This is a genomic window from Acidiphilium cryptum JF-5, assembly GCF_000016725.1.
In the GTDB taxonomy this organism is placed as follows: Bacteria; Pseudomonadota; Alphaproteobacteria; order Acetobacterales; family Acetobacteraceae; genus Acidiphilium; species Acidiphilium multivorum.
Genome location: NC_009484.1, coordinates 2,759,792 through 2,981,868, shown reverse-complemented (window position 1 = coordinate 2,981,868; position 222,077 = coordinate 2,759,792). Strand labels below are relative to the sequence as shown.

The 222,077-nt window shown below is 69.7% G+C and carries 223 protein-coding genes, 2 tRNA genes and 1 pseudogene (1 of these 226 cut by a window edge); 90 read left to right on the top strand and 136 right to left on the bottom strand.

All coding sequences use genetic code 11. From position 1 onward, the window contains the following. The 6 genes from tcuB to ACRY_RS16100 form a co-directional block, all read right to left on the bottom strand. On the bottom strand, positions 1–1,094 hold the 5' portion of the coding sequence (gene tcuB / locus ACRY_RS16120) for a tricarballylate utilization 4Fe-4S protein TcuB (protein ID WP_012040261.1). It extends 25 nt beyond the left edge of the window; only the first 1,094 of its 1,119 coding nucleotides appear in the window; the start codon lies at positions 1,092–1,094; its stop codon lies beyond the left edge, outside the window. Continuing rightward, on the bottom strand, positions 1,081–2,487 hold the full coding sequence (gene tcuA / locus ACRY_RS16115; protein ID WP_012040260.1) for an FAD-dependent tricarballylate dehydrogenase TcuA: 1,407 nt from the start codon (positions 2,485–2,487) through the stop codon (positions 1,081–1,083). The genes tcuB and tcuA overlap by 14 nt, the downstream gene beginning before the upstream one ends. Positions 2,488–2,638: 151 nt before the next feature. Further along, positions 2,639–3,250, bottom strand: a complete 612-nt coding sequence (locus tag ACRY_RS20290; RefSeq protein WP_012040259.1) for a PEP-CTERM sorting domain-containing protein — start codon at positions 3,248–3,250, stop codon at positions 2,639–2,641. A gap of 308 nt (positions 3,251–3,558) precedes the next feature. Continuing rightward, a tRNA-Glu gene (locus tag ACRY_RS16110) sits at positions 3,559–3,634 on the bottom strand. Positions 3,635–3,671: 37 nt separating this feature from the next. Next, entirely contained in the window at positions 3,672–3,944 is a 273-nt protein-coding gene (locus ACRY_RS16105) for a DUF2256 domain-containing protein (protein WP_081432895.1), read from the bottom strand. Next, entirely contained in the window at positions 3,865–4,233 is a 369-nt protein-coding gene (locus ACRY_RS16100; RefSeq protein ID WP_012040258.1) for a hypothetical protein, read from the bottom strand. Before ACRY_RS16100 ends, ACRY_RS16105 begins: the two co-directional genes overlap by 80 nt. Positions 4,234–4,283: 50 nt before the next feature. Between ACRY_RS16100 and ACRY_RS16095 the strand changes: the two genes are divergently transcribed. Both ACRY_RS16095 and rpoH read left to right on the top strand, forming a co-directional pair. Further along, positions 4,284–5,282 (top strand): RluA family pseudouridine synthase, encoded by a 999-nt coding sequence (locus ACRY_RS16095; protein ID WP_012040257.1) that lies wholly within the window; start codon positions 4,284–4,286, stop codon positions 5,280–5,282. Between the two features lie 263 nt (positions 5,283–5,545). Further along, entirely contained in the window at positions 5,546–6,457 is a 912-nt protein-coding gene (gene rpoH, locus ACRY_RS16090) for an RNA polymerase sigma factor RpoH (protein ID WP_172637335.1), read from the top strand. A gap of 63 nt (positions 6,458–6,520) precedes the next feature. Here rpoH and ACRY_RS16085 read toward each other — a convergent pair whose 3' ends face one another. Next, entirely contained in the window at positions 6,521–7,357 is an 837-nt protein-coding gene (locus ACRY_RS16085) for an MBL fold metallo-hydrolase (RefSeq protein ID WP_012040256.1), read from the bottom strand. Positions 7,358–7,556: 199 nt separating this feature from the next. Here ACRY_RS16085 and ACRY_RS16080 point away from each other — a divergent pair, with 199 nt between their 5' ends. After that, the gene (locus tag ACRY_RS16080; RefSeq protein WP_012040255.1) at positions 7,557–8,102 is read left to right on the top strand and encodes an ester cyclase; all 546 of its coding nucleotides are present in this window, start codon (positions 7,557–7,559) and stop codon (positions 8,100–8,102) included. A gap of 19 nt (positions 8,103–8,121) precedes the next feature. On the opposite strand, the gene ACRY_RS16075 is transcribed toward ACRY_RS16080, so the two are convergent. From ACRY_RS16075 to ACRY_RS15990, 18 genes are all read right to left on the bottom strand, one after another. After that, positions 8,122–8,409: an acyl carrier protein gene (locus ACRY_RS16075; RefSeq protein ID WP_013640968.1), complete on the bottom strand. Its 288-nt coding sequence runs from the start codon at positions 8,407–8,409 to the stop codon at positions 8,122–8,124. A gap of 247 nt (positions 8,410–8,656) precedes the next feature. Next, positions 8,657–9,055: a hypothetical protein gene (locus ACRY_RS16070; protein WP_007424130.1), complete on the bottom strand. Its 399-nt coding sequence runs from the start codon at positions 9,053–9,055 to the stop codon at positions 8,657–8,659. A 16-nt stretch (positions 9,056–9,071) separates the two neighbouring features. After that, positions 9,072–9,644, bottom strand: coding sequence for a chemoreceptor glutamine deamidase CheD (locus ACRY_RS16065; protein ID WP_007424129.1), 573 nt, complete (start codon positions 9,642–9,644; stop codon positions 9,072–9,074). Beyond that, complete coding sequence (locus tag ACRY_RS16060) at positions 9,641–10,036, bottom strand: response regulator (RefSeq protein ID WP_007424128.1); 396 nt, start codon at positions 10,034–10,036, stop codon at positions 9,641–9,643. Before ACRY_RS16060 ends, ACRY_RS16065 begins: the two co-directional genes overlap by 4 nt. Further along, positions 10,036–11,088, bottom strand: coding sequence for a protein-glutamate methylesterase/protein-glutamine glutaminase (locus ACRY_RS16055; RefSeq protein ID WP_012040254.1), 1,053 nt, complete (start codon positions 11,086–11,088; stop codon positions 10,036–10,038). Before ACRY_RS16055 ends, ACRY_RS16060 begins: the two co-directional genes overlap by 1 nt. Continuing rightward, positions 11,085–11,981: a CheR family methyltransferase gene (locus tag ACRY_RS16050; protein WP_007423752.1), complete on the bottom strand. Its 897-nt coding sequence runs from the start codon at positions 11,979–11,981 to the stop codon at positions 11,085–11,087. The genes ACRY_RS16055 and ACRY_RS16050 overlap by 4 nt, the downstream gene beginning before the upstream one ends. After that, positions 11,978–12,442: a chemotaxis protein CheW gene (locus tag ACRY_RS16045; protein WP_012040253.1), complete on the bottom strand. Its 465-nt coding sequence runs from the start codon at positions 12,440–12,442 to the stop codon at positions 11,978–11,980. The genes ACRY_RS16050 and ACRY_RS16045 overlap by 4 nt, the downstream gene beginning before the upstream one ends. Positions 12,443–12,445: 3 nt before the next feature. Further along, the gene (locus ACRY_RS16040) at positions 12,446–14,635 is read right to left on the bottom strand and encodes a chemotaxis protein CheA (RefSeq protein WP_035187914.1); all 2,190 of its coding nucleotides are present in this window, start codon (positions 14,633–14,635) and stop codon (positions 12,446–12,448) included. Positions 14,636–14,649: 14 nt separating this feature from the next. Further along, positions 14,650–15,015 carry a response regulator gene (locus tag ACRY_RS16035; RefSeq protein ID WP_007423757.1) on the bottom strand — a complete coding sequence of 122 codons (366 nt, stop codon included), beginning with the start codon at positions 15,013–15,015 and terminating at the stop codon, positions 14,650–14,652. Continuing rightward, positions 15,012–15,314 carry an STAS domain-containing protein gene (locus ACRY_RS16030; RefSeq protein WP_012040251.1) on the bottom strand — a complete coding sequence of 101 codons (303 nt, stop codon included), beginning with the start codon at positions 15,312–15,314 and terminating at the stop codon, positions 15,012–15,014. The genes ACRY_RS16035 and ACRY_RS16030 overlap by 4 nt, the downstream gene beginning before the upstream one ends. Before the next feature lie 5 nt (positions 15,315–15,319). Next, positions 15,320–16,849 carry a methyl-accepting chemotaxis protein gene (locus tag ACRY_RS16025; protein WP_012040250.1) on the bottom strand — a complete coding sequence of 510 codons (1,530 nt, stop codon included), beginning with the start codon at positions 16,847–16,849 and terminating at the stop codon, positions 15,320–15,322. 344 nt (positions 16,850–17,193) lie between these two features. Then, positions 17,194–18,006, bottom strand: coding sequence for a pyrroline-5-carboxylate reductase (gene proC, locus ACRY_RS16020; protein WP_012040249.1), 813 nt, complete (start codon positions 18,004–18,006; stop codon positions 17,194–17,196). Next, positions 18,003–18,506: a YbjN domain-containing protein gene (locus ACRY_RS16015; RefSeq protein WP_007423650.1), complete on the bottom strand. Its 504-nt coding sequence runs from the start codon at positions 18,504–18,506 to the stop codon at positions 18,003–18,005. The genes proC and ACRY_RS16015 overlap by 4 nt, the downstream gene beginning before the upstream one ends. A gap of 201 nt (positions 18,507–18,707) precedes the next feature. Next, positions 18,708–19,010, bottom strand: a complete 303-nt coding sequence (gene rpmB / locus ACRY_RS16010; protein ID WP_007423649.1) for a 50S ribosomal protein L28 — start codon at positions 19,008–19,010, stop codon at positions 18,708–18,710. Between the two features lie 146 nt (positions 19,011–19,156). Beyond that, entirely contained in the window at positions 19,157–19,864 is a 708-nt protein-coding gene (locus tag ACRY_RS16005; RefSeq protein WP_012040248.1) for an SDR family oxidoreductase, read from the bottom strand. Between the two features lie 25 nt (positions 19,865–19,889). Beyond that, positions 19,890–21,062 (bottom strand): 23S rRNA (adenine(2503)-C(2))-methyltransferase RlmN, encoded by a 1,173-nt coding sequence (gene rlmN, locus ACRY_RS16000; RefSeq protein WP_012040247.1) that lies wholly within the window; start codon positions 21,060–21,062, stop codon positions 19,890–19,892. A 16-nt stretch (positions 21,063–21,078) separates the two neighbouring features. Next, on the bottom strand, positions 21,079–21,597 hold the full coding sequence (locus ACRY_RS15995) for an invasion associated locus B family protein (protein ID WP_007423646.1): 519 nt from the start codon (positions 21,595–21,597) through the stop codon (positions 21,079–21,081). A gap of 92 nt (positions 21,598–21,689) precedes the next feature. Next, on the bottom strand, positions 21,690–21,941 hold the full coding sequence (locus tag ACRY_RS15990) for a hypothetical protein (RefSeq protein WP_155856392.1): 252 nt from the start codon (positions 21,939–21,941) through the stop codon (positions 21,690–21,692). Positions 21,942–22,112: 171 nt separating this feature from the next. On the opposite strand from ACRY_RS15990, the gene ACRY_RS15985 reads away from it, so the two are divergent. Then, entirely contained in the window at positions 22,113–22,331 is a 219-nt protein-coding gene (locus tag ACRY_RS15985) for an EexN family lipoprotein (protein WP_012040245.1), read from the top strand. Here the strand turns inward: ACRY_RS15985 and ACRY_RS20605 are convergent. The 3 genes and pseudogenes from ACRY_RS20605 to ACRY_RS15970 all read right to left on the bottom strand — a co-directional run. After that, positions 22,323–23,204: pseudogene (locus ACRY_RS20605) on the bottom strand (NAD(P)-dependent oxidoreductase); the annotation flags it as partial. The gene ACRY_RS15985 and the pseudogene ACRY_RS20605 sit on opposite strands and share 9 nt — an antisense overlap. An 18-nt stretch (positions 23,205–23,222) precedes the next feature. Beyond that, a complete protein-coding gene (locus tag ACRY_RS15975) occupies positions 23,223–24,401 on the bottom strand; it encodes a CaiB/BaiF CoA transferase family protein (protein ID WP_012040243.1) in 1,179 nt (392 codons plus the stop codon). Positions 24,402–24,411: 10 nt separating this feature from the next. After that, positions 24,412–25,332, bottom strand: a complete 921-nt coding sequence (locus tag ACRY_RS15970) for a hydroxymethylglutaryl-CoA lyase (RefSeq protein ID WP_035188942.1) — start codon at positions 25,330–25,332, stop codon at positions 24,412–24,414. A gap of 89 nt (positions 25,333–25,421) precedes the next feature. Between ACRY_RS15970 and hisG the strand changes: the two genes are divergently transcribed. The 6 genes from hisG to ACRY_RS15940 are packed head-to-tail and all read left to right on the top strand — an operon-like array spanning position 25,422 to position 29,335. Then, a complete protein-coding gene (hisG, locus tag ACRY_RS15965; protein ID WP_007423640.1) occupies positions 25,422–26,117 on the top strand; it encodes an ATP phosphoribosyltransferase in 696 nt (231 codons plus the stop codon). Then, complete coding sequence (gene hisD, locus ACRY_RS15960) at positions 26,114–27,424, top strand: histidinol dehydrogenase (protein ID WP_012040240.1); 1,311 nt, start codon at positions 26,114–26,116, stop codon at positions 27,422–27,424. Before hisG ends, hisD begins: the two co-directional genes overlap by 4 nt. 52 nt (positions 27,425–27,476) lie before the next feature. Further along, positions 27,477–27,695, top strand: a complete 219-nt coding sequence (gene infA / locus ACRY_RS15955) for a translation initiation factor IF-1 (protein ID WP_007423639.1) — start codon at positions 27,477–27,479, stop codon at positions 27,693–27,695. Positions 27,696–27,708: 13 nt separating this feature from the next. Next, complete coding sequence (locus tag ACRY_RS15950) at positions 27,709–28,275, top strand: Maf family protein (RefSeq protein WP_007423638.1); 567 nt, start codon at positions 27,709–27,711, stop codon at positions 28,273–28,275. Then, positions 28,272–29,144 carry a ribonuclease E/G gene (locus ACRY_RS15945; RefSeq protein WP_012040239.1) on the top strand — a complete coding sequence of 291 codons (873 nt, stop codon included), beginning with the start codon at positions 28,272–28,274 and terminating at the stop codon, positions 29,142–29,144. The genes ACRY_RS15950 and ACRY_RS15945 overlap by 4 nt, the downstream gene beginning before the upstream one ends. After that, on the top strand, positions 29,141–29,335 hold the full coding sequence (locus ACRY_RS15940; RefSeq protein ID WP_035188934.1) for a DNA gyrase inhibitor YacG: 195 nt from the start codon (positions 29,141–29,143) through the stop codon (positions 29,333–29,335). The genes ACRY_RS15945 and ACRY_RS15940 overlap by 4 nt, the downstream gene beginning before the upstream one ends. On the opposite strand, the gene ACRY_RS15935 is transcribed toward ACRY_RS15940, so the two are convergent. Beyond that, positions 29,290–29,874 carry a TIGR00730 family Rossman fold protein gene (locus tag ACRY_RS15935; RefSeq protein ID WP_007423636.1) on the bottom strand — a complete coding sequence of 195 codons (585 nt, stop codon included), beginning with the start codon at positions 29,872–29,874 and terminating at the stop codon, positions 29,290–29,292. The two genes, ACRY_RS15940 and ACRY_RS15935, sit on opposite strands and share 46 nt — an antisense overlap. Before the next feature lie 93 nt (positions 29,875–29,967). Here ACRY_RS15935 and ACRY_RS15930 point away from each other — a divergent pair, with 93 nt between their 5' ends. Genes ACRY_RS15930 through ACRY_RS15920 form a run of 3 tightly spaced genes read left to right on the top strand, consistent with a single transcriptional unit; the run spans position 29,968 to position 32,678 of the window. Then, positions 29,968–31,053 (top strand): LysM peptidoglycan-binding domain-containing protein, encoded by a 1,086-nt coding sequence (locus ACRY_RS15930; protein WP_012040238.1) that lies wholly within the window; start codon positions 29,968–29,970, stop codon positions 31,051–31,053. A 60-nt stretch (positions 31,054–31,113) separates the two neighbouring features. Further along, positions 31,114–31,803: a phosphatidylserine decarboxylase gene (locus ACRY_RS15925; protein WP_012040237.1), complete on the top strand. Its 690-nt coding sequence runs from the start codon at positions 31,114–31,116 to the stop codon at positions 31,801–31,803. Further along, the gene (locus ACRY_RS15920) at positions 31,800–32,678 is read left to right on the top strand and encodes a CDP-alcohol phosphatidyltransferase family protein (protein WP_012040236.1); all 879 of its coding nucleotides are present in this window, start codon (positions 31,800–31,802) and stop codon (positions 32,676–32,678) included. Before ACRY_RS15925 ends, ACRY_RS15920 begins: the two co-directional genes overlap by 4 nt. A 10-nt stretch (positions 32,679–32,688) precedes the next feature. Here ACRY_RS15920 and ACRY_RS15915 read toward each other — a convergent pair whose 3' ends face one another. After that, the gene (locus ACRY_RS15915; RefSeq protein ID WP_012040235.1) at positions 32,689–33,648 is read right to left on the bottom strand and encodes a succinylglutamate desuccinylase/aspartoacylase domain-containing protein; all 960 of its coding nucleotides are present in this window, start codon (positions 33,646–33,648) and stop codon (positions 32,689–32,691) included. Positions 33,649–33,766: 118 nt separating this feature from the next. Between ACRY_RS15915 and ACRY_RS15910 the strand changes: the two genes are divergently transcribed. The 6 genes from ACRY_RS15910 (at position 33,767) to ACRY_RS15885 (ending at position 41,495) form a co-directional block, all read left to right on the top strand. After that, positions 33,767–34,786, top strand: coding sequence for a mitochondrial fission ELM1 family protein (locus ACRY_RS15910; protein ID WP_012040234.1), 1,020 nt, complete (start codon positions 33,767–33,769; stop codon positions 34,784–34,786). 5 nt (positions 34,787–34,791) lie between these two features. Next, positions 34,792–36,693 (top strand): hypothetical protein, encoded by a 1,902-nt coding sequence (locus tag ACRY_RS15905; RefSeq protein WP_012040233.1) that lies wholly within the window; start codon positions 34,792–34,794, stop codon positions 36,691–36,693. Positions 36,694–36,756: 63 nt separating this feature from the next. Continuing rightward, positions 36,757–39,444, top strand: coding sequence for an AsmA family protein (locus ACRY_RS15900; protein WP_012040232.1), 2,688 nt, complete (start codon positions 36,757–36,759; stop codon positions 39,442–39,444). A 10-nt stretch (positions 39,445–39,454) separates the two neighbouring features. Continuing rightward, positions 39,455–40,156 (top strand): ATP12 family chaperone protein, encoded by a 702-nt coding sequence (locus ACRY_RS15895; protein ID WP_012040231.1) that lies wholly within the window; start codon positions 39,455–39,457, stop codon positions 40,154–40,156. Next, positions 40,153–40,428, top strand: a complete 276-nt coding sequence (locus ACRY_RS15890) for an acylphosphatase (RefSeq protein ID WP_012040230.1) — start codon at positions 40,153–40,155, stop codon at positions 40,426–40,428. Before ACRY_RS15895 ends, ACRY_RS15890 begins: the two co-directional genes overlap by 4 nt. An 8-nt stretch (positions 40,429–40,436) precedes the next feature. Next, complete coding sequence (locus ACRY_RS15885; RefSeq protein ID WP_012040229.1) at positions 40,437–41,495, top strand: AI-2E family transporter; 1,059 nt, start codon at positions 40,437–40,439, stop codon at positions 41,493–41,495. 15 nt (positions 41,496–41,510) lie between these two features. Here the strand turns inward: ACRY_RS15885 and ACRY_RS15880 are convergent, their stop codons facing one another. From ACRY_RS15880 to ACRY_RS15870, 3 genes are all read right to left on the bottom strand, one after another. Beyond that, positions 41,511–41,966 (bottom strand): hypothetical protein, encoded by a 456-nt coding sequence (locus tag ACRY_RS15880; protein ID WP_012040228.1) that lies wholly within the window; start codon positions 41,964–41,966, stop codon positions 41,511–41,513. 144 nt (positions 41,967–42,110) lie between these two features. Then, positions 42,111–42,560 (bottom strand): manganese-binding transcriptional regulator MntR, encoded by a 450-nt coding sequence (mntR, locus tag ACRY_RS15875; RefSeq protein ID WP_007423558.1) that lies wholly within the window; start codon positions 42,558–42,560, stop codon positions 42,111–42,113. 60 nt (positions 42,561–42,620) lie between these two features. Further along, positions 42,621–43,811 (bottom strand): MFS transporter, encoded by a 1,191-nt coding sequence (locus ACRY_RS15870; protein ID WP_012040227.1) that lies wholly within the window; start codon positions 43,809–43,811, stop codon positions 42,621–42,623. 91 nt (positions 43,812–43,902) lie between these two features. On the opposite strand from ACRY_RS15870, the gene gltX reads away from it, so the two are divergent. Continuing rightward, positions 43,903–45,237: a glutamate--tRNA ligase gene (gene gltX / locus ACRY_RS15865; RefSeq protein ID WP_012040226.1), complete on the top strand. Its 1,335-nt coding sequence runs from the start codon at positions 43,903–43,905 to the stop codon at positions 45,235–45,237. A 67-nt stretch (positions 45,238–45,304) separates the two neighbouring features. Here gltX and ACRY_RS15860 read toward each other — a convergent pair whose 3' ends face one another. Continuing rightward, positions 45,305–45,889 (bottom strand): hypothetical protein, encoded by a 585-nt coding sequence (locus ACRY_RS15860; RefSeq protein ID WP_043509375.1) that lies wholly within the window; start codon positions 45,887–45,889, stop codon positions 45,305–45,307. Positions 45,890–46,338: 449 nt separating this feature from the next. Here ACRY_RS15860 and ACRY_RS19825 point away from each other — a divergent pair, with 449 nt between their 5' ends. Continuing rightward, positions 46,339–47,019, top strand: coding sequence for a putative adhesin (locus tag ACRY_RS19825; protein ID WP_155856391.1), 681 nt, complete (start codon positions 46,339–46,341; stop codon positions 47,017–47,019). Between the two features lie 58 nt (positions 47,020–47,077). Here the strand turns inward: ACRY_RS19825 and ACRY_RS19820 are convergent, their stop codons facing one another. The 3 genes from ACRY_RS19820 to ACRY_RS15850 form a co-directional block, all read right to left on the bottom strand. Next, positions 47,078–47,236 carry a hypothetical protein gene (locus ACRY_RS19820; RefSeq protein ID WP_155856390.1) on the bottom strand — a complete coding sequence of 53 codons (159 nt, stop codon included), beginning with the start codon at positions 47,234–47,236 and terminating at the stop codon, positions 47,078–47,080. Between the two features lie 26 nt (positions 47,237–47,262). Beyond that, positions 47,263–47,916 (bottom strand): MarC family protein, encoded by a 654-nt coding sequence (locus tag ACRY_RS15855; protein ID WP_007421463.1) that lies wholly within the window; start codon positions 47,914–47,916, stop codon positions 47,263–47,265. Between the two features lie 108 nt (positions 47,917–48,024). After that, positions 48,025–49,695 carry a flavin monoamine oxidase family protein gene (locus tag ACRY_RS15850; protein ID WP_012040222.1) on the bottom strand — a complete coding sequence of 557 codons (1,671 nt, stop codon included), beginning with the start codon at positions 49,693–49,695 and terminating at the stop codon, positions 48,025–48,027. A 163-nt stretch (positions 49,696–49,858) separates the two neighbouring features. On the opposite strand from ACRY_RS15850, the gene pyc reads away from it, so the two are divergent. Continuing rightward, positions 49,859–53,302, top strand: coding sequence for a pyruvate carboxylase (gene pyc, locus ACRY_RS15845; protein WP_043509244.1), 3,444 nt, complete (start codon positions 49,859–49,861; stop codon positions 53,300–53,302). Positions 53,303–53,307: 5 nt separating this feature from the next. On the opposite strand, the gene ACRY_RS15840 is transcribed toward pyc, so the two are convergent. From ACRY_RS15840 to ACRY_RS15810, 7 genes are all read right to left on the bottom strand, one after another. Continuing rightward, positions 53,308–54,507, bottom strand: a complete 1,200-nt coding sequence (locus ACRY_RS15840; RefSeq protein ID WP_012040220.1) for a glycosyltransferase — start codon at positions 54,505–54,507, stop codon at positions 53,308–53,310. 50 nt (positions 54,508–54,557) lie between these two features. Next, on the bottom strand, positions 54,558–54,905 hold the full coding sequence (gene grxD, locus ACRY_RS15835) for a Grx4 family monothiol glutaredoxin (RefSeq protein ID WP_007423627.1): 348 nt from the start codon (positions 54,903–54,905) through the stop codon (positions 54,558–54,560). Positions 54,906–54,938: 33 nt separating this feature from the next. Beyond that, complete coding sequence (locus tag ACRY_RS15830; protein WP_007423628.1) at positions 54,939–55,172, bottom strand: BolA family protein; 234 nt, start codon at positions 55,170–55,172, stop codon at positions 54,939–54,941. A gap of 18 nt (positions 55,173–55,190) precedes the next feature. Further along, entirely contained in the window at positions 55,191–57,374 is a 2,184-nt protein-coding gene (purL, locus tag ACRY_RS15825) for a phosphoribosylformylglycinamidine synthase subunit PurL (RefSeq protein WP_012040219.1), read from the bottom strand. Next, positions 57,371–58,066 (bottom strand): phosphoribosylformylglycinamidine synthase subunit PurQ, encoded by a 696-nt coding sequence (purQ, locus tag ACRY_RS15820; RefSeq protein WP_007423630.1) that lies wholly within the window; start codon positions 58,064–58,066, stop codon positions 57,371–57,373. Before purQ ends, purL begins: the two co-directional genes overlap by 4 nt. 67 nt (positions 58,067–58,133) lie before the next feature. Then, positions 58,134–59,012, bottom strand: a complete 879-nt coding sequence (locus tag ACRY_RS15815; protein ID WP_012040218.1) for a 4-(cytidine 5'-diphospho)-2-C-methyl-D-erythritol kinase — start codon at positions 59,010–59,012, stop codon at positions 58,134–58,136. Between the two features lie 10 nt (positions 59,013–59,022). Further along, positions 59,023–60,696 carry a tetratricopeptide repeat protein gene (locus ACRY_RS15810; protein ID WP_012040217.1) on the bottom strand — a complete coding sequence of 558 codons (1,674 nt, stop codon included), beginning with the start codon at positions 60,694–60,696 and terminating at the stop codon, positions 59,023–59,025. A 130-nt stretch (positions 60,697–60,826) separates the two neighbouring features. Here ACRY_RS15810 and apaG point away from each other — a divergent pair, with 130 nt between their 5' ends. Then, a complete protein-coding gene (gene apaG / locus ACRY_RS15805; protein WP_007423598.1) occupies positions 60,827–61,255 on the top strand; it encodes a Co2+/Mg2+ efflux protein ApaG in 429 nt (142 codons plus the stop codon). A gap of 100 nt (positions 61,256–61,355) precedes the next feature. Continuing rightward, positions 61,356–61,994 carry a GTP cyclohydrolase I FolE gene (gene folE / locus ACRY_RS15800; RefSeq protein WP_007423597.1) on the top strand — a complete coding sequence of 213 codons (639 nt, stop codon included), beginning with the start codon at positions 61,356–61,358 and terminating at the stop codon, positions 61,992–61,994. 69 nt (positions 61,995–62,063) lie between these two features. Here the strand turns inward: folE and ACRY_RS15795 are convergent, their stop codons facing one another. Together ACRY_RS15795 and ACRY_RS15790 are read right to left on the bottom strand one after the other, a co-directional pair. Beyond that, a complete protein-coding gene (locus ACRY_RS15795; RefSeq protein ID WP_012040215.1) occupies positions 62,064–63,047 on the bottom strand; it encodes an aldo/keto reductase in 984 nt (327 codons plus the stop codon). A gap of 84 nt (positions 63,048–63,131) precedes the next feature. Further along, a complete protein-coding gene (locus ACRY_RS15790) occupies positions 63,132–63,467 on the bottom strand; it encodes a hypothetical protein (RefSeq protein ID WP_012040214.1) in 336 nt (111 codons plus the stop codon). 239 nt (positions 63,468–63,706) lie between these two features. Here ACRY_RS15790 and ACRY_RS15785 point away from each other — a divergent pair, with 239 nt between their 5' ends. Next, positions 63,707–65,014: a lytic transglycosylase domain-containing protein gene (locus tag ACRY_RS15785; protein WP_155856389.1), complete on the top strand. Its 1,308-nt coding sequence runs from the start codon at positions 63,707–63,709 to the stop codon at positions 65,012–65,014. Positions 65,015–65,113: 99 nt separating this feature from the next. Here ACRY_RS15785 and folD read toward each other — a convergent pair whose 3' ends face one another. Together folD and ACRY_RS15775 are read right to left on the bottom strand one after the other, a co-directional pair. Further along, on the bottom strand, positions 65,114–65,953 hold the full coding sequence (gene folD / locus ACRY_RS15780) for a bifunctional methylenetetrahydrofolate dehydrogenase/methenyltetrahydrofolate cyclohydrolase FolD (protein WP_012040212.1): 840 nt from the start codon (positions 65,951–65,953) through the stop codon (positions 65,114–65,116). Positions 65,954–65,961: 8 nt separating this feature from the next. Then, positions 65,962–66,267, bottom strand: a complete 306-nt coding sequence (locus ACRY_RS15775) for a YggT family protein (RefSeq protein WP_007423795.1) — start codon at positions 66,265–66,267, stop codon at positions 65,962–65,964. 117 nt (positions 66,268–66,384) lie between these two features. On the opposite strand from ACRY_RS15775, the gene ACRY_RS15770 reads away from it, so the two are divergent. From ACRY_RS15770 to ACRY_RS15715, 12 genes are all read left to right on the top strand, one after another. After that, positions 66,385–66,460 (top strand) — tRNA-Ala (locus ACRY_RS15770). A 32-nt stretch (positions 66,461–66,492) separates the two neighbouring features. Beyond that, positions 66,493–67,740, top strand: a complete 1,248-nt coding sequence (locus tag ACRY_RS15765) for a transcription antitermination factor NusB (RefSeq protein ID WP_012040211.1) — start codon at positions 66,493–66,495, stop codon at positions 67,738–67,740. Between the two features lie 279 nt (positions 67,741–68,019). After that, positions 68,020–68,352 (top strand): helix-turn-helix domain-containing protein, encoded by a 333-nt coding sequence (locus tag ACRY_RS15760; protein WP_012040210.1) that lies wholly within the window; start codon positions 68,020–68,022, stop codon positions 68,350–68,352. A 7-nt stretch (positions 68,353–68,359) separates the two neighbouring features. Further along, complete coding sequence (locus ACRY_RS15755) at positions 68,360–69,103, top strand: TlyA family RNA methyltransferase (RefSeq protein ID WP_012040209.1); 744 nt, start codon at positions 68,360–68,362, stop codon at positions 69,101–69,103. A 104-nt stretch (positions 69,104–69,207) separates the two neighbouring features. Further along, the gene (locus ACRY_RS15750) at positions 69,208–70,398 is read left to right on the top strand and encodes a phosphoserine transaminase (protein WP_012040208.1); all 1,191 of its coding nucleotides are present in this window, start codon (positions 69,208–69,210) and stop codon (positions 70,396–70,398) included. Between the two features lie 3 nt (positions 70,399–70,401). Then, the gene (serA, locus tag ACRY_RS15745) at positions 70,402–71,988 is read left to right on the top strand and encodes a phosphoglycerate dehydrogenase (protein WP_012040207.1); all 1,587 of its coding nucleotides are present in this window, start codon (positions 70,402–70,404) and stop codon (positions 71,986–71,988) included. 213 nt (positions 71,989–72,201) lie between these two features. Next, positions 72,202–73,365, top strand: coding sequence for an efflux RND transporter periplasmic adaptor subunit (locus ACRY_RS15740; RefSeq protein ID WP_012040206.1), 1,164 nt, complete (start codon positions 72,202–72,204; stop codon positions 73,363–73,365). A 4-nt stretch (positions 73,366–73,369) separates the two neighbouring features. Next, positions 73,370–76,519 carry an efflux RND transporter permease subunit gene (locus ACRY_RS15735; protein ID WP_007422644.1) on the top strand — a complete coding sequence of 1,050 codons (3,150 nt, stop codon included), beginning with the start codon at positions 73,370–73,372 and terminating at the stop codon, positions 76,517–76,519. 98 nt (positions 76,520–76,617) lie between these two features. Continuing rightward, the gene (locus ACRY_RS15730) at positions 76,618–78,054 is read left to right on the top strand and encodes a pyridoxal phosphate-dependent decarboxylase family protein (RefSeq protein WP_012040205.1); all 1,437 of its coding nucleotides are present in this window, start codon (positions 76,618–76,620) and stop codon (positions 78,052–78,054) included. Between the two features lie 75 nt (positions 78,055–78,129). Next, on the top strand, positions 78,130–80,937 hold the full coding sequence (locus ACRY_RS15725) for a molybdopterin oxidoreductase family protein (RefSeq protein WP_012040204.1): 2,808 nt from the start codon (positions 78,130–78,132) through the stop codon (positions 80,935–80,937). Next, on the top strand, positions 80,934–81,677 hold the full coding sequence (locus ACRY_RS15720) for a 4Fe-4S dicluster domain-containing protein (protein ID WP_007423415.1): 744 nt from the start codon (positions 80,934–80,936) through the stop codon (positions 81,675–81,677). The genes ACRY_RS15725 and ACRY_RS15720 overlap by 4 nt, the downstream gene beginning before the upstream one ends. Next, positions 81,674–82,612, top strand: coding sequence for a dimethyl sulfoxide reductase anchor subunit family protein (locus ACRY_RS15715; protein ID WP_012040203.1), 939 nt, complete (start codon positions 81,674–81,676; stop codon positions 82,610–82,612). The genes ACRY_RS15720 and ACRY_RS15715 overlap by 4 nt, the downstream gene beginning before the upstream one ends. Here ACRY_RS15715 and ACRY_RS15710 read toward each other — a convergent pair. From ACRY_RS15710 to ACRY_RS15700, 3 genes are read right to left on the bottom strand one after another with little or no spacing between them, the layout of a single operon-like run. After that, the gene (locus ACRY_RS15710) at positions 82,594–83,370 is read right to left on the bottom strand and encodes a metal-sulfur cluster assembly factor (RefSeq protein WP_231295290.1); all 777 of its coding nucleotides are present in this window, start codon (positions 83,368–83,370) and stop codon (positions 82,594–82,596) included. The two genes, ACRY_RS15715 and ACRY_RS15710, sit on opposite strands and share 19 nt — an antisense overlap. After that, on the bottom strand, positions 83,370–84,386 hold the full coding sequence (locus ACRY_RS15705) for an amidohydrolase family protein (RefSeq protein WP_007422390.1): 1,017 nt from the start codon (positions 84,384–84,386) through the stop codon (positions 83,370–83,372). Before ACRY_RS15705 ends, ACRY_RS15710 begins: the two co-directional genes overlap by 1 nt. 60 nt (positions 84,387–84,446) lie before the next feature. After that, positions 84,447–85,490, bottom strand: coding sequence for an NAD(P)-dependent alcohol dehydrogenase (locus ACRY_RS15700; RefSeq protein ID WP_012040201.1), 1,044 nt, complete (start codon positions 85,488–85,490; stop codon positions 84,447–84,449). A gap of 260 nt (positions 85,491–85,750) precedes the next feature. On the opposite strand from ACRY_RS15700, the gene ACRY_RS15695 reads away from it, so the two are divergent. Continuing rightward, complete coding sequence (locus tag ACRY_RS15695; RefSeq protein ID WP_043509240.1) at positions 85,751–87,601, top strand: sigma-54-dependent Fis family transcriptional regulator; 1,851 nt, start codon at positions 85,751–85,753, stop codon at positions 87,599–87,601. On the opposite strand, the gene ACRY_RS15690 is transcribed toward ACRY_RS15695, so the two are convergent. Both ACRY_RS15690 and ACRY_RS15685 read right to left on the bottom strand, forming a co-directional pair. Next, on the bottom strand, positions 87,545–88,957 hold the full coding sequence (locus ACRY_RS15690; RefSeq protein ID WP_013640925.1) for a DEAD/DEAH box helicase: 1,413 nt from the start codon (positions 88,955–88,957) through the stop codon (positions 87,545–87,547). The genes ACRY_RS15695 and ACRY_RS15690 overlap by 57 nt on opposite strands. Positions 88,958–89,193: 236 nt before the next feature. Further along, the gene (locus ACRY_RS15685) at positions 89,194–89,421 is read right to left on the bottom strand and encodes a hypothetical protein (RefSeq protein ID WP_012040198.1); all 228 of its coding nucleotides are present in this window, start codon (positions 89,419–89,421) and stop codon (positions 89,194–89,196) included. Between the two features lie 193 nt (positions 89,422–89,614). Between ACRY_RS15685 and ACRY_RS18135 the strand changes: the two genes are divergently transcribed. Genes ACRY_RS18135 through ACRY_RS15670 form a run of 3 tightly spaced genes read left to right on the top strand, consistent with a single transcriptional unit; the run spans position 89,615 to position 92,929 of the window. After that, positions 89,615–91,657: a DUF6600 domain-containing protein gene (locus ACRY_RS18135; RefSeq protein WP_012040197.1), complete on the top strand. Its 2,043-nt coding sequence runs from the start codon at positions 89,615–89,617 to the stop codon at positions 91,655–91,657. A 41-nt stretch (positions 91,658–91,698) separates the two neighbouring features. Then, positions 91,699–92,289 (top strand): hypothetical protein, encoded by a 591-nt coding sequence (locus tag ACRY_RS15675; protein ID WP_007423419.1) that lies wholly within the window; start codon positions 91,699–91,701, stop codon positions 92,287–92,289. 10 nt (positions 92,290–92,299) lie between these two features. Next, entirely contained in the window at positions 92,300–92,929 is a 630-nt protein-coding gene (locus ACRY_RS15670; RefSeq protein ID WP_012040196.1) for a DNA-3-methyladenine glycosylase family protein, read from the top strand. Here the strand turns inward: ACRY_RS15670 and ACRY_RS15665 are convergent. Continuing rightward, positions 92,913–93,548 (bottom strand): class I SAM-dependent methyltransferase, encoded by a 636-nt coding sequence (locus ACRY_RS15665; protein WP_007422772.1) that lies wholly within the window; start codon positions 93,546–93,548, stop codon positions 92,913–92,915. The two genes, ACRY_RS15670 and ACRY_RS15665, sit on opposite strands and share 17 nt — an antisense overlap. A 110-nt stretch (positions 93,549–93,658) precedes the next feature. On the opposite strand from ACRY_RS15665, the gene rpmE reads away from it, so the two are divergent. The 10 genes from rpmE to rsmA all read left to right on the top strand — a co-directional run bounded on the left by rpmE (position 93,659) and on the right by rsmA (position 103,618). Beyond that, a complete protein-coding gene (gene rpmE, locus ACRY_RS15660) occupies positions 93,659–93,886 on the top strand; it encodes a 50S ribosomal protein L31 (protein ID WP_007422773.1) in 228 nt (75 codons plus the stop codon). 202 nt (positions 93,887–94,088) lie between these two features. Beyond that, entirely contained in the window at positions 94,089–94,550 is a 462-nt protein-coding gene (locus ACRY_RS15655; RefSeq protein ID WP_007422774.1) for an Hsp20 family protein, read from the top strand. Positions 94,551–94,656: 106 nt separating this feature from the next. Further along, complete coding sequence (locus ACRY_RS15650) at positions 94,657–95,286, top strand: flavin reductase family protein (protein WP_007422775.1); 630 nt, start codon at positions 94,657–94,659, stop codon at positions 95,284–95,286. Positions 95,287–95,290: 4 nt separating this feature from the next. Continuing rightward, positions 95,291–96,268, top strand: coding sequence for a 4-hydroxythreonine-4-phosphate dehydrogenase PdxA (pdxA, locus tag ACRY_RS15645; RefSeq protein WP_012040194.1), 978 nt, complete (start codon positions 95,291–95,293; stop codon positions 96,266–96,268). Next, positions 96,265–96,990, top strand: a complete 726-nt coding sequence (locus ACRY_RS15640) for a pyridoxine 5'-phosphate synthase (protein WP_012040193.1) — start codon at positions 96,265–96,267, stop codon at positions 96,988–96,990. Before pdxA ends, ACRY_RS15640 begins: the two co-directional genes overlap by 4 nt. Before the next feature lie 37 nt (positions 96,991–97,027). Next, positions 97,028–98,152 (top strand): LPS export ABC transporter permease LptF, encoded by a 1,125-nt coding sequence (lptF, locus tag ACRY_RS15635; RefSeq protein ID WP_007422778.1) that lies wholly within the window; start codon positions 97,028–97,030, stop codon positions 98,150–98,152. Further along, on the top strand, positions 98,149–99,279 hold the full coding sequence (lptG, locus tag ACRY_RS15630) for an LPS export ABC transporter permease LptG (RefSeq protein WP_012040191.1): 1,131 nt from the start codon (positions 98,149–98,151) through the stop codon (positions 99,277–99,279). The genes lptF and lptG overlap by 4 nt, the downstream gene beginning before the upstream one ends. Before the next feature lie 3 nt (positions 99,280–99,282). After that, complete coding sequence (locus tag ACRY_RS15625) at positions 99,283–101,523, top strand: LPS-assembly protein LptD (RefSeq protein ID WP_012040190.1); 2,241 nt, start codon at positions 99,283–99,285, stop codon at positions 101,521–101,523. After that, on the top strand, positions 101,520–102,803 hold the full coding sequence (locus ACRY_RS15620; RefSeq protein WP_012040189.1) for a peptidylprolyl isomerase: 1,284 nt from the start codon (positions 101,520–101,522) through the stop codon (positions 102,801–102,803). The genes ACRY_RS15625 and ACRY_RS15620 overlap by 4 nt, the downstream gene beginning before the upstream one ends. Further along, on the top strand, positions 102,800–103,618 hold the full coding sequence (gene rsmA / locus ACRY_RS15615) for a 16S rRNA (adenine(1518)-N(6)/adenine(1519)-N(6))-dimethyltransferase RsmA (RefSeq protein WP_012040188.1): 819 nt from the start codon (positions 102,800–102,802) through the stop codon (positions 103,616–103,618). The genes ACRY_RS15620 and rsmA overlap by 4 nt, the downstream gene beginning before the upstream one ends. Before the next feature lie 12 nt (positions 103,619–103,630). On the opposite strand, the gene ACRY_RS20285 is transcribed toward rsmA, so the two are convergent. Continuing rightward, on the bottom strand, positions 103,631–104,188 hold the full coding sequence (locus ACRY_RS20285) for a CHAP domain-containing protein (protein WP_231295289.1): 558 nt from the start codon (positions 104,186–104,188) through the stop codon (positions 103,631–103,633). Here ACRY_RS20285 and ACRY_RS20280 point away from each other — a divergent pair. Continuing rightward, positions 104,162–104,485 carry a hypothetical protein gene (locus ACRY_RS20280; RefSeq protein WP_231295288.1) on the top strand — a complete coding sequence of 108 codons (324 nt, stop codon included), beginning with the start codon at positions 104,162–104,164 and terminating at the stop codon, positions 104,483–104,485. The two genes, ACRY_RS20285 and ACRY_RS20280, sit on opposite strands and share 27 nt — an antisense overlap. A 366-nt stretch (positions 104,486–104,851) precedes the next feature. On the opposite strand, the gene ACRY_RS15605 is transcribed toward ACRY_RS20280, so the two are convergent. After that, on the bottom strand, positions 104,852–105,202 hold the full coding sequence (locus ACRY_RS15605) for a RidA family protein (RefSeq protein WP_007422784.1): 351 nt from the start codon (positions 105,200–105,202) through the stop codon (positions 104,852–104,854). Between the two features lie 186 nt (positions 105,203–105,388). On the opposite strand from ACRY_RS15605, the gene radC reads away from it, so the two are divergent. The 3 genes from radC to ACRY_RS15590 all read left to right on the top strand — a co-directional run bounded on the left by radC (position 105,389) and on the right by ACRY_RS15590 (position 109,384). Next, positions 105,389–106,189, top strand: coding sequence for a RadC family protein (gene radC, locus ACRY_RS15600; protein WP_043509237.1), 801 nt, complete (start codon positions 105,389–105,391; stop codon positions 106,187–106,189). Next, positions 106,186–107,718, top strand: a complete 1,533-nt coding sequence (locus tag ACRY_RS15595; protein WP_012040185.1) for a YifB family Mg chelatase-like AAA ATPase — start codon at positions 106,186–106,188, stop codon at positions 107,716–107,718. Before radC ends, ACRY_RS15595 begins: the two co-directional genes overlap by 4 nt. 283 nt (positions 107,719–108,001) lie before the next feature. After that, on the top strand, positions 108,002–109,384 hold the full coding sequence (locus tag ACRY_RS15590) for a Hint domain-containing protein (protein WP_012040184.1): 1,383 nt from the start codon (positions 108,002–108,004) through the stop codon (positions 109,382–109,384). Between the two features lie 75 nt (positions 109,385–109,459). Here ACRY_RS15590 and dhaM read toward each other — a convergent pair whose 3' ends face one another. The 4 genes from dhaM to ACRY_RS15570 form a co-directional block, all read right to left on the bottom strand. Next, a complete protein-coding gene (gene dhaM, locus ACRY_RS15585; RefSeq protein ID WP_012040183.1) occupies positions 109,460–111,706 on the bottom strand; it encodes a dihydroxyacetone kinase phosphoryl donor subunit DhaM in 2,247 nt (748 codons plus the stop codon). A gap of 21 nt (positions 111,707–111,727) precedes the next feature. Continuing rightward, a complete protein-coding gene (gene dhaL, locus ACRY_RS15580; RefSeq protein ID WP_012040182.1) occupies positions 111,728–112,345 on the bottom strand; it encodes a dihydroxyacetone kinase subunit DhaL in 618 nt (205 codons plus the stop codon). A 21-nt stretch (positions 112,346–112,366) separates the two neighbouring features. Beyond that, positions 112,367–113,368, bottom strand: a complete 1,002-nt coding sequence (dhaK, locus tag ACRY_RS15575; protein ID WP_012040181.1) for a dihydroxyacetone kinase subunit DhaK — start codon at positions 113,366–113,368, stop codon at positions 112,367–112,369. Positions 113,369–113,536: 168 nt separating this feature from the next. After that, complete coding sequence (locus tag ACRY_RS15570) at positions 113,537–114,697, bottom strand: TDT family transporter (protein WP_035188184.1); 1,161 nt, start codon at positions 114,695–114,697, stop codon at positions 113,537–113,539. Between the two features lie 260 nt (positions 114,698–114,957). Between ACRY_RS15570 and ACRY_RS15565 the strand changes: the two genes are divergently transcribed. Next, positions 114,958–115,593 (top strand): DUF5671 domain-containing protein, encoded by a 636-nt coding sequence (locus ACRY_RS15565; protein WP_007423914.1) that lies wholly within the window; start codon positions 114,958–114,960, stop codon positions 115,591–115,593. Next, entirely contained in the window at positions 115,590–116,030 is a 441-nt protein-coding gene (locus ACRY_RS15560) for a hypothetical protein (protein ID WP_007423913.1), read from the top strand. The genes ACRY_RS15565 and ACRY_RS15560 overlap by 4 nt, the downstream gene beginning before the upstream one ends. A 7-nt stretch (positions 116,031–116,037) precedes the next feature. Here the strand turns inward: ACRY_RS15560 and paaE are convergent, their stop codons facing one another. The 9 genes from paaE to ACRY_RS15515 form a co-directional block, all read right to left on the bottom strand. Further along, complete coding sequence (gene paaE, locus ACRY_RS15555) at positions 116,038–117,126, bottom strand: 1,2-phenylacetyl-CoA epoxidase subunit PaaE (protein ID WP_012040179.1); 1,089 nt, start codon at positions 117,124–117,126, stop codon at positions 116,038–116,040. After that, positions 117,117–117,608, bottom strand: a complete 492-nt coding sequence (gene paaD, locus ACRY_RS15550; protein WP_012040178.1) for a 1,2-phenylacetyl-CoA epoxidase subunit PaaD — start codon at positions 117,606–117,608, stop codon at positions 117,117–117,119. The genes paaE and paaD overlap by 10 nt, the downstream gene beginning before the upstream one ends. Further along, a complete protein-coding gene (paaC, locus tag ACRY_RS15545; protein ID WP_043509236.1) occupies positions 117,605–118,381 on the bottom strand; it encodes a 1,2-phenylacetyl-CoA epoxidase subunit PaaC in 777 nt (258 codons plus the stop codon). Before paaC ends, paaD begins: the two co-directional genes overlap by 4 nt. A 29-nt stretch (positions 118,382–118,410) precedes the next feature. Further along, positions 118,411–118,698 (bottom strand): 1,2-phenylacetyl-CoA epoxidase subunit PaaB, encoded by a 288-nt coding sequence (gene paaB / locus ACRY_RS15540; protein WP_007423426.1) that lies wholly within the window; start codon positions 118,696–118,698, stop codon positions 118,411–118,413. A gap of 10 nt (positions 118,699–118,708) precedes the next feature. Continuing rightward, on the bottom strand, positions 118,709–119,695 hold the full coding sequence (paaA, locus tag ACRY_RS15535; RefSeq protein WP_043509371.1) for a 1,2-phenylacetyl-CoA epoxidase subunit PaaA: 987 nt from the start codon (positions 119,693–119,695) through the stop codon (positions 118,709–118,711). A 102-nt stretch (positions 119,696–119,797) separates the two neighbouring features. After that, on the bottom strand, positions 119,798–120,577 hold the full coding sequence (locus ACRY_RS15530) for an ATP-binding cassette domain-containing protein (protein ID WP_013640904.1): 780 nt from the start codon (positions 120,575–120,577) through the stop codon (positions 119,798–119,800). Continuing rightward, a complete protein-coding gene (locus tag ACRY_RS15525; protein ID WP_007423423.1) occupies positions 120,577–121,659 on the bottom strand; it encodes an ABC transporter permease in 1,083 nt (360 codons plus the stop codon). Before ACRY_RS15525 ends, ACRY_RS15530 begins: the two co-directional genes overlap by 1 nt. Before the next feature lie 91 nt (positions 121,660–121,750). Continuing rightward, positions 121,751–122,791, bottom strand: coding sequence for a substrate-binding domain-containing protein (locus ACRY_RS15520; protein ID WP_007423421.1), 1,041 nt, complete (start codon positions 122,789–122,791; stop codon positions 121,751–121,753). Between the two features lie 470 nt (positions 122,792–123,261). Next, entirely contained in the window at positions 123,262–124,080 is an 819-nt protein-coding gene (locus tag ACRY_RS15515; protein ID WP_012040174.1) for an SDR family oxidoreductase, read from the bottom strand. Positions 124,081–124,301: 221 nt separating this feature from the next. Between ACRY_RS15515 and ACRY_RS15510 the strand changes: the two genes are divergently transcribed. The 12 genes from ACRY_RS15510 (at position 124,302) to ACRY_RS15455 (ending at position 136,190) form a co-directional block, all read left to right on the top strand. Next, positions 124,302–125,393 (top strand): sugar ABC transporter substrate-binding protein, encoded by a 1,092-nt coding sequence (locus tag ACRY_RS15510; protein WP_012040173.1) that lies wholly within the window; start codon positions 124,302–124,304, stop codon positions 125,391–125,393. Positions 125,394–125,517: 124 nt separating this feature from the next. Next, positions 125,518–126,492 carry an ABC transporter permease gene (locus tag ACRY_RS15505; RefSeq protein ID WP_012040172.1) on the top strand — a complete coding sequence of 325 codons (975 nt, stop codon included), beginning with the start codon at positions 125,518–125,520 and terminating at the stop codon, positions 126,490–126,492. Then, positions 126,489–127,262, top strand: coding sequence for an ATP-binding cassette domain-containing protein (locus ACRY_RS15500; protein WP_007423380.1), 774 nt, complete (start codon positions 126,489–126,491; stop codon positions 127,260–127,262). Before ACRY_RS15505 ends, ACRY_RS15500 begins: the two co-directional genes overlap by 4 nt. A 45-nt stretch (positions 127,263–127,307) precedes the next feature. Next, complete coding sequence (locus ACRY_RS15495; protein WP_012040171.1) at positions 127,308–128,081, top strand: SDR family NAD(P)-dependent oxidoreductase; 774 nt, start codon at positions 127,308–127,310, stop codon at positions 128,079–128,081. Positions 128,082–128,108: 27 nt separating this feature from the next. Further along, positions 128,109–128,999, top strand: coding sequence for a 2-dehydro-3-deoxygalactonokinase (locus ACRY_RS15490; protein ID WP_012040170.1), 891 nt, complete (start codon positions 128,109–128,111; stop codon positions 128,997–128,999). After that, positions 128,987–129,607, top strand: coding sequence for a 2-dehydro-3-deoxy-6-phosphogalactonate aldolase (locus tag ACRY_RS15485; protein ID WP_007423376.1), 621 nt, complete (start codon positions 128,987–128,989; stop codon positions 129,605–129,607). Before ACRY_RS15490 ends, ACRY_RS15485 begins: the two co-directional genes overlap by 13 nt. 102 nt (positions 129,608–129,709) lie before the next feature. Further along, positions 129,710–130,624, top strand: coding sequence for an SMP-30/gluconolactonase/LRE family protein (locus tag ACRY_RS15480; protein WP_012040169.1), 915 nt, complete (start codon positions 129,710–129,712; stop codon positions 130,622–130,624). 84 nt (positions 130,625–130,708) lie between these two features. Further along, entirely contained in the window at positions 130,709–131,833 is a 1,125-nt protein-coding gene (locus tag ACRY_RS15475) for a sugar ABC transporter substrate-binding protein (protein ID WP_012040168.1), read from the top strand. Beyond that, a complete protein-coding gene (locus ACRY_RS15470) occupies positions 131,830–133,311 on the top strand; it encodes a sugar ABC transporter ATP-binding protein (protein WP_012040167.1) in 1,482 nt (493 codons plus the stop codon). Before ACRY_RS15475 ends, ACRY_RS15470 begins: the two co-directional genes overlap by 4 nt. Further along, positions 133,301–134,299: an ABC transporter permease gene (locus ACRY_RS15465; RefSeq protein ID WP_012040166.1), complete on the top strand. Its 999-nt coding sequence runs from the start codon at positions 133,301–133,303 to the stop codon at positions 134,297–134,299. Before ACRY_RS15470 ends, ACRY_RS15465 begins: the two co-directional genes overlap by 11 nt. Then, on the top strand, positions 134,296–135,246 hold the full coding sequence (locus ACRY_RS15460) for an ABC transporter permease (protein WP_007424627.1): 951 nt from the start codon (positions 134,296–134,298) through the stop codon (positions 135,244–135,246). The genes ACRY_RS15465 and ACRY_RS15460 overlap by 4 nt, the downstream gene beginning before the upstream one ends. Then, positions 135,243–136,190: an SMP-30/gluconolactonase/LRE family protein gene (locus tag ACRY_RS15455; RefSeq protein WP_007424626.1), complete on the top strand. Its 948-nt coding sequence runs from the start codon at positions 135,243–135,245 to the stop codon at positions 136,188–136,190. The genes ACRY_RS15460 and ACRY_RS15455 overlap by 4 nt, the downstream gene beginning before the upstream one ends. 39 nt (positions 136,191–136,229) lie before the next feature. On the opposite strand, the gene ACRY_RS15450 is transcribed toward ACRY_RS15455, so the two are convergent. Next, the gene (locus tag ACRY_RS15450) at positions 136,230–138,158 is read right to left on the bottom strand and encodes a methyl-accepting chemotaxis protein (RefSeq protein ID WP_012040165.1); all 1,929 of its coding nucleotides are present in this window, start codon (positions 138,156–138,158) and stop codon (positions 136,230–136,232) included. A 380-nt stretch (positions 138,159–138,538) separates the two neighbouring features. Between ACRY_RS15450 and ACRY_RS15445 the strand changes: the two genes are divergently transcribed. The 7 genes from ACRY_RS15445 to ACRY_RS15415 all read left to right on the top strand — a co-directional run bounded on the left by ACRY_RS15445 (position 138,539) and on the right by ACRY_RS15415 (position 144,064). Next, positions 138,539–139,594 carry a sigma-54 interaction domain-containing protein gene (locus tag ACRY_RS15445; RefSeq protein WP_012040163.1) on the top strand — a complete coding sequence of 352 codons (1,056 nt, stop codon included), beginning with the start codon at positions 138,539–138,541 and terminating at the stop codon, positions 139,592–139,594. Next, the gene (locus tag ACRY_RS15440) at positions 139,584–140,933 is read left to right on the top strand and encodes a hypothetical protein (protein WP_012040162.1); all 1,350 of its coding nucleotides are present in this window, start codon (positions 139,584–139,586) and stop codon (positions 140,931–140,933) included. Before ACRY_RS15445 ends, ACRY_RS15440 begins: the two co-directional genes overlap by 11 nt. A gap of 250 nt (positions 140,934–141,183) precedes the next feature. After that, positions 141,184–141,771 carry a hypothetical protein gene (locus ACRY_RS15435; protein WP_012040161.1) on the top strand — a complete coding sequence of 196 codons (588 nt, stop codon included), beginning with the start codon at positions 141,184–141,186 and terminating at the stop codon, positions 141,769–141,771. Positions 141,772–141,864: 93 nt separating this feature from the next. After that, positions 141,865–142,260, top strand: coding sequence for a hypothetical protein (locus ACRY_RS15430; RefSeq protein ID WP_007422629.1), 396 nt, complete (start codon positions 141,865–141,867; stop codon positions 142,258–142,260). A 57-nt stretch (positions 142,261–142,317) separates the two neighbouring features. Beyond that, positions 142,318–143,073 carry a C39 family peptidase gene (locus ACRY_RS15425; protein ID WP_012040160.1) on the top strand — a complete coding sequence of 252 codons (756 nt, stop codon included), beginning with the start codon at positions 142,318–142,320 and terminating at the stop codon, positions 143,071–143,073. Between the two features lie 39 nt (positions 143,074–143,112). Continuing rightward, on the top strand, positions 143,113–143,766 hold the full coding sequence (locus ACRY_RS15420) for a hypothetical protein (RefSeq protein ID WP_012040159.1): 654 nt from the start codon (positions 143,113–143,115) through the stop codon (positions 143,764–143,766). Continuing rightward, positions 143,744–144,064 carry a hypothetical protein gene (locus tag ACRY_RS15415; protein ID WP_012040158.1) on the top strand — a complete coding sequence of 107 codons (321 nt, stop codon included), beginning with the start codon at positions 143,744–143,746 and terminating at the stop codon, positions 144,062–144,064. Before ACRY_RS15420 ends, ACRY_RS15415 begins: the two co-directional genes overlap by 23 nt. Positions 144,065–144,133: 69 nt before the next feature. Here the strand turns inward: ACRY_RS15415 and ACRY_RS15410 are convergent, their stop codons facing one another. The 6 genes from ACRY_RS15410 to ACRY_RS15390 all read right to left on the bottom strand — a co-directional run bounded on the left by ACRY_RS15410 (position 144,134) and on the right by ACRY_RS15390 (position 149,727). After that, on the bottom strand, positions 144,134–145,063 hold the full coding sequence (locus ACRY_RS15410) for an SDR family oxidoreductase (RefSeq protein ID WP_152982811.1): 930 nt from the start codon (positions 145,061–145,063) through the stop codon (positions 144,134–144,136). Between the two features lie 51 nt (positions 145,064–145,114). Beyond that, complete coding sequence (locus tag ACRY_RS19815; protein ID WP_155856387.1) at positions 145,115–145,285, bottom strand: hypothetical protein; 171 nt, start codon at positions 145,283–145,285, stop codon at positions 145,115–145,117. Then, positions 145,282–146,151, bottom strand: a complete 870-nt coding sequence (locus tag ACRY_RS15405) for a MaoC/PaaZ C-terminal domain-containing protein (RefSeq protein ID WP_012040156.1) — start codon at positions 146,149–146,151, stop codon at positions 145,282–145,284. Before ACRY_RS15405 ends, ACRY_RS19815 begins: the two co-directional genes overlap by 4 nt. 374 nt (positions 146,152–146,525) lie before the next feature. Next, positions 146,526–147,383, bottom strand: a complete 858-nt coding sequence (locus ACRY_RS15400) for an FAS1-like dehydratase domain-containing protein (RefSeq protein ID WP_012040155.1) — start codon at positions 147,381–147,383, stop codon at positions 146,526–146,528. Beyond that, complete coding sequence (locus ACRY_RS15395) at positions 147,380–148,528, bottom strand: CaiB/BaiF CoA transferase family protein (protein WP_012040154.1); 1,149 nt, start codon at positions 148,526–148,528, stop codon at positions 147,380–147,382. The genes ACRY_RS15400 and ACRY_RS15395 overlap by 4 nt, the downstream gene beginning before the upstream one ends. After that, a complete protein-coding gene (locus tag ACRY_RS15390) occupies positions 148,528–149,727 on the bottom strand; it encodes an acyl-CoA dehydrogenase family protein (protein WP_050751125.1) in 1,200 nt (399 codons plus the stop codon). The genes ACRY_RS15395 and ACRY_RS15390 overlap by 1 nt, the downstream gene beginning before the upstream one ends. A gap of 163 nt (positions 149,728–149,890) precedes the next feature. Here ACRY_RS15390 and ACRY_RS15385 point away from each other — a divergent pair, with 163 nt between their 5' ends. Continuing rightward, positions 149,891–150,514 (top strand): trimeric intracellular cation channel family protein, encoded by a 624-nt coding sequence (locus ACRY_RS15385; protein ID WP_007422638.1) that lies wholly within the window; start codon positions 149,891–149,893, stop codon positions 150,512–150,514. Positions 150,515–150,522: 8 nt separating this feature from the next. On the opposite strand, the gene ACRY_RS15380 is transcribed toward ACRY_RS15385, so the two are convergent. The 11 genes from ACRY_RS15380 to ACRY_RS15330 all read right to left on the bottom strand — a co-directional run bounded on the left by ACRY_RS15380 (position 150,523) and on the right by ACRY_RS15330 (position 162,768). Further along, entirely contained in the window at positions 150,523–151,515 is a 993-nt protein-coding gene (locus ACRY_RS15380; RefSeq protein WP_012040151.1) for a class II aldolase/adducin family protein, read from the bottom strand. Continuing rightward, positions 151,512–152,999, bottom strand: coding sequence for a glycerol-3-phosphate dehydrogenase (locus ACRY_RS15375; RefSeq protein WP_012040150.1), 1,488 nt, complete (start codon positions 152,997–152,999; stop codon positions 151,512–151,514). Before ACRY_RS15375 ends, ACRY_RS15380 begins: the two co-directional genes overlap by 4 nt. After that, on the bottom strand, positions 152,996–153,664 hold the full coding sequence (locus ACRY_RS15370) for a class II aldolase/adducin family protein (RefSeq protein ID WP_007422608.1): 669 nt from the start codon (positions 153,662–153,664) through the stop codon (positions 152,996–152,998). Before ACRY_RS15370 ends, ACRY_RS15375 begins: the two co-directional genes overlap by 4 nt. A 39-nt stretch (positions 153,665–153,703) precedes the next feature. Continuing rightward, positions 153,704–154,753, bottom strand: coding sequence for a 2-hydroxyacid dehydrogenase (locus ACRY_RS15365; protein ID WP_007422609.1), 1,050 nt, complete (start codon positions 154,751–154,753; stop codon positions 153,704–153,706). Continuing rightward, the gene (locus tag ACRY_RS15360) at positions 154,743–156,305 is read right to left on the bottom strand and encodes an FGGY-family carbohydrate kinase (protein ID WP_012040149.1); all 1,563 of its coding nucleotides are present in this window, start codon (positions 156,303–156,305) and stop codon (positions 154,743–154,745) included. The genes ACRY_RS15365 and ACRY_RS15360 overlap by 11 nt, the downstream gene beginning before the upstream one ends. Then, the gene (locus tag ACRY_RS15355) at positions 156,302–157,399 is read right to left on the bottom strand and encodes an ABC transporter ATP-binding protein (protein WP_007422611.1); all 1,098 of its coding nucleotides are present in this window, start codon (positions 157,397–157,399) and stop codon (positions 156,302–156,304) included. The genes ACRY_RS15360 and ACRY_RS15355 overlap by 4 nt, the downstream gene beginning before the upstream one ends. Further along, positions 157,396–158,484 (bottom strand): ABC transporter ATP-binding protein, encoded by a 1,089-nt coding sequence (locus ACRY_RS15350; protein ID WP_007422612.1) that lies wholly within the window; start codon positions 158,482–158,484, stop codon positions 157,396–157,398. Before ACRY_RS15350 ends, ACRY_RS15355 begins: the two co-directional genes overlap by 4 nt. Then, positions 158,481–159,338 (bottom strand): carbohydrate ABC transporter permease, encoded by an 858-nt coding sequence (locus ACRY_RS15345; RefSeq protein WP_012040148.1) that lies wholly within the window; start codon positions 159,336–159,338, stop codon positions 158,481–158,483. The genes ACRY_RS15350 and ACRY_RS15345 overlap by 4 nt, the downstream gene beginning before the upstream one ends. Next, positions 159,325–160,251 carry a carbohydrate ABC transporter permease gene (locus ACRY_RS15340; protein WP_007422614.1) on the bottom strand — a complete coding sequence of 309 codons (927 nt, stop codon included), beginning with the start codon at positions 160,249–160,251 and terminating at the stop codon, positions 159,325–159,327. The genes ACRY_RS15345 and ACRY_RS15340 overlap by 14 nt, the downstream gene beginning before the upstream one ends. Positions 160,252–160,324: 73 nt before the next feature. Beyond that, positions 160,325–161,761: an ABC transporter substrate-binding protein gene (locus ACRY_RS15335; protein WP_012040147.1), complete on the bottom strand. Its 1,437-nt coding sequence runs from the start codon at positions 161,759–161,761 to the stop codon at positions 160,325–160,327. After that, complete coding sequence (locus ACRY_RS15330; protein WP_012040146.1) at positions 161,758–162,768, bottom strand: sugar-binding transcriptional regulator; 1,011 nt, start codon at positions 162,766–162,768, stop codon at positions 161,758–161,760. Before ACRY_RS15330 ends, ACRY_RS15335 begins: the two co-directional genes overlap by 4 nt. Before the next feature lie 203 nt (positions 162,769–162,971). Here ACRY_RS15330 and ACRY_RS15325 point away from each other — a divergent pair, with 203 nt between their 5' ends. Both ACRY_RS15325 and ACRY_RS15320 read left to right on the top strand, forming a co-directional pair. Beyond that, a complete protein-coding gene (locus ACRY_RS15325; protein WP_012040145.1) occupies positions 162,972–164,243 on the top strand; it encodes an FGGY-family carbohydrate kinase in 1,272 nt (423 codons plus the stop codon). Next, the gene (locus ACRY_RS15320) at positions 164,240–165,082 is read left to right on the top strand and encodes a TIGR01459 family HAD-type hydrolase (RefSeq protein ID WP_012040144.1); all 843 of its coding nucleotides are present in this window, start codon (positions 164,240–164,242) and stop codon (positions 165,080–165,082) included. The genes ACRY_RS15325 and ACRY_RS15320 overlap by 4 nt, the downstream gene beginning before the upstream one ends. 7 nt (positions 165,083–165,089) lie before the next feature. Here the strand turns inward: ACRY_RS15320 and ACRY_RS15315 are convergent, their stop codons facing one another. The 12 genes from ACRY_RS15315 to ACRY_RS15260 all read right to left on the bottom strand — a co-directional run bounded on the left by ACRY_RS15315 (position 165,090) and on the right by ACRY_RS15260 (position 175,407). Then, positions 165,090–166,118, bottom strand: coding sequence for a hypothetical protein (locus tag ACRY_RS15315; RefSeq protein ID WP_012040143.1), 1,029 nt, complete (start codon positions 166,116–166,118; stop codon positions 165,090–165,092). After that, the gene (locus ACRY_RS15310) at positions 166,118–166,747 is read right to left on the bottom strand and encodes a DedA family protein (RefSeq protein WP_007422620.1); all 630 of its coding nucleotides are present in this window, start codon (positions 166,745–166,747) and stop codon (positions 166,118–166,120) included. Before ACRY_RS15310 ends, ACRY_RS15315 begins: the two co-directional genes overlap by 1 nt. Continuing rightward, positions 166,744–167,676 (bottom strand): cysteine synthase A, encoded by a 933-nt coding sequence (gene cysK, locus ACRY_RS15305; protein WP_012040142.1) that lies wholly within the window; start codon positions 167,674–167,676, stop codon positions 166,744–166,746. Before cysK ends, ACRY_RS15310 begins: the two co-directional genes overlap by 4 nt. Positions 167,677–167,782: 106 nt before the next feature. Further along, positions 167,783–168,802 carry a ketol-acid reductoisomerase gene (gene ilvC, locus ACRY_RS15300; protein WP_007422622.1) on the bottom strand — a complete coding sequence of 340 codons (1,020 nt, stop codon included), beginning with the start codon at positions 168,800–168,802 and terminating at the stop codon, positions 167,783–167,785. Positions 168,803–168,975: 173 nt separating this feature from the next. After that, positions 168,976–170,037 carry an RIP metalloprotease RseP gene (rseP, locus tag ACRY_RS15295; protein ID WP_012040141.1) on the bottom strand — a complete coding sequence of 354 codons (1,062 nt, stop codon included), beginning with the start codon at positions 170,035–170,037 and terminating at the stop codon, positions 168,976–168,978. 70 nt (positions 170,038–170,107) lie between these two features. Next, entirely contained in the window at positions 170,108–171,283 is a 1,176-nt protein-coding gene (gene dxr, locus ACRY_RS15290) for a 1-deoxy-D-xylulose-5-phosphate reductoisomerase (RefSeq protein WP_012040140.1), read from the bottom strand. Continuing rightward, the gene (locus ACRY_RS15285) at positions 171,274–171,969 is read right to left on the bottom strand and encodes a phosphatidate cytidylyltransferase (RefSeq protein WP_007421640.1); all 696 of its coding nucleotides are present in this window, start codon (positions 171,967–171,969) and stop codon (positions 171,274–171,276) included. Before ACRY_RS15285 ends, dxr begins: the two co-directional genes overlap by 10 nt. Then, positions 171,966–172,730, bottom strand: a complete 765-nt coding sequence (gene uppS / locus ACRY_RS15280; RefSeq protein WP_007421639.1) for a polyprenyl diphosphate synthase — start codon at positions 172,728–172,730, stop codon at positions 171,966–171,968. The genes ACRY_RS15285 and uppS overlap by 4 nt, the downstream gene beginning before the upstream one ends. Positions 172,731–172,738: 8 nt before the next feature. Continuing rightward, a complete protein-coding gene (gene frr, locus ACRY_RS15275) occupies positions 172,739–173,305 on the bottom strand; it encodes a ribosome recycling factor (RefSeq protein ID WP_007421638.1) in 567 nt (188 codons plus the stop codon). Positions 173,306–173,314: 9 nt separating this feature from the next. Then, a complete protein-coding gene (pyrH, locus tag ACRY_RS15270) occupies positions 173,315–174,055 on the bottom strand; it encodes a UMP kinase (RefSeq protein ID WP_007421637.1) in 741 nt (246 codons plus the stop codon). 9 nt (positions 174,056–174,064) lie between these two features. Further along, positions 174,065–174,970 carry a D-amino-acid transaminase gene (locus ACRY_RS15265; RefSeq protein ID WP_012040138.1) on the bottom strand — a complete coding sequence of 302 codons (906 nt, stop codon included), beginning with the start codon at positions 174,968–174,970 and terminating at the stop codon, positions 174,065–174,067. Beyond that, on the bottom strand, positions 174,967–175,407 hold the full coding sequence (locus ACRY_RS15260) for a hypothetical protein (protein ID WP_007421635.1): 441 nt from the start codon (positions 175,405–175,407) through the stop codon (positions 174,967–174,969). The genes ACRY_RS15265 and ACRY_RS15260 overlap by 4 nt, the downstream gene beginning before the upstream one ends. A gap of 145 nt (positions 175,408–175,552) precedes the next feature. On the opposite strand from ACRY_RS15260, the gene ykgO reads away from it, so the two are divergent. From ykgO to ACRY_RS15235, 5 genes are all read left to right on the top strand, one after another. Continuing rightward, a complete protein-coding gene (ykgO, locus tag ACRY_RS15255; protein ID WP_007421634.1) occupies positions 175,553–175,678 on the top strand; it encodes a type B 50S ribosomal protein L36 in 126 nt (41 codons plus the stop codon). Positions 175,679–175,845: 167 nt separating this feature from the next. Further along, a complete protein-coding gene (locus ACRY_RS15250) occupies positions 175,846–177,306 on the top strand; it encodes an FAD-linked oxidase C-terminal domain-containing protein (RefSeq protein ID WP_012040137.1) in 1,461 nt (486 codons plus the stop codon). Next, positions 177,303–178,481: an FAD-binding protein gene (locus ACRY_RS15245; protein WP_012040136.1), complete on the top strand. Its 1,179-nt coding sequence runs from the start codon at positions 177,303–177,305 to the stop codon at positions 178,479–178,481. Before ACRY_RS15250 ends, ACRY_RS15245 begins: the two co-directional genes overlap by 4 nt. A gap of 40 nt (positions 178,482–178,521) precedes the next feature. After that, a complete protein-coding gene (gene glcF / locus ACRY_RS15240; RefSeq protein ID WP_012040135.1) occupies positions 178,522–179,832 on the top strand; it encodes a glycolate oxidase subunit GlcF in 1,311 nt (436 codons plus the stop codon). Positions 179,833–179,881: 49 nt separating this feature from the next. Next, positions 179,882–181,660: a hypothetical protein gene (locus ACRY_RS15235; RefSeq protein WP_012040134.1), complete on the top strand. Its 1,779-nt coding sequence runs from the start codon at positions 179,882–179,884 to the stop codon at positions 181,658–181,660. Between the two features lie 63 nt (positions 181,661–181,723). Here ACRY_RS15235 and clpA read toward each other — a convergent pair whose 3' ends face one another. The 3 genes from clpA to ACRY_RS15220 form a co-directional block, all read right to left on the bottom strand. Then, positions 181,724–184,051, bottom strand: a complete 2,328-nt coding sequence (gene clpA, locus ACRY_RS15230; protein WP_007423195.1) for an ATP-dependent Clp protease ATP-binding subunit ClpA — start codon at positions 184,049–184,051, stop codon at positions 181,724–181,726. 217 nt (positions 184,052–184,268) lie between these two features. Continuing rightward, positions 184,269–184,625 carry an ATP-dependent Clp protease adapter ClpS gene (gene clpS / locus ACRY_RS15225; protein ID WP_012040133.1) on the bottom strand — a complete coding sequence of 119 codons (357 nt, stop codon included), beginning with the start codon at positions 184,623–184,625 and terminating at the stop codon, positions 184,269–184,271. Positions 184,626–184,699: 74 nt separating this feature from the next. Continuing rightward, positions 184,700–185,695: a lipid A deacylase LpxR family protein gene (locus tag ACRY_RS15220; protein ID WP_012040132.1), complete on the bottom strand. Its 996-nt coding sequence runs from the start codon at positions 185,693–185,695 to the stop codon at positions 184,700–184,702. A 209-nt stretch (positions 185,696–185,904) separates the two neighbouring features. Here ACRY_RS15220 and ACRY_RS15215 point away from each other — a divergent pair, with 209 nt between their 5' ends. Continuing rightward, complete coding sequence (locus ACRY_RS15215; protein WP_231295286.1) at positions 185,905–186,447, top strand: DUF2147 domain-containing protein; 543 nt, start codon at positions 185,905–185,907, stop codon at positions 186,445–186,447. Here the strand turns inward: ACRY_RS15215 and ACRY_RS15210 are convergent, their stop codons facing one another. Then, on the bottom strand, positions 186,448–187,953 hold the full coding sequence (locus ACRY_RS15210) for a Ppx/GppA family phosphatase (protein WP_013640877.1): 1,506 nt from the start codon (positions 187,951–187,953) through the stop codon (positions 186,448–186,450). A gap of 181 nt (positions 187,954–188,134) precedes the next feature. Between ACRY_RS15210 and ACRY_RS15205 the strand changes: the two genes are divergently transcribed. Further along, positions 188,135–189,331, top strand: coding sequence for an aspartate aminotransferase family protein (locus ACRY_RS15205; RefSeq protein WP_012040129.1), 1,197 nt, complete (start codon positions 188,135–188,137; stop codon positions 189,329–189,331). Beyond that, positions 189,328–190,269: an ornithine carbamoyltransferase gene (argF, locus tag ACRY_RS15200; RefSeq protein ID WP_007423189.1), complete on the top strand. Its 942-nt coding sequence runs from the start codon at positions 189,328–189,330 to the stop codon at positions 190,267–190,269. Before ACRY_RS15205 ends, argF begins: the two co-directional genes overlap by 4 nt. Before the next feature lie 6 nt (positions 190,270–190,275). Here argF and ACRY_RS15195 read toward each other — a convergent pair whose 3' ends face one another. The 4 genes from ACRY_RS15195 to purM form a co-directional block, all read right to left on the bottom strand. Continuing rightward, positions 190,276–191,178, bottom strand: coding sequence for an EamA family transporter (locus ACRY_RS15195; RefSeq protein WP_012040128.1), 903 nt, complete (start codon positions 191,176–191,178; stop codon positions 190,276–190,278). Positions 191,179–191,248: 70 nt separating this feature from the next. Beyond that, complete coding sequence (locus ACRY_RS19810) at positions 191,249–191,410, bottom strand: hypothetical protein (RefSeq protein WP_154653547.1); 162 nt, start codon at positions 191,408–191,410, stop codon at positions 191,249–191,251. A gap of 140 nt (positions 191,411–191,550) precedes the next feature. Continuing rightward, positions 191,551–192,171: a phosphoribosylglycinamide formyltransferase gene (purN, locus tag ACRY_RS15190; RefSeq protein WP_012040127.1), complete on the bottom strand. Its 621-nt coding sequence runs from the start codon at positions 192,169–192,171 to the stop codon at positions 191,551–191,553. After that, positions 192,168–193,238: a phosphoribosylformylglycinamidine cyclo-ligase gene (gene purM, locus ACRY_RS15185; protein ID WP_012040126.1), complete on the bottom strand. Its 1,071-nt coding sequence runs from the start codon at positions 193,236–193,238 to the stop codon at positions 192,168–192,170. Before purM ends, purN begins: the two co-directional genes overlap by 4 nt. A 154-nt stretch (positions 193,239–193,392) precedes the next feature. Between purM and ACRY_RS15180 the strand changes: the two genes are divergently transcribed. From ACRY_RS15180 to ACRY_RS15170, 3 genes are read left to right on the top strand one after another with little or no spacing between them, the layout of a single operon-like run. Then, a complete protein-coding gene (locus ACRY_RS15180) occupies positions 193,393–194,487 on the top strand; it encodes an AI-2E family transporter (RefSeq protein ID WP_012040125.1) in 1,095 nt (364 codons plus the stop codon). A gap of 22 nt (positions 194,488–194,509) precedes the next feature. Beyond that, entirely contained in the window at positions 194,510–195,223 is a 714-nt protein-coding gene (locus ACRY_RS15175) for a DnaA ATPase domain-containing protein (RefSeq protein WP_007422427.1), read from the top strand. A 30-nt stretch (positions 195,224–195,253) separates the two neighbouring features. Continuing rightward, positions 195,254–197,437: an RNA degradosome polyphosphate kinase gene (locus tag ACRY_RS15170; RefSeq protein WP_012040123.1), complete on the top strand. Its 2,184-nt coding sequence runs from the start codon at positions 195,254–195,256 to the stop codon at positions 197,435–197,437. On the opposite strand, the gene ACRY_RS15165 is transcribed toward ACRY_RS15170, so the two are convergent. The 29 genes from ACRY_RS15165 to terL all read right to left on the bottom strand — a co-directional run bounded on the left by ACRY_RS15165 (position 197,407) and on the right by terL (position 222,035). Beyond that, the gene (locus tag ACRY_RS15165; protein ID WP_012040122.1) at positions 197,407–197,712 is read right to left on the bottom strand and encodes a hypothetical protein; all 306 of its coding nucleotides are present in this window, start codon (positions 197,710–197,712) and stop codon (positions 197,407–197,409) included. The two genes, ACRY_RS15170 and ACRY_RS15165, sit on opposite strands and share 31 nt — an antisense overlap. Then, positions 197,709–198,104, bottom strand: coding sequence for a hypothetical protein (locus ACRY_RS15160; RefSeq protein ID WP_012040121.1), 396 nt, complete (start codon positions 198,102–198,104; stop codon positions 197,709–197,711). The genes ACRY_RS15165 and ACRY_RS15160 overlap by 4 nt, the downstream gene beginning before the upstream one ends. Further along, the gene (locus ACRY_RS15155) at positions 198,092–198,331 is read right to left on the bottom strand and encodes a hypothetical protein (RefSeq protein WP_007422431.1); all 240 of its coding nucleotides are present in this window, start codon (positions 198,329–198,331) and stop codon (positions 198,092–198,094) included. The genes ACRY_RS15160 and ACRY_RS15155 overlap by 13 nt, the downstream gene beginning before the upstream one ends. Positions 198,332–198,347: 16 nt before the next feature. Next, positions 198,348–198,701, bottom strand: coding sequence for a hypothetical protein (locus ACRY_RS15150; protein WP_007422432.1), 354 nt, complete (start codon positions 198,699–198,701; stop codon positions 198,348–198,350). 5 nt (positions 198,702–198,706) lie between these two features. Further along, a complete protein-coding gene (locus ACRY_RS15145) occupies positions 198,707–200,845 on the bottom strand; it encodes a hypothetical protein (protein WP_012040120.1) in 2,139 nt (712 codons plus the stop codon). Between the two features lie 2 nt (positions 200,846–200,847). Next, entirely contained in the window at positions 200,848–202,740 is a 1,893-nt protein-coding gene (locus tag ACRY_RS15140) for a collagen-like protein (protein ID WP_012040119.1), read from the bottom strand. A gap of 27 nt (positions 202,741–202,767) precedes the next feature. Next, positions 202,768–205,311, bottom strand: a complete 2,544-nt coding sequence (locus tag ACRY_RS15135) for a right-handed parallel beta-helix repeat-containing protein (RefSeq protein ID WP_012040118.1) — start codon at positions 205,309–205,311, stop codon at positions 202,768–202,770. A 9-nt stretch (positions 205,312–205,320) separates the two neighbouring features. Then, positions 205,321–205,812, bottom strand: coding sequence for a hypothetical protein (locus ACRY_RS15130; RefSeq protein WP_043509232.1), 492 nt, complete (start codon positions 205,810–205,812; stop codon positions 205,321–205,323). 14 nt (positions 205,813–205,826) lie between these two features. Then, the gene (locus ACRY_RS20440; RefSeq protein WP_012040117.1) at positions 205,827–207,080 is read right to left on the bottom strand and encodes a glycine-rich domain-containing protein; all 1,254 of its coding nucleotides are present in this window, start codon (positions 207,078–207,080) and stop codon (positions 205,827–205,829) included. 92 nt (positions 207,081–207,172) lie between these two features. Then, a complete protein-coding gene (locus ACRY_RS15120) occupies positions 207,173–207,847 on the bottom strand; it encodes a hypothetical protein (protein ID WP_007422920.1) in 675 nt (224 codons plus the stop codon). Positions 207,848–207,850: 3 nt separating this feature from the next. Beyond that, positions 207,851–208,975 carry a baseplate J/gp47 family protein gene (locus tag ACRY_RS15115; RefSeq protein WP_012040116.1) on the bottom strand — a complete coding sequence of 375 codons (1,125 nt, stop codon included), beginning with the start codon at positions 208,973–208,975 and terminating at the stop codon, positions 207,851–207,853. A gap of 18 nt (positions 208,976–208,993) precedes the next feature. Continuing rightward, positions 208,994–209,362, bottom strand: a complete 369-nt coding sequence (locus ACRY_RS15110) for a hypothetical protein (protein ID WP_012040115.1) — start codon at positions 209,360–209,362, stop codon at positions 208,994–208,996. Next, a complete protein-coding gene (locus ACRY_RS15105) occupies positions 209,362–209,910 on the bottom strand; it encodes a phage baseplate assembly protein V (protein WP_012040114.1) in 549 nt (182 codons plus the stop codon). Before ACRY_RS15105 ends, ACRY_RS15110 begins: the two co-directional genes overlap by 1 nt. Then, positions 209,907–210,887 carry a hypothetical protein gene (locus ACRY_RS15100; RefSeq protein WP_231295285.1) on the bottom strand — a complete coding sequence of 327 codons (981 nt, stop codon included), beginning with the start codon at positions 210,885–210,887 and terminating at the stop codon, positions 209,907–209,909. Before ACRY_RS15100 ends, ACRY_RS15105 begins: the two co-directional genes overlap by 4 nt. Further along, positions 210,880–211,074: a hypothetical protein gene (locus ACRY_RS15095; protein WP_007422926.1), complete on the bottom strand. Its 195-nt coding sequence runs from the start codon at positions 211,072–211,074 to the stop codon at positions 210,880–210,882. Before ACRY_RS15095 ends, ACRY_RS15100 begins: the two co-directional genes overlap by 8 nt. Next, a complete protein-coding gene (locus ACRY_RS15090) occupies positions 211,071–211,757 on the bottom strand; it encodes a hypothetical protein (RefSeq protein WP_012040112.1) in 687 nt (228 codons plus the stop codon). The genes ACRY_RS15095 and ACRY_RS15090 overlap by 4 nt, the downstream gene beginning before the upstream one ends. 16 nt (positions 211,758–211,773) lie before the next feature. Then, entirely contained in the window at positions 211,774–212,559 is a 786-nt protein-coding gene (locus ACRY_RS15085; RefSeq protein ID WP_231295284.1) for a hypothetical protein, read from the bottom strand. A gap of 151 nt (positions 212,560–212,710) precedes the next feature. Continuing rightward, on the bottom strand, positions 212,711–213,016 hold the full coding sequence (locus ACRY_RS15080) for a hypothetical protein (RefSeq protein ID WP_007421566.1): 306 nt from the start codon (positions 213,014–213,016) through the stop codon (positions 212,711–212,713). Further along, complete coding sequence (locus ACRY_RS15075) at positions 213,013–213,441, bottom strand: hypothetical protein (RefSeq protein WP_007421565.1); 429 nt, start codon at positions 213,439–213,441, stop codon at positions 213,013–213,015. Before ACRY_RS15075 ends, ACRY_RS15080 begins: the two co-directional genes overlap by 4 nt. 8 nt (positions 213,442–213,449) lie before the next feature. Further along, positions 213,450–215,006 carry a tail protein gene (locus ACRY_RS15070; protein WP_007421564.1) on the bottom strand — a complete coding sequence of 519 codons (1,557 nt, stop codon included), beginning with the start codon at positions 215,004–215,006 and terminating at the stop codon, positions 213,450–213,452. Positions 215,007–215,009: 3 nt separating this feature from the next. Continuing rightward, positions 215,010–215,147, bottom strand: a complete 138-nt coding sequence (locus ACRY_RS19965) for a hypothetical protein (protein WP_013640860.1) — start codon at positions 215,145–215,147, stop codon at positions 215,010–215,012. Positions 215,148–215,157: 10 nt separating this feature from the next. Further along, a complete protein-coding gene (locus tag ACRY_RS15065) occupies positions 215,158–216,003 on the bottom strand; it encodes a hypothetical protein (RefSeq protein WP_012040110.1) in 846 nt (281 codons plus the stop codon). Beyond that, positions 216,003–216,647 carry a hypothetical protein gene (locus ACRY_RS15060; protein WP_012040109.1) on the bottom strand — a complete coding sequence of 215 codons (645 nt, stop codon included), beginning with the start codon at positions 216,645–216,647 and terminating at the stop codon, positions 216,003–216,005. Before ACRY_RS15060 ends, ACRY_RS15065 begins: the two co-directional genes overlap by 1 nt. Before the next feature lie 7 nt (positions 216,648–216,654). Continuing rightward, complete coding sequence (locus ACRY_RS15055) at positions 216,655–217,062, bottom strand: hypothetical protein (RefSeq protein ID WP_012040108.1); 408 nt, start codon at positions 217,060–217,062, stop codon at positions 216,655–216,657. A gap of 1 nt (position 217,063) precedes the next feature. Continuing rightward, positions 217,064–217,372, bottom strand: a complete 309-nt coding sequence (locus ACRY_RS15050) for a hypothetical protein (RefSeq protein ID WP_007423130.1) — start codon at positions 217,370–217,372, stop codon at positions 217,064–217,066. Between the two features lie 13 nt (positions 217,373–217,385). Next, the gene (locus tag ACRY_RS15045; RefSeq protein WP_012040107.1) at positions 217,386–218,708 is read right to left on the bottom strand and encodes a DUF4043 family protein; all 1,323 of its coding nucleotides are present in this window, start codon (positions 218,706–218,708) and stop codon (positions 217,386–217,388) included. A 99-nt stretch (positions 218,709–218,807) separates the two neighbouring features. Beyond that, positions 218,808–219,233, bottom strand: a complete 426-nt coding sequence (locus ACRY_RS15040) for a hypothetical protein (RefSeq protein ID WP_007423132.1) — start codon at positions 219,231–219,233, stop codon at positions 218,808–218,810. Beyond that, complete coding sequence (locus ACRY_RS15035; protein ID WP_007423133.1) at positions 219,230–220,642, bottom strand: phage portal protein; 1,413 nt, start codon at positions 220,640–220,642, stop codon at positions 219,230–219,232. Before ACRY_RS15035 ends, ACRY_RS15040 begins: the two co-directional genes overlap by 4 nt. Before the next feature lie 4 nt (positions 220,643–220,646). Continuing rightward, a complete protein-coding gene (terL, locus tag ACRY_RS15030; RefSeq protein WP_231295283.1) occupies positions 220,647–222,035 on the bottom strand; it encodes a phage terminase large subunit in 1,389 nt (462 codons plus the stop codon). Between the last annotated feature and the right edge of the window lie 42 nt (positions 222,036–222,077).

Below are 222,077 nucleotides of genomic sequence, written 5' to 3'. Positions count from 1 at the left end.
GCCTCGAATTCGGCCGCGTGGCGCACGAGCGCAACCAGTCGCCAGATCCCGTGCACGAACTTTCCGTATGGCATTGTGACAAAAAAGCCAAGAACCACGCCGAGATGGATGCAGAGCAGGATCCCGGCAAACGATGTCGCGCGGAGGACGAGCAGAGCCAGACCCGTCAGGCCGAGCAGGAACAGGGTGACGATGAAGGCGACATCCATGCCGCGGCTCGCGGGATCGGCGAAGGCGGGCGGGCGCCGCCTCTTCTCCAGCAGCAATCCGGGCGCGCCGGCGACGAGGCCGATGCCGCCGAGCGCCCCGAGGATCACGGGAAGCGAGGTCGGCGGATAGGGGGCCTCGAGATCGAACCCGTAGCTGTAGAGGGTCGCCACGCAGGTCGAGGCGAAGCAGAGCAGGAAGCCGTAGAACACGAAATGGTGAAACAGCCGGCGGTGGTCGCGCGGGGCCTGCTGGGCATCCGGGCAACCGGCGCCGCCGCCATCGAGATAGCGGAGCCTCATCGCATCGTGCAGCGCGCCGGCCAGCGCGCGGGGGCCGATATGCGGCGCGGGGCCCGCGGCGCGCCAGAATTGGCGGATGCCGGCGGCGATCGTGAAGATCGCGTAGAGGGCCGCGAGGCCGAACACCGCGACCATCGCGCCATGCGACATCAGCCGGTAGAACGCGCCGGGCGCCGAGAGCGGGCCGCCGGCGCCCGAAAGTGCTGGCATGATGGCGGCGAGGAAGCCGATGACGCAGAGCAGGATGACGGCGGCGTTCACGATGCCGCCGCGATCGAACGCGCCGCCGGCCAGGCGCGGCCAGGCATGCGCCGCGTAGGATTCCCGGCGCGCCGCGGCCATCGTCCGCGGCACGTTGACGGCGAATTCGTGCGGCGGCGCGAACTGGCAATCGTCGAGGCAGGCGCCGCAGCCGTGGCAGAGGCTGGCGAGATGCGCGAGCGTGCCGGGGCTGAACTCCCGGTGCCGCTCCATCGCCGGGAACACGGCGCAGAGCCCTTCGCAGTAACGGCACGAATTGCAGATGGTCATGATCCGCGCGGCCTCGGCCAAAGCGGGGGTGCCGCGAGTGTCAGTTCCGTCCATGGCGCGCCGCCTCCCGACCGGCGATTCGTCCGAACACGCTGCCGATGGTCATGCCGATTCCCGCCGCGTAGCCCCGGCCCAGCACGTTGCCGGCCATGATCTCGCCCGCGGCGAACATGTTCACCGCCGGCCTGCCGTCATTCATGCGGATCCGCGCGTCGCGGCCGACCCTGACGCCGAGATAGGTGAAGGTGATGCCCGGACGCACCGGGTAGGCATAGAACGGTGGTTGCTCGATCCGCCGCGCCCAGTGCGATTTCGGCGGCGACAGCCCCTCGGTATGGCAGTCATCGAGCACGGTATGGTCGAAATGCCCCTCGCGCACCGCGTCGTTGAAGGCCGCGAGCGTGGCTTCGAAGCGCTGCGGATCGAGCTCGAGCCGGGTGGCGAGGGTATGCAGGTCGTCCGCCTGCACGGGCGGGTAAAGCGAGGGCATGAACAGGGGGAGCGAGCGGGAATCGAAGACGATATAGGCGATCTGCCCGGGCTGGGCGGCGACGAGGCGGCCCCAGATGGCGTATCGCCGGGGCCAGAAATCCTCGCCCTCGTCGTAGAAGCGCTCGGCGTTGGCGTTGAGCACCACGCCGAAGACGACGCAGTCGAGCCGGGTGATGATGCCGCCGTCGAAGCGCGGGGCCCGCGCGTCGATCGCGACGGCGTGGCATTGCGTCGGGTCGCCGACCGGCTCGGCGCCGGCATCGAGCAGCAGGCGCAGGATGTCCCCGCGATTGTAGGGCGTGCCGCGGATCAGGAAATTGTCGGCGGCGGCGCCCCAGGATTCCTTCAGCCAGTCGATATTGGCCTCGAACCCGCCGGCCGCTGCCACAAGGGTGCGGGCCTTCACCGGCACGACGGCGCCGCCATGCCGGACCAGGGCTTCGCGGAACACGCCGTCCTGAATGTCGAAGCCGATGACTTCCGCCTCGTAGATGACCCGCACGCCGAGGCTTTCGGCGGTGCGGTAGAGCGATTTCAGCATGGCGCGGCCGCCGCCGAGGAAGAAGGAATTGGTGCGGCCCAGGCTGAGCGTGCCGCCGAGCGAAGGCTGGAACCTGACGCCCTGGCGGGCGATCCAGGTCAGCATGTCCTTGGATTCGGCGATCATGAAGCGGGCGAGATCCTCATCGGTCTCGCCGCCGGTCACGCGGAGAAGGTCCTGCCAGAATTCCTCCTCGGTATAGGGGCCGGTGAGGAAATCCGTGGCGCTGTCGTGCGCGCAACGCATGTTCCGCGTGTGCCGCGTGTTCCCCCCGCGGTAGAATTCGGGGGCCGCTTCGAGCACCAGCACCGAGGCGCCTTCGCGCCGGGCACTGATCGCCGCGCACAGGGCGGCGTTGCCGCCGCCGATCACCAGCGTGTCGACCGTCGCGGGAAAGACCGTTTCAGACCTCATGCCCGTGCTGAGTAGAGGCCGGGCGGGGTCAAGTCAAGATTGTATACAATTGAATGCAATGTCGCCGGCGGGGTGCGGCCATGCGGCGGCGTTCGGCGGGAGCACCATCCGCATGGGCCGACAGGTCAGACGCTCATTGCGCGGATTCCCCTCAGGCGCGGCGGCGGTTGCGGCGTGATATCAGGCACAGACCGAGCAGACCCGTGCCGAGGAGAACAAGAGAGCCTGGCTCGGGGACCGCGGTTGGGTCCTTCACCAGGGTGAACCGGGCTTCGACCGTGTGGAGTTGGAGTCCTATAAAGGAATCCGTAAGCAGGCTGATATCAAGCTCGCCATCGTTGTTCGGTCCGAAGTTGAGCTTGAGAAGTGGATTCGTAAATTGGATTGAGTTGTTTTTGATATAGTCAAAATAATATCCAAAAAATAAATACTGTCTGTTGACTATCGCCGTCCCGCTACCGTTTGCACCAAACGAAGGAGGCGGTTGCGTAAAGTCGAATGCGACGGAAAAGCTCTGCGTCCCTGTCGCCTGCCGGGTTGGGTTCAGTGTAAACAGATTGTCGGTCACCGACTGTCCAACATCGAGTGGAGACAGCGTAAACGGCGATCCGAGGTCGATTGCTGAATTGCTGGTCGCGCTGAGGCCACTACTTGTTGTAACCGCATACGTCCCGCCAAAGGTGATGGGACTCGCATGGGCGGTGGCAGCCCATGCGCCACCGAAGACCATGGCACCAACAACAATTTTAAAAATCCGCTTCATGGCGATGCAACTTTCTGTTCAATGCAAGACATTCCAGTCAGCCTCAACAAAGCAATTTCGATGCCAAAAAATATGTCGATAAAAATCAGGGTTTTATAAATTCGCAATCGTAATTGTGTAAGAATTGCTGACAGACCTGGCGCCTCGGGCGGCCATATGCCCGCGGAGACAGGGGGCCTTGCGCGATCCGGGATGGAGGCAGCGGCGGCTGAAAGTGTCCGGTTTCGGCCATTGCCGCGAAGGGCAGGATATCGGCCGGATATTGGGTATCCGGCGATTGCGAACCCGAAGGAATTCGGTGATTTCAGTGGTATCCCGTACCGGATTCGAACCGGTGTTGCCGCCGTGAAAGGGCGGTGTCCTAGGCCTCTAGACGAACGGGACCGAGTGCGCCGCTAGATAGTCGACTTCGCGCCGGGCATCAAGCGCCACGACGCGGTTTTCCGGTCGCGCCCTGGCGCGCCCGCGCGGCCTCGCGCCGGCCGGTGCGGCAGGCGTCGGAACAGAATTTGACGGCGTCCCAATCCCGCGCCCATTTCCGCCGCCAGGCGAACGGCCGGCCGCAGGCGGCGCAGGTCTTCTGTGGCAGGTCGGCCTTGCGCACCGCGCCGGCCTCAGTGCCGCGGCGCCGCCGTGCCGGCGATCCGCCCCGTGCGCGGATCGACGAAGACCACCGCGCCGCCCTGCCCGTCATGCAGCCATATCGCCACCATGCCGCCCGCCGCCGCGACGCCGGCGATCGCGCTGCCCGCACCGCCCGGCAGTTCGGTCGCGAAAGGCGGCGCGGCGGTGCGCGGCGCGACCGCCGGCGGAGGCGCGGCCGCGTGCTCCGGCGCCACAATCCGCTTGACCACCACGCCGATGACCAGGGCGGTGCCCAGCACGACCAGTATGCCAAGCCCGATGACGAGCGCTTTCAGCCCCCGCAGATTCTGCGCGCCAGCCTCGCGTGCCGGCCTTGGCCGGATTGGTGTATCCTGCATCCGTGAACTCCGAACCCAACTCCGATTCCCATGCAACCCCGCCCGCCGGCATGGCGCCGCCCGACGCCCCATCCTACGGGAGCGGGCCGTTCCGCGCCACGGAGGCCGATGGCGGCGAGCGGCTGGACCGGTTTCTCGCCTCCCGCCTGAGCGAGATGTCGCGCTCGCGGCTGAAGGCGCTGATCGAGGCGGGGACCGTCACGTGCGATGGCGCCGTGATCAGGCTGCCATCGGCCGCGGTGCGGCCCGGCGCGATCTACACCGTGGCGCTGCCGCCCGCCATCCCGGCGGCGCCGCAGGGCCAGGCGCTCGACCTCACCGTATTGTATGAGGACTCCGACCTGATCGTGATCGACAAGCCGGCGGGCCTCGTCGTCCATCCCGCGCCGGGCAATCCGGACGGCACGCTGGTCAACGCGCTCATCGCCCATTGCGGCGACAGCCTGGCCGGAATCGGCGGCGAGCGGCGCCCCGGCATCGTCCACCGGCTCGACAAGGACACCTCCGGCGTGATGGTCGCCGCCAAGACCGAACTCGCCCTCAACGCGCTCTCCGCCGCCTTCGCCGCGCGCGATCTCGACCGCGAATATCTCGCCCTGTGCTGGGGGGCGCCGCAGCCCGCCGAAGGCGAGATCGAGGGCCCGATCGGCCGCGACCCGCGCGACCGCAAGCGGATGGCCGTCGTCGCCCGCGGCGGCAAGCCGGCGCTGACGTATTACCGCACGCTGCGCCGCTTCGGCCTGGGCGCGACGCTCCTCGCCTGCCGGCTGGCGACGGGCCGGACCCACCAGATCCGCGTGCATCTCGCCAGCCGCGGCCATCCGCTGGTGGGCGATCCCGTCTATCTGCGTCGCCGGCCGGCCGCGGCATCGCAGATGCAGCAACCTCAACGCGATTTTCTTCTGGACTTTCCGCGCCAGGCGCTACATGCTGCCACGCTTGGGTTCGCCCACCCGCGCAGCGGCGCGAAGCTGCGGTTCGAGGCCGCGCCTCCGGCCGATCTTGCAACATTGCTGTCACATCTGGGTGCTATTACTCCCCCGACATGACTGCAATACTGGACTGGTATGGTCCTTTTTGTTGACAATCCGCCGATCAGCGTGGTAGACAGGTCACAGTCAAGAGCGGAGTCAAGTGGATCCGCGATCTTTCCCGCCCGTTACCGCCTTTTCAGGGGTTCTCGCGGGACCGTGATACGGCAAGATCGCTGACCTGTGTATACTCCGCAGTGAAGGGACCGGCATCACAAGGGTCTGGATTTTCCACATCCGAATTCATGTCCGGCCCGTAGAGAAGACGAAAGGAGCTACCCATGGCCTCTGGAGTCAGTACGATGGCCCCGAGCGAAGGCAACCTCGCCCGGTATCTGCAGGAAATCCGCAAGTTCCCGATGCTCTCCCCGGAGGAAGAGGACCGGCTCGCCCGCGCCTGGCGGGACAATGAAGACCAGGCGGCCGCCCACAAGCTCGTCACCTCGCATCTGCGTCTCGTGGCCAAGATCGCCATGGGCTATCGCGGGTATGGCCTGCCGCTCGGCGAACTCATCTCCGAAGGCAATGTCGGCATGATGCAGGCGGTCAAGCGGTTCGACCCGGAACGCGGCTTCCGCCTCGCCACCTACGCGATGTGGTGGATCCGCGCCGCCATCCAGGAATACATCCTGCATTCCTGGTCGCTGGTGAAGATGGGCACGACCGCCGCGCAGAAGAAGCTGTTCTTCAACCTGCGCCGCCTCAAGGGGCAGATGCAGGCGATCGAGGATGGCGACATGCAGCCCGAACAGGTGGAAAAGATCGCCCGCGTGCTCGGCGTTCCCGAGCAGGACGTGGTGAGCATGAACCGCCGGCTGACCGCGCCCGACCACAGCCTCAACGCGCCGATCCGCATGGATGGCGAGGGCGAGTGGCAGGACTGGCTCGTCGACGATGCCGACAGCCAGGAAGAGGCGATCGGCGATCATGAGGAGATGACCGGCCGCCGCGCGCTTCTCGCCACCGCGCTGAAGACGCTGAACGACCGCGAGCGGCACATCCTCATCCAGCGCCGCCTGAAGGACGACCCGACGACGCTCGAGGACCTCTCGCAGCAATACAACATCTCGCGCGAGCGGGTCCGCCAGATCGAGGTGCGCGCCTTCGAGAAGCTGCAGAAGTCGATGAAGGCGCAGGTGGCGGAACAGCGCGCCGAGCAGCGCCAGGCGCTGGCCGATCGCGCCGTCGCCTGATCCATAAAGCGGTTTTCCAGCCCCTGCGCCCGCCCCGGGCGCAGGGTTTTTTCTGCCCGAAGCTCAGGCGGCGACCCGCCAGACCTCGCCGTGCTCCTCCGCCTGCGCCTCGGCGCGCAGCTTGAGCAGATGGGCGAGAACGTTGCGTTCGGCGGCGATCTTCAGCATCGGGTCCTGCTTCGCGTAGAGCCGGGCGGCGATGTCCGTCACCGTCGCCGGTCCGGCGCGCAGCGCCTCCAGAATCGCCGCCTCGCGCCGCAGCCGGTGCGCCAGCATCTCCCGCACCAGCTCGCGCGGCCGCTCCAGCGCCGGGCCATGCCCCGGCAGGTAGAGCACCTCGGTCCGGCCGAGCAGGCGTTCCAGGCTCGCGTAATAGGCCTTCATGTCGCCATCCGGCGGGTTCACGATCGACGACGACCACGACATCACGTGATCGGCGCTGAACAGGATCTCGCCCACCCCCGGCACCTGAAAGGCGAAGGCCAGGTGGTCGCTGGCATGGCCGGGCGTGTGCAGCGCCGTCAGCCCCGCGACGACATCCCCCTCGCCGATCGGCCGGTCCGGCCGGAACATCGCGGTCGCCGGGCGATGGAAGCCGTAGGTCGGCGCGCCGGTGGCCGATTGCAGCCCGGCCGTAGCACCCAGATGGTCGCGATGCGTGTGCGACAGCACGATGCGCCGTATCGGCACGCCCGCCGCCGCCTCGATCACGTCGCCGACATGGATCGGGTCGTCGGGGCCCGGATCGAGCACGGTCAGCCCGTCCTCGCCCTCGATCAGCCAGGTGTTGGTGCCATGATAGGTCATCACCCCGGGATTGCGGGCCACCACGCGGCGAATGCCGGGCAGCACCTGATGCGGAACGCCGCGGCGCGGCTCCGCCTCGGTCAGGAACGGCACGCGCTCACCGGGCCCGGCGCCCGTCCTCCGGTTTCAACTCTGCGGAAATTGTCCATGCGCCGAGCTTAGACCGGCGCCGCGGCCCTTGACCAGCGCCGCGCCGCCCCCTTGACGCGGCGCGCCACACCCGATGATCTCGCCGCGCACGCCCGCGCCGGCAAGGCGGCGGGATCGGATCATCACACGGGAGGAGACGCGCATGCCGCAACACGATCTGGAAGCCCTCTGGGAAGCGCATTGCCGCTACGAATTCGAGACCCGCGACGTCGATGCCACCATGGCCACGATGGTCGCCGACCCCTATGTCAACCACATCCCGACCATGACCGGCGGCGTCGGCCATGACCACCTCAAGCGCTTCTACAAATACCATTTCATCGGCGCCAACCCGCCGGATACCGAAATGGTGCCGGTCAGCCGCACCGTGGGCGCCAGCAGCATCGTCGACGAGATGATCTTCCGCTTCACCCACACCTCGGAAATCGACTGGATGCTGCCCGGCATCCCGCCGACCGGCCGGCGCGTCGAGATCCCGCTCGTCGCGATCGTCCGGTTCGAGGGCGACAAGCTGGTTCACGAACACATCTACTGGGACCAGGCCTCGGTGCTCGTGCAACTCGGCCTGCTCGACCCGGCGGGGCTGCCGGTCGCCGGCGCCGAGACCGCGCGAAAGGTGCTGGACAAGACGCTGCCGAGCAACACGCTGATGAAGGCCTGGGCCTCCAGCGAGGGCCGCCCGATCTGAGCGGCCCGCCCGGGGCGCCTCAGTGCAGCAGGCGGGAGCCGGAAAGCCGGCCCAGCTGTTCACGCCTGAGCCGGGCGACGATGTGGCACAGATCGCTGAAGCTCTCGATCGCCGCCATGCGGTCGAAGCCGATGACGATGCCGAACTCGTCCTCGGCCTCGACGATCAGGCTCAGCGTCGTGATCGAATCCCAGGCGCGCACCGTGCGTGTCGATGCGCGCGCGATCTCGGTCGGCGCGAGATCGGGGAAAAGGCGCGCGAAGATCATCCCGACACGCGCCGAAACATCGTCAGCCTGATCTGCCATTCGCACGTGCATCTCCCTCTCCGATCGCGCCGCAAGCCGGCCGGCGCGATGTGCCAGCCCCCGTCAGCCGCGGGAAGCGGCAGGCCGGCGCCGCGACGTTCACATTCGTTCGCGCCGCCGGCGAACCGCGCCGGCAGGACGTCGATGCCACGAACATGGAAAACTTGAATGTGATGGGCATCATAGCCACCGACCGAAGCGGACCGACGACGTGCCGCGAGCCTGGCCAGCTTGCGCCGGCGGCCCGTCAGAACAGTTCGATCTCCCCCGCGGCGGGCAGCGGCACGACATCCTTGGCGCCGCTGAGCCGCTCGGCCAGGGTGCCCAGCACGACGGCGCGCGCCGCCCGCGAAGGATCGACCAGCCAGGTCTCCGGCAGGCCCCGGCGCAGATGCTCCATGAAGGTGCGCAACCCCTGCAGCCTCTGGGTGAGGATGTCGAGCATCTGGGCTTCCTGCCGGCACAGGCTGCTCTCCGGCGAGGCGACGAGCGCCGGGCTGAGGACCTCCTGCATCCGTTCGGCATAGGCGCCGAGATCGACCAGTTCGGCCTCGATGATCGCGAACAGCTCGTTCATCGTCATGCCGGTCGGAATGTCATTCATCGTCTCGTCCGGGAGGGCGTGGCTGATGTCGGATGCGGCCATGGCGGGGGGATTCCGTTCAGAACAGTTCGACCGCCCCGCTCGGCGGCGGCGCTCTCAGGGTGCGCAGGTCGGGCTCGGCCCTCAGCAGGGCGGGCTGGTCGGCGGCCAGGAGCGTCTGCCGCGCCCTGCCGGAGACCGGCCAGAACTGGATCCGCCGCCCCCGCTCCCCGCGCAGGCTGCCGCCGACGATTTCGATTCCCTCGGCGGCGAGGAACCGCTCGGCGAAATCGGCGTTGAGCCGGCCGATATCGGTCAGCCCCTTCATCAGGCAGGCCCCGCCGAACAGCTTCGCCTTCAGCCGGTCGCGGCGGGCGCCGTGGCGAAGCAGGTCGTTGATCAGGAGTTCCATCGCATAGGCGCCATAGCGCATCGCGGCGCCGCCGCCGCCGGCCTGCGCATGGGCATCGCCGGGCAGGAGGAAATGATTCATCCCGCCCACGGACGCGCCCGGATCCCAGAGGCAGGCGGCGACGCACGATCCGAGAATCGTGCACAGGACGGCTTCCGGATCGTGTTCGACCCGATGCTCGCCCTGCACGATGTTGATGCGGCGAGCATAGTCCGGTGATGCGGCGGCAACCGGCGTCACGTCAGCGTCCCGAGCACGGCTTCGATCTTCTCCTTCAGGGACTCGGTGGTGAAGGGCTTGATCAGGTAATTGTTCACGCCGTGCTCGACGGCGGTCATCACCATCTGCTTGTCCGCGCGGCCGGTGAGCATGATGAAGGCGGTCTTGCTGATCGGCCCGTGCGCGCGCACCGCCCGCAGCAGGCTGAGCCCGTTGAATTTGGGCATGTTGTAGTCCGAGATCACGAGGTGGATCGGCGTCTTGCGCGTCAGCAGCAGCTTCAGCGCCTCCTCGCCATCCTCGGCCTCGACGATTTCGCCGATTCCGAGCGCTTCGAGCCCGACCCGCGCGAGGCTGCGTATTGTCTGCTGATCGTCGACGACAAGAACGGTCAACGAGCTGGCCAAAGGCATCAGACTGCCTCCCTGTAAGTAAGATTCGTGCTCTTGATGATCTGGTCGGCGATCGCCGGCAGCGGCAACTGCCGCTCCACCGCGCCGATCTCGAACGCCGCCTTCGGCATGCCGTAGACGATCGACGAGGCCTCGTCCTGCCCGATCGTCTCGGCACCGCTCTGGCGCATGGCGGCCAGCCCCTCGGCGCCATCCCGGCCCATTCCGGTGAGGATGACCCCCAGGGCCCGCCCCTTCATGACGCGGGCGAACGAGCCGAACAGAACGTCCACCGAGGGGCGGTGGCCGCTGACCCGCTCGCCCTGATGGAGCCGGCAATGCAGCCGGCCGGACCCCGCGACGCCGGCGATTTCGAGATGGGCGTCACCCGGCGCGACATAGACATGGCCCGGCTGCACCACCGCCCCGTTCTCGGCCTCCGCCACGACCGGCGCGCAGAGCCGGTTCAGCCGGTCGGCGAAGCTGCGGGTGAAGGAGGGCGGCATGTGCTGCACCACCAGCGTGGGCGGGCAACTCGCCGGAAAGCGGGACAGCACCTCGATCAGCGCCTCGACGCCGCCGGTCGACGCGCCGATCGCGACGAGCCTTCCGTCGGACCTGAACCCGCCGGCCGACGAGACCGCCGCCGGCCGCGCCGGCGCCGCCTCGCGCGGCCGCAGCCGCAGCCGCGTCTTGGCCGCCGCCTTCACCTTCTCGCCCAGCATGTCGAAATCGTGCCGGTCACCCAGGGACGGCTTCGGCACGCAGTCGAACGCGCCGGCCTCGAGCGCCTGCAGCGTCACCTGCGCGCCTTCCGAGGTCAGGCTGGACACCATGATCACCGGCGTCGGCCGCAGCCGCATGATCTTTTCCAGGAAGTCGAGCCCGTTCATGTTGGGCATCTCGACATCGAGGGTGATCACATCCGGATTGAGTTCCTTGATCGCGCTGCGCGCCTCGTAGGGATCGCCCGCCTCGCCGACCACCTCGATCTCCGGGTCGCGCCGGAGCGAGGCGGAAATCACGCCGCGCATCGTCGCCGAATCATCCACGATCAGAACGCGAACCGTCATCCTCTCATCTCCCGGGCACCGGCAAGCCGGTATGTGGTGATGCCATCGTTGCCGAGAGCGCGTTCGGCCGGGCCGCTCACGCGCTCGGAATGGCCGATATAGAGCGCCCCGCCCTCCTCGAGCAGCGGCACCATTCGGGCCCATACCTGTTTTTGCGTTTCGTCGTCGAAATAGATCACCACGTTGCGGCAGAAGATCGCGTTGAAGCGGCCGCGCATCGGCCAGGTGCCGATGAGGTTCAGGGGCCGGAACGCGACGAGCGACCGCGCGGCCTCGGCAATGCGGAACTTGGGCGAATTGTTGTTCGCCGGCTCGAACCAGCGCTCGCGCAATTCGGGCGGCACCGCGGCGATCTCGCTCGCCTCATAGAGGCCGGCCCGGCCGGTCGCCAGCATTGTGCGGTCGATATCGGTGGCCAGGATCCTGATGTCGAACCGCGGCGCCTCCGGCAGCAGGGCCAGCACGGTCAGCGCGATCGAATAGGGCTCCTGCCCGCTCGAACAGGCCGCCGACCACAGCCGCACGCGGCCACCGCTGCGCGCATGGGCCATCAGCGGCGGCAGGATCCGGCTGCGCAGATGCTCGAAATGATGGGGCTCGCGGAAGAACCGCGTCACGTTGGTGGTCAGCGCGCCCAGCATTTCCTGCCGCTCGGCGCCGCCCTGCTGGCTCTCCACCAGTTCGCAATATTCCGCAAAACTGCCGAGGCCGAGCGTGCGCAGGCGTTTCGCCAGCCGGGAATAGACGAGCGTTGCCTTCGATTCGGGCAGCGCGATGCCGGCCTCCTCGCGCATGATCCGGGCGATGGTGCGGAAATCCTCGCGCGTGAGCACGTATTCCGCCCCGTCGATGAGGCCGTCTCCCTCCCGTCGCGGTCGGGGGCGCAGATTCATGCGGCTTCCCGCTCCACCGCCGGCAGCACATGATCGAGCGAGATCAGGCTGATCATCCGCCCGTCCACCGGCATCAGCCCGCGCACGAAGCTCTTGACCACGTCCGAGGCGATGTCCGGCGTCGGCTGGATCGCGTTGTCGTTCATCGTCAGGATGTCGGACACGGCATCGACGAGCAGGCCGACCATCTGGCGATTGATCTGCACGACGATGATCACGTGCCGGGCCGACGGCTCCGAGCGCGGCAATCCGAGCCGGACCGCGAAATCGACGATCGGCAGCACCGCGCCGCGCAGGTTGATCACCCCGCAGATATAGCCCGGCGCCTGCGGCAGCACGGTCGCCGCGGTCCAGCCGCGGATCTCGCGCACGGCCATGATGTCGACACAGAACTCCTGGACGCCGACACGGAAGGCAATCAGTTCGCGGGCTCCCGACCCGCCGGTCATGACATCATTCATCGCTCAACTCGCTGGCATGAGGGTCGGCTCGACGCGACATGCGTCGGCCCGCAGATTGTCGCTCCTCGTCACGGAGACGATGGCATCGACGTCGAGAATCAGGGCGACGCGGCCATCGCCCATCACGGTCGCCGCCGCGATGCCGGGAACCGCCTGGTAGTTCGCCTCCAGGCTCTTGATGACGACCTGGCGCTGGCCCTGGATTCCATCGACCACGAGAACGGCGCGCACGCCCCCCTCGCCCTCGACCAGCAGCGCCACGCTCTTCTCCGGTTCGGCCGGCACCGGGCGATAGCCCAGCGCGGCGCCGACATCGACGAGCGGAATATAGCCACCCCGCATCCCGATCACCCGGACATCGACCCCGAGCATGTGCACCTGCTCGGCGCGGGGCTGCAGCGTCTCGACGATCGCGCTGAGCGGAACGATCAGCGTATGGCCATCCACACTGACCACCATGCCATCCAGCACCGCCAGCGTGAGCGGCAGGCTGAGCGTGAAGGTCGAGCCCTGGCCCGGCCGCGAGGCGATCGAAATGCGCCCGCCCAGCGCCTGCACCGAGCGCCGCACCACGTCCATGCCGACGCCGCGCCCGGAAATGTCGGAAATCTCGCTCGCCGTCGAAAATCCCGGCATGAAGATCAGGTTGTCGGTTTCCTCGTCGGTCAGCTGCGCGTCGGGCGAAATCAGCCCGTTCTCGATCGCCTTGGCCCGCACCCGCTCGCGGTTGATGCCCGCGCCGTCATCCTCGACCTCGATGACGATCCGGCCGGAGCGATGCAGCGCCGTGAGCTTCACCACGCCTTCGGCCGGCTTCCCGGCGGCAAGCCGCGCTTCGGTCGATTCCAGGCCGTGGTCGATCGCATTGCGGATCATGTGGGTGAGCGGGTCGATGATCCGCTCGATCACCGTCTTGTCGACCTCGGTGCCCTCGCCGTCGGTCAGCAGGCGCACCTGCTTGCCGGTCATCGCCGCGACTTCCCGCACGAGGCGCGGCATGCGCTGGAACACCGAGCGCACCGGCTGGGCGCGGATCGCCATCACGCTGTCCTGGATTTCGCGCGTGAGCTGCTCCAGCTCGTCGAGCGCCGTCACCACGGCCGAGGCGCGGGCCAGCCCGGCCTCGAACACCCGCTGCGAGAGCATCGCCTCGTTGATGACCAGCTCGCCGACCAGATCGATCAGCCGGTCCACCCGGTCGAGATCGACACGGATCGTGGCGCCGACGCCGTGCGACGCCTCGCTCCGCGCCGCCGGCGCCTCGGCCGCGGCCTGGGGCGGATGGTCACGTTCGGCCGAAGCCGCCGCCGGCGCCGCTGCTTCCGCCGCGGGTTCCGGCGCCGCGACGCTCGCCGCCGCATTGCGCAGCAACGCGAGGATTTCGTCATCCGACGGCTGGTCGGCCGGCCGGGCCGGCGGCTCCGGCACCGCCGCGCCCTCGGGCTGGCGCCGCTCGATCACCAGTTCGCAATCGTCCTCGACGAATTCGAAGACGGCGCGGACCGCCTCCTCGGAGCAATCCGCATCGAGCGCGATCGTCCAGGTGAGATAGGCGCCCTCGGGATCGAGCGCGGCAAGATCCGGCAGGCACTCGGGGTCGACCGTCACCCGCGTCGGGCCGAGGCGGCCGAGTTCGCGCAGCAGCAGCGCGGTCTCGTTGGCTTTCGCGTAGAGATCGGCGAACGGCTTGAAGCGGATCATCCAGCCTGGCGCCGCCGGCCTTTCCTCCGCGGCGTCGATCGCCACCGGCACCGCCGCGAACGCGATATCGCCGAAATCGTCGTCGGCTTCGTCGGCCGCGGCGCCGGATCCACCGGTCAGCTGGCGCAATTCGCCCTCGATCCCGGCGATGCGCGCCTGATCGGTGCTGCCGCCGTCGCGCGCCGCCCGCACCAGGTCGGCCAGCGCATCGGCGGCGCGCAGCAGGAGCCGCATCGCCTCCGGCGCGGGGTCGAGCCGCCCGGAGCGGATCAGATCCAGTGCCGTCTCGAACACATGGGCGAAATGCACCAGGTCTTCGAGGCCGAACGCACCCGCGCCGCCCTTGATCGAGTGAACGGCCCGGAAGACGGCGTTCACCGTCTCGGAATCGGTCTCGCCGGCTTCCATCCGCATGAGGCCGGATTCAAGCTCGGCAAGCTGCTCCTCGCATTCCTGGAAAAACGTTTCCCGGATTTCGGCCATCGGATCCATCGATCCACCTCCCGTCATGCGGCAACCCGGCGGATTGCGTCCACAAGCTTCACCGGGTCGAACGGCTTGACGATCCACCCCGTCGCGCCCGCCGCCTTGGCGCGGGCCTTCTTTTCCGGATCAACCTCGGTGGTCAGCACCAGCATCGGCGTCGACCGCCATGATGCGTCCCGCCGCACCGCCTCGATGAAACCGAAGCCGTCGAGCCGCGGCATGTTGATGTCGGTCACGATGACATCCGGCGTCTCGGCCTGCAGCACTTCGAGCCCATGCACGCCGTCCTCGGCCTGGACCACGCGAAAGCCCGCCTCGACCAGCGACATGCGCAGCATGTCCCGCATGGTGCGCGAATCATCCACGGTCAGAATCGTCTTGGTCACGCGGAAATGTCCTCCTGAAATTGAAACGCGGCGGGCCCGACACCGAAAAGGTCGAGCGATGCGACCATCTGGTCCGACATCGGCCCGATGCGGAACGCGTGCCCGTCCGCCTCCCAGGTGGCCCGCGCCGAGAGCAGGACCTGGAGGCACTGGCCGCCAAGCCGCTCGACCGCGCCGGCATCGATCCGAAGATCGCCGCCGCGACGGGCCAGCAACGCCTGCGCCAGCGGCGACGCCGCCTTGAGGTCGAGAATGGGATCGAGCATCAGCTGTTCCGTGGTGTCGGTCGTGGTTGACATGTCGTTCAAAAATCCTCCCAGCCGTCATCGCCGGCAGCGGCCGTCACGGCGGCGGACGGCGCCGGCGCACGCGGGGTGACCGGCCGCGCCGGCGCGGCGGCGCGCATCGTTGCCGACGTCTCAAGTCTGGAGCCGGTGCCCGCGACCCCGCGCCGGCGACCGGGGGCGGCACCCGGCGCCGCGACCGGGGCGCCGATCTGGAACCGGCCGATCATCGCGGCGAGTTCGTTGGTTTCCTGCAGCAGGTTGTGGCTCGCGGCGGTGGATTGCTGGACCATGGCGGCATTCTGCTGCGTGGTCTGGTCCATCTGGCCGACGGCGGCATTCACCTGCACCAGGCCGGTCGACTGCTCCTGCGCCGAGGCGGCGATTTCGCCGACGACGCCGTTGATCTCGCCGATCTGGGCAACGATCCGCTCCAGCGCCCGGCCGGTCTGCCCGACCAGGTCGACCCCCGCGACCACCTGCTGGTTCGATGTCGAGATCAGCGTCTTGATCTCCTTGGCCGCGTCGGCCGAACGCTGCGCCAGCGCGCGCACCTCGGAGGCGACCACGGCGAAGCCGCGCCCCGCCTCGCCGGCCCGCGCCGCCTCGACACCCGCGTTCAGCGCCAGCAGGTTGGTCTGGAAGGCGATCTCGTCGATCACGCCGATGATGTTGCCGATCTGCTTCGACGACGCCTCGATCTCGCCCATCGCCTGCACGGCCTGGGACACCACGGCGCCGCCGCGCTCGGCATCCTGCGTCGCGGTGCCGACCACATTCCTTGCGTGGATCGCCGCCTCCGCGGTCTTGCGCACCGTCGCGGTGATCTCGTCGAGGGCGGCGACCGTCTCCTCGAGGGTGGCGGCCTGCTGCTCGGTGCGGCGGGAGAGATCGTCGGCCCCGCTGGAAATCTGACCGGTGCCGGCGCCGATGGCCGCGGCATTGGTCGCGATCAGCCGCATCGCCTCCTGCAGGCGGTCCATCGCGGCGTTGAAGTCGGTCCGCAACGTCTCGAATTCCGGCGCGAACGGCTCCATCAGCCGCTCGGTGAGCACGCCGGCGGCGAGCCTTTCGAGCGCGCCGCCGAGGCTGCGGATCATGCGGTCGAGCCGCTCGCGGACCTCGGCCTCGCGCAGCCGCTCCGCGCGGCTCCGCTCGGCCTCGCGGTCGGCCATCGCCCGCACCTCGCCCTCGGCGCGCTGCCGGGCCAGCTCCGCCTCGCGGAAACGGTCGATCACCCGGGTCAGCCGGCCGACGCAATCGCGATACCCGGTGAAGCGCACGGGCGCGCCGTAATTGCCGGCGACCATCGACTCCATCCGCTCGATCGTGGCGGTGAACGGGTCGGTGATCACCCGCCAGGTGACGTAGCCGCCGACGATCGACCACAGCAGGGTCACGGCGCCGACCACCACGGGCAGCCCTTCCGGCCCGCCGTTGCCGGCCCAGATCACGGCCAGGAAGCCGGCGAGGATCAGAAAGGTCTCCGACCCGAAGGCGACGGCGAGCTTGGTCCGGATCGGCGCGACCTCGCGGAACCAGGTGATCATCGCCCGCCTCCGGACAGGCGCGGCTGCGGCGCGAGCGCTTCCGGCGTGGCGCCGGAGCCTCTTCGTCGATGCCGGCCGCACGGCAGGAACTGGCGGTCAAGATCGGTCATGCAATACGACTCCGCACTGGGCACGCCTCCGCGTTTCCGAAACGGCTTCCGGATGCCGGCGGCGAATGTCGCGGCGCGCGCAGTACCGACCCTGTTGGCCCCGCAAACGCGCTTCCTCGCACACCGGCGCGGCTGAAGCCCGCCCCGGCAGCGACCCTATGAGCGAAAGATTATGGGATCGTTAATCCGGCGAACCGTTGCGGCATTTTTTGCCGCCGGCACCGCGCGGCCCGTTCAGCCGGAGGCGAGTTCCCGCGACCGGGCGGTGGCGGCGGCGATCGCCCGGCGCATCGCGTCCGGCCAGGCCGCATCGTCCATCAGCACGGCGAGCGCGCGCTCGGTGGTGCCCTTCGGGCTGGTGACGGCGCGGCGGAGCGCATCCGCCGGCTGGTCGCTCGCCGCGAGCAGCGCGGCCGAGCCGATCACCGTCTGGCGGGCGAGGCGGCGGGCGAGATCCGCCGGAATGCCCTGTTCGAGGGCGGCCGCCTCCAGCAGTTCGACCAGCAGGAAGACGTAGGCCGGTCCGCCGCCGGAGACCGCCGTGACCGGATCGAGCAGCGCCTCGTCGTCCACCATCGCGACGTCGCCGACCGCGCCGAGCAGCGCCTCGGCCAGCGCGCGGCGCGCGGGCGCCACACCCGCGCCGGCCACCGCCACCGTGATGCCCTGGCGCACGGCGGCCGGCGTGTTCGGCATGGCGCGCACGATGGCGCCGCCCGGAAAGCGGCCGGCCAGCCAGTTGATCGTGATTCCCGCCATGATCGAGACGATGACGGCCTCGCCGGCGAACCGCGCCAGCCCGTCCACCGCCGCTTCCGCCATCTGCGGCTTGACCGCGAGGATCACCGCGCCCGGCGCGAAACCGGCCGGGACCGCCCCGATGGAGGGCACGACCTCGACCCCGTCACCCGCCAGCGCCTGCGCCTCGGCGCCCGGATCGATGACGACGACGCGGGAGACGCCGCGCTCGCGCCAGCCGGCGAGCATGGCCGAGCCCATCTTGCCGCCGCCCAGAAGCAGCAGCGGCGGCAGCACCGCGTCGGTCATGCCTCGCCCGCGCACTCCAGCATGGCCGCGGCCAGCGCCTCGTCCGGCGTCTTGCCGCCCCACAGCACGAACTGGAAGGCGGGGAAGAACCGCTCGCACTCCGACACCGCGATATCCACCATGTCCTCGACGCTTTCGGCCGAGGCGCCGCCGGCGCCGCGCAGCAGCACCGAATGGCGGAACACCGGCATGCCGTCGTCATGGTCCATGCCGAAATGGCCGATCCAGAGCTTCTCGTTCGCCCGGGCCAGCAGCTCGTACAGCGCGCCGCGCCGGCGTTCCGGCGCCTTGAGGTCGAAGGTGCAGGAGAAATGCATCACCGAGATCTCGTGCGACCACGAGAAATAAAGCCCGTAGTCGCACCAGCGCCCGGGCGCCTCGGCCGCCATTTCGCTGTCGCTCCGGCGGTCGAACGCCCAGTCGTTGGCGGCGACGACCTGCTCGACGATATCCAGCGGATTGCTGACGGTTTCGGGGGATTCAGTGGCCAGGGAGGTCATAGAGGATCTCCTCCTTGAGTGCGGGAGCCAAGCCGGAGGCGGCGAGCCGGTTGCCGACCGGCGGATGACCGCTCCGAATCGGAGTGTACCGTAAGTTCATGTGGCGCCGCAATCGAACTCTACAATCCCACGATAAACAAACGATAAAACCCGCCGTGAGGGGCGGGTTTCATGCAGTTCTCGCTATGAGTGCGGCGAGGATCAGGCCGATTTCGCCTCGCGCCGGGCCGCCGCCTTCGCCACGCGGCGCTTCAGGGTGCGCGCCTCGTCGGTCAGCTTGCGGTTCGGCGTGTCCAGCAGGAACGCGTCCAGCCCGCCCTTCTGCTCGATCGTCGCGAGGCCGCGCGGCGTCACGCGCAGCTTGACCGAATGGCCCAGTGCGTCGGACTGCAGCGCGCTGTCCTGCAGGTTCGGCAGGAACCGGCGGCGCGACTTGTTGTTCGCGTGGCTCACATTGTTGCCGGAGAGCACGCTTTTGCCGGTGATGTCGCAGCGACGGGTCATGACGAAAACCTCGATCCAGAAAGCCGGCGTGCCGGCCAGAAGCGGAGACGGAACACGAAAACACGTCCCGCGCCATGGACCCCACGGCGCGGCGTTGCGGCTATATCGCCAAATCCGGCGTCCGGGTCAAGCGCCGGCCGGGCCAGCTATTCGGTATAGATCATTTTCCGGGTCATGCCGCCATCGGCGACGAACTCGGCGCCGGTGCAGAACCCCGAGTCCGGCCCGAGCAGGAAGGCGGCGAGCGCCGCGATGTCCGCCACGGTGCCGACGCGCCCGGCAGGGTGCTGCGCGTGGTCGGACGGGGCGATCGGGTATTTCCCGGTATCGATCCAGCCGGGGCTGATGCAGTTCACCCGCACATCCGGCCCGAGCGAGACGGCAAGCGCATGGCTGAGCGCCACGATCCCGCCCTTCGCCGCGGCGTAGCTCTCGGTGTCCGGCTCGGACATGTGCGCCCGCGTCGAGGCGATGGTGACGATGGCGCCCCTCGCCGCCCGCAGCATCGCCTCCGCCCCGCGCACGAGGAGAAAGATGCTGGTCAGGTGGGTGTCGATCACCGCGCGCCATTCGGCGAGGCCGAGCGCGCCGATCGGCTTGCGGATCATGAACCCGGCATTGCAGACCAGCCCGTCGAGCCGGCCCTCATGCGCCGCGACGCCCTCGATCAGCCGGGCGACATCCGCCTCGTCGGCGACGTCGCAGCGCACGAGGCGCACCCCGTCGGGCGGTGTCAGGCCCTCGATATCGCGATCGGCCGCGACCACGCGCCAGCCAAGCACAGCGAGATGCGCGCCGATCGCGGCCCCGATGCCGCGCCCGCCGCCGGAGACCAGCGCCACCCGCCCCGTCATCGCAAGTGCCCCGTCGCGCCGCCCGTCACGCCGCGCCCGCGACCTTCGACTTGAGCTGCCCGCAGGCGGCGAGGATGTCCTGCCCGCGCGGGGTGCGCACGGGGGCGGCATAGCCGGCATCCATCACGATGTTGGCGAAGCGGCGGATGGCGTTGCCGCTGGAGGTTTCATAGGTCGAGCCCGGCCAGGGGTTGAACGGGATCAGGTTCACCTTGGCCGGGATGCCGTCGATCAGCTCGACCAGGCGGCGGGCATCGGCCTCGCTGTCGTTGATGCCCTTGAGCATCACGTATTCGAAGGTGATCCGCCGCGCGTTCGAGGCGCCGGGATAGCGCCGGCAGGCGGCGATCAGCTCGGCGATGTTGTATTTGCGGTTGAGCGGCACGATCACGTCGCGCACGTCGTCGGTCACGGCGTGCAGCGACACCGCGAGATTGACGCCGAGTTCCGCCCCCGCCCGGTCCATCATCGGCACGACTCCGGAGGTCGAGAGCGTGATCCGCCGGCGCGACAGGCCGATGCCCTCGCCGTCCATCACGATCTTCATCGCCTTGGCGACGTTCTCGTAATTGTAGAGCGGCTCGCCCATGCCCATCAGCACGATGGTGGAGAGCAGCCGCGGCGTCTCGCCCTTCGGGCTCGGCCATTCGCCATAGGCGTCGCGCATCGCCATGAACTGGCCGACGATCTCGGCGGCGGAGAGGTTGCGCGTCAGCCGCTGGGTGCCGGTGTGGCAGAACCGGCAGGACAGCGTGCAGCCGACCTGCGAGGACAGGCACACGGCACCTCGATCCTCGGTGACATCGGGGATGTAGACGGTCTCGACCGCCTCGTGGTCGCGGAAGCGGAACAGCATCTTGCGCGTCTCGTCGGCGCTGAGATGGTCCGCCGCCACTTCGGGCCGGCCGATGGCGAACCGTTCGGCGAGCTTCGCGCGCAGGGGCTTGGCGATATTCGCCATCGCGGCGAAATCGGTCACCCCCTGGTGGTAGATCCAGTGCCAGAGCTGCTTGGCGCGGAAGGGCTGCTCGCCGATCTCGGCCATCGCCGCGGCGAGTTCCTCGCGCGAGAGGCCGACGAGGTCGCGCCGCCCGTCCGCCAGCTCGTTCGAGGGCGGGGCGAACAGCGCGGCCTTGGCGAGGATGCGCGCCCGCGCCGCCTCGTCCAGCCCGTCCGTCGCCGGCGCGTCCGCGCGCATCGCCGCCGTCACCCGGTCAGGACTTCGCCTTGTGCCCGGCCGGCGGGCAGGCCTTGACGATCGCCTTGTAGGCATCTCCGAACCCGTCGAGGCTGAACGTGTCGCTCACCGCCTTCGCCCCCTTGCCCGTGCTCGCCACGGCCGAGGCGCCGCCGAGGAACGCCTTCACCGTCGCCGGGCCCTTGAGCGCGTAGGCCATGTTGTCCTTGGTGAAGAATTTCAGCGCGGCGCCGCCGACCTTGACCGTCACGTCCTGCTTCTTGGCGTAGGTGACGCCCTGGCTGAGCGAGATCTCGTCGCGGAACGTCGCGCGTTCGGCCACGGTGAGCATCGCCGGCGCGGTCTTCGACCCCTTTTCCGGCTTGGCCGTGGCGAAGGCGTAGCAGACCATGTCCGGGCCGGTGCCGTAGGTCGCCGCCGTCCAGGCCTTGAACGTGCCGAGCGGCTTCGGCTGGTCGGCGGCCCTGGCCGCGAGGGGCGCGACGAGCGGCAGGGCGATCGCGGCGCCGAAAAGGTATGCGGTGGATTTTTTCATGAGCACGAGCCTTACGCCGGCACCCGGCCGGCCGCAAGCGGCGAGACGCGGCCGGCGGGCCGCGAACGGCCCGGCCGGCCGAAGCACGCCGGTCAGTGATGGTCGTAGCGGATGCCGATATCGACCTGGCGCAGCGCCTCGTTCACCGCCCGGAGCGCTGCGATGCGATGCCCGCCCTTGTCGCGGTCGGCGATCTGCAACTGGTGGCGCGCGGCGAGCAGCGCCCGGCGCGCCTGCATCATGTGCCCCTGATATTCGGCCTGGGCGACACCGCCGGCAAGACCGCCGGCGATCAGCGCGCCGCCCAGGATCGCCGCGAATTGCTTGCGCGAAATGTTCATCACGTCGGAACTCCCCATGGTTGACGAGAGTGCTACAAGGGGCGACGAAGATGACCGGATCGCGGCGGTCCTGTGACATTCCGGTGAATTCTTGCCGGTGCGTTCTGGCCGGTGAACGCCGGCCAGTGAGCCCGGGCGCCGCGCCGGCCCCGACACCACGGAGGTTCCAGAGGGATGCGCCACCGCCGCACCGCCGCCACGACCCGCCTCGCGGCCCTGCTGCTCGCCTGCGGCGCCCTCGCCGGCTGCGCCGGCGGCGGCCAGACCGCCTATTACCGCAAGAACCCGCACGCGCTGATGCGCCAGGTGGTCCGCTGCGAGAACAATGGCGGCGCGCTGGCCAACACCCCGCATTGCCGCGAGGTGCTGCGCATCAACAACAGCCTATTCTGAGACGCCGCCGAAGCGCGCGATCAGCGACGAGGTGTCCCAGCGCCGCCCGCCCATCTGCTGCACATCGGCATAGAACTGGTCGACCAGCGCGGTGAGCGGCAGCCGCGCCCCGGTTTCCTTCGCCTGGGCGAGGCAGATGCCGAGGTCCTTGCGCATCCAGTCCACCGCGAAGCCGAAATCGAATTTTTTCTCCGTCATCGTCTTCCAGCGGTTTTCCATCTGCCAGCTCTGCGCAGCACCTTTCGAGATCGCGCCGATCACCTTCGCCGCGTCGAGCCCGGCGGCCTCGGCGAAATGCAGCCCCTCGGCGAGGCCCTGGACGACGCCGGCGATGCAGATCTGGTTGACCATCTTGGCGAGCTGCCCGGCCCCGTGCGGCCCGATATGGCTGATATTCGCGCCGTAGCAGCCGACCACCGGCTTCGCCCGCTCGAAATCCGCCGCCTCGCCACCCATCATCACCGTGAGCTTGCCGTTCTCCGCCCCGGCCTGGCCGCCGGACACCGGCCCGTCCATCACGCCGAAACGCCCGCCGGCGGCCTCCGCCAGATCGCGCGCCACCGTGGCCGAGGCCGTGGTGTGGTCGACGAACAGCGCGCCCTCCTTCATGCCGGCGAAGGCGCCGTCCGGCCCGATCGTCACCGAGCGGAGATCGTCGTCGTTGCCGACGCAGCAGAACACGAAATCGGCCCCCGCCGCCGCCTCGCGCGGGGTCGGCGCCGCCGTGCCCTTGTGCTGCCTGGTCCAGGCCTCGGCCTTGGCGTGGGTACGGTTGTAGACCGTCACCTCATGCCCGCCGGCGGCCAGATGCCCCGCCATCGGATAGCCCATCACCCCAAGCCCGATGAACGCCACCTTCGCCATTTTTCTGCTCCTTCCCTGAAATTCCGTTCAGCCGGCGGCGCCCGCCGCGATCAGCCGGTCGATCTCGGCGGCCGGATAGCCCAGCTCCGCCAGCACGTCCCGCGTGTCCGCGCCGGGCGCCGGCACGTCGCGCCGCGCCGTGCTGCGCGCCCCGTCCATGCTGATCGGCAGGCCCGGCAGGCCGATTTTCCGCCCGTCCGGCAGGCTGACCTCGACCAGCCCGCCCGACTCCCGCAGGTGCGGATCGGCGAACAGGTCCGCCGGCTTCGCGATCGGCGCGAAGGGCAGGCCCAGCCGTTCGCAGCGCGCGACCAGATCCGCCGCGCTGAACCGCGCGAAGGCGGCGGCGATCACCGGCAGGGTGCGCGGGCGCGCCGCCCGCCGCTCGGCCTGCGTCGCCAGCCCCGGATCGTCGGCCAGCGCGGCCAGCCCGAACTCGGCGCACAGCACCTTCCACTGCGTGTCGGTGACGACGCCGATGAAGATCTGCTGCCCGTCCTTCGTGTTGAAGATGTCATAGACCGGCCAGGCCACGTCGCGCGCGCTCATCGGCGCCGGCTCGACGCCGGTGATGGCCGCCTGCGCCATGTGCTGCGCCATCAGCATCGCGACGCTCTCGAACAGGCCGGACTGCACGTGCTGGCCGCGCCCGGTCCGCTCCCGCTCGGCGAGGGCGGCGAGCACCGCGATGGCGCCGTAGCTGCCGCCCATGATGTCGATCACCGAGGCGCCGGCCCGCAGCGGCTGGCCGATCGGCCCGGTCATGTAGGCGAGGCCGCCCATCATCTGCACCACCTCGTCGAGCGCGGTGCGGTGTTCGTACGGCCCGGGCAGGAAGCCCTTGAGCGAGCAGTAGATGAGCCGCGGGTTTTGCGCCGCGCAGGCCGCGTAGCCGAGGCCGAGCCGCTCCAGCGCGCCGGGGCGGAAATTCTCGGTCAGCACGTCGGCCCGCGCCACCAGGTCCCGCGCCACTTCGAGCCCCTCGGGCGATTTCAGGTCGAGCATGACGCTGCGCTTGTTGCGGCTCGCCATGGTGAAGAAGCCGATTCCCGAGCCGGTCAGCCGGCGGGTGTTGTCGCCGTCCGGCATCGGCTCGATCTTCACCACGTCGGCGCCGAGATCGCCGAGGATCAGCCCGGTCGTCGGCCCCATCACCATGTGCGCGAACTCGACGACGCGCAGCCCCGCCAGCGGTGTGCCGCTCATGCCGCGCCCCTCACGCCGCCTGGCGATAGGTGCGCGGAATGCCCGCCTTCGCGACCTGGCCGTGCATCGGCTCGGCCGGCAGCCCCTCGTGCAGCAGGCGCCGCGCGGCGATCAGCGCCGCAAGGTCGATGCCGGTGCCGAAGCCCATGCTCTCCAGCATGAACACGAGATCCTCGGTGACGATGTTGCCCGACGCCCCGGGCGCGAACGGGCAGCCGCCGAGCCCGGCGAGGGCGGCGTCGAAATCCCGTATCCCGACCTCGAGCCCGGCCAGCGCGTTGGCGAGGCCGAGGCCCATCGTGTCGTGCAGGTGCAGCCCGCGCAGCGCCGGGCCGATCTCGCGCCGCACCGCCCGCACGACCGACTTGATCTGCGCGGGGTTGGCGTAGCCCACCGTGTCGGCGAGGCCGATCTGCTCCACCCCCGTCTCCGCGAGTGCGGCGGCGATGCGCACCACCTCGCGCTCGGGCACCACGCCGTCGATCGAGCAGCCGAAGGCGGTCGAGCAGGCGACCTCGATTTCCGCCGGATTGCCCGCGCTTTCCATCCACTCGACGATCTGGCCGACCACCGCCACCTGCTCGTCCGGCGCGCGGTTCAGGTTGGCGCGCGAATGCCCCTCGCTCACCGAGACCGGAATGCTGACCCGGTGCGCCCCGGCCGCCACCGCCGCCTGCGCCCCGCGCAGGTTCGGCGCCAGCGCGACGACGACGAGGCCCGGAATCTCCTTCGCGAAGCGGACCACCGCCTCGGTATCCGCCATCTGCGGGATGAGCTTCGCCGGCACGAAACTGCCGACCTCGATCTCCTTCACCCCGGCCTTCGCCAGGGCGGCGATCCAGTCGCATTTCGCCCCGGTCTCCATTCTCGACTTCGCCATCTGCAGCCCGTCGCGCGGGCCGACCTCGCAGATCATCACATGCTCGCTCATGGCCGCAATCTGCGCCCACAGCACCGCCGGGACAAGCCCCGCGCCGCCGGGTTTGGCAGGGCGCGCCGGCAATGCTACGAACCCGCGCGATGACCGCCGTGACCCCATCGCCGAAGGCCGCCGAGGCCGCCACCAACGGGCTCGTGCTCGCCCTGCCCAAGGGCCGCATCCTGAAGGAATGCGCGCCGCTGCTCGCCGCCGCCGGCATCGCGCCCGAGCCGGACTATGCCGACGAGAGCAGCCGGCGGCTGCGCTTCCACACCGCGATCCCCGAGCTCGACGTGATCCGCGTGCGCAGTTTCGACGTCGCCACCTTCGTCGCCTTCGGCGCCGCCGAGATCGGCATCTGCGGCGCCGACGTGCTGATGGAGTTCGACTATCCGGAAATCTACGCGCCGCTCGATCTCGGCATCGGCGCCTGCCGCATCGCCGTCGCCGAGCCGGCGGACGCGGCCGGGCGCACCGATTTCGGCCGCCTCTCGCGCGTGCGCGTCGCCAGCAAATACCCCAACATCACCCGCCGGCATTTCGCCGCGCGCGGCATCCAGGCCGAGATCGTGGCGCTGAACGGCGCGATGGAGCTGGCCCCCGGCCTCGGCCTGTCGCGCCTGATCGTCGACCTGGTGCAGACCGGCTCGACGCTGAAGGCCAACGGCCTGGTCGAGACCGAGACCATCGCCCATGTCACCTCGCGGCTGATCGTCAACCGCACCGCGCTGAAGACAAGGCCGGAGGAAATCGCCCACTGGATCGCCCGCTTCCGCGACGCGCTGGCCGCCGCATGATCCGCCGTCTCCACACCGCCGAACCGGGCTTCGCCGCCGCCCTCGCCGCCCTGGCCAGCGACCGCGCCAGCGCCACCGACGTCGCCGCCCCGGTCGCCGCGATCATCGCCCGGGTGCGCGCCGAGGGCGACGCCGCGCTGATCGACCTCACCCGCCGCTACGACCGCTTTCCCCTCACGCCCGAAACCCTGCGGGTGAGTGCCGCCGAGATCGACGCCGCCTGCGCCCGCGTCGGCGCCGAACAGCTTGAGGCGATCGACCTCGCCGCGACCCGGATCGAGGCGTTCCACCGCGCCCAGCTGCCGCGGGACATCGCCTTCACCGACGCCGCCGGCGCGCGGCTCGGCCTGCGCTGGGGGCCGCTCGACGCCGTCGGGCTCTACGTGCCGGGGGGCAAGGCGTCCTACCCCTCCTCGGTGCTGATGAACGCGATTCCCGCCCGGGTCGCCGGCGTCGGGCGGATCGCGATGTGCGTGCCGACGCCGGACGGGCAGATGAACGACCTCGTCCTCGCCGCCGCGCGGCGCGCCGGGGTGGCGGAGATCTACCGCGTCGGCGGCGCGCAGGCCGTCGCCGCCCTCGCCTACGGCACCGCCACCATCGCCCCGGTCGATCGCATCGTCGGGCCGGGCAACGCCTTCGTCGCCGAGGCGAAGCGGCAGGTGTTCGGGCAGGTCGGCATCGACTCCATCGCCGGCCCCTCGGAAGTGCTGATCATCGCCGATGCCGGGCAGGACCCGTGGCGCGTCGCCCTCGACATGATCGCCCAGGCCGAGCATGACGAGGCGGCGCAGTCGCTCCTCGTCACCGACGATGCGGCGCTGGCCGAGGCCGTCGCCGCCGAACTCGCCCGCGCGCTGGAAACCCTGCCCCGCGCCTCGATCGCCGCCGCCTCGCTCGCCGCCCATGGCGCGATCATCATCGCCCGCGATCTCGACGAGGCCGCCGAGATCGCCAACCGCGTCGCCCCGGAGCATCTCCAGGTGATGACCGCCGATCCGGACGCCGTCTTCGCCCGCATCCGCCATGCCGGCGCCGCCTTTCTCGGCGCCGACGCGCCGACCGCGATCGGCGACTACGTCGCCGGGCCCAACCATGTGCTGCCGACCGGCGGCACGGCGCGGTTCTCCTCCGGCCTGTCGGTGTTCGACTTCCTCAAGCGCACCACCTTCGTCGCCCTCGATCCGGCGGCGATGGCGTCCATCGGACCCGCCGCGGCGACGCTGGCGGTGGCCGAGAGCCTCGACGGCCACGCCCGTTCCATCCGCGCAAGGCTGACCCGCAACCGGGCGGAAAACTTGACCTGAACGCGCCATCGGCTCATTTGAACCGCATGTTGCAATTTTTTATCGAGGTTTGATGTCAAAAGAAGACATGATCGAGTTCAGCGGCACCGTCGCGGAGCTGCTCCCGAACGCGATGTTCCGGGTGAAACTCGACAACGACCATATCATTCTCGCCCATACGAGCGGCAAGATGCGCAAGAACCGCATCCGCGTGCTGGCCGGTGACCGCGTCAACGTTGAAATGACGCCCTATGATCTGACCAAGGGCCGGATCACCTTCCGCTTCAAGTAAGCCGGACCGCCGCATGGCCGACCTGATCCTGGCCTCGTCGAGCCCCCGCAGGCTCGACCTGTTGCGTCAGCTCGGCATCGTCCCCGACGCGGTGATGTCCCCCGATATCGACGAAACCCCGCACAAGGCGGAACCGCCCCGGCTCTACGCCGCGCGCATGGCGGCGGAGAAGCTCGCTTCCGTCACCGCGCCGGGCGCCTTCGTCATCGCCGCCGATACCGTCGTCGCCCTCGGCCGCCGCATCCTGCCGAAAACCGAAACCGAGGCCGAGGCGCGCCGCTGCCTCGACCTGCTCGCCGGCCGCCGCCACCGGGTGCATTCCGCCGTCGCCGCGCGCGGGCCGGACGGGCGCATCGCCGCGCGCAACGTGATGACCACCGTCGGCTTCGCCCGGCTCGACCGCGACGCCGCCGAGGCCTATCTCGCCAGCGGCGAATGGCGCGGCAAGGCGGGCGGCTACGCGATCCAGGGCCGGGCGGCGGGGTTCGTCGATTTTCTCGCCGGCTCGCATTCCGGCGTGGTCGGCCTGCCCCTGCACGAAACGCTGAACCTGCTGCGCGGCCTCGGCTGGCGGGCATGAGCGCCGTCATCCGCGCCGGGCTGCGCGGCGGCACGGTGCATCTCGCGCTGACCGAATCCGGCACTCTCGCCGGCTACACGCGCTGGCGGCCCGACGCGCCGGATGGCGTCGGCGATCTCCGCTCCGGCCGGATCACCGCCCGCGCCCCGGCACTTGGCGGCGCGTTCGTCGATCTCGGCGACGGATCGGGCTTCCTGCCCGACAGCGCGGGCGGCAAGAGCCTCGCCGAGGGCGATGCCGTCGCGGTCCGCATCACCCGCGCGCCGCAGGGCGGCAAGGGCCCGCGCCTCGCGCTGGCGGAAGGTGTAGCACCCGGCGCGAAGCCCGGCCTGCTCGCCCGCGGCCCCGGCCCGATCGCCGAGTTCCGCGCCCTGCATCCGGCCGCGCCGATCCTCGCCGATGACTGGGAACTCGTCGCCCTGCTGCGCGCGGCGCATGAAGGGGTCGCGCACGATCCGGCCAGCCTCGCCCCGGTGGCGGAGGAGATCGCCGCACTCGCCGAGCCGGTCTTTCCGCTGCCGCAGGGCGCGCGCGGCACGGTCTGCCCGACGCCGGCGCTCACCGCGATCGACATCGATGCCGGCGCGGCCACCGCCGAGCGGGGCGACAAGCATGGCGCGCAGTTGCGGCTCAACCGCGCCATCATTCCCGAACTCGCCCGGCAGATCCGGCTGCGCAACCTCGCCGGCGCGATCCTGGTCGATTTCGCCGGAATGAAACCCGCCGCCCGGCCGAAACTGGCCCCCGACCTTGCCGCCGCCCTCGCGCGCGATCCGCTCCGCCCGCGCCTGCTCGGCTTCTCGGCACTCGGCTTCGCCGAGATCAGCCGCCCCCGCATCCGCCCGCCGCTGCACGAGTTGCCGCCATGACCGACGAACCGGCTCCCGACCGCCGCCCCCGCCGCAAACCCGCCGGCGCCTGCCCGATCTGCGGCCGGAAGGCGCAGGAGGCGCACCGCCCGTTCTGCTCGGCGCGGTGCCGCGCGATCGATCTCGGCCGCTGGTTCGGCGAGGATTACAGGTTGCCGAGCGACGAGGCGCCGTTGACCGATTCCGAATAGGTCTCGAGCCGGGCGAGCGCGGCCGCCACGTCCGGCACCACCTCGATCAGCTCGCGCGCCGACGGCCGGGCGAAACCGTCCTCGATCACGCCGTCGATCAGCGCCGCCACCCGGCTCGCCCAGCCGCGGATGTCGATCAGCAGGATCGGCTTGGTGTGGCGGCCGAGCTGCTTCCAGGTGAGGATCTCCATCAGCTCGTCCAGCGTGCCGAGCCCGCCGGGCAGCACGACGAACGCGTCCGCCCGGGCGAACATGCGCCGCTTGCGGGTATGCATCGTGTCGGTGACGATCAGTTCGGTCAGGCCGGGAAACTCGACCTCACGGGCGCGCAGGAAATCGGGGATGATGCCGGTCACCGCCCCGCCGGCGCCGAGCGCGGCCCCGGCGGTCGCCCCCATCAGCCCGACATTGCCGCCACCGAACACCAGGGTCATGCCCCGCGCGGCCAGCCCCTCGCCGAGGGCGCGCGCCGCCGCGAGATAGTCGGGCGCCGCCCCCGGGGACGAGCCGCAAAATACCGTGACCGAAATGTGACTCATATTCCAGAATTACCTGCCGAACCTTTCGAGACGGCCGTCCTCGTGGCAGGATAATGCAGGATAGGCAAGCGATCGGCATCAAGAGTTCTTTACATGTCAACCAACCAGACCCCCAGCGGCGAGAGCCAGGGCGAACGGACGCGCGCTCCCGGCTGGCTGCCCGGTGCGGCGATCGGCGCGCTCGGCCTCTGCGCCGTGATCGGCCTCGCCGTGCTCGGCAACCGCCGCGACATCGAACCGACCCGGCCGGTCGCGCCGCCGCCGAACGCCACCGTCCATCCCGCCGCGTCGCCGGCCAGGCCCGCCGGCACCCCGAGCTTCGACACGGTGCGCGTCGATGCCGGCGGCAACGCGGTGATCGCCGGCCACGCCGCGCCCGGCGCCACCGTCACCATCACCGCCAACGGCAAGACGATCGGCACGGTGAAGGCGGATTCCTCCGGCAGCTTCGCCTTCGTCACCTCCCGCCCGCTGCCCGCCGGCGGCCAGCAGCTCGCCCTTTCCGCCACCGGCCCCGGCGGCCAGACCCTGGCCAGCAACCGCGACGTCACCGTCTCGGTGCCCGCCGCGCCGAACGAGGGGCCGCTCGCGGTGCTCGCCGGCAAGAGCGGCGAGCCCTCGAAGGTGCTGAGCGGCCAGGGCCCGGCGCCGGGCACGCTCGGCATCGGCTCGGTCGACTACGACGGCAAGGGCCACGCGCTGATCGCCGGCACGGCGAAGCCCGGCGCGCAAGTCTCGCTCTCGCTCGACGGCGCTCCGCTCGGCACCGCGACCGCCGGCCCGGATGGCCGCTGGACGCTGAAGGTCGAGCACATGCCGGCGAAGCCCGGCACCTTCAGCCTCACGGCGCATGACGCGAAGGGGGCCGTCATCGGCGAGATGAAGACCGCCTACGCCCCGCGCCCGGTCGGCCCGGTCGCGCCGCACCATGTCGTGATCGAGCGCGGCGACTGCCTGTGGCTGATCGCCCGGCGCGTCTATGGCCGCGGCGTCGACTATTCGCTGATCTACAAGGCGAACGAGGCGAGCATCCGCGATCCCAACCTGGTCTATCCCGGCCAGCGCTTCGTGCTGCCGCCCGCATCCGGCGCCGCGCCGGCGCCGGCGGCCGCAACGGCCCGGCCCGCGCCGCCCGCCGCCCGGCCCGCGCCGCCGCCGGCCAGCGCCGGCACGAGCTGATCCCGCCCCTGGGCGAAGGGCGTTCTTGCCAGTCCTCGCCCCGCTCGCCATAACCCGCGCATGGACATCATCGACTCCGTGCGCGCCGCCCTGGTGCCGCCGCACCGCGCCGGCCGGCCGTTCATCGCCGCCGGCCTCGTCGTCTTCCTGATCGGCCTCGCCACCGCCGGCTGGCTGGCCTGGCTCGGCGCGCTGTTCGCGCTGTTCTGCCTGTTCTTCTTCCGCGACCCCGCGCGCGTGCCGCCCGCCCGGCCCGATGCCCTGCTCGCCCCGGCGGATGGCCGCGTCGTCATCATCGACGAGGCGCTGCCGCCGCCCGAGCTCGGCCTGCCGGCGGTGATGATGCCGCGCATCGCCACCTTCCTCTCGGTGCTCGACGTGCATGTGAACCGCGTGCCGATGGCCGGCATCGTCACCCGCATCTCCTACCGCCACGGCAAGTTCGTGAACGCGGCGGCGAAGGAGGCCGAGGAGAACGAGCGCAACGCCCTCGCCATCCGCCTCGATTCCGGCGCCGAGATCGCGGTGGTGCAGATCGCCGGGCTGATCGCGCGGCGCATCCTGTGCGACGTGCACGAGGGCGACCGGGTGGAAACCGGCGCGCGCTTCGGCATCATCCGCTTCGGCAGCCGCACCGATCTCTATCTGCCGCCCGGCACGGTGCCGCTGGTCGCGGTCGGCCAGCGCATGGTCGGCGGCGAGACGGTGATGGGCCTGCTGCCCCCCGCCGCGCCGCAAGGCGGGTCATGAGCGGGGCGGAAAAGCCGCCGCTCTTCGCCCTGCCCCGGCGCCGCCCGCCGCGCCGCCCCCGCCTGCGCGGCATGAGCTTCAACCGCATGCTGCCGAACCTGCTGACCCTGTTCGGCCTCTGCGTCGGCTTCAGCGCGATCCGCTTCGCGCTCGAGCAGCGCTTCGGCGGCGCGGTGATCGCCATCGCCGTCGCCGGCGTGATCGACGGGCTGGACGGCCGGCTCGCCCGCCTGCTCAAGGCCACCTCCCGCTTCGGCGCGGAATTCGACAGCCTGTCCGACTTCCTCTGCTTCGGCGCGGCGCCGGCGCTGGTGCTCTATCTCTGGTCGCTCAGCGCCTGGGGCGCGTTCGGCTACCTGCCGCCGCTGATGTTCACCGCCTGCATGGCGCTGCGCCTCGCCCGATTCAACGCGGCGATCGACGAGATCCCGCACGAGGCCGATGGCCACCTGCCCGCCTTTCGCTTCGCCGGCAACTTCTTCACCGGCGTGCCCGCCCCGGCGGGGGCGGCGATCGCGCTGCTGCCGATCTATCTCGGCCTCGAGGCGGCGCGGCACGGCGGCGCCGGCCTCGCCACCCTCGCCCGCGCGCCGGCGCTCAGCGCCGCGGTGCTGGTCGGCACCGCGCTGCTCTGCATCTCGACGCTGCCGGTCTGGAACTTCAAGAACTTCAAGGTGCCGCCGCACTACGTCATCGGCATCCTGCTCGGCGTGATCGTCGCCGCCGCGGTGCTGATGGCCGATCCCTGGCTCGGCCTCTCGCTGCTCGTCGTCGCCTACCTGGCGATGCTGCCGTTCAGCCGCCGCAGCTTCAAGCGCCTGCAGGCCGAGGCCGAGGCGCGCTGGCGCCAGGGGGCCGAACGCGGCTCGGAATAGCGCGCGGCGCTCACTCCGGCGCGGCGAAGCGGGCGAGGCGCACGGCGGTATGGCCGCGGCTGGTGCGCAGGCTCGGCATGATCAGCAGGCAGTCGTCGTGCGGGGTGCGGATCTCCGCCGCGCCGTCGCGCGCGAGCAGCGTGTCCCGCCGGCGGATCACCTCGCCGCCGCGGAACGGCCGCACGAAGGCGAAGCGGCCGGTATTGGCGGTCACCACCCGCGAGACCTCGGCGAAGCGCGGCGGCGCGCCCGGCGGCACCGGCCCGATCATGCCGGCGCGGGCGAGCGCGGCATCCACGCTCGCGCGCATCTGCCGCACCGTGTCCTCCTGCCAGTGCTGCCCGGCCTCGACCAGCACGGCCGCGGCATCGCCCGCCTCGGCGAGGAAGCGCGGATGGTCGATCAGCCGGCGCCCGCCGGCATGGCCGCCATCGGCCACCACCAGCGCCGGCGTGCCCATCGCCATCGCCAGCGCCCGGCTGCGCGCGCCCTGGCCGCACAGGACCAGCGGGTCCGAGGGCCAGAGCATCGAATGCAGGTCGATCACCCAGTCCGCCTCGGCGATCAGCGGCCAGATCGCGCGGGCACGGTCGAGCTCGGCGGAGCGGCGCGGGCCTTCCAGCGCCGCCGGGTCCCACACCCGGTTCAGGTCCTCGTCGACGAAGCGCGAGGCGACCGGGTTCTCCGGATCGAAGCGGCGATAGGCGGCGAGGTTGACGAAGCCGAGCGTGAGCCGCCCGCAGGCCGGGCGCGGCCCCTCGCGCAGCAGGGCGTCGAGCACCGCGGCGCCGGCGATCTCGTTGCCGTGCATCAGCGCCAGCACCATCACATGCGGCCCGGAGCGCGGGGCGGCGAAGGTGATGAACCCCTCGATGCCGGTATTGCCCGGCAGCCAGGGCGCAAGGTCGGGCGCCGCGAGCCGCACCTCGAAGCGCGGCAGCGATGCCGTGTCGCTCCCGGCCGCGCTCATCACGGCGGCGCCGCCGGTCCGGCGCGGTCGTGGCGGACTTTCATTCGGCGCGAACTTGCCATGGCGCCACTCTACCCAGAGATGAAAAACCTGCAACCGTGCGACATGTGTTGACGAAATGTCCGGCTGGCACGAAAACGCCGCGATGCAAGCCGCGCCGACTCTCATGGCCGCAACCCAAGCCATCGCCGACGGACAGGCCGCTCCGGTCACCGCCCGCGTCCTGTGCACCGACCTCGCCGGTCTCCGCTCCCAGGCCCTGGGCCTCGCGGAAGCCGCCGGATTCCGGACCGATTTCCGCGTCATCGCGCCGAAGCGGCCGTGGACCCTGTTCTCGCCGATGCTCTGGCCCGATCCGCGCTGCGCGATCGACGCGGCGGCCCTCGCCCCGCCGGAGGGCGACCTGATGCTCGGCGCCGGCGGGGCCGCCGCCCGCGTGCTGGCGACGCTGCGCCGGCCGGACCTGCCGGCCGTGATCATCCAGCACCCGCGCATGGACACCGGCCGGTTCGACGCCGTGGTGGTCGCGAAGCACGACGGGCTGACCGGCCCGAACGTCATCGTCACCCGCACCGCGCTGCACCGGGTCACGCCCGAGCGCCTCGCCCTCGAACGCGCGTTGTGGGCGCCGCATTTCGCCGGGCTGCCGCGCCCGCTCGTCGCCGTGCTGGTCGGCGGCTCGAACGGCCGCTACCGGCTCGACACCGCGGCGGCGCGCACCCTCGCCGAGCAGCTCGCCGGGATGATGGACCGCGACCGCGTCGGGCTGATGCTCACCCCCTCGCGCCGCACCGAGCCCGCCGCTCGCGCCATCCTCGATGAGGCGCTGCGCCCGCGCGGCGCCTGGATCTGGGACATGCAGGGCGAGAACCCCTATTTCGGCATGCTCGCCGTCGCCGACGCGATCGTGGTGACGGGGGATTCCGTCTCGATGGTCTCCGAGGCGGTGGCCACCGACGCGCCGGTGATGATCGCCCGCCTGCCCGGCAAATCCACCCGCATCGGCGCCTTCATGGACGACATGGTCGCCTGCGGCCGCGCCCGGAACTTCGATGGCCGGCTGCAGACCTGGGCCACCGCGGCGCTGAACGACACGCCGATGGCCGCCGCCGAGCTGCGCCGGATGCTGGGAGTCTGACTTCGATGCTCGAGATCGACACGTTCGACAATGTCCGCGGCGGCAACGCGGTCTACAAGGCGCTGGCGCACCCGCTGGCCGCCGCGGCGCTGGAGCGCCTGGCCGCGCGCCTGGCCGCCGCCGGCCCGGTCGCGGTCTACGATCCCGAGCGCATTTTTGCGCCGCTGCGCGCCCTGGCGCCGGCGTTTCCGGTCGATGCCGTCTACGTGCACGACACGCTGGCGATCGGCGAGCGCCGCGGCGGCCTCGCCACGAGGCCGCTGACCGACCTCGTCGCCGCCGCACCCGCCACCGTGCTGATCGCCGCCTTCGACGCGCACCGCCTGGCCGACCGGCTGGCCACCCTGCTGCCCGGCGCCGACATCCTCACCCTCGACGAGGTGCGCCTGCCCGACCGGCTGCTGACCAACCGCCGCCGCTATCTCGACCCGCTGAACTTCGCCACCAATTTCGCCTTCTTCCGCGACGACGACGCGATGACGACCAGCCTCGTCACCGCGAATTACTGGCACGGCTACGGCGCGACCGGCGTGCGCCTGTGGTGCCGCCTGTTCGACGCCGCCGGCGCGGTGCTCGCCGAGTTCGAGCGCGCGCTGCCTGATCACGCCGGCAGCGTCCGCATCGACAGCGCCGAGGTGCGGCGCGCGCACGGGCTCGGGCCGTTCACCGGCCAGCTCTTCATCCACGCCATCGGCGTCGCCGGTCACGATGTGGTGAAATACGCGCTCGACACCCATGCCGCCGGCAACGGGGCGAGCCTGTCCTGCACGCACGACGCCAATGCCTGGCCCTCCGAGCGCTTCGCCGGCCTGCCCGCCCCGCGCGAGGACGAGACGGTGGTCCTCTGGGTGCAGAACAGCCACGCCGTGCCGATCCCCGCCGGGGCGATCAGCCTCGACCGGATGGGCGCCGAGGCGCCGGTGGCGCTGCCCGAGCCGATCGCCCCGTTCGCGACCCGCGCCATCGACGTCGCCGAACTGCTGCCCGGGCTGCGCTGGCCGGCGCAGATCGAGCTGCGCGCCGGCCGCCACGTGGTGCGCCCGCGCTACGAGGTGGTGCGCGCCGGGCGCACCCGCATCGCCCACATGAATGTCGAGCGCGCCGACCTGCGCCCCGATCCGGCGATCCGCAGCCTCTCGCCGCTGCTCGGCCGCGGTTTTCTGCTCCCCTTCCCGATCCTGCCGCGGGAGCGGTTCCGCTCGGTCGCGCTGCCGACGCCGATGGCCCACACCCAGGCTGACCTGCCGCTCCGGCTCGACGTCTTCGCGCCGGACGGACGCAAGGTGGCCGAGCACCGGCCCGGCACGCTCCCGCGCGACCATGCCTGCGCCATCGATCTCGACGAGGTGCTGCCGGAGGGCGCGCTGCCGGAAGGCGGGCATGGCGAGCTGGTCTACGACTTCGCCGGGGGCGGCGAGGCCGATGGCTGGCTGCACGGCCTGTTCCGCTACGAGGCGCGGGACGGCTCGCACGCCGCCGAAACCAGCTTCGGCGCGCATGTGTTCAACACGCTGATGACCTGGAAGGGCGAGCCGCAATCCTATTCCGGCCCGCCGCCCGGCCTGTCGACCCGGCTGTTCCTCGATCTCGGCAGCGCGACGCGGCCGAGCTTCTGCGTGCTGACCTACCCCGCCTCCGCCGCCTGGCATCCGCACTCGGCCACCGTGCTGATGCTGCACGACGCCGAGGGCCGCGTGCTGGCCGAGCAGAAACTGGCCATCGCCTGCTCGGGTTCGGCCATCGTCGAGCCCTGGCGGATCTTCGGCGCCGAGGTGCTGGCGCGCGCCGCCGGCGGCTATGTCATCATCCGCGACGCGACCTGCCGGCTGTTCGGCTATCACGGCAAGCACGACGGCGCCGGCCTCGGCCATGGCGCGTTTTCGTTCGATCACATGTTCGGGTTCTGAATTCAGCGCAATCCCGCGCCGCCGCCCTCGCAACGATCGCGGTTTTGGCGTAAGGGGTTGATCATGCAGGCAAGACGGACCTTCCGGCGCATCGCGGTCATCGTTGTCGCGATCGTCATTCTGGCACCGCTCGCGGTCATCGGCCTATTCCTCGCGAGCTTCGATCCCAACAGCTACAAGCCGCAGGTGATCGCCGCGGCGGAACGGGCGCTGCACCGGCCCGTCAGCATCGACGGGCGGTTGCGCATGAGCCTCTCGCTGGTGCCGACGATCTCGGCCACCGGCATCACCATCGCCAATCCGCCCGGCTACCAGAACACCAATCTCGCCACCCTGCGGCGGATCGAGGCGAAGGTCGCGCTGCTGCCGCTGCTGCGCCACCAGCTCAACATCCTCGATCTCGTGCTGGTCGATCCGGTGATCAACCTCGAATACGGGCCGACCGGCACGCCCGACTGGCTGATCGGCCAGGGCGCCCCGGCACCCGCCGGCACCGGGTCAGGCACCGGGTCCGCATCCGGCCCGGCGGCCGGCGTCGCCCTGCAATCGGTCTCGATCGAGAACGGCACGATCACCTACCACCCGCCGATGGCGCTGGTCCCGCTCAACGCCGGCCAGCCCGCCGCGCTGGCGACGCCGCAGCCCACCGTCCTGCACATCGCCCGCTTCACCGGCCGCGCCGCCTCGCTCGACGCGCCGCTGCAGCTGGCGATCGACGCGCAGTACAACGGCACCCCCTTCACCGTGGCCGGCACCACCGGGCCGGTCTCGCGGCTGACCGGCAGCGTCGCCGGCGGCGCGCCCTGGCCGGTGGACCTGACCGTGAGCGGCCAGGGGGCGAACCTGCGCGTGACCGGGCAGATCGCCCATCCGCGCGAGGCCAGCGGCTACGCGCTGCACCTGCACGCCACGGCACCCGACCTCGCCCCGCTCGCCGCCTACCTGCCCGCCGCCGACCGCGGCGACCTGCCGCCGCTGCAACAGGTCGACCTGCGGGCGGATCTCGGCCCGCCCGCCGGCGGGACCCTGCCCTCGGTCACCAATGTCAGCCTCACCGCCGGCAAGTCGGACCTGACCGCCTGGCGCAAGGGCCTGTCGCTCCGCTCGATGAACATCACCCTGCCCGCGCTCGACCAGGCGGTGGACGTCGCGCTGGCCGGCCAGTACCAGGGCCGGCAGGTCGGGCTCGAAGGCAAGGCCGGCCCGGTCGGCCCCGTGATCGAGGCGGCCCTCGGCGCACCCGCCCCGGCCCACGCCGTGCCCACCGAGCGCTTCACCATGAACGTCGCCGGCCGGGTCGGCAACGCGCTGTTCAACGCCGCGGGCGGCATGGCGACCCCCTCGAAGCTCGCCGGCGTCGCGATGAAGCTGAGCGCGACGATCCCCGACCTCGCGAAACTCTCCGACCTCGTCGGCACGCCGCTGCCGGCCTGGACCGATATCGGCGTCTCCGGCCTGCTCACCGATCCGGGCGGCCAGGGGCTTGCAAACACGGTCGCGCTGAACAGCCTCGCGATCAGCTCCGCCCAGGCGCAGCTCGGCGGCGCCTTCAGCCTGCGGCTTGGCCCGAAGCCCGACCTGCAGGCGGTGATCCACGCCTCGCGGATCGACCTGACGGCGCTGCTCAAGGCGATGCCGAAGCCGGCGGCGGCCACGCCCGGCACGGCCGGCGCCGGCGGTGCCGCGCCGCCGCAGGCCAGCCCGCAGCCGAAACCGGCGGCGGCGGTCGCGCCGTCGAACCCGCATCTGATCCCCGATACGCCGCTGCCCTTCAACCTGCTCCGCGCGGCGGACGGCAATGTCGAGCTGACGGTGGACAAGCTCACCTATGCCGGCGCCGATTACCGCGCGCTGACGGCGCACGCGCTGCTGCGCAACGGCGTGCTCACGGTCCGCCCGATCAGCGGCGAGCTGCCCGGCGGCCCGGTCTCCGGCACGCTGATGGTCGATGCCGCGGCAAATCCGCCGAGCGTGCGCCTCATCGAACAGGCGCCGGCCTTCCGCCTCGGCCCGCTGCTCCGCCTGCTCGGCCAGCCCGGCTCGGCCTCGGCGACGGTGCAGCTCTACGCCGATCTCGGCGGCGCCGGCTCCACCGCGCATGACATCGCCTCGACCCTGAACGGCTCGCTCGGCGTCTCGACGGTGAACGGCGAGATCGACGGCGCGCTGCTCGACCGGCTGCTGACCGCCGCCGGCCTGCCCGCCGGCGTCGCCGGCGCCCAGGGCCCGGTGCAGCTGCGCTGCTTCGCCACGCGGATCGACGCCCATGCCGGCCTCGCCAGCATCCGCGCGCTGACGCTCGATTCCAGCCGGCTGTTCATGACCGGCGGCGGCACCGTCAACCTCGCGACCGAGGGGCTCAACGTCGTGCTCCGGCCGCAGACCGATCTCGGCGGCGGCGCCACGCCGATCCCCTTCGCGGTCACCGGCACGCTGGCGCATCCGGCCACCGGCATCGCCCCGCCCGGCGACTATGCCCAGGCGATCGCCGCCGCCGGCCAGAAGATGGGCGGCGGGCAGACCCTGTTCGGCCAGATCACCCGCCAGCTCGGCCTGGCGCCGCGCTCCGCCGCGCCGCAGAGCTGCGCCTCGGCCCTGGCTCTCGCGCGGATGGGCCATCCCGGCCCGGCGCCGACCACCGCCGGCCTCGCCACGGGCGGCGGCAACGGCGGCGGCACCGGCAGCGGCAGCGGCCAGGCCCCCGGCGCGGTGAGCGGGCCGCAGAACCTGCTCCAGTCGCTGTTCCACTGACGGCGCGGCGATGAAGCGCATCTGGAGCGCCGTCGCCGTGCAGGCGCTGGAGACGGGCTTCGGCATCACGCTCGATGGCAGGCCGGTGCGCCTGCCCGGCGGCGCCCCGCTCGCCGTGCCGGCCGAGGCCCTCGCCCGCGCCATCGCCGCCGAGTGGGACGCGCCGGACAAGGATCAGGACATCCGCCCCGACGACCTGCCGCTCACCCGCCTCGCCGGCACCGCCGTCGAGCGCATCGCGCCGGACACGGCGCCGGTGCGCGCCGGCCTGCTCGCCTATGGACGCAGCGACCTGCTCTGCTACCGCGCCACCGGGCCGGACGGGCTGGTGGCCGAACAGGCGCGGCTCTGGCAGCCCTGGCTCGACTGGGCCGGCGCCACGCTCGGCGCGCGCCTCGCCGTCACCGCCGGCATCACCGCGATCGACCAGCCGCCGGAGGCGATCGCCGGCCTCGATGCGGCGCTCGCCACCCACGATGCCTGGAGCCTCGCCGGGCTCGGCGTCACCGTCCCCGCCCTCGGCAGCCTCGTGCTCGGCCTCGCCGTCGCAGCGGGCGCGATCGCGCCGGCGGCGGCGCATGACTGCGCGACGCTCGACGAACGCTGGCAGGAACGGCTCTGGGGCGAGGACGCCGAGGCCGCCGCCCGCCGCGCGCGGATCGGCGGGGAGATTGCCAGCGCCGCCCGGTTCGTTAATCTCGCCCGGTCATGATCGCGAAGCATCTGATCCTGTCGGGCCGCGTCCAGGGTGTCGGGTTCCGCGACTGGATGGTGACGCGCGCCCGCCGCCTGGCCCTGGCCGGCTGGGTCCGCAACCGGGCGGACGGCACGCTCGAGGCGCTGGTCGCCGGGGATGCGCCGGCGGTCGAGGAATTGCTGCGCGCCTGCCGCCGCGGCCCGCCGCTCGCCGATGTCACCGACATCGTCGAGACCTTCGCCGAGCCGCCCGCCGAACCCGGCTTCGTCAAGCGCGCGACCGGCTAGGCGGCGCGATGACCGGCCCGGCCCCGCCATCTCGCCAGCGCGCGGCCGAGCCGGGCGGAACCCTGCCGCGCGCCGGCGTGCTCGCCCTCGCCGCCGGGGCGATCGGCGGGCTCGTGCTCTGCGCCCTGCTCGCCGCGCCCTTCGCCGGCGCGCTGACCTGGGCGCTGACCCTCGCCATCCTGTTCACCCCGCTGCAGCGCCGGCTCGAACGGCTGGTGCGCCATCCGGGTGCCGCCGCGATCATCACGGTGGGCATCGCCGCCATCGTCGTCGCCGCCCCCGCGGTGCTGGTGATCGAGCGGCTGGTGCGCGAGGCGGCGGCGAGTGCCGCCTATGTGCAGCAGCACCTCGCCGCCGGCACGCTCGCGGTGCCGCCGCAGGTGGACTGGCTCGCCAGGCAGATCGACCTGCAGGCGATGATCACCCGGGCCAGCGGCCTGCTCAGCACGGTCGGCGCCTCGTTCCTGCGCGGCTCGCTGGCGCAGGCGGTCGAGATCGTGCTGACCTTCTACATCCTGTTCTTCTTCCTGCGCGACCGCGCGCGGGCCGATGCCGCGCTGCGCGCCGTGCTGCCGCTGACCGGGCCGGAGACCGACCGGCTGTTCAGCCGCACCGCCGATACGGTCTATGCCGTGATCTACGGCACGGTGATGGTCTCGACCCTGCAGGGCCTGCTCGGCGGGCTGATGTTCTGGGGCCTCGGCCTCGCCGCGCCGTTGCTCTGGGGCGTGGTGATGGGGATGCTCTCGCTGGTGCCGGTGCTCGGCGCCTTCATCGTCTGGATTCCCGAGGCGGTGCTGCTGGCGCTGAACGGCCACGAGGAGAAGGCGATCATCCTCTCGCTCTGGGGGGCGCTGGTGGTCGGCACGATCGACAACGTGGTCCGCCCCGTGCTGGTCGGCAACCGGCTGCAACTGCACACGGTGCCGTCCTTCATCGCGATCATCGGCGGGCTGATCCTGTTCGGCCCGCCGGGTTTCGTGCTCGGCCCGCTGATCGTCAGCGCGACGCTCGTGCTGTTCGAGGCGCTGCGGGCGCGCGCGGAAGGCGGCGCCGGCCCGTCCTGACCGGCGCCGCCGCGCTCAGCGCCCGCGGCCGCCGCCGCTCATTCCGCCGCCCATGCCGCCGCCGACGCCGCCCATCCCCGAGCGGTTCTGCATCTGGTCCTGATACTGGTTCTGGTTCTGATTCTCGTACTGGTTCTGGACGCGGTTCTGCTCGCCGTTGCCATTGCCGTTGCCGTTGCGCATCTGCGCGCGCTCGTTCTCGCGGTCGCGCTCGCGAAGGCGGTCGCGCTCGCGCTCGCGCAGCCGCTCGGTCTCGGCGTCGGCCCGCTGGTGCAGCCGGTCCTGCTGGCGCTCGCGCAGGCGCTGCTGGTCGAGCAGGCGCTGCTGGTCCTGCGTGCGAAGCTGATCCTGGGTGCGGGTCTGGTCCTGGGTGCGGGTCTGGTCCTGGGCGAAGGCGCGGCCGGCGCCCAGCGCGGCGAGGCCGGCGGCGGCGAATGCCAGCACGGCGCGGCGGTGACGAAGGGTGGACATGGCGGATGATCTCCTCTGCCTGTGCGATGCACCGGCGCGCCCCGTGGCGCGCCAACGGGCTCAGGCTAGGAGCGGGCGTGGTTGCCCCCCTTGATCCAGCGCAAGCATCGCCCTGCCCGTTCGGACGATGCCCGTCCGGCCGGATCAGCCCCGGGTCTTGAGATAGCGGCTGAAGGCGTTCAGCGCGATGTCCGACACGTGGTGCTCGATGCCCTCGGCATCGGCCTCGGCGGTCTCGGGCGGCACGCCGACCGCCTTGAGCAGGGCGACCACCAGCCGGTGCCGGGTGCGCACGCGCTCGGCCAGCGCCTGGCCCGCCTCGGTGAGGAAGACGCCGCGATAGGGTTTCGCCGTGGCCAGCCCCTCGCGCTTGAGCCGGGCGATGGTCTTCACCGCCGTCGGGTGCGAGACGCCGAGGCGGCGGGCGATGTCGATCGGCCGCGCCTCGCCATTGATCGCGATGAGGTCGGCGATCAGCTCGACATAGTCTTCCAGCACGGCGCTCGCCTGCGCCGTGCGCGCCTTGCCGAACCGGCGCGCCTGGGTGGGCTCGGCGGGCAGGTCGTCGGGCGGGGGGTTCACGGCAGCTGGCATCTCGGTCTCCGCATCGGCCCTGCATAGCCGGCCCGGCGGGGAAACGCCAACCGCGCGCGGTCAGTGCAGTTTCGGCAGCCAGAGCGCGACGATGCCGAGTGCGGGCAGCACCGCGCAGATCTGGTAGACGGTGGTGATGCTGGTCCAGTCCGCCACCACGCCGAGGCCGGCGGCGCCGAGCCCGGCGATGCCGAAGGCGAGGCCGAAGAACAGGCCGGAGACGGCGCCGACCCGGCCCGGCACCAGCTCGTTCGCGTAGACCACGATCGAGGCGAAGGCGGAGGACAGGATCAGCCCGATGATGACCGAGAGCACCACCGTCATCGTCTCGCCGACATAGGGCAGCGCGAGGGTGAAGGGCAGCACGCCGAGGATGGAGCCGATGATCACGGTGCGGCGGCCCACCCTGTCGCCGATCGGCCCGCCGATCATGATTCCCGCCGCCGCCGAGGCGAGGAAGATGAACAGGTCGATCTGCGCCGCCTGCACCTTCAGGCCGAAGCGGTGCATCAGGTAGAAAATGTAATAGGAGTTGATGCTCGAGAGGTAGACGAATTTCGACATCATCAGCACGCCGAGCAGGGCGAGCGGGACCAGCACCTTGCGCGTGTCGAGGTCGGCGGCGGTGAGCGCCGTCCGCTGCCGGGGGCGGGCGTGGCCGCTGGCGCGGAACCAGTGGCCGAGCGCGGTGAGGAGCGCCATGCCGCAGAGGGCGGCGATGGCGAACCAGGCCATGCTCGCCCGCCCGCGCGGCAGGATGAAGAAGGCGGCGAGCAGCGGGCCGAGGGACTGGCCGAAATTGCCGCCGACCTGGAAGATCGCCTGGGCGAGGCCGTGCCGGCCGCCGGAGGCGACGCGGGCGATGCGCGCCGATTCGGGATGGAAGATCGACGAGCCCATGCCGAGCAGGCAGGCGCCGGCCAGCAGGATGTCGTAGCTCGGCGCCCAGGCGATGGTGACGATGCCGGACATCGACAGCGCCATGCCGACCGGCAGCGAGTAGGGCATCGGCCGCGCATCGGTATAGAGGCCGACGAGCGGTTGCAGCAGCGAGCCGGTGGCCTGGTAGACCAGGGTGATCAGGCCGATCTGCGCGAAGTTCAGGTGAAAGCCGCCCTTGAGCAGCGGGTAGACCGCCGGCAGCAGGACCTGCAGCATGTCGTTCAGCAGGTGGCAGATGCTGACGCCGACGAGCACGGCCATGGCGGTGCGGCCGGTGGCCTGGGGGCGGGTCTGGACGGTGGCGCTCACGTGTGGGTCTCCCGGACGGGGAGCGGTTATGCCATGAAAATGCGCGCGAGGCCTCTCGCCCGGCGCAATCATGCCATGCTAGCGGAGGGACATGGTCAAGTTCCGTTTCGCACCCTCCCCCACCGGTCATCTGCACGCGGGCAATGCGAGGCTCGCGGTGGTCAACGCCCTCGCCGCGCGGGCGATGGGCGGGACGCTGCTGCTGCGCATCGACGATACCGACCGCGAGCGCTCGAAGCCGGAATACGAGGCGGGGATCGAGCAGGATCTGCGCTGGCTCGGCATCGGCTGGGACGAGATGGCGCGGCAGTCCGACCGGATGGACCGCTACGCGGCGGCGGCGGAGCGGCTGAAGGCGGCGGGGCTGCTCTATCCGTGTTTCGAGTCGGAGGAGGAACTCGCGGCGAAGCGGGCGCTGCGGGCGAAGCGGCATCTGCCGCCGGTGTATGACCGGGCGATGCTGAGCCTGACGGCCGAGCAGCGCGCGGCGGCGGAGGCGGGCGGCAAGCGGCCCTATTTCCGGTTCAAGCTGTCGGACGGGGCGGTGGCGTGGAACGACCTGGTGCTGGGGCGGCGGGAGGTGGCGCTCGGCACCGTGTCCGACCCGGTGCTGATCCGCGCCGACGGCACGCCGCTCTATACGTTCACCTCGGTGGTGGACGATCTGGAGCTGGGGGTGACGCATGTGGTCCGCGGCGAGGATCATGTGACCAATACGGCGGTGCAGATCGACCTGATGCGCGCGCTGGAGCCGCGGCGGGCGGTGCCGGCGTTCGGGCATCTGCCGCTGATTTCGGACGTGACGGGCGAAAAACTGTCGAAGCGGGCGGGGAGCGTTTCGGTGCGGCAGTTCCGGCGCGACGGGATCGAGGCGATGGCGCTGGTCTCTTACCTCGCGAGGCTGGGCAGCCGGCGCGACCCGGAGCCGCTGACGCTGGAGGAGCTGGCGGGGACGTTCGACCTTGGCGATTTCTCGCGCGGGGCGCCGCGCTTCGATCCGAAGCAGTTGCTGGCGCTGAACCGGCGGGTGCTGCATGGGCTGCCTTTCGAGGCGGTGGCCGAGCGCCTGCCCGAGGGGTGCGGAGCAGAATTCTGGATGGCGGTGCGGGGGAACCTGGACCTGCTGTCGGAGGCGCGGCTGTGGTGGGAGGTGGTGAGCGGCGAGATCGAGACGCCGTCGCTGCCGGAGGCGGCTTCGCTGCTGCGCGCCGCGTTGGAGGCGTTGCCGCCGGAGCCGTGGGACGAGACGACCTGGAAGGGATGGACCGGGGCGGTGGCGGCGGCGAGCGGGGCGCGGGGCAAGGCGCTGTATCTGCCGTTGCGGCTGGCGCTGACCGGGGAGAGCCACGGGCCGGAGCTGGCGGCGCTGCTGCCGCTGATCGGCCGGGCGCGGGCGGCGGCGCGATTGGAACGCGCCGCGGGGTAATCGGCGCGCGCGGATGCGTCCGGCGGCGGGGGCCGTCGGGGAGTGAAAAAACAGATTACGTGTGGGGTCAGGCGGGCGCGGGCGGGGCGCGCGGGCGGCGGAGCGGATACGTGCCGGGCTGGGCCGGGCGGTGCGGCCGGGTCGGCGGGTCGGCGGCGACCGGGGCGCCGGGTGCGCGGGGGCGGCGGGCGCGAGATTGCGGTGCTTCGGGGAGCAAAATCCCGAGGGTGCGGCAGAGCGGGCGGAGGATGCGGCCGAGCCGGGGTTCGGCGGCGATGAGGGCGCGGGTTTCGGGTTCGGCGAGGAAGGCGCGGAGTTGCGAGGCGGCGGCGGTGGCTTCGGGCACCGGGGCGAGCAGCCAGCCCCGGCGGCGCGGCAGGTCCGGCGCGCCGCGGGCGCGGGCCGGGCGCGCGGGGGTTTTGCGCGGGCGCGGACGCGGCGGCGGTGCGCCGGCGGCGAGGCGGGCAAAGCGGGCGATGGCGCGTTGCAGGCGGGACCAGAGCAGGACGGTCAGGGCGTGGGGATCGGCGAAGGCGGTGCCGCGCCGGCCTTGCCGCGCCGCTTCACCAGCGAACGCCCCGGCAGCACCGCGCCTGGCGACTGCGGCGCAGAGGGCGTGAAGGATCGCGGCGAAGCGGGCGGCCAGGTTCATGCCGAGCAAAAGACCATGGACGGGCGGGGGTGGGCAATCGTTTTCCACGCGCATCGGTTGTGTGACCGGGGACACTTGGCGGCTTCTCAAATCTCGATTACGATTCCAACATGATTTGTTTTTTGCAGTTCCTTTCCACTATTATTTATATTTAAATTAAATCACAGAATAAATATATTAGTGTTGATTTTGATCTTATTGTTCAGAGTTCATCAATAATATATTTTTTAATATATTAAATTCTAAATTACTTAAGTAAAAATATATATTATAATTTTTAAAATTAAAAACCAAATAATAAGATAAAAACATGACGCTGCAAATCGCTCGACTCTTCGAGGTGTCTCGATAACTGCATTATAGACTTGTCAATATAACGGAAGTTGAGTAAAAATACTGTAATCCGCCAGATGTATGGAATCTGGCGGCGGCATAGGAGCGGAAAAATTATGACAGATAAAAAACGTATAAATCTGAAGCCGCATCTGGCTTTCGACAAATCCAGCGCTGTGCAGCCGATCGTTACGTCTGACATATATATGCTTTCGGGCAATCCCTCTAATACGGTCTGCTATATTGGAGCACATGGGGTTGCATTGGCCAATAATTCTTTTCAGGTCCCGGAAGGTATAACTTTGATGTTTACGCAGCCCCACAGCTACTCGATGAGCATGCCAATGTCTTTTCTGCGGCATAATCAGCCCGTGGTGGACCGGAGCGGCTGGGGCCAGGTGACGTATGTTGGGGGAGATCAATGCCCCAATTACGCGTTAACGAAATGGCATGGGCGGCATTCGGGCTATGCCAGCAAGACCGAGTGGGAACAAGCCGGAGAGGATTACCAGGGGTGGCAATCCTTAGTGTCGCTGAACAATAACCTCACCCTCGCATTTCCGCGGAACCGCTGGTACAAACAGGGGTTAACGCTGGAGCATATGATCAAAACCATAAAGCGAAAACTACCAAAAATCACAACCATCTGGGGCTTGTTCTGCCGGTATGATGGTTCGGATGAATGGACTTATAACGCCCAAACCGGTGTCTGGACGCTGAAGGCAATCGATAAAAATAATGTGCCGAGAAATTATGAATGGGATTTTGTTAACAATAAGCCGGTTGAGGTCTTTTAGTCCTAGCATTTGGTGAATTGGGTTAATGATGAATCGGTCTGGCTCAAAAGGGGGCAGATCAGATGCCGCAGATGTCGCCGCTGAGCGGGTCGAGGCCGAAGGATTTCTGGACGAGGCCGGGCACGGCGGCGAAGTCCGCGGCGCGGGCGTTCATGCGGCGGACGAGTTCGTCGGCCGGCAGGGGCGAGGAAATCCGGACGGAGAGGATGGCGCGCATGGGGCTCCCGTGCGGTTCGCGGGGCCTCAGGTGAGGCCGGGGAGCAGGATCTTCAGGCCGGCGGTGACCATGCCGACGGCGATGGCGGCGAGGATCATGCCCATCAGGCGGGTCATGACCACGCGCATCCGGGCGGAGAGCAGCCGGCCGATCGAGGCGGCGAAGTAGAGCACGACGATCAGCACCGCGAGCAGCAGCGCGGTGATCAGGCCGAAGGCGACGTATTCCGGCACACCGCGGGCCTGCCCGGCATAGATGATCAGGGTGGCGATGGTGCCGGGGCCGACCACGAGGGGGAAGGTCAGCGGGTAGAAGGCGATGCCGCCCTCGGCGTCGTCCGCCGCATCGGCGGCGGAGTCGGCGGATTTCTCGTGGTCGCCGCGCTCGTGCGCGGTGATCGGGTGGCCGTTCAGCATCGAGAAGGCGATGCCGAGCAGAACGAGGCCGCCGGCGACGCGGAAGGCGTCGATCGAAATGCCGAAGAAGCCGATGATCGCGTTGCCGGCGACGGCGATGACGAGGCACATCACCGTGCTGTAGGTGCCGATCTGCAGGGCGATCGAGCGCTGTTCGGCGACGGTGCGGTCCGCCGTCATCGACAGGAAGATCGGCAGGGTGACGAAGGGGTTCATGATGGCGAAGAACGCCCCCAGGAACCGCGCGGCGAAGGCCAGATCCATGTTTTTGCTCCGCTCTCCGGTGCCGCCCCGGCGACCGGGGCCGGCTTCAGGTGGGGGCGGCGGGCGCCGATGTCAGCGGCGGATGACGGGATGGTGAGAGGGACGGCGTCATTCGGGGAGCTCGACGGGGGCGAGGGCGGCGAAGGATTCGGCGGGGCCGGGATTCGCCGCCGGTGCCGCGCCGCCGAGATGGCGGACGATGCCGCCGACGGCGTTGAGCGCGGTCTGCACCGCCCCCTCGGCCCAGGCCGGGGTGAAGGAGATTTCGTCGCCGGCGAGGAAGAGGCCGCGCTGCTCGGGCGGCAGGTCGTCCTGCATGAAGTGGCAGTACATGCGGCGATTGTAGCGGTAATGGCCGGGGAGCGCGCCCTTGAAGGCGCCGAGGAAGCCGGGGTCGGCCTCCCATGAGATGGTGACGGGGTCGCCGATGATGCGGGCGGGCAGGTCGACATCCGGGTAGATGGCGGAGAGGGCGCGGAGCATGAGGGCGACGCGGCGCTCCGGCGGCAGGGGAAGGACCTTCAGCGCATCGCTCATCCAGGAATAGGAGAGGCAGATGACGGCCGGGCGGTCGGGCCCGTTGTCGAACAGGTAGGTGCCGCGGGTCAGACGGTCCGACAGGGTGCAGGACATGCGGTAGCGGTTGGTGACGGGGTCGCGGTCGCGCCAGAAGGGGCGGTCGACCATCACGAAGGTTTTCGAGGACTGCATGTAGCGGGTGCGGTCGAGCGCCATCCACAGTTTCTGGGAGAACAGGCGCTCGTCGGTCTCGATCGCGGTGGTGAGCAGCCAGGTCTGGCAGGTGGAGAGGACGGCGGCGTAGCGGCGCTCGTGGCCCCAGCGGTCGGTGACGGCGATGGCGCCGTCGGGCGCGCGGGCGAGGCGGGCGACGCCGGGGCGCGGCGCGCCGTTGTGCAGCGCGGACAGCGTGGTGCCGGCCGGCCAGTGGACGAGGCGCGACGGCGCGTGGGTCCAGAGGCGGCGGGGCAGCTGCTCGACGCCGCCGATGACGAGGCGCTGGTCGTCCTCGAGCTCGGTGAGGACGACGCGGAGGATTTCGAGCATGGAATTCGGGAAGTCGGAATCCCAGCCGCCGGTGCCGAAGCCGACCTGGCCGAAGACCTCGCGGTGGTGGAAGGACAGGCGGGCGAAGGCGGGGCTGGAGGCGACGAAATCGTAGAAGGTGCGTTCGTCCCAGGCGGCGACGATGGGGTTCCACAGCGATTTCAGGGCGGCGACGTCGCGCGCGCGGAGGGCCGCCTGCAGGGCGGCGAAGCCGGATTGCTGCTCCAGCGCCTCGGCCCAGGCGGATTGCACCTCGGCGAAGAAGGGCGGCAGCGGGCCGGTGCCCTCGATATAGGTCGTGGTGCCCTCGAGGTCGATCACGGTGCTCGGCGAGGCCGGCGAGAGCGGGTTCGGGAAGGGCGCGGTGTCGAGCCCGACGAGGTCGAGATAGTGGTAGAAGCCGCGCGACGAGGTGGGGAAGCGCATGCCGCCGAGCTCGGCGATGACATCCTCGGCGCCGGCGAAACGCTCGGAACGGAGGCGGCCGCCGAGACGGCCCTGCTCGTAGAGGACGGGGCGGAGGCCGAGCTTCATCAGCTCGTAGGCGGCGACGATGCCGGCGATGCCGGCGCCGATGATCGCGACCTCGGCGCCGTGCGCGGCTTCGGGCAGCGCGCCGAGGCCGGCGGGGTGGGACAGCCAGTCGTCATAGGCGAAGGGGAAATCGGGGCCGAAACAGGTAACGGCGGGTGCGGTCGTGCGCGGCTGGCTCATGGACTCCTCTTCCCTCGCGGTGATCGGGCCGGTTGTCGCGCAGAACGGGCGCGGGGTGAAGCCGGGGGCGATTTTTGCCGCAGCGCACAAAAAGCCTTGCCCTCGCGGCGAGGTGACCATAGGGTCCGGGGGTCAAAAAAAGTTACAAAGGGGGTACAGGGCGGTGCAGACATTCAGGCGGCTGCTGGTGGCGAACCGGTCGGAGATCGCGATCCGGGTGTTCCGGGCGGCGACCGAGCTCGGGATTACCACGATCGGCGTCTATGCCGAGCAGGACAAGCTCTCGCTGCACCGCTTCAAGGCGGACGAGGCCTATCTGATCGGCGAGGGGATGGGGCCGATCGAGGCGTATCTGTCGATCGAGGAGGTGCTGCGCGTCGCCGAGGAGGCGAAGGCGGACGCGATCCATCCGGGCTACGGGTTCCTGTCGGAAAATCCGGAGTTCGCCGAGGCCTGCGCGGCGCGGGGGATCGCGTTCATCGGGCCGGCGCCGCGGACGATGCGCACGCTGGGCAACAAGGTGGCGGCCAGGCAGCTCGCGGAGAGCGTCGGCGTGCCGGTGATGCCGGCCTCCGCACCGCTGCCGCGGGATGCGGCGGAGATCGGGCGGATCGCCGCGGAGATCGGCTATCCGGTGATGCTCAAGGCCTCCTGGGGCGGCGGCGGGCGCGGGATGCGGCCGATCGAGGGCGCGGAGGGGCTGGCCGAGCAGGTGGAGACGGCGCGGCGCGAGGCGCTGGCGGCGTTCGGCAATGACGAGGTGTATTTCGAGAAGCTGGTGCGGCGGGCGCGGCATGTCGAGGTGCAGATCCTCGGCGATTCGCACGGCAATCTCGTGCACCTGTTCGAGCGGGACTGCACGATCCAGCGGCGGCACCAGAAGGTGATCGAGCGGGCGCCGGCGCCGTATCTCGACGCCGCGACGCGCGAGGGGCTGTGCGCGGCGGCGCTGGCGATCGGCCGGGCGACCGATTACCGCAACGCCGGGACGGTGGAGTTCCTGCTCGACCGCGAGACCGGGCGGTTCTATTTCATCGAGGTCAATCCGCGCATCCAGGTGGAGCACACGGTGACCGAGGTGGTGACCGGGCTCGATATCGTGAAGGCGCAGATCCGCATCGCCGAGGGCGGGCGGATCGGGCGGCCGGACGAGACCGGGATTCCGGCGCAGGAGGCCATCGTGCTCGACGGGCACGCGCTGCAATGCCGGATCACCACGGAAAACCCGGAGAACAATTTCATTCCGGATTACGGACGGATTTCCGCCTATCGCGGGGCGTTTGGCTTCGGCATCCGCCTCGATGGCGGGACGGCCTATTCGGGCGCGGTGGTGACACGCTTCTACGACGCGCTGCTGGAGAAGGTGACGGCCTGGGCGCCGACGCCGGAGGAGGCGATCGCGCGGATGGTGCGGGCGATCCGCGAGTATCGCATCCGCGGGGTGAGCACCAACCTGCCCTTCCTGGAGGCGCTGCTGACGCATCCCGCGTTCCGCGCCGGGGATTACACCACGCGGTTCATCGACACCACGCCGGAGCTGTTCGCCCTGCCCCGCCGGCGCGACCGGGCGACGCGGCTGCTGCGCTACATCGCCGACGTGACGGTGAACGGGCACCCGGAGACGCGGGGGCGGCGGCGGCCGGCGGCGAGCGCGCGGCGGCCGGAGGTGCCGCGGCTGGCGGCGGCGCCAATCGAGGGGACGAAGCAGGTGCTGGAGCGGCTCGGCCCCGAGGGGTTCGCGCAATGGATGCGCGAGCAGACCCGGGTGCTGGTGACCGACACGACGATGCGCGACGCCCACCAGTCGCTGCTGGCGACGCGGATGCGCAGTTACGACATCGTCGCCGCCTCGCCCGCCTATGCCGCCGGGCTGCCGGGGCTGTTCTCGCTGGAATGCTGGGGCGGGGCGACCTTCGACGTCGCCATGCGGTTCCTGACCGAGAGCCCGTGGGAGCGGCTGCGCGAGATCCGCGAAGCGGTGCCGAACATCCTGTTGCAGATGCTGCTGCGCGGGGCGAACGGGGTGGGCTACACCAACTATCCCGACAACGTGGTGCGGCATTTCGTGCGGCGCGCGGCGGCGGGCGGGATCGACCTGTTCCGGATCTTCGACTGCCTGAACTGGGTGGAGAACATGCGCGTCGCCATCGACGCGGTGCGCGAGAGCGGGCGGCTCGCCGAGGGGGCGATCTGCTACACCGGCGACATTCTCGACCCGGAGCGGGCGAAGTATTCGCTGAACTACTATGTGGGGCTGGCGAAGGAGCTGGAGGCGGCGGGCTGCCACATCCTCGCGATCAAGGACATGGCGGGGGTGCTGAAACCCTCGGCGGCGGGCGTGCTGGTGCGGGCGCTGAAGGAGGCGGTGGGGCTGCCGATCCACCTGCACACGCATGACACGTCGGGGATTTCGGCGGCGACGGTGCTGGCCGCGGTGGAGGCCGGGGTGGACGCGGTGGACGCGGCGATGGACCCGATGTCCGGCCTGACCTCGCAGCCCTGCCTCGGCTCGCTGGTGGAGGCGTGGCGGCATACCGGGCGCGACGCCGGGCTCGACCCGGTGGCGATCCGCCAGCTCTCGTTCTACTGGGAGGCGGTGCGGGCGCAGTATGCGGCGTTCGAGAGCGACCTGCAGTCCGGCGCGTCGGAAGTGTATCTGCACGAGATGCCGGGCGGGCAGTTCACCAACCTGCGCGAGCAGGCGGCCTCGATGGGGCTGGCCGAGCGCTGGCACGAGATCGCCCGCGCCTATCGCGACGTGAACATGATGTTCGGCGACATCGTGAAGGTGACGCCGTCGTCGAAAGTGGTGGGCGACATGGCGCTGATGATGGTCAGCCAGGGCCTGTCGGTGGGCGACGTGCTCGACCCGACGCGGGAGATCGCGTTTCCGGCCTCGACCATCGAGATGCTGCGCGGCGATCTCGGCCAGCCGCCGGGCGGATGGCCGGAGGCGTTGCAGGCGAAGGCGCTGCGCGACGAGGCGGCCTATACGGTCCGCCCCGGCTCGCTGCTGCCGCCGGCCGATCTCGACGCGATGCGCACCGAGGCGGAGAAGCGCTGCGGCGCCAAGATCGACGAGGACGAGCTCGCCGCCTATGCGATGTATCCCGACGTGTATGCCGCCTATCGCAAGGCGCGGGGGCATTACGGGCCGGTGGCGGTGCTGCCGACGCCGGTGTTCTTCTACGGGATGGAGCCGGGCGAGGACATCGCCGTGGATATCGAGCCGGGCAAGCGGCTGGTGATCCGGCTGCAGACGCTGACCGAGACCGACGATGACGGCGATGTGCGGGTGTTCTTCGAGCTGAACGGCCAGCCACGCATGGTCAAGGTGCCGAACCGGGCGGCGACGCCGACCCGCGCGCACCGGCGCAAGGCGCAGGACCAGGCAGAGGGCGAGATCGGCGCGCCGATGCCCGGCGTGATCGCCAGCGTGCTGGTGGCCGAGGGCCAGGCGGTGACGCAGGGCGAGGCGCTGGTCGCGATCGAGGCGATGAAGATGCAGACGCGGATTTCCGCACCGCGCGACGGGCGGGTGAAGGCGCTGCACGTCAAGCCGGGGGACGCGGTGGACGCGAAGGACCTGCTGGTCGAGATCGGGTAGTTCCCTCAGACGGTCAGCAGCGCGTCCAGCGGCGCGAAGACGGTGGCCGGGGCGTAGTGGCGGCTTATGTAGCCGAGCGCGTCGGCATCCTCGCCGCCCTGGGCGAGGGCGGCGAGGATGGTGGCGCCGAAATTCGCCGCCGTGTCGGCCACGTGAACCGGCAGCACGTCATCCGGCGCGAGGCCGGCGCGGGCCTCCTGGGTGGCGACCGTCCAGAGTCCGTGGCGGGCATAGTCGAGCAGCTTGACCTTGAGGCCGGAGCCGGTGCGCAGCGGGGCGATGGCGAGGGCGGCCTCGTGCAGCACCGGCGCGAGGTCGGGCACGCGGCCGAGGCGGCGGATGCCGGCCGGCAGGCGGCCGAGGGCGGCGCCGCAATCGCCCGCGAGATCGAGACGCAGGCGTGGCCGCGCGCCGCGCAGCCCGGGCCAGACATCGCGCAGGAACCAGCGCAGCCCGTCGAGATTCGGCAGGTTGTCGGAGCCGACGAAGACCAGCCGGTCGGGCGCGCGGGCGATGCCGGGCGGGCGGGGCTGCGGGGTTGCCGGCATCGGCACGGTGAGGACGCGGCGCGAGGGGCACATGCGGCGGAGCAGGGCGGCTTCCTCGGGCTGGATCGCGACCAGGGTGCCGGCGCGGGCGAGCAGCGCGGCCTCGTCGTCGCGGCCGAGTTCGGCGGGGGCGACGCGGTAGCCGGCGAGGCGAAGTGCGGCGTGGCGGCGGTGGAACAGGTCGTGCGTCAGCAGCACCGAGGGGATGCCGGCGAGGGCCGGTTCGTCGAGCAGGCGGGCGCGGAAGATGGTGTCGATCAGGATCGCGTCGGGCCTGGCGGCGGCGAGGCGCGCGGCGATCCAGCCGGCTTCCGCCGGGGTGATGGCGGCGCCGAGCACGACATCGTTGGCGCGGCGGCGCGGGACGGCGGCGGGGGCGAGGCGGCGCATCAGGGCGGCGGCGGCGGCGCGCGGCTCGGCGGCGAGGAGGGTGCGGCCGAGGCGCACGAGGCGCGGGCCGGACACGGCGCCGGCGCCGGGCGGCAGGCGCATCACCGGCCAGGGCAGGCGCGGCCGGGTGAGATAGAGATCGACCGTGTGCCCGGCCTCGCGCAGATGGGCGATCAGCGCGTGATTGTAGGCGAGATGGCCGGCGGCACCCGCGCGCGGCCACTCGTCGGTGACGAAGCCGAAGCGGCGGCGGCCTTCACGCGGCATGGCCGCAACCTCCCGGTCGGCGCGGGAGAGTCACGCCCCGCCGCAAGCGGTCAGGCGCCGGTCCTGGCGATCCCGTTCTGGTCGAACAGCGTCTGCAGCTCGCCGGACTGGAACATCTCGGTCACGATGTCGCAGCCGCCGACGAACTCGCCCTTGACGTAGAGCTGCGGGATCGTCGGCCAGTTGGAGAACTGCTTGATGCCGTCGCGCAGCTCGGGGTCCTCGAGCACGTTCGCGGTCTTGAAGGGCACGCCCATGTGGGTGAGGATCTGCACCACGCGGGCGGAGAAGCCGCATTGCGGGAACATCGCCGTGCCCTTCATGAAGAGCATGACGGGGTTTTCCTCGACGGCGGTCTTGATGCTGGCGAAGGCCGGATTTTCGGTGGCCTGGCTCATGGGATGTCTCCTGGGGAAAAAGGGCGCCGGGCGTTACTCGGGCGCCGAGGTCTGCAGCGCGAGGGCGTGCAGCACGCCGCCCATCCGCCCTTGCAGGGCGGCATAGACGAGCTGGTGCTGGCGCACCCGCGAGAGGCCGCGGAACTGCTCGCTGACGACGGTGGCGGCATAGTGCTCGCCATCGCCGGCGAGGTCTTCCACGGTAATCCGCGCGTCCGGCAGGGCGGACTTGATCATGTCCTCGATTTCGGCGGCCGACATGGCCATGGGGAGTGTCCTCGTCGTTCAGGCGAACCAGCGCGCGAAGAAGGCTTCGTGCGCGGCACGGATTTCCGACAGTGATATGGCGATGCCGTCCGGGCCTGTCAAATGATCGCCACCGCTGCGGCCGAGGGGGCGGGCGGGGATGCCGGCGGCGGCGGCTTCGGCGATCAGGGCGGCGCCATCCGCCGTCGCCGCGACGTAGCGGGCCTGGTCCTCGCCGAACCAGAACGCGTGCGGGGCGATGCCCTCGGGGATCGCGGCCAGCGCGATGCCGGTGTTGCCGGCGAGGGCCATTTCGGCGAGGGCGACGAGCAGGCCGCCATCCGACACGTCGTGGCAGGCGGCGATGGCGCCGGCATGGATCTGGCGCCGGACGAAATCGCCGTTGCGCTTCTCGGCGGCAAGGTCGAGCGCGGGCGGCGCGCCGTCCTCGCGGCGGAGGATTTCGCGGAGGAAGAGCGAGGCGCCGAGTTCGCCGCTCGTCTCGCCGATCAGCACGAGGTCGAGGCCGGGGGCGAGGGCGATGCCGGTGGCGGCGGCGCCGTCGTCGATGACGCCGAGGCCGCCGATCGCCGGGGTGGGCAGGATCGCGGTGCCCTCGGTCTCGTTGTAGAGCGAGACGTTGCCGGAGACGATCGGATAGTCGAGCGCGCGGCAGGCTTCGCCCATGCCGCGGATGGCGGCGACGATCTGGCCCATGATCGCGGGCTTTTCCGGGTTGCCGAAATTCAGGTTGTCGGTCACCGCGAGGGGGGTGGCGCCGGTCGCGGTGATGTTGCGCCAGGATTCGACGACGGCCTGCGCGCCGCCGGTCTCGGGGTCGGCGACGCAGTAGCGCGGCGTGCAGTCGGTGGTCAGTGCCAGGGCGCGGCGGCTGCCCTCGATGCGGACGATGGCGGCGTCGGCCTGGCCGGGGCGGCGCAGCGTCTGCCCGCCGACGGTGCCGTCATACTGGTTCCAGATCCAGGCGCGGGAGGCGAGGTCGGGGCAGCCGATGAGGGCGAGCAGGGCGGCGCCGGGCGGGAGCGGGCTTTCGACCGGGCCGAGCGGGGCGGGTTTCGCCGGTTCCACCCAGGGGCGCTCGTAGAGCGGGGCCTGGTCGGCCAGGGGGGCGAGCTCGATATCGGCCTCGGTGCGGCCCTGGTGCTTCACCACGATGCGGCCGCTGTCGGTGATGCGGCCGATGACGGCGAAGTCGAGCTCCCATTTCTCGAAGATGGCGCGGGCCATGTCTTCGCGGCCGGGCTTGAGGACGATGAGCATGCGCTCCTGGCTCTCGGAGAGCATCATCTCGTAGGCGGACATGCCGGCCTCGCGCTGGGGGACGGAATCGAGATCGAGCTCGATGCCGACGCCGCCCTTCCCCGCCATCTCGACCGAGGAGGAGGTGAGGCCGGCGGCGCCCATGTCCTGGATCGCGACGATGGCGTCGGTCGCCATCAGTTCGAGGCAGGCCTCGATCAGCAGCTTCTCGATGAAGGGATCGCCGACCTGCACGGTGGGGCGCTTTTCCTCGGCGTCGGCGCCGAATTCGGCGGAGGCCATGGTGGCGCCGTGGATGCCGTCGCGCCCCGTCTTCGAGCCGACATAGACGACCGGGTTGCCGATGCCGGCGGCCGCCGAGAGGAAGATGCGGTCCTGATCGGCGATGCCGACGGTCATCGCGTTGACCAGCGGGTTGCCGTTGTAGGAGGGGTGGAAATTGGTCTCGCCGCCGACGGTGGGCACGCCGACGCAGTTGCCGTAGCCGCCAATGCCGCGGACCACGCCATCGACCACCCGCTTCGTCACCGGCAGCGACGGATCGCCGAAGCGCAGCGCGTTGAGGTTGGCGACGGGGCGGGCCCCCATGGTGAAGACGTCGCGCAGGATGCCGCCGACGCCGGTCGCCGCGCCCTGGTAGGGCTCGATGAAGCTCGGGTGGTTGTGGCTCTCCATCTTGAAGATCGCCGCCCTGCCCTCGCCGATATCGACGACGCCGGCATTCTCGCCGGGGCCGTGGATGACCCAGGGGGCGGTGGTCGGCAGCGTTTTCAGCCAGATGCGGGAGGATTTGTAGGAGCAGTGCTCGGACCACATGACCGAGAAGATGCCGAGCTCGGTGAGCGTCGGCACCCGGCCCATGATGGCGAGGACGCGGTCGTATTCCTCGGCGGCCAGACCGAAGGAGCGGGCCAGCGCGGCGTCGATCACGGTGGGGTTCATGCCGCCCTCCCGATGGCGTTGAGACTGTCGAACAGGGGTTTGCCGTCGGTGCCGCCGGTGGCCGGGTCGACCAGGTTTTCCGGGTGCGGCATCAGGCCGAGAATGCGCAGGCCGGGCGCGTAGATGCCGGCGATGTTGCGGGCGGAGCCGTTGAGATTGGCGGCCTCGGTCGCCGCGCCGGTCGCATCGACATAGCGGAAGGCGACCAGCCCCTCGCCTTCCAGGCGGTCGAGCGTTTCGGGATCGGCGATGTAGTTGCCGTCGCCATGCGCCATCGGGGCGCGGAAGACGGCGCCTTTTTCGTATCGGCCGGCGAAGACGGTGTCGTTGCGCTCGACGCGGAGGCGGCAGTCCATCGAGAGGAAGCGCAGCCCGGCATTGCGCAGCAGCGCGCCGGGGAGGAGCTGCGCCTCGGTGAGGATCTGGAAGCCGTTGCAGACGCCGAGCACGTAGCCGCCGCGCTTCGCGTGCTCGACCACGGCGCGCATCACCGGGGACTGCGCCGCCATCGCGCCGCAGCGCAGGTAGTCGCCATAGGAGAAGCCGCCGGGGATCACCACGAGGTCGAGCCCGGCGAGGTCGGTCTCGCGGTGCCAGACGAGGCGCGGCCTGGCGCCGAGGCTCGCCTCCAGCGCGATGGCGATGTCGCGTTCGCGGTTGATGCCGGGGAAGAGGATGATGCCTGCGCGCATGGTTCGTGCTCCGTCTTGCCGCGTCTTGCCCGTCCCCGCCGGGGGATGCAACCGGGGCGGCGCGGGTTCAGCCCTGCGCCGGCGCCATCTGCCCGGCCCCGCCCCAGCACCACCAGCCGTCGCGGGCGAGGCCGGCGGCGGCGCGGCGGGCGGCGGCGGCATCGGGGAACAGGCCGAAACAGGTGGCCCCCGAGCCGCTCATCCGCGCCAGCAGGCAGGACTCGGCGGCCGCGATCGCGGCGAGGACATCGGCGATGACGGGGGCGAGGGCGATGGCGGGGGCTTGCAGGTCGTTGCCGAGGCGGGCGAGGTCGGCGGCCATGCGCCCGGCGGTCGGCCAGGCCGAGGGCAGGTCGGCTTGCGGGGAAAATTCGCCGGCGCGGGCGCGGAAGATCGCCGGGGTGGAGACCGCGACGCCGGGATTGACCAGCACGAGGCCGAATTGCGGCAGGGCGGGCGCGGGGGCGAGGATTTCGCCGATGCCGGACATCCGCGCCGGGCGGCGGGCGAGGCAGACCGGGACGTCGGCGCCGAGGGCGAGGGCGAGATCGGGCGGGATGGGAAGGTTCCAGCGCGCCGCGAGCAGGCGCAGCGCCGCCGCGGCATCCGCCGAGCCGCCGCCGATGCCGGAGGCGACGGGCAGGGTCTTGACGAGGCGGAAGGCGGCCTCCGGCGCGCGGCCGGCATGGGCGGCGAAGCGGGCGGCGGCGCGGAGGACGAGATTGTCCCCCTCGCCCGACAGCGCCGGCGCAAAAGGGCCGTCGACGGCGAGGGACAGGCCGGCGGCGGGGGCGAGCGACAGCGTGTCGCCCACGGGCGGGAAGACCACCAGGCTGTCGAGCAGGTGGTAGCCATCGGCGCGGCGGCCGGTGACGTGCAGATGGAGGTTCACCTTCGCGCAGGCGAAGCCGGGCGCGCAGGCGAAGCCGGGGGAAGCGTCGGTCATGTCCGGTCTCTCAGCGGGCGGCGGCGGCCTTCAGCCGTGCCTCGATCCGCGCGCGCTGCTTCGCGTCGGGGTGCAGGGAGAGCGCGCGCTCCCACTGGTGCTCGGCGGCGAGGCGGTGGCCGGCGGCGGCGAAGATGTCGGCGAGGTGGGCGTTCACCTCGGCATCGTCCGGGGCGAGATGGACGGCGTGGATCTGCGTCTTCATCGCCTCGGCGATCTTGCCCTCGCGCAGGAGGACGTAGCCGAGACTGTCGACGATGGCGCCCTCGTTGGGATCGACGGTGAGGGCCTGGCGGAGCATCCGCTCGGCCTCGGCGAGGTGCTCGCCGCGCAGCGCCCAGGAATAGGCGAGGTAGATGAGCACGTAGGGCTGGCCGGGTGCGAGGGCGAGCGCCTCGCGCAGGTCGGACTGGGCGGCCTTCCACTGCTTCGCGTGGTCCTCGGCGATGGCGCGGGCGTAGAACAGCGCCCAGGCCGAGGCGGGCAGCGGCATGCCGGCGCGGCCGATCGCCGCGGTGGAGAGGCGGATGGCGGCGGCATTGTCGCCGGCGGCGCGCTCGATGTCGGCGGCGAGGGCGAGCGGCTCGGTGGCGCGCGGATGCGCCTTCGCCAGGGCGGCGAGCGCGGGCAGCAGCGACTTGCCCTTGCCGAGGCCGATCAGGATGCCGGTGCGTTGCAGCAGGGCGGGGGCGTAGAGCGGATCGTCCGGCGCGATGCCGGCGAGCAGGGCGGCGGCGGCCTCGGGGCGCTTGTCCTGCATCGCATCGGTCGCGGCGAGCATGCGGGCGGCGGTGAGGTCGGGCCGCAGATCGAGCGCGAAGCGGAGCAGGATGCGGCGCAGCAGCGGGTCCTGCCGGCCGCCGACGGTGCCGGCGAGGGTGAGATAGGCCTCGGCGATGCCCTGGCGGGGGGTGTCGACGACCGGGCGGCGGGCGGCGCGTTCGAGCGCCGGCAGGGCGATGCGCAGCTCGGGATGGGAGGCGACCAGTTGCAGCAACAGGGCGCGGGCGTGGCCGGGATGGCCGGCGCGGTCGGCGAAGCTGGCCAGGGCGAGGGCGAGACGCAGGTTGGGCTGGCCGATGCCGAGCGTGGCGAGGGCGTAGAAGCGGGCGGCCTGGGCCTCGCGCCCGGCCATGTCGGCGATCAGCGCGGCGTTGAGCCGGTAGATCGGCGCGAAGGGGCCGGGGTGCGCGGCGGCGCGGTCGAGCCGGCCGATCGCCGCGCCGTATTCGGCGTCGCCGGCCTCGCACCAGGCGAGCAGGACCGGGCGGATCAGGCCGGTGAGCCCCTCGGCCGGCAGCGCGGCGAAACGGGTGGCGGCCTGCTTCCAGTCCCCCGCCTTCGCCGCGGCGTCGCCCAGCGTCATGACCGCGAGCGGATCGCCGGGCAGGCGGGCGGCGAGGCGCGCGGCGTCGGCCTTGCCGGCGAGCAGGGCGCTGAGGAAGCTCTGGCCGGCGAGGCGGGCATTGTCCGGGTCGGCGGCGAGGGCGGCGGCGAAGTAATGCGCGGCGGCCGCGTTGTCGCCGGTCTGGGCGGCATAGGCGCCGGCCATGGCGGCGCCATAGGGCGCGGAGACCGGCGGCAGCGCGGCGGCGGCCGGCGCGGCGGCGGCGAGGCACAGGGCGAGCGCGCCGAGGGCGCGGCGCGGCGCGCGGCGGAGGGCCGCGATGGGAAGCCTTCTCATGCGGCCTTCCTACTCCCGATCCGGCGCGCGGTCACGCCCGCCGGGCGGCCGGCTTGTCGTCGGGGATGGCGGGGACTACAAAAACGTGAAGAGGGGCCGGAACCGGCCCGCAACGACGAGACGTCCACGCATGACCAGCCACCGCCCCGACCCGACCGGCGCCCTGTTCGTCAACGAGGATGCCCGCATCAGGGTGAGCATCCGGGCGATCTTCCTCGAGGACCAGTCCCGTCCGGAGGAGCGGCATTTCGTCTGGGCGTATCAGGTGCGGATCGAGAATGTCGGCCAGGTGACGGCGCAGCTCATGATGCGGACCTGGACGATCACCGACGGCAACGGCCATGTCCAGCACGTTCACGGCCCCGGCGTGGTCGGCGAGCAGCCGGTGCTCGACCCTGGCGACGCCTTCGAATACACCTCCGGCACGCCGCTGGAGACGCCCTCGGGCTTCATGACCGGGATCTTCCACATGGTGGCGGTGGACAGCGGCGAGGAATTCGACGTGCCGACGCCGGGCTTCAGCCTCGACAGCCCGCACGCGGACCAGCGGCGGCACTGAGCCCGCCGGCGGGTTGCCAGTTTCGCACCCCCGACCATATCAGCGTCGAGGCGGGTGGCCGGGCGACGGCCGGATCCGCGCAGGACATGGAGACACGCACGTGGACATTCGCACGCCGCCGGACCAGCTCGACACCACCCTGGAGGACGGCCGCCCCAGCCGCGAGGACGCGGAGGCGGCGATCCGCACGCTGATCCGCTGGGCCGGGGACGACGCCGACCGCGAGGGGGTGCGGGACACGCCGGCCCGCGTCGCCCGCGCCTACGAGGATTTCTTCCGCGGCTATGGCGAGGACCCGGAGGCCATTCTCTCCCGCACCTTCGAGGAAACCGAGGGCTATGACGAGATGGTGCTGCTGCGCGACATCCGCGTGGAATCGCATTGCGAGCACCACATGGTGCCGATCATCGGGGTCGCCCATGTCGCCTACCTGCCGAACCGGCGGGTGGTGGGGATCAGCAAGCTCGCCCGCGTGGTGGACGCCTATGCGCGGCGGCTGCAGATCCAGGAGAAGCTGACGGCGCAGATCGCCAACACGATCAACGAGGTGCTGCAGCCGCGCGGCGTCGCCGTGGTGATCGAGGCGGGGCACGAATGCATGTCGACCCGCGGGGTGCACAAGCCCGGCGTGTCGATGGTGACGAGCCGGATGCTCGGCGCGTTCCGCGACGACCCCTCGACGCGGCGGGAGTTCCTCGCGATGATCCAGGGACGGCGCTGCACCGGCTTCGAGACCTGACCCCGTCGCGCCGCCGCAGGGGCGGCGCGCTAATCTGATCCTGTCGCGGCGCCGCCGGGCGGCGCGCGCTCAGTGGCCGAGGGTTGCCATCTGCTCGGGGACGTGGCGGGCGCCGGCGGCGGCGCCGGGCGGGACCGCGCGGGCGAGCCGGCCGAGATCCTCGGCGGAGAGCGGCACGTCGAGCGCGCGGATGTTCTCGTCGAACTCGGCGAGGCCGGTCGGGCCGGGAATCGGCACCACGTCGCTGCCCTGGGCGAGCAGGAAGGCGAGCGCGAGCTGGGCCGGGGTGCAGCGCAGGCGGTGCGCCATGTCCTCGACGATGCGGACGAGGGCGACGTTGCGGTCGAAATTCCCGGCGAAGAAGCGCGGCTGGTTGCGCCGGACGTCGCCTTCGGGCAGGTCGTCCGGCTCGTGCAGGGTGCCGGTGAGCAGGCCGCGGGCGAGCGGCGAGGCGGCGATGAAGCCGATGTTGAGCTCGCGCAGGCAGGCCAGCGTGCCGGCCTCGGGGTCGCGGGTGAGGAGCGAGTATTCGCTCTCGACCGCGGCGAGCCGGTGGGTGGCGTGGGCGCGGCGGATCGAGTCGGGCGACGCCTCGGACAGGCCGAGGAAGCGCACCTTGCCCTCGGCGACGAGGCGGGACATCTCGCCCACCGAATCCTCGACCGGGATGGCGGGATCGACGCGGTGGAGGATCAGCAGGTCGATCACCGGGGTGGCGAGGCGGCGGAGGCTGGCCTCGACGCCGGCGCGCAGATGGGCGGGCGAGCCGTCGATGCCGAGAAAGGCGCCGTCGGCGCCGCGGCGGATACCGGACTTGGTGGCGAGGACGACACGGTCGCGCACCGGGGCGAGGGCGCGGCCGACCAGGCGCTCGTTGGCGCCGAGGCCATAGACATCGGCGGTGTCGAAGAAGGTGACGCCGCGATCGACCGCGTGGCGGAGCAGCGCCTCGGCGGCGGCGGAATCGGGTGCCGCGGCGGACTCGGTCAGCCCCATGCAGCCGAAGCCCATGGCCGAGACCACCAGCGATCTGCCCAGCCTGCGTTCGTTCATCGCCTGTCCCCGAGGGTTGCGGCCGCCGCGGCGCTCCGGTGAGAGTGTGGGGAGAGCGGACCGGCTTGGCAAGCGGAAACGCGCTCAGCGCGAGGCGGGCACCAGGCGCGCCGGATGGCGGAGGACGCGCACGCGGGCGCCGCGCCGCAGGGTGGGCGGACCCGGCTCGACCACCGAGACCACGCTGCCATCGGCGAGGCGGACGATGTATTCGGCGGCCGGCGCGGCGGAGGGGGCGGTATCGACGCCCAGCGCGCCGAGCACGATGCGGCGGGCGCCGGGCGCGACCGGGCGGACCGCGACCACCGTGCCGGCGAGGCCGGCGGCGCGCGGCGGCGGCGCGGGCGGCGGCGGCGCGGCGCAGCCGGCGAGCAGGAGAAAAAGGCCGATCGCACGGGCGGGTGGCGGGAGACGGGTCATCGCGGGATCTCCGATGCGCGGATGCGCGGTGATTTGCAGAATCATGTTGCCTTGAAATCGCCGATAAGTTAAGCGGTTATGAGACGAATTTCATGTGCCGGGCGAGGCTGCCGGCGCAACGGAGCGGCTGGCCGCCCCAACCCCCCCGGGCGGATGCCACGCGCCGCGCCGAACTGCGATGGGAGACACGTGTTGAACGCTGCGTTCCACCCCGCCCCGCTCCGCGCGAGCCGTCCGCGATGACCGCGAAGCTGCGACACGCCTGGCGATTCGCCGGACTCTCCGCCCTCGCCCTGCTGGCCGCCTGTTCGACCCGGCAGGCCAATCTGAGCCCTAGCCAGCTCGCGGCGCGCTACGCCGCCAACGCGCCGGCCGATTACCGCCCGCCGGGACCGCCCGGCGACCCGTGGGGGCCGTATATCGAGCAGGCCTCGGCGCGGTTCGACGTGCCGGCGAAATGGATCCGCGCGGTGATGCATGTCGAGTCGGGCGGGCACGAATACATGAACGGGCATCTCACCGTCTCCAGCGCCGGGGCGATGGGGCTGATGCAGCTGGAGCCCGAGACCTACCAGGAGATGGCGGCGCGCTACGGGCTGGGGCCGGACCCGTTCAACCCGCTCGACAACATCATGGCGGGGACGGCGTATATCCACCAGATGTACGAGATCTACGGCTCGCCGGGCTTCCTCGCCGCGTATAACGCGGGGCCGGGGCGGCTCGACGACTATCTCGACTACCGCCAGCCGCTGCCGGCGCAGACGCGGCACTATGTGGCGATGATCGCGCCGCAGATCGCCGGCGTGTATCCGGCCGGGCCGTCCGAGGCGGAGGCGGTGGCGATGAACCAGCTGCCGACGCGGATTCCGGCGGGCATCCGCCCGGCGGACGATGGCGGCGAGACCTCGCGGCTGAACCAGGCGCAGATCGCGATGCGGCAGACGGCGCCGACGCTGCCCGCGCCATCGCCCTCGCCGGCGCCGGTGCGCGTGGCCGCGCTCGCGCCGCCCGCCGCGGTGGAGCCGCAGGCCGTGCCGGTGGCGGTGGCCACGCGGTCCATGCCGCCGGTGCGCCGGCCGCACGGGTTCGGCGGGTTCTCGCTGATTCCCTCGGCCGAGGCGGCGACGCCGGTGATGGACGGGCCGCCGGTGACCCGGCAGGCGACGCCTTCCATCCGCACCGCGAGCGCGCTGGCGCCGCGCGCGGTGGCGGCGCCGCGCCCGGCGACGATGCGCCTCGCGGCGGCGCGGGCGCCGGTTGCCGCAGCACCGCAGCCGACGCGGCAGCTCGGCGGCGGGCGCTGGAGCATCCAGGTCGGCGCCTACGACACCCCGGCGCACGCCAAGGCGGCGCTCGGCATCGCCGAGCTGAGCGCGGTGGCCATGCTGATGAAGGGGCAGCCGGTGGTCGAGCCGATCTCGACCGCGCGGGGCCGGTTCTACCGGGCGCGGTTCGTCAACCTGCCGCACAGCGCCGCGGTGAGCGCCTGCCGGCAGTTGCAGGGCGGGCCGACCGGCTGCGCGGTGCTGTCGCCCGACGCGGGTTAACCGCGTCCGACAGATCGAGGGATAACCGCGTCCGGCACGACGCGGGGTGAGGCGCCCTCACCCGTTCGCGGGTGGCCGCGCCGGCGCCGGAGCAAAAACTCAGCGGCGGGCGGCGGCGGCGATCAGGGTGTTTTCGAGCAGGCAGGCGATGGTCATCGGCCCGACGCCGCCGGGGACCGGGGTGATCGCGCCGGCGACGGCGGCGGCCTCCGCGTAGGCGACGTCGCCGACCAGCCCGCCCGCCGCCGTGCGGTTGATGCCGACATCGATGACCGTGGCGCCGGGGGAGACCCAGTCGCCCCTCACCATTTCGGCGCGGCCGACCGCGGCGATCAGGATTTCGGCGCGGCGGCATTCGGCGGCGAGGTCGCGCGTGCGGGAATGGGCGATGGTGACGGTGGCGTCGGCGGCGAGCAGCAGGGCGGCCATCGGGCGGCCGACGATGTTGGAGCGGCCGAGCACGAGGGCGCGGGCGCCGCGCGGGGCGATGCCGGCGGCGGCGAGCAGCTTCATCACGCCGCGCGGGGTGCAGGGCACGAGGAAGGGCGTGCCGAGCGCGAGGGCGGCGACGTTGTCGGGGTGGAAGCCGTCGACATCCTTGGCCGGGTCGATCGCGCGGATCACCGCCTGCGGGTCGATGCCGGCCGGCAGGGGCAGCTGGACGAGGATGCCGTCGACCGCGGGATCATGGTTGAGGCGGGCGATCAGGGCGAGCAGCTCGGCCTGGCTCGCGCTCGCGGGCAGGCGGATGGTCTCGCTGGCGAAGCCGGCCGCCTTCGCGGCGCGCTCCTTGTTGCGGACATAGACCTGGCTCGCCGGGTCCTCGCCGACGAGGACGACGGCGAGGCCGGGCGCGTAGGGCAAGGTGGCGGCGCGGGCGGCCACCTCGGCGCGCAGGGCGGCGGCGACCGCCTTGCCGTCGATGACGCGGGCCGCCATCGGGGCGCTCACTGGTAGCCCATCGCGGCGAGGTGGCCGTAGAGCCCGCCGAGGAAGATCTGCAGCGCGCGCAGCAGCAGGAAGCCGACGATGAAGGAAATGTCGATGCCGCCGATCGCGGGGATGAAGCGACGGAACGGCGCGAGGAAGGGCTCGGTGGCGCGGAAGAGGAAATCCTCGATCCGGTAGACGATGTGGTTGCGGGTGTCGAGCACGCCGAACGCCATGAGCCAGCTGAAGATCGCCGCCGCGATCATGATGTAGATGTAGATCTGGATGGCCTCGTCGAGGAACCAGAAAACCGCTCCGAGCATCGTAACCCTCCTTGGCTGGTGCCCGGGTTAGCGAAGCACGGCGTTTCGCGCAACGTGACAAGGCGGACGAGGTGGCTTGACTTCCGGCTCAGGGTGCGCGATTGGCCGCGCAGGGATGGGGCTGTAGCTCAGTTGGGAGAGCGCCTCGTTCGCAATGAGGAGGTCAGGGGTTCGATTCCCCTCAGCTCCACCATCCCGTTTCTTTCCCCAGGTTGATTGGTGCGCATGACGAAGACAGGGGGCGATCCGACCCGCGATGCGGCGTTCGCGCTGCTGTCCGCCGTGCTGGACCGGCGCGCGCCGCTGGACGCGGCGCTGGCCGGGCTCGCGGACATCGCACCGCGCGACCGGGCGGCGGCGCACCGGATCGCGGCCGCGGTGCTGCGGCGGCTCGGCAGCCTCGACGCCATTCTCGAACCCCATCTGCGGCGCGCGCCGCCGGCGCCGGTGCGGCATATCCTGCGGATCGGCGCGGCACAGCTCGCGCTGCTCGGCGCGCCGGCGCACGCGGCGGTGAGCACGGCGGTGGGGCTCGCGCATGCGCGCGGGCTCGGCAAGTTCGCGGGGCTGGTGAACGCGGTGCTGCGCAAGGTGAGCGCCGACGGGGCGGCGGCGCTGGAGGCGCTCGATTCGCCGCGGCTGGACACGCCGGCCTGGCTCTGGGCCTCGTGGGGGGCGGCGGCGCGGGCGATCGCCACCACGCACCAGGGCGAGGCGCCGCTCGATCTCACGCTGAAGGACGGGGCGGCGGTGCCGGAGGGCGGCGAGCGGCTGCCGACCGGATCGGTGCGGCTGCCGGCGGGCACCGACGTGACCCAGCTTTACGGCTATGCCGCCGGCACGCTCTGGGTGCAGGACGCGGCGGCCGCCCTGCCCGCCCGGCTGCTCGGCGACGTGGCCGGGCGGCGGGTGCTCGATCTCTGCGCGGCGCCGGGCGGCAAGACCGCGCAGCTCGCCGCCGCCGGCGCGGCGGTGACCGCGCTCGACCGCGACGCGCGCCGGCTGGCGCGGCTGCGGGAGAATCTCGACCGGCTCGGCCTCGCGGCGGAGACGGTGGCGGCGGACGCGCTGGACTGGCGGCCGGCGCAACGCTTCGACGCGATCCTGCTGGATGCGCCGTGCTCGGCGACCGGGACGATCCGCCGGCACCCGGAGATCCTGCATCTGCGGCGGCCGCGCGACATCGAGACCTGCGCCGCATTGCAGGACCGGCTGCTCGACGCCGCGGCGGCGATGCTCGCGCCGGGCGGGACGCTGGTCTACGCCGTCTGCTCGCTGCAACCGGAGGAAGGCGCCCGGCGCATCGAGGCGGCGTGCGGGCGGCTCGGGCTGCGGCGCGCGCCGCTCGGCGCGGCGGAATTGCCGGGGCTGGCCGAGGCGGTGACGCCGGCGGGCGACCTTGCCACCCATCCCGGAATGTGGGCGGAGCGCGGCGGCATGGACGGGTTTTTCGCGGCAAGGTTGCAAGGCTGAGTCTGTCAGCCTGACTACCAGCGCAGGTTGCTTTTTCGCCCGGCGAAGTTTCTTCATTTGTTAACGCGGCGGCCAGACGCGCGTCATGATCCGGCATGTGTTGCGGAGCAACATGTCGTTGCCTCGGAAAATCTCAATTTTTGATTTTTGAGACAGATGAGACATGATAACGGACCCATCAGGAGGCCTGACAAAAAAAGTTATTATTCGTCACGTTTTTTTTGTCAAATCCCTTAACGGCGGCTGGCGCGACTCCCGGCACGTCTTTATGTTGACACCATGGCACCGAAGAAACAGACGCCCCCGGAATCGGTCGGGCAACGAATCCGCGCCTTGCGCCTTGCGAACAATCTCACCCAGGACGAGTTTGCCGCGCAGCTCGGCGTGTCGCGCTCGGCGATCGCGCAGTGGGAAACCGACCGGGCCGGGCAGGTCCGGGAAAATCTCGAACGGATTTCGAAGGTGCTCGGCACCTCGATCGCCTATCTGGTCTCGGGGGAGACCGGGTCGCTGCAGGGCGACGAGCTGGCGCTGATGCGGCTTTACCGCGCCTGTGCTGCGGAGGACCGGCAGATCCTGCTGCGCACCGCGAAGCGGCTCGCCCGCGGCTGAGACCGGCGTGGCGCGCGGCCGGGCCGATCTCGCCCTCGTCGCGCGCGGGCATTTCGCGAGCCGGGCGCGGGCGCAGGAGGCGATCCGGCGCGGCCTGGTGAGCGCGGGCGGACGGACGATCGGCAAGCCGGGCGAACTGGTGGGCGACGACGAGGCGCTGAGCGTGGCCGATGCCGGCGCCGCCTGGGTCTCGCGCGGGGCGCTGAAGCTGATCGCCGCCCTCGATCATTTCGGATTGTCACCGGAAAACCGGACCTGCCTCGATATCGGCGCCTCGACCGGCGGGTTCACCGAGGTGCTGCTCGCGCGCGGCGCGGCGCTGGTGCACGCGGTGGATGTGGGCCACGGGCAGATGGCCCCTGCCCTGCGCGACGATGCGCGGGTGCGTCTGCATGAGGGGGTGAACGCGCGCGACCTGTCGGCCGCGGGGATACCGGGCGGACTCGGTGCGGTTGTGTGCGACGTGAGCTTCATCGGGCTGCGCAAGGTGCTGCCGGCGGGCCTCGCGCTGTGCGGGAAGGACGCCTTCGCGGTGGCGCTGATCAAGCCGCAATTCGAGGCGGGGCCGGAGGCGGTCGGCAAGGGCGGGATCGTGCGCGACCCTGCCGTGCATGAACGGGTGTGCGGCGAGATCGGCGACTGGTTCGCGCAGATTCCCGGCTGGCGGGGGCTCGGCATCATCCCCAGCCCGATCGAGGGCGGGGATGGCAACCGTGAATTCCTGATTGCAGCCATGAAGGACGCGCGCTGAAGCGGCGCACGGTTTTGCTTGCGGCGGCGCGAAAAGCCGGATACATGCCGCCTCGGGTCACGCCCCCCCACCGGGGCGCTTATCTTCTGCAAGGGAGACCATCGATGGCAGACGCCGCCGCGGCCGCGCACGCGAAGCCGCAACACCGCCCCCACAATCCGAATTTTTCCTCCGGCCCCTGCGCCAAGCGGCCCGGCTTCACGCTCGAAGCGCTTTCCGGCGCGATGCTCGGCCGCAGCCACCGCGCCAAGGAGCCGAAGGCGAAGCTCGCCGAGGTGATCGCCCGCTCGCGCGACATTCTCGGCCTGCCGTCCGACTGGCGGCTCGGCATCGTTCCCGCCTCGGACACCGGCGCCGTCGAGATGGCGCTGTGGTCGATGCTCGGCGCCCGGCCGGTCGACGTGCTGGCGTTCGAGAGTTTCTCCGAGGCCTGGGCGACCGATGTGCTCAAGCAGCTCAAGCTCGCCGACGCGCGGGTGCTGAGCGCGCCCTATGGACAGATTCCCGATCTTGCCGCCGTCGATTTCAGCCATGACGTGGTGCTGGCCTGGAACGGCACGACCTCGGGCGCGCGGATGCCGAACGGCGACTGGATTCCGGCGGATCGTGAAGGGCTGGTGATCGCGGACGCGACCTCGGCCGCGTTCGCGATGGACCTGCCCTTTGAAAAACTCGATGTGGTGACCTGGTCCTGGCAGAAGGCGCTGGGCGGCGAGGCGGCGCACGGGATGCTGGCGCTTTCGCCGCGCGCGGTGGAGCGGCTGCTGACCTACAAACCGGAGCGGCCGCTGCCGAAGATTTTCCGCCTGACCTCGGGCGGCAAGCTGATCGAGGGGATTTTCGCCGGCGAGACGATCAACACCCCGTCGATGCTGGCGGTGGAGGACGCGCTGGACGGGCTGCGCTGGGCCGAGGGCATCGGCGGGCTCAAGGCCATGATTGCGCGTTCGGAACGGAATCTCGCGGCGATCGCGCGCTGGGCCGAGGGCAATGCGCGGGTGGAGTTCCTCGCCGCCGATCCGGCGATCCGCTCCTGCACGTCGATCTGCCTCGTCATCGCCGCGCCGTGGTTCGCCGCCCTCGATGCCGAGGCGCAGGCGAAGGCGGCGAAGCGGGTCGCCGCGCTGCTGGAGGCCGAAGGTGTCGCCCATGACATCGGCGCCTATCGCGACGCGCCGCCGGGGCTGCGGATCTGGGGCGGTGCGACCGTCGAGACCGCCGACATCGAGGCGCTGCTGCCCTGGATCGACTGGGCGATCGACGCCGTTCATTCCGACATTTCCGCGAAGGCCTGAGACATGCCCAAGGTTCTGATCAGCGACAAGCTCTCTCCCGCCGCCATCGACATCTTCAAGCGGCGCGGCATCGACGTGACGGTGAAGACCGGGCTCGCCCCGGCGGAACTGCGCGAGATCATCGGCGAATTCGACGGGCTCGCCATCCGCTCGGCGACCAAGGTGACGCGCGAGCTGCTGGACGCGGCGACCAACCTGAAGGTGATCGGCCGCGCGGGCATCGGCGTCGACAACGTGGACGTGAAATCGGCCACCGCGCGCGGCGTGGTGGTGATGAACACGCCCTATGGCAACGCCATCACCACCGCCGAGCACGCGATCGGCCTGATGTTCGCGCTGGCGCGGGAACTGCCGGAGGCCTCGGCCTCGACCAAGGCGGGGAAGTGGGAGAAGAACCGGTTCATGGGCGTCGAGCTGACCGGCAAGACGCTCGGCCTGATCGGGGCGGGGAATATCGGCTCGATCGTCGCCGACCGCGCGCTCGGGCTGAAGATGCGCGTGCTGGCCTATGACCCCTACCTGACCGAGGCGCGGGCGACGACGCTCGGCGTCGAGAAGGCGGATCTGGACACGGTGCTGGCGCGGGCGGATTTCATCACCCTGCACACGCCGCTGACCGAGCAGACGCGCAACATCCTCTCGCGCGAAAGCATCGCCAGGACCAAGCCGGGTGTGCGCATCATCAACTGCGCGCGCGGCGGGCTGGTGGACGAGGCGGCGCTGTACGACGCGCTGAAATCGGGCCATGTGGCGGGCGCCGCACTCGACGTGTTCGAGGTCGAGCCGGCGAAGGAAAGCCCGCTCTTCGCGCTGCCGAACGTGGTCTGCACCCCGCATCTGGGGGCGGCGACGACCGAGGCGCAGGAGAACGTGGCGTTGCAGGTGGCCGAGCAGATCAGCGATTTCCTGCTGACCGGGGCGGTGACGAACGCGATCAACATGGCCTCGGTCTCGGCCGAGGACGCGCCGAGGCTCAAGCCCTACATGGAGCTTTGCCAGCTGCTCGGCAGTTTCGCGGGGCAGCTGACCGAGGCGCGGCAGGGCGTGATCCGCAAGGTCGGCATCGAATACGAGGGCGCGGCCGCGCATGTGAACCAGCGCCCGCTCTCGGCGGCGCTGTTCGCCGGGCTGCTCGCGCCGATGATGGAAGGTGTCAACATGGTCAACGCGCCGGTCTTCGCGCGGGACCACGGGATCGAGCTGGCGGAGACGGTGTTCGACCGCGACTGCGAATACCAGACGCTGATCCGCGTTTCGGTGACGACGGACGAGCAGACGCGCACCGTGTCGGGCACGCTGTTCGGCGGGGCGAAGCCGCGGCTGGTCGAGGTGAAGGGCATCAAGGTCGAGGCGGATTTCGGCCGGCACATGCTCTATGTGACCAACCGCGACAAGCCGGGATTCATCGCCCAGTGCAGCGCCATTCTCGCCGAGAAGGGCATCAACATCGCCACCTTCCATCTCGGCCGGACCGAGAAGGGCGGCGATGCGGTGTGCCTGATCTCGATCGACGAGACCCTGCCGGACGACGCGCTCGCCGCGATCCGCGCGCTGCCGCAGGTGATGCAGGCGACGCAGATTTCGTTCTGATACCGATATATTAACAACGCCGGAGGCTCCCGCAAAACCGGCTGGCGGAACGGGGTCGCGCAATTGACGGCGCGGCCCCGTCTCCATTATTGAGAGGCAGGACAGGAGTCTTGCCGTTCCTGCGCGAAGCGGGGTTGCGGCGGCGGCGTCCGCGCCGATCTCTCTCCTGTCGTCCGCGCCCGAATCCATCCGCGCCACACAAAGAGGAACCGCATGCGCCGATCGCTTCATGCCACGGCCTGCCGCGCCGCCGGCTTCGTGACCGTCCTTGCCCTCGGCATCGCCGGGGCGCGGGCCGCTGCGCCGCCGCCGCCGGTGGTCAGCGTCGTCGTCGTGAAGCCGCAGAAGGTCTACCAGCAGGACAGCTTCATCGGGCGGATCCAGGCGGCGCATATCGTCAATCTCGTGCCGCGGGTGACCGGGTATCTGGAGAAGCGCCTGTTCCGCCAGGGGGCGGAGGTGAAGAAGGGGCAGCTGCTCTACGTGATCGAGCCGGGGCCGTACCAGGCGGCGTTCGACCAGGCGAAGGCGAATGTCGCCGACGCGCAGGCGACGCTCGACAACGCGGAGCTGACGCTGGAGCGCGCGGCGCGGCTGCTGCACACGCCGGCCGGACAGCAATCGACCTACGACGACGACAAGGCGGCGGCGGAAAGTGCCGCGGCGAAGCTGCAGGCCGCCGAGGCGGCGCGCGAGACCGCGGCGATCAACCTCGCCTATACCCAGATCCGCGCGCCGCTCGACGGGCGGATCGGCGCGAGCACGGTGAATATCGGCAATGTCGTCGGGCCGAATACGGGAACGCTCGCCACCGTGGTGAGCCAGAACCCGATGAACATCGTCTTCTCGATGCCGACGCGCGATGCGATCCGGCTGCGCCAGCGGCTGGTGACGCAGGGCGGGCTCGCCGGCGTGGTGCTGCGGGTGAAGCTGCCGGACGGGCGGATGGACCGGCAGGAGGGCACGCTGGACTTCACCAGCAACCAGATCAGCCAGTCGACCGACAGCCTCGCGATGCAGGGGACGATTCCGAACCCGGTGATCAAGGGGCTCGGCAATGCGCGCACCAGCGACCGCGAGCTGACCAGCGGCGAGTTCGTCACCGTGATCGTGCGCAGCCGCACGCCGGAGGACAAGATCGTGCTGCCGCGCGACGCGGTGCTGGCCGACCAGGTGGGCGACTATGTGCTGACCGTCGGCAAGGACGGCAAGGTGGCGCGCGCCGACGTCAAGCTCGCCTCGACCACGCCGGCGACCGCGACGATCGCGAGCGGGCTGGCCATCGGGACGAAGGTGATCGTCGATGGCGTGGAGAAGGTGCATCCCGGGGTGAAGGCGAACGCGAAGGTGATTGCCTCGCCGGTCGCACAGGGCTGAGGCCGTGATCCCCTCCTTCTTCATCGACCGGCCGCGCTTCGCGATGGTGATCGCGATCGTGATCACCATCGCCGGCATCATCGCGATGACGCGGATTCCGGTGGCGCAGTTCCCCTCGATCGTGCCGCCGGCGGTGCAGGTGACCGCGACCTATCCGGGCGCCTCGGCGCAGGTGGTGAACGACACCGTGGCCGAGCCGATCGAGCAGCAGATCAACGGGCTGAGCGACGAGATCTATTACTCCTCGACCACGGCGAATGACGGCTCCTACAACCTGACCGTCACCTTCAAGCTCGGCAGCAACCCGGACATCGACACCGTCAATGTCACCAACGCGGTGCAGCAGGCGCTGACCCAGCTGCCGGCCGAGGTGCAGAAGGAAGGGCTGACGGTGCGCAAGCGCTCCGCCTCGGTGCTGGAGTTCATGTTCTTCTACAGCCCGGACAACAAGCTCACGCCGCTGCAGATCTCGAACTACGTGAAGATCAACGTGCTCAACCCGCTCGGCCGCGTGCCGGGGGTGGGCCAGGCGTTCATGTTCGGCGAGCAGGACTATTCGATGCGGGTGATCTTCAGCACCGCCCGCCTCGCCCAGCTCGGGCTGACGCCGGCGGACCTGATCAGCGCGATCCAGGATCAGAACACCCAGGCGCCGGTCGGCACGATCGGGCTGATGCCGATCGCCGGCAAGCAGCAATACCAGCTCTCGGTGCAGACCGAGGGGCGGCTGACATCGGCCCGGCAGTTCGGTAACATCGTCATCCGCGGCAACAGGGACGGCTCGCTGCTGCGGCTGAAGGACGTGGCGAAGATCCGCCTCGGGCCGCAGAGCGAGAACCAGGTCGACCGGATCAACGGGCATCCCGGTGTCGCCATCGGCGTGTTCCTCTCGCCGGGGGCGAACGCGGTGGCGACCTCGGGGCGGGTGTCGGCGGAGATCGCCCGGCTCTCGAAGCGGTTTCCGGCGAGCCTCGCGAGCAAGACGGTCTACAATTCCAGCAGCTTCGTCTCGGACACGATCAGCGAGGTGATCAAGACGCTGGCCGAGGCGTTCGCGCTGGTCGTGCTCGTGGTGTTCTTCTTCCTCGGCTCGTGGCGGGCGGCGCTGGTGCCGACGATCGTCGTGCCGATCGCGCTGCTCGGCAGCTTCGCATGCATGCTCGCCCTCGGCTATTCGGCGAACACGGTGACGCTGCTGGCGCTGGTGGTGGCGACCGGACTCGTGGTGGATGACGCCATCGTCGTCGTCGAGAATATCGAGCGGGTGATGGCGGAGCGGCCGGAGCTGTCGCCGCGCGAGGCGGCGAAGGTGGCGATGGCGCAGATCCAGGCGCCGATCATCGCGATCATGCTGGTGCTGCTCTCGGTGTTCGTGCCGACGGCGTTCATCCCCGGCCTGTCGGGCCTGCTGTTCACCCAGTTCGCGGTGGCGATCAGCACGGCGATGCTGATCTCGGCGCTGAACGCGCTCACACTGTCGCCGGCACTCTGCGCCATCCTGCTGCGCCGGGGCGAGCACGGGCACGGCATCATGGCGCGCGTCCTCGATTTCATCGAACGGACGCGGGCGGGCTACAGCCGGCTGATCGGCCGGCTGGTCGCGCGCTCGGTGCTGGGGCTGATGGTGATCGTGGCCTTCGGGGTGGCGGCGTTCCTGCTCGCGCGGATCACGCCGGGCGGGTTCCTGCCGGACGAGGACCAGGGCGCGCTGTTCATCCAGGCGACGCTGCCGCCCGGCGCCTCGCTGCAGCGGACCGACGCGATGGGGCAGAAGCTGGCGAAGATGATCCACACCCTGCCGCAGGTGCAGGACGTGATCGCCATCAACGGCTACTCGATCCTCGACTCGGCGACCGAGCCGAACGCGCTGTTCATGGTGGCGCACCTGAAGCCGTTCGCGCAGCGGCCGGGGCCGAAGAATTCGGTGCAGGCGGTGATCCGCAAGATCTTCGCGATGGGCTCGCAGGTGCAGGGGGCGAACATCGTCGCCTTCAACCTGCCGCCGATCATCGGGCTGTCGACCAATGGCGGCTTCACCTACGAGCTTGAGAACGTCGCCGGCGCGAGCCAGCAGAAATTCAATTCGGTGCTCAAGGGGCTGATCGTCGCGGCGAATTCGGACCCGAAGCTCGCGCATGTGTTCAGCACCTACGCGGCGAACAACCCCTCGGTCTATCTCGATATCGACCGCGCCAAGGCGCAGGCGCTCGGCGTGCCGATCTCCTCGATCTTCCAGGCGCTGCAGGCCTCGCTCGGCGGGTTCTACGTCAACCAGTTCAACATGTTCGGCCAGGTCTGGCAGGTGAACATCCAGGCCGCCTCGGCCGACCGCGACACGCGTGCCGCGATCTGGCGGATCTATGTGCGCAGCGATTCGGGCAAGATGGTCTCGCTGCGCTCGCTGGCGACGGCGCATACGCGGCTCGGCCCGCAGATCGTCAGCCGCTACAACGACTCGCTGGCCGCACCGGTGTTCGGCTCGCCGGCGCCGGGGGTGTCGTCCGGGGCGGCGCTGGCGGCGATGGACCGGATTTCCGCCCGCGTGCTGCCGGCCGGCTTCTCGTATGACTGGACCAGCACCGCCTATCTGCAGCAGCAGGCCAAGGGCCAGGCGGCCTATGTGTTCATCCTGTCGCTGATCTTCGCCTACCTGTTCCTGGTGGCGCTGTACGAGAGCTGGATCATTCCGGTGCCGGTGCTGCTCTCGGTCGTGGTCGGCGTGTTCGGGGCGATGCTCGGCATCGTGCTCGGCGGGCTGACGATCGACCTCTATGCCGAGATCGGGCTCGTCGTGCTGATCGCGCTGGCGGCGAAGAACGGCATCCTCATCGTCGAGTTCGCCAAGGAGCGGCGCGAGGAGGGCATGGGCATCCGCGAGGCGGCGGTGCTGGGTGCGCGGATGCGGTTCCGCGCGGTGATGATGACCTCGATCGCCTTCATCTTCGGGCTGCTGCCGCTGGTGGTGGCGACCGGGGCGGCGCAGATCACCAGGCGGTCGCTGGGCACGCCGGTCTTCGCCGGGATGATCTTCGCCAGCGGCATCGGCATCTTCGTGATCCCGCTGCTGTACGTGACGTTCGAGACGCTGCGGATGCGCGTCTCGCGCCGGGCGCGCGAGCGGCAGAAGGAAATCGCCGTCACCGGGGACGACTAGGCGGCGCGGGCGGGCTTTGCCGGGTCACATCTGGCGGGCTTTACCGGGTTATGTTTGGCGGGCTTTACCGCCCGCGCCGGCGCGCATAAGCAGCGTTCATGGCAACGCTTGATCCCGAGGACTGGTCCGAGCTCCGCGCGCTGGGGCACCGGATGATCGACGACATGTTCGACCGGCTGGAAGGGCTCGGCGCGGCGCCGGTCTGGCAACCGATGCCGGACGCGGTGCGCGCGGGGTTCCGCGCCCCGGTGCCGCGCGAGGGGAGCGGCGCCGCCCGCGCCTATGACGCGTTCGCGGCGCGGATCGCGCCCTATGCCTCGGGCAATACGAGCCCGCGCTTCATGGGCTGGGTGCAGGGCGGCGGCAACGCGGTGGGGATGCTGGCGGAACTGCTGGCCGGCGGGCTCAACGAGAATTGCGGCGGGCGGGACCATGTCGGGCTCGAAGTCGAACGGCAGGTGGTGGCGTGGGCGGCGGAGCTGCTCGGCCTGCCGGCGGCGACCGGCGGGCTGATGGTGACCGGATCGTCGATCGCGAATTTCATCGCCCTGCTCTGCGCGCGGCGGGCGCATTGCGGCGCGGCGGTGCGGCAGGACGGGCTCGGCGGGCGGCGCCTTACCGGCTACGCGCAGGCGGGGGTGCATCGGTGCGTGCCGGGCGCGTTCGACATGGCCGGGCTCGGCGGCGCGGCGCTGCGGCGGGTGGCGCTCGGCGCCGACCGGCGGATCGACCTCGCGGCGCTGGAGGCGGCGATCGCCGCCGACCGGGCGGCGGGGGCGGAGCCGTTCATGATCGTCGGCACCGCGGGATCGGTCGATGTGGGGGCGATCGACGATCTGGCCGCCCTCGCCGCGATCGCCCGGCGGGAGGGGATGTGGTTTCACGTCGACGCCGCGTTCGGGGCGCTGGCGGCGGCCTCGCCGGCGAGGCGGGAGCTGGTCGCGGGGATCGGCGAGGCGGATTCGGTGGCGTTCGACTTCCACAAATGGGCGCAGGTGCAATACGATTCCGGTTGCATCCTGGTGCGCGACCGGCAGCTGATGCTGGATGCCTTCGCGCAGGATGCCTCGTATCTGACGACGACGGCGCGGGGGCTTTCGGGCGGCGCGCCCTGGCCGTGCGACATGGGGCCGGATCTCTCGCGCGGGTTCCGGGCGCTGAAGGTGTGGATGACGATCGAGGCCTATGGCACCGCGGCGCTGGGCGGCATCGTCGATGATTGCTGCGCGCTGGCGGCGCGGCTCGCGGCCTCGGTGGATGCGGCGCCGCGGCTTGCGCGCCTCGCGCCGGTGCCGCTCAACATCGTGTGTTTCCGCTACGATGACGGTGGCGCGGAGCTGGACGCGCTGAACGCCGCGATCGCCGCCGACATCCAGGAGAGCGGGCGCTACGTGATCTCGACCACGACGATCGACGGGGTGCGGGCGCTGCGGGCGGCGATCGTCAATCACCGGACGAGGGCGGCGGATATCGACGGGCTGGCGGCGGCGGTGAGTGCCGCGGGGGACGCCCGCAGGCGCGAACCGATCGGTTGAACCGATCAAACGGATCGGTCAGGGACGATGGCCTGAAGCGGTGCGGGGCGTCATAAATCCGGGCGGAGAACTGCCATGCCCGAAGACAGGATTGCCTATCACGCGCCGGTCGGCGACGAGGTCGCCCACACCACCTGTTACATGTGCGCCTGCCGCTGCGGCATCAAGGTGCATCTCAGGGACGGGAAGCTGCGCTACATCGAGGGCAACCGCGACCATCCGATCAATCGCGGCGTGCTGTGCGCGAAGGGATCGGCGGGGATCATGTCGGTCACCTCGCCGGCGCGGCTGCGCTCGCCGCTGAAGCGGGTCGGCCCGCGCGGGGCGGGCGAATTCGAGGCCATCGGCTGGGACGAGGCGATGGCGATCGTGACGGCGCGGCTCGCGGGCATCCGCGCCAGCGATCCGCACCGCCTCGCCTTCTTCACCGGGCGCGACCAGTCGCAATCGCTGACCGGGCATTTCGCGCGGATGTTCGGCACGATGAATTTCGCCGCCCATGGCGGGTTCTGCTCGGTCAACATGGCGGCCGCCGGACTCTATTCGGTGGGCGGCGCGTTCTGGGAATTCGGCGAGCCGGACTGGAACCATGCGAAGCTGTTCCTGCTGTTCGGCGTGGCGGAGGACCACGATTCCAACCCGATCAAGCTCGGCCTCGCCAAGCTGAAGGAGCGGGGGGCGAAGATCGTTTCGATCAACCCGGTGCGGACCGGGTATTCGGCGATCGCCGACGAGTTCGTCGGCATCACGCCGGGGACCGACGGGCTGTTCATCATGGCGCTGATCCACTGCCTGCTGGCGGAGGGGGCGGTCGATACCGAATTCCTGGTCCGCTACACCAACGCGCATCACCTGGTGATCGACGCGCCGGGCGCGGCCGATCACGGGCTGTTCGCGCGCGGCGCGGATGGCGCGGCGCTGGCCTTCGACCGCAAGGCGGGCGCGCTGGCGCGGGCGGATGCGACCGGCACCGACCCCGCGCTGCTCGGGACGTTCACGCTGCCCGACGGGCGGCGGGCGCGGCCGTCGTTTGCGATTCTGGCGGAGCGTTATTCGGCGGCGGAGTACGCGCCGGAGGCGGTGGAAGCGCGCTGCGGCATCGCCGCGGCGACGATCCGCCGGCTGGCCGCCGAGATCGCCGAGATCGCCTTCCGCCAGCCGGTCGTCATCGAGCAGGCCTGGACCGACACCGACGGGCGGCGGCACGAGACGATGACCGGGCGGCCGGTGGCGATGCACGCGATGCGCGGGATTTCGGCGCATTCCAACGGGTTTCACACCTGCCGGGCGCTGCATGTGCTGCAGATGCTGATCGGCGCCGTCGATACGCCGGGGTCGTGGCGCTACAAGTCGCCGCACCCGAAGCCGATTCCGCCCGGACCGGGCCCGGCGGGACGGGCGCATGACGGGCGCGGCGCGCTGACCGGCAACGTGCTCGGCTTTCCGACCTCGCCGGACGACCTGCTGGTGGATGACGCGGGCGAGCCGCTGCGGCTCGACCGGGCGTTCTCGTGGGAGGCGCCGCTCGGCATTCACGGCATGATGCACATGGCGATCGCCGAGGCGCATGCGGCCGGGCGGGCGCGGGTGGACACGCTGTTCCTCTACATGGCGAACATGGCGTGGAACTCGGCGATGAATCCCGGCGAGACGACGCGGATGCTGACCGACCGCGACGAGGACGGCGAGTATCGGATTCCGTTCGTGATCGTCGCGGATGCGTTCGAATCCGAAACGGTCGCCTATGCCGACCTGGTGCTGCCGGACACGACCTATCTGGAACGCTATGACTGCATTTCGCTGCTCGACCGGCCGATCGGCTCGGCGCACGGGCCGGCGGATGCGATCCGCGTGCCGGTGCTGAAGCCGGACCGCGACGTGCGGCCGTTCCAGGACGTGCTGATCGACCTTGCCGGACGGCTCGGCCTGCCGGATTTCGCCGAGGCGCCGGGCAAGCCGCTCTACAGCTCCTATGCCGATTACATGGTGCGCCACCAGCGCAAGCCGGGCGTGGGGCCGCTGGCCGGATTCCGCGGGGCGGACGGCAACGCCTTCGGCCGGGGCGAGCCGAACCCCGAGCAGATTTCACGCTACATCGCCAACAAGGGGTTCGCGCGGTACGACCTGCCGCTGGAGCAGCTTTACTACAAGCACGCGAACCGGGCCTATCTGACGGGTGCCAAGGACATGGGGCTGATCGACGACGACAGCCAGATCGTTCTCAATCTCTACAGCGAGCATTTGCAGAAATTCCGCCTCGCCGCCGAGGGGCACGGGGCGGTGCAGCCGCCGGAGCGGCTGCGCGCGCGCATCGCCCGGTTCATGGACCCGCTGCCGATCTGGTACGAACCGATCGAGCAGACCATGACGGATATGAAACAGTTTCCGATCCACGCGATCACGCAGCGGCCGATGTCGATGTATCATTCGTGGGGATCGCACAATGCGTGGCTGCGGCAGATCCATTCGGAAAACCGGCTCTACGTGCATCGCGACCTCGCCGCCGCACAGGGGCTGGAGGATGACGATTGGGTCGAGGTGGTTTCGCGCACCGGGCGGCTGAAATGCCAGATCCGCATCATGGACGGGGTGAACCCGCACACGGTGTGGACGTGGAACGCGATCGGCCGGCGGAGCGGGGCGGTGGCGCTGGCGCAGGACGCGCCGGAGGCGGTGCGCGGCTTCCTGCTCAACCACGTGATCTCGGAATATCTGCCGGCGGGGGATGACGGGGCGCGGCTGTCGAATTCCGACCCGGTGACCGGGCAGGCGGCGTGGTTCGACCTTACCGTGAGGCTTGAGAAATGCGAGCCGGAGACGATCGCGGAAACCCAGCCGCGGATGGCGCCGGTGGCGTTGACGACGAAGGGAGCCGCGCGATGACATCGCTGCCGCAGAGTCAGCCGGGCGCCAGGCGGCTCGGCCTCGTGATCGATCTCGACACCTGTGTCGGCTGCCACGCCTGCGCGGTGAACTGCAAGGAATGGAACACCGAGGGGCACCACGCGCCGCTGCCGGATTACGATCCGCATGGCGCGGACCCGGACGGGGTGTGGTTCAACCGAATCCATTCCTACGAGGCGAAGGGCAGCGGCGGGTGCGGCAAGACGGTGAATTTCCCGCGCTCGTGCCTGCATTGCGAAAATCCGCTCTGCGTCACCGTCTGCCCGACCGGCGCCTCGTACAAGCGGGCCGAGGACGGGATCGTGCTGGTGAACACGGATATCTGCATCGGCTGCAAGCTGTGTTCCTGGGCCTGCCCCTATGGCGCGCGGGAATTCGACGAGCATGACGGGGTGATGAAGAAATGCACGCTCTGCATCGACCGGATCTATAACGAGTCGCTGCCCGAGGCGGAGCGCGAGCCGGCCTGTGTGGCGACCTGCCCGTCGCGGGCGCGGCATTTCGGCGATCTCGCCGATCCCGGGAGCCGGGTGTCGAAACTGGTGGCGGAGCGCGGCGGCGTCGACCTGATGGCGGAGCTGGGCTACCGGCCGACCAACAAGTATCTGCCGCCGCGGCAGACGCGCATCGAGACGCGGCCGGTGGAGATGCCGGCATCGGCGCCGGGCGGGCTGGGCGGCGCGCTGCTCGCCCTCGTGGACAAGGTGCTTTCGCGATGACCCCGGCAAGTTCGGTCCTGCTGCTGACCACCCTCACCGGCTTCGGCTACGGGCTGCTGGCCTGGCTCGGGATTTTCTGCGCCGCCGGGGCGCTGCCGGAGAGCCCGTGGTTCGGGCCGGTGGCGGTGGTGATCGCGCTCGGCTTCGCCGGCGCGGGGCTGGTCGCCTCGACGCTGCATCTCGGGCGGAAGGAACGCGCCTGGCGGGCGTTCAGCCAGTGGCGGTCGTCCTGGCTGTCGCGCGAGGGGGTGGCGGCGGTGGCGACCAACGCGCCGGCGCTGGGCTTCGCGGCGTCATGGGCGGCGCTGGGCGCGGCCGCGCCGCTGACGATCGCCCTCGGGCTGGTGGCGGCGGCGATGGCGCTGGGGACGGTGTTCTGCACCGCGATGATCTATGCCTGCCTGAAGCCGATCCGCCAGTGGCACAACCGCTTCACCGCACCGCTCTACCTGCTGTTCGCCGCGTTCTCCGGCGCGCTGCTGCTGGCGGCCCTGCTCGGGGTGTGGACCGGGACGGCTACGGCCGCCGCGGCGCTGGCGGTGGTGTTCGCGATCGGCGCGGGCGTGGCGAAGGCGGCCTACTGGCGCTTCATCGACGCGCAGGGGCCGCTCGCGACGCTCGCCTCGGCGACCGGGCTCGCCGAACTCGGCACGGTGCGCGCCCTCGACCGGCCGCATTTCACCGAGAACTACGTGCTGCGGGAGATGGGCTACCAGATCGCCCGGCGGCACGCCGCACGGCTGCGGCGGATCGTGCTGGTCCTCGCCTTCGCCGCACCCGCGGTGCTGGCCGCCCTCGCGCTGGCGGGCGCGATGCCGGCGGTGGCGGCGCCGCTGGCCGCCCTGCTCGCCGGCATCGGCCTGTTTGCCGAGCGCTGGCTGTTCTTCGCCGAGGCCACGCATGTCTCGGCCATCTATTACGGCCGCGCCGTCTGATCGCTGCCGGCGACGCCCTGGCGGATGAAGTCGGCGAGGCCCGGCTCTTCCGGCAGGGTTGACGGCGCCTCGCCATAGCGGGCGGCAAGCAGGCCGCGGCAGAGCGCGCCGTTGAACTCGGCGTTCAGCCCGACGCGGCGGATGTGGCGCAGATAGACGCTCAGCGTTTCATGCATGATCCGCTCGCCGGCGCTGGTGACGAAGGCGAGATCCTCGCCGCCGGCAAGCGGGCGGCGGGCGAGGTAGCGGGCGCGCAGGGCAGGCCCCTCCCCGTCCAGCGCCAGGCGTTCGAGACCCTCGACCGTGAGATCGAGGAAGGCTTGCGCATCGTGGCCGGCGGCGAGCAGGTGGCGGAGCAGCGCCTCCTGCCGGCGCTCGAAGGATTTCAGGCCGAAATGCCGGCGGATGCCGGCGAGGTTCTCGCCCGCCTCCTGCGGGAAGGCATCGGCGAAATCCTTGCCCTCGGCGACGCCGTTGTTGATCTCGTCGATGAACATGTGCTCGTCGAGCCGGACATCGGCGCGCGTGACCCAGGGCAGGGCGGCGACGGCATCGCGCATGTCGGCGGCCATGAGGTAGGAGAAATTGGCGGCGCACCAGTAGGTGGGCAGGCGGAAGCCGACGCTGACGGCGCCGTCCTCGGCGATGTCGATGCCGGTGACGAAGCCGAGCTCGACCACGCTCTCGTCAAGTTCCGGATCGGTCACCTGATCGAGAGCGGCGCGCACCTCGTCGGTGCGCGCCTTGAGCATGGACATCACGCGGCCACCGGCGCCATCCGGCCGAGCTTGGCCTTCTGGGCGGCGATGTCGACCCCGTAGAGCCGGGCGGCGTTTTCGCCGAGGATCTTCTTCTTGCCCTCGAGCGTGAGCTGCTTGCCGGTCTCCTTCACCAGCTCGTCGGGGATCTCGAAGCTCATGAAGCGCTCGACCAGCCAGCGCGGCGTCCAGATCCCGTAGTCGGAGCCGAAGAGGATCTTGTCCTCGCCGAGCCAGAACAGCAGTTCGGACATCACCTTGGCGAAATAGCCGGGGCGCGAGTGGATGAAGGGCAGCACCACGGCGAGGCCGCCATAGACGTTGCTCTCCTGCACCGCGATCCAGCAGAAATCGTCGAGGCGCGGCAGGCCGCAATGCTCGACGATGAAGTTGAGGTTGGGGAAGTCGGTGGCGCAATGGTCGATGTCGGCGACGTCGAAGGCGTCGCGGTCGAGCGGGATGATGGTCGGGCCCTTGTGGACGTGGATGTTCTTGATCCCGAGCTTCTCGCAGCGTTCGAGATACTTGTAGGCGGCGGGATCGGAGAGCTTGTAGCCGCGGCTGTCGCCCTTCCATTCGGCGGTGTAGAGCTTCACCCCCTTGATCTTGTGGATCTCGGCCATGGCTTCGAGGGCTTCGAGCCCGCCCTCGCCGTCGCGCGGGTCGAAGGCGCCGTTGAGGATGAAGCGGTCGGGGTAGCGGGTTTTCAGCGCCGCGTTCTGTTCGAGCGTGTTGAAGCCGGTCTTGTAGAAATCCTTGAGGTAGGTGGGCTGGAAGATCGCCATGTCGTCCGGCCCGTCGATGAACAGGTCCTGCACCATCTGCTCGGCGCCGTATTTGGCGAATTTCTCCGGCGTCCAGAGCTGCTCCGGCGGGGAGAGCGAGGCGTGGTAGCCATAAAAGCAGTCGATGAATTGCTTGCCGTGAATGTTCCTGATGTTCTCGGGGCTGGCATCCCAGAGATGGACGTGGCCGTCGATGATGAAGATCTCTTCGCCGTCTTTCGTGGTGTACACTGGATCCGTTTCCTTCCTTCGGATTTGACGTGGTGAGCGGTGGTTTTTTTTTCGCTTCGTTCAGGGAATCAGCACGGCGCGGCCGCGGACCTTGCCGTGATGCAGGTCGTGCAGGGCGGCATTGGCCTCGTCCAGCCGGTATTCGCGGGTGGCGAGGGTGACCTTGCCCTGGTCGGCCAGCGCCATCAGCTCGATCAGCTCGGGATAGGTGCCGACGAGATTGCCGACGATGGTCTTTTCCGAGGTGATCATGTCGATGGTGGGGATGTCGATCTTCCCGCCATAGCCGACGATGTAATAGTAGCCGCCGTCGCGCGTCATCGCGAGGCCTTTCGCCACGGCGTCGCCCTCGCCGACGAAGTCGATCACCGCCTCGGCGCCCTTGCCGCCGGTCAGGCGCATCACCTCGTCGAGCTCGGAGCCGTCCGCCTTCACCGCGAAATCGGCGCCGCATTCCTGGGCGAGCTGCAGCGCCATGTCGGCGCGGTCGACGATGATGATCCGGGCGGCGCACATCGCGCGCAGCACCTGGATGCCGATATGGCCGAGGCCGCCGGCGCCGATCACCACCGCGAACTGGCCGGGCAGCAGGTGGCGCGAGGCCTTCTTCGCGGCGCGGTAGGCGGTGAGCCCGGCATCGGTATGCGGGGCGACGTCCTTCGGCGCGAGCGATTTCGGCAGCTTGATGATCGAGCGCGCGCCGGTGCGCAGCAGCTCGGCATAGCCGCCATTGCAGTTGATGCCGGGGAATTCGCTTTCCTCGGCGTGCATGTCGTCGCCACGGCGGCAGGCGAGGCAGTGGCCGGAGGTGATCAGCGGATGGCAGATCACCGGGTCGCCCTTCTTCAGGTGGGTGACGGCGGAACCGACCTCCTCGATCCAGCCGGCGTTCTCGTGGCCCATGATGTGCGGGAACTTGAGATCGACCTTCGAGCGCCAGACGCCCTCGATGATGTGCAGGTCGGTCCGGCAGACGCCGGCGCCGCCGATGCGGACGATGACGTCGGTCGGGTTGCGGATCTGCGGTTCGGGCACGTCCTCGTAGGTGACGAAGTCGGGTGCGGTGAGCTTTTCGTCGTATCCGTGCAGCACGGCGGCTTTCATGGCGCGGTTCCCCCTGGTTCCTTGGTGAGGGGGATGCTGCATCGATCGTGCCAGCGCGCGGAGCGGCGGGATTCCGCGGGCTTCGCCAAAGGGACGAGGCCGTTCATGTTCCATTCCGCAACAGCGACGGAAAACAAGTGTTCCGTTGCGGCCCGTGCCCGTATAACCTCCATATTGGAAAAGGGTCCGCTGAAGACCAGTTGAAGCACCCGGCGGGTTGCCCGACGCGGCCCGGATGGCAAAAGGCTATCGGAGGAAACATGCTGGCGCATCGTGCCACCGACTCCCGTCTTGCGCAGGCGCGCTCGCTGCTCGAGCTGGGGCGCGCCATTCCGGCAGGGTTGCTGGCCGCGCCCATCGCCGCGAGCTGGCGGCGCTGCCTCGATGCCGGGCTGGACCCGCATCATCCGCCGAATGTCGGGCGGATCGAGCAGCACGAGCTCGAACGCCACCGCGCGGCGCACGAAACCGCAAGGCGCCTCGCCCGCGCCGAGATGCAGGCGCTGCACCGCCAGCTCGGGCGGGACAGTTTCGTGCTCGCCTTCGCCGACCCGGACGGGGTGCTGATCGACTCGCTGGTGAGCGAGGGGCGGCGCGGCGACATCGAGGCCTTCGGCATCGTGCCGGGGACGGTGTGGGAGGAATCGCTGGTCGGCACCAACGCGCTGGGGACGGCGAGCGCCTCGCGGCAGCGGATCGCGGTGCGCGGGGCGGAACATTTCTTCACCCATCACCAGCGGCTGAGCTGCATCGCCGCACCCATCTTCCTGCCCGACCGCACGCTCGCGGGCGTGCTGGACGCGACCTGCTTCAGCGAGGCCTATGCGCCGAACGCGCGCGCCATCGTCGCCCTCGCCGCGGCGGAGATCGAGGCGCGGCTGTTCCGCGCCCGCCTCGCCGGCAAGCGGCTGCTCGCCATCCACGGAAGGGCCGAGTTTCTCGACACCGCCTATGCCGGGCTGCTCGCGCTCGACGCCGCCGACCGGGTGGTGGCGGCGAACGACCAGGCGCGGTTCATCCTCGCCGGGCTGCCGGAGCCGATCGGCGCGACCTTCGGCGCGCTGTTCGCGCCGGCCGAGCTGCGGCCGGGGGCGGCGGGCACGCTGACCGACCGCGCCGGGCGGCTGTTCCACGCCAGGCTCGACCAGCCGGAGACGGCGCGGCCGCGCAAGATCGCCCCCACGCAGGGCGTGCCGGCGGCGGACGCGCCGGTGGCCGAGGACCCGGCGGCGCGGGCGGCGCTCGACATGGCGGCGCGGGCGGCGGCGCGCGGCATGCCGGTACTGATCCGCGGGGCGACCGGCACGGGCAAGGAGGTGGCGGCGCGCTACGCGCATCGCGCCTCGGGGCGGAGCGGGCGATTCGTCGCGGTGAACTGCGCGGCGATTCCGCCGGACCTGATCGCCGCCGAGCTGTTCGGCCATGTCGAGGGCGCGTTCACCGGCGCGCGGCGCGGCGGGGCGGCGGGCCTCGCGGTGGAGGCGGATGGGGGGACGCTGTTCCTCGACGAGATCGGCGACCTGCCGCTGCCGCTGCAGGCCGCGCTGCTGCGCTTCCTCGACGATTTCTCGGTGCGGCCGGTGGGCGGCGGGATGCCGCGCCTGGTCGACGTGCTGCTGCTGACGGCGACCAATGTCGATCTCGGCGAGGCGGTGGCCGCGGGACGGTTCCGGGCGGACCTGTATTACCGGCTGGCGATCGCCGAGATCACCCTGCCGGCGCTGCGCGAGCGCAGCGACATCCGCCCGCTCGCGGCGCACCTGCTCGAACAGGTGGCGCCGGGCACGCGGCTTGAGCCAGCGGCGGCGTCACGCCTCGCGCGGCACGATTTTCCCGGCAATGTCAGGGAGTTGCGCAACGTGCTGGCGCGCGCCGCGCTGACCGGCGAGAAGGTGATCGGCGAGGAGACGATCGCCGCCCTGCTGCCGGCGGAGACGGCCGCGCCGGCCGCCGCCGGACAGTCGGTGCTGCGCGACGTTCAGGCGAGGCGGATCGAGGCGGCGCTGCGCGCGGCCGGCGGCAATATCAGCCGCGCGGCGCGCGCGCTCGGCGTGTCACGCAACACGATTTACCGCGCGATCGGACGAACGCCCCCGACCGCCGCCGGCTGAGCGGCCGCGGCCCTGCGGCTTGCCGCCGGCCTTGGCGTGGGCGGGCTTGCCGTGATGGGCGTTGCCGCCGCCATGACCGTGGCCTTGACCGTGGTGGCCGCCGCCGTGACCGCCGCCGTGGCCGTGGCCGGCATGCGCGGCCTTGGGCGGGCCGTTGCGCTTGGGCATCTGGCCCTGGCGGGCGACCTGGTTGCGGGCGCGGAGGAGATGCGGCGGCGCGAGGCCGCGCACCGGCTGGGCGCCGCCGGGGACGAGATGGCGGCCGATCAGCGTCTCGATATCGCGCAGATAGGGCAGCTCGGAGGGCTCGACCAGCGAGATCGCCACACCCTCGGCGCCGGCACGGGCGGTGCGGCCGATGCGGTGGACGTAGGATTCCGGCACGTTCGGCAGCTCGAAATTCACCACATGCGAGACGTTGTCGACATCGATGCCGCGGGCGGCGATGTCGGTCGCGACGAGGACGCGGATGCGGCCGGAGCGGAACTGGTCGAGCGCGCGCTCGCGCTGGCCCTGGCTCTTGTTGCCGTGGATCGCGGCGGCGCCGATGCCGGCATCCTCGAGATGGCGGGTGACCTTGTCGGCGCCGTGCTTGGTGCGGGTGAAGACGATGGCGCGCTCGACGGCGACGTCGGCCAGCAGCCAGGCGAGCTTGTCCTTCTTCTCCTCGGGGGCGAGGAGGAGCACCTGCTGGTCGATCCGGTCGACCGGCTTCGATTCGACGCTGACCGCGACCTCGCGCGGGTCACGCAGGAATTCGCCGGCCAGCGCGCGGATCGGCTTCGGCATGGTGGCCGAGAACATCACCGCCTGGCGCTGGCGGGGCAGCTTCGCCATGATCTGGCGGATCGCCGGGATGAAGCCGAGATCGAGCATCTGGTCGGCCTCGTCGAGCACCACGGTTTCCACCGCATCGAGGCGGATGACGCCGGCGGCGACATGGTCGAGCAGGCGGCCGGGGGTGGCGACCAGCAGGTCGACCCCGGATTCCATGCGGCGGGCCTGCGGGCCGGGCTTGGCGCCGCCGATGACGACGGCGACCGAGGGACGGGTGAACTTGCCGTAGGTGCGGGCGGCATCGGCGATCTGGGTGGCGAGCTCGCGGGTGGGGGCGAGGACCAGGGCGCGGCAGGCGCGCGGCGCCGGGCGGGCGCGGTTCGCCGCGATCCGGTGCAGGATCGGCAGCACGAAGGCGGCCGTCTTGCCGGTGCCGGTCTGGGCGATGCCGACGAGGTCGTGGCCTTCGAGCATCACCGGGATCGAACGGGCCTGGATCGGGGTGGGGGTTTCATAGGACTGCTCGCTGATGGCGCGCAGCAGGGGCTCGGCGAGGCCGAGGGTGGTAAAATCGGTCAAGACAGCGCTTTCGTCGCGGCTCCTTCGATGCGAGGGAGCGGCACAAGGGTGGCAGGAAGCTTCGTAGACGAGCCGCCCAGAGGGTGCGCGCCCCGCATGGAACGCGCCTGCCGGCGGATGGCGGCGCCAGGGCGCGGCCGGCCGGTGAACAGAGCCGGCGGCCATCGGGCCGCATCTACGAGCGCTGTTCGTCAGCGCGGGATATAGGCGCTCAGCCGCCGGGTTGGCAAGGGCGGTCAGTGATGCCAGCCGCCATGCCAGCCTTCGTCGTCATCGCCATGCCACCAGCCGCCGCCGATCGTGACGCCGCCATAGACCACCGGCGGCGGGGCATAGGGATAGGTGTAGTAGCCGCCGCCATAGCCGGCGCCGTAGCTCGACGGATAATAGACGCATCCGCCGAGGGCGAGCGCCGCGCCGGCCGCCACGGCCGCGAGCAGCATCCTGCGCAAATTCGGTCTCATCGTCGTTCCTTGCATCGTCTTTCGCATATTGTGCCGATCGGTATGGCGGCCATGGGGCCAATTCGTGCCAAAATTGTAACTTGATGAGGAACCGCTTTTTTCCGGGCACGATCGGACCAAACTTGCGCCACAGGGGTCCGCGACCGGCGGGATGCGACTTCGGACCGGCGGGATGCGACTTCAGGAGGTCATGATGCGCAGGCAGTTCGCGACGTTGTTTCATATTGCATGGCTGCTCGCCGCCCTGCTCGCCGGGACGACGGCGACGGCGCGGGCCCAGGCGAACGGCGCGCCGCCCGCCCGCGTCGGCCAGATCGCGCGGATCGAGGGGGCGGTGTCGTTCGCCCGGGCCGGCGGCGAATGGGAGCCGGCGACGCCGAACTATCCGCTGATCGGCGGCGATACGCTCTATGCGGAGCCGGGGGCGGAAGCGGCGCTGACCTTCGGCTGGAGCCGGATCACCCTGGCGGGCGGGACCGAATTCGGGATCGCGGCGCTCGGCGAGGACAGCGCGACGCTGGATGTGCCACGCGGCGAGGCGTTTCTCGATCTGCGCTACCTGGTGCCGGGCGAGACCTGGCGCATCCGCACGCCGCGCGGGGTGGTGACGATCAGCCAGGACGGGCGCTACGCGATCAGCGCCGGGGACGCGGCGGCGCCGACGCGGATCGGCGTGATCGACGGCGCGGCGGAGGTGACGGGCGATGGCGGGTCGCTCCGGCTCGGGCCGGGGGAGACGGCGCGCCTCGCCGGCGCGACACCGGTGCGGGCGATGCGCGGACCGCTCGAGACCGACCCGTTCATCGAGCGGATGCTGGCGGAAGCCGCGCCGCCCGCCCCGCCCGGCGCGCCGGCGGTGGTGACCGGCATGACCGGGGCGGGCCTGCTCGCCGCCTATGGCAGCTGGGGTGACGTGCCGGATTATGGCGCGATCTGGTATCCGCGGGTCGGGCCCGGCTGGGCGCCGTACCGGCACGGGCACTGGGCCTATGTGCCGCCCTGGGGCTGGACCTGGATCGACGACGCGCCCTGGGGCTTCGCGCCGTTCCATTACGGCCGCTGGCTGCACAGGCATGGACGCTGGGGCTGGCTGCCCGCGCCGGTGCCGGTGCCGCCGCGCGCCCCGCCGGTCTACGCGCCGGCGCTGGTCGCGTTCTTCAACGTGGCGCCGGGGATTTCGGTGGGGGTGGGGCTGAATGGCGGCGCGGTCGGCTGGGTGCCGCTGGCGCCGGGCGAGCCCTTTCTGCCGTGGTACAGCTGCCCGCCCGCCTATGTGGAACGGCTGAACCGGTTCGACGTGCGGGACCCGGCGCGGTATCGCGACCCGCGCGCGCCGGGCTTCGCGGCGGAGCGCCATCCGGCGCGGCTGGCGAACCGGATGGCGGCGACGCTGATCGGGCCCGAGGCGCTGCGGCGGGGCGACGCGGTGGGGCGGTTCGGACATCCGGCGCCGGAACGCGCGCTGGCGGCGGCGCGGCCGATGCTGCCGGGCCGGACGGCGCCGGCCTATGGCGGTTTCCTGCGGATGCCGCTGGAGCCGGCGCGGCCGGCGCCTGCCCCCGCGCGGCCGGCGATGGCGCCGGCACCGGGACGGCCTGGCGTGCCGGCGGCGCCGGGGGTGCCGGGCTCGCCGCCCCGGGCGATGCCGGCGCCGGGCATCGCCGTGCCGAGCTACAGGCCGGCGCCGCGCGCGCCGGAGCAAAACCGGTTCCAGCCGCAGCGACCGCAGATGCAACCGCGCCCACCCGCGCCCGCCGCGCCGCAGCGCCGGGCGCCGCAGCCAAACCGGTTCCAGCCGCAGCGACCGCAGATGCAGCCGCGTCCGCCCGCGCCCGCCGCGCCGCAGCGCCGGGCGCCGGAGCAAAACCGGTTCCAGCCGCAGCGACCGCAGATGCAGCCGCGTCCGCCCGCGCCCGCCGCGCCGCAGCGCCGGGCGCCGGAGCCAAACCGGTTCCAGCCGCAGCGACCGCAGATGCAGCCGCGACCGCCCGCGCCCGCCGCGCCGCAGCGCCGGGCGCCGGAGCCAAACCGGTTCCAGCCGCAGCAGCCCCAGACGCGCCCGCAGATGCAGCCGCGCCCGCCCGCCGCGCCGCCGCGCCGGATGCCCGAGCAAAACCGGTTCCAGCCGCAGCGCCCGCAAGCACGCCCGCAGCCACAGTCGCGCCCGCCCTCGCCCACCGCGCCGCAGCGCCGGGCGCCGGAGCAAAACCGGAACCGGCAGGAGGGCGCGTCATGATGCGCTATCGGGTGCCGGGCCGGTTGTGGTAGGGTCGGATCATGGCCAGCCGGATCGATGACAGGACTGCCTGGGCCGCGCGCCGCCGCCGGCGGCTGCGGATGGCGGAGGACGTGCTGCTGCTGCCGCTGGCGCTGCTGGTCGAGTTTCTCGATCGGGTGGTGTGGAAGGGCACGAAGGCGCTGCTCGACCTGATCTCGCGGGCGCCGCCGATCGCCCGGCTGCGGCGGTTCCTGCAGGACCTGCCGCCGGTGATCGTGCTGTTCCTGTTCCTGATCCCGGAGGCGATCGACCATCTGAGCGGCTTGTGGGCGACGGTGCTGCTGGTGAAGGGCAACTGGCTGGCAGCGACGGTCGTTGCCGTGTTCATCAAGGGATTCGCGCTGCTGCTGGCCATCTGGATCTATCAGGCCTGCGAGCAGAGCCTGCTGTCGGTGCGCTGGTTCGCGCGGTTCCATCATGCCGTGCTGGAGGCGAAGGCCTGGGTGCTGCGGCGGACCGAGCCGGTGCGGCTGCGGCTGCGGCAGGCGTTGCGCAGCGTGCTGGCGCGGACGGGCAACCGGCGCCTGGCCCGGCGGTTTTCCGCCTGGCGCTGGCGCCTCGCGCGGATGGCGGGGCTGGCCCGCCGATGACGCAAGCCGGATGAGCCGCCTCGCCCGCGCCCATCTTGCCGCCGCCGATCCGGTGCTCGGCGCGCTGATCCGCGAGGTCGGGCGCTGCACGCTGGCGCCGGAGCGGGCGCGCGAGCCCTATGAGGCGCTGATTTCGGCGGTGGCGCACCAGCAGCTGCACGCCCGCGCCGCCGAGGCGATGCTGGGGCGGCTGCGCGCGCTGACCGAGGCGCCGGTGCCGGCGCCGGGGCACCTGCTCTCGCTGTCGGACGAGGCGCTGCGGGGCTGCGGGTTCTCGGCCGCGAAGGCGGCGGCGCTGCGCGACATCGCGCGGCGGACGCTGGATGGCACGGTGCCGACCAGGCGGGCCGCGGCGCGGATGAGCGATGCGGCGCTGATCGAGCGGCTCTGCACCCTGCGCGGGATCGGCCGCTGGACGGTGGAGATGCTGCTGATCTTCACGCTCGGCCGGCCGGACGTGTTTCCGGTGGACGATTTCGGCGTGCGCGAGGGCTACCGGCTGATCCACGGGCTGGAGGCGCAGCCGAAGCCGCGCGCCTTCTCCGCGATCGGCGAGGCCTATGCGCCGTATCGCAGCACGGCGGCCTGGTATCTCTGGCGGGCCGCCGACCGGGCGAAGACGATCAAGTACCAGGCCTGACCTTCACCCGCGCCACGAGGTCGATCAGCGCGGAGGGGCCGGAATGGCCGGGGCCTTCGTCGAGCACCGCGTCGTAGCTGTCGAGCCGCTCGATCTCGAGGCCGGCGAAGGCCTCGCGGAGCATCGCCTCGGTGTAGCAATGCGCGGGGTCGGACGGGCCGCCGGTGCGGTTGGCGACCTGTTCGGGCCGGTAGCCCTCGAGCAGCAGCAGGCCGCCGGGGCGCAGGGCGCGGACGAGCCGGCCGAAAAACGCCGGACGCTCGGCCGGGGGGACGAACTGCACGAAGATCGCCACCACCGCGTCGTAGGCGTGCTCGGGCCAGGACCAGCGCAGCAGGTCGGCCTGTTCGAAGGCGATGGCGACGCCGCGTTCGGCGGCGAGCTTGCGGGCGCGGGAGAGCGCGGTGGGCGAGACCTCGACGGCATGGACATCGGCGCCGTTGCCGGCGAGGAAGACGCTGTTGCGGCCCTCGCCGTCGGCGACCGAGAGCACCTTCGCGCCCGGCGCGATCAGCCCGGCATTGGCGGCGAGGAAGGCGTTCGGCGCGGTGCCGAAGATGTAGCCGCCCGCGGCGGCGTAGCGGGCTTCCCATTTCTGCTCGGGGGTCGGTTCGCTCATGCGGTGGTTTCCCTTGCGTGGTGTGGACGGTGCTTGCCACGGACGGCGCAAACCGCTAAGCGGGCCCGTCACGCGGCCGGTCGGCATCGGCCAGGATCAGGAGAGTTGCGATGAAAGCCGATATCCATCCGGATTATCACGAGATCAACATCATCATGACCGATGGCACCGAGTACAAGACCCGCTCGTGCTACGGCAAGCCCGGCGACACGCTGCGGCTCGATATCGACCCGAAGTCGCACCCGGCCTGGACCGGGCAGCAGCGCGTGCTCGACACCGGAGGCCAGGTGGCGAAGTTCAATAAGCGCTTCGCCGGGATCGGCGCCCGCAAGAAGTAAGCGTCCCCGCCGCGGCAGACCTGCAACGCGCCCCGCCGCCTTCGGCCGGGCGCGTTTTCGCATGCGCGCGGGTCTTGAAGCGGCGGCGGCGAATACCTTTATCCTCGGACAGGAAGGATGCCTTCGGGGTTCTTCCGGCACTGCGGGCTGGTCCGTCGGACAGCCCGGTTCACTGGACCTTGCTTGACCGAGGAGGTTACTCATGACGCTCGATTTTTCCCCGCTTTTCCGCACCGCCATCGGCTTCGACCGGCTGCAGCAGCTGCTTGACAGCGTGCCGGACGGCAACGCCACCGCCTATCCCCCCTACAATATCGAGAAACTCGGCCCCGAGGACTACCGCCTGACCATGGCGGTGGCCGGATTCCGCGCCGAGGACCTGGACATGACGGTGAAGGACAACACGCTCATCATCACCGGACGGATCGCCGAGGGGGCGAGCAAGGGCGAGGTGCTCTATCGCGGCATCGCCTCGCGCGCGTTCGAACGGCGCTTCGTGCTGGCCGACCACATGGTGGTCGATGGCGCGGCGCTGGAGAACGGGCTGCTGCACGTGGCGCTGAAGCGCGTGATTCCCGAGGCGCTGAAGCCGCGGAAGATCGCCATCGGCACCGGCGCGCCGGCGGCCACGCCCGTGATCGAACAGGACAAGGCGGCCGCCTGACCTCGCCGCCATCCCCGACACCCCGCGCCGCAGGGCGCGGGGTTTTTCATGGGCGCCCCCGGCGGCGCGCATGGACAGGGGCGGCGGAAGCGGCGATGATCAAGCCATGCTGTTCGACCTCACCAAACTGAAACCGGAGGACCAGTACAAGCTGCTGGCCTCGACCGTGGTGCCGCGGCCGATCGCCTGGGTGGTGACGCTGAATCCCGAGGGCCGGCTGAACGCCGCGCCGTTCTCGTTCTTCAACGTCTTCGGCGCCGGGCCGCCGATCCTGTGCCTCGGCATCGGCGCGCGGCGGCCGGGCGACCCCAAGGATACCGGCGAGAACATCCGCCTGACCGGGGAATTCGTGGTCAATCTCGTCGCGCACGAGAACGCCGAGGCGATGAACGTGACCGCGATCGAGTTCGGCCCGGAGGTGGACGAGCTGGCCGAGGCGCGGCTGACCACCCTGCCCTCGGAGAAGATCCGCCCGCCGCGCATCGCCGAGAGCCCGGTGGCGATGGAGTGCACGCTGCATTCGATGATCGAGTTCGGGCCGGACCGCGCGCTGGTGATCGGCCAGGTGCAGGCGATGCATGTGCGCGACGACGCGGTGCTGAACCCGGAGCGCTGCCATATCGACACGCCGAAGCTCGACCTGATCGGCCGGATGCATGGCGGCGGCTGGTACGCGCGGACCACGGAGCGGTTCGACATGCCGCGGATTCCGGTCGGGAACTGGCCGCGCGACTGACCGGATGGCGATGACCGACGCCCCGATCGCGCTGACCATGGGCGACCCGGCCGGGATCGGCGGGGAGATCGCCGCCGCCGCCTGGCGCGACGCGCGGGAGCGGCTGCTTCCGTTCGCGCTCATCGGCGATGCGGACTGGGCGGCGGGATTCGGCGTGCCGGTGGCGCGGATCGGGCGGATCGGCGAGGCCGCTTCCCGGTTCGGCGCGGCGCTGCCGGTGCTGGACGTGAAGCTCGCGGCGCCGGCGATTCCGGGGCGGCCCGACCCGCGCAACGCCGCCGCGGTGACCGGGGCGATCGAGACCGCGACGCGGCTGGCGCTGGCCGGCGAGGCGGCGGCGGTGGTGACCTGCCCGATCGCCAAGTCGGTTCTGTATCAGGCGGGATTTCCGCATCCCGGCCATACCGAGTTCCTCGGCGCGCTGACCGGCGTGGCAGCTCCGGTGATGATGCTGGCCTGCCCCGGCCTGCGGGTGGTGCCGGTGACGGTGCATGTGTCGCTGCGGCGGGCGATCGAGACGCTGGAGACCGGCGCCATCGTCGCCGCCGGGCGGAGGCTGGCGGCGGCGCTGACGCGGGATTTCGGGGTGGCGGCGCCGCGCATCGCGGTGGCGGGGCTCAACCCGCATGCCGGCGAGGCGGGGGCGATGGGCGACGAGGAGCTGACCATCATCGCGCCGGCGATCGCGGCATTGCGGCACGCGGGCATCGACGCGTTCGGGCCGCTGCCGCCGGACACGATGTTCACCCCGGCGGCGCGGGCGGGTTACGACGCGGCGCTTTGCATGTATCATGACCAGGCCCTTATCCCGCTCAAGACGATCGACATGGAGAACGGCGTGAACGTCACCCTCGGCCTGCCCATCATCCGCACCTCGCCCGACCACGGCACCGCCTTCGACATCGCGGGGACGGGGAAAGCGCGGGCGGAAAGCCTGATCGCGGCGCTGCGGCTGGCCGGCGAGATGGCGGGGCGGCGATGAGCGCCCTGCGGCTCGGCGTCAATCTCGACCATGTGGCGACGCTGCGGAACGCCCGCGGCATCGCGACCCCCGACCCGATCCGCGCCGCGCGGATCGCCATCGAGGCGGGGGCGGACGGGATCACGCTGCATCTGCGCGAGGACCGGCGGCATATCCGCGACGCCGATATCCACGCCGCGCGGGCGCTTTCGGTGCCGCTCAACATGGAGATGGCGGCGACCGACGAGATGGTCGGCATCGCCTGCGGGCTGAAGCCGCATGCGAGCTGCCTGGTGCCGGAGCGGCGGCAGGAGGTGACGACCGAGGGCGGGCTGGACGCCGCCGGAACCGCCGAGTCGCTGGCCCCGCGCATCGCGGCGCTGCGGGCGGCGGGAATCCGCGTCTCGCTCTTCGTCGATCCCGATCCGGTGCAGCTGGAAGCCGCGGCACGGTTGGGCGCGCCGGTGGTCGAGCTGCATACCGGCGCCTATGCCGAGGGGCGGGCGGGCGAGCTCGACCGGCTGCGCGCCGCGGCGGCGCGGGCGGCGGCGCTCGGGCTGGAAGTGCATGCCGGGCACGGGCTGAACTATGACAATGTCGGCCCGATCGCGGCGCTGCCGGAGGTGCGGGAGCTGAATATCGGCCACTTCATCGTCGGCGAGGCGGTGTTCGTCGGCCTGGCCGAGGCGATCCGCCGGATGCGCGCGATCATGGACGCGGCGCGACGGCGTACGCAGCGTTAACTTGCCATTGACCCGGCGCGCCGCCAAAAGACCGGCGATGCTTTCCTTGCTGACCCCGACCCGGCTGGACCGCTACGTGTTCCGCCAGCTCCTCATCGGGCTGGCGGTTTCCACGCTCGGGCTCGTCGCGCTGGTGTGGCTGACGCAGTCGCTGCGCTTCATCCAGCTGATCATCCAGCACGGGCTGTCGCCGGTGGTGTTCCTGCACCTGACCGGGCTGCTGGTGCCGAGCTTCGTCGCGGTGATCCTGCCGATCACCTGCTTCATCGTGATCCTGTTCGTCTATGCGCGGCTCGCCGCCGACCGGGAGCTGACGGTGATGCGGGCGAGCGGCATGTCGGACGCCGCGATCGCGCGGCCGGCGCTGGCGCTGGCGATGCTGACGATGCTGGCCTGCTGGGGGCTGAACGTGTGGCTGGTGCCCTCGACCCTGGCGCGGTTCACCCATTTCGAGTCGATCATCCGCAACCAGGTCGCCGCCTTCCTGCTCGAACCCGGGGTGTTCACGCCGATTCCCGGGCATATCACCGTTTACGTGCAGCGGCGGGACCACGACCAGGTGCTGCACGGCATCGTCATCCAGGACGCGCGGCAGAAGGGCGAGCCGGCGACGATCCTCGCGCGGAGCGGGCGGCTGATCGACGGGCCGGACGGACCCGAGGTGCTGCTGCTCGACGGCTCGCGCGAGCAGGTGGACCCGAAGACCGGGCGCCTCAATATCCTGAGTTTCCGGCGCAATCTCATCAGCCTCGCCAAGCCGACCGGTGTGACGCGGAAGCTCGCGCCGAAGACCTCGGAGGCGACGATGACGCAGCTGTTCCACGCCGGCGCCGCGCATGTTCCCCCGCCGGTGCAGCGGCGCTGGCGCGAGGAGGCGTGGCGCCGGATCGCCTCGCCCTTCGCCGTGCTGTCCTATGCGGTGATCGCGCTGCTCAGCGTGCTGCGCAGCCCGTTCCGCCGGCAGGGCGGGGCGGCGGCGCTGGTGGCGGCGGTGTTCATCGTGATGGGGCTGGTGGCGCTGGAACTCGGCACCGAGAACCTGGCGGCCCGGCAGAACGGGCTGATCCCGCTGATCTTCGCGGTGACGCTGGGGCCGGCGCTGGTCGGGCTCGCGCTGCTGCTGCGCGGGCGGCGGCGGCGGGCGCGGACGGTGCCGGCATGATCCGCCTGCGGGCCTGGCGGCCGCCGCTGACCCTTTCGCTCTATATCGGCCGGCGCTTCCTCGGCGCCGTGGTGGCGATGCAGGCCGGGCTGACCGCGATCGGCGCGCTGTTCGACTTCCTCGACCTGCTGCGCCAGTCGGCCGACAAGCCGCAGGCGACGTTCTGGCGGATGCTGGCGCTGGAGGTGCTGCGGGTGCCCTGGCTCGGCATGCAGATCCTGCCCTTCGCCGTGCTGCTCGGCGGGATCTTCGCGTTCTGGCGGCTGACCCGGAGCTCGGAACTCGTGGTGGCGCGGGCGACCGGCACCTCGGTCTGGCAGTTCCTCGCCGTGCCGGTGGCGGGGGCCGCGCTGATCGGCGTGCTCGCCACCACGGCGGGCAGCCCGATCTCGGCGATCATGTTCGCCCGGGCGGAGGTGCTGTATTCGACCTATCTCGGCGTGGATTCGGGGCCGCTCTCGCTACAGGGCGGGCAGCTCTGGCTGCGCCAGGCGGACGATGCGGGGGGCAAGGGCGGCATCGCGATCCTGCACGCCGACGCGGTTCACCTGCACGGCAAGGTGCTGACGACGGGGCATATCACCGTGTTGCGGCTGACCGCGCAGACTACGCTGCAGGAACGCATCGAGGCCGCGCGGGGCCAGCTGGAGCCGGGCGGCTGGCGGCTGGAGAGCGCGCGAATCCTGACGCCGGACGGAGAGCCGCGGGCGGTGAGCGCGCTGCGGATTCCGACGACGCTGACGGTGGGCCGCGTGCAGGAGAGTTTCGCGAGCCCCAGCGCGCTGTCGTTCTGGGCGCTGCCGGGCTTCATCCGGCTGCTGCGGCGCTCGGGCTTTTCGGCGACCCAGCACGAGCTGGCGTTCCAGAGCCTGCTCGCCCTGCCGCTGCTCTGCGCGACGATGGTGCTGGTGGCGGCGGGATTCTCGATGCGGCCGTCGCGCCGGGGCGGGGCGATCCAGATGATCGGGGCTGGCGTCGGCTGCGGGTTCCTGCTGTTCATGCTTTCTGAGGTGGCGGCACAGCTCGGCAAGTCGGGCGCGCTGCCGGTGGGGCTCGCGGCCTGGGCGCCGGCCGCGGCCGGGCTGATGCTGGCGCTTGCCTTGTTGCTTCATCTGGAGGATGGCTGAAGCATGAACGACGCCCAGCAACGCCGCCACGCGCGGCTCCGCCGACGGATCGGGATCGGGATCGCCGGCGCGATGCTGGCGGCCCCGCTGGCGCGCGCGCAGATGGGCGCGCTGGTCGCCGGACCGGAAACGCCGGTCTCGAATTCCGCGCCGGTCACCTTCCTGGCCGACCGCGTTTCGTACGATCACGGCACCGGCGTGGTCACCGCGAGCGGCCATGTCGAGGCCTGGCAGAACGGCCATCTGCTGCAGGCGGACCGCATCGTCATCGACCGGCGCAACGACACGGCGGTGGCCAGCGGGCATGTCGTGATGATCGAGCCGGACGGCGCGGTGGTCTTCGCGCGGCACGCCACGCTCTCGCAGGGGATGAAGAACGCCGTGCTGCACGACGTGGCCACGATTCTCGCCGAGAACGGGCGAATGGTGGCGAACGGCGCGCGGCGCTATGGCGGGGTGATCGAGGAGCTCTCGAAGCCGATCTATTCCACCTGCAATCTCTGCAAGAGCAACCCGAAGGCAGCACCGCTGTGGCAGATCCGCGCGCGCCAGGCGGTGGAGGACCTGCAGCACCGGGTGATCGAGTATCACGACGCGCAGCTCGAGATCTACGGCGTGCCGGTGTTCTGGCTGCCCTATCTCTCGCAGCCCGATCCCTCGGTGAAGCGGCAGAGCGGCCTGCTGATTCCCGGCTTCGGCGGCTCGACCCATATCGGCAGCTTCGTCGCGATTCCGTATTTCTGGGACATCAGCAAGAGCCAGGACCTGACGATCGTCCCGATCATCGCGACCAAGGCGGGGCCGGTGCTCGACCTGAAATACCGCCAGGCGTTCAACGACGGCAAGCTGAACATCAACGTCTCGGGCGGGCGCGACCGCTATGCCGACAAGGGCGGGATTTCGGATTCGATCTTCTCCTCGGGCACGTTCGACCTCAATCGCAACTGGCGCGCCGGGTTCAGCTACAACCACACCTCGACCGCGCAGTATCTGAACGATTTCCGCTACCTGCCGAACGAGGCGTTTCTCGCCTCGAACGCCTGGCTCGAAGGGTTCGGGCGCGGCTCCTATGCGAAGATCGAGGCGGAGACCTATCAGGGCCTGGTCGCCTCGATCAGCCAGAACCGGCTGCCGATCGTGCTGCCCTATGCCCGCTACAGCTATGCCGGCGCGGCGGATTCCTGGGGCGGGCGGTTCTCGCTGACGGCGAACGCGTTCAACATCTTCCGCCAGTCCGGCACGCAGACGCGGCGGGTCGCGGTGATCGCGAATTACGACCTGCCGCGGCAGGGGCCGGACGGGCTGCTGGTGGATGCGCGGCTGCGGCTGATCACCGCCGGATATTCGGCCGACAAGCTCAACCAGCAGCCGAACTATTCGCCGATCACCACCTCGCAGACGGCGCGGGCCATCCCGATCGGCGCGGTGTCCTTCGCCTGGCCGCTGGAGCGCGACGCCGGACGCTGGGGCACGCAGGTGATCGAGCCGCGGGTGCAGCTCGTGGCGGCGCCGGTCTACGGGCTCGGGCAGACCCGCACGATTCCGAACGAGGACAGTCTCGACTTCCAGTTCTCCGACGCGAACCTGTTCAGCCTGCAACGCTTCGGCGGCATCGACCGCTTCGCCGGCGGCGCGCGGGTGGACTATGCGCTGCAGGGCGCGTGGTACCTGCCGGGCGGCGCCTATGCGAGCGGGCTGGTCGGCCAGTCCTATTCCTTCGAGACCTCGAAGCTCTACCCGCCGGACAGCGGGCTGGGCGGGCATGAATCGGACGTGGTGGGCCGGGCGACCGTCGCGCCGGCGCCCTGGTTCAGCCTGACCTATCGCACGCGGCTGTCGCACCGGGACCTGTCGACCCAGATGATCGACAGCTACGCGACCTTCGGGCCGAAGAGCTTCAACGTCTCGGCCGGGTATTTCTACAGCACCACCAACTCCTATTACCTGTTCACCCAGCCCGGCCCGCCGCCGCCGCAATATTTCCAGGCCCAGCGCGAGGTGACGCTCGGCGTGTCGACCACGCTGGTGCCGCACTGGTCGCTCACGGCGGGGGTGCAGCGCAACCTCGCCACCGGGCAGTTCGACAACGCCTCCATCGGGGCGGTATGGCAGAACGAATGCACCGCGGTGAACATCGACTTCTACCGCAACTTCACCTCCTACAATTACGATCACGGCACGACGACGCTGCTGATCACCGTCACGCTCAAGACACTCGGGAACATCGGATTCAGCGCCCTATGAAATCGTTCGTCTCTTACGCGGCCCTGATCGGCCTTGCCGCGGGCCTGCTCGCACCCGGCGCGCCGGCGCGCGCGCAGACGGCCAGCATCGCCGCCGTGGTGAACGGCACGGTGATCACCAATGCCGATGTCGCGGCGCGCACCCGGCTGTTCGCGCTCTCCGCCGGGCTGCCGACCACATCGGCGACGCTGCAGCGGCTGAAACCGCAGATCACCCGCGAGCTGATCGACCAGTCGCTGCAGCTGCAGGCGATCGAGCGGAACAAGGTGGTGGTGCCGGAGGCGAAGATCGCCGCCGCGCTGAAGCGGGTGAACGAGGCCAATCACCTGCCGCCCGGCTCGCTGCAGAAGAAACTCGCCGCCGCCGGCATTCCGCTCTCGACGCTGGTGAGCCAGTTCCGCACCCAGATCGGCTGGACCGACGTGCTGCGCAAGAAGCTCGGCCCCGACCTGCGCCCGACCGCGGCCGACATCGCCGCCGAGGAGGCGGCGATGAAGAAGGAGATCGGCAAGACGCAGTACCACATCGCCGAAATCTTCATCCCCGTCGAAAATCCGGCGGATGTGGCGAATGCCCGGCGTTTCGCGGATGTGGTGATCAGGCAGCTGCGCGCGGGCGCGCCCTTCCCGGTGGTGGCGGCCCAGTTCAGCCAGAGCCAGAGCGCGCTGACCGGCGGCGACCGCGGATGGGTGCAGCCCGACCTGCTCGACCCCGCGGTGCGCCGCATCGTCGAGAAGATGCCGGTCGGGGCGATCAGCGACCCGGTGCGGGTGGCGGGCGGCTTCGAGATCGTCAACCAGCTCGGCATCCGCCAGTTCGGCGTCGGGCAGCGGACGACGCTGTCGATCCGCCAGGTGTTCCTGCCCTTCACGAAGCCCTTCGCCGGCGGCCAGCCGGATGCGCAGCAGCTTGGCGTGCTGCAGCATGCCAACGCGCTGCGCGGCACGCTGCATTCCTGCGCCGAGGTGGAGGCCGCGAACGCGGCGGCGGGCAGCGTGCAGAAGTCCAATCCGGGGCCGGTCGACCTGACCACCGTGCGGCCGGCTGCGTTCCGCAAGCTGCTGTCCTCGCTGCCGCTCGGCCAGCCGAGCGAGCCGCTGGTGTCGAGCAGCGGCATCGCCATCGTCATGGTCTGCAAGCGGGAGACCAGCAAGATCGGCCTGCCGGGGAAGAAGGCGATCGAGGAGATGCTGATCAACCGCCGGGTGTCGCTGGAGGCGCAGCGGCTGATGGACACGCTGCACCGCGACGCCGAGATCCGGATTTTCGCCACCCCGTGACACAGGGAGCGCCGCCGCTGCGCGAGGTGATCGCGCGGCACGGGCTGTCGGCGAAGCGCGCGCTGGGGCAGCATTTCCTGCTCGACCCCGACCTGCTCGCGCGGATCGCGCGGCTGGCCGGGCCGCTGGACGGTGTCAACGTTATTGAGGTGGGGCCGGGGCCGGGCGGGCTGACGCGCGCGCTGCTGGCGAGCGACGCGGCGGGGGTGACCGCCATCGAACTCGATCCGCGGGCGGTCGGCGCGGTTGCGGAACTCGCGGCGGCGGACCCGGGGCGGCTGCGGGTGTTGGAGGGCGATGCGCTCGATCTCGACCTTGCGGCGCTGGTGCCGGCGCCGCGCGCGATCGTCGCCAACCTGCCCTACAATGCCGGCACCGCGATGCTGCTGCGCTGGCTGCATCAGGCGGCGTGCTTCCGCTCGATGACGCTGATGTTCCAGCGTGAGGTGGCGGAGCGGATCGTCGCGGCCCCTGGCAGCCCGGCCTATGGACGGCTGGCGGTGCTCGCGGCGCTCACCGTGCGCGGCGCGATCGTGCTGACGCTGCCGCCCGGCGCGTTTTCACCACCGCCCAAGGTGGACTCGGCCGTGGTCAGGCTGGTGCCGCACGAGGACCAGCTCCAGCCGGCGCTGCTCGCGAAGGTGGAGCGGGTGACGGCGGCGGCGTTCGGGCAGCGGCGGAAGATGCTGCGGGGGTCGCTGAAGGCGCTGGGCGGCGCGACGCTGGCGGAAGCGGCGGGGATCGACCCGTCGCGCCGGGCGGAGACGCTCGCGCCCGCGGAATTTCTCTCGCTCGCCCGGCTGCTGCCGGACTGACGCCGGGACGGCTCAGCGCAGGGTGCGGTTCGGCGCGGTCAGGCGGATCTTGTGGACCACCGGCGCCTCGGCCACCTCGGTCCCGCCATTGCTGGCGTAGACGACATTGGACGGCGCCTGGTTGTAGATGAAGCCGTAGGTCGGATAGACCGTGCCGAACGAGCCGTTGCCGAGCGCGACCTTGACCTCGGACCAGTTGTTGTTCGGCGATACGTCGATGACCGGGACGTTGCGGCTCACGGTATCAGGGATCCAGTTGGCCTGGTCGACCAGGATTTCGCGGCTGTTGATCACCTTGGCAACGACGGCGACATGGCCGAGCGGCATGCGGCCGGTCGGGCGGAAGTTGAGCACGGCGCCATCCTCGGGGCGGTAGCCGCGGGCGTAGCGGCCGGCCGCCTCGGCCCACCAGAGGAAGGCATCGCCCTTGATGTCGATATGCGAGATTTCGCGCGCATAGGGCACGCACCAGAGATAGCTGGTGCGGCGGACGAGATGGCGCGGATAGCGATAACGCCGGACGGCCGGGCGGCGCTCGACGACGTGGCGGACGACGACGTGATGTTCCACGCGCGGATGCTCGACGTGACGGTAGACCACATGGCGCACCGGGGCGCGGTGCTCGACGATGTGGCGCGCGACGACGTGATGATCGACGACATGGCGGACGGGGGCGCGGTGGACCGGCTCATGCCGGTAGACGACATGGTGGATGGGGGCGTGGCGCACCGGTTCGTGGTGGTAGACGACGTGGCGCACGGGCGATTTCACCCGGTGGACGACGCGCGCGGGAGCGGTATGTTCCGTCTTTGCATGGCCGACATGCGCGAGAAGGAAGGCAACGAAAACGCCGCCGCAAATCCGTGATGTTTCCTTCAATCGCGTAACGCCTGCCCACATGCCCCGTTCGCCTTCTTGTTCCGCGCGCCCCTTCCGGACACAAAAAAACCACAATCCAATCAAGCCAATGCCGGATTTTGCTCAGTCAGCGCAGTAACCGGACCGAGCTTTTTGCCGACTCGGGTCTTTGTTTCAAGCCACGAATGGCTTGCATTCCTGTTACGGGGGGACTGCGGTGAACGCAACCCTCGGACTGGGCAAAAATGTCACGCGCGAGGAAAATTTAATGTTTCGCGGCGACATGGGGCGGACGTTACGACGAACTTCCTAACGCCGGATGAAGATCGAGATTTCATCCGGCGCGAATGGCGGAAAATGTTTACGCGGCCGGGGTCAGCGGCAGGCGACGACCATGATCTCGACCAGGTAGCGCGGATCGGCGAGCTTCGCCTCGACGCAGGCGCGGACCGGCGCGCCGCCTTCCGGCAGCCAGGCCGACCAGACGGCGTTCATCGCGCCGCGGTCGTCGATCGATTTCAGCCAGATCTGCGCCTGCAGAAGGCGCGTGTTGTCGGTCCCATGCTGTTCGAGCAGCGCGTCGATCTGGGCGAGAACATCACGGGTCTGGGCGGTGATGTCGCCGGCCGGGTCCGCCGCGACCACGCCCTGGGTGTAGACGAAGCCATGATATTCGACGGCTTTCGAGAGGATTTCGTTCGCTTCGGTGCGGATGATGCGGCTCATGAGGGTCTCCGGGACGGAATGGCGGCAGCCGGCGGCGGCCGTGCGCTGTTCTATCTGCGCGGCCGCGTGGGGCGCAAGCCACGGCGATGACGCTGGACAAGCCGGCGGGTGGATCGGTAGTATTCAACCTTGGCGAGTATCTGAGATGGAGTTTTTCTCCTTTTGCTTGAAAAACTATTCCGCGCGATGCGCCGGCACGGCGGCGAGCCATTCCCGGAAGCGGCCCCGCTTCCGGGGCGGCGCGGGATGGCGGAGCGCGGCGGGTTCGACCACGCGCCGGCGGCCGATGCGCCCTTCTCCAGCACCGGGCCGCAGGGCCATCGCGGCCGGATGCGCGAGAAGCTGCTCGGCCGCGGCGCCGAGGCGCTGGCCGATTACGAGCTGCTGGAAATGCTGCTCTTCCTCGCCTTCAAGAAGGGCGACACCAAGCCGCTCGCCAAGGCGCTGATCAACCGGTTCGGCTCCTATGCCGCCGTGCTCGCCGCCGAGCCGGACGCGCTGTTCGCGACACCGGGGCTCGGGCAGCACAGCGTGGCGGCGATCAAGCTCGTGCAGGCCTCGGCCATCCGCCTTGCCCGCGCGGAGCTGGCGGACGCGCCGGTGCTGAACAACTGGGAGCGGCTGATCGATCACCTCACCATCGCGATGGCGCGCGAGCCGGTGGAGCAGTTCCGCGTGATCTATCTCGACAACCGCAACCGGCTGCTCGCCGACGAGGTGGCCTCGCGCGGGACGGTGAACCATACCCAGGTCTATGTGCGCGAGGTGGTGCGGCGGGCGATCGAGACACGGGCGACGGCGCTCATCCTCGTTCACAACCACCCGAGCGGCGACCCCTCCCCCTCGCGCGACGACGTCGAGATGACGCGGGAGGTGCAGCGCGCCGTCGCCCTGCTCGACATCACGCTGCATGACCATGTCATCATCGGCAAGGCGGGGTGGCTGAGCTTCCGCCGCGAGGGATTCCTCTCCGGGGCGGCGGCGTGAGCATCACCCGCATCCAGAGCTTCGCCTTCGCCGGGATCGAGGCGCAGCCGGTCGAGGTGCAGGTGCAGATCGCCGCCGGGCTGCCGGTGTTTCTCGTCGTCGGGCTGGCCGACAAGGCGGTGGCGGAATCGCGGGAGCGGGTGCGCGCGGCGCTGACCGCGATGGGACTCGCGCTGCCGGCGAAGCGCATCCTCGTGAACCTTGCCCCGGCGGACCTGCAGAAGGAGGGCAGCCATTTCGACCTGCCGATCGCGCTCGGCGTGCTGACCGCGATGGACGTGCTGCCGGCGGAGGAGATGGCGCGGTTCGCGGCGATCGGCGAGCTGTCGCTCGACGGGCGGCTGGCGCCGGTGGCCGGGGTGTTGCCGGCGGCGATTGCCGCGGGGGCGCGCGATCTCGGCCTGATCTGCCCCGCGGCGCAGGGGCCGGAAGCGGGCTGGGCCGGCGAGATCGGTGTGCTGGCGCCGGCCGACCTGCTCGCGCTGATCAACCATTTCCGCGGCGAGGCGCTGCTGGAGCCGCCGCCGCGCGGGCGGTTCCAGGCACCTTCGCGCCAGCCGGACCTCGCCGATGTGCGGGGGATGGACGGGGCGCGGCGCGCCCTCGAGATCGCCGCGGCGGGGCAGCACAACCTGCTGATGATCGGCGCGCCGGGGGGCGGAAAGTCGATGCTGGCGGCGCGGCTGCCTGGGCTGCTGCCCGATCTGACGCCGCGCGAGGCGCTGGAGGTCAGCATGGTTCACTCGGTCGCCGGGCTGCTGAGCGAGGGGCGGCTGGTGACGCGGCCGCCGTTTCGCGAGCCGCACCACTCGGCGAGCATGGCGGCGATCGCCGGCGGCGGCAACCGGGCGCGGCCGGGCGAGATTTCGCTGGCGCATCGGGGCGTGCTGTTCCTCGACGAGTTTCCGGAATTTCCGCGCGCGGCACTGGAGGCGCTGCGCCAGCCGCTGGAGACCGGGCGGACCACGGTGGCGCGGGCGGCGGCGCATGTCACCTATCCGGCGCGGTTCCAGCTGGTCGCGGCGATGAATCCGTGCCGCTGCGGCCACCTGTTCGATGCCGCCCGCGCCTGCGGCCGCGCGCCGCGCTGCGGGGAGGACTATCAGGGGCGGATCAGCGGACCGCTGCTCGACCGCATCGATCTCGTGGTGGAGATCGCGCCGGCGAGTCCGGCGGAGCTGATGCGCGCACCGCCGGGCGAGCGGAGCGAGACCGTGGCCGCGCGGGTGGCGGCATGCCGGGCGATCCAGCGCGCGCGGCAGGGCGAGGGCGTGGGCAACGCGGACCTCGCCGGCGACGCGATCGCGCTCGATGAAGGGGCGCGGGCGCTGGCGGAACAGGCGGCGGACCGGCTGCACCTCTCGGCGCGGGGGCTGACGCGCATCCTGCGGGTGGCCCGGACCATCGCCGACCTGGCCGGCGTGGACGTGGTGCGGCGGGAGCATGTCGCCGAGGCGATCGCCTATCGGCATCGCCAGCCCGGCCGGGCGGCGCCGGCGCGGCGGCTGGCGGCACAGGCGGGGGACTGAGCGGTTTCGGATCCGGACGGATCGGATGCGATGATCCTCTCCGATGACTAACCAAGCATCCTCATCCGAACGGATGATTTCGTCTGCCCGGATGGTGCTCCAACGACGATGGGCAGGGCCGGGCCGACGCATCGCACGGTCCGGGGGACTGCGTTACCCGAGTGTATGAGCTGGCACCAACAATAAACTTGCACCGGCAACATTCGATGGATTAAAGAAGGTTAACTGCGGCGATTTACTGTATTTATCTTTAGATATAATATAATTTTTGAGGTGTTTCATCATGTCCGGACAGGAAACTTTCACATATACCTTTACCGACGGTTCATATACAGACACGGTCAACGTGACGATCTCGACAACGATCGCCACGATCACCAACCCCATGAATATCGGTGTCGTTAGCGGCGAGGGGTATCCCGTCTTGTCGATCAGCGGGACCTGGGAAGGCAACACAATCACCGGGATGGTCGGAAACAGCGGGCAAGTTCAGTTGCTCCACGGCGTACTTTTCGACAACGCGATTTTCCCGGGCACGACGTCCGGCGGCGGCTACGGCCCCGGCGGAGGTAATGGCAATACGCAGGGACTCGATGTACACGGGCTGGAATTCAGTGTTTCCGGCGGTATCGAACAGACTGACGTAAATGTCTTTACGCAGCAGGGTGTATTCTATGACATACAAGATCCGAATGATAACCAAATCCAAATTACGTTCGATGGCGTGACGCCCTCCTTGTCGTCGCTTGGTTCGAATGCCTGTTTTGCCGAGGGCACCCGGATTGCGACGACGCGCGGTGACGTCCCGGTGGAGGAACTGGCGAAGGGAGACGCCGTCCTCCTGCATGGCGGCGGGACGGCGCCCGTGGTGTGGATCGGACATCGCACGATCGAACCGGGTCGCCATGCGAGGCCCAACGCGGTGCAGCCGGTGCTGATCGGCGCTCATGCGATTGCGGATAACGTGCCGGCGCGCGACCTCGTCGTTTCGCCGGATCACGCCTTCTATTTCAACGGCGCGCTCATCCCGGCGAAAGCGCTCGTCAACGGCATGACGATCCGGCAGGTCGAGCGGCGCAGCGTCACCTATTACCATGTCGAACTGCCGGCGCACGCGATCCTGCTGGCCGAGAACATGCCGGCGGAAAGCTACCTTGAGACCGGCAACCGCCAGGCCTTCGAAAATGGCGGTGCCGCCATCGCCCTGCATCCGGAGTTCGCGCAGCCGCTGCGCGAGGCGGCAAGCTGCGCCCCCTTCGCCGAGCATGGCGCGATCGTCGAGCAGGTCCGGACGCAGATCCTCGAGCGCGCGGGACTCGAGACGACGGACGACGCGCAGCTTCGCGTCGAGTACCGCGCCGACGGCGCGGCGATCATCACGTCGCGCAGCGCGGTTCCCGCCGAGGTGACGCCCGATCCGCGCGACCGCCGCCGGCTCGGCGTCAAGATCGGCGGTTTGATGGCGGGCGACGAACCGGTGGCGCTCGATCACCCGGCACTGGCCGAAGGGTGGCACGGCGTGGAAGCCGATGGCCGCTGGACCGATGGCGCGGCGCTGGTGCCGGCGAGCTTGCTCAAGGGCCGCGTTCTGACCGTGACGCCGCTGAAAGCCGGTCTGCGCTATCCGGTGATGCAGCAGGCGGCAGAGACCAGGCTGACGGCCTGACCGCATCCCGCCCCTCGCCCGGAACGGGGTAAGGGGCGGGCTGAGCGTCGGCCCCGTGGTCCGGGTGCGCGGATGTCAGGATGCGCTGGCGGAAAACGCCGCGCGGAGGGCGCTGAGCCGGGCGGCGCCCATCGAGAGCTTGCGGATGCCGGCCTCGACCAGGAGGCGGGCGGTCGACGGATCGCCGGCGGCTTCGCCGCAGACGGAAACGGGGACCGCCCCGGCATCGCGGCAGACCCGGGCGCAGAGGCCGATGACCGCCGGATGGCCGGCATCGGCGAAGCCGGGGAGATCCTTGTGGCCGCGATCGGCGGCGAGGACGTATTGCGTGAGATCGTTGGTGCCGATCGAAAAGAAGTCGCTCGCCGCCAGCAGGTCCGGCACGGTGAGGGCGGCGGCGGGCACCTCGATCATCGCGCCGAGCGGCGGCGGCTCGCAGCCGACATCGCGCGCGGCGGCGGCGAGCAGGTCGCGTATAGCGCGCAACTCGGCGGCGAAGGTGACCATCGGGACCATGATCCGCAGGTCGTGCCCGGCGCCGGCGCGCAGCAGGGCGCGCAGATGGGCGGCGCAGAAATCCGGCCGGCGGAGCAGCGCGCGCACGCCGCGCACGCCGAGGGCGGGGTTTTCCTCCGACGCCAGGGCGAGGAAGGGCACCGGCTTGTCCGCCCCGGCATCGAGCAGGCGGACCACGACCGGACGGCCCCGGAACGGCGCGATCATCGCGCCGACGCGGGCTTCCTGCTCGTCCTCGCCCGGCATGTCGGCGCGGCCGAGGAAGAGCATCTCGGTGCGGGCGAGGCCGACGCCGAAGGCGCCGGCGCGGGCGGCGGCGGCGGCATCGGCGGGGCCGGCGACATTCGCCCAGAATTCGAGCGCCTCGCCGCCGGGAAGGATGACGGAGGCCGGGCCCGGCGCGAGGAGGTCGGCGGCGCGGAAGCGGGCTTCGGTCGCGGCGTCGGGCTCGGCGACGAATTCGCCGGTCGCGCCGTCGAAGGCGGCGCGGGACGGCGGCGGATCGAGCGCGACGCCGCCCAGGGCGGGAATGCCGGCGGCGCGGAGCAGGATCGCGGCGTGGCTGGTGGGGCCGCCGCGCCGGTCGAGCACGCCGAGGATGGTGGGCGGCAGGCTCGCGGCCTCGGCGGCGGTGAGTTCGTCCACCACGATGATCGCGGGCTTGGCCGGCAGGTCGAGGCCGAAGCCGCCGAGCAGTTCGCGGAGCACGGCATCGCCGGCCTCGCGCAGGTCGCGCGCGCGGGCGCGGAGATAGGGGTCGTCGAGCGCCTCGTGGCTGGCGGCGGCGGCGGCGATGGCGTCGCGCCAGGCGGCGGCCTCGTGGCGGCCATCCGCCTCGATCGCGGCGCGGGCGGGGCCGATCAGCGCCGGGTCGGCGAGCAGGGCGGCCTGGGCGGCGAGGATCGGGTTGCCGGCGAGCGCGGCGCGGGCGGCGGCCAGCGCTTCATCGAGCCGGGCCAGCGCCGCAGCGCGGTCCGCCACCGTGGTTTCGGGCACCGCCGGCCGGGCGCGGCCGACGGCGACGACCGGGCCGGCGGCGCGGCCGGGGGACATCGGCACGAATCCGCCGGATGACGCTTTCGACGGGGTTTCGGCGTGGGGTTCCGCCGGGCGCTCGGCGAGGATGGCGGCGAGGGCGGCGGCGGCGGGTTCGGCCTCGGGGCCGGAGGCCTCGATCGTCACCTCCGCGCCGCCCTTCGCGCCGAGCGCCATCAGCGCGGTCGGGCTGTCGAGCGGGGCGACGCGGCCGTTGTGGCGGAGGCGCAGCGTGGCGTCGAACCGGGCGGCGGCCTCGACACAGCGCGCGGCGGGGCGGAGATGCAGGCCGTTCGGATCGGCCAGCGTGACCGCGCGGGTGAGCGTGGCGGCTGGCGACGGCGGCGCGGCGTGTTCTTGGGTGCCGAGCGCATCCTGTTTCGGCGCGAGCCCGGCCAGCGCCTCGGCGGCGACGCGGTCGGCGGCCTGCCCGGCGGCGGCCGCCACACCCGCCGCCAGCGCGCCCTCGACGAACGGGGCCGGGGCGAGGTGAAGCCGGGCGCGCAGGGCATCGTCCGCGAGGTCGCGCGCCATTTCGGCGCTGAGCACGGCGCTGCCGAGATCCATCAGCACGACGATGCCCTCGCAGCCGGCCAGTTCCTCGCAGGCGGCGAGGATGGCGAGCGGGTCGGTGCCGAGTTCGGCATGGTCCGGCCCGGCGCCGGCGGCGATGGCGAGGGCGAGGCGGTCGCCGGTCATCTGCCGGACGAGTTCGGCGGTGGCGCGGGCCAGCGCCGCGCTGTGGGAGACGAGCAGGAGGCCGGTTGCCATGACGCCGCGCGCCGGGGCCGCTCAGCCGGCGGCTTCGGCGAGGGCGGCGAGCAGCATCGCCGACGAGGTCGCCCCCGGATCGACATGGCCGATCGCGCGTTCGCCGAGATAGGAGGCGCGGCCCTTGCGGGCGACCAGCGGGGCGGTGGCCTCGGCGCCCTCCCGCGCGGCGGCGGCCGAGCGGGCGAGCGCCTCGGGCAGGCTGGCCGCCGCTTCGAGGGCGGCGACGGCGGGGGTGAGCGCGTCGATCATCGTCTTGTCGCCGGGGGCCGCCTTGCCGCGGGCGACCACGCCGGCGACGCCAGCGGCAAGCACACCGTGCCAGCCGGCGGCGTCGAGCGTGGCGCGGCCGGCGGCGGCCTTGGCCATCTCGACGAAGAGGGTGCCGTAGAGCGGGCCGGAGGCGCCGCCGACGGTGCCGATCAGCGTCATGCCGACGCTGCGGAACAGCGCCGCCGGATCGGCGGGCGTGCCGAGCTTCGCCATGACGGCCTTGAAGCCGCGGGCGAGGTTGGCGCCGTGATCGCCATCGCCGATCGCGGCGTCGAGATCGGAGAGGTAGCCCTGCTGCGCCTCGATCGCGGCGGCGGCGCGGCCGAGCCAGGCGGTGAGGAGCGGAACGTCGAGCTGGTCGGCCATGCGCAATCCCCCCTGCCCGCCTCAGGCGCCCCAGCGCAGCGCCGGGGTGACGACCGGCGCGTCCCAATGACGGATCATGTCGTCGGTCAGGCGCAGCAGGGTGATCGAGGTGCCGGCCATCTCGAGGCTGGTCATGTAGGGGCCGACCAGCGAGCGCGCGACCGTCAGCCCGTGGCGTCGGGCGATCTCCGCGGCCTTGCGGTAGAGGATGTAGAGCTCGACCAGCGGCGTGCCGCCGAGGCCGTTGACGAAGAGCAGCACCTTGTCGCCCTGGCGGAACGGCAGGTCGGCGAGGATGGGTTCCATCAGCATTTCGGCCACACGGTCGGCCGGTTCGATGGGGATGCGCTTGCGGCCGGGCTCGCCATGGATGCCGATGCCGTATTCCATCTCGCCCTCGCCGAGGGTGAAGCTCGGCTTGCCGGCATGCGGCACGGTGCAGGGGCTGAGCGCGACGCCCATCGAGCGGGCGGCGCCGTTCACCTCGCGGCAGAGGGCGGCGACGCTGGCGAGGTCGGCGCCGGCCTCGGCGGCACCGCCGCAGATCTTCTCGGCGAGGATCGTGGCGCCGACGCCGCGGCGGCCGGCGGTGTAGAGACTGTCCTGCACCGCCACATCGTCATCGATCACGACGGCGGCGACGTCGAGCCCCTCCTCCTTCGCGAGGTCGGCGGCCATCTCGAAGTTCAGCACGTCGCCGGTGTAGTTCTTCACGATGTGCAGCACGCCGGCGCCGCCATCGACCGCCCTGGTGGCGGCGAGCATCTGGTCCGGCGTCGGGCTGGTGAAGACCGCGCCGGGGCAGGCGGCATCGAGCATGCCGCGGCCGACGAAACCGCCATGCATCGGCTCGTGACCGGAGCCACCGCCGGAGAGCAGCGCCACCTTGCCGCGCACCGGGGCATCGGCGCGGGTGATGAAATCGGGATCGGTGTGGACGCGGATCAGATCGGGATGCGCGGCGGCCATGCCGGCCAGCGCCTCGGCCACCACGTTTTCCGGCGCGTTGATGAATTTTTTCATGAAATCGTCCCCCGTATTGGCATTCTTGATGGAAAGGCGCGGCTGGCGGGCCCCGGAGAACGCGGACGAAGAACCGGATACGGGACCGGCGCGCCCCATCGGCGATGGGGGCGCGCCGGCAACGTTAGTCGAGGCGTCGGGCGATGGCGAGTCCCGGCCGGGACCCGGTCAGACCATGTCGGCGGTCAGCGCGTCCTCCGGAATGGCGCCGCGCAGCAGGCAGGGGGCGGCGAAGAGCGCGCGGCTGGCGGCACCCCGCAGCGTCATCGCCGCGACGATCACCCAGAGGGCGGCGAGGCTCGCCGTCATCGCCACGGCGGCGATGTGGAACAGGGCGAGGTGGGTCTGCCCGGCGAGGGCGAAGGTGGTGGCGGCGTAGACGCCGAGCGGGAAGGTGAAGCCCCACCAGCCGAGATTGAACGGAATGCCGCCGCGCAGGTAGCGCAGGGTTGCGAGCACCGCGAAGGCGAGCCACCAGACGCCGTAACCCCAGAGGATGACGCCGCCGATCAGGCCAATGCCGCGCGCCGCGTCGGCGAGCCCCGGCAGGCCGAGCGGGGCGAGCGCGCCCTGCGCATCGGCGCCGAGCAGGAGCAGGCCGAGCGCGCCGGTGCCGATCGGCCCCAAAGTGAGCCAGGACGAGGGCGCCATGTCGCGATGCGGCAGGCGGTGCAGCACGAGGCGGAGCAGCAGGACCGCGACGATGCCGAGCGCGACCGGCACCGAATAGGCCCAGAGGGCGTAGGACAGGATGTCGACCAGCAGGGCGAGATGCGGGTTGCCGAGATGCGGGACGATCTGCGCGCCGCTCGCCGCCGCGACCTCGGCGGCGACGACCGGCAGCAGCCAGACCGCCGTCATCCTCTCGATCGCGTGGTCCTGGCGGATGACCATCAGGAAGGGCACGCCGATGCCGATGACGAGCGACAGCGCCACATCCGCCCACCAGAGCGCGGTGGCGATGCCGACCGCTTCCGGCCCGAGCGGGGCGAGGCCGAAGGCGATGAAACCGTTGATGATGGTGGCGAGGCCCATCGGGATGGTGCCGAGGAACATCGACATCACCGAATGGCCGAAGATGCGCGCGGCCTCCCGCGGGTAGAGCAGCCAGCGCGCGGCGTAGAGCAGGGTGAAGAGGGCGAACAGCGCGATGTTCAGCAGCCAGAGCGCCATCGCCGGGCGATGCAGGCCGGGCAGCTGGTTGAGGTCGAGCGCGAGGATGCCGGTGCCCATCGTCGCGGCGAACCAGTTCGGCGTGAACTGGCGCACGATGGCGAGCAGGTCGGTGCGGCGGGCGTGAATGAAACGGGCGAAGCCTTGGGTGAGCATGGAAGCCTCCAGATGAATGCCGGGGGACGGAGCGGAGCCCGCGCGCCGGCGTTGCGTCTTTAATGGGGCCTTGGCGGATGATCTTCTATACAGATTGGATTGATTGAATTGATCGTATGAAGTGAACATTTGCGCGCTCCCCTCGCCGAAAGGCGGAGCGCGATTGCGCCGAACGGATGATCGCGGCTTGAGCGGGATCATCGGCATGTCGCGCGCCGGCGGGCAGGCTGGGGGCCGTCCCGCAACCGGGAGGCCGGATCATGGACCGCCAGCTGCTCGACTTCACCCGCCGGGCCCTCGCCGCCGGCGCGGCGCGCGCGGAGATTGCCGCGGCCCTGCGCGCGGCCGGCTGGCAGGACGCCGATATCGGCGAGGCGCTGCACGCCTTCGCCGAGGTTCCGTTTCCGGTGCCGGTGCCGCGGGCGCAGCCCTATCTCTCGGCGCGCGAGGTGTTCGTCTACCTGGTGGTGTTCGTGGCGCTCTATACCGCCGCCTACAATGCGGGCGCCCTCGCCTTTCACCTGATCGACCACGCCTTTCCCCGGCGGATCGGCAGCCGGATTTATGTAAGCGCCACGCTGCTGCGGGACATCAGGTGGAACATCTCGGCGATCCTGGTCGCCTACCCGGTCTTCGTCGTGCTGTTCCGCCGGATCAACCGGGCGATCGCGCGGGACCCGGCGCGGCGGGGATCGCGGCCGCGCCAGTGGCTGACCTACCTCACGCTGTTCATCACCGCGCTATGGCTGGCCGGCGACGTGATGGCGCTGATCTACAACGCGCTGGGCGGCGAACTGGCGGTGGCGACCCTGCTGAAGCTCGCGACGGTGGCGGTGATCGCCGGCGGCATGTTCGGCTATTTCCTGCGCGACGCGCGTGAGGCGGCGGCGCCATGAGGCCGGGCGGCGCCAGCCTGTTCGCGGGCAGCCTCGGACTCGCCGCGCTGTTGCTGGTGATCGCGGGGTTTCTCGTGATCGGCTCGCCGGAGCATATCCGCCGGCAGCAGGCCGACCAGATGCGCAGCCTGCAACTCGGGATACTGTCGGGCGAGATCGCCGCCTACCGGCGCGGCCACGGCGCGCTGCCGCAACGGCTCGAGGAGCTGGAGCCATCCCCCGGCTATGGCGCGGTGCCGCTGACCGATCCGGAGGGCATCCCCTTCGAATACAGCGTGACCGGGACCGACAGCTACGAACTCTGCGCGCATTTCGCGCTCTCGACGCTGGACGAGCGGGCCAGCCAGGAGGCGGGGTTCCAGCATCCGGTCTTCGGCCGGCACGCCAGCGGGCGGCAATGCTTCAGCCTGCATGCGACGGCGGCGGGCCAGAAGTGAGGCGGCGCTACAGCGCGTCGAAGTCGACGGTGACGCGCGGCGTAAGCGGACGGGATTGGCAGGTGAGGATGAAGCCGGCAGCGGTTTCCCACGGCTCCAGCGCGTAGTTCACGGCCATGTCGGCCTCGCCATCGGCGAGGCGGGCGCGGCAGGTGGAGCACATGCCGCCCTTGCAGGCGAAGGGCATGTCGAGCCCGGCGCGGAGCGCGGCGTCGAGGATCGTCTCGCCCTCGGCCACCGGCACCTCGCGGCGCTTGCCGTCGAGGATGATGGCGGCGCGATGGGCGGACGGGGCGCCGGGCGCGACCGGCGGGCGCGGACGGCCGCCTTCGGCGGAGACGAAACGCTCGGTGTGAAGGCGCGCGGGGGGCAGGCCGAATTCGGCGAGGACGCCGGCGACGTCGTCGATCATCGTGGCGGGTCCGCAGACATGGGCATGGGCGATCTCGGCCGGCGGCACCATGGCGGGCAGCAGGCGGCGCACGCGCGCGCCGTCGAGCCGCCCGTTCAGCACGGGAAGATCCTGTTCCTCGCGCGACAGCACGTGCAGCACCGAGACGCGGCCGAGATGGCGGTCCTTCAGCGCGGCCAGCTCGGCGCGGAACAGCGCGTCGGCGCCGGTGCGGTTGCCGTAGAAGAAGTGAAAGCGGCTCGCGGGCGAGGCGGCCAGCACGGCGCGGGCGACCGGCAGCACCGGGGTGATGCCGGACCCGGCGCAGAAGGCGACATGCAGGCCGGCGGGATCGGCCAGGGCGGCGGCGCCGAAGCGGCCGGTCGGCGTCATCACGTCGATCGGGTCGCCCGGCCGCAGCGCCTCGTTCACCCAGGTGGAGAAGCGCCCGCCATCGACACGCCGGACCGCGATGCGCATCTCGCCATCCTCCGGCACCGTGCAGATCGAATAGGAGCGGCGCAGTTCCTCGCCCGCGATCGTCGCGCGCAGGGTGAGATACTGGCCGGGGGCGAAGCGGTAGGCGCCGGCGAGCGCCGGCGGCACCGCGAAGGACAGCGAGACGGTGTCCGCCGTTTCGCGCCGGAGATCGGCCACGCGGAGGCGGTGGAATTTCGGCGCGGCGGCGGGTTCGGTCAGTGGCATTTGAAATGCTCGAAGGGCTCGCGGCAGGCGCGGCAGCGCCAGAGCGCCTTGCAGGCGGTAGCGCCGAAGGGGGCGAGCTCCTCGGTTTCGGCGCTGCCGCATCGCGGGCAGGGCAGCGGCAAGGCGGCGAAGCGCGGGCGGCGCGCGGCGGCTTCCGGCGGCGGGGCGATGCCGTATTCGCGCAGCGCGCGCCGCGCCGCGGCGGTCATGAAATCGGTCGTCCAGGCGGGCGAGAGCACGGTATTCACGCGCGGCCGGCCGAAACCGGCGGCCTCGACGGCGCGGATGATTCCGGCGGCGATCTCGGCCATCGCCGGGCAGCCGGAATAGGTCGGCGTGATGTCGATCTCCGCCGTGCCGCCGACGATGCGGACATCGCGGAGAATGCCGAGATCGGCGATGGTGAGCACCGGCAGTTCGGGATCGGGCACGGCGCCGGCGACGCGGCGCAGGCGGGCGAGGGACGGCTCGGGCGCGCTCACCACGAGGCTCCGGGATAGCTGCGCTGGAGATGCTGCATTTCGGCGAGCAGCCGGCCGAGATGCTCGGAATGCCGGCCCTGGCGGCCGCCCTTCTGCATCCAGCCGGACTCGGGCAGGGCGAGCGTGGCCTCGGCGAGGATCTCGGCGAGGGCGGCGCGCCAGGGGTCGCGCAGGGCGGCCGGATCGGGGGCGATGCCCGCCTCGACCAGCGCGGCCTCGTCCGGCTCGGCCGCGAACATCTCGCCGGTGAACGGCCAGAGCGCCTCGACCGCCGCCGCGGCACGGGCATGGCTTTCCGCCGTGCCGTCGCCCAGGCGGATCAGCCATTCCGCCGCGTGGCGCAGGTGGTAGGCGGTTTCCTTTTCGGCCCGCGCGGCGAGGGCGGCCAGCGTGGGATCGGCCGAGCCGGCGAGCGCCCGCCACCAGAGATCGGCGAAGGCGGAGAAAAACACCTGGCGCGCGATGGTGACCGCGAAATCGCCGTTCGGCTGTTCGACCAGCAGCAGGTTGCCGAAGGCGCGCTCGGGCCGGAGATAGGCGAAATCGTCCTCGTCGTGGCCGGCCGCCTCGACATCGGCGGCGTAGGCGTAGAGCGCGCGGGCCTGGCCGATGAGGTCGAGCGCGATGTTCGCCAGCGCCATCTCCTCCTCCATGCTGGGCGCGCGGCCGCACCATTCGGACAGGCGATGGCCGAGGATCAGCGCGTCGTCCGCCCGGCGGAGCAGGAAACGGACCAGCGGGGTCTCGCGGACGGTGATGGAGGTGGTGGACATCGGGCTCTCCGGGCGCGGCGTGCCGGCCGTCACATGTGGCCGACCTCGTCGGGCACCTCGTAGAAGGTCGGGTGGCGGTAGATCTTCGAGTCGGCGGGCTCGAACAGCATGCCGGCCTCGGCCGGGTCCGAGGCGGTGATGGCGGCGGAGGGCACCACCCAGATCGACAGGCCCTCGCCGCGGCGGGTGAAGAGATCGCGCGCGGCCTGGAGCGCCAGGGTGGCGTCGGCCGCGTGCAGCGAGCCGGCGTGGCGATGGGCGAGGCCGTTGCGGCTGCGGATGAAGACTTCCCAGAGCGGCGTCGGCGTTTCCGGCATCGTCCCGTCCTCAGGCGGCTTCCGCGCGGGCGCGGCGGGCGGCGAAGGCGAGGGCGGCCTCGCGCACCCAGGCGCCATCCTCATGCGCCTGGCGGCGGGCGGCGAGGCGCTCGCGGTTGCACGGGCCGTTGCCGGCGATGACCTGGCGGAACTCCTCCCAGTCGATCGCGCCGTGCTCCCAATGGCCGGTGGCTTCATCGTAGCGCAGCGCGGGATCGGGGATCGACAGGCCGAGGACGTGCGCCTGCGGCACCGTGGCGTCGACGAACTTGCGGCGCAGTTCGTCGTTCGAGAAGCGCTTGATCTTCCAGCGCATCGAGCTGTCGGAATGGGCGCTGGCGGCATCCGGCGGGCCGAACATCATCAGGCTCGGCCACCACCAGCGGTTCAGCGCGTCCTGCGCCATCTCGCGCTGCTCCGCCGTGCCGCGCGCGAGGGTGAGCATGATCTCGTAGCCCTGGCGCTGGTGGAAGGATTCCTCCTTGCAGACGCGGATCATGGCGCGCGCGTAGGGCCCGTAGGAACAGCGGCAGAGCGGGATCTGGTTCATGATCGCGGCGCCGTCGACCAGCCAGCCGATCGCGCCGATATCGGCCCAGCTCAGCGTCGGGTAGTTGAAGATCGAGGAATATTTCGCGCGGCCGGCGAGAAGCTGGTCGACCAGTTCCTCGCGCGTGGCGCCGAGGGTTTCGGCGGCGGCGTAGAGATAGAGCCCGTGGCCGCATTCGTCCTGCACCTTGGCGAGCAGGGCGGCCTTGCGGCGCAGCGTGGGGGCGCGGGTGATCCAGTTGCCCTCGGGCTGCATGCCGATGATCTCGGAATGGGCGTGCTGGGAGATCTGCCGCGTCAGCGTGCGCCGGTAGGCGGCGGGCATGAAATCGTTCGGCTCGATCCGTTCATCGGCGTCGATCCGCGCCTGGAAGCGGGCGAGCCTGTCGGCATCCTCGGGCGCGGCGGACGCGGATTCGGAAGGCTGGTTCAGGGCCTGGGTATACATCGGGACGTCCTCGGTCAGCGCCTTTCGGCGCGTTTCGGGGATATATATCACATAATTTTCAGGCTCAAGAATATTCTGTGATATGTCGTCCCGATCTCCGGTTCAGGCCGCGGGGTCGAGCACCGCCTCGGGCGTGCGCGCGCCGGTCATGTAGGCGACGGCGTCGGACATCGAATGCGTCTTCGGGTCGATCACGCAGAGCCGGCGGCCGAGACGATGGATGTGGACGCGGTCCGCCACCTCGAAGACATGCGGCATGTTGTGGCTGATCAGGATGATGGGGATGCCGCGGGCCTTCACGTCGAGGATGAGTTCGAGCACGCGGCGGGATTCCTTGACGCCGAGGGCGGCGGTCGGCTCGTCGAGGATGATGACCTTGGAGCCGAAGGCGGCGGCGCGGGCGACGGCGACGCCCTGGCGCTGGCCGCCGGAGAGGGTTTCCACCGCCTGGTTGATGTTCTGGATCGTCATCAGCCCGAGATCGGAGAGTTTCTGGCGGGCGATGCGCTGCATCTCGGCATGGTCGAGCTTGCGGAAGACCTTGCCGAGCAGGCCCGGCTTGCGCAGTTCGCGGCCCATGAACATGTTGTCGGCGATCGACAGGCCGGGCGCCATCGCGAGCGTCTGGTAGACGGTCTCGATGCCGGCGGCGCGGGCGGCGATCGGCGAGGCAAAGCGCACCGGCCGGCCCTCGAGTTGGATCTCGCCCTCGTCGACCTGGATGGCGCCGGAAAGCGCCTTGATCAGCGAGGACTTGCCGGCGCCGTTGTCGCCGATGACGGCGAGGATCTCGCCCGGATGAAGGTCGAAATCGCAATGGTCGAGCGCCGTGACCCGGCCATACCGCTTGACGAGGCCACGCGCCTTGAGAACGGGTTCCATCACACCGCCGCCTTTCTGATCCACTGGTCCACCGCGACCGCGACGATGATCAGCGCGCCGATCATCAGGTAGGTCCATTGCGGGTCGGTGCCATACATGTTGAGCCCGAGGGTGAAGACGCCGACGATCATGGCGCCGAAGATCATGCCGAGGATCGAGCCGCGGCCGCCGAACAGCGAGATGCCGCCGATCACCACCGCGGTGATGCTGTTGATGTTCTCGAACTGGCCGGAATTCGGCGAGATCGCGCCGATGCGGCCGATCAGCGCCCAGCCGGCGATGGCGCAGACGAGGCCGGAGAGCGTGTAGACGCCGATCAGCATCCGCCGCACGTTCACCCCCGCCAGGGCCGCGGCATCGGGATCGTCGCCCACGGCGTAGACGTGCCGCCCCCAGGCGGTGTGCCGCAGCACATAGGCGAAGAGCAGGACGAGGCCGATCATCAGCACGACGCCATAGGTGAAGGTGGCGCCGTTGGCGCCGCCGATCACGAAGGTGTTGCCGAGATACTGCAGCAACGGCGCCTTCAGCGAGATCTGCGCCGCGCCGATCGTCTGGTTGCCGGAATAGAGGTAGTTCGCCGCCAGCACGATCTGCCACATGCCGAGGGTGACGATGAAGGGCGGCAGCTTCATGCGGGCGACCAGCACGCCGTTGCACCAGCCGACCGCGGCGCCGAAGGCGAAGCCACAGAGAATCGAGACCTCGGCGGGCAGGCCGTAACTGAAGGAACACTGGCCCATCAGCACCGAGGACAGCACCATGATGGCGCCGACCGAAAGATCGATCCCGGCGGTGAGCACGACGAGCGCCTGGGCGACACCGACGATGCCGGTGATGGTCACCTGCTGGAGGATCAGCGTCAGCGCATAGGCCGAGAAGAACCGGTGGCCGACCAGGATGCCGAAGCCGAGCAGGGAGACCAGCAGCACGATGAGCGGCGCGAGCCAGGGGGTTTCGTGCAGCAGCTGCTGCAGCCGCTCCAGCGGCGTCTTGCGGTGGCTGAATTCGGCGACCGCCTCCGATCCGGCGGTCACGATGGCCGCCTCGAAGGTGATCTCGGTGCGCTCGTTGCTCGACATGGCGTCTGCTCCATGACCGCGCCGGGAGCGCCGGCGCGGCAGTCGAAGAGGGCGGGCGGCGCCATGCACCGCCCGGGATCACGCAAGGGGCTCAGTTGCCCCAGCAGAGTTTGGCGCCCTGCGCCGGCGTGATCGAGGGAACGCCGGGAACCGGATGCGCGGTGATCAGGTTGGTGCCGGTGTTGAAGAAATCCTTGCCGGCGCTGGCCTGCGGCTTCTTGCCCGTCTTGGCGAAGGTGACGATCGCCTTGACGCCGAGGGCCGCCATCTTCAGCGGATATTGCTGCGAGTCGGCGGCGATGATGCCCTGCTTCACGCCGTCGACGCCGGTGCAGCTGCCATCGATCGCGACGATGGTGACCTTGCCCGCCTTGCCGACCGATTTCAGCGCCTGGTAGGCGCCGAAGGCCGCCGGCTCGTTGATGGCGTAGACGAGGTTGATGTTCGGGTTGCGGGCGAGCAGCGTTTCCATGCCCTTCTGGCCGCCCTCTTCCGATCCGCCGGTCTCGACATGGCCGACGATGCGCGGGTCGGGCACGTTGAACGTTTCCGGATTCTTGATCTTGTCACCGAAGCCGGCGAGGAAGCCGTGGTCGCGCTCGACATCGACGGTGGGGTGCGAGATCGACAGGTCGAGCATCGCGATCTTCGCGTCCTTCGCCTTGGCGCCGAGATGCTTGCGGGCCCAGCGGCCGATCAGCTCGCCGGCCTCGAAATTGTCGGTGGCGAAGGTCATGTCGGCGGCGCTGGTCGGGCTCAGCGCGGTATCCAGCGCGATCACCAGCAGCCCGGCCTTGCGCGCCTTCTCGACGGTGGGAACGATCGCCTTGGTGTCGGACGGGGTGATCAGGATGCCCTTGGCATGATCGGCGATGCAGCTCTCGATGGCGGCGACCTGGGACTGGTTGTCGCCGTCGTACTTGCCGGCATAGGTCTTGAGATCGACGCCGAGCTTCTTCGCTTCCGCCAGCGCGCCCTTGCGCATGGTGACGAAATAGGGGTTGGAGTCGGTCTTGGTGATGAGGCAGGCGCGGATCGGCGCGGCCTGGGCGGTGGCGGCGAAGCCGGCGATCGCGCCGACCGCGGCCAGCGCGATCGCCGCCTTCTGCGTGAAGCTCTTCCTGTTGGTCATTCTGGTCTCCTTTTTTTCTCAGCGTGGCCCGGCGCGGTCGGCCGGCGGGGTCCGGTCATCGGCCGGATGGCGGCCAAGGCGATGGGCGCGCCACGATGCCGCCGGCGCGATGCGTCGACACTCGCGGCGATCCCGCGAACGGACATGCAGGGATGCGGGCTGGCAGGGCGGGGTGCGCCGTCAATCGTTCCTCCTCGGTCTTGTTTTTGTCTTCCTGTCTTCGGACGTGAAAAGATTCCGGAAACAGAAAACGTTTTCATGGTCGTTTTAGGTTGTCACGCCGCCGCGATCAAGAAATTTCTGCTGGCTCAAATAAAATTTTTGCTGCTCCGCCCAACGGCCAGAATCGCGATGACCAGAGATCGCACCGGAAACAGCAAAAGTTGGAAAACGATTTCAGGCTTTTGCGCGCGAAGCCGCCGGGTTGCGGGAGATCGCGCGCGAGGCGTCAATGAGCGGTGCCGGGCGGGTCAGGTCGACCAGTTGCGCGCGAAATCGCCGTAGAGCGACAGGCCGCCGCAGGCATAGAGCGTCTGGCCGGTGACGTAGCTCGCCTCGTCCGACAGCAGGAAGGCGGCGACCGCGGCGATTTCCGCGGCCTCGGCCGGGCGGCCCATCGGGATGTGCGCCTCGACCACGCGCCGGCGCTCGGGATCGCCGGTCCAGCCGGCGTTCATCGGCGTGACCGTGGCGCCGGGACCGACCGCGTTCACCCGCACGCCGCGCCCGGCGAATTCGAGCGCGAGCGTGCGGGTGAGGTTGCCGATGCCGCCCTTCGCCGCCGAATAGGACAGGAAGCCGGGCTTTGGCACGATTTCGTGAACCGAGGAGATATTCAGGATCGCGCCCGACCCGCGCTGCGCCATATGGCCGATGACCCGCGAGGAGAGATGGGCGACGGCCAGCAGGTCGACCGCGATGACGCGGTCGAACCGGTCCATGTCGAGCGCGTCGCTCGGCTGTTCGACCTGGATGCCGGCATTGTTGACGAGGAGCGAAAGATGGCCGGCTCGCGCGATGGCGCGCGCCGCGACCGCCTCCATCGCGGCGCGGTCGGCGACATCCGCCGCCTCGGCGTGATGGCTGGCCCCGGGGCCGGCGCGGCGGAGTTCGGCGAGCGTGTCCGCCGCCGCATCGTCGCCGGGCAGATGGGTGAAGGTGACCGACGCCCCCTCCGCCGCAAGGCGCAACGCGATCGCCCGGCCGATGCCGGACGCCCCGCCGGTGACGAGGGCGAAGCGGCCCGCGAAACGCGCGGCCTGCCCTTGTGCCGAATCTGCCTTTGTCATGCCGACGTCCTCCCGCGCATGAGTGGTGTCCGGCGACGTTAGTCCGCGCCCCGCACGCCGACCACCCCCGGCGGGCCGGTTCGGATAAACGATTTATATTCGCAATGTTTCAGATGTCCTCCAACAAAGTCGCGAGGCGTCGCGGGGGCACGATTTCGCTGATTGCGTTTTTATTGAGGGTCAACTAAATATAAACGGCAATCTTCTCAGGGAGGAAGCCGATGACAAAGAAGATAGAAGATCAGGTCAGTGACATTGTCGCGTCCCGCCTGCCGCGCCGCGCGGTTGCGCAGGGGGTGACGTTCGGCGCGGCGGCGGCGATGCTCGCCGCGGGGGCCCGCACCGCCGAGGCCGCCGGCAAGGATCCGTTTCCGACGCACAAGCGCTGGAAGTTCGTGTTCGTCAATCACGTCACCACCAACCCGTTCTTCGTGCCGACCCAGTACGGCATCCATGACGCCTGCCGCCTGCTCGGCTGCGAGTGGCAGTGGACCGGATCGCAGACCTCGAACGTGGCGCACATGGTGAACGCGATGGATGCGGCCATCGCCGGCAAGGCCGATGCGATCGCGGTGCCACTGGTCGACCCGACCGCGTTCAACAAGCCGACGGAACGCGCGCTGGAGGCGGGAATCGCCGTGTTCTCCTACAATGCCGACGCACCCGCCGGCTCGGGGAACAAGCGCCTCGCCTATATCGGCCAGGACCTGTTCCTCGCCGGCTACCAGATGGGCGAGAAGATCGTGAAGCTCGTCGGCTCCGGCGAGGTCGCGCTGTTCATCGCAACACCCGGCCAGCTCAACATCCAGCCGCGCATCGACGGCGCCGCGGCCGCGATCAAGAAGCTCGGCAAGAACATCACCTATCATGAAATCGCGACCGGGCCGACGGTGAACGAGGAACTCTCGAAGATCCGCGCCTATTATCTCGGTCACCAGCACGTGAAGGGCATGTTCGCGGTGGATGCCGGCTCGACCCAGGGCGTCGGCGAGGTGATGAAGCAGTTCGGCCTCGCCAAGAAGGGCGTGCATGGCGGCGGCTTCGACCTGCTGCCGAAGACGCTCGACCTGATCAACAGCGGCGATCTCGACTTCACCATCGACCAGCAGCCCTACCTGCAGGGCTTCTACACGGTCATGGAGATGTTCATGTTCCTCGCCTCCGGCGGACTGGTCGGGCCGGCCGAGATCAACACCGGCCTGAAATTCGTGACCAAGGGGGCGGTGAAGCCGTATCTCGACACGCATACGAGGTACGAGGGCAGCTCGTCGAAGGCGCAGATCGTGCCGCGCCACGGGCCGATCGCGGGCTGATGCCGCGCCGGCGCGGCGGGCGGCCGGCGTCCCGCGGGATGCGGCCGGCACCGCGCCGGACCTCCACCCTTCACCCATAAGGCCGGCCTGCGCGCGGGGCGGCGCCTGAGATCAGGGGAACGGCATGAGCCAGTCCAAAAGTTTGCGCCGACACGGCTCCCGCCTGTTCGCGCTGCGCGAGGCGAGCATTCTCGTCGTCGCCATCCTGCTGTTCGCGTATTTCGCGATCAGCAACGACAATTTCCTCTCCGGCCCGAACCTGCAGACGCTGTCGCAGTTCATTGCCCCGGCCGCCATCATCGCCTGCGGCGAGATCATGCTGCTGATCTGCGGCGAGATCGATCTGTCGGTCGGCCAGGTCTTCGCGCTCGCCCCGTTCATCATGGCGTTCAGCGTGAAGGCGGGGCTCGGCCTGTTCGTCGGCATCGTGCTCGCGCTGCTGGTTTCCGCCGTGGTCGGGCTGATCAACGGCGGCATCACGGTGCTGCTGCGCGTGCCCTCCTTCGTCACCACGCTCGGCACGCTGTTCCTGATCAACGGCTTCACCCTGACCATCTCGCGCGGCTATCCGGTGAACACGCCGGGCGGCACGGCGATCGCCAACATCTTCGGCGCGGCCGGCTACAGCGAATTCCTCTGGGCGCTGCTGATCGTGGTGATCATGCACATGGTGCTGCGCCACCGGCGCTGGGGGCTGCACACGATCGCGGTGGGCGGCAACCTGACCGGGGCGACCGAGGCGGGCATCAACGCCGCGCGGATCAAGGTGGGCAACTTCGTGCTCACCAGCGTGCTCGGCGGCATCACCGGCCTGCTGGAAGCGTTCCGCATCGGCTCGACCGATCCGCTCGCCGGCGGCACCAACGTGATGTTCCTCGCCGTCGCCTCGGGCGTGATCGGCGGCACCAGCCTCGCCGGCGGCTCGGGCACGATCATCGGCGGGCTGCTCGGCGCCACCGTGCTCGGCGTGCTGCAGGACGGCTTCACCCTCGCCGGCATCAACGCCTTCACCTTCGACATGATCATCGGCGCCGCCATCCTGATCGCGATGGTCGCCAATATCCGGGTCCAGGGCATGCGCAAGGGAGGACGGCGATGAGCGCCACCGTGAACGGAGCGGCGCCGGACGCGCTGCGGGCCGAGAACATCGTCAAGTCGTTCGGCGCGGTGACGGCGCTGTCGGGCGTGTCGCTGCACGTGAAGCGCGGCGAGGTGCTCGGCATTCTCGGCGACAACGGCGCCGGGAAGTCGACCCTGATGAAGATCATCACCGGCTTTCACAAGCCGACCGCCGGCCAGCTCTACGTGCAGGGCGAGGCGGTGGATCTCGCCTCGGTGGATCATGCGCGGGCCCTCGGCATCGAGTGCGTGTATCAGGACCTCGCCCTGGTCAACACACTGCCGATCTATCACAACATGTTCCTGAACCGCGAGCTCAGGACCCCGCTCGGCATGCTCGACCACAAGACGATGCGCCGGCGCGCGGCGGAGGCGCTCGAGGATATCGGCGTCAACATCCCCTCGGTCGACGAGGAGGTGGAGATGCTCTCGGGCGGGCAGCGGCAGGCGATCGCGATCGCCCGCGCGGTCTATACCGATGCCAAGATCCTGCTGCTCGACGAGCCGCTCGCCGCGATGGGCGCGCGCGAGGCCGGGCTGATCATCGACCTGATCCAGCGCCAGCGCGCCCGCGGCGACATCTCGATCATCATGATCATGCACAACTATGCCCAGACCCTGGAGATTGCCGATCGCGTCATGCTGATGCAGCATGGCGAGGTGACGTTCTCGGGGGCGGCGCGCGACACCTCGGTGGAGGAACTGCTCGAGATCGTGCGGCGCGAATACCGCGCGGCAAGGGCGCGCTGACGCCCTGAGCCGGCGACGATACATCACGACGGAAGAAGGATCATCATGACCGCACACGCCAACGCAATCTATCCGAGCCTCAAGGACCGGGCGGTGTTCATCACCGGCGGCGGCGGTGGCATCGGCGCCTCCGTCGTCCAGCATTTCGCCGAGCAGGGCAGCCGCATCGTCTTCGTCGACATCGACGCGGCGGGCGGCCAGCGCGTGGTCGAGCAGGTGATGGCGAAGGGTCATGCCGCGCCGCATTTCTTCCAGTGCGACCTGCGCGACATCGAGGCCCTCAAGGCCACGATCGCGAAAGGGGCGGAAGCGGTCGGCCCGTTCACCGTGCTGGTGAACAACGCCGCCCATGACGAGCGCCACCCGACGATGGACGTGACGGTGGAATATTGGGAGGACCGGCTGCAGGTGAACCTGCGGCACCAGTTCTTCGCCGCCCAGGCGATCATCCCGATGATGAAGGCCGCCGGCGGCGGCGCCATCGTCAATTTCGGCTCCAGCAGCTGGCACAAGGGCCAGGGCGGCATGCCGGCCTACGTGACCGCCAAGGCCGGCATCGAGGCGCTGACGCGCAGCCTCGCGCGGGATTTCGGGCCGGACAACATCCGCGTGAACTGCGTGGTGCCGGGCTGGATCATGACCGAACGGCAGATCGAGAAATGGCTGACGCCGGAAGGCGAGGAAACGCTGATGAAGCAGCAGTGCCTCAAGCAGAAGCTGACGCCCGCCGATGTCGCGCGGATGGTGCTCTGGCTCGCCGCCGACGACAGCCGGATGGTGACCAGCCACAATTTCTTCGTCGACGCCGGGTGGATCTGAGCGGCACGGGCGGATGACCGGCCGCCGATGATCGGGCTCGACTGGGGGACGACGCGGCTGCGCGCCTTCCGCATCGCGGAGGATGGCGTGGTCCGCGACGTGCGGCGTGCCGATCGCGGCGTGCTGAGCGTGAAGCCGGGCGGCTTCGCCGACACGCTGCGCGACATCGCCGGCGACTGGCTGGAGGCCGGCGAGCGGCGCGTGCTGATCGCCGGCATGGCCGGCAGCCGCCAGGGTTGGCAGGAAGTGCCGTATCTCGACTGTCCGGCGGAGTTCGGCGCCATCGCCGCCGCGGCGCGGCCGGTGGCGTTCGACGCGGCGGAGGTGTTCATCCTGCCCGGACTTGCGGCGCGGGACGAAGCGGGAGTGCCGGAAGTGATGCGCGGCGAGGAGACGCAGATCGTCGGCGCCGCGGACGGCGACGCGCGCCGGCTCGTCTGCCTGCCGGGGAGCCATTCGAAATGGGCTACGGTGGCCGCCCGGCGGATCGAGGGGTTCCGCTCCTACATGACCGGCGAGGCGTTCGCCGCGATCGGCGGGGCGACGATCCTCGCGCAGACGATCGAGGCCGGCGCGCCGGACCCGGCCGCCTTCGCCGACGGCGTTGCCCGGGCGGGCCAGCCGGGCGGGCTGCTGCACCATCTCTTCGGCGTGCGGACCAGGGTCCTGCTCGATGGCGTGGCGAAGACCGCCGCGCGCGCCTATCTCTCGGGCCTGCTGATCGGCCACGAGGTGCGCCACGCGCTGCCGCCGGGCGCGGCCGAGGTGACGCTGATCGGCGATGCCGCGCTGTGCGGCCTTTACCGCGACGCGATCGAATTGTGCGGCGGCGCGGCGCGAATTCATGACGCCGGGGCGGGCGATGCCGCCTGTCTTGGCCTTGCCCGGCTCGGGGAGCAGCTTCCATGGCGACACTGAAAGATCATCTCGACGCCTGCCCGCTGGTCGCGATCCTGCGCGGCATTTCGCCGGACGAGGCGGAGGCGGTGGGCGAGGCGCTGGTCGGGGCCGGGCTGCGGATCATCGAGGTGCCGCTGAACTCGCCCGACCCGTTCGAGAGCATCGCCCGCCTCGCCCGCCGCTTCGGCGACCGCGCGCTGATCGGGGCCGGAACGGTGATGACGGCCGCGGACATCGCCCGGCTTGCCGGCGCCGGCGGACGGCTGATGGTCACCCCGCACGCCGATCCCGATCTCGTGCGGGAGGCCAAGCGGCACGGGCTGCTCGCCCTGCCCGGCTTTTTCACCCCGGCCGAGGCTTTCGCGCTGATCGGGGCCGGCGCGGACGGGCTGAAGCTGTTTCCGGCCGAGGCGGCGAGCCCGGCGGTGCTCAAGGCCCTGCGCGCGGTGCTGCCGCCGGCGCTGCCGGTGCTGCCGGTCGGCGGCGTCTCGCCGGAGACGATGGCGCCCTGGCGCGCCGCCGGGGCGATGGGATTCGGCATCGGCTCCGGGCTCTATCGCCCGGGCGATGACGCCGCCGCGGTGCGCGAAAAGGCGGACGCGTTCATCTCTGCGCTCAAGGCCTGACCGGGCCGCGCCCCCCTCTGGTCTTCGCGGCGTTTGTCTTTTATCGTTTGACGGCAAGGGCCGGAGAAGCCGGCCGCAACGAAGAGGGGGAAGGGCGCCGCCATGTCCGAGGCTTTTCACGTCTATGACGAACGCTTTCGTTCGATGCTGCTGTTCAATGCGGCAATCGAGAAAATCGCCACGGGCTTCCGCTGGGCGGAAGGGCCGGTGTGGATCGGCGAGCAGAACTGCCTGCTGTGGAGCGACATTCCGAACGACCGGATGATGCGCTGGACGACCAACGGGACGGTCGACGTCTATCGCGCGCCGGCGCGGTACACCAACGGCCATACCCGCGACCGCCAGGGGCGGCTGATCAGCTGCGAGCATGGCGGCCGCTGTGTCAGCCGCACCGAATACGACGGCTCGGTGACCATCCTGGTCGACCGTTTCGAGGGAAAGCGGCTGAATTCGCCCAACGACGTCGTCGTGAAATCGGACGGCACGATCTGGTTCACCGACCCCGATTACGGCATCTGGAGCGACTATGAGGGCCATCGCGCGGAAAGCGAGATCGGCGCCTGCAACGTCTATCGCTTCGATCCGGCCAGCGGCGCGCTCGGCATCGTCGCCAGCGATTACGAGCGGCCGAACGGCATCGCGTTCAGCCCGGATGAATCGAAACTCTATGTCGCCGATACCGGCATGACCCACCGGCCCGATGGCCCGCATCACATCCGGGTGCATGACGTGATCGACGGCGCGCGGCTCGGGCCGGGCAGGGTCTTCGCGGAAATCCCGAACGGTTTCGCCGATGGCTTCCGGCTCGACGAGCACGGCAATGTCTGGTCGAGCTGCGGCACGGCGAACGGCGTTGCCGTCTTCGCGCCGGACGGCACGCCGCTCGGCAAGATCGACCTGCCGGAGGCGACCAGCAACCTCGTGTTCGGCGGACCGAACCGCAACCGCCTGTTCATGACGGCGACGAGTTCGGTTTACGCGCTCTACGTCGCAGTCCGCGGCAACAAGACAGTGTAACTGCACCTTTATTTCGTTTGTCAGCCACCGGGAAGTGCTGTATCGAACCGATAATAAACCGTCCAGAATGAAGGGAGGATGTTCATGGAATTCGACAACCAGACCGCTGATCCGATCGGCGGCCTCGATCTGACGGGCGCAACGCGCCGCACGCTGATCACCGGCCTCGCGGGCGGGCTCGGCCTGGCCGCCCTGCCCCGCTTCGGCCTCGCCAACGGCCGCAAGCTCAAGATCGCGCTCTCGAACTCGTATATCGGCAACGAGTGGCGCATCGAGATGGTCAACCTCTTCAAGGCGGCGCTGCAGATGGAGCCGTACAAGAGCGAGATCGAAGGCTCCTACTACAACTCCGGCAACAACGTCTCGCAGGAAAGCCAGCAGATTTCCGGCATGATCGCCGAGCGGGCCGACGCCATCCTGGTCGACGCCGCCTCGCCGACCGGGCTGAACGGCATCATCCAGCAGGCGCATGCGCGCGGCATCCTCGTCGTCTCCTTCGACAATGTCGTCACCACGCCGGCGGCGCTGAAGGTGAACACCGACCAGTTCAAGTTCGGCGAAACCCTCGCCGAGTGGCTGGTGAAGAAGCTCGGCGGCAAGGGCAACGTCATCATGGTGACCGGCGTTGCCGGCACGACGGTGAACCAGCAGCGCAATCTCGGCGCCGAATCGGTGTGGAAGAAGCACCCCGGCATCAAGGTGGTCAGCCGCTTCGCGGGCGACTGGGATTCGGCGACCGCGGAGAAGAACACCGCCTCCGTGCTGCCCTCGCTGCCCAAGGTCGACGGCATCTGGTGCCAGGGCGGAACCGACGGCGTGCTGAAGGCGTTCATCGCCGCCAACCGTCCGCTGCCGCCCACCGCCGGCGAGGCCGAGAACGGGTTCCGCAAGTTCATGGTCGGCTACATGGGCCACAAGGTCGATGGCCTGTCGATCGGCCAGCCGCCCTATCTGGTGCTCGTCGCCCTTGAACTGGCGCGCCAGGTGCTGAACAAGAAGTATCCGCGCAAGGACATCACCATTCCGTTCCCGTTCGTGACCGACGCGACGGTGAAACCCGGCGTGACGGTGTTCCCCAACCTGCCGGACAGCTTCTTCGCCGACTTCACCGACAGCGGACCTGACGCGGTCGTGAAGGTCTGCGTCGATGCCGCGCTGCATGGCAAGCCCTGCGGCGGCAAGCTGACCGTTCACCTGCCCAAGGCATGACCGCGCCCGCAATCGCGGCGCGTGGCATCAGCAAGTCGTTCGGCGGCGTCAAGGCCCTTACCAGGGCCTCGATCGCCGTCGCACGCGGCAGAGTTCATGCGCTGGTGGGCGAGAACGGCGCCGGCAAGTCGACCCTGATCAAGATTCTCGGCGGCCGCATCCCGCCGGATGAAGGCACGGTGGAAATGGCCGATGGCGGGCTGCGCGTCGGCACCGTGTTCCAGGAGCTGACGCTGCTGCCCTTCATGACCGTGGCGGAAAACCTGCTGCTCGGCCGCGAACCGCGCACCGGGCTCGGCCTGATCGACCGGGCCGCGATGCCGGCGATCGCCGAGGCGGAACTCGCCGGCCTCGGGATCACCCATATCGACACCCGCGCCCTTGCCGCCGATATCTCGCTCGCCGAGCGACAGATCATCGAGATTGCCCGGGTTATCATGTCCGAGCCGCAGGTGCTGCTGCTCGACGAGCCGACCTCGGCGCTGGTCGAGCGCGAGGTGGCCTGGCTGTTCGGGCAGATCCGCGCGCTGCGCGAGAAGGGGGCGGCGATCGTCTTCACCTCGCACCGCTGGGGCGAGATCACGAGCATCGCCGACGAAATCACCATTTTCCGCAACGGCACCGATGTCGGCACCTTCACCTCGATCGCCGAGGACGAGGCGATCACGCTGATGACCGGCCAGAAGCTCGATGCGGTCTTTCCGCCGCGCGACGCCCCGCCGGCGGCGCCGGCGCGCCTCACGCTGCGCGGCGCGCGGGCCGAGGGGACCGGGCTGCTCGATCTCGACCTGCATCCGGGTGAGATCCTCGGCATCGGCGGCCTCGCCGGGCACGGCCATCGCGCCCTGTTCTTCGGCCTGTTCGGCGCGCCAGGCTTCCGCGAGGGGCGGGTCGAGATCGACGGCAAGCCGGTGCGCATCGCCTCGTCGCGCGACGCCATGCGCGCCGGCATCGCGCTCGTGCCGGAGGACCGCAAGAGCGAGGGGCTGTTCCTGTCGCTCTCCGTGCGCGACAATTTCACTCTGCCGATCCTGCGTCGGCTCTCCCGTTTCGGCATTCTGCGGCTGGGGGCGGAGCGCGCGCTGGTGGCTGAAAACATCCGGCGGCTCGCCGTGCGGACGCCCTCGGCGGCGCAGCGCGTCGGCGCGCTGTCGGGCGGCAACCAGCAGAAGGTGCTGCTCGGCCGCTGGCTGATGACGCAGTCGCGCATCCTGCTGCTCTACGACGTCACCCGCGGCGTCGATGTCGCGACCAAGCACGAGATCTATGAACTCGTCGCCGGGCTCGCGCGCGAGGGCTATGCGATCCTGTTCTATTCGTCGGATGCCGAGGAACTCGCCCATCTCTGCCATCGGGTGAAGGTGATGCGGCGCGGCGCCTTCGTCGCCGAGATTGCGGCGGCGGACCTGTCCGCGGAGGCGATCGTCGCCGCCGCCATGCGTGAATCCGGTCAGAAAGAGGTGCCCAATGCCGCCTGACGCCACGGCCGCCGCGCTGCCGCGCGGAAGCCGCCTCGGCCACACGATCGCCCAGAATATCGGGCTGATCCTCGCCTGCGCGATCCTGATCCTCGCGGTGTTCGGCTTCGCGCTGATCTACGGGATCGAACAGCATCGCCTGCCGGGCAATTTCGAGCTGACCTCGGCCGTCAACTCCGCCATCCCGCTGGTCTTTGCCGCGGTCGGGCAGAGCTTCGTGGTGCTGACCCGCGGAATCGACCTTTCGGTCGGCGGTGTCGTCGATCTCGCCAATGCGATGGCCGCCGTGACGATGGGCAAGACGCTTGGCAGCGCGCTCGGCTGGTCCGCGATCATCCTGATGACGGGGGCGGCCTGCGGGCTGGTGAACGGGTTGCTGGTCGCGTTCGGCCGGTTGCCGCCGATCGTGGTCACCCTGGCGACCCTGTCGATCTTCCAGGGCCTGGCGATCCGCGTCCTGCCCGAGCCGGGCGGCGCGATCCCACCCGCCTACACGAACCTGCTGGTCAACCCTAACGGGCCGTGGGCGCTGGTCTACATCCTGGTGCTGGGCCTGGGCTGGGCGGCGTTCCGGCGGTCGCGCATGGGCGTGGATCTCTATGCGATCGGCAATGACGAGGCCTCGGCCTCGGCGCTGGGCGTGAACGTGCTGCGCACCAAGATCATCGCCTATGTGCTCGACGGCACGCTGGGCGCTGCGGCCGGGCTGTTCCTTGCCGCCTCGGCCACAGCGGGCGACGCGACGACCGGCAACTCCTACACGCTGTCATCGATCGTCGCGGTCGTGCTCGGCGGTATTTCGCTGTTCGGCGGACGCGGCTCGGCGATCGGCGCGATCGCCGGCGCCTTCATCACCACCCTCATCGTCAACATCCTGTTCTTTGGTCACGTGAACCCGCTCTACCAGTCCTTCTACGAAGGCGTGTTCCTGATCATCGCGGTCGTGCTGGGCGGCGCCATCGGCGGCGCGATCAGGCGGCGGCGATGAGCGCGCTCTCCGTCGACACGCGGCGCATCCTCTATGCGATCGCCGCCGCCATCGCCCTGTTCCTGATCGGCGAAGCCGCCCATCCCGGCTTCCTGTCCGGCGGCAGCGTTTCCTCGATCCTGGTGATCGCCTCCTTCGTCGGCCTGGTGGCGGCGGGGCAGTGCTTCGTCATCCTGATCGGCGGCATCGATCTTTCGGTGCCCTGGGTGCTCAACGCCGCGGCGATCCTGCTCACCACCACCTCGCTCGGCAAGAACGCCGCCGCGCCGGAGGCGATCGTGGTCGCCCTCGGCATGGGGCTGCTCGTCGGCGCCGCGAACGGGATCGGTGTTGCCTTCCTCGGCATTCCCGCGGTGGTGATGACTCTCGCCATGAACGGCATCGTCGAGGGGCTGACCCTCGGGCTGACCGGCGGCTTCACCTGCTCGTCGTGCTCGTCCTACGCGCCGCCGGCGATCCAGACCCTGGCGCATGGCACCCTGCTCGGCATTCCCGACGCGCTCTGGCTCTGGGCGGTGATTACCGCGCTGGTGAGCGGCGCCCTCGCCGTGACGCGCTTCGGACGCGCGACCTACGCACTCGGCACCAACCCGCTCGCCGCGACCCTCGCGGGGATCGACGCGCGGCGGATGACGATCCTGCTCTATGCATTGTGCGGCGGGTTCGCGGCACTCGGCGGCGTCATGCTGGTGGGCTTCGGCGGGCAGGCCTCGCTCGGGCTCGGCGATCCCTACCTGTTCACCTCGATCGCCGCGGTGGTGATCGGCGGCGTAAACATCCTCGGCGGGCGCGGGAACTATCTCGGCGTCGCCGCCGGCGCGGTCAGCCTGACCGTGCTGGTCTCGGTGCTGCTCGCGCTTTCGATGCCCGACTATGTCCGCAGCATCGCCTATGGCGTCGTCATCCTCGCGCTGCTGCTCGCCTATGGGCGGGAGAAGGAACGGTGAGCGCCTGGCAGCCGGCCGGGTGCTACCCCGATCCGGCGATCCACACGCTCTCGCCGTCCTTCGCGCGCTACCGGCTGTTCAACGCGGCGGTCGAGCGGCTGGCCGAGGGATGCCGCTGGGCCGAAGGGCCGGTCTGGTTCGGCGATGGGCGCTTCCTGCTGTGGAGCGACATTCCGAACGACCGGATGCTGCGGTGGGATGAGACCGATGGCAGCGTCAGCGTGTTCCGCCAATCCTCGGGCCATGCCAACGGCAACACCCGCGACCGGCAGGGACGGCTGATCACCTGCGAGCATGGCGGGCGGCGTGTCATCCGCACCGAGATCGACGGCAGCATCACCGTGCTGGCGGACGGATTCGGCGGGCGGCGGCTCAATTCGCCCAACGACGTCGTGGTGAAATCCGATGGCAGCATCTGGTTCACCGATCCGCCGTTCGGCATTGCCGGGTGGTATGAGGGGCATCGCGCCGAGGCGGAGCTGGCCCCGGCGATCTACCGGATCGACCCGGTGACGGGCACTGTCACTATGGTGGCCGACGACATCGCGGGACCGAACGGACTGGCGTTCTCGCCGGATGAGAGCCGGCTTTACGTCGTCGCCTCGCGATCGGAGCCCCACCGCGCCATTCACGTGTTCGACGTGGTGGACGGAAGCCGCCTTGCGAACAACCGGCGGCTGATCGATGCCGGCCCAGGCGGCACGCCGGACGGCTTCCGCGTCGATATCGATGGCAATCTCTGGTGCGGCTGGGGCATGGGCGACCCGGCGCTTGACGGGGTGATGGTCTTCGATCCCGAGGGAACGCCGATCGGCCGCATCGCCTTGCCGGAACGCTGCGCGAATGTCTGTTTTGGCGGACGGCACCGCAACCGGCTGTTCATGGCGGCGAGCCGGAGCATCTACGCGCTCTACGTCAACACCCAGGGCGTGCGCGGCGGCTGAAATCCCCGCCATCGTCCCGATGGCGGGGATGGTGGTGGTTCAGAAATCTTCCCAGTCATCGGCGTCGGCACGGCCTGGAGCCGCCGGGAGAGCCGCGAGGACGGCCGGTCTTGGCGCGTGACGCGGCGCCGGCCTTGCGGGCGCGGCAGGGCGCGGCTTCACCGGTCGCGGCGCCGTGTCCACGACGCCACCGAGATCAAACCGTGCGATGAGGCTGGCAAGCTGTTCCGCCTCCTGCGCGAGGTTATGGCTGGCGGCGGTGGATTCCTCGACCATGGCGGCATTCTGCTGCGTGGTCTGGTCCATCTGGCCGACGGCGGTATTCACCTGCACCAGCCCGGTCGACTGCTCCTGCGCCGAGGCGGCGATTTCGCCGACGACGCCGTTGATCTCGCCGATCTGGGCAACGATCCGCTCCAGCGCCCGGCCGGTCTGCCCGACCAGGTCGACCCCCGCGACCACCTGCTGGTTCGATGCGGAAATCAGCGTCTTGATCTCCTTGGCCGCGTCGGCCGAACGCTGCGCCAGCGCGCGCACCTCGGAGGCGACCACGGCGAAACCGCGCCCCGCCTCGCCGGCCCGCGCCGCCTCGACACCCGCGTTCAGCGCCAGCAGGTTGGTCTGGAAGGCGATCTCGTCGATCACGCCGATGATGTTGCCGATCTGCTTCGACGACGCCTCGATCTCGCCCATCGCCTGCACGGCCTGGGACACCACGGTGCCGCCGCGCTGGGCGTCGTGCTGCGCCGTATCGACGACACCGCGCGCATGGACCGCGGCCTCCGCGGTCTTGCGCACCGTCGCGGTGATCTCTTCGAGTGCTGCGGCGGTTTCCTCGAGGGTGGCGGCCTGCTGCTCGGTGCGGCGCGAGAGATCATCGGCGGCCGAGGAAATCTCGTTCGTTCCGGAGCGGATCGCCGACGTGTTGGCGGCCACAACGCGCATCGCCTCCTGCAGGCGGTCCATCGCAACATTGAAATCGTTGCGAAGACGCTCGTATTCGGACGAGAAGGCCTCGTTCAGGCGGAAGGTGAGCCGGCCGGCCGCCAGTTGTTCGAGGCCGCCGGCGACGGCATCGAGAACAAGGGCCAGCTGCTTGGCGGCGGCCTCGCGTTCGGCATCGGCGCGGGCGCGCTCGGTCTCGCGCTGGCGGGCGAGCGCCGCGGCCTCGGCCTCCAGCCGCGCCTTCTCGATGCCCGCCGACTTGAAGATCTCGACCGCGCGCGCCATTCCCCCGATTTCGTCCTTGCGGTCGGTAAACGGCACGAGGGCCTCGAAATCTCCCCGTGCGAGTTGGGTCATCGCCGCGGTCATCGCCCGCAGGATCGAGCTGATCTTGCGCTGGATGAGATACATCACGATGAGGAACAGCGCGAAGATCGGCACGAAGATCGCGGCGAAACGCGAGACATTGCGCCAGAACTCGGCGTTGATGTCGTTGATGTAGGCGCCGGTGCCGATGTACCAGCCCCACCCGGGAACCTGGCCCATGAAGGAGATCTTGGGCTCGGGTTTCGTCGATCCAGCCTTGGGCATGTAATAGTGGCCGAAGGCAGGGTGCCCCGCGCGGATCGAATCGATCATGACCCGGTCGGTGTAGTGGCCGAACATGTCCTTCGCATCATAGCGGTCGGTGCCGATCAAGGCCTTGTCGACATGCTGAAGGCCGATGCCCTTGCGGCTGTCCACGAAATAGTAGTCGCCATGATCGAACCGGGCGGCGCCGAGCGCCTTGAGCGCGAGCGCCTTCGCCTGCGGCTGCGGCATGGATCCGCTCTCCGCCATCTTGACGAAGCTGCTGGTGATGTTGACGGCATCACTGACAAGGGCGCGGATTTCCGCCTTTCTGCCCTGCATTCCGATCTGGTAGGAGGCAAGAAGCCCGAGAACCATGGCGATAAGCGTCATCACGATGCCGAACGCACCGAGCGCGGCAAACTGGTAACGGATCGAAAGCTTGTTGAGCACTGCATGCCTCCACAGACGCGTCGCGCATGCATGCCAGCTCTTGGTTAAAGAACCGTTTTGCCCGGTCGGGAAGGCGAAAAAAAACCGGACCAGTGCGTCAGATTTTCATTTATATGCGGAAATTGCAATATATTTCATTGGCCCATGAAATAGAAAAGTCTCGTTTTTTAAATCTTGGCGCATCATCCAGAAGAATAATAACGATAGGTACTATTTCGACGGAAATGACCTTTTCAACAAAATTTCTGGTTGTATTTTTAAAGATTATTTTCTATCACTATATTCTGGATCATATCGTAATATTTTTAATACATTCTGCAATAATTTCATGAGGCCGCGTTGATAGCATCCCCCCCCGCGATCCACGGAGTGGGGAGGCCATGCGACATACCGCTTACGAAGGTTTCGCCGCCCGACCTGCCGAGTCCGTCTTTGGCAACGGGGCACAGGCCCATACCGGCGGTGCGGGCGGCAGAGCGGCAGCGGACCGGGTGATGGTCGGCCAGTCTCCGGCGATGCTCAGGACATTCGAGCTGATCCGGAGATTCGCACCTGTCGATGCGCCAGTGCTCATCACCGGGGAGACCGGCACGGGAAAGGAACTCGCCGCCCGCGCGATCCATGACCGGTCAAACGCCTGCGACGGCCGTTTCGTGGCGATCAACTGCGCCGCCCTGCCCGCCAGCCTGATTGCCTCGGAACTGTTCGGCTACGAGAAAGGTGCCTTTACCGGGGCCGCCGCCCGGCGGGTCGGGCTGATCGAGATGGCCGATGGCGGCTCTCTCTTCCTGGACGAGATCGGCGACCTGCCTCTCGAATTGCAGGGTCATCTGCTGCGATTCCTTCAGGAGGGGCAGATCTTCCGCCTTGGCGGGCGCGAGCCGGTCAGCGTGCGCACCCGCGTCATCGCCGCCACCCATGTCGATCTCCACCGCGCGATCGAGGACGGGCGGTTCCGCGAGGATCTGTTCTACCGGCTCAACGTCCTGCAGATCGAGATGCCACCGCTGCGCGCCAGGGACGGCGATATCGAGCTCCTCGCCATGGTCGTGCTGCGCAGCGCCGTCCGCGAACTCGGCCTCGCGATCGACGGGTTCTCGCCCGAGGCGCTGGCGGCGCTGCGCCGGCACGGCTGGCCGGGCAATGTGCGCGAACTGGTCTCGACCGTTCGGCGCGCCGCGGTGATGGCCAGCGGACGGCTGATCGAGGCGGCCGACCTCGCCCTGCCCGCGCCACGAGAGACGGCACGGCAACGGGTCGCCACCGGCCCGCATGGCGCAATCGACCGCGAGGCCGTGCTCGCGGCCCTGGCACGCTGCGGCCAGAACCGCGCCAGGGCCGCGCGGGAGCTCGGGATTGCCCGCGTCACGCTTTACCGCGTGCTGCAGCGCGCGGCGACGACCGACCCAAACAGGGAGACCATTGATGAGGACTGATACCAGACGGCGCCGCCGGGCCACGGCGGCGGCGGCGCTGCTCGCGGCGACGGGATTCGCCCTGCCCGCGGCTGCGGCGCCGGCCGAGGCGGCGGGCGACGGCGCGTCGCTCGAACAGTTGCGGGCCAGCATCGCGCGCGCGGAGGCGCGGCTGGAGAAGACACGGGCCGAACTCGACCGCGAGCGCGCGGAGCTCGACCGCCAGGGCGCGCTGCTCGATGCCGAGATGCGGCGCATCAGGGGGGCGGGACCGGGACCGACCGTCGCCGCACAAAATCCCGCCGACGCCACGGCGCCCGCTGATACCGCACCGCCATCGGCGGAACAGACCTCGGCGCCGATCACCGAACCCAAGCCGAAGGAACGGCGGGAGGCGAGGGTCCTCCAGACTTCGCCGCTGCAATCGGTCGGCGGCGTGCTGACCCCGCGCGGCACGCTCGTGATCGATCCCTCGCTCGAATACGACTACTCGGCGGAAGACCAGCTGAGCCTGAACGGGTTCACCATCCTGCCCGGCATCACCTTTGGTCAGCTTCTGCTCGCGCGCGTGCGGCAGAGCGTGATCACGCCGGCGCTGACCCTGCGCTACGGCCTGACCGACCGGCTGGAACTGAGCGCCAAGATTCCCTTCGTCTACGCCTATCAGGAGACCGTCACCCAATCGATCCTGCAGCAGAGCGGCGGCGGGACGACGGTGAACGTGCTCGCCCCGAGCGCCCATGCGGCGGGACTCGGCGACATCCAGTTCGGCGCCAGCTACCAGTTCAATTCAGGCGCCGACGGCATGCCGATCCTGGTCGGAAACGCGATCTTCAAGACCGCGACGGGCACGAGCCCGTTCTCGGTGCCGGTCTACACCACCAACGATCCGAACGGCGGGATCATCTCCGGCATCCAGAAGAAGGTGCCGACCGGCACCGGGTTCTATTCGCTTGAACCCAGCCTGACGGTGCTCTACCCGACGGCACCGGGGATCCTGTTCGCCAACCTGCTTTACATCCACAATTTCGGCCGGACGGTAGAGGTGCAGGATCCGGGCGGCGGACCGCCGATTCCGGCGGACGCCAAGCCGGGCGACGCGGTGGCCGCCACGTTCGGCATCGGGTTCGCCCTCAACGATCAGACCACGTTCACGTTGAGCTACCAGCAGGAACACGTTTTCGGCGCGACGTTCAACCATGCGGCGGTGAAGGGGTCTTCCTACGATTTCGGGACGTTCAATTTCGGCGTCGGCTACCAGCTCTCGAAATCCACCACGATCAATCTCGGCGTCGGCATCGGCGCGGGCCCGAATGCGCCCGTCGCGAAGGTGCTCATCGACGTGCCGATCCGGTTCTGAGGGATCGCACATGTATCCGTATCACGCGTTTCATGAGCCGTTTCATGATACGGCGGGGCCAGCCGGCGAAATCGGGCCAGACACCATTTTTCCCTTGTTTTTCAGCCCATTGACCGTGATGCGCGGATTGGCACGCGGCTTGCTGATGAATGTTCATGCAGATGCGGGATCCGCCATCCGGCCCGCGGCTGCAGGGGCCGCGGCGCGCGCAGCGACCCGGCCCACGCAACCCGAACCACAGGAGTGACCCATGCGGACTTCCCTTCTTTTCGCCGGCGTCTCGGCCCTCGCCCTCGGGCTCGGCTTTGGCGTGGCCCATGCGGACAACGGCGGCTCCCACGGACCGAGCCACTCGACCGTGTCGAGCTACAACAAGACCAACACCAACAACTCAAACCACCAGTCCTGGTCGAGCCGGACGGCCAACTCGAACAACGAGACCGAGACCAACATGGCGGCGGCGTCGTCCGGCGGCGTGGCGGCGAACAACCACAGCCTGGCGATCAGCGCCTCGCTGTCGAACTTCGCGAACAGCTACAAGACGATCTCGAACTACCACCTCGCCACCGCGACGACGAACGGCTCGGTCATGGCCGGCGCCATGGCGAGCGGCGGCGGCAGTGGCGGGCCGGGCGGCATGGACTGGAAGAAGGGGCGGAACGGCAAAGGTTCATCCGGAGCACCGGTGGTTTCGATGAACGCCTCCCTCAACAACACGGCGAACGGCACCGGCATCGTGACGGCGCAGGTCAACGCCGGCGTGAACTCGCTGCAGCAGAACACGGTCGCGCTGTCGTCCGTGGTTTCGGGCAGTTCCAACACCTCCGTGTTCCATTGATCGGTCCGTCCGGGCCTCACGCGGCCCGGACGACATCGAATGGAACCGCCATGGTCCGGCCCGTCCGGGCCATGGCTTTCGGGAGAGAGTGCGATGGACAGGCTTGATGGCCGGACGACCGGCGTGGCGCGGCGGATAGTGCGGGTGACCGTGGCCAGCCTCGCGCTGATCGGCTGCGCGATGATCGTGGCGCCGCCTTTCGCCCGCGCGGCAGGCAATGGCGCCCCGGATACGTCGCTGCTCGGCGCGCTGAAGGGCAACGAGCTGCACGGCGCCGCCCTGGGCCGGCTGCGCGCAGGCGGCGTCGTGATCCAGAACGCCACGACCGACGGCTCCGTGAGCGGATCGGTCGGCCGCGGCGCGGTTACCGGAACGGTAAGCGCCAGCAACGCAATCAACAACAATGCCGGAATCACCACGGTGTTCCAGAACAGCGGCAACAACGCGCTGATCCAGAACACGATGACCATCAACGTGACGATGCACTGACGCCACCGCGCCGCCGCGGCCGTTTCCGCGGCGGCGCAATTTCCGAGAGGGACGACGATGACGCAGACCCCTCAGCCTCGCGACCGGACCAGGCTTTCCGGCACGCATGCGCCGGGATGCCGCGCCATTCTGGCAGCCCTCTGCCTCGCCTGCGGGATTGCCGGGCCGGCGGCGGCGGGCAATTTTCCGATCAACGGACTGAGCCTCGGTGCCGGCAGCGTCAACATGCCGATCCAGAGTTTCGAGTCGATGCGGTTCAGCCAGACGATTCACCAGGCCTATGATTTTTCCTGCGGATCGGCGGCGCTCGCAACGCTTCTGACCTATGCCTATCATCGGCCGGTGACGGAGAAGAAGGTCTTCCTCTCCATGTTCCGGAACGGCAATCGCGAGGCGATCGAGCGATACGGCTTCTCGCTGCTCGACATGAAGACCTATCTCGCGCGCGAGGGCATTCCCTCCGGCGGGTTCGACGCGCCGCTCTCGAAGCTCGCAGGGCTGCATGTGCCGGCGATCGTGCTGATCAACGACCATGGCTACCATCATTTCGTCGTTGTCCGCAGTATCGCGGAAGGCCGCGTGCTGCTCTCCGATCCGGCGGTCGGCCTGCGATCGGAGAGCGTCGCGCGATTCCGCAAGCAATGGAGCGGCATCTTCTTCCTCATCCTCAGCCAGGCGGAGATCGCACAGAAAAACTACAACGATCCGTCGCTCTGGCAGGGGAGCCCTCCGGCGCCGACCGAGATCGCGCGCTATGCGCTGAGCCTCGCCAGGCTGCAGGAGGTGACGATCCCGATCGCGAACCGCTTCTGAAGCGGCTCGCGGCATGACGCCCACGAAAGGACCATGACCATGACCGATCGTTCCGCGATTTCGCGTATTCTCCGCAGTGCCGCGCTGCTCGGGGCCTTCACGGCCGGGGGCGCGGCATCGGCGCAGGCCGCGGGGCCATTCGCGGCGCTCGGGGCCGGCGCGGCGCTGAGCGATGCGCGCCTTGCCTCGATCCGCGGCGGATTCGACCTGACGCCGCAACTGACGGTCGACTTCGCCTACCGGCAGGTGACCACCGTGAACGGCACGGTCATCGCCGCCGTGGCGATCCCGCAAATCCATCTCGCGTTCGGCCCGGCGACTGCGGCACTGTCGCTGCCCTCGATCGCGACGACCACGACGCCATCGGTTGGCGCGACGGGTTCGGCCCCGCCGACACCGCCCGCTCCCAACACTGCCACCCCGTCTGTTCCGACGCCCCTTCCCGCCCCGACCGTGACTTCCCCGGCGGCCCTGGTGCACAGCGTCTCGAATGTCGGCGGCACCAATGTCGCGACCACCTTCTCGTCAAGCGGCATCGCCACCATCATCGCCAATACGGCGAACAATGCGCTGATCCAGAACCAGATCGCGGTGGATATCGGCACGACCGGCATGTCCACGCTGCTGACCGGCCAGGCGCATGCCATGATGATATCCCAGGCCATGACCGATGCGACGCGCAATCTCCGTTAGCGTAGCGCGGCGCGCGACCGCCCTTCTGCTCGGCTGCGGCATCGCGCTGTGGGCTGCGGGGCCTTCATATGCGGCCGGCCCCGCGGCCCCGCGGCCGGGAGATTTCGCCGGGCTACGGCTGGTTGCCCTGCCTGATGCGGCACTGGCCCGTACCACCGGCACAGGGATCGCCTCCCCGCCGGTGGTCATCCGCGTGCCGGACCGCGGCCGGGTTGCGCTCTGGGACGAGCTGACCGCCAAGCCCGGCGATCTCGGTCTGCCGGCCGGCCAGGTCACGATCACGCTCAACGGCCGTTAGAGCGTCATCCGATCCGGCAGGATCGGAAAGTGCGCGAGTGCGCCATGCCTTCCGGCGCGCTGTCGCTCGTCAGACCGGCTCCCAGGAAAACACGTCGTGGCTACGCTCCAGCGGCGTCAGCGACGAACGCAGCGCGGGAAATGCATGATCGCGGAGCAGTTCCGGCGTCCATCCGCCATCGCGCTGCACGGAGCGCAATGGCCGGCTCTGGCTCATCACGAAGATCTCGTTCCGGCGGATGGTGAAAACCTGGCCGGTCACGTCGCGTGCCGCGTCCGAGGCGAGAAAGACGGCGAGCGGCGCATTATGCTCGGGATTGATTTGCTGAAGGCGTGCCATGCGAGCCCTGTCATCCTCCGTTTCGGCGCGGAACGCGCTGGCCGCGCGCGTCCAGGCGAAAGGCGCAACGGCATTGGAACGGACATTGTAACGTTGCATGTCGATCGCGATCGACCGCGACAGGCCGACAATGCCGAGCTTCGCCGCCGCATAGTTCGCCTGACCGGCATTGCCGATCAACCCTGACGTGCCGGTCATGTGCACGAAGGCGCCGGATTCCTGGCGGCGGAAATGTTCGGCGGCGGCACGGCTGACGAAGAAGCTGCCGTTCAGGTGAACGCCGACCACCGAAAGCCAGTCCTCCGGCGTCATTCGGTGGAAGATTGCATCGCGCAGGATTCCGGCGTTATTGACCACGATGTCGAGGCGACCGAAAGCGTCGAACGCGGTCTCGACGATGCGGCGGGCAGAGTCCCAACGGCTGACCGTCTCGCCACAGACGACGGCACGGCCGCCGCCCGCCTCGATGATCAGCTTCGTCTGCTCGGCCGGAACCGAGGAGCCGCCTTCGCCGGCCGGCGAGACGCCGATATCCGCGATCACCACAGCGGCGCCGGCGGCGGCCATCGCGACTGCAACGGCGCGGCCGATACCGCTGCCCGCCCCCGTGACGATGGCGACCCGGCCTTCCAACATCGGCGCTGCGTGCATCTCGTTCATGGTCCTCTTGCGCGTCACCGGCGACCGCCGCGGAATGGCGGGCCGGATCGTCTATTCACCGCGGAATGCCGCCGCCCTCTTTGCGAAGAAGGCTGCGCGGCCCTCGCGATGATCGGCGCCGAGAAGCTGCGCAGCCTGCATGCCGGCCGACCAGGCGAGCGTCGGCATGAGCGACGAGCCGTCGAGGATCTTCTCGCGCGGCGGGACGACGGCGCGAGTCACGGCGACGCGCCAGCCCCGGCAAATCGCGCGAGACCGTGGTTGACGATCATGACATTGCGCTCGGCCACGCGGGCGCGGAACGATCCATCGCGCCAGATCTCGGTGCGGATCGTCTCGCCGGGCAGGACGGGGGCGGTGAAGCGGAGCTGGAGCTCGCGGAAGCGGGTCGCATCGTAATCGCCGAGGGTCCGCAGCAGCGCATGCGCGACCACGCCGAGGGTGCACAACCCATGCAGGATCGGCCGCTCGAAACCGGCGGCCGCGGCCACGGCGGGGTCGGCATGCAGGGGATTGTCGTCGCCGTTGAGGCGATAGAACAGCGCCTGTTCCGGCCGGGTCGGCAGTTCGACGACGAAATCCGGCGGGCCGCCCGGCACCGGCGGCGGCCGCCGCACCGGGCCGGTGGGGCCACCGAAACCGCCGTCGCCGCGCAGGAACGTGGTGCTGCGAGCCGTGGCGTAGAGCGCGCCACTCGCCGCATCCAGAACCTGCTTTTCCATGTAGAGCAACGCGCCGCGGCCGGCCCCCTTGTCGACCAGGCCGGTCACCCGTGTGCGCCCGACGATCTCGCCCTCGACGGGCAGCGGCAAATGCTGCTCGAGCGCCTGTTCCCCATGCACGAGACGGACCGCGTCGACCCCGATGCGCGGATCGGTAAGCCAGAATCCCGGATGCCCCAGCACGAGCGCCATCCACGGCAGAGCGTGCAGCTGGCGGTGTTGATCGACAAAGTCGAGCTGGCGCGGATCGGTCGGATCCTGCGCCATGCCGACCGACAACGCATAAAACGCGACGTCACGGGGCGTAACGCGTTGACTGATATCGGGGATCGGAAAATTCAGCAGCAATTCGGGATCGATTGTCACAATTCCTCCTCAGGTTCACCGGAACCTGCAGGCTCGGGGCAAACCGGATGTCCGGCAGCATTCCGGCATGCACGGGCAAGCAGCGCAAGGTTCCCGAATGTTAGAAATGGCCGGCGCATGTCGATTTACGTCCGCAACGACCGCGCGTCAGCGATCAGGCCGCGCTCGTCCAGGCCGTCGTATGCCGCACGCGATCCTGACGGCACCGGAACGTTCATGGGCTGTGAACCTCTCCGAGGTAGATTCCGTTCCGGATAGCATCCGAACTCATGAATGACAATCGGAATGGCGCCGGAGCTTCGGTTGCCCATGCTGTTCGGCGCGGCGCTGCTTCCCGCACGTCGCGGCCATGCGGAGCATGTCGCATGACCGCTTTACCAGTCGGCGGATGCTTCCATCGTGCTTGTGCCCGTGCCGGTTTCGGTCCGCAGCGCGAGGCCCGTGCCGGTCCGCCGCGCGACGAGCCGGAAGGGCATGAAGTCGAACAGCGGGCTGAGGCCGCGAAACGTGAAATGCCGTGGCGCGGCGCCGCCAATCTCTGCGGCGAAGTCGAGCAGCAGCGTGGCCTGCAGCGGGCCGTGGACGATCAGGCCGGGATACGATTCCGCCTCGCGCGCGTAGGATCGGTCGTAGTGGATGCGATGGCCGTTGAAGGTGAGCGCCGAATAGCGGAACAGCGTCACCGGGCCGGCCTGCATGTCGCGATGCCATTCGGCATCCTCCGGCGGCGGGCCCAGCGGCACGGGTTCGGCAGGTGGCGCACCACCGCCCGCTGCCGCGCGGTAGACGATGTCGTGCCGTTCGGTCAGGGCGAGGCCGCGTGGCGAGACGATCTCGTGATCGACGGCGACGAAGCAGAGCGGGCCGGCGCGCCCCTCCTTGACCACGACATCCGCGATGCGCGAGCGGCGCTCCACCTCGTCGCCCACGCGCAGCCGGTCGGCGAAGCGCAAGGTGCCGCCGGCCCACATCCGGCGCGGCAGCGGCACGGGCGGCAGGAAGCCGCCGCGCGCGGGGTGACCATCCGGCCCAAGGGCGGCGGTGATCGCGGTGGGCGGGGCGAGGCACCAATGGATTGCGAGCGGCGCGGGATCGCCGGCGCGGGGCGCGGGATCGTCGCGGTCGAATGTCGCGGCGAATTCGCGGACGAGGCGGGGGGCGACGGCATCGCGCGCGGTTTCGGTGCGGCCGATCCAGGATTTGAGGTGATTGATATCGAGCGTCATCGTCATGGCGCGGGCTCCGGAGGCGGGGACAATCCGAATTCGGCGAGAACTGTCTCCGTGTGCTCGCCGATCGCGGGGATCGGGCCGTAATCGCGCGCCGCGCCGCGCAGGATCGGCGCCGGCGCGGGCAGCGACACCGGCCCCGCGGCGCTGCCGACCGCGATGCGGCGCAGATGAGGATGGCGGACGAGGGCGGCCATGTCATTCAGTTCGGCGAAGGCGATGCCGGCCTCCGTCAGCCGCGCGATCAGCGCCGCCGCCGGCAGCGCTGCGAAGACCGCGCCCACCGCCGCGTCGGTGTCGTGCCGGTGCCGCACCCGCGCGACGTTGTCGGCGAAGCGGGGGTCCTGCGGCATGTCCGGCATCAGCAGCACGTCGCGGCAGAAGACGCGCCATTCGCGCTCACTCTGGATCGAGATCAGCAGCTGCCGGCCATCCTTGGCAGCAAAAACGCCATAGGGCGCGATCGAGGGATGGGCGAGCCCGACGCGCCGGGGCGGGTTTCCGGCCTCGGTGTTGAGCAGAGGCACAGCCAGCCAGTCAGCCATCACGTCGAACATCGAGATCCGGATATCGGCCCCCTCGCCGGTCCGGCCTCGGGCGATCAGCGCTTCGAGGATCGCGGCGTGCGCGGTGGCACCGGTCGAGATGTCGACCACCGAAATGCCGACCCGCGCCGGCTCGCCCGGCCCGCCGGTGATCGAGGCGAGGCCGGATTCAGCCTGGATCAGCAAGTCGTATGCCTTGCGGTCGGCGAGCGGGCCGTCATCGCCGTAGCCGGTGATCGAGCAGCAGATCAGGCGCGGATGGCGGCGCCGCAATGTCTCGACCGGCAGGCCGAGCCGGTCGAGCGCGCCGGGTTTCAGGTTCTGCACGAGCACGTCGGCCCGGGCGATCAGGGCGGCGAGTTGGTTCACCGCCGCCGGTTGCCGCAGATCGAGCGCCACGGATTCCTTGCCGCGGTTGAGCCAGGCGAAATAGGAGCTGCCGGCGGGCGTGGCCTCGTCGTAGAAACGGGCGAAATCACCTTCCGGCCGCTCGATCTTGATCACCCGCGCCCCGGCATCGGCGAGGCGCGACGTGCAGAACGGGGCGGCGACGGCCTGCTCGATGGCGACGACGAGCAGGCCCGCGAGCGGCAGGTCCGGCATCAGTAGGACCTCGGCAGGCCGAGCACATGTTCGGCGAGATAGGAAAGGATCAGGTTCGTCGAAACCGGCGCGACCTGGTAGAGGCGGGTTTCGCGGAACTTCCGCTCGACATCGTATTCCTCGGCAAAGCCGAAGCCCCCGTGCGTCTGAACGGAGATTTCCGCCGCCTCCCACGAGGCTTCGGCGGCGAGCATCTTGGCCATGTTGGCTTCGGCTCCGCAGTTCTGTCCCGCCTCGAACAGCGCGGCGGCGCGATGGACCATCAGTTCCGCCGCGCGCATCCGCGCATAGGCTTTGGCGATCGGGAACTGCACGCCCTGATTCTGGCCGATCGGCCGGCCGAAGACAACGCGTTCCTTCGCGTAGGCGGTCGCCTTGTCGATGAACCACTTGGCGTCGCCGATGCATTCGGCGCCGATCAGGATGCGCTCGGCATTCATGCCGGAGAGGATGTAGCGGAAGCCCCTGCCTTCCTCGCCGATCAGGTTTTCCGCCGGCACGCGGACATTGTCGAAAAACACTTCGGTCGTCGCATGATTCATCATCGTGCGGATCGGCCGGATGGTCAGGCCCGCCTGCCGCGCCTCGCGCATGTCGAGCAGGAAGACCGAAAGCCCGTCGGTGCGTTTCTGCGCCTGCTCGCGCGGCGTGGTGCGGGCGAGCAGCAGCATCAGATCGGAATATTCGGCGCGCGAGGTCCAGATCTTCTGGCCGTTGACGACATAATGGTCGCCCTCGCGCCGGGCGGTGGTGCGCAGCGCCGTGGTGTCGGTGCCGCTGGTCGGCTCCGTCACGCCGAAGGCCTGCAGCCGCAGTTCGCCGCGGGCGATCTGCGGCAGGTAGCGCGCCTTCTGCGCCTCGCTGCCATGCCGCAACAGCGCGCCCATGATATACATCTGCGCATGGCACGCCGCGCCGTTGCAGCCGGCATGCTGCACCTCCTCGAGGATCGCCGCGGCGGCGGACAGGCCGAGGCCGGAGCCGCCATATTCCTCGGGGATCAGCGCGGCGAGCCAGCCGCCCTCCGCCAGGGCGCGGACGAAGGCTTCGGGGTATGTCCCCTCACGGTCGAGCTCGCGCCAGTAGGCGCCGGGAAAGCCGGCGCAGAGCCGCGCCACTTCGGCACGGATGGCGGCGTGCGGGTCGTCGCCGGAGACGGTCTCTGGATGATCGGCGGGGCCGGCAGACGGACGGGTCAAATGCTTCCTCCACGGTGGGCTATGCAGCGGGCGGCACCATGGACCATGGTATCCCGATCTGAAAATAGCTAAGTCTGCCGCCATTTCCATCCTAACGTCCGCCGGTGCCAAACGTGATTCCTCGCCCCTCCTGCCGCTTCCGCACTGCTCCCGGATCCCGCGCGTGAGCCCGGGGGGGATCGTGCATCCGCTGGTGGCCGGGCTCGACATGACCGGCACGCTGGTCTTCGCGATGAGCGGGGCGGCGCGCGGCGTGCAGGAGCGGATGGACGTGTTCGGCGTTCTGGTGCTCGCCTATGTCACCGCGGTTTCCGGCGGCATCCTGCGCGACGTCATGATCGGCGCGGTGCCGCCGGAATCGGTGGCGAGCTGGCACAATCTTGCCTTGGCGCTGGCCGGCGGGCTGTTCGTGTTCGCCTGTTTCGGCCTGTTCAGGCGGCTATCGCATCCGGTGCTGTTCTTCGATGCGATCGGGCTCGGCGTGTTCGCGGTGGCCGGAACGCAAAAGGCGCTGGACTACGGAATCAACTGGCCGATGGCGGCGATTCTCGGCATGGTCAGCGCGATCGGCGGCGGCATGGTGCGCGACGTGCTGACCATGCGGGTGCCGACCGTGCTGCACGCCGATATCTACGCCGTCGCCGCCCTGGCCGGCGCGCTGGTGGTGGTGGCCGGCGCTGCCCTTGGCATCGCCCAGCCGCTTGCCGCCTGGAGCGGGCTCGCGCTCTGCGTGTTTCTGCGGATGATGGCGATCTATCGGGGCTGGCGGCTGCCGGCGGCGCGCTGACGCCAGGCTCAGGATGCCGGGCGCTGCAATGTCTTGCGATAGGCTTCCGCCTCCCAGCCGAGCAGCGCGGCCTCCTCGTCGGCGCTCAGCACGCTCAACGCCGCACCTGCCGGCACGAGGCGGGCGACATCGGCGATGCAGCGGGCCATTGCCCGGGCGGAGGCCGAGGCATCGCGCCGCAGCAGCGCGCCCGCGCCGGGCACGAGCACGAGCGGTGCGCCGGTTTCGACCCGCTCCGGCACGCCTGGGCCGAGGAAGATGACATGGTCGGGGTAGAGCGAGCCGGCGCGGGCGACGGCGAGACTTGCCGGGTCGGCGCCGAGCGTGGCGATCTCGGGCGGCGCGGCTTCGTAGCCGGAGCCTGCCGCGGCGCGCGCGAGGGCGGCGTCATCGGCGGGCGCGAGCGGGCGCGCCGCGGCGGCGAGCCGGGCGCGCACGGTCTCGATCAACGCCACGGCACCCTCCACCGTTTCCGCACCGACGGTCAGCCCATGATTGCCGAATACATAGATGGCATGGCCGGGCCGCGCCATCACGCCATCGGCCAGCGGCTGGCCAGGGCGGACATAGGGGACGAAGCCCCAGTCGAGCCCCGCGAGCGCGCCGGCGAGCCGGGCTTCGGCATCGGCGCGCACGGCCGTCGCGATGGTCGCAACGCAATGGACGTGCAGAACCACCCGGTGCGGCATCATCGCGTGCATCGCCGTCTCGATCGAGGGGCGCAGCACACCGCCGCCGATCAGGAAGCGTTTCGCATTCTCGACATCGCCACCCTCGCCATAGGCTGCGCGCAGCGCAACGAAATCGACCGGCACCATCACGTCCTGCCGAGCGGCATCCGCCAGCCACTGGCCGGAAGCCTTGATCCACATCGCCCCGCCGAGCTTGATCGAGGTGTTGCCGCCGGCGGCCTGCACCAGCAGCGGGTCGGCGCCGATCCGGGCCGAGGCGGCGACGAGTTCGGCAAGCGCCGGATCGTCCCGGCCGGGCGCCGCGCTCATGCCGCCACCCAGGCGGCGAAGGCCTCGCGCTCGGCGGTGGTCATGTGCAGACCGTGCTTGGTGCGGCGATCCAGATAGTCGTCCGCCTCGCGCGCCCATTCGGCGCGGCGCAGATAATCGGCCTCGCATTCGTAGAACAGCCCGCCGAAATGCCGGCCGAGGCCGGCAAGATCACCCGCAGCACCGATCACGTCGGCGGCGCGGGTGCCGTAGAGCCGCGCGTAGTGATGGGCGAGGGTTTCGGGCAGAAAGGGCTTTGCGCGCCGGAACTCCGCAAGGAACCGGTCGAAATCGGCGCCCTCCATGTCACCGCCCGGCAGCGGTGCCGCGCCGGTCCAGGGGGCCCGCATCGCGGGGAGGAATTTCTGCAGCCGCTCCAGCGCGTGCTCGGCGAGCTTGCGATAGGTCGTGATCTTGCCGCCGAACACCGACAGCAAAGGCGCCTCGCCAGGTTGCTCGTCGATATCGAAGACATAGTCGCGCGTCACCGCCGAGGGGTTCGCCGCCTTGTCGTCATATAGCGGGCGGATGCCGGAGAATTCGGCCACGATATCGTCTTCGGTGAGCGGCCGCTTCATGTAGCGGTTGACAGCGCGCAGCAGATAGGCGCGTTCCGCCGCATCGATCGCGACATCTTCGGCGGCGCCGTCATAGGGAATGTCGGTCGTGCCGATCAGGCAGAGATCGTCCTCATAGGGATTGACGAAGATCACCCGCTTGTCGTCGTTCTGCAGGAGATAGGCCTGCGGACCATCCCAGAACTTGCGGACGACGATGTGGCTGCCCTTGACCAGGCGCACCTTCGCCGGCGTGTTCAGCCCGATCACGCCCTGCATGACTCCGGCAACCCACGGACCAGCGGCGTTGACCAGGACGCGGGACGTCACCGCTTCCGTCGCGCCATCGGCGGCGCGCAGGGTCACGTGCCAGACCCCGCCCTCGCGCCGGGCCGAGGCGGCCGCGGTGCGCGGGCGCACGGCGGCGCCGCGTTCCGCGGCATCGAGCGCGTTCAGGACGACCAGCCGCGCGTCATCGACCCAGCAATCGGAATATTCGAATGCCCTGGCGTAGTCCGCGCGGATCGGCGCGCCCTCGGGCGCGCGGCGCAGGTCGAGAGCTCGGGTGCCGGGCAGCTTCTGGCGCCCGCCGAGATGATCGTAGAGAAACAGGCCGAGGCGGATCATCCAGGCCGGGCGCTGCTCCGGGCTGTGCGGCAGCACGAAGCGCATCGGCCAGACGATGTGCGGCGCGGCGCGCAGCAGCACCTCGCGCTCGATCAGCGCCTCGCGCACCAGGCGGAACTCGTAGTATTCGAGATAGCGCAACCCGCCATGCACGAGCTTGCCCGAGCGCGACGACGTGCCCTCGGCGAAATCGCCCTTCTCGCAGAGCAGGGTTTTCAGGCCGCGGCCGGCGGCATCGCGGGCAATGCCCGCGCCGTTGATGCCGCCGCCGATGACCAGGAGATCGTAGTCCGCATTCATGCGGCATCGGCTCCGGCGTCATCCTGCAGGCCGTAGCCGGAGAACTGGGCCAGCGTTGCGTCGATGTCGGCGGCGCTGAGGATGTGCGGCTTGCCAAGCACGAGCGCGTGGTAATACTGCCGCGAAATGGTTTCGAGCTCGACCGCGCGCCACATCGCCTTGTCGAGATTTTCGCCGAGCACGATCATGCCGTGATTGGCGAGCAGGCAGCCCATGCGTCCTTCCAGCGCCTTCAGCGCATGCACCGAAAGCTCCTTGGTGCCGAACGTGGCATAGGGCGCGCAACGCACATCGACCCCGCCAAAGGCCGCGACCATGTAGTGGCAGGCCTCGATGTCCCGCCGGGCGATGGCGAGCGTGGTCGCGAAGGTGGGGTGGCTGTGGACGATCGCGTTCACTTCAGGCCGGGCGCGCATGATGTCGAGATGGAAGCGCCATTCGGTCGAAGGTTTCAGCTTGCCCGTCCAGGCGCCGTATTCGCCCTCGATCGGCATGGCGGCGATCATGTCGGGCTCGATCAGGTGATAGGGCGTGGCGGAGGGCGAGATCAGCATCGTGTCGCCGTGGCGGACGCTGATGTTGCCGGACGTGCCCTGGTTGATGCCCAGCGCGTTCATCTGCTGGCAGGCGGAGATCAGGGCCTTGCGAAGGTCGAGGTCGCTCATGTCGGGGGAGCCTTTCAGTCTTTGTCTGTTAACGGGACGTCAGCAGGGATTGAGCGGCGGCTCGCCGGCGAGAAAGCGGCGCAGTTCCTCGGCGGCGGCCTCGGCGGCGATCGTTACGGTCTTCACCGAGGCGCCGGCGATGTGCGGCGTCAGGGTCACGTTCGGCAGGTCGAGCAGGCCCCAGTCGGCCGGGACCGGTTCGATGCCGAATGTGTCGAGCGCCGCGCCCGCGAGATGGCCGCGCCGCAGCGCGTCCTCGAGCGCCGCATAGTCGAGCAGCGGGCCGCGCGCGGTGTTGACCAGATAGGCGCCTGGCTTCATGACCGCGAGGCGGGCGGCGTTCATCATCCCGGTCGTCTCCGCCGTCACCCGCGGATGCAGGGTGACGACATCCGATTCGGCCAGCAGCGTTTCCAGCGAGGCCGGCGCGACACCATCGGCAAGATCCGCCGCAGCGAGCCCGACATAGGGATCATGCACCAGGATGCGGCAGCCGAAGGGCTTGAGCAGGCGGACGACGCGGGTGCCGATCTGACCATAGCCGATGATGCCGACGGTCATTTCCGACAGCTCGCGGCCGGTGAGGTCGGCGCGGTAGAGATCGCCGCGCCAGTCGCGCCGGCGCAGCGAATCGTGCCCCGCGCCGATCAGCCGGGTCTGCGCGAGGATGGCGCCGATGGTGAATTCGGCAACGGCGCTGGCATTGCGGCCCGGCGTGTTGACGACGCGGATCTGGCGCAACCGGGCGGCTTCCATGTCGATATTGACCGGCCCGCCGCGCGATACCGCGATAAGCCGCAGATGCGTCATCCGCTCCAGCATCTGCGCGGAAACCGGGGCGAGATGAGTGACGAGGATTTCCGCATCGCCCACGAAGGCGGCGATCTCGTCCGGATCACCCTGGTATTCCTTCAGCCCGTCCATGCCCGGCTTCGCATAGCCATGCTCCATCGGCTCATCCGGCCAGGGCAGCGTCATCGAGCGAAGCGCGAGCGCATCGCCGCAGCGCGCCGCGATGGCGCGCGCGAACATCTCGGGACGCATGAAATTGTCACCGATCACGGCGCAGTCGCGTTTCTCAGCCGCCATGAAATTTCTCTCCGAACGAAGCAAACCGGTGCCAGAAGGGCGCGTTGGCGAGTCTGGCCTCCTGATAGATGGGGAGTAGCCCCTCGTAGCGCGCCATCAGCGCCGGGTCGGGCAATTCGGGTTCGCCGAGCAACGGCGCAATCCAGGCGCGCGCGCAAGTCGCAAGGTCGGGCATGATGCCGAGCGAGACGGAGGCGATCATCGCCGCCCCCAGCGCCCCGCTGCCGTGTTCCTTGACGATTCGCACCTTGCGGCCGAGCATCGCGGCGAAGATCTGCCGCATCGCCGCCGAGCGCGACGCGCCGCCGGTCAGGCTGATGATCTCGGGCGCGCCGCCGATCGCCGCATAACAGTCCGCCGCCGCGAGGGCGAGGCCTTCATAGATGCTGCGCATCATGCCGGGCAGGTCGAGCCCGCGGCCGATGCCGGCGAGGCTCGCCCTCGCCCGCGCATCGGTGAACGGGCCGCGCTCGCCGCCGGCCGAGATGTAGGGGTGCCAGACCGCAACCGCCGGTGGGGCCGCAGGCACCGCGGCATCGAGGGCTGCGAGGAGGGCGGCGGAATCCGGCTCCTGCCCGGCCAGACGCAGGGCCTGCCCGGCAATGCCGACCAGCCAGTCGATATTCAGCGTCGCCGCCAGGGTGGATTGCAGCAGCGCCGTCTTGCCCGGCACCGGGAAGACCATGCGGTAGCCGCTCAGCGGCGCATCGGCCGGGCGTTCGAAATCATCGTCGGCGAGGCGGATGTTCATGCCCGTGCTGCCGATGATCGAGGTGCCGGAATCGGCGTCGATCCCGTAGAGACCGGCACCAAGGGCGCTGCACAGCACGTCGACATAGCCGAGCACGACCGGCGTGCCGGCCGGGATGCCGAGCCGGGCCGCAGCATCGGCGGATAGCGGGTGATGCGTCGTCACCCCATCGACGATCGGTGGCAGCTTGCCGGCCTCGGGACGCAGGCCGAATGCATCGATCACCGTATCGGAATAGGCGCGGCTTCGCCACGAGCCGAAGGTGAAGCAGCCTTCGGAGGGGTCGGTCGCGCGGGTGCCGGTGAGGCGGAAATAGAGCCAGTCCTTGCAGTGCAGGGCGGTGGCGGCGCGGGCGAGCTGTCCGGGCCGGTTCGCGCGCAGCCACAGAAGCTGGCCGGATTGCTGGCAGGCGGCGGGACCGGTGCCGGATTCGGCGAAGATCGCGCGCCCGCGGGCATCGGCGCGGATATCCTCGATGATCGCGCCCGCCCGCGCATCCAGCCAGAGCAGCGCGGGGCCGACCGGCGCGCCGGCGGCGTCGATCAGCCAGGTGCCGTCACCCTGCCCGGTGACCGCGAGGCCGACCACCTCGGCGCCTTCGAGCCGGGCGACGAGGCCGGCGATCACCGCCGCGGCGGCGTCCCAGGTCGCCTCCATGTCCTGCTCGACACCGCCACGCCCGTCCTCGACATAGTGGTTCTGCCTTGATTCGAGGGCCACCGGCCGGCCCTCGATGTCGAAGGCAACGGCCTTGAGCACCGAGGTTCCGGCATCGAGCGCGACAATCACCTGCTTTGTCATGACACGGCTCCATGCGCGAGCGCGATACCGCTCGCCTTGTCGAACACATGCAGATCGGCGGGATCGAAACCGAAGGGCACGGTGCTGCCGAGACGCGCGCCGAAGCGCTCGGGATGAATGCCGATCAGCATCCGCCCCGCCGCCTCGATCGCGACATGCGCCTGATCACCGAGCCACTGGTTCGAGACGACCTCGCCCTGGAACGCCCCGGTGCCGAGATGCAGCCGGTGGGGCCTGAGGCCCAGCACCACGTCACGGCCCGGCTCGATCCCCGGAGGCAGTGGCGCGAGAATCCGCAGCGCCACCGCGCCGGCTTCATCGAGCGCCTCGAACCCCTGCGCGGTCGCGCGGCCCGGCAGCGTGTTCATCGGCGGCTCACCGAAAAAGGTGCCGACGAAGAGATTGGCGGGCCGCTCGCGCAGATCCGCCGGCGAGCCGAACTGCTGCAACACGCCGGCTTCCATCACCGCGATCCGGTCCGCCATCGCGTTCGCCTCGCCCTGGTCGTGGGTGACGAGAACGGCGGTGTAGCCGCGCTCCTTGATGCGCGCCTTCACCCGGCCGCGCAGCACGGCGCGCAACTGCGGCTCCAGCTGGCCCATCGGCTCGTCGAGCAGGTGCAGGTCGGCGCGGCGGATCAGCGCCCGGGCAAGCGAGGCGCGTTGCTGCTGGCCGCCGGACAGCCCGTTGGGCTTGCGGCCGAGGATCGGGCCGATTTCGAGCAGGTCGGCCACCTCGCGCACTTCCTGTTCCACCGCCGCCTTGTCCCGCCGTTCGCCGCGAAGGGCAAAGCCGATATTCTCGGCGATGGTCAGCGGCGGATAGAGCGCGTAGCCCTCGAACGCCATGGCCACGCCGCGGCGGGCGGGGGGCAGCGTGTCGATCCGCCTGCCGGCCAGATTGATCGTGCCGTGGCTGACCGTTTCGAACCCGGCAACCATGCGCAGCGTCGAGGTCTTGCCGCAGCCGGATGAGCCGAGCAGCGCGATGATCTCGCCGTCCGCGATGTCGAGATTCATGGTGCGGACGGCGTGGACGGGATGGCGCGAACCCTCGCCGTAGATCTTGTCGACGTTTTCGAGAACGAGACTCATGCGCTCACCTCCTCGGCGACCGGGGATGTCGCGACCGCGAGGCCGCTCGCCGCGTCGAACAGCGTGCCCGCCCCGGGGGCGATGCCGACATGAAGTTCCGTCGCGGCGGGTGCGGCGGCCTCGCTCGCCACCAGTTCGGTGCCGTCCGCCAGGCGCAACAGGACGATCTGCCGCTCGTTCATCGGCGTTACCGCGAGCACACGGGCCGGCACGCGGCCAGGGCTGCCGACGTCGTGCAGCGTGACCGCCTCGGGGCGGACTCCGAAAACCGGCTCGGCCGGGGATGCCGCGGCAAAACCGAAAGCGAGACCCGCGACGTTCACCCGGCAGCCGCCGCCGGCAGCCACCCCGCGCGCGGGGATCAGGTTCATCGGCGGATCGCCGAACAGCCGCGCGACCGCGATCGTCGCCGGATTGTCATAGACCTCCGCCGCCGGCGCGCACTGCACGATTGTGCCATCGAGCAGCACGGCGACGCGCTCGCCCATCGCCATCGCCTCGCGGAAATCCTGCGTCACATAAACCGAAGCCGTTTCGCGCGCGGCAAGCAGGCGCGGCAGCTCGATCCGCATCTCGTAGCGCAGCTTGGCATCGACGTTGCGGAGCGGATCATCGAACAGGATCAGCCGCGGCTCGCCGACCAGCGCGCGGGCCAGCGCCGTGCGCTGTTTCTGCCCGTTGGAAAGCGCGCGCGGCGCATGGTCGAGCACATGGCCGATGCGCAGCAATTCCGCCACCGCGTCGACGCGGCGCGCGATCTCCGCCGCATCGCGCTTCTGCGCCCGCAGCGGACTCGCGATGTTCTCGCGCGCCGACATGTGCGGATAGAGCGCGAAGTTCTGGAAGGCGACGCCGATATGCCGCGCTTCGGGTGCGGCATCGGAAACATCCCGCCCCTGCAGCAGCACACGGCCGCGCGCATTCGGCTCAAGCCCGGCGATCGCGCGGAGCATCACCGTCTTGCCGACGCCGGACGGACCGAACAGAACGACCCGCTCGGACGGCGCGACATCGAGCGCGACATCGCGGAGCACCTCGTGCGTGCCGAACCGGACCGACAATCCTGAAACCGAGAGCGCGCTCATCCCTTCACCGCCCCGAGGCTCAGCCCCTCGACCAGCCAGCGCTGCGCGTAAAGCGCGATCGCGAAGGTCGGAATGATCGACAGCACGACAGCCGCCGCTATCTGACCGTATTGAATGCCCGACGCGGTGACGAAGGCGAGCGCCCCGACCGTGACCGGCTGCTTCGAGCCTGACGCCAGCACCAGCGCGAAGATGAAGTTGTTCCAGGCGAAGATGAAGGAGAGCAGGCCCGCCGCCGCGATGCCCGGCCCCGCCAGCGGGATCGCGATCTTCACGAAGCCGCGGAACCAGGAATGGCCGTCCACCCGGTAGGCATTCTCGATGTCCGGACTGACATCCTCGAAATAGCCGCGCACGATCCAGAGGATCAGCGGCAGGGTGATGAGCTGGTAGATCCAGATCAGCCCGGCATAGGTATTGTCGAGGCCGATCTGCTGGAACTCGAGCGAGAGCGGCAGAAGCACGAGCAGCGGCGGCGCGAATTTCAGCGAGAGCAGCGTGAAGGCCATGTCCTCCCCGAGGCGGAACTTGAAGCGCGCGAAGGCATAGGCGGCGGGAACGCCGAGGATGAGCGCGAGCACCACCGAACAGGACGACAGCAGGAACGAGTTGAACAGGTTGTGCATGAAGGCGATGTTCAACTGGCCGACGGAGGTGCTGAGCCGGCCGGTGATCAGCGCGATGTAGTTCGAGAGCGTCGGGCTGAAGACCAGCTTCGGCGGCAGCGAGAGAATCTGCGAATTCGTCTGCAACGACATGACCGCGATCCAGAAGATCGGAAACATGAAGAACAGGACGATGAGCGTGAGAGCGGCGCCACGAAGCAGCCGCAGGGAGCGGTCATGCACCGGCATGGTTCCTTTCCCGCATCTTGTGCCATTGATTGACGAAGAGCTTGGAGAGCACGAAGGTAATGGCCCACAGCACCATCAGGATCGCAGCCGAACGGCCGACATTCGTGTTCTGGTAGAAATCGACATAGGCGCGCACCTGGAACACCATCAGCGCATTGCCAGGCCCACCCTGCGTCATGCCGTAAACGATCGAGAATTCCTGGATGGCCGACAGCAGGCGGAAGAGCGTCGCCGTGATGATGTAGGGCATCAGCATCGGCAGCGTGATCCGGAAGAAGACGAAGCGCGCGGGCACGCCATCGAGCCGGGCGGCCTCGAAAGGCTGGGTCGGCAGCGAACGCAGCCCGGCGAGCAACAGGATCATGATGAACGGGGTGTTCACCCAGATATCGATCAGCACGACGCTGAACATGGCCGTGCTCGGGTCGGAGGCCCAGCGGAAGCCGGTGAACCCAAGTCCGTTGACGATCCAGGCATAGACCCCGAAATTCGGATTGGTCATCAACTTCCAGATCAGCGAGGCGATGACCGGCGCCACCATCAGCGGCAGCAGCAGCGCGACCGAGATGATATTGTTGATGCGTGTGCGCTCGCGCAGCAGCATCGCGATTCCGAGGCCGAGCAGAAGTTCGAGAATGACGCTGGCGCCCATGTAGATCATGGAAACCGCGATCGTGTGGAGAAAGTCGGAACTTGTGAAGAGATCTATGTAGTTGCCGATCCCCACGAAATGCCGGCCGGCCGGAAACGCCATGTTATAGGCTTCCAGGCTGTAATACGCCGCCGTGAAAAACGGGACGAGAATGCCGATGCAGACGAGCAGCGCCGGCAGGCTGAGCAGATAGGGCAGCACCGTGCCGCGCCGGGTGACGCGGGCAGGATGCGTTTGCCCATCAATGACGGTCTCGGACATCGAGCTCTGTTCCGCTGGAGGATAGGGAGTGGCGCGGCACGACGGGAGCCGTGATCATGCCGCGCCGGCGCCTTCAGATTCCGGCGCTCTTCATTTCGTGATCGATATGCGCGGCGAGCTTGTCGAGGCCCTCATCAACGCTGACCTCCTTGGCGACCATGCGCTGCAGCGCCGCCGCCCACTCGGTGGTGACATTGAAGAAGAGCGGCTGCGGGGTGAAGTAGATCTTGGCGTCGGGCAGCGATTTTTCGAATGCGCTGTAGAAGCCTGGATAATTCTTGTCGAGCCGCGCCTTGAAGGCGGGATCCTTCCAGGTGGTTTCACGCACGGGATCGACAAGCTGCTTCTTGACGCCGCCAAAGATCCCGAAATTCTTGCCGCTCGCCCACTGGATGAAATACCAGGCGGCATCCTTCTGGTGCGAGAAGCTGCTCATCGCCAGCGACCATATCCAGACATTGGAGGTGGAGTGGTCCATCTTCGGATTCGGCACGAAGGGCGCGTAACCGATATGGCCGGATTCCTTGTTGCCGGGACCGTTCTCGAAGAAGCCGATGATATTGGCATCGTAGATCATGCCGCAGCGGCCGGCGCCGAGATCCTGCGCGACTTCGTACCACGTATAGGTCGCCCAGTTCTTTGGACCGCATTTCTGGATCATCTCGACCCAGAGCTTGTTCATCTCCTTGCTCTGCGCGGAATTGACGACGGATTTCATGCCCTTCGCGGAAACGTCGAAATCCTTCGCGCCGTAATTGGTGTAGGCCGAAAGATAACCGGGATGGATCGTTGCCCAGGACCGGCTGCCACGCACGGAGACACCGTAGGCGCCGCCGGCATCCTTGGTGATCTTCGTGCCGATCTCGATCATGTCCGGCAGGTTCTTCGGCGGCTCCAGCTTGAGCTTGTCGAAGATACGCTTGTTGTAGCTGATGTTGTAGAGCTCGAACCCGAGCGGTATCGCCCATTGCTTGGCGTTCTTGCTGCCCAGGGCCTCACCCGGCTTGCCGGACCACGCATCGGACTTGCGGAGATTTTCGATGATGCCGTTGAAGTCGTAATTCGGCGCGGTCTTCGACGAATCCTTGAGGTATTCGTTCATGTCGACAAGCCATCGCGCCGGGCCATATTGCCAGGTCTGGTAGGCGCCGGTCATCAGCACGTCGTAACGGTTCGAATGCGAGGAGAGTGCCGCCGTCACCTTGTCGAAATACACGTCTTCCGGAAAGATGTCGTACTCCACATCGATCCCGGTCATCGCCTTGAAATGCGCGAGGTCGGCGATCATCGCGTCGGCATAGGGATGCTTGTTGAGAAGCAGGCGCAGCTTCTTGCCCTTGTGAGCCTGCCAGTTGAAGTCCGCGGCCATCGCCTGCGTGACTGCCCCGCCCAGGGCGAAATTCACGGCAGCGGCACCGACGCCGAGCGCGCCCGCACGCCGCGCGAAATCGCGGCGAGAGATGTTGCCGTTCACGAAATCGGCGGCCAGATCCTTGATCTTGTCAGTCATTGGTCCTCCCATTCTCTGGTCTGGTCCTCGGAGGTGTCCGGCGACGACATGTCGTCGGCAAGCGCCGAGGCAGTTTCTTCATCGGTAATGAATGCCGTAACGATGCCGCTCTTCAGTGCGGCATCGATCGCGCGGCGCTTGGCAGTTCCACCCGCCATCGCGATCACTTCGCGGCCGCGCATCACCTCGGGATCGATGGCGATGACACGGTCCTGCAATTCGGTTTCGACGCGCTGGCCCGCAGCATCGAAAAAGGTGCCGAGTAGTTCGGCCACGGCGCCATCCCGCCGCGCAGCGGCGAATTCAGCTTCGAGCACCATGCCGCTCATCCCGAGAAAGGCCGATGGCTTGACCTCGCCGATGCCCAGCAGAAACAGCCCCGCATCCGCCGCGAGACGGAACGCGTCGGCGACGCCGCGCTGACGAAACAGCACGGCGCGGTCCTCCGGCGTGTTGGCATAGAACGGAACGGGCGGCAGATAGGCGGCAGCGCCCGTCTTCTGTGCAAGGGCATGAACCACGTCGAACGGATTGGTGCCGACGCGGCGCGGCACATCACCAAGCACGGAGACCACGGTCAGTTCGGGAAACGGCACGGCTTCGAGATGATCGACCGCCGCGGCAACCGTTCGTCCATGGCCAACACCGAATACGGTGTGGCGGCGGGTTTCGAATACTTCGGCGAGATAGTCGGCGCCGGCACGCCCGAGTGCGGAAAAAAGCCCCTCGGGGTCGGGCGGCGTCGGCACGACCCGGCAGAAATCGAGCCCGTAGCGTTCGGTAAGCCGCCGCTCGAGCGTCACACAGGACGCAACCGCACCGCCGATCGAGATACGGACAATGCCGCTCGCCATCGCCCGCGCGATCAATCGCTGGACGCGCGTCTGCGGCATACCCAGCGCGGCACCGATTTCCGACTGGGTCATCGAGCACTCGTAGTAGAGCCACGCCACCCTTGTGGCGAGTTCCATATCGTCGTTGCCCAATCGTCGGCTGGACCGTGCCACCGCGCTTCCTCTCCTGAATAATTTTGTATCGACACGGAGAAATATTCGGTTTACAGACGTTGTCAACGGAAATCGTCGCTGCGACGCAGCAAGAAATTGTGTATACGCGTGCAATGCCGGATATATCCTGAGAAAAATGCTGAAATATTCAACGTTGAATATTCAAAATGACAATTAGGCAGAGATTCGGAGGGAACGGCAAAATGGATGAGGTGCCGGATGCGGGGCGGCTCTTGGTCGGGGTCGATCTCGGGACCTCGGGCGTGCGCGCCATCGCGATCGATGACAGCGGCACGATCGTCGCCGAGGGTCGTGCCGCGATCTCCGCCACACGTCGCCGCGATCCTGCCTCGATCTGGTCCGCCGTCACCTCCGCGCTCGACATGCTCTGCGCGGCGCTGGACCCGCGCCGCATCGCGGCCATCGCGGTCGATGGCACCTCCGGCACGATCATTCCTACCGACATGTCAGGCGCGCCGATCGGCCTGGCCACGCTGTATAATGACAAGGCCGAAGCCGCTTCCGTCGCGCGCGTCAGCGCTGCCGCACCGGAAGACAGCCCGGCGCGCGGACAATCCTCCCCCCTCGCGCGTATGCTCGACCGCGCTTCCCTTCCGGGCCTCGCCGGCTTCCTGCACGAGGCGGACTGGATCGCCCACCGTCTCGGCGCGCCGCATGGCGTTTCGGATGCCAACAACGCGCTGAAATCGGGATACGATCCGCGCGCCGGCCGCTGGCCCGGGTGGATTGCGGCCACTGGCCTCGACCTCGCGTTGCTGCCCAGCGTCGTCGAGCCAGGCACCCCGGTGGGCCATGTCGGCGCGGATATCGCCACCCGCTTCGGCTTTTCACCCGAGGCCCGCCTGGTCGCCGGCACGACCGATGGCTGTGCATCCTTCCTCGCCACCGGCGCCGACACGGCGGGCGACGGCGTTTCCGCCCTGGGTTCGACGCTGACGGTCAAGCTGCTGTCGGAACGTCCGGTCTCCGCGCCCGCCTTCGGCGTCTACAGCCACCGCCTGCTCGGGTGCTTCCTGCCGGGCGGTGCATCGAATGCCGGCGCCGCCGTACTCGCCCGTTTCTTCACGTCCGACCAACTCGCGGCACTCTCGACGCGCATTGATCCGGCGCGGGATTCGGGACTCGACTACTATCCCCTGCCGAGCCCCGGCGAGCGCTTTCCGGTGAGCGATCCGGCGCTGCCGCCCCGGCTCGAACCGCGGCCGGACGACGATGCCCGCTTCCTCCACGGGCTGCTCGAAGGCCTCGCGCGGATCGAGGCGGAGGCCTATCGGCGTCTGGCCGAACTCGGCGCGCCGCCGGTTCGCCGGATTTTCAGCGTCGGCGGCGGGGCTGCCAATCCGGTCTGGACCGCACTGCGCGCCCGGATCATCGGAGTCGAGGTGACCGCCGCAACCCACACGGAAGCAGCCTATGGCGCGGCCCGCCTCGCGCGACACGGAGTCGCCACATGACGATCCGCGCCATCTCCGGGCTCGCCGCTCTCGCGGATGCGGCGGATGCCTTCCTGATCGACCAGTTCGGCACGATCCACGATGGCGAAACGCCCTATCCCGGCGCGATCGAAACGCTGCGGACGCTGCGCGCGGCGGGCAAGCGCGTCATCCTGCTGTCCAATTCAGGCCGCCGCGCGTCGAACAACATCCACCGTCTCGCCGCGATGGGCATCACCGCTGACTGCTTCGATGCGTCACTATGCTCCGGCGAGGTCGCCTGGCAGGTGCTGCGCGCGGCGCCGCCGGCATATCTCCGCCGCCGCTGCCGGGTACTGCTCTTCGCCCGCGATCCGGCGCTCGACATTCTGGAGGGCTTCGACATCGCGCCGGTCGAAACGGCCGAAGAAGCCGACCTGGTGATGATCGCCGGATCGGAAGCCGACCGCCATGGCTACGATGCGCTTTGGTCACGCATGGCGCCGGCGGCCACGCGCGGGGTGCCGGCGATCTGCACCAATCCCGACCGCCTCATGCTCGCGGGCGGCCGGCTGCATCCGGGCGCCGGCGCCCTGGCGGAGGCCTACCAAGCTGCGGGAGGAACAGTGCGCTGGTTCGGCAAGCCTCATGCCGACGTCTACGACGCCGCCCTCGCTCTGTTGCCCGGCGTTCCCCACGCACGCATCTTCGGCGTGGGCGACAGCCTCGAACACGACATCGCCGGCGCCGTCGCGGCGGGTTGCCGGGGGCTTCTGGTCCGCACCGGGATCATCGACGGGCTCGACGACGCGGCCCTGCGCGTCGAAATGCGACGGTTTTCGACCCTGCCGGACGCCGTCGCCCCGCGCTTCGCATTCTGAGGCTGCTCTACGTGCCGAGCCGCGCCTCCAGCGCCTCGATCCGGCCGCGCTGGGCCGCGAGTTCGCGATGCTGATGGAGCAGGAGTTCGAGCAGGGCGGCGATCAGATCGGTATTCACCGGCCCGGAATGCGGCCGGCGGCCAAGTTGCGGCGGCACGCCGCCCCGGCGCGGCGCGAAGCCACAGAGCGGGATCAGGGCCTCGTTCCGCGCGTCGTATTCGCCGGCGATCGCGGCGGCGGCCTCATCCGTCAGGTCGATCAGGCACGGATCGACCGGATGGAAATCCCTCTGGTAGACGCCTGCTCTGGCAAGCAGTTCGATCAGGTCGCCGGCAAGGTGCGGCTCGTCGTGCTGGTCGCCGATCAGTTTGGTCAGCACATGCGCCGTATACCCGGGCGTCGGGTGCGCGCGGTCGCCCACCAGCATCCCCTCGATGCCGGCAACGGACGCAAAATCCGCCACGGCGTCGATGCCCGGTTCATAGGGCCGGACGATCACCTCGGCGGGTGAGGCCGCCTGCCGCCAGCGGGTGACAAGGGCGGGATAATCCAGAAGGGCGGCTGATTCGGCGCGATAGCGCTCGAAGTCGATCACCCGGCCCGGCGTCAGCTTGTCCTTCACGCACCATTGCAGATAGGCCGAGACCAGCCAGTCGAGCTGGTGGCGAAGATAGAGCACGATGCGGGCGCAGCCACCGGCAGTGGCGAAGTCCGCCGCAAAGGCGCCAACGGCGTCCCAGGCCGAAACCAGCGCCTCATTGCTCCAGATGATTTCGTTGCTGAGCGTCAACATCTCGTTGCCGGCATCGAAAATCCGCCCGAGTCGTGCCGCGAAACCCGGCGGATCAACGCCGAGCAAATGGGCGAACTCGTCCGCGCCGGCGAATCCGCTGCCGCCCATCGTCCCGGAGAGCAGCCAGTGGTCGCAGCAGAACACACCGCGGCCACGCAGCGCCGGGGCCGCGGCGCGCAGTGCGTTCTGGATCGCTGTCGTCCCCGTCTTGCCCATGCCGACATGCAGGGTCAGCGTCCGCATCAGGCGTCCCGGCGACGCGGGTGATGATCGCGCCAGAGCTTGCGTGCATACCAGGCGGCAAAGATCAGGATGGCCAGCCCGGTGAGTAGGGTGAAGCCATGCATGAACGACTGCAGGCGCGGTGAGCTGTCCCAGGCGCGCCCGAGCCTGAGTCCGGCATAGGCGAGGCCCAGGCACCAGGGCAGCGAGCCGACGAAAGTGTAGAGCTGGAACGTCCAGAAATTCATCCGTGCGATGCCGGCCGGCAGGGCGATATAGGTGCGCACGATGGGCAGCATGCGGCTGACCAGCACCGTGACCGCGCCGAATCGCGCGAAAAACCGCTCGACCAGCACGAGTTCACCCTGATCGAGCAGGATGTACCGCCCCCAGCGCTCGACCAGCGGCCGCCCGCCCACATAGCCGACCGCCCAGGCGACCGTGGACCCGAGATTGCAGCCGATCGCCCCGGCGAGCGCGACCATCCAGAGATCGAACCGCCCGGTCGAGACCAGGTAGCCGGAAAACGGCAGGATGATCTCGGAAGGCAGTGGAATGCAGGCCGATTCCAGGGCCATCAACCCCGCGACCCCGGCATAGCCGAGGGCAGAGATGACGCTGGTGATGAAATGTGCGAGCGCGGCGATCAATCGGCGAGGCCGGCGAACAGGGCGGTGGAGAGATAGCGCTCGCCATAGGAGGGGATGATCGCGACGATCAGCTTGCCCTCGGTCTCGGGACGCCTGGCCACCTCGATCGCCGCATGCAGTGCGGCGCCGGAGGAAATGCCGACCATCAGCCCCTCCTCGCGTGCGGCGCGACGGGCCATCTCAAGCGCCTGGTCGTTGGTCACGCGCACAACCTCGTCATAGACGCTGGTATCAAGAATATCGGGCACGAAGCCGGCGCCGATCCCCTGGATCATGTGCGGCCCCTTCTCCCCGCCGGAGAGGATCGCCGAAGCGTCCGGCTCGACCGCGACACAGCGGAACGAGGGCTTGCGCTGCTTCAGCACCTGACCCGCCCCTGTGATGGTGCCGCCGGTGCCGATGCCGGCAACCAGAATGTCCGCCGTGCCATCGGTATCGCGCCAGATTTCCTCGGCGGTAGTGCGACGATGGATTTCCGGATTGGCCGGATTCTCGAACTGTTGCGGGACAAAGAAATTGGGGCCGGACGCCGCGATGGCCTTCGCCTTCGCGATTGCCCCGCCCATGCCCTCGGCACCCGGAGTCAGCACCACCTCGGCGCCGTAGCCGCGCAGCACCGCGCGGCGCTCCTTGCTCATCGTCTCCGGCATGGTGAGGATGCAGCGATAGCCCTTCGCCGCGCAGACCATGGCGAGCGCGATGCCGGTATTGCCCGAGGTCGGCTCGACAATCACGCTGTCCGCGTTCAGCAACCCGTCGCGCTCCGCCGCCTCGATCATGGCAACGCCGATGCGGTCCTTCACCGAATTGGCCGGATTGAAAAATTCGAGCTTGGCGAGGACTGTGCCGGGCAGACCGGCGGCGAGGCGGTTGATCCGCACCAGCGGGGTGTTGCCAACCAGTTCGGTGGCGTCCTTGGCGATCTTCATGTGCTGCCTCCCTCGAAACGAACGATCCCCGGTCCGCAAGCGCGGCCGGGGATCGTTGTAATGAAGAAGCGCGCGGCGCGAAAGCCGCGCGGCTCTTCGCGCGCGATCAGTTGCGGGTCTTGTCGACCAGCGCGCCCTTCTTGATCCAGGGCATCATGGCGCGCAGCTTCTCGCCGACCTCCTCGATCGGGTGCGCGGCGTTGGCGCGGCGCATCGCCTTGAAGTTGGTCTGGTTCACCTTGTTCTCGAGCATCCAGTCGCGGGTGAAGCGGCCCTTCTGGATATCGTCGAGCACGCGCTTCATCTCGGCCTTGGTCTCCGGCGTGATCATCCGCGGACCGGTGACGTATTCGCCATATTCGGCGGTGTTCGAGATCGAGTAGTTCATGTTGGCGATGCCGCCCTCATAGATGAGGTCGACGATCAGCTTCACCTCGTGAAGGCACTCGAAATAGGCCATTTCCGGGGCATAGCCGGCTTCGACCAGCGTTTCGAACCCGGCCTTGATGAGCTCGACAAGACCGCCGCAGAGCACGGTCTGCTCGCCGAACAGGTCGGTCTCGCACTCTTCCTTGAAGGTGGTCTCGATGATGCCGGCGCGGCCGCCGCCGATCGCCGAGGCGTAGGACAGCGCGATGTCGAGCGCGTTGCCGGAGGGGTTCTGCGCGACCGCGACAAGGCAGGGCACGCCGCCGCCGCGCTGGTATTCGCTGCGCACCGTGTGGCCGGGGCCTTTCGGCGCGATCATGAACACGTCGATATCCGCGCGCGGCTCGATCAGGTTGAAATGGATGTTGAGGCCGTGCGCGAAGGCGATCGCGGCGCCCGGCTTCAGGTTCGCGGCGAGGCTGTCGCGGTAGAGGTCGCCCTGGCCTTCGTCCGGCGTCAGGATCATCACCACATCGGCCCAGGCGGCGGCCTCTTCCGGCGTCATCACCCGAAGGCCGGCGGCCTCGGCCTTGGCCACCGCGGCCGAGCCCTTGCGGAGTGCTACGACAAGCTCCTTCACCCCGGATTCCTTGAGGTTCAGGGCATGGGCATGGCCCTGGCTGCCGTAACCGACCACGGCGACCTTCTTCGCCTTGATCAGATTCACATCGGCATCACTGTCGTAATAAACGCGCATTGCAAGCCTCCCTCGGGCGCTGGGTAACCGATCCGGCGGATCGAATGGGGGAAAACACGCCGCTTGGCAACCACCCCGGCGCAACATGGCTGCCGTGAAACCGGGTGCTGCCGCAATTTTCGGCGTCCTGCGTGAGCCCCGCCCGCACGAAATCGGACCGGGTCGGCGCCGCGTCAGCCGAAAAGATGCGCGATATCGTGCCAGGTGACGAAGATGATCAGGCAGACCAGGAGTGCGGCGCCGAATTGCAGCGCGACTTCCTGAACCCGGCGCGGCAGCGCGCGGCCCGCGGCGGCCTCCGCCGCATAGAACAGCAGATGGCCGCCATCGAGCACCGGGATCGGCACGAGGTTGATCAACCCGAGATTGACCGAGAGCAGCGCCATGAAACTGACGAGATCGGCGAGGCCATGCGCCACCGCCTGGCCCGAGATCTGCGCGATCCGGACCGGGCCGCCGAGCTGATTCAGCCCCTTGTGCTGGTCAATCAGCTGCCAGAGTCCGTGCAGCGTCGCCGCCGTCGCCTGCCAGGTCACGGCAACGCCGCGAACGATCGCCTGCGGCGGCGACAGCCGGCGCATTTCCACATCGGCCCCCTCGATGCCGAGCCGGCCGATTGTCTTGCCATCGATCTTCGCGGTGCCGAGGGTGAGGTTCAGGCTGTGGGTCTCGCCGCTTCGCGTATAGCTCAGCGCGATCCTGCCATCTGGGTGCGCCGCGACCACCGCGCTCAGCTGATCAAAGGTGCCGATCGGCTGGCCATTCATGCTCACGACCCGGTCGCCCTTCGCGAGCCCCGCAGCGGCTGCCGGCGAGCCGGCCATCACCTTGCTGATGACGGGCAATACGGTCGGCACGCCGGCCGTGGCGAAGACGCCGCTGAACAGCACGATCGCCAGCAGGAAATTCGCCGCCGGGCCCGCCGCCACTACCGCGGCACGGGCCGAAAGCCGCTTCGAGCCGAAACTGCCGGGGTCGGCCGCACCGGCCTGTTCTGCGCCGAATTCGGCCCAGCCTTTCATCCGCACATAGCCGCCAAGCGGGATGGCGGAGATTTTCCAGACCGTGCCGTGCCGGTCCGTGCGGGAAAAGAGCGCCGGACCGAAACCCAGCGAGAACGCCTCGACCGTCACGCCGCGCCAGCGCGCGACGAGATAATGCCCGAGCTCATGAACGGTCACCAGCACGCCGAGCACGACGATGAAGCCGAGAGCGGAACGGAGGAAATCGATCATGGAACCTTCGTGTCGTCAGCCGTGGGAGTGGCCTTGGAGATATGGGATTGCGGCCACCGGGCGACAGGGGTCACGCCGCGCGCGGGTCGGACTTCGCGCGCAATTCCGCCTCCGCCATGGCGCGCGCTTCGGCATCGAGGGCAAGCACGGCCGCGAGATCGCCGATCGGGGGCGCGCCGAGGCGCTGCATGACCCGTTCGACCACCGCCGTGATGTCGAGAAAGCCGATCCGCCGGCGCAGGAACGCCTCAACCGCGATCTCATTCGCGGCGTTGAGCACCGTCGAGGCGCCATGGCCGGCTTCCAGTGCCTCGCGCGCAAGACGGAGCGCCGGGAAGCGCACCGGATCGGGGGCAAGGAAGTCGAGCCGCGCCGCGGCGGCGAGGTCGAGCCGGGGCGAGGAGGTCGCGAGGCGCGCCGGCCAGGCCAGGGTGTGGGCGATCGGGATGCGCATGTCCGGCGCGCCCATCTGGGCCAGCACCGATCCGTCGCGATAGCAGACCATGCCATGCACGATCGACTGCGGATGCACCAGCACCTCGATCTCATGCGGCGCGAGGCCGAAGATGCGCGCGGCCTCGATCACCTCCAGCCCCTTGTTGAAGAGGGTGGCGGAATCGATCGAGATCTTCGCACCCATCGACCAGACGGGATGCTTCAGCGCGGTCTCCGGCGTCGCGTCCTTCATCTCGTCGAGGCTTGCTTCCCGGAACGGGCCGCCCGAAGCGGTGAGGATGATCTTTTCCAGAGCGGCGCGGTTGCCGTCGGCGAGCGACTGGAAGATGGCGTTGTGTTCGGAATCGACCGGCAGCAGCGTCGCTCCGCCGGCGGCGATCGCGGCAAGGAACACGTCGCCGGCGGAAACCAGCGCCTCCTTGTTGGCGAGCGCGATGGCCCCACCGTTGCGGGTCGCGGCGAGTGTGGGTTCGAGGCCGGCGGTGCCGGTGATCGCGGCCATCGTCCAGTCGGCCGGCTCGGCGGCGGCGGCGATCACGGCGGCGCGGCCGGCCTCGGCGCGGATGCCGCTGCCGGCCAGCGCGTCGCGCAGGGCGGGGAAGGCGCTCTCGTCAGCAATGACGGCGATCTCGGCGTGCAGCGAGCGCGCCTGTTCCGCGAGCAGGGCGGCGTTTCGCCCGGCGATCAGCGCACGGACCCGATAGTTTTCGGGATCCGCCTGCAGCAGGTCGATGGTCTGGGTGCCGACGCTGCCGGTCGAGCCGAGGATCGTGACTGTCTTCACCGCCATAGCGGTACCCCTCCCTGGGCAAGCAATGCAAGGACGGCGGCGACCGGGGCTGCGGCGAGCACGCCATCGAGCCGGTCGAACAGGCCGCCATGGCCGGGAATCGTGCGGCCGGAATCCTTGACGCCGAGCCGCCGCTTGAGCGCGCTTTCCGCAAGATCGCCCGCCTGCGAGACGATGCTGATGATGGCACCCGGCAGGATTGCGGCAGGGGACCTTGCCACGAGCAACCCGGCCGCGACACCGATCACGAGGCCGCCAACCGCGCCGCTCACCGTCTTGCCCGGCGAGATCGCCGGGGCGAGCTTCGGCCCGCCCGCCAGCCGGCCCACCGCATAGGCCCCGATATCGGTCATCCAGACGACGACAAGCAGGAACAGCACGTCGATGAGCCCGCCCGGCCGATCGCGCAGCCAGGCCAGCGCCGCGCCGGGAACCGCGGCGTAAACGACACCGGCGAGCAGGAAGCGCGGCCGCGCGGCGGATACGATGTGACGGCTCAAACCAGCCCATTCCCACATTAGTCCGGCGAAAAGCAACACGAGCAGCACCGCCCAGACGAGACCGCCCCATGCCAGTGCACCGAGGGCAACCGGCACGAGAACGGCGGCGGACGCCGCGCGAAGGCCGAGATCGTGAAAGCGCCGGGACCTTTCGCCGGACGTCGGGGGGGACTCCGGCACGCTCATGGCCCTTCGCCGTCCGGCGGTGCGTCAGCCGGGCCAGGCCGGGCGCCGAAGCGGCGTTCCCGACGGGCATATTCGGCAATCGCGCGGCCAAGATTGGCGGCGCCGAAATCGGGCCACAGCGCATCGTCGAACACCAGTTCGGCATAAGCGGCCTGCCAGAGCAGGAAGTTGGACAGGCGCTGTTCGCCGCTGGTGCGGATCACAAGGTCGGGGTCGGGCATGCCGGCGGTGGAGAGATGGGCGGCGAAGATGGTCTCATCGACCGTCGTGGGGTCGAGCGTTCCCGCCATGGCGGCCTCGGCGATGCGCCGCGCCGCCGTCGCGATCTCGGCGCGCGCGCCGTAGGATAGGGCGATCACCAGGTTGAGCTTGCGGTTCGCCGCAGTACGGGCTTCGGCGTCGGCGAGTTCCGCCTTCAGCGAGGAACCGAAGCGGTCACGCTCGCCGATGATGTGAAGCCGCACCCCGGCCTCGGCCAGTTCACGCAGTTCGGAGCGCAGGTAGTGGCGCAGCAGGAAGGTGAGATCGGTCACCTCCTCGACCGGCCGTCGCCAGTTTTCCGAGGAAAAGGCGAACAGCGTAAGCCATTCGACGCCGTGGCCGATCGCCGCCTCGATGGTCCGGCGCACGGCTTGCACCCCCTCGCGGTGTCCGGCCGCGCGGGGCAGGCCGTGCCGCGCGGCCCAGCGCCCGTTGCCGTCCATGATGATGGCAATGTGGCGCGGTACCGGCGGCGGTGGAACCGGAGGCGGGGCGGACATCGGGCCGCTCAGACCTGCCGGATGTCCTTCTCCTTCTCGACGAGCAGTTCGTCGATCTTCTTGATCGTCGCGTCGGTCAGTTTCTGAACGCGGTCGGCCCAGTCGCGCCCCTGATCCTCACCGATCTGGTGCTTCTTCTCGAACCCCTTGATCGTCTCCATGCCATCGCGGCGCACACCGCGCACGGCGACGCGCGCACCCTCGGCATATTTGCCGGCTGCGCGGGCGAGTTCGTTGCGGCGCTCCTCGGTCAGCAACGGCAGCGGCACGCGGATGAGCTGCCCGTCCGGCTGTGGGTTGAGGCCGAGCCCGCAGTCGCGGATGGCGGCGACCGTCGCATTGACCATGCCGCGATCCCAGACCTGAACGGTGAGCATGCGGCTTTCCGGCACCGCCACGGTGGCCACCTGGTTGAGCGGCATCAGCGTGCCATAGGCCTCGACCTTCACCGGATCGAGCAGGGCGGGGTTGGCGCGGCCGGTACGCAGGCCGGAAAATTCGCGCTTCAGCGTTTCCATCGCGCCGTCCATCCGGCGTTGCAGGTCGGCGAGAAGGGTATCGAGATCGGCGTCCATGGCGGGCTCCTAGCGCTGTTCCACGATGCGGGTGAACTTCCCCTCGCCCCGCATGACGCTGGCGAAGGCGCCCGGCGCGTGGATGTTGAAGACGATGATCGGCAGGTCGTTCTCGCGGGCGATGCTGATCGCCGCCGCATCCATCACCGAAAGGTCGCGGGCGAGAACCTCGTGATAGGTGAGTTCGGCGTAGCGTTCGGCGTCGGCCACCTTGCGCGGGTCGGCGGAATAGACGCCGTCGACCTGGGTGCCCTTGAGCAGCACATCGCACTTCATCTCGACGGCGCGCAGCGCCGCAGCGGTGTCGGTCGTGAAGAACGGGTTGCCGGTGCCGGCGGCAAAGATCACCACGCGGCCCTTTTCCATATGCCGTTCCGCGCGACGGCGGATATAGGGCTCGCAGACCGCGGACATCGGGATGGCCGACTGCACGCGGGTCGCCACCCCGCGCTTTTCGAGGGCCGACTGCATGGCGAGCGCGTTCATCACGGTGGCGAGCATGCCCATATAGTCGGCCTGGGCGCGGTCCATCCCGCCGGCGGCACCGGAAATGCCGCGGAAGATATTGCCGCCACCGATCACAAGACACACCTCGACGCGCATGGCGACGACATCGGCAATGTCCTGGGCAATGGCGGCCACGGTGTCCGTATCGAGCCCGTAGTCCCGCCTGCCCATCAGGGCCTCGCCGGAAACCTTGAGCAGGACGCGCCGGTAGCGCGTATGGTCAGTCTGGTCTTGCGCTGTCATGGGGGCGTTTCATCCGATTCCGCCGCAAGACGCAAGGCGGGGGGAAGCGGGCGGCACATTGTGCGCGGCGCCGTCGGCATGGCGGGCGAAGAGTTCGAACAGGCGGCGGGCCACCGGGCCCGGCGTGCCCTCGCCGACCGCCACGCCGTCGAGCCGGACCATCGGCTTCACGTAAGACGTCGCACTGGTCAGGAAGATCTCGCGCGCCGCGCGCAGTTCCGCCTCGGACAGGCCGCGCTCCTCGAAGCGGATGCCGGCCTCCTCCATCAGCGAAATCACCGCAGCCCGGGTGCAGCCGGGCAGGATGTGATGATCGAGGTGGCGGGTACGCAGCACCCCGTCTTCATCCACCGCCCACACGGTGGTGGATGACCCTTCCGTGACATTGCCGTCGCGGTCGATCAGGATCGCCTCATAGGCGCCGGCCTCGCGCGCCTTCTGCTTGGCAAGACAGTTGGGCAGCAGATTGACGGTCTTGATGTCGACCCGCCCCCAGCGGATGTCCGGCGCGGTGATGGCGTTACCGGTCCATGTGTCGATTTCGCGCGGGAAGGCCTTGCCATGACGCGCCGTGACCACCAGTGCGGGGGCGACATCGCGCGGGAAGGCGTGGTCGCGCCGGGCGACGCCGCGGCTGACCTGCATATAGACGATGCCCTCGCGGATTCGGTTGCGACGCACGACCTCGCGCAGCACGACGAGCAGCGCGCCATCCTCCATCGGCTTCGGGATGGCGAGTTCACGCAGCGAGCGGGCGAGCCGGGCGAGGTGCAGCCCGGTATCGACGAAGCGCCCGTCATGGACGTGGATGACTTCGTAGACGCCGTCGCCGAACTGGTATCCCCGGTCCTCGACATTCACCGAGGCCTCGCGCTGGGGTACGTAGCGTCCGTTGACATAGGCGATGCGGCTCATGGTTCGGGTGCCTTCATGATGATGGGAGTGGGCCGGCTTTCGCCGATGCCGAGCAGGGCGATGCCGAACAGCGCGGCAAGCACGCCGATCACGATCACCAGCAGGCGCAGCCGGTAGGAAACGAGGCCGCTCGCCAGCTTCGTGTCGGCGGCGACCAGGCCGGCTGCGCGGGCAAGCCCGGCCCGGTCGGGCGTGAGCGTGGCGAGCGTTTTCTGCGCGGTCACGCCGAGCAGCGGGCGAGCCTCAGCGAGCGCGGATTTCATCGCCGCCGGGTCGCCCGTGGCGGCGGCGCTGGCGATTGCCCGCTCCGCCAGGACGCCGCGCATGGCGGGGATCGGCGCCGCAAAGGTCGCGAACACACCGATCAGCGTGATCATCAGGAACGCGGTCAGCATCAAGCCGATCCGCTGGGCCGAAATCCGCATCCGCTCCGCCATCGATGTCACTCCTCGCCGATTTCCGATCCATGCGGCCCGCCAACCGCCGCGTCAATCGGGGCCGATCTGCGCCCCGACGGTTGACAGATGGCGCCATGCTTCCCATAAGCCGCCCCAACATCCTGAACAGCCCGAGAACCGTGTCATGAAAGTCCGTAATTCGCTTCGCTCCGCCAAGGCCCGCGACAAGAACTGCCGCGTCGTGCGCCGTCATGGCCGCGTCTACGTGATCAACAAGAAGAACCCGCGGATGAAGGCCCGCCAGGGCTGACCTGCCCCGCCGGTTCGCCGGCGCATCGCAGCGTGACGCAACGCCCGGACCGCGAGGTTCCGGGTGATTTCGTTCCGGGCAATCCTTGACCGCGTCCGGCGGGCTTCCTCTTTCCGTTTCCGCCGCACAGTATTATCTCACAGGCGGGTGAAGGGGAGAAAGCCGTCGTGATAGCCTTGCCGCAACCGAAAGCCGATGTCCTTGACCGGCGCGATGCCGTGCATGACGGATTGCGCGCCCTGCTGCCCGCGCGTGCGGTGATCACCGACCCGTCACGTCTCAAACCGTACGAGACCGATGGGCTCTCCGCCTATCGCCAGATGCCACTCGCCGTCGTCCTGCCCGAAAGCACAGAGCAGGTCGCCACCGTGTTGCGCTTCTGCCACCAGAACGGGGTCCGCGTCGTCCCCCGCGGGGCTGGCACCTCGCTTGCCGGCGGCGCGCTGCCGCTGGCCGACGCCGTGGTGATCGGCATGATGCGGATGAACCGCATTCTCGACGTAAATTACGCCGACCGTTACGCCGTGGTGCAGGCCGGCGTCACCAATCTCGGCATCACCAAGGCCGTCGAGGCGGATGGATTCTTCTACGCCCCCGACCCCTCCAGCCAGCTCGCCTGCATGATCGGCGGCAATATCGGCATGAATTCGGGCGGCGCGCACTGCCTCAAATACGGCGTGACCGCCAACAACGTGCTCGGCATCAAGCTGGTCACCATCGAGGGTGAAATCCTCGAACTCGGCGGCGCGCATCTGGATACCGCCGGCTATGACTGGATGGGGATCGTCATCGGCAGCGAGGGCCAGCTCGGCATCGCCACCGAAATCACCGTGCGCCTGCTGCGCGCGCCGGAAGGCACAAGGGCGATGCTCGCGGCCTTCAAGTCGAACGAGATCGCCGGGCGCTGCGTCGATGCGATCATCGGCTCGGGCATCATTCCCGTGGCGCTGGAATTCATGGACCGTCCGGCGATCCACGCCTGCGAGGCCTTCGCCAAGGCCGGCTATCCGCTCGATGCCGAGGCCATGCTGATCATCGAGGTCGAGGGCTCCGTCGAGGAGCAGGATGCGCTGCTCGGCCGGATCCGGGAAATCTGCGGCCGGTTCGACCCGATCAGCCTCAAGGTTTCGCAATCGGCCGAGGAATCGGCGGCGATCTGGAAAGGGCGCAAGGGTGCGTTTGGCGCGATCGGGCGGATCAGCCCGGACTATCTCTGCATGGATGGCACCATCCCCACCAGCACACTGCCCGAGGTGCTGCGCCGCATCGGCGAGATGAGCGAGCAATATGGGCTTGGCGTCGCCAACATCTTCCACGCCGGCGACGGCAACCTGCACCCGCTCATCATGTTCGACGCCAACAATCCCGAAAGCATGCACAAGGCGGAAGCGTTCGGCGCCGATATCCTCAAGCTCTGCGTCGAGGTCGGCGGCTGCCTGACCGGCGAGCATGGCGTCGGCGTCGAGAAGCGGGACCTGATGAGCGTACAGTTCACCGAAACCGAGCTCGACCAGCAGCGCCGGGTCAAGACCGCCTTCGACGCTGGCTGGCTGCTGAACACGGCGAAGGTGTTTCCGCTCAAGCCCGGCACGGACACGGCGCCGGCGCCGATGCCGCACGCGGCATGATCGCCCCCTCCGACGAAGCCGGGTTGGTCGCGGCGATCGAGGCGGCGGCGGCGTCACACACCCCGCTGACCATCGAAGGGCTCGGCTCGAAGGCCGGGTTCGCCCGCCCGGTGCAGACGGCCGAAACCCTGTCCACCCGCAACCTCACCGGCATTCCGCTGCATGCGCCGCAGGAGCTCATCGTCTCCGCGCGCGCCGGCACCACCCTGGCCGCGCTCGAGGCGAAGCTGGCGGAGGCTGGCCAGCACCTGATCGCCGAGCCGCCGCATTACGCCTTTCTCGGCGCCGAGGCGCAGACGGTCGGCGGCATCATCGCGACCAATCTGTCCGGCCCGCGGCGGATCGCTTGGGGCGCGATGCGCGACCATGTGATGGGCATCCGCGCCGTCACCGGCCGGGCGGAGGTGATCCGCTCCGGCGGGCGCGTGCTGAAAAACGTCACCGGACTCGACCTCTGCAAGCTGTTCACCGGCTCCTACGGCACGCTCGGCGTGATGAGCGAGATCACGCTGAAGGTGCTCCCCGCACCGGAAGCAACAGGCACCGTGCTGCTGGCCGGGCTAGATGCGGCAACCGCCGTCAAGGCGCTGTCGGCGGCGCTCGGCTCGCCCTTCTCGGTGACGGGAGCCGCGCATTTGCCCGAAGGCGCCGCGGCGGCGCTGGGCCATGCGCGCCCGATCACCATTGCGCGGATCGAGGATTTCACCGACTCGGTTCATTACCGGATCGGCCGCCTCGCCGAAATCTGGGGTGCGTTCGGCATGGTCGAGCAGCTCGACACCTCGGCCAGCCTGGCGCTCTGGCGCGCGGTGCGCGATGCCGCGCCGCTAGCCGTGCGCGAGGGTGATGCGGTCTGGCGCATTTCCGTGCGTCCATCCGCCGGCCCATCCATTCTCGAAGCGGCACAGGCCGCGGGACTCGATGGTTATCTCGACTGGGGCGGCGGTCTGGTGTTCCTGAGCGGGCCGGGAGATGAGGCGGCGCATGCCGCCATCGCCAACGCTGCGCGACGTGCTGGCGGTGAATGGTGGCTGTTGCGCGCCCCGGACGCGCTACGCCATAGCCCTGACGCCTTGCCGCGCGAGCCAGACGCGCTGGCCGCGATCCGCTGCCGTGTTACCGCCGCATTCGACCCGGCCGGCATTCTCAACCCCGGGCGGCTTCACGCCGCCTGAGCAGGAGCAGCGGGCGCCTTGCGCTCGAGGACGAAGACACATGCAAACCAATTTCACGCCCGACCAGCTGGCCGATCCCGACATCGCGGTGGCCGACCGGATCCTGCGCTCCTGCGTGCATTGCGGCTTCTGCACCGCGACCTGCCCGACCTTCGTGACCGTCGGCGACGAGGATGACAGTCCACGTGGCCGCATCTACATGATCAAGGACATGCTGGAGACCGGCGCGCCGGCCAGCGAACCCGTCGCCTTCCATCTCGACCGCTGCCTGTCATGCCTCTCGTGCATGACGACCTGCCCCTCCGGCGTCGATTACATGCACCTGATCGATCACGCCCGCACGCGGGTCGAGGAAACCTATGACCGCCCGGCGCATGACCGTGCGCTGCGCAGCCTGCTCGCGGCAATCCTGCCCTATCCCACCCGCTTCCGCGCGGCTCTGCGCGCGGCGGCGCTCGGCCGGCTCGGCCGCAGCCTCGTGCGGGGTGAGGGCACGTTGGTGCGCCGGATGCGCGCCATGCTCGATCTTGCCCCCGCAAAGCTGCCGCCGCCAAGCTCGACGGAGCGGCCCGGCGTCTTCCCCGCACACGGAGAGCGGCGCGCGCGCGTCGCCCTGCTCGCCGGCTGCGCGCAGCAGGTGCTCGACCCCGGCATTCACGACGCGACGATCCGCCTGCTCAACCGGATGGGTGTTGAGGTCGTCGTCGCCGCCGGCGCCGGATGCTGCGGCGCCCTCACTCACCATCTCGGCCGGCACGAAGCGGCGCTCGGCTTCGCCCGCGCCAATGTCGCCGCCTGGACGCGGGAGATCGGCGCCGGCGGGCTGGATGCCGTGGTGACCGATACGTCCGGCTGCGGCACGGTGCTGAAGGATTACGGCTTCCTGCTCCGCAACACGCCGGAAGCGGCGGATGCCGCGCGTATTTCCGAACTCTCGGTCGACATCACCGAACTTCTGGTCCGGCTCGACTACCAGCCGAGCCGCACACTCGCGGCGCCGCTGACGGTGGCCTATCACGCGGCCTGCTCGCTGCAGCACGGTCAGCGGGTCACCGATGCACCGAAAACCTTGCTGCGCCGCGCCGGCTTCGCCGTCGCCGAGCCGCGCGACCCGCATCTGTGCTGCGGTTCGGCCGGCACCTACAACATCCTCCAGCCCGAAATGTCCGAACAGTTGCGCGCGCGCAAGCTCGGGACGTTGCACGCCCTCAAGCCGGACCTCATCGCTGCCGGCAATATCGGTTGCCTCACCCAGCTTGCCGGCGACGGTCTGCCGACGATCCATACCGTGGAACTGCTGGACTGGATGGCCGGCGGCCCCCGCCCGGCCCGGCTACCAACCGGCGGCTGATTCCGCCTGATTCATTATCTGTTAGGCTGTGGTGTGAAATAACCGCGGCATGAAAGCGGCGGGCCGGTTACAGGATCGAAGGGCAACCTTGTCTGCCGCAACCTGTACCGCGCTTGCGCTGGTCGCCGCCGCCATTACGATCCTTGCTTCGGCACGGACGATCCCTGCCGTTCTGCACGGCACGTTGTTCGATCCTGACAGTTACATGCGCCTGGTCAGAATTCGCCAGGGTTTCGCTGCGGGACATCTCGTGAACATCGTTCTGGGCGACGATTCGGGTCACCCTCTGGTCGTGGAATGGTCGCGACTTTTCGATGCAGTCATCGTCGCGCTTGCGGCCCCTCTCGCCCCGTTCATTGGCTGGACCCGCGCGCTCTTCGCGGCCGGCGTGGCCACCGGCCCGCTCTCGGCCGGGCTGCTCGCCGTCGGCCTTGCTTTCGCGGCCTCCCCACTGACCGGAGGCCGATGGATCTGGGCGCCGGCAATCATCGCGCCGCTGCTGCCTGGCATCCGTAGCTTCAACGTTGTCGGCATCGTGCATTACCACATTGCGCAGGTCGCGCTGACCGCCATCGCCATTGGCTGCACGCTGCGCGCCGGCGCGGGAGACAGGCGGATGGCCTGGGCCGCCGGTCTGTGGGGCGGGCTGGCGATCTGGATGATGCCGGAGACAATGCCATTCGTGGTGCTCGGCTTCGGCGCGCTCGGCTATCTGTGGCTGTTCCGCCGCCTTGGCTTCATCCTGGTCCGGATTGGCGCAGGATTCGCGGCAACACTATGGTTCGCGCTCTGGATCGACCCGCCGCACGGCGGCATGCTGACGCCCGAGATCGACAGGCTGTCGATCGTCTACGCCATGCTTGGGCTTGCGATCGCGACCAGTTGCGTCGGGCTCGCCTGGCTGGACCGGTATGCGCCGGAAACGCGCCGTGCCTCGCTCGGCCTCATCGGCGCCACCTGTGTTTTCGCGGTCTGGCTGGCGGCGTATCCGGAAGTGGCGCTGGGGCCCTACGGCCTGATCCCCGCAAAGGCGATGCACATCTTCTTCGGCAGCATCAACGAGGACCAGCCGACCGACACACTGGCGCTCGCCGCCAGCCGGCTCGGTCCGGCACTGCTCGGGCTGGGATACATTCTCCATCGCTTTTGGCGGTGCCGACACCTACCGGCCTTTGCGGGCATCTGGCTGATTGCCGCCGTCGGGCTGACGCTCGCGGCGGGTCTTACGGCGCGGATGATGATCTTCCAGCAATATCCGGCCGCCTTCGCGGCCGGACTGGCTCCCGTCGCGCTGCACGATATTTCCGCCCGTTTTGCCTCAACGCCGCGGCGAGCGGCGACATTGCGTCTGGGGCTGGTCTGGCTTCCGGTCGTTCTCGCCTATGTTCCGGCGCTGGCGCTGGCCGCGGGCCGAAGCGCGACGCCGGGCAACCAGGAACGCTGTTCTCTTCGCGCAGCTTCCGCCTTGCTGGCCCCCGCAACCGGCCGGATCGTGCTGACAGATCCCAGCCTGGTACCGGAGTTGCTTTACCGGACACGGGTCATCGGCGTGGGTTCACTTTATCATCATGGGCTCCGCGCCTTCATGCGCGACTGGAAGGCGTGGCGCACTCCGGCGGGCGTGGCCGAGCCAGCTGCGGTACGGTCGACAGGCGCGGCGTTCGTCTTGTTCTGCCGGGCTGACGGAGCACATTCGGCTCTCGGTCACGGAGCCGCCGCCGACGCCCTTTGGCCCCTGCTTACGTCGGGCCAGACGCCTTCCTGGCTGCAACCGCTCGGGCATGCCGGTGGCTATCGACTATACCGGATCCGGATTTCGGCGCGCTGACAAAAGAAAAGACCGGCACGCCTTTGCGCGTGCCGGCCCATCCCGTTCCAATGAAAGAAACCTTCAGTCGACTTCCTGCGGCGGCGCCGACTCTTCCTGGTCGCCATCCGGCTTTGGAAGCGCGGGCTTGGGTGCCTCGGCAATGTCGAAAGCCAGTTCACCGTCACGAACCGTCACCTTCACGCCGCCGCCGGTTGCCAGCCGGCCGAACAGCAGCTCCTCGGCGAGCGGCTTCTTGATCTGCTCCTGGATCACACGGGCCAGTGGCCGCGCGCCGTAAAGCGGATCGTAACCACGCTCGGCGAGGAATTCCTTTGCGGCCGAGGAAAGCTCGATCGTCACGTTGCGATCCGCAAGCTGTGCCTCAAGCTGCATGACGAACTTCTCGACCACTCGGGCGACGATCTCCGGTGTGAGCCCCGAGAACGGAATGACCGCGTCGAGCCGGTTGCGGAATTCCGGGGTGAAGAGGCGCTTGATCGCCTCTTCGTCTTCTCCGAGACGCACATCACGACCGAAGCCGATCGCGGTCTTCGCCATATCGGCCGCTCCCGCATTCGTCGTCATGATCAGGATCACATTCCGGAAATCGACCGTCTTGCCATTGTGGTCGGTCAGTTTGCCGTGATCCATGACCTGCAGCAGGATGTTGAACAGGTCTGGATGTGCCTTTTCAATCTCATCGAGCAGCAGCACGCAGTGCGGATGCTGGTCGACCGAATCGGTCAGCAGGCCGCCCTGGTCGAACCCGACATAGCCCGGCGGCGCACCGATCAGGCGGGAGATCGAATGGCGTTCCATGTATTCCGACATATCGAACCGCGTCAGCTCGATCCCCAGGGTGGAGGCCAGCTGACGGGCAACCTCGGTCTTGCCGACGCCTGTGGGGCCGGAGAAGAGGTAGCAGCCGATCGGCTTCTCGGCGTCGCGCAGTCCCGCACGGGCCAGCTTGATCGCCGCGGACAACGCCTCAATCGCGGAATCCTGGCCAAACACCATCGACTTGAGATCCCGCTCAAGCGTGCGCAGCGTCTCCTTGTCGTCGGCCGAAACCGATTTGGGCGGAATCCGCGCGATCTTGGCAACGATTTCCTCGACATCGCGCAACGTGACGGTCTTGCGCCGCTTGTTCTCGGGCAGCAGCATCCGCGAGGCGCCAACCTCATCGATCACATCGATCGCCTTGTCCGGCAGTTTGCGGTCGTGGATGTATTTCGCCGAAAGCTCGACCGAGGCGCGGATCGCCTCGTCGGTGTAGCGGACCTTGTGATGCTTCTCGTAGGTCGTCTTGAGGCCGCGCAGGATCTTTACCGCATCATCGATCGAGGGCTCGTTCACGTCGATTTTCTGGAACCGGCGCACCAGTGCGCGATCTTTCTCGAAATAGGAGCGGAATTCCTTGTAGGTCGTCGAGCCAATGCAACGCAGCGCGCCGGATGAGAGGGCCGGTTTGAGCAGGTTCGAGGCATCCATGGCGCCGCCGGAGGTCGCACCGGCGCCGATAACGGTATGGATTTCGTCGATGAACAGCACCGCTCCGGGCATGGCCTCAAGCTCGGAAACGACCGCCTTGAGCCGTTCCTCGAAATCGCCACGATACCGTGTCCCGGCGAGCAGTGCCCCCATGTCGAGCGCATAGATCGTCGCCTTGGCCAGCACTTCCGGGACCTCGCCGTCGACGATGCGCTTGGCCAAGCCCTCGGCGATCGCGGTCTTGCCAACGCCGGGATCGCCGACGAAGAGCGGATTGTTCTTCGAACGACGGCAGAGAATCTGGATCGTCCGCTCGATCTCGGTTTCGCGGCCAATGAGCGGGTCGATCTTGCCGGATTGCGCCTTCTTGTTGAGATTGACGCAATAATTCGCCAGTGCGTCCTGTCCGCGCTTCGGCTTCTGCTCGGGTTCGGCCTCCGTGCCCTCGGCGCTGCCCGAAGGGGGGCGCGGCACGGAGCGGCCGGGCGACTTCGCGATTCCATGGCTGATGAAATTGACGGCGTCCAGCCGGGTCATATCCTGCGCCTGCAGGAAGTAAACGGCATGACTCTCACGCTCCGAGAACAGCGCGACCAACACATTGGCGCCGGTCACCTCGTCCCGACCGGACGACTGCACGTGGATCGCGGCACGCTGCACGACGCGCTGGAACCCGGCGGTCGGCTTCGGGTCGCCGCCACGGTCGGTGGCAAGTCCGGCCAGTTCCTTGTCAAGGAATTCGGTCGTCTCGCGGCGCAGGCGCTCAATGTCGACACCGCAGGCGCGCAGCACCGTCAACGCATCGGCGTCGTCAATCAGGCCCAGCAGAAGATGCTCCAGCGTCGCATATTCATGCCGGCGCTCAGCGGCGAAGCCGAGGGCCCGGTGCAGCGTCTGTTCAAGATTGCGAGACAGCATATCCGATACTCTCCAAGCCGGTCTTCCGTCGGGCAGCCCGTGCCACCCTGGTCAAGCCCGATGCGGCCCAAGCCGCGGTCCTTTCGTCAGGCCGGTTTCCAATGTCCTTCAACAGGCCTGTCGCAATACTGACATGATACGCCGAAAATCTTTCGCAATAGTGACCGGGAACAACACTTCCATGCCATCATCGCGCCCGGCGGCGGCCTGCACCGCCCTATTCCTTCTCGATCGTGCACTGCAGAGGATGCTGGCTCTGGCGGGCAAGGTCCATGACCTGCGTCACCTTGGTTTCAGCAACCTCATAGGTGAACACGCCGCACACCCCGACACCCCGCCGGTGCACATGCAGCATGATCCGTTCGGCCTCCTGGCGGCTCTTGCCGAAGAACCGCTCAAGTACATGAACGACGAATTCCATCGGCGTGTAATCATCGTTCAGCATCAACACCTTGTACAGGGACGGCTTGCGCGTTTTCGTGCGCGTCCTGGTCGCCACTCCGGTGCCCAACCCGTTTCCGGTTCCTCGACGATCTGAGCCTGACATCAGCGTATTCTCGGTCCTCACCACCATATCCTATCCATACGCCCCGGCGGTGGGAAAGAGAAAATTTTCGCCCGACCGTCGATTCGCCGTGAGAGGTCCGGTCAGAAGCGGACCGAAGCGGCGAACGAGCCGTATTCGTGGATCCCGCCGGTCTGCCCATGGAAGCGCTCGGTCTGGAACACCTGCGTGTAGGTCAGGCGCACTCCGCGCCAGATGACCGCCACCCCGGCCTCGACCGAGCCGACCACCCGGTAGGGCTGCACGGACCGGCTCGGCTGGAACAGCGTCCCCTGCAGATATTCGTCATGCGCGACCAGCTTCGCCCCGGCGCCGGCGAAGACATACCAGGCAAAGCGGCGTGCGCTGTAGGCATCGCCGCCGGACGGGGCGGGGCTGATCAGGGGCGCGCCGAAATCGGCGCCGAGCCCCTCGCCGACGCGGAAGACCACGCCCGGTTCGGCATAGATTTCGGTCGTGCCGGCCATTGCCGAAATCTGCGGCAGCGCATCGGCCTCCAACCCAGCGCCCGGGTTCGTCAATGGCAGCCGCCAGATGCGGGAGGCGAACAGATCGAAGGCCGGCTCGCTCGGCAACTGATAGGCCCAGCCATGCGTCCGCCCCTGGCCAATGATCGCATGCGTCGTGTTCTGGACGATCTCGGCCCCGGCATCGCGCCCGAACACGCCGGTGTCGAACCCCATGATCGTCCGCGTCCGGTGCGTGTCCTGGATAAGGCTGAAACTTGCCAGCAGCGAACCGGCATAGGGTTCGTCATTGACCGGCGGGTTGATCAGCGTGGTCGCCGCCGGCGTGAAGATCTTCTGGGTGAGGCTGATGCTGACGCGCTGGCGCCCCTGGCCGAGCACCGCATGCCCCCACGCCGCCAAGCCCTGCGGCACCGCCCCTGGATTCGACGTCCAGCCGAGATGAAATCCATTCACATAAAAGCGATCGGTCAGGCTTTGCGTGCTGATCGACGCGTTCTCGTCCTGCAGCGTCCAGATGCCGCTTGGGAACGTTCCCCCCGCACGGGCCGGCGCGGGAATCAGCGCAAGCATGGAGACGGACGTGGCGAGAGCGGCCAGGATTCGGTTCATCTGGAGCGTCCTGCTTGGATGATCGGACCGCAGGGGCAGCCCGAAGGATGGAAAAATGTTCGAAGGAGAAATCGTTCCCGGTGGAACGATTGCAAGTCAAGTGTTGAATGCGGGACACAGCTGCCGCCGAAAAGACATCGGGATGCGCATAAGACACATGTGAAGACTTGCGATTTTCACCGCCGGATGAGCAACCATTTCACGGTCAAATGATAACCCTCGTGATCAGGTCTCATACCGAACGAATTGGCCGGGCAGCCCTGCGGCGTATCGTGCTGGGGCTGGCCCTTCTGGTCGTGGTGCTCGCAACACCCGTATTGGCGCGCGCGGCCTCGCCTGTTGGCGACTGGTTGACCGGCGAGGGGGGCGCCGTGGTCCGCATTGCGCGCTGTCATGATGGGAAGGCTTTGTGTGGACGCATCGTCGGCATCATGCTCGATAGCGGCGCGCGTATGCCAGTTGACTGGCAAGGCCGGCCCCAATGCGGGTTCGAGCTGATCCGTCCATCCGTTCGGCGCAACGGAGAGCTCTGGCGGGGCCGCATCGTCAATCCGCGCAATGGCAACCGTTACCACGCCCAATTCCGCGTCGACCGCGCGGGCCAGCTGGCGCTGCGCGGCTATATCGGCCTGCCGATCTTTGGTGAGACGCGGCACTGGATGCGCTACGACGGACAGGTGCCGGACTCCTGCCGGATCGATCAGACCCAGATCGCCGCCGCCGGGCGGAATGGCGGCCGCGCGCGGGAGTGATTACCCCGCCGCGCGGATTTCGGCCTCGAGCCCGACCAGCGAGCCCAGCCTCGCCAGGCGCCGCTCGATCGGATCGCCGGCGAAGACCCCACTCCGCGCATCCAGAAACAGAACGAGCCGGCTGTCGTCGCGTAGCAGTCTCGTCGCCGCAAGCAGTGCTGGCGTGCCGGCCGACAGGGTGTAGGCGAGGCGCAACGCCGCCCCCAGCGTTTCGGCGCGCCGCGCCGTCGCCATGTCGAGCAGCGCCCGGGCCGGCGCCAGAAACGCGCTTTCCACCGGCGCCTCGTAACGCAGCGCGAGAGTGAGAGCGAGAAAGGCGCGGGCGTGATGGTCGAGCCCGACACCGGTCTGCCGCAGCACCCGCAGGAAGGCCTGCTCGGCGCGATATTCCGGATGTTCGTGATTGCCGATATCGGAGAACCAGCACGCCCCTTCACGCAGCCTTCGGTGCGAGGCGGATTCGTCGGGGAACAGCGTCGCTGTCCAGGCAATCAGCGCGCCGGGCAAAGCAGGGTCGCGCAGCAGCCCCACCGTGAGGTCCCGGCCGGCCGCGATCAGCGGATCCTGGGTGCGCATCGCCTCGGGCAACTGGCGCAGGAACCAGCCCTCGCGCAGGCCGTTGGCGCTGAACACCACACGGCTGGCCCCCGTCGCGCGCAGCAGGCGGCGCAGGATGATGGCGGCAAAGGGCAGATCGTCGATCCGCTTGCGCGCCACCCCCGGCATTCGTTCGATGAGCTTGCGGCTGGCATCGCCGACCACCGCGGACAGGTCGCGCGCCTCGTCCCGGCCGACCGTGTAGTGGTGCACCATCGCCAGCGGATAGCCGGTCTGGGCGATATGGATGCGCGCCAGCGCACGGAAGGCCCCGCCCGACACGAACAGATCCCCCCCCTCGCCATCGCCGAGAAAGGGCACGCCCGCCAGCTCGTCGGACACGATCGCGCGGGCCCGGGCGCGGTCTTCCTGGGCGCGCTCGGCCAGTCGGATCACGCCGATCGGCACCGTCGCCGCCGGGCCGATCCGCCCTTCGGACAGGCGCACGAGTTCGAGCGAACCGCCGCCGAGGTCGGCGAGAATGCCGTCCGCCCCCGGAATGCCGCACAACACGCCCTCGGCGGACAGCCTCGCCTCTTGCTCGCCACTCAGGATGATGACCTTCAGGCCGGGAATCTCAGCCTCGAGACGGGCGACAAAATCCGGCCCGTTCTCGGCATCGCGCACGGCCGAGGTCGCCAGCGCCTCGAAGGGGGCGGCCCCCATGGCGCGGGCGATGGCCCCGTAGCGACGCATCACCGTCACCGTCTCGTCCATCGCCGCCTCATCGAGGCGGCCGGTGCGGATCAGTCCGCGCGCGAGGCGCAGCACCGCCTTTTCGTTGAAGATCTGCATCGGGTTTCGGGACTCGCCCTGAAAAACCACGAGACGGACCGAATTCGACCCGAGATCGACGACGGCGCGGCGGCGCAAAGCGCCGGGCGCCGGTTCGTGAAGCATGCGCGTCATGTCGTCTGCGTAGCGCAGCCGGAGTACGGACGGTAGGGGGGTGTGGCCCGTGACGCAGACCGCCGCTATTCGCAACCCAGCCGCGCCGGAAGGCATTTGCCACCCCTGAGCGCCCCTTCGCGTTTGACTTGGCGGCCCGGCTCCGCACAATAGCGTGGTTGCGAAAGAAAGTGACCACGACATGATCCCTTCCCTCATGCCGAACTACAACCGGATCGACGTCGAGTTCAGCCACGGCGAAGGCGCCTGGCTGACGGCCGCCGACGGCCGACGATTCCTCGATTTCGGCGCCGGGATCGCGACCTCCTCGCTCGGCCACGGCCATCCCGGCCTGACCCGGGCGATTGCCGATCAGGCGGCGAAGGTGATCCACGTCTCGAATCTCTATCGCGTGCCGCAGGCCGAACGCCTCGCCGCCCGCCTCGTCGCGGCGAGCTTCGCCGATAGCGTCTTTTTCTGCAATTCGGGCGCCGAGGCGAACGAAGCTCTGGTCAAGGCCTTCCGCAAGACCATGGCGCGCGAGGGCAAGCCCGAGCGCTACCGCGTCATCTGCGCGCAGGGCGCGTTCCACGGCCGCACGCTGGCGATGATCAGCGCGACCGGCAACTCCAAATATCTCGAAGGCTTCGGCCCGCCGGTCGACGGTTTCGACCATGTGCCGTTCAACAATCTCAACGCGCTGCGTGACGCCATAACGCCCGAGACCGCTGGTATCCTGGTCGAACCGATCCAGGGCGAAGGCGGCATCCGCCCGGCGACAATGGAATATCTGCGCGGGCTGCGTGCCGCGGCCGACGAGTTCGGCCTTCTGCTCGGCTTCGACGAGGTGCAGTGCGGCATGGGCCGTACCGGGAAGCTCTTCGCCCATGAATGGGCGGGTGTCGTGCCGGATGCGGTCAGCACCGCCAAGGGCATCGCCGGCGGGTTTCCGCTCGGCGCCCTGCTCGCGGGCGAACGGGTCGCGGCCAGCCTCGTGCCCGGCAGCCACGGCACGACCTATGGCGGCGGTCCCCTTGCCTGCGCCGCCGGCAATGCCGTGCTCGACACGGTTCTCGCCCCCGGCTTCCTCGATGCGGTCGAGCGCACCGGCCGGCGCCTGCGCGCCGGACTGGAGACACTTGCCGCCCGCCATCCAGATGTGTTTTCCGGTGTGCGCGGCCAGGGGCTGATGCAGGGGCTGGTCTGCACGGTGCCGAACGGCGAGGTGCAGAACGCCTGCTTCGCCGAAGGGCTGCTCATTGTCGCCGCCGGCGACAACGTCGTGCGCCTGGTGCCGCCGCTGATCGTGCGCGATGCCGAGGTGGACGAGGCCCTGGCCCGGCTTGACGCCGCGGCCCGGCGCTGCAAACCGGCCACCGCCCGGGACGCCGCGCAATGAGCGCGGCCATCGATACCGGCCGCCCCCCCGCGGCGCCGCGCCATTTCCTCGATCTGTCGCTGCTCGACACGCCGACGCTGCGCCACATGCTGGACACGGCGACGCGCTTCAAGCGCGCCGGCCGCGCCCTCGGCCATCCGCTCGCGGGGCGGGCGCTGGCGCTGATCTTCGAGAAGCCCTCCACCCGCACCCGCGTCAGCTTCGAGATCGGCATGCGCCGGCTCGGCGGCGAGGTGATCATGCTTTCCTCGCGTGAAATGCAGATCGGCCGCGGCGAGACGGTGGCGGACACCGCCCGCGTGCTCTCCCGCTATGTCGACGGAATCATGCTGCGCACCGACCGTGAGGAAAAGCTGCGCGAACTCGCAGCACACGCCACCGTGCCGGTGATCAATGGACTCACCGAGCGCTCCCACCCCTGCCAGGTGATGGCGGATGTGATGACCTTCGAGGAACAGCGCGGCCCGATCGCCGGCCAGCGCATCGCCTGGATCGGCGACGGCAACAACATGGCCAAGAGCTGGATCGAGGCTTCGGCCCGGTTCGGCTTCCAGCTCCGCCTCGCGTGTCCGGAAGAGCTGCTACCCGACGCCGAGGCACTCGCCTGGGCGCGCGCGCAGGGCGCCGACATCCAGCTCACCACCAGCCCGGCCGAGGCCGTTGAAGGCGCGCGCTGCGTCACCACCGACACCTGGGTCAGCATGAGTGACGAGGACGTCGAGAGCCGGCACAACATTCTCGCCCCATACCGGGTGGACGAGGCGTTGATGGCACGAGCGGCGCCGGATGCGATCTTCATGCACTGCCTGCCGGCCCATCGCGGCGAGGAGGTCAGCGCCGGCGTCATCGACGGTCCGCAGTCGGTCGTGTTCGACGAGGCGGAAAACCGACTCTTTGCCCAGCAAGGTATCCTGGCCTGGGCACTCGGCGCGGCGTGATCCGGTTCAGGCCGTCCGCAGCCGCTGCGCCGCCCGCCAGCGCGGATAGAACACGCTGATCGCGAGCCCGGCAAACACCAGCCCGGCCGCGCCCAGCTTCCAGGCCGGCATCGGTTCGCCGAGCCAGAACACTGAGGCGGCCATTCCGAACACCGGCACCAGCAACGCCATCGGGCTGACGGTTGCCGAAGGGTAGCGCGCCAGCAGGAACGCCCAGCTGCCATAGCCGAACCAGCTATTGCCGACCGATTGCCAAACCACCGCTAGCCAGCCGGCGGGCGAGGCATATGTCACCGAATGGAGGATCGCCGCCGGCCCTTCGCGCAGCAGCGCAACGAGAAGAAGCGGCGGAGCGGCGAACAGGCTCGACCAGACGACATAGGCGAGCGCGTTGCGCGCCCCGCTCTCCCGCGCAACGATATTGCCGATCGCCCAGGACGAGGCGGCCAGCAGCACCAGCAGCAGGCCGAACAGGGTTGTCCCGCCGCTCACATGCCGCATGATCACGCCGATGCCCGCGACGGCGAGCAGACAGGCGACGATCTGAAAGATGCGCAGACGCTCGCCGATGCGCGCCATCGAGAGAAAGATCGTGAAGAAGACCTGTGTCTGGATCACCAGCGAGGCGAGGCCGGGGGAAATCCGCCCGTCCATCGCGAAGAACAGCAGGCCGAACTGGCCGGCGCCGATCAGCAGGCCGTAGGCGGCAAGATTGGACCACTTCACCCGCGGCCGGGGCAGAAAGAAAACACCCGGCACGGCTGCCAGGGTGAAGCGCAGTCCGGCGAGGAGAAACGGTGGAAACTGGTCGAGAGCCAGGCGAATGACGACGAAATTCGTGCCCCACACGGCCACGACGGCCAGAGCGAGCAATGCATGGCGCGGACTCAGAACTTGCGACTCGCTCACGACCGACCTTGTCTGACACGTGGTGGCACGGCCGGGCGTGCCGGGACGAAGCGGCGGAGACGGTCCGGCGTCAGCTCCAGACGGTAAAGGCGGCGATCAGCAGGATGGTGACGATCACGCAGATCGTGGTGACCGTGATGAAGCGCGAGAAGCTATTCCAGCCCGTCTGACTGGACTGTTCAAGCTGTTCCAGACCGATCGGGAACTTCTTGGGGCCTTCCGTGTCAGCCATCATACGTGCCTTGAACCTTTCTTGCCGCCGTCACCTTGCGTGACCGTTGTGTTCTCTCGCAGCCACGCCGGACATGGCCGCGCCCCCGCAACGGCGAAACACATCCTTGTGACTTCTCCGGTTGATATTGCGTCCCGCAGTCAAACGCAAGGGTTGAGTAGACTGGCCCGTGGGTCGGCGGGCACCTGTTCGCCGCAGATGAGGTTGCGCAACGCCTGCGGATAGATCCTGTGCTCCTGGACGAGCACACGGGCTGCCAGGCTCGCCTCGGTATCGCCGGGCAGCACGGGAACCGCCGCCTGCGCGAGTATCGGCCCCTCGTCCATCACTTCCGTCACGAGATGAACGGTGCAGCCATGCAGCCTCACACCGGCGGCGAGCGCGCGGGCATGGGTGTCGAGCCCCGGAAACGCCGGCAACAGCGAGGGGTGGATATTCAGCATCCGCCCGGCCCAGCTGCCGACCAGAAATGGCGTCAGCAACCGCATGTAACCGGCGAGGCAGACGAGTTCGCATCCCGCCTCGCGCAGCGCCGCATCGATCGCCGCCTCATGCGCCGCACGGTCCACGCCAAAATCCCGCGCCGGAATAGCCCTCGCCGGAATGCCGGCGCGGCGGGCCGTCTCGAGCCCCGGCGCCGCAGCCCGGTTCGACAGCACGATCGCGATCTCGGCCGGAAAGTCCGCCGCCGCCGCCGCGGCAACCAGAGCCTCCATGTTCGAGCCGCGCCCCGAAATCAGGATGCCGACGCGGCTCTTCATGCGAAGAGTGCGTCCGCCCGCTCGATCGTCACCTCCGGCGTTCCGGACGCGCTGGCGATACGGCCAAGGCGGTGTGACTCGATCCCGGTTTCCGCCAGCAGTGCCCGCGCGGCCGGTTCGTCCGCAGGACGGACCACCAGCACCATGCCGATCCCGCAGTTGAACACGCGCAACATCTCCGCCGCCGCGACATCGCCGGCCCGCGCCAACCACGAAAAGACCGGCGGCACCGGCCAAGGCTGGTCGATCACCGCCGAGGTGCCCTCGGGCAGCACCCGCGGCAGATTGCCGGGCAGGCCGCCGCCGGTGATGTGCGCGGCGGCGCGCAGCAGCCCCGCCCGCGCCAGCGCCAGCACCGGGCGGACGTAAAGCGCCGTCGGCGCCATCAGCGCGGCGCCGAGCGTCTGCCCAGGCGCGAAGGGCGCCGGGGCGTCAAGCCCAAGCCCGGCGGTTTCGATGATCCGGCGGACCAGGGAAAACCCGTTGGAATGCACGCCGGTGCTGGGCAGGCCGAGCAGGATGTCGCCAGGCGCGACACCCTCGGGCAGCAGGCGACCGCGCTCGGCGGCGCCGACCGCGAAGCCGGCAAGGTCGTAATCCCCCGCGCCATACATGCCCGGCATTTCCGCCGTCTCGCCGCCGGTCAGCGCGCAGCCGACCTGCCGGCACCCCTCGGCGATACCGGCGATGACCCGCGCCGCAATCGCGGGGTCGAGCCGCCCGGTCGCGAAATAATCGAGGAAGAACAGCGGTTCCGCCCCCTGCACGACCAGATCGTTGACGCACATGGCAACAAGGTCGATGCCGACCGTATCGTGAATCCCGGTATCGATCGCCAGCCGCAGCTTGGTGCCCACGCCGTCGGTCGTCGCGACCAGGACGGGATCGGTGAACCCCGCCGCCCGGGGGTCGAACAGCGCGCCGAAACCGCCGATGCCACCGACCACGCCGGCCCGGGTCGTCGCCTTCGCCAGCGGCTTGATGGCCTCGACCAGGGCGTCGCCCGCCTCGATATCCACGCCGGCGGCACGATAGGTTTGCCTCTTGCCGTCGTCCTTGCTGGTCATGCCCGCCTCCGATGCGCTAGTCTCGGTTCATGGATGCTTCGGCCACCCTGCACAGCGGCACCAGGCCGCCCCCCGGGCCAACCCCGGCCATCGCGATGGCGCGGTTATCACCACAGCGCGACCTGCAAGGCAACTCGGACGGCCGACCCCGCCCATGAGCGACATGACCGGAACCGGCTTCCGCTGGCAGCGCTTCGGCTGGATCGCGGCAGGACTGCTGCTGCTCGTGCTGTTCCTGCGCCTGTTCTCGGCGATCCTGCTGCCCTTTGTTGCGGCGGCCGGCATCGCCTATTTCCTCGACCCTGCGGTCTCCGCCCTGCACCGGCTGGGCCTGCCCCGATCCCTCGGGGCAATCATCATGCTGCTCGCGATGATCGCCGGCGTCGGCCTCTGCGCGCTGCTGCTCTATCCGCTGATTTCGGCGCAGATCAGTCTGCTCGCCCAGCAGTTGCCGGGCATGATCGCCGGGTTGCAGAAATTTACCGCCCATCAGATCAGCCTCATCCAGGCACGATTCGGCTCCGGCTTCGTCTCGAACAAGCTCCAGTCCCTCGTCAGCAACGAGGCGGGAGCGATCGTGAATTTCGCGGGCTCGGCGGCGCGCCAGGTGCTGGGAACCGGCTTTGCGCTGTTCAACATCCTCACCCTTCTGGTGATCACGCCGATCGTCGCGTTCTACTTCCTGCGCGACTGGCCGCTGGTCATGGGACGGCTCGATTCATGGCTGCCTCGCTCATATGAAAGCGTGATCCGCAACCTCGCGCGCGAGATCAGCCGGATCCTGAATGCCTGGCTGCGTGGCCAGGCGATATGCTGCCTGTTTCTCGGCGTCTTCTACGCGGCCACGTTGACGCTCGCGGGTCTCAACCTCGGCCTCGTGGTCGGTCTCACCGCCGGGCTGCTGTCCTTCATTCCCTATGTCGGCACCATCGTCGGCGCGGTCTCCTCGATCGTGCTCGCCCTCGGCCAGTTCGGCGGCCTCGACCACGTGCTGGTCGTCGGCGGCATCTTCGTCATCGGCCAGTTGCTGAACGACTATGTGGTCGCACCGCGCTTTCTCGGCGACAGGCTCGGCCTGTCCTCCGTCTGGGTGATTTTCGCGCTGTTCGCCGGGGCGGAGACGTTCGGCTTCCTCGGCGTCCTGCTGGCCGTGCCGGTCACCGCGACGCTCGGCGTGCTCGCGCGGTTCTGGCTGCGCCACTACCTGCAGAGCCCGCTCTATCTCGACCCGCCGCGGCACAGTGCGTAGCGCCGGATACGAGCCGCGGCAGATGGCCCTGCCGTTCGACGAGCCCGAACGCTTCGCGCTGGCCGATTTCATCGAAGCGGCGTCGAATGCCGCCGCCCGCGCGGCGCTCGCCGCACCGGGCGACTGGGTGAATCGCCGCCTGGTCCTCTGGGGTGAGGCGGGCAGCGGCAAATCGCACCTCGCCTGGATCTGGGCCGCCCGAACCTGCGCGACGCGGCTTGACGCCGCCCGCCTGCGCACACCGGCAAGCCCCGGGGGGGCGCCGCTGCTCATCGAGGATATCGATGCCGCAGCAGCCCCACTCGCCCTGTTCGCAACCCTTGAACGCGCCACCCAGGCCGCCGTGCCGGTGCTGATGACCTGCCGCACACCGCCGGCGCGGCTGCCGGTCGAACCGCCGGATCTCGCCAGCCGATTGCGCGCCAGCCTGACCATCCGGATCGAGCCGGCCGAACCTGAACTGCTCGACGCCCTGCTGCACCGCCTCGCCGCCGCGCGGCAGATGAGCCTGCCGCCGGCGCTGCACCAGTTCCTGCTGACCAGGCTGCCGCGCCGCCCCGCGGTGCTGCGCGAAGCCATCGCCCGGCTCGACCGCTACGCCCTCGCCCTTGGCACCGCGCCGTCGCGCCGCCTCGCCGAACGGCTGCTCGACGAGCTCGCCGACCCGGAGGAAAACGACCTCGAACCCCCTCCGCCCGCCGAGGCGCCGCCCGCCGCGATCATGTCTCTGCTTTAGTCGGCCGGCCTTTCGTGGCAGACTGCCGGCATGGACCAGGAAACCCTGCCCCGAACAGCCACCGAGCCGATGCCGGCCGGCGATTCCGACCGCTTCATCAACCGCGAGCTATCCTGGCTGGCATTCAATTCGCGCGTCGTCGCCGCCGCCGAAAACCCCCGCTATCCGCTGCTGGAACGGCTGCGATTCATCTCGATCAGCGGCTCCAATCTCGACGAATTCTATTCCGTCCGCGTTGCCGGGCTGATCGGCCAGGCGCGCGCCGGCCTCGCCCTCCGTTCGTCGGATGGTCTGACGCCCACCCAGCAACTCGGCGAAATCAACCGCTGCGCCCGCGCCCTGATGGAGACCCAGCAGCGTGTGCTCGGCACCGTGCTCGCCGAACTGGCCGGCGCCGGCCTTACCATCATCGCGCCGCACGAGCTGAACGAGGCCGACCGCGCCTTTCTCGACCAGCATTTCATGGAGCGGGTCTTCCCCGTCCTCACCCCGCTCGCGATCGACCCCGCGCACCCGTTCCCCTTCGTCCAGAACATGGGCCTCGTGCTCGCGCTCAAGCTGATCCGCCAGGAGGATTCCGGCGTGATGCGGGCGCTCATCCCGCTGCCCGCGCAGATCCGGCGCTTCATCCGCCTGCCCGATCCGTCACCGGAGACGATCCGGTTCGTCAAGCTCGAGGATCTGGTGATCCTCTTCCTCGACCGGCTGTTCCACGGCTTCCGCCTCGCCGGCTCCGGCCTGTTCCGCGTCTGCCGCGATACCGATGTGGAGTTCGAGGAAGAGGCTGAAGATCTCGTCCAGTCCTACGAAACCGCGCTGAAGCGCCGCCGCCGGGGCGCCGCGATCGAACTCACCCTTGCCGCCGACCTGCCGGACGACCTGCGCACCCTCGTCATCGACGAGGTCGAGGCGCCCGAGGACCAGCTCTTTGTCGAACCCGGCATGCTCGGCCTCGTCGATCTGAAGGAAATGATCGTCGACGACCGTCCGGAACTGCTCTTCCCTGCCTATACGCCGCGTTTTCCCGAACGCATCCGGGACTTCGGCGGCGACTGTTTCGCCGCCATCCGCAACAAGGACATCATCGTCCACCACCCGTTCGAGAGCTTCGACGTGGTGGTCCAGTTCCTCCGCCAGGCCGCCTCCGACCCCAACGTGGTCGCGATCAAGCAGACGCTCTACCGCACCAGCCGCGACTCTCCCATCGTCGGCGCGCTGATCGAAGCCGCGGAATCGGGCAAGAGCGTCACCGCCATGGTGGAGCTGCGCGCCCGATTCGACGAGGAGGCCAATATCCGCCTCGCCCGTGCGCTCGAGGCTGCCGGCGTGCAGGTCGTCTATGGCTTTCTCGGACTGAAGACGCACGCCAAGCTCTCGCTCGTGGTCCGGCGCGAGGGCAGCGCCATGCGCGCCTACGCGCATTTCGGCACCGGCAACTACCACCCGATCACCGCGCGCATCTATACCGACCTGTCCTTCTTCACCTGCGACCAGCAGCTGACGCGCGACGCCGCCCGCCTGTTCAACTACATGACCGGCTATGCCCGGCCCGAGCAGATGGACCAGCTCGTCTACAGCCCGATCACGACCCGCCGCGTCATCGCCGCGCTGATCGACGCCGAGATCGAGGCGGCGCGCGCCGGCCGCCCGTCGGGCATCTGGCTCAAGCTGAATTCGCTGGTCGACGAGCGGCTGATCGACCATCTCTACCGCGCCTCGGCCGCCGGCGTCCCGGTTTCCTGCGTGGTGCGCGGCATCTGCTGCCTTCGCCCCGGCGTGCCCGGCCTTTCCGAAAACATCCGCGTCAAGTCGATCATCGGCCGCTTCCTCGAGCATGCGCGGATCGCCGTCTTCGCCAACGGCGCGCGGATGCCCGACCGCGAGAACAAGGTCTTCATCTCCAGCGCGGACTGGATGGCCCGCAACATGGACTGGCGGGTGGAAACCTTCGTGCCGATCCACAACCCCACCGTCCACGCCCAGGTGCTCGACCAGATCATGGCCGTCGACCTGCGCGACGATGTCGATTCCTGGACGCTCGGACCCGATGGCGTCTGGACGAGGGTCCTGCCGGGCGATCCGCCCGTTTCGGCGCATGAATATTTCATGACCAATCCGTCCCTGTCGGGTCGCGGCTCGGCGCTGCGCGGCCCGCTCACCCAGCAGCAACGCGACCAGATCCGCTATCGCAAGACCTTCCTGACCAACGATTGATGGGTGACAACCGGCGGCACGGGATGTGGTCGCAACGCGCCGGCCACCGCCGCCAGATGGTTCCGGCAGATCTCGCCCGCCTCCCATAATTCCGCGACATAGTTCGCCACCTGCGATTGCCGTTGCACAAGCGGCACGGCCGGGGCCGGCGGGCATGCAAGCAGCGACGGCGGAATCCGCGGCTCGACGACCCGGATCCGGGTGACGACCTGCGGGGGCGGCGCCGCGCATCCCGCAAGCAGCACCACCGCCAGCATGAGACCCCGCGCGGTCATGGTTTCGCCCTCCCGCCCTGCGCGGCCGCAAGCTGCGAGAGTGCACCGGCCAGCACCGGAGCCACCGCGCCATCCTGTGTCGGCGGCGCTGCCGCCACCGCCGTCAGAATCCGCTGCGAGAGCGCAACGCCGTGCGCATCCGCCGCCGCAGCGGTGGTCAGCGCCGTTTGCCAGGCCGTCTCATCGGCGGTCAGCCGCGCGAGTTCGGCGCGGTTCTCGGAATTCGTCGCCATCAGCCGCGCGATCGTCCCCTGCCCGCCCCGCACCTCGGCCCGCGCCGCCCGCAGCGCAGCCTCGAGGTGCCAGCCATAGAGCAGCAGGCCGGCGAGCAGCACCACACCCAGGATCCATGGCGCGAACCGGCTCAGCAGCGGAAGGATCACGGCTGGCATCGCGCATTGCCCCCGAACCGGGCCTTCAGACCCATGCCAAACGCCCCCGCGGCGATCGCGGAGCCAAGCCCCATCCCATAGGCCTCGGGCGCAAAGAGCTGGCCACGCACCACCACGGCGAAGACGCCGAGGCAGATGTAGCTGAGCACGCCCAGCACCGAGAGCAGGGCCATCCCGTCCGACCGCCCGGCGGCATCCGAGACTATCTCGTGGAGAAAGCGACGCATCAGATCCCCTCCATTGTCATCCGACGAAACGCAGCCAGTGATCGGCAACGCTGCCGATCACCGCCGAAATCACGCCGATCACCACCATGATCACCCGATGACTGCCCGACTGTTCGCCACGGAACTGCGCCAGCTCCGAGCGGAACCGCGCGAACGCGTCGACGAGTTCGTCGGACTTGTCGATGAACCGCTCCTGCGTGCCCGCCACCTGCAACTCGAAGCGGTTGCGCCAGGCCTCCAGCGCGAGGTGCCTTGCCTCGATCGCGGCAATATCGCGCCGCGCCGAGGCGATCTCCGCCTGCAACAGGCCAACCTCCGAGCGCAGGTCGCCCAGAGCGTCCCGCAGGAACGTGACCGTATCCTCTCCCATGGCGCTTACCCCGGCGTCGTCGAAAGCGGGACGCCGTAGGCGGTCGCCTGCAGCGGCATGTCGATTGCAAAAGCCGCTCCCAGATCCGCCGCCATCGACCATCCGGCCGGCGGCGCGAGGCTCGAGAGATTGTCCGTCACCGCATCGCCCCGGCCGATCTGTGTGCTGCCATAGGGATAGTAGAGCAGGCACGACGCCGCCGGGCTTACCGGCGCGCGCTGCAGCGTCACCGCCACATGCGTCGCATCGACGCGCGAGGCGGCGGTGGCCGGAATCATCGGCCCCGGGTTCGCCACCGTGCCACCGTCCATCACCGCGAACCCCGCCCCGTTCGCCGCCTGCAGGTTCACCCGCAGATCGGTGCCGGCGTCGTGCCGGATGGTCACGACCACCTGGTCTGGCACCGCCTGATACGCATGCGTGATCGACGGTCCGCCCGCGACCGGCAGGCCGCTTGCCGGCACGGCAGCCGCCGGAATGGAGTCCGAAAGCCCCATCGCCAGCGCCGCCCGCGCCGCCGCATGGGCGCCGATCCGGCCATAACGCAGCAGGTCCGGCTGGTCCCGATGCTGCGGATCGCCACCGGCAAACAGGCCGGTTGCCGGGTCCCAGGTCGCGTTCAGCGGATTGGAATCCGCCGTCTGCGCCACGAAGATCACGGCGTTCCCGGCCGGGTCGAGCGACAGGTCGAGCACGCTCTCGCGCACCATCTGCACACCCTGATCGGTCTCGTAGGGAATGGCGCTCCAGAGCAGCAGCGGCAGCGAGGCGGCGCTTCGCCCCAGCATCTGCCGCGTCAGCGCCGCAAGCCGGCTGACACTCTCCTTGTAAAGCGTCTTGTTCGCATAGGGCATCGTGCTGTCCTGCTCGCTCCACGGCCAGAGCAGGAAGGCGATATCGGCCTCGTCCACCGCCGGGACCAATGCCTGCGAGCCGGTCAGATAGGCCGAAAGCGCCTGCCCGTCGGGCCCCAGCGCCCAGGTCGCGGGCGAAGACCCGTCGCCAGGATTGGTCAGGAACGTGCCGTTCGCCGCCCCTGGCGGGAACAGCGGCGGCGAGGAGTTGGACACCGGATGCCCCGCAATCATGGAATACCGCGCCGGGCTGACGACATTCCCCGCCGGCAGCGACGTCGCCGCCCAGGCGGCCGCGCCCAGATACCACGCCACGCCCTGCGCCAGCGCCAGCGCCCCGCCCGCCTGCACGAACCACTCGGCGTTCGACTGGCCCATCACCAGAATGTTGACGCCCCGCCGCGCCCCCAGCACCCACCGCCCCTGTGCGGCCACCAGGGTCGTGACCTCCACGGCATCCAGCGCCCGGGTCCAGCACGCCGCCTCGTGAAACCAGCACTGCGCCGAGCCCTGCACCGTATTGTCGTGGAACAGCAGCACATTGCCCGCCGCCGACGCCGGCAACGGATTTGCGACGCCGCTCGCCACCTGCGCGCCGTCCAGCCACACATCCACGCCCGTCCCCGGCGTGTTGCGCAGGATCAGCGCATGGGTGTGCCGCCGTTCGATCGTCGCGGTGATGCCGCGGCTCGTCGCCGTGCCGGGAAACAGCGTCAGCCCGCCGCCACCCGGCCCGCCGGCCTCGATGATGGTGGTTCCCGTCGCCATCGCATGGATCAGCGGGATCGGCGCATTGTCGACCTCGATCGTGCCCTGCCGCCAGTTCGGCCGGGTCCAGACGAGATAGAGCGTCCACGCCGCCCCGCTGCCGAGGTCGAACCGCGCGAGCGACAATCCCCAGTCCGGATCGAGCGTCGGCCCGTACTGCGCGATGGCCGGGTCCGGACTGCCTGCCGCGCCGAGAAACCCGTTGACCCGCGGCACAGCCATCATCGTCGCCGGCGCGGTATCCGCCGCGATGTGAAACGGCAGGAGCGTCGCCCCGTTGCCGGACTTGTCGGCCAGCGCCGCCGCCGGCGCATTCCACGCGACGAGCGGATTGCCATTGGCATCCAGCACGGCGCCAAGCGCGCCGGCATCCCACCAGCCGGCCAGCCCGCTGACCGAGGCCGGCGTCGGGCCGGCGAAGGCGCTCCCCGCCGGCACCGAATCCGCCGTCTGGGCGCGCGCGAACAGCCGCCCCGTTCCGTTCCGCAGCGGCGCGGCCGGGCGTACCGAAATCAGGTTCATGCTCAGGTCACCGTGATCGTGAAGCCGGACACCACCGCCGCCTGCCCCGTCGCGGTCTCGACCCACACGTAATAGGCCCCCGCCGTTGCCGGAATCGTGGCGTAGACCGCCCAGAGCCCATTGTTGTCGATGATCGAGGCCGCCTGCCAACCGCTGGATGGCGGCGTGGTGCCCGAGGTCGAGAACGCCACCTGAGTCGCGATCGCCTGCGCCGGGCTGATACCGCCGTTCAGCGCCAGCGTGCCCGACCCGGCGGCGACCGAGGTGGTCGCCGGCTGGTTGACCGTATAGGTCACCGAGGGCGTCGCGGCCGTCACCGCGATCGCGCCCGAAACCGCCGTCACCGCCGTATCCGCCGTCTGTTCGGCCCAGAGATAGGCGGTTCCCCCCGCACTGCCCGCCGGCAGCGTGGCCGACCAGGTGCCGCCACTCACCGTCGCGGCAACGAAGCTTGCCGGGGGCGTGGTCGCGCTCGCCGAAAGCCCCACCTGCACCGCCGCCCCCGCCGGGGCCACGGTGCCGCTCACCGCGATATTGCCGCCAGCCGTGGCGCTGGCCGGCACGATCCCGAGCGAAACCGCCGCGGCGACCACGCTGAACGGCGCGCTTCGGCCGACCACGCCGGTCGCATTATGGTCGCGCACCGCGATCGTGTAGGTGCCCGCCGGCAGTCCCGGCATCTGGAACGAGTAGGATCCCGCGCCGATCGTCGGCGCAGCCGCGGCCGTCCAGGTCGTCCCGTCGGTCGAATAATCGAGCGCCGTGGGCGTCTCGTCGAACAGGTCACCGCTCACCGTGAACGCGGCATTCGCGAGCGGAGTACCCGGGGCGTTCACCGTGATCGTCGGCGTCGGCATCGCGATACCATCCCACCACACCAGCGACCCGCCGGAATAGGTCAGCGCAGTCAGTTCCGCCGCGGTGCCCGGCGGCAACGCGCCGACCCCGGTGCCCGAGGTGATGCCGGTGCCCATCTTCACCGGCCCCGAGGCGAGGTTGATCACCCGGCAGGTGAAGCCGCTGCCCATATTGGTGAAATTGGCGGTCAGGGTAATCGGCTGGCTGACCACCAGAATCCGCTGGTTGTGCGTCGTCGCGTCGAGCACCGTGTTGCCGTTCAGCTCGACGACCTGCCGCCGCATGGTGGGAATCTTCTGCGCCACATAGGTCCAGATCGCCGCGAAGCTCTGGCTGGCCAGCGCGTTGCCGCCCTGCGCGACCAGCATCAGGTCGGAATCCGCCGCCGGTCCCGCCGCCGGCAGCTGGTCGATCGTCTGCCCGCCCACCAGCTTTTCATAGGACACCCAGGCATTGGCGCCATTCTGCCAGATCGCGACGAAGTCGCCCGTGCCGATGGTGCTGGCCGAATTCGTGGCTCCCGGCGCGGCGAGTCCCTGCCCCGTCGGACCCACCGGACCCGCCGGACCCGCGGGCCCGATCACTCCGGCCGGCCCAGCCGGTCCGGTCGGCCCCGCGATCGCGCTGGCCGTCACGCTGAGCGTGCCGTTGGCGTCGATCGCAAGGCCGGCACCCGCGGAGAACAGCCCCCGCAGCTCCGTCACCGGCAGCCGTCCCGGTGCCCCTTGCGCGTTCACCACCACCTCGTCGGCGGTCGACAACGTGCCAAGCACCGGAAAGCCGAGATGATCGGTGCCGGTCGCCGAAAGCGTGCCGCCGCCGAGCGCAAGGCCGGTGCCGGGTGCCACCGCTTCGGGCGTTCCCGCCCCGGCGCTGTTGCGCCCGAGCAGGTCACCGGTCGGCAGGCTGATCTCCTGCTGCAGCCCGGCGGTCACCTGCTGCACGCTCGCGGCATAGAGCACGCCGTTCTGCGACAGCGGCAACAGGTCGGTCGGCCCCACGCTCGCGGCGGTGGGCAGTTGCGGTATCGTCGTCATGGTTCGGGAATGTCCTCTCGCGCTGCCTCAGGCGATCGCGACCCAGCCGGTCGCGTCGGTCGCGGTCTGCTTGATCCAGAAGGTTGCCCCGGCGCCGCCGTCGAGGTTGCGATAGCTCGATCCGGGCGGCGCGCTCACCACGCCGAGCGGCGAACCCCGCCCGATCAGCACCACGCACCCGGTCGGCTCGGTCGGCGATATCAGCCGCACCGCGCCACCCGCGGCGGGCCCGAGCCGCACATCGCCCGCCTGGCTGCCGAGCGTGACGCTGCCGTCCGCGGCCGGCACAAGATAGTCCGACTGGATGAACCGCGCCGCCTGCCAGGCCCCGGCATGGCCCCGCCACTCGATCGTCGCGCCGGCCGGCACGGTCAGCGGCGCGCCGGTCCAGTTCTCCTGCGCCGGCGCGCTGCCGGCAGAAGCGAAGCTCACCGGCGCCAGACAGTCGATTTCCAGCCGCCGCCCCTCCAGCACCGGCAGGCCGACCTGCACGGTCGCGGTCGCGCCGGTGCCATCCCCGGTGATGCTCACCTGGGTGCCGGGTCCGTACCCGCTGCCGCGCGCGGTGATGTAGACGCCGATGACCGCGCCGTTGGCGATCCACGCGCTCGCCGCCGCGCCACTGCCCGTCCCGCTGATCGACACCGTGGCATTGGTGTAGTTCGACCCGCCATTGGTCACCTTGATGTAGGTGATCATGCCCTCGGTGCGCTGCGCCGTCGCGCTGATGATCGACTGCACCGCCCCCGTGCTCTGCGACACCGTCACGCGGTCGAGCAGATCGGGATAGACCAGCGTGTTCACCCCGTTCGCGGCCACCGGATTCACCGCGAAGGTATCGTCGAAATTCACGACATTGTTCCGCAGCACCACCGAATCCGTATAGGGAACCAGCGCGTTCAGCGGGTCACCCGACGTGCCGGACGAGACGATGTTGTCCCGCACCACGACGAGCTGCGGCGCATCCTGCAGGACGATGCCATAGCCGCCGGCGCCATAATTGATCCTGTTCCCGGCAATCTCGAGATTGTTGCAGGAAATGCCGAAATTCGTGCCCCGCCCGTCGGATTCGACGTTGAGCGCCATGATGCCCGTGGTGCAGTCCTGGATGAAATTGCCGCGCACCGTGCAGTTCTGGCTGCCGCCGATGCCGATGCCGATCGTCTGCCCGTCGCAGTAATTGCCGCTCAGCTCGACATGGATCGACCCGCCGGCATCGATGCCGAACCCGCCGGAATTGATGATCATGTTGTTGGCGACGCGGCAATACCCGGTGTTCACCAGCATCCCGCCGCCGGCCGGCCCGTTGTCGACGAGCAGGTTCCCGGTCACCAGGATATTCCGCCCCGAAATCGAAATGCCGTAGCCGCTGTTGGAAAAGGCGCAGTTCTGCGCGACCAGCGCGCCCAGCACGTCCGGATTGGCATTGCCATAGGTGGGCGGCTCGCGGTTCGTCTGGTTGAAATTGCCGATCACGATGCCGGTCTGGTTGTTCCAGCACGTGTTGCCGACCACCTGCACATCGCGGATCTTCAGCGTCAGCGTCGGGTCCTGGTTGTCGACATAGATGCCGTTGCGCGCGTTGTCGTGCGCCCGGCAGCTTGTCACCGCCACGGCATCCGTCGCCGCGACCCAGAGCCCGTCCACCGCGTTCGCGGTGAACTCGCAATCATGCACATGATGCCTGGTCACCGTCGGATCGCTCGGCGCGATCGCGAGACCCCAGCCATAGATCGATCCCTTGGCGTTGCGGAACAGCGAGCGCGTGATGTTCGAGGCCGTGCAGCCCGCCTGGATCACCACCCCCCAGGTCTGTGCGGTGATCGCGGCATTGGCGTCGAAGATGATGCCATCGGCATTGAATGTCGCAGCACTCACGCTGATCCACGCCGCCTGGCTCGATGTCCCGGCCACGCTCTGCGCGCCGCGCGTCAGCACCGTCTGCCCCGGCACGCCGATCAGCGTCGCGGCGGTGCCGCTGATGTCGCATTCGCCGTCGATCCGGTAGGTCTTCGGCCCGAACCTGACCGGACTGCCGGCGGCAAGGGCCGCGCGCAGCGCCGGCGCGTCGTCGGTCACGCCATCGCCCCTCGCGCCGAAATCCTCGATCGCGACGGCATTGGCCGCCAGCTCGGCAATCGAGCGCACCGCGCTCGCCCCGGCCGCGACCGCCTCGAACCCGCCCGCCTGCACGCCGGGCAGGGTCGAGATCCCGCTCATGAACGCGCCATAGGCGAGCGCGACATTCGCCCCGCCCTGCCCGAGCGGCACGGCGTCGCCAGCGGCGGGCGCCGCCCCTGCGGGCAATGCCGCAATTTCGAAGGGCGCCGCGGCGGCGGCCAGCGTCGTGCCGCTGAGCGAGAGATTGGCGCCGATGGTGATCGGCACCGGCGCCGCCGTTCCGGGCCCGACACCGCCGAGCAGCGTGCCCTGCGGCAGGGCAAGCTGCTGCTGCATGCCGGCCAGAAACTGCGCGCGCGTCGCCGCCACGGTCTGTCCGGCCTGGTAGAGCGGCAGTTCGTCGCTATCCGAAACCGAATTCGCCGCCGGCAATTGTCCGATGGTTGGCATGCCGCCTCCTCAGTTCGCGGTGATGGGCTGGCCGAACGGGCTGGTGATCGGCGCGCCGCCCGGTGTCGTGATCGCGCTCGCCGGCGCCGGCACCGACGCCAGCGAAACGACCGGCAGGGCGATGCTCCGCGCGAGATTCCGTCCGGCCAGCGTGGTGATGGAAACCGTGACCGTATAGGTCGTGCCCGGCTGCCCGCCGGCGAGCCACAGCACGGCGCGGGTGCCATCGATCGCCGTCGAGGCGATGGTGACATCGCCCGGATTGTCCGGGCTCACCGTGGCCGAAACGGTGGCGATCGCATCGCCCGGGCTGCCCGCGAGGGCGGGTGCCACGTCGAAGGTGTAGTCAAGCGTATCGCCCGGATCCTTTTCCGGCCAGGCCAGCGGCCGCGGCGGCAGCAGCGCGATCCCGCGCGGGGTCGGAATGAACCCCTCGATCTCGATCAGCCGTGCCGAGGCGGCCTGCCAGATCCGGCTGGCCGGTGTCGTGGTTGCGCTCATCTGGATGGCTCCGCTCAGTATTCGACGATGACGATGCCAGGCGCGCCCGCCCCGCCGGGGCTGCCGACGGGCGCGGCGCCGGTCGAGGCGCCGCCGCCGCCGCCGCCGCCGCCGAAGCCGGTGGCCGACAGGCCGGCCAGCGGCCCGCTCGCCCCGCGCCCATGGCCCGGCCCGCCGCCATCGCCGCCGCGCGAGGCGACGACGATGCCGTCACCGCCCATCGCCCCGCCCTGGATGATCCGCGCCCCGGAACCGATACCGCCGGCACCGCCCGCCGTCGCGAACAGCGAGCCGGAGCCGCCTTCGCCGCCGGTGCCGCCGGTGGCCGACATGTAGCCGCCGAAGCTCGACGTGCCGCCATTGCCGCCACTGGCCGGCGAGGTGGGCGCCACGCCCCCCGCGCCCACCGTCACCGCAACCACCTGCCCCGGCACGAGGCCGGTGACGATGTCGATCGCCGTCCCACCGGCGCCACCGCCGGCGCCGGGCATCGAGACGTGGTATCCCGCCGCACCGCCGCCGCCGACAACCGTCACCTTCGCCTGCGTCACCCCGGGCGGCACGACGAAACTGCCCGAGCTCTCGAACACCTGCATCTGCGAGAAGCCCGGCCGCAGCTGCGGCAGCTTGAAGGGCAGGAACGGCGCCTGCGGCAGCGTGACGATATCGGCCGCGGTAATCGCGCTCTGCCCGTAATTGACGGTGACGACGTAAAGCCCCACCCACCCCGCATCCACCGGCGGCGTCACCTGGGTTCCCGCCGCCGCCGCCGCACCCGGCTTGACCTGCAGCTGAACCCGCTGCAGCCGCTGCGTGTTCTGCGCCCCGCCCGAATTGCCCGGCCCGGAATACGGCACCGAAGGATCGGCGGCGTTCACGTAGGGCAGCACGACCGGATCGGCGTCGGCCTCCGAAAACGTCGCCTCGATCAGGTAATTCACCGACTGGCCGGAACTGGCCGGCGCCGCGAGGGTGAACGTGACCGGATCGAGATTGATGCCCATCCGTACCGTCTGCTGCGCGGTATCCTGCGGCAGGCTGCCATAGCTGTTGGCATCGACCGGCCCGAGCTGGGTGATCGATCCCGGCGCCACCGTCACCGTCAGCGAGGCCGGCACGGTCGGCGTGCAGGCCAGCCCGTCCGCGACCATGCCGCCGCCGAGCACCGCTTCATTGAGCGCGCCGATCGCGACCATCACGTTGCGGTTGAGGTTCAGAATGTCGGTATCCAGCGGGATCGCCCCCGGATAGACGATGGTCCTGTCCATGAAGATGTCCTTGTCATGAGGCCGTGCGACGGCACCCGCCGCATCAGGGCGGCGGCCGGCCGGCAGGGATGAAAACGGCGCGGGATCGCCCGTCAGTTCAGCAACCGCGTCCAGGCGATGGCATTGACCGGCAGCACGCCGGCGATGGTTGCGTAGATGTCGGCATCGGTGGCCAGCCCCACATCCTGGGCGAGATCGCTCCAGGCCAGCGGCGAGGTCGAATACCCGCCCGGCCCGTACCCGAAACCGCCGGACGCGCCGCTGCCGGCCACGAGCGGGCGATAGGCCGTCACGAAACACTGATAGGGCAGGGCAAGGCTGCCATAGCCGCCGCGCGCGCCATACCCCAGCGTGTTGGCGCCATAGCCGCCGGTATCGCCCGTGTTGGCGGGCTCGAAGATCGCCGGCGCCCGCCCGGTCTCGGCGGTGATCGCCGCCGCCAGCGCCGCCCGCGTTGCCTTCGGCGCCAGCAGATTGGCGCGGATCCGCATGCTGAACGCGGCATCCGCCTCGCCCGCCCGCCGGACGATGCGCCCGCCCAGATAGTCCCGCGCGGCAATGTCCAGCATCGGCCCCGAGGCCGTCGCGATCCGCGTCTGCCGCCGCACCGCGCCGATCAGCGCGTAAAGCCCGGCCCAGAGCGCGCCGAGCCCGCCGAGAACCTGGTCCAGCACCGGCGTCGCATCGGCGAACCAGCCGGCCGGCAGGACCATTTTCAGCCGCGCCGCCATGTCGGCCGCGCTGCCGGGAGGATTCGAACCGCTCATGGCTCAGCTCACGCCGATCGTGCCGGCCCGCACCACCCCGAACGCGGGCGGCGCCAGATCGGCCGTGCCACCGTTCAGCAGGGCGTCGGTCACGTTCACCACGGCGTCGGACGCGTCATAGGCAATCTGCAGCAGCTTCGAGTAAGGCAGCGTCGCGCCCACCGGCAGCCCGCCGATATAGGCCGCGATCGCCGCTGTCACCGCGGAGATGGCGGCCTGCGGCACCGTCCCTGGCGCCAGCACCAGCGTCATCGACACGTTCGCCGTCACCACCGTCGGTCCCTGCACCGCGAAACGCGTGCCCACCGGCCGCACCGCGTCCACCGCCCGGCCCAGCGTCGCCAGCAGCGAGGCCGGCGGATGGCCGGTTCCGTCATCCACCGTGACGATGAAATTGCCCATGCTGACGGCCCCGGTCTGGTCGACATTCTCGCTGATCGTCACCGACAGCCCCTGCTGCACACCGGCCACCGCTTCCTCGATGGCGCCGGTCGTCGCGCGCGACAGGCTGGCGAGATAGTTGCCGAACCGCGCCTTGAACGCGGCATCGCTCTCCGCGTCCACACCGCCGCCCATCGGCGCCGCGTTGCTCACGGTGTCGATCCCGGCGATCGCCGTGGTCAGCAGCGAAATCGCCCCCGCCACCACGTTGCCGGCCGCCCCCGGCACCACCGCGCTCACCGGTAGGTCGATCGAGGCAACACCCGCCGCCAGCGTGTATCCGCCCTGCGCCGCCGAAAAATCCGGGTTCGCCGGGTCGGCCGTCACCGCGAAACTCTGGCTGCCATCGGCGGTCATCGCCGTCGCGCCGACCGGCACGAAGGCCGACAGCACAGGGGCGAACCGCGCGAAGGTCACCGTGCCGCCGGCCGCCACCGCCGGCAGCCGGGCGAAGCCGAAATCCGCGCCGAAACTGTCGCAGTCGGCCCCGGTGCTGGTGGCAAGCCGCGTGGTCAGCAGCACCTGCACGATCATCCATTGCAGCCAGAGGCCGAGCGAGGCGTTCGCCTCGAGCAGCGCCCGCAGGACCGACCCGACGGTCAGGTCCAGCGCCTGGCTCGCCGCCCCCTGCAGGGCAGCGGCCATCTGCTCCACCATGGCGGTGAAGCTCTGCAGCGATAATTGCATCGGAATTCCCTGTGCTGATCAGACGGAACCCGGCAGCGCGAGCACCCGCGCCCGTCCCGTCGCGGCGTCCTGATAGGCGATGGTCATCGCCAGCCCGCCCGGATTGCCCTGGCTGACCGTGATCTGCGGCGGCGGCGCGCTCGCCACCCGCGCCTCGCCGCGCATTTGCGCCCGCGCCAGCGCGCCGGCAGCAGCGGCAGGCCCCGCCGCGCCGACGAACTGGCCGAGCCCGGCGCCATAGGAAAGCTGCCAGACATATCCGCCGGGATTGGTCAGCAGCCGCCGCAGCACCCGCTGCTCGGTCAGCGCCGCCGCCTCGGCCAGAGCAAGGTCGCCGCCATTGCCGAAGGCAAGGTCGCCGCCGAAGGTCAATGCGAGATCCGCCATCACACCACCGTCGAGGGCGTGCCGGTCGAACCGCCCTGCGGATCGGGATGGGTGTGCCCGTCATGGGCCCGCCGCAGCGTATCGAGACTGCCATGCGTCCCGCTCAGGTCCGAAATCTCTCCGCTCACCATCAGATCCCCCTCGATCGAAACCGTCCCGGCTTTCATCGCGATCGTCCCGTCATTGCGCAGCCGCAGGAACGATCCGCTCTGATGCACGAGCCACAACTCGCCCACCGCCGCCTGCGGCGCCGGATCGCGGTCCGACCACAGCCGGCCGAGGACCACCGCCTGTTCGGCGTCGCCCTCCTGCCCGAGCACCAGAACCTGGTCGCCCGGTGACAGCGGCGCCGCCATGCCCCAGCCGGCGCCGACCCATCCGGCCAGCACCGGCAGCCAGCCCGAGAGCACGCCCTCCGGCTGCAACGCCACCCGCGCCGCGTAGGCGGCCGGATCGAAACTCGCGACCACGGCGAACCGCGCCTGCGCCGAAAGCCCGTCGAGCGCCGCCGCCCGGCCTTTCACCGCGTTCCAGAAATGCTCCATCATGCCGCCCGCATCGCCTCGAAATGCTGCAGGAACCCGATCCGCCCGCCGATCACCCGCTCCACGCTCCGCACCACATACGCGCCATCGAGCGCGGTCTGCGTGCCCTGGAGCAAAATCGGGGTTCCCGGCATCATCGACGTCTCGCCCGGCATGCTCGCCTGCAGCCGCACCGCCTGCGCGGCCAGCGCCGCCTGCGCCGCCGCCGCAACGCGCTCTACCTCGCCCTGGGTCAGGTTCGGGCGGATCAGCGTCGTCCCGCCGGAACTGCCGGCGCTCGAACTGAACGCCGCCTTGCTCTTCGGGTTCCAGCTCCGCACCGTCATCTTCGGGCTTGCCAGCGCCAGCGCGCGGTCGCAGCCCAGCGTCATCAGATCCCGCCCATAGGTCAGCAGCATCGGCGCGCCGGCCGGCGGCGCCGTGAAATTCAGCGTCGTCCCGGTCACCGAAAGGCTGAACCGCTCACGCACCGCGAGCGCGGCCAGCAGGTCCCACCGCGTCGCGTGCCGCGAATGCAGGCCGAGCCCGGTCTGCGCATGCGCCAGCTCGTAATACTGGCCGATCCGCGTCCTCGTCGCGTCCACATTCGCGGCAAGCCCGGCCTCGCCGGCAAATCCCGTCGCCACCTCACTCGCCGTGAGGTTCGAGAAGGTCTGGTCCACCTCGGCGTCGATCAACCGCGCGGCGAGATCCCGCCCGCTCAGGATCGCGGCGCCGAGATCGAACCGGATCGCGACATTGTCGACCTGGCCCACGACCAGCGCCGGCCCGGTCCCGATGCCCGCCGTCACTACCCCGCCCTGCAATCCCGCGAGCCAGGCCGCGCCGCCCGGCACCGCGCCGATCGCGAATTCGAGGACGAAGCACGCCGCCTCGAACGCGCCGGGCTGGCGGATTTCCAGCCGCTCCAGCCCCGGCAGCGGCGCTCCGTCGAGCGTCGCGAACGGGGCGATCGCCCGCACCGTCACCGCCTCAGACACGCGGCACCCCGCCACCCGCATTCGGGTCCACCGGCGGCAGCACCAGTGTCACCAGCCCGACCAGCACAGGGTCGGACAGCCCGTTGAGCTGCGCGATGCGAATCCACTGCGTCGCATCGCCCAGATGCCGCGCGGCGATCTCGTAGAGATTGCCGCCCGCGACCGTGATCGTCGTCGTCCCGCTCATGCCGCCCCCAATGAAGCGTTGCCGGCGGCGCGGCCGAGATAGGCGGCGGCCCCGCCAAGCGCCGCGAGCGACAGGCTCGCCGTGCCCATCGCCTGCAGCGCCCGCGTCGCCGCCGAGGCGCCGGCGCTCGCGCCGAACGCGCCCTGCGCCGCCGCCAGCCCGTTCTCCGCCGCGCTCAGCGCGCCGCCCACAACCCCCTGCGCCGCGGCAATGCTCCCGGGCGCCGTCACCGTTACGGAGCCGAGCGAAAGTCCCACCAGCCCGGCCAGGCCACCGGCGCTGACGAGATCAAGCCCCGCCTGCGCCAGCGCGTCCGGCACCGCCGTCACCAGGTTCTGCGCCTCGACCAGCTCGATCGAGAACGGAATCCACCAGGGTTTCTCGTAAACCGCGACGAAATCCGCGATCACCACCTCAAAGGCGAAGCCGCTCCAGGCCAGCGGCAGGGTCGCCCCCGCCGCCCGCGCCACATCGAGCAGTTGCGCCCGCGCCTCGGCATCGGGGCCGGAGAAAGTGCCCGCGAAACGGATGATCCCCGCCGCCGCGCCGAGCGTGTCGATCACGCGGCCGCCGCCCGGCAGCTCATGCACCGCCAGCCGCTGGCAGCCGCCGAACTCGATCGCCTGCGGTACCTCGAAATCCCGGAAGGCAACGCCGCCCAGCGTCACCATGATCGCCGCCATCTTCCGCCTCCCGCTTTCAGAATCCCGGCTTGCGGCCCGGGAACACCGGCGACATGCGCGTGTCGTATCCGGTCACGCCCGAAGGCGGCCGCCGCGCCTCGTCGCCGAACAACCCGCCGAGCCAGCGGCCGAGATCCATCCGCTCCGGCGCCGCGAACCGCGTCTCCGGCCGCACCGCCGCCGCCGCCAGCCCCGTTGCCTCCGCACCGACCGCCCGCCCCGGCACGACCGGCGCCACCGGTCGCGCCGACGATGCGGATGAAACATGAGCCCCATTCCAGGCATGCGGCCCGGAGCGACCTGACGCCACATGCGGGGCCACCACGCGGCGCGAAGCCGCCATCGCCGGAACCCCGGCGCGCAGGGCGGTGTGGATCAGCGGCACGTCCCGCGCCGCCGCATGCCTCGATCGTGCCGCCGGCACCCGATGCGCCGGCAGATGCGCGCCCGCCCGCCGAATCTCCGGCCCGAAGCCGTGCGCCACGCGCCGCCCCGTCACAGCCGCAGCCCACAGGCCGGGGCGGAACGAAGCATAATGCCGCAGATGCCATGGATGCCGCACGCGATCCGTCGGAAACCGCGCGGCATGTTGCCATCCACCGGGCCGTGCCCACACCGCCCCGCCGTCGCGGCGGCTGGTCGGAAACGCCACCGCTGCCGCCTGCATGGCGGACGTCACCGCCCGCCGCATTCTCCGCGCCACCGAGCGCAGCCGGCGGGGCGCGATCCGCCCGAACCCGCCCCGCGCCAGCCCGGCGAACCGCGCCCCCGCACCGTCGCGCCATCTCACACCTGCACCCACGCCATCGCCTTCCAGTCGAATGTCAGCCCGTCCAGCTCCCCGCACGCGACGACGAACGCGATCCGCTCCGCCTCGCCGAGCGTGAAGGCCACCTCGAACGGCACCCCGCGCCCGACCAGGTAGAGACAGTCGATCAGCGCGGGGTGCCGGCTCAGTTTCCCGCGAGCGCCTTCACCGTATCGGCATCCTCGGGCTGCAACGCCGCCGCCGCCGCCTCGATCCCCGCCTCGCCGAGCCGCTCCACGGCGTTTTCCACCGCCGCCTCGCTCGCCGGAAACGGCAGCGGCACGCCATCGATCGCGCTGACCGACGCCGCCAGCGAGGCGACGCCAAGATACGCCTCGTTCATCGAAAGCTCCGGCCCGAGCGCCTTGAACAGGCGCAGCCGGTCGAGCATCGTCAGCGGCCGCAACGCGAGCACCCGCCCGCGCGCGTCCTCCACCGCGCCGCCGCTCATACGCGCCTGCGCGTCGAGGCGAAGAAGTCGAGCTTCTGCGCCACCGGCATGTCGCCGCGATACACGCCCGCCGAGCTGAGCTTGAACACGACCCCATCGAACTGGTAGGTCGAGGTCGATCCGTCAGTTTCATTCACATATTGATAGAGCGTTCCCGGCGGGATCGCCTGCCCCGACAGATAGGCCTGCTCGATCTGCGCCATGAAATCGTCGGCCGCCGAGGTGCCGCGGTCGAGCAAGAAACTTCCCTGCCATCCCCTCGGCAGTTCGGCGCCGAGCTGTACCCCGTCGAGCCGGTCGACGCGCACGCTCTGCGTCACCTGGCTCACCTCGAATCCGGTCACATGGGCAAGATCGACCCGGCCGAACGGCCCCATGACGACGAGCTGGCAATCATTGCCAACGGTAAACGTGTTGTATGGCATCTGCTACCTCACACCGTGCCCTGGGGCAGGGTCTGCTGGCTGACCTGCACGGTCTGCCCGCCCTCGACATTGACGATGAACCGCTCGTTGATCGCCTGGTACTGCACCTGCACATCCGCCTGCACATAGCCAAGCCCGGTGCGCGAAGGCGGATTGTTCGAGGCATCGCACACCACGGCGAAGGGCAAAGCCCCGTTGGTGGTGCCGAGCATGCCCTGGCCGAGCATCGTGTTCAGGAAGGCCAGCAGCGTGCCGCGGATGCGGCGGAACAGCGTCTCGTTCACCAGCTGGCCGACATACTGCCCCATCCCCGCCGACAGGGTGGCGGCGATGTAGTTGGTCATGCGGGTGTAGTTGTCGCCGTTGGTGGCGCTGTCGGATGAGGCGTTGAACCCGCCGCGCACGCCCCAGAACGCCCCGCCCGGCTGCGGATTGGCGATCACGTCGATCCCGGCCGACATCAGCGCCGACAGATCGGCCGACGAATAGGTGCTGGTGGTGCCGGATGCGGCGCGCCCCGATTTCTGGCTGCCGACGACGCCATAGAGCGGCTTGTTCAGCGAGCTCTGTTCCGGCGAGAGATTGGCGAGCCGCCCGGCCACGAAACCCTGCGGCGACACCAGCCGGGTCATCCCGTTCGCCTGGTCGTACCACCAGATCCAGTCGCCGAACATCACCTTGGCGGCATAGGAATCGATCCCCGCCGTCCGCTTCGCCGACACCGCATTGGCGATCGTGTCGCCCGGCGGCCCGGCCAGGATCATGTAGCAGCCTTCCTCGAGGCCGAAGGCGACGGTCGGGCTCCACTGCGTCGGATCGTCGAGATCGGCCAGCACCGCGATCCCGCAGCCCTGCCCGCGCAGCGCATACATCCCGCTCCGCGGCAGCGTGTCCTGGCCCACGAGCGAGGCGGCGGTCAGCCCGCCGGCGCCGTCGCTGCCCGGCGTGCCGGCCGCGAACGGATAGACCCCCGTCACCGGCGGGGTCGACAACGTGCCGGCACTCGCCACCACCAGCTCGGAGGCGCCGCGCAGCGGCCCCGTCCCGGCATTCACCGCATTCGCCGCCGCCTGCCAGAACGCGGCTCCGGTGCCGGCGATGTTGTCGAACACCTCCGGCGTGCGCCCCGGCAGCGCCACGGTCAGCCGCCAGCTGTTCGCCGCCGACCCGGCCGAAACCGTCACCGTGATCGCGTTGCCGAGCGATCCGGTATGGAGCGCCGTCAGCGTCAGCGCGCCGAGAATGGAAACCGAGGCCGCGGCATCGGTGCCGTCGCTCACCCGCACGCAGCGGAAATTCGACGCCCCCTGCTGCACCGCCACGGCCACCGCCGTGCCCATGTCGTATTGCCGCGCCATCACCGGCCCGAAGGATGCGGCATAGTCGCCCATCGAGCCGACGATCATCGGCTCGCCCACCGGCCCCCACGACGCCGAGCCGACCACGCCGAGCACATCGGTCGGCACGCCGTTGAGCAGCAGCGTCTGCGGCGGCACGATCTGCACATAGAGGTCGGGAACGATCAGCGCCGTCGTGTTCAGCGCGCCTGCCTGCGATATCGGCATGCCTCAGCCCTCCGCCACAACCCGCACGACCGACCCGGCCTGGGCGGACGCCAGCACGGCGTCGATCTTCGCCGCGTCGGTAATCGTGTCGCCCCGCCTGAAGCCCTCGAACGGCTTCACCACCACCAGTTTGATCTTCATCGTCTCTCCTTCAGCCGGTCATGCCGGCGATGAACGCGCCGTCCGCCGCGATCCCGCCGACCCCGAACAGCATGGCCGGCGTCGTCATCGCCTCGGTCGTCGGATATTCCGCGTCGTAAATGAGGTCCCGCCGGTACAGCCCGGCATCGATCGACCTGTCCGTGGTCTCGGTGCCCACAAAGCGCAGCCGCGCCGCCGCGCCATCGGCGAGGCCGATGAACTGCGGCGCCGCCAGCGCGGGGTCGATCACCGCCGTCGCCGCGTCCCGCGTCAGCGGGTCCGGGCACCACAGCGAAATCCGGAACGGCTGCACCTGGCGCTTGATCTCCCGCAGCGCGACACCCCCAGCCACGACGCGGGCGATCAGCCCGTGCGCCGCCGGCACGCTCAGCGTCGTCCCCGCGTAATTCACCAGCCACCCCGCCGCGCGCAGCAGAGCGGCGAGATTGCTCGCCACACTCGCCGGCGTGTCGCGCGCCTGCACCGCATAGGGAAAGATCGCGCCATCGACGGCGATGCCGGCGAGCTGCCCGGCCGCGCATTGCCCCGCGAACGTCGCCGCCATTCCCGCGACGCTGACCGACAGCGTCGCCGGCACCGGCGCCACCTCGATCCATTCGCGCGGATAGCGCGTCACGTTGCGCACACCGCCCGGCTCGGCGAACACGGTGGCGTGCATCACGCCCCGCGCGAGATCCGCCTCCAGCGCCGGCGCGTTCGGCATGCCGCGATAGACCCGGCACGTCACCATCCCGTCCGGCCCGGCGATCGCCGATGCCGCCACCGTTCCCGCCGGGTAGGAAGCCGTCGCGATCAGCGAGACGATCGCGTTCTCGACATCCTGCTGCCCCGCCATCAGACGATGCTCGCCGAAAGCGCGAGCCGCCAGATCCCGCCGAACAGCTCCGCCTGGTCGATCACGAACTGCCGCCCGCGCGCATCGCGCACCACATCCGCCACGTCCGGCGCCAGCCCCTCCACCGCCGCCACCGCGGCGATGTAGCCCGGCGCGCGCGTGTCGTCCGGCAGCCCGGCCTCGGCATGGGTCCCGCCCCGCGCCGGCAGCAGCGCCGCCGGAAATCCCGCCAGCACGCCGCGCGCCCCGGCGCCGAGAATCGCCCCATAGGGATTGATCCCCGGCACCGCCTGCGCCGCCGGCCGCCAGATCGACAGCGTCTCGTTGCAGCGCGCCCCCAGCACCGGCGCCGGCGGCTCGTTGTTCACCACGAGAAACGTCCCCGCCGGCCCGGCGACATAATCCCCGCCGCGCACATAGGCCTGGTCCAGCACGAGTTGCCGATAGGGCAGGCCGAGCGGCGCCGGCCCGCGCACCGAGCCCGAGACCGGCAACACCAGCACGCCCAGCCGCACCAGCCGGTTGGCCGCGACGATCGGGCACGCCCCGTCGCGCGGCCGGTAGGCGTCGCAGATCACGCCCGCCTTGCGCGCGGCCATGCCGCCGCCGAAGGCGATCCGGTCCGCCAGCCGCGTTCCATCCATGAAGACCTCAAACGATCAGGGTGATGCCATCCGAGGGGCCGAGCGCCGGCCCCGGCGGCAGGCCGAGAAACCCGCACAGTCGCCGCCGCCACTGGTCGAACAGGGCGGCACGGTCGCGCACCTCGTTGGCGTTGTGCTGCCAGCCGGCCGCCGCCTCGGTATCGAGATTGCCGCTCGCCTCCGGAATCGCGACCTCCAGCGCGGCGAGGGTGGCGAGGTAGTTCACCACCACCGCCACCTCTTCCGCCGCCAGGTTGTTCATCCGGTATTCGAGCGTGCCGTAGGCCTGGAAGAACCGCCAGGACTGGAATCCCGCCGCCCCGGCGCCATAGGCCGGATAGCCGCAGAACCGCCGCACATCGACCTTCTGCGCCTCGCTCAGCGTGCCGGGCGCGCTCGAAACACTGCCCGACATGTCAGTAGACCGAGCCGTCGCCGCGGGTGAAATAGACCGTGCCGGCGCCCGAGGCGAGCACGGCGCTCGCCTCGCTCACCAGCCGCCCGGAATCGATCAGCATGCGCCCGCCCGGCGGCACCGGCGTATCCGCCGCACTCGCCGGGCTCATCCCCGCGGTGCCCAGCCGCACGAACGCGACGGACGCCGCGGCGTTGTAGACGAGCAGGCTCGACCCGCCGCCGGAAAGCGCGGTCGACGCCGCGCTGGTCGAGGCGGCGACGGACGCGGTGCCCGATGGCCTGAAGGGAAGCGAGGACCCGATTGACATGTTCGCCCCCTCCTCAGCCGATATGCTCGATCATCACCGCGCGCTTGAAGTTGGAATTGGTCGCGGTCGGGATGGTGTTCGGCGTCGTCGTGGTGTCGGACGGCGCGCAGAACCCGCCGATCCAGTACCAGGACTGGGCGATGATCTGCTGCAGCCGGTCGATCGGCTCGCGCGTGACCATGGCGACACCGTCGATGATGTGCACCAGCGCATCCTTCGGCGCGACGTCGTCCGCGCCGATGCCGGCGAAATCCGCCTCGATCAGCGCGCCCTTGCCGCAGACGATCGGCCGGCGGATGTACAGCCCCGCCAGTGTGGGATGCGACTGCACATAGGCCTCGGTGGTGGTGATGAAACGCAGGCCGAGGAAGTCGTTGACCATGCCCTGGCGGAACACCGCGTTGCTCGACGTCGCGCCCTGGAACAGCTGCCGGAAATCCGGATCGGCGAAGAGCTGCCGGGCCGAGACCGGATCGAGATAGCAGTTGTAGACACCGTCGATTTCCGGCACCGCGTTCTGCCGCAGCGTCGCCACCGCATCGAGCAGGGCGGACATGGTCAGCGTGTCGGTCGCCTGCAGCGCGCTGGTCGTCCCGGCCCCCTGCGGCCGGACGATGGCACTCGCCGTCGCGGCGCGCACCGCATTGCCGACGGTGCCGTCAGATACGCTGACGTCGTTGGAAAAGGTCAGGGTTCCCGAAATCCCGCCCGGCGCCGACGATGCGTTGTTGACATCCGGCGTCACGCCAATGAGCAGATACGTATTCGAACCAACCGTTACCGTCAGCGGATAGCTGGCCGAAACCGCCGTCTGCACGCCGTTGACGAAAACGGTGGTGAAACCGCGAATATCATCGACCTCGATGCTCGGCGCCGCGCTCGCCAGCGTGGCGCTCACGCGTGTGTTGCCGCCGAAATAGGGGGCGAACAGCGCGTTGCGCGCCAGCTCGTCAAGGCTGCGCGCCGCCTGCTCGCCATTGGTCGCGGCATTCTGCAGGAACTGCGAGGCGATGCCGACGCGGCTGGTCACCATGTTCAGGTCCTGCGTCGCCGCGTAGAAATTCAGCGTCACGGTATACTGCTCGACACCCCAGCCCTGCGGCGTCAGCCCGTTATCGAGATTGGTGTTGGTCGCGGCGGCCAGCGGCGTGGTGACCGATGGCTTCAGCCCGGCGCGGGTCTTGGTCAGCGTCTCGCCGATGCCGACGGCGAAGCTCTCGCGATCCGCCACCATCCGGTAGCCGAGCCGCGAGCGCAGCGCCTGCTCGAATTCGCGCTCGAGGAAGCCCTGCTGGATGATCGGCTGCAGCGAGGCGGGAAAATTCGAAATACCCATGTCGTGTTCCTTCTGGATGACGCAATTCGCCGCACCCCGTCGCGCGGGGCACGGTTGTCTGACAACGCGTTAATTTGTTGAAAGCGGCCGGCGGCCGGCTCAGCCCCCGGCGCGCCGAAGCAGTTCGGCGCGCGCCGCGCGCCACTCGGCCTCGCTCAGCTCGGTCGCATGGCGCGCCCGCGGCGGCTCCGCCCGCGGCACCGACGCCGTGGATGACGATGACGGCGCGCCGAACAGCCAGGGCTTGTCCCGCTTCAGCTGCGCCATCAGCGCCGCCGCGTCCGGCGCCGTGCCGTCCTCGGCCGGCGTCATCGCCGCCGGGTCGATCAGTCTCAGCCCGTCAAGATCGATCATGCCGGCCCTGACCGCCTCGATCCTGAGTTCGGCCCGCCGCAGCCGCTCGGCGTGTTCGCGCCGCAGCGCCTCCATTGCCTGCTCGGCCGCCATCGCCCTGGCCTGCCAGTCCTCAGGCGCCGCCTGCGGCTCGTCCGGCAGCCCCTCGTGCTCCGCGAATTCGTCGCTCATGCCCCGTTCCGTTCCAGTTGGTCCCCCTCGTCGGCGATGCGCGCGAGTTCCGCCGCCGCATCCCCGATCACATGACTGGCGGCGAGACTCTTCACCGCCGTCTCGCGCGAGAGCTGGCCCGCATTGACCAGCGTCGCGATCGCCTGCGCCTCCTTCAGCCGGTCATCGGCCGAGGCGGCATACCAGCGCGGCCAGCGCAGGCTCAGCCGCAGGTCGGGATCGACCCGCGGCACCGTCCGGCCCATCACCTTCACGTCGAACCGCGCCGCCGCCCGCAGCGCCATCCGCAGCAGCGGCAGCAACCCGCCCTCGCCATAGGCAATCCGCAGATTGTCGGCGAGCCAGATCAACCCCTGGTTCATCAGCTCCAGCGCCCGGCCCGATTGCGGCGCCGCCAGCCGGTCGGCGCTGGCGCGGTTGCCATGCACGCTCTCCAGCGCGAACTCGCGCAGCGTCCGCACGTAGTCGATCACCGCGGCCGAGGCGGTGCCGCCAATCTCCAGCAGCTTGGCATCGCCCTTTTCCGAGACGATCAGCGCATTCCCCGCGCCCTTGACCATCTCGCGGTCGGTCGTCGCCGGCTCCTTGATCAGCAGCGTCGGATCGGAGGCATATTTCAGCCCGCGCCCCACCTGCGACAGCTGGTAATCGATCTCGATCGATGTCTCGATCGCCGCGCGAAAGGTACAGGCGCCATCGGCGCCCTCGCCGCCCGGCAGGTTGCGGATCCACACGATCGGCACGAAGCCGAGGTCATGCCGCACGCTCCGCGCCCGATCCGGCGCGGCGGGCAGCCCTTCGCCCACCGGCACCGGCTCGAACCAGGTCTCCGCCTGCGCATCCCAGCGCCGCTGGAACCAGTAGGTCTGGCCCGGGTCGATCCCCTGATAGCCCTGGCCGATCAGCTCCGCGCCCCGCACCTTGTAGAGCTCGGTCACCTGCTCCAGCGTGTCCGGCGCATCCTCGCGCCAGCGCGGCGTCAGGTATTGCGTCTCCATCACCGAACAGAAGAACCGCCCCTTCAGCACCCGGAGCAGGATCGCCACCGAGCCGACCGATCCGCGCAGCGCCGCGTCGATCATCACCTCGTTGAGCCGGCATTCGCCGAGGAGGTCGGCCAGCAGCGTCTCGATCTCCGGCTCCGCGCATTCGACGGCGGGGAAATGCCCCGCGCTGAACAGCAGCGAAACCGAATCCTCCACCACGATCCGGCACAGCCCGTAGCGCACCGAAGGCCGCCGCGCCCGCAGCGGCACATATTCGCCCGCCCCGTTGCGCTCCTCCTGGAACGCATAGGGCAGCGCGTCATAGATCGTCCCGTCCAGCACCCGGCGATAGATCTCCAGCCGCCGCGCCCGCGGCGCGAGGTGCGGATCGGCCGGGATCGTCTGGCAGATCGTCTCGAACATGAATTCAGCGCCCCATCAGAGAAAAATTCACCATCCGCGCCGCCACCGGCGCCTGGCCGAGCGTCGCCTCGGCGCGCGCCAGCGCGTCGACCTGGTCGTCCTTCTCGCCATCGGGAAAGGCCCGCAGCTCGGCGAGAAACGCGTCGGTCCAGCCGGCGCGCACCACGCGCGTCCCGCCGGCGCCGATCCGCGCCGCGGCCGGCATCGCCCGCGTCTGTTTCGATCCCGATTCCGGACTGGCGATCACCGTGAACCCGTCCAGCACCCGCCGCAGATGCGCGACCTGCGCGACGCCGGCCTGTCCCGGGTCCTGCGGCAGCGCGATCGCGGTGCCCCGCCCGTCCGCCTCGGCGGTCGCCCGCAGCAAGGCCTCGACCGCCGCCGGCCCCGCCCGCACCCGCACCACGTCGAGCACGACATGCGTGCCATCGGCGGTCAGCCCGAGCTTCAACCCCACGGTCCAGTCCGGATTCCGCCCGGCCGATGCCGCCGTCGCCGCCAGGTCCCAGGCGCGCACGGTGCGCACCACCGCCGGCGGCGCGTCGACGAAGCCGAGCCTGTCGAGTTCGAACAGCGTCCCGCCATCGCGCATCGGCCGCTGCTGGTAGAGCGCGGCGAACACGCGCTCGCCCACCGTCGCCCGCCGCCGGGCGATCGCCCGCGCATCCTCCCATTCCGGCCAGAGCGCCTCGCCCGGCGCCCGTCCGAGCGGGTCGTCCGCCTCGGCAAGTGCTGGCAGCCGCAGCACCGTCCAGCCACTCTCCCGGGCCATCAGCCGCCCGGCGAGATCGTCCTCATGCCAGCGCGTCATCACCAGCACGACGCGCCCGCCCGGCTTCAGCCGCGAGAGCAGTTCGGCGCGATACCAGTCATGCAGCGCGTCCCGCGCCGCCCGGCTGTCCGCCTCGGCCCAGGATTTCACCGGATCGTCGATCAGGATCAGATCCGCCCGCCGTCCGGTGATCGGCCCGCGCACCCCGGCGGCGAAATACTGGCCACCCCCCTGCAACGAAAACCGCCCCGCCGCCCGGTTGCCGGCGTCGAGAAGCAGGCCGAAATCCTCGCCCGCCTCGGCGATCAGCGCCCGCAACCGCCGGCCGAAATATTCGGCGAGCGAGGCCGTATGGCTCGCCGCGATCACCTCGCCCGCCGGATGGCGGGTGAACCAGAACGCCGGAAACAGCACCGAGGCATAGGTCGATTTCGCCGCCCCCGGCGGCATCTGCACCATCAGCCGGTCGACCTGGCCGGCCGCCACGCGCTCCAGCGCGTCGATCATCGCGAGCTGGTGCCGCGCCGGCCGCAAGCCCTGCGCCTCCAGCACCGCGGCGGCGAACCGGCGGAAATCGCGGGGCCGAACCGCCCCCCCTCTGGCTCCGTCGCAGCACATCATGCACCGCGCCGCGCACAGAACCTCATCATGACCGGAGGGATA

What these genes read in the sequence shown, in the direction of transcription:
- tcuA (WP_012040260.1), bottom strand. Translation starts at nt 2,487, where the DNA reads ATGAGGTCTGAAACGGTCTTTCCCGCGACGGTCGACACGCTGGTGATC.
- ACRY_RS20290 (WP_012040259.1), bottom strand. Translation starts at nt 3,250, where the DNA reads ATGAAGCGGATTTTTAAAATTGTTGTTGGTGCCATGGTCTTCGGTGGC.
- ACRY_RS16105 (WP_081432895.1), bottom strand. Translation starts at nt 3,944, where the DNA reads ATGACGGGCAGGGCGGCGCGGTGGTCTTCGTCGATCCGCGCACGGGGC.
- ACRY_RS16100 (WP_012040258.1), bottom strand. Translation starts at nt 4,233, where the DNA reads ATGCAGGATACACCAATCCGGCCAAGGCCGGCACGCGAGGCTGGCGCG.
- ACRY_RS16095 (WP_012040257.1), top strand. Translation starts at nt 4,284, where the DNA reads ATGGCGCCGCCCGACGCCCCATCCTACGGGAGCGGGCCGTTCCGCGCC.
- rpoH (WP_172637335.1), top strand. Translation starts at nt 5,546, where the DNA reads ATGGCCTCTGGAGTCAGTACGATGGCCCCGAGCGAAGGCAACCTCGCC.
- ACRY_RS16080 (WP_012040255.1), top strand. Translation starts at nt 7,557, where the DNA reads ATGCCGCAACACGATCTGGAAGCCCTCTGGGAAGCGCATTGCCGCTAC.
- ACRY_RS16075 (WP_013640968.1), bottom strand. Translation starts at nt 8,409, where the DNA reads ATGGCAGATCAGGCTGACGATGTTTCGGCGCGTGTCGGGATGATCTTC.
- ACRY_RS16070 (WP_007424130.1), bottom strand. Translation starts at nt 9,055, where the DNA reads ATGGCCGCATCCGACATCAGCCACGCCCTCCCGGACGAGACGATGAAT.
- ACRY_RS16060 (WP_007424128.1), bottom strand. Translation starts at nt 10,036, where the DNA reads ATGCCTTTGGCCAGCTCGTTGACCGTTCTTGTCGTCGACGATCAGCAG.
- ACRY_RS16055 (WP_012040254.1), bottom strand. Translation starts at nt 11,088, where the DNA reads ATGACGGTTCGCGTTCTGATCGTGGATGATTCGGCGACGATGCGCGGC.
- ACRY_RS16050 (WP_007423752.1), bottom strand. Translation starts at nt 11,981, where the DNA reads ATGAATCTGCGCCCCCGACCGCGACGGGAGGGAGACGGCCTCATCGAC.
- ACRY_RS16045 (WP_012040253.1), bottom strand. Translation starts at nt 12,442, where the DNA reads ATGAATGATGTCATGACCGGCGGGTCGGGAGCCCGCGAACTGATTGCC.
- ACRY_RS16040 (WP_035187914.1), bottom strand. Translation starts at nt 14,635, where the DNA reads ATGGATCCGATGGCCGAAATCCGGGAAACGTTTTTCCAGGAATGCGAG.
- ACRY_RS16030 (WP_012040251.1), bottom strand. Translation starts at nt 15,314, where the DNA reads ATGTCAACCACGACCGACACCACGGAACAGCTGATGCTCGATCCCATT.
- ACRY_RS16025 (WP_012040250.1), bottom strand. Translation starts at nt 16,849, where the DNA reads ATGATCACCTGGTTCCGCGAGGTCGCGCCGATCCGGACCAAGCTCGCC.
- proC (WP_012040249.1), bottom strand. Translation starts at nt 18,006, where the DNA reads ATGACCGACGCGGTGCTGCCGCCGCTGCTGCTTCTGGGCGGCGGCAAG.
- ACRY_RS16015 (WP_007423650.1), bottom strand. Translation starts at nt 18,506, where the DNA reads ATGACCTCCCTGGCCACTGAATCCCCCGAAACCGTCAGCAATCCGCTG.
- rpmB (WP_007423649.1), bottom strand. Translation starts at nt 19,010, where the DNA reads ATGACCCGTCGCTGCGACATCACCGGCAAAAGCGTGCTCTCCGGCAAC.
- ACRY_RS16005 (WP_012040248.1), bottom strand. Translation starts at nt 19,864, where the DNA reads ATGACGGGGCGGGTGGCGCTGGTCTCCGGCGGCGGGCGCGGCATCGGG.
- rlmN (WP_012040247.1), bottom strand. Translation starts at nt 21,062, where the DNA reads ATGCGCGCGGACGCGCCGGCGACGGACGGGCTGGACGAGGCGGCGCGG.
- ACRY_RS15995 (WP_007423646.1), bottom strand. Translation starts at nt 21,597, where the DNA reads ATGAAAAAATCCACCGCATACCTTTTCGGCGCCGCGATCGCCCTGCCG.
- ACRY_RS15985 (WP_012040245.1), top strand. Translation starts at nt 22,113, where the DNA reads ATGCGCCACCGCCGCACCGCCGCCACGACCCGCCTCGCGGCCCTGCTG.
- ACRY_RS15975 (WP_012040243.1), bottom strand. Translation starts at nt 24,401, where the DNA reads ATGAGCGGCACACCGCTGGCGGGGCTGCGCGTCGTCGAGTTCGCGCAC.
- ACRY_RS15970 (WP_035188942.1), bottom strand. Translation starts at nt 25,332, where the DNA reads ATGAGCGAGCATGTGATGATCTGCGAGGTCGGCCCGCGCGACGGGCTG.
- hisG (WP_007423640.1), top strand. Translation starts at nt 25,422, where the DNA reads ATGACCGCCGTGACCCCATCGCCGAAGGCCGCCGAGGCCGCCACCAAC.
- hisD (WP_012040240.1), top strand. Translation starts at nt 26,114, where the DNA reads ATGATCCGCCGTCTCCACACCGCCGAACCGGGCTTCGCCGCCGCCCTC.
- infA (WP_007423639.1), top strand. Translation starts at nt 27,477, where the DNA reads ATGTCAAAAGAAGACATGATCGAGTTCAGCGGCACCGTCGCGGAGCTG.
- ACRY_RS15950 (WP_007423638.1), top strand. Translation starts at nt 27,709, where the DNA reads ATGGCCGACCTGATCCTGGCCTCGTCGAGCCCCCGCAGGCTCGACCTG.
- ACRY_RS15945 (WP_012040239.1), top strand. Translation starts at nt 28,272, where the DNA reads ATGAGCGCCGTCATCCGCGCCGGGCTGCGCGGCGGCACGGTGCATCTC.
- ACRY_RS15940 (WP_035188934.1), top strand. Translation starts at nt 29,141, where the DNA reads ATGACCGACGAACCGGCTCCCGACCGCCGCCCCCGCCGCAAACCCGCC.
- ACRY_RS15935 (WP_007423636.1), bottom strand. Translation starts at nt 29,874, where the DNA reads ATGAGTCACATTTCGGTCACGGTATTTTGCGGCTCGTCCCCGGGGGCG.
- ACRY_RS15930 (WP_012040238.1), top strand. Translation starts at nt 29,968, where the DNA reads ATGTCAACCAACCAGACCCCCAGCGGCGAGAGCCAGGGCGAACGGACG.
- ACRY_RS15925 (WP_012040237.1), top strand. Translation starts at nt 31,114, where the DNA reads ATGGACATCATCGACTCCGTGCGCGCCGCCCTGGTGCCGCCGCACCGC.
- ACRY_RS15920 (WP_012040236.1), top strand. Translation starts at nt 31,800, where the DNA reads ATGAGCGGGGCGGAAAAGCCGCCGCTCTTCGCCCTGCCCCGGCGCCGC.
- ACRY_RS15915 (WP_012040235.1), bottom strand. Translation starts at nt 33,648, where the DNA reads ATGAGCGCGGCCGGGAGCGACACGGCATCGCTGCCGCGCTTCGAGGTG.
- ACRY_RS15910 (WP_012040234.1), top strand. Translation starts at nt 33,767, where the DNA reads ATGTCCGGCTGGCACGAAAACGCCGCGATGCAAGCCGCGCCGACTCTC.
- ACRY_RS15905 (WP_012040233.1), top strand. Translation starts at nt 34,792, where the DNA reads ATGCTCGAGATCGACACGTTCGACAATGTCCGCGGCGGCAACGCGGTC.
- ACRY_RS15900 (WP_012040232.1), top strand. Translation starts at nt 36,757, where the DNA reads ATGCAGGCAAGACGGACCTTCCGGCGCATCGCGGTCATCGTTGTCGCG.
- ACRY_RS15895 (WP_012040231.1), top strand. Translation starts at nt 39,455, where the DNA reads ATGAAGCGCATCTGGAGCGCCGTCGCCGTGCAGGCGCTGGAGACGGGC.
- ACRY_RS15890 (WP_012040230.1), top strand. Translation starts at nt 40,153, where the DNA reads ATGATCGCGAAGCATCTGATCCTGTCGGGCCGCGTCCAGGGTGTCGGG.
- ACRY_RS15885 (WP_012040229.1), top strand. Translation starts at nt 40,437, where the DNA reads ATGACCGGCCCGGCCCCGCCATCTCGCCAGCGCGCGGCCGAGCCGGGC.
- ACRY_RS15880 (WP_012040228.1), bottom strand. Translation starts at nt 41,966, where the DNA reads ATGTCCACCCTTCGTCACCGCCGCGCCGTGCTGGCATTCGCCGCCGCC.
- mntR (WP_007423558.1), bottom strand. Translation starts at nt 42,560, where the DNA reads ATGCCAGCTGCCGTGAACCCCCCGCCCGACGACCTGCCCGCCGAGCCC.
- gltX (WP_012040226.1), top strand. Translation starts at nt 43,903, where the DNA reads ATGGTCAAGTTCCGTTTCGCACCCTCCCCCACCGGTCATCTGCACGCG.
- ACRY_RS15860 (WP_043509375.1), bottom strand. Translation starts at nt 45,889, where the DNA reads ATGAACCTGGCCGCCCGCTTCGCCGCGATCCTTCACGCCCTCTGCGCC.
- ACRY_RS19825 (WP_155856391.1), top strand. Translation starts at nt 46,339, where the DNA reads ATGACAGATAAAAAACGTATAAATCTGAAGCCGCATCTGGCTTTCGAC.
- ACRY_RS19820 (WP_155856390.1), bottom strand. Translation starts at nt 47,236, where the DNA reads ATGCGCGCCATCCTCTCCGTCCGGATTTCCTCGCCCCTGCCGGCCGAC.
- ACRY_RS15855 (WP_007421463.1), bottom strand. Translation starts at nt 47,916, where the DNA reads ATGGATCTGGCCTTCGCCGCGCGGTTCCTGGGGGCGTTCTTCGCCATC.
- ACRY_RS15850 (WP_012040222.1), bottom strand. Translation starts at nt 49,695, where the DNA reads ATGAGCCAGCCGCGCACGACCGCACCCGCCGTTACCTGTTTCGGCCCC.
- ACRY_RS15840 (WP_012040220.1), bottom strand. Translation starts at nt 54,507, where the DNA reads ATGCCGCGTGAAGGCCGCCGCCGCTTCGGCTTCGTCACCGACGAGTGG.
- grxD (WP_007423627.1), bottom strand. Translation starts at nt 54,905, where the DNA reads ATGAGCCAGGCCACCGAAAATCCGGCCTTCGCCAGCATCAAGACCGCC.
- ACRY_RS15830 (WP_007423628.1), bottom strand. Translation starts at nt 55,172, where the DNA reads ATGGCCATGTCGGCCGCCGAAATCGAGGACATGATCAAGTCCGCCCTG.
- purL (WP_012040219.1), bottom strand. Translation starts at nt 57,374, where the DNA reads ATGAACCCCACCGTGATCGACGCCGCGCTGGCCCGCTCCTTCGGTCTG.
- purQ (WP_007423630.1), bottom strand. Translation starts at nt 58,066, where the DNA reads ATGCGCGCAGGCATCATCCTCTTCCCCGGCATCAACCGCGAACGCGAC.
- ACRY_RS15815 (WP_012040218.1), bottom strand. Translation starts at nt 59,012, where the DNA reads ATGACCGACGCTTCCCCCGGCTTCGCCTGCGCGCCCGGCTTCGCCTGC.
- ACRY_RS15810 (WP_012040217.1), bottom strand. Translation starts at nt 60,696, where the DNA reads ATGAGAAGGCTTCCCATCGCGGCCCTCCGCCGCGCGCCGCGCCGCGCC.
- apaG (WP_007423598.1), top strand. Translation starts at nt 60,827, where the DNA reads ATGACCAGCCACCGCCCCGACCCGACCGGCGCCCTGTTCGTCAACGAG.
- ACRY_RS15795 (WP_012040215.1), bottom strand. Translation starts at nt 63,047, where the DNA reads ATGAACGAACGCAGGCTGGGCAGATCGCTGGTGGTCTCGGCCATGGGC.
- ACRY_RS15790 (WP_012040214.1), bottom strand. Translation starts at nt 63,467, where the DNA reads ATGACCCGTCTCCCGCCACCCGCCCGTGCGATCGGCCTTTTTCTCCTG.
- ACRY_RS15785 (WP_155856389.1), top strand. Translation starts at nt 63,707, where the DNA reads ATGACCGCGAAGCTGCGACACGCCTGGCGATTCGCCGGACTCTCCGCC.
- folD (WP_012040212.1), bottom strand. Translation starts at nt 65,953, where the DNA reads ATGGCGGCCCGCGTCATCGACGGCAAGGCGGTCGCCGCCGCCCTGCGC.
- ACRY_RS15775 (WP_007423795.1), bottom strand. Translation starts at nt 66,267, where the DNA reads ATGCTCGGAGCGGTTTTCTGGTTCCTCGACGAGGCCATCCAGATCTAC.
- ACRY_RS15765 (WP_012040211.1), top strand. Translation starts at nt 66,493, where the DNA reads ATGACGAAGACAGGGGGCGATCCGACCCGCGATGCGGCGTTCGCGCTG.
- ACRY_RS15760 (WP_012040210.1), top strand. Translation starts at nt 68,020, where the DNA reads ATGGCACCGAAGAAACAGACGCCCCCGGAATCGGTCGGGCAACGAATC.
- ACRY_RS15750 (WP_012040208.1), top strand. Translation starts at nt 69,208, where the DNA reads ATGGCAGACGCCGCCGCGGCCGCGCACGCGAAGCCGCAACACCGCCCC.
- serA (WP_012040207.1), top strand. Translation starts at nt 70,402, where the DNA reads ATGCCCAAGGTTCTGATCAGCGACAAGCTCTCTCCCGCCGCCATCGAC.
- ACRY_RS15740 (WP_012040206.1), top strand. Translation starts at nt 72,202, where the DNA reads ATGCGCCGATCGCTTCATGCCACGGCCTGCCGCGCCGCCGGCTTCGTG.
- ACRY_RS15730 (WP_012040205.1), top strand. Translation starts at nt 76,618, where the DNA reads ATGGCAACGCTTGATCCCGAGGACTGGTCCGAGCTCCGCGCGCTGGGG.
- ACRY_RS15725 (WP_012040204.1), top strand. Translation starts at nt 78,130, where the DNA reads ATGCCCGAAGACAGGATTGCCTATCACGCGCCGGTCGGCGACGAGGTC.
- ACRY_RS15720 (WP_007423415.1), top strand. Translation starts at nt 80,934, where the DNA reads ATGACATCGCTGCCGCAGAGTCAGCCGGGCGCCAGGCGGCTCGGCCTC.
- ACRY_RS15715 (WP_012040203.1), top strand. Translation starts at nt 81,674, where the DNA reads ATGACCCCGGCAAGTTCGGTCCTGCTGCTGACCACCCTCACCGGCTTC.
- ACRY_RS15710 (WP_231295290.1), bottom strand. Translation starts at nt 83,370, where the DNA reads ATGTCCATGCTCAAGGCGCGCACCGACGAGGTGCGCGCCGCTCTCGAT.
- ACRY_RS15700 (WP_012040201.1), bottom strand. Translation starts at nt 85,490, where the DNA reads ATGAAAGCCGCCGTGCTGCACGGATACGACGAAAAGCTCACCGCACCC.
- ACRY_RS15695 (WP_043509240.1), top strand. Translation starts at nt 85,751, where the DNA reads ATGCTGGCGCATCGTGCCACCGACTCCCGTCTTGCGCAGGCGCGCTCG.
- ACRY_RS15685 (WP_012040198.1), bottom strand. Translation starts at nt 89,421, where the DNA reads ATGAGACCGAATTTGCGCAGGATGCTGCTCGCGGCCGTGGCGGCCGGC.
- ACRY_RS18135 (WP_012040197.1), top strand. Translation starts at nt 89,615, where the DNA reads ATGCGCAGGCAGTTCGCGACGTTGTTTCATATTGCATGGCTGCTCGCC.
- ACRY_RS15675 (WP_007423419.1), top strand. Translation starts at nt 91,699, where the DNA reads ATGGCCAGCCGGATCGATGACAGGACTGCCTGGGCCGCGCGCCGCCGC.
- ACRY_RS15670 (WP_012040196.1), top strand. Translation starts at nt 92,300, where the DNA reads ATGAGCCGCCTCGCCCGCGCCCATCTTGCCGCCGCCGATCCGGTGCTC.
- ACRY_RS15665 (WP_007422772.1), bottom strand. Translation starts at nt 93,548, where the DNA reads ATGAGCGAACCGACCCCCGAGCAGAAATGGGAAGCCCGCTACGCCGCC.
- rpmE (WP_007422773.1), top strand. Translation starts at nt 93,659, where the DNA reads ATGAAAGCCGATATCCATCCGGATTATCACGAGATCAACATCATCATG.
- ACRY_RS15655 (WP_007422774.1), top strand. Translation starts at nt 94,089, where the DNA reads ATGACGCTCGATTTTTCCCCGCTTTTCCGCACCGCCATCGGCTTCGAC.
- ACRY_RS15650 (WP_007422775.1), top strand. Translation starts at nt 94,657, where the DNA reads ATGCTGTTCGACCTCACCAAACTGAAACCGGAGGACCAGTACAAGCTG.
- pdxA (WP_012040194.1), top strand. Translation starts at nt 95,291, where the DNA reads ATGGCGATGACCGACGCCCCGATCGCGCTGACCATGGGCGACCCGGCC.
- ACRY_RS15640 (WP_012040193.1), top strand. Translation starts at nt 96,265, where the DNA reads ATGAGCGCCCTGCGGCTCGGCGTCAATCTCGACCATGTGGCGACGCTG.
- lptF (WP_007422778.1), top strand. Translation starts at nt 97,028, where the DNA reads ATGCTTTCCTTGCTGACCCCGACCCGGCTGGACCGCTACGTGTTCCGC.
- lptG (WP_012040191.1), top strand. Translation starts at nt 98,149, where the DNA reads ATGATCCGCCTGCGGGCCTGGCGGCCGCCGCTGACCCTTTCGCTCTAT.
- ACRY_RS15625 (WP_012040190.1), top strand. Translation starts at nt 99,283, where the DNA reads ATGAACGACGCCCAGCAACGCCGCCACGCGCGGCTCCGCCGACGGATC.
- ACRY_RS15620 (WP_012040189.1), top strand. Translation starts at nt 101,520, where the DNA reads ATGAAATCGTTCGTCTCTTACGCGGCCCTGATCGGCCTTGCCGCGGGC.
- ACRY_RS15605 (WP_007422784.1), bottom strand. Translation starts at nt 105,202, where the DNA reads ATGAGCCGCATCATCCGCACCGAAGCGAACGAAATCCTCTCGAAAGCC.
- radC (WP_043509237.1), top strand. Translation starts at nt 105,389, where the DNA reads ATGCGCCGGCACGGCGGCGAGCCATTCCCGGAAGCGGCCCCGCTTCCG.
- ACRY_RS15590 (WP_012040184.1), top strand. Translation starts at nt 108,002, where the DNA reads ATGTCCGGACAGGAAACTTTCACATATACCTTTACCGACGGTTCATAT.
- dhaM (WP_012040183.1), bottom strand. Translation starts at nt 111,706, where the DNA reads ATGGCAACCGGCCTCCTGCTCGTCTCCCACAGCGCGGCGCTGGCCCGC.
- dhaL (WP_012040182.1), bottom strand. Translation starts at nt 112,345, where the DNA reads ATGGCCGACCAGCTCGACGTTCCGCTCCTCACCGCCTGGCTCGGCCGC.
- dhaK (WP_012040181.1), bottom strand. Translation starts at nt 113,368, where the DNA reads ATGAAAAAATTCATCAACGCGCCGGAAAACGTGGTGGCCGAGGCGCTG.
- ACRY_RS15570 (WP_035188184.1), bottom strand. Translation starts at nt 114,697, where the DNA reads ATGCTCACCCAAGGCTTCGCCCGTTTCATTCACGCCCGCCGCACCGAC.
- ACRY_RS15565 (WP_007423914.1), top strand. Translation starts at nt 114,958, where the DNA reads ATGGACCGCCAGCTGCTCGACTTCACCCGCCGGGCCCTCGCCGCCGGC.
- ACRY_RS15560 (WP_007423913.1), top strand. Translation starts at nt 115,590, where the DNA reads ATGAGGCCGGGCGGCGCCAGCCTGTTCGCGGGCAGCCTCGGACTCGCC.
- paaE (WP_012040179.1), bottom strand. Translation starts at nt 117,126, where the DNA reads ATGCCACTGACCGAACCCGCCGCCGCGCCGAAATTCCACCGCCTCCGC.
- paaC (WP_043509236.1), bottom strand. Translation starts at nt 118,381, where the DNA reads ATGTCCACCACCTCCATCACCGTCCGCGAGACCCCGCTGGTCCGTTTC.
- paaB (WP_007423426.1), bottom strand. Translation starts at nt 118,698, where the DNA reads ATGCCGGAAACGCCGACGCCGCTCTGGGAAGTCTTCATCCGCAGCCGC.
- paaA (WP_043509371.1), bottom strand. Translation starts at nt 119,695, where the DNA reads ATGTATACCCAGGCCCTGAACCAGCCTTCCGAATCCGCGTCCGCCGCG.
- ACRY_RS15530 (WP_013640904.1), bottom strand. Translation starts at nt 120,577, where the DNA reads ATGGAACCCGTTCTCAAGGCGCGTGGCCTCGTCAAGCGGTATGGCCGG.
- ACRY_RS15525 (WP_007423423.1), bottom strand. Translation starts at nt 121,659, where the DNA reads ATGTCGAGCAACGAGCGCACCGAGATCACCTTCGAGGCGGCCATCGTG.
- ACRY_RS15520 (WP_007423421.1), bottom strand. Translation starts at nt 122,791, where the DNA reads ATGACCAACAGGAAGAGCTTCACGCAGAAGGCGGCGATCGCGCTGGCC.
- ACRY_RS15515 (WP_012040174.1), bottom strand. Translation starts at nt 124,080, where the DNA reads ATGACAAAGGCAGATTCGGCACAAGGGCAGGCCGCGCGTTTCGCGGGC.
- ACRY_RS15510 (WP_012040173.1), top strand. Translation starts at nt 124,302, where the DNA reads ATGACAAAGAAGATAGAAGATCAGGTCAGTGACATTGTCGCGTCCCGC.
- ACRY_RS15505 (WP_012040172.1), top strand. Translation starts at nt 125,518, where the DNA reads ATGAGCCAGTCCAAAAGTTTGCGCCGACACGGCTCCCGCCTGTTCGCG.
- ACRY_RS15500 (WP_007423380.1), top strand. Translation starts at nt 126,489, where the DNA reads ATGAGCGCCACCGTGAACGGAGCGGCGCCGGACGCGCTGCGGGCCGAG.
- ACRY_RS15495 (WP_012040171.1), top strand. Translation starts at nt 127,308, where the DNA reads ATGACCGCACACGCCAACGCAATCTATCCGAGCCTCAAGGACCGGGCG.
- ACRY_RS15490 (WP_012040170.1), top strand. Translation starts at nt 128,109, where the DNA reads ATGATCGGGCTCGACTGGGGGACGACGCGGCTGCGCGCCTTCCGCATC.
- ACRY_RS15485 (WP_007423376.1), top strand. Translation starts at nt 128,987, where the DNA reads ATGGCGACACTGAAAGATCATCTCGACGCCTGCCCGCTGGTCGCGATC.
- ACRY_RS15480 (WP_012040169.1), top strand. Translation starts at nt 129,710, where the DNA reads ATGTCCGAGGCTTTTCACGTCTATGACGAACGCTTTCGTTCGATGCTG.
- ACRY_RS15475 (WP_012040168.1), top strand. Translation starts at nt 130,709, where the DNA reads ATGGAATTCGACAACCAGACCGCTGATCCGATCGGCGGCCTCGATCTG.
- ACRY_RS15470 (WP_012040167.1), top strand. Translation starts at nt 131,830, where the DNA reads ATGACCGCGCCCGCAATCGCGGCGCGTGGCATCAGCAAGTCGTTCGGC.
- ACRY_RS15465 (WP_012040166.1), top strand. Translation starts at nt 133,301, where the DNA reads ATGCCGCCTGACGCCACGGCCGCCGCGCTGCCGCGCGGAAGCCGCCTC.
- ACRY_RS15460 (WP_007424627.1), top strand. Translation starts at nt 134,296, where the DNA reads ATGAGCGCGCTCTCCGTCGACACGCGGCGCATCCTCTATGCGATCGCC.
- ACRY_RS15445 (WP_012040163.1), top strand. Translation starts at nt 138,539, where the DNA reads ATGCGACATACCGCTTACGAAGGTTTCGCCGCCCGACCTGCCGAGTCC.
- ACRY_RS15440 (WP_012040162.1), top strand. Translation starts at nt 139,584, where the DNA reads ATGAGGACTGATACCAGACGGCGCCGCCGGGCCACGGCGGCGGCGGCG.
- ACRY_RS15435 (WP_012040161.1), top strand. Translation starts at nt 141,184, where the DNA reads ATGCGGACTTCCCTTCTTTTCGCCGGCGTCTCGGCCCTCGCCCTCGGG.
- ACRY_RS15430 (WP_007422629.1), top strand. Translation starts at nt 141,865, where the DNA reads ATGGACAGGCTTGATGGCCGGACGACCGGCGTGGCGCGGCGGATAGTG.
- ACRY_RS15425 (WP_012040160.1), top strand. Translation starts at nt 142,318, where the DNA reads ATGACGCAGACCCCTCAGCCTCGCGACCGGACCAGGCTTTCCGGCACG.
- ACRY_RS15420 (WP_012040159.1), top strand. Translation starts at nt 143,113, where the DNA reads ATGACCGATCGTTCCGCGATTTCGCGTATTCTCCGCAGTGCCGCGCTG.
- ACRY_RS15415 (WP_012040158.1), top strand. Translation starts at nt 143,744, where the DNA reads ATGCGACGCGCAATCTCCGTTAGCGTAGCGCGGCGCGCGACCGCCCTT.
- ACRY_RS15410 (WP_152982811.1), bottom strand. Translation starts at nt 145,063, where the DNA reads ATGAACGAGATGCACGCAGCGCCGATGTTGGAAGGCCGGGTCGCCATC.
- ACRY_RS15400 (WP_012040155.1), bottom strand. Translation starts at nt 147,383, where the DNA reads ATGACGATGACGCTCGATATCAATCACCTCAAATCCTGGATCGGCCGC.
- ACRY_RS15395 (WP_012040154.1), bottom strand. Translation starts at nt 148,528, where the DNA reads ATGCCGGACCTGCCGCTCGCGGGCCTGCTCGTCGTCGCCATCGAGCAG.
- ACRY_RS15380 (WP_012040151.1), bottom strand. Translation starts at nt 151,515, where the DNA reads ATGAGCGCGGCGCCCGGCCGGGACGATCCGGCGCTTGCCGAACTCGTC.
- ACRY_RS15375 (WP_012040150.1), bottom strand. Translation starts at nt 152,999, where the DNA reads ATGAATGCGGACTACGATCTCCTGGTCATCGGCGGCGGCATCAACGGC.
- ACRY_RS15370 (WP_007422608.1), bottom strand. Translation starts at nt 153,664, where the DNA reads ATGAGCGACCTCGACCTTCGCAAGGCCCTGATCTCCGCCTGCCAGCAG.
- ACRY_RS15365 (WP_007422609.1), bottom strand. Translation starts at nt 154,753, where the DNA reads ATGGCGGCTGAGAAACGCGACTGCGCCGTGATCGGTGACAATTTCATG.
- ACRY_RS15360 (WP_012040149.1), bottom strand. Translation starts at nt 156,305, where the DNA reads ATGACAAAGCAGGTGATTGTCGCGCTCGATGCCGGAACCTCGGTGCTC.
- ACRY_RS15355 (WP_007422611.1), bottom strand. Translation starts at nt 157,399, where the DNA reads ATGAGTCTCGTTCTCGAAAACGTCGACAAGATCTACGGCGAGGGTTCG.
- ACRY_RS15350 (WP_007422612.1), bottom strand. Translation starts at nt 158,484, where the DNA reads ATGAGCGCGCTCTCGGTTTCAGGATTGTCGGTCCGGTTCGGCACGCAC.
- ACRY_RS15345 (WP_012040148.1), bottom strand. Translation starts at nt 159,338, where the DNA reads ATGCCGGTGCATGACCGCTCCCTGCGGCTGCTTCGTGGCGCCGCTCTC.
- ACRY_RS15340 (WP_007422614.1), bottom strand. Translation starts at nt 160,251, where the DNA reads ATGTCCGAGACCGTCATTGATGGGCAAACGCATCCTGCCCGCGTCACC.
- ACRY_RS15335 (WP_012040147.1), bottom strand. Translation starts at nt 161,761, where the DNA reads ATGACTGACAAGATCAAGGATCTGGCCGCCGATTTCGTGAACGGCAAC.
- ACRY_RS15325 (WP_012040145.1), top strand. Translation starts at nt 162,972, where the DNA reads ATGGATGAGGTGCCGGATGCGGGGCGGCTCTTGGTCGGGGTCGATCTC.
- ACRY_RS15320 (WP_012040144.1), top strand. Translation starts at nt 164,240, where the DNA reads ATGACGATCCGCGCCATCTCCGGGCTCGCCGCTCTCGCGGATGCGGCG.
- ACRY_RS15315 (WP_012040143.1), bottom strand. Translation starts at nt 166,118, where the DNA reads ATGCGGACGCTGACCCTGCATGTCGGCATGGGCAAGACGGGGACGACA.
- cysK (WP_012040142.1), bottom strand. Translation starts at nt 167,676, where the DNA reads ATGAAGATCGCCAAGGACGCCACCGAACTGGTTGGCAACACCCCGCTG.
- ilvC (WP_007422622.1), bottom strand. Translation starts at nt 168,802, where the DNA reads ATGCGCGTTTATTACGACAGTGATGCCGATGTGAATCTGATCAAGGCG.
- rseP (WP_012040141.1), bottom strand. Translation starts at nt 170,037, where the DNA reads ATGATCGATTTCCTCCGTTCCGCTCTCGGCTTCATCGTCGTGCTCGGC.
- dxr (WP_012040140.1), bottom strand. Translation starts at nt 171,283, where the DNA reads ATGGCGGTGAAGACAGTCACGATCCTCGGCTCGACCGGCAGCGTCGGC.
- ACRY_RS15285 (WP_007421640.1), bottom strand. Translation starts at nt 171,969, where the DNA reads ATGAGCGTGCCGGAGTCCCCCCCGACGTCCGGCGAAAGGTCCCGGCGC.
- uppS (WP_007421639.1), bottom strand. Translation starts at nt 172,730, where the DNA reads ATGTCCGCCCCGCCTCCGGTTCCACCGCCGCCGGTACCGCGCCACATT.
- frr (WP_007421638.1), bottom strand. Translation starts at nt 173,305, where the DNA reads ATGGACGCCGATCTCGATACCCTTCTCGCCGACCTGCAACGCCGGATG.
- pyrH (WP_007421637.1), bottom strand. Translation starts at nt 174,055, where the DNA reads ATGACAGCGCAAGACCAGACTGACCATACGCGCTACCGGCGCGTCCTG.
- ACRY_RS15265 (WP_012040138.1), bottom strand. Translation starts at nt 174,970, where the DNA reads ATGAGCCGCATCGCCTATGTCAACGGACGCTACGTACCCCAGCGCGAG.
- ACRY_RS15260 (WP_007421635.1), bottom strand. Translation starts at nt 175,407, where the DNA reads ATGGCGGAGCGGATGCGGATTTCGGCCCAGCGGATCGGCTTGATGCTG.
- ykgO (WP_007421634.1), top strand. Translation starts at nt 175,553, where the DNA reads ATGAAAGTCCGTAATTCGCTTCGCTCCGCCAAGGCCCGCGACAAGAAC.
- ACRY_RS15245 (WP_012040136.1), top strand. Translation starts at nt 177,303, where the DNA reads ATGATCGCCCCCTCCGACGAAGCCGGGTTGGTCGCGGCGATCGAGGCG.
- glcF (WP_012040135.1), top strand. Translation starts at nt 178,522, where the DNA reads ATGCAAACCAATTTCACGCCCGACCAGCTGGCCGATCCCGACATCGCG.
- ACRY_RS15235 (WP_012040134.1), top strand. Translation starts at nt 179,882, where the DNA reads ATGAAAGCGGCGGGCCGGTTACAGGATCGAAGGGCAACCTTGTCTGCC.
- clpA (WP_007423195.1), bottom strand. Translation starts at nt 184,051, where the DNA reads ATGCTGTCTCGCAATCTTGAACAGACGCTGCACCGGGCCCTCGGCTTC.
- clpS (WP_012040133.1), bottom strand. Translation starts at nt 184,625, where the DNA reads ATGGTGGTGAGGACCGAGAATACGCTGATGTCAGGCTCAGATCGTCGA.
- ACRY_RS15220 (WP_012040132.1), bottom strand. Translation starts at nt 185,695, where the DNA reads ATGAACCGAATCCTGGCCGCTCTCGCCACGTCCGTCTCCATGCTTGCG.
- ACRY_RS15215 (WP_231295286.1), top strand. Translation starts at nt 185,905, where the DNA reads ATGATAACCCTCGTGATCAGGTCTCATACCGAACGAATTGGCCGGGCA.
- ACRY_RS15210 (WP_013640877.1), bottom strand. Translation starts at nt 187,953, where the DNA reads ATGACGCGCATGCTTCACGAACCGGCGCCCGGCGCTTTGCGCCGCCGC.
- ACRY_RS15205 (WP_012040129.1), top strand. Translation starts at nt 188,135, where the DNA reads ATGATCCCTTCCCTCATGCCGAACTACAACCGGATCGACGTCGAGTTC.
- argF (WP_007423189.1), top strand. Translation starts at nt 189,328, where the DNA reads ATGAGCGCGGCCATCGATACCGGCCGCCCCCCCGCGGCGCCGCGCCAT.
- ACRY_RS19810 (WP_154653547.1), bottom strand. Translation starts at nt 191,410, where the DNA reads ATGGCTGACACGGAAGGCCCCAAGAAGTTCCCGATCGGTCTGGAACAG.
- purN (WP_012040127.1), bottom strand. Translation starts at nt 192,171, where the DNA reads ATGAAGAGCCGCGTCGGCATCCTGATTTCGGGGCGCGGCTCGAACATG.
- purM (WP_012040126.1), bottom strand. Translation starts at nt 193,238, where the DNA reads ATGACCAGCAAGGACGACGGCAAGAGGCAAACCTATCGTGCCGCCGGC.
- ACRY_RS15180 (WP_012040125.1), top strand. Translation starts at nt 193,393, where the DNA reads ATGAGCGACATGACCGGAACCGGCTTCCGCTGGCAGCGCTTCGGCTGG.
- ACRY_RS15175 (WP_007422427.1), top strand. Translation starts at nt 194,510, where the DNA reads ATGGCCCTGCCGTTCGACGAGCCCGAACGCTTCGCGCTGGCCGATTTC.
- ACRY_RS15170 (WP_012040123.1), top strand. Translation starts at nt 195,254, where the DNA reads ATGGACCAGGAAACCCTGCCCCGAACAGCCACCGAGCCGATGCCGGCC.
- ACRY_RS15165 (WP_012040122.1), bottom strand. Translation starts at nt 197,712, where the DNA reads ATGACCGCGCGGGGTCTCATGCTGGCGGTGGTGCTGCTTGCGGGATGC.
- ACRY_RS15160 (WP_012040121.1), bottom strand. Translation starts at nt 198,104, where the DNA reads ATGCCAGCCGTGATCCTTCCGCTGCTGAGCCGGTTCGCGCCATGGATC.
- ACRY_RS15155 (WP_007422431.1), bottom strand. Translation starts at nt 198,331, where the DNA reads ATGCGTCGCTTTCTCCACGAGATAGTCTCGGATGCCGCCGGGCGGTCG.
- ACRY_RS15150 (WP_007422432.1), bottom strand. Translation starts at nt 198,701, where the DNA reads ATGGGAGAGGATACGGTCACGTTCCTGCGGGACGCTCTGGGCGACCTG.
- ACRY_RS15145 (WP_012040120.1), bottom strand. Translation starts at nt 200,845, where the DNA reads ATGAACCTGATTTCGGTACGCCCGGCCGCGCCGCTGCGGAACGGAACG.
- ACRY_RS15140 (WP_012040119.1), bottom strand. Translation starts at nt 202,740, where the DNA reads ATGACGACGATACCGCAACTGCCCACCGCCGCGAGCGTGGGGCCGACC.
- ACRY_RS15135 (WP_012040118.1), bottom strand. Translation starts at nt 205,311, where the DNA reads ATGCCAACCATCGGACAATTGCCGGCGGCGAATTCGGTTTCGGATAGC.
- ACRY_RS15130 (WP_043509232.1), bottom strand. Translation starts at nt 205,812, where the DNA reads ATGAGCGCAACCACGACACCGGCCAGCCGGATCTGGCAGGCCGCCTCG.
- ACRY_RS20440 (WP_012040117.1), bottom strand. Translation starts at nt 207,080, where the DNA reads ATGGACAGGACCATCGTCTATCCGGGGGCGATCCCGCTGGATACCGAC.
- ACRY_RS15120 (WP_007422920.1), bottom strand. Translation starts at nt 207,847, where the DNA reads ATGAGCGGTTCGAATCCTCCCGGCAGCGCGGCCGACATGGCGGCGCGG.
- ACRY_RS15115 (WP_012040116.1), bottom strand. Translation starts at nt 208,975, where the DNA reads ATGCAATTATCGCTGCAGAGCTTCACCGCCATGGTGGAGCAGATGGCC.
- ACRY_RS15110 (WP_012040115.1), bottom strand. Translation starts at nt 209,362, where the DNA reads ATGGCGGATCTCGCATTGACCTTCGGCGGCGACCTTGCCTTCGGCAAT.
- ACRY_RS15105 (WP_012040114.1), bottom strand. Translation starts at nt 209,910, where the DNA reads ATGATGGAGCATTTCTGGAACGCGGTGAAAGGCCGGGCGGCGGCGCTC.
- ACRY_RS15095 (WP_007422926.1), bottom strand. Translation starts at nt 211,074, where the DNA reads ATGAGCGGGACGACGACGATCACGGTCGCGGGCGGCAATCTCTACGAG.
- ACRY_RS15090 (WP_012040112.1), bottom strand. Translation starts at nt 211,757, where the DNA reads ATGGCGGCGATCATGGTGACGCTGGGCGGCGTTGCCTTCCGGGATTTC.
- ACRY_RS15080 (WP_007421566.1), bottom strand. Translation starts at nt 213,016, where the DNA reads ATGAGCGGCGGCGCGGTGGAGGACGCGCGCGGGCGGGTGCTCGCGTTG.
- ACRY_RS15075 (WP_007421565.1), bottom strand. Translation starts at nt 213,441, where the DNA reads ATGCCATACAACACGTTTACCGTTGGCAATGATTGCCAGCTCGTCGTC.
- ACRY_RS15070 (WP_007421564.1), bottom strand. Translation starts at nt 215,006, where the DNA reads ATGCCGATATCGCAGGCAGGCGCGCTGAACACGACGGCGCTGATCGTT.
- ACRY_RS19965 (WP_013640860.1), bottom strand. Translation starts at nt 215,147, where the DNA reads ATGAAGATCAAACTGGTGGTGGTGAAGCCGTTCGAGGGCTTCAGGCGG.
- ACRY_RS15065 (WP_012040110.1), bottom strand. Translation starts at nt 216,003, where the DNA reads ATGGCGGGGCAGCAGGATGTCGAGAACGCGATCGTCTCGCTGATCGCG.
- ACRY_RS15060 (WP_012040109.1), bottom strand. Translation starts at nt 216,647, where the DNA reads ATGGATGGAACGCGGCTGGCGGACCGGATCGCCTTCGGCGGCGGCATG.
- ACRY_RS15055 (WP_012040108.1), bottom strand. Translation starts at nt 217,062, where the DNA reads ATGTCGGGCAGTGTTTCGAGCGCGCCCGGCACGCTGAGCGAGGCGCAG.
- ACRY_RS15050 (WP_007423130.1), bottom strand. Translation starts at nt 217,372, where the DNA reads ATGTCAATCGGGTCCTCGCTTCCCTTCAGGCCATCGGGCACCGCGTCC.
- ACRY_RS15045 (WP_012040107.1), bottom strand. Translation starts at nt 218,708, where the DNA reads ATGGGTATTTCGAATTTTCCCGCCTCGCTGCAGCCGATCATCCAGCAG.
- ACRY_RS15040 (WP_007423132.1), bottom strand. Translation starts at nt 219,233, where the DNA reads ATGAGCGACGAATTCGCGGAGCACGAGGGGCTGCCGGACGAGCCGCAG.
- ACRY_RS15035 (WP_007423133.1), bottom strand. Translation starts at nt 220,642, where the DNA reads ATGTTCGAGACGATCTGCCAGACGATCCCGGCCGATCCGCACCTCGCG.
- terL (WP_231295283.1), bottom strand. Translation starts at nt 222,035, where the DNA reads ATGATGTGCTGCGACGGAGCCAGAGGGGGGGCGGTTCGGCCCCGCGAT.